This is a genomic window from Streptomyces flaveolus (assembly GCF_000716535.1).
GTDB classification, from domain to species: Bacteria; Actinomycetota; Actinomycetes; order Streptomycetales; family Streptomycetaceae; genus Streptomyces; species Streptomyces flaveolus_A.
Map to the genome: position 1 here is coordinate 56,932 of NZ_JNWV01000036.1, position 196,703 is coordinate 253,634.

At 70.6% G+C, this 196,703-nt stretch carries 156 protein-coding genes, 1 tRNA gene and 18 pseudogenes (1 of these 175 running past the window's edge); 87 read left to right on the forward strand and 88 right to left on the reverse strand.

Annotated features, from left to right (window positions below):
- Together OO52_RS51065 and OO52_RS54740 are read left to right on the forward strand one after the other, a co-directional pair.
- Window positions 1-100, forward strand: the 3' end of a protein-coding gene (locus OO52_RS51065) for a LysR family transcriptional regulator (protein WP_030938866.1). The gene continues 770 nt to the left of window position 1, outside the view; only the last 100 of its 870 coding nucleotides appear in the window; its start codon lies beyond the left edge, outside the window; it ends in the stop codon at window positions 98-100.
- A gap of 157 nt (window positions 101-257) precedes the next feature.
- Window positions 258-413 (forward strand): annotated as a pseudogene (locus OO52_RS54740) (DUF6891 domain-containing protein); the annotation flags it as partial.
- Between the two features lie 76 nt (window positions 414-489).
- Here OO52_RS54740 and OO52_RS33880 read toward each other — a convergent pair.
- The 4 genes and pseudogenes from OO52_RS33880 to OO52_RS33900 form a co-directional block, all read right to left on the reverse strand.
- A complete protein-coding gene (locus tag OO52_RS33880; RefSeq protein ID WP_307820130.1) occupies window positions 490-1,134 on the reverse strand; it encodes a GNAT family N-acetyltransferase in 645 nt (214 codons plus the stop codon).
- A 533-nt stretch (window positions 1,135-1,667) separates the two neighbouring features.
- Window positions 1,668-2,498, reverse strand: a complete 831-nt coding sequence (locus tag OO52_RS33885) for an alpha/beta fold hydrolase (RefSeq protein ID WP_030938871.1) — start codon at window positions 2,496-2,498, stop codon at window positions 1,668-1,670.
- 162 nt (window positions 2,499-2,660) lie between these two features.
- Window positions 2,661-3,279 (reverse strand): annotated as a pseudogene (locus OO52_RS54745) (alpha/beta fold hydrolase).
- 1,324 nt (window positions 3,280-4,603) lie between these two features.
- Window positions 4,604-5,368, reverse strand: coding sequence for a class II aldolase/adducin family protein (locus tag OO52_RS33900; protein ID WP_030938874.1), 765 nt, complete (start codon window positions 5,366-5,368; stop codon window positions 4,604-4,606).
- 117 nt (window positions 5,369-5,485) lie between these two features.
- Between OO52_RS33900 and OO52_RS33905 the strand changes: the two genes are divergently transcribed.
- The gene (locus OO52_RS33905) at window positions 5,486-6,280 is read left to right on the forward strand and encodes a FadR/GntR family transcriptional regulator (protein WP_030938876.1); all 795 of its coding nucleotides are present in this window, start codon (window positions 5,486-5,488) and stop codon (window positions 6,278-6,280) included.
- Window positions 6,281-6,440: 160 nt separating this feature from the next.
- Entirely contained in the window at window positions 6,441-7,451 is a 1,011-nt protein-coding gene (locus tag OO52_RS33910; protein WP_030938880.1) for a cupin domain-containing protein, read from the forward strand.
- Window positions 7,452-7,516: 65 nt separating this feature from the next.
- Here OO52_RS33910 and OO52_RS33915 read toward each other — a convergent pair whose 3' ends face one another.
- The 10 genes from OO52_RS33915 to OO52_RS33960 all read right to left on the reverse strand — a co-directional run bounded on the left by OO52_RS33915 (window position 7,517) and on the right by OO52_RS33960 (window position 19,872).
- On the reverse strand, window positions 7,517-8,404 hold the full coding sequence (locus tag OO52_RS33915) for an AAA family ATPase (RefSeq protein ID WP_030938883.1): 888 nt from the start codon (window positions 8,402-8,404) through the stop codon (window positions 7,517-7,519).
- Window positions 8,405-8,420: 16 nt separating this feature from the next.
- A complete protein-coding gene (locus OO52_RS33920) occupies window positions 8,421-9,488 on the reverse strand; it encodes a cupin domain-containing protein (RefSeq protein WP_030938886.1) in 1,068 nt (355 codons plus the stop codon).
- Window positions 9,489-9,534: 46 nt separating this feature from the next.
- Window positions 9,535-10,764, reverse strand: a complete 1,230-nt coding sequence (locus OO52_RS33925; RefSeq protein WP_030938889.1) for an MFS transporter — start codon at window positions 10,762-10,764, stop codon at window positions 9,535-9,537.
- A 3-nt stretch (window positions 10,765-10,767) separates the two neighbouring features.
- Window positions 10,768-11,904 (reverse strand): ABC transporter ATP-binding protein, encoded by a 1,137-nt coding sequence (locus tag OO52_RS33930; protein WP_030938891.1) that lies wholly within the window; start codon window positions 11,902-11,904, stop codon window positions 10,768-10,770.
- Window positions 11,905-11,922: 18 nt separating this feature from the next.
- On the reverse strand, window positions 11,923-13,722 hold the full coding sequence (locus tag OO52_RS33935) for an ABC transporter permease (RefSeq protein WP_030938893.1): 1,800 nt from the start codon (window positions 13,720-13,722) through the stop codon (window positions 11,923-11,925).
- A 6-nt stretch (window positions 13,723-13,728) separates the two neighbouring features.
- Entirely contained in the window at window positions 13,729-14,838 is a 1,110-nt protein-coding gene (locus OO52_RS33940) for an extracellular solute-binding protein (RefSeq protein WP_030938894.1), read from the reverse strand.
- Window positions 14,839-14,879: 41 nt separating this feature from the next.
- The gene (locus OO52_RS33945; protein ID WP_030938896.1) at window positions 14,880-15,983 is read right to left on the reverse strand and encodes an extracellular solute-binding protein; all 1,104 of its coding nucleotides are present in this window, start codon (window positions 15,981-15,983) and stop codon (window positions 14,880-14,882) included.
- Between the two features lie 290 nt (window positions 15,984-16,273).
- Window positions 16,274-17,848, reverse strand: coding sequence for an ethanolamine ammonia-lyase reactivating factor EutA (locus OO52_RS33950; RefSeq protein WP_030938898.1), 1,575 nt, complete (start codon window positions 17,846-17,848; stop codon window positions 16,274-16,276).
- Between the two features lie 30 nt (window positions 17,849-17,878).
- Complete coding sequence (locus tag OO52_RS33955; RefSeq protein ID WP_234317096.1) at window positions 17,879-19,060, reverse strand: ethanolamine ammonia lyase-activating protein; 1,182 nt, start codon at window positions 19,058-19,060, stop codon at window positions 17,879-17,881.
- A gap of 47 nt (window positions 19,061-19,107) precedes the next feature.
- Window positions 19,108-19,872 (reverse strand): 2,3-bisphosphoglycerate-dependent phosphoglycerate mutase, encoded by a 765-nt coding sequence (locus OO52_RS33960; RefSeq protein WP_030938902.1) that lies wholly within the window; start codon window positions 19,870-19,872, stop codon window positions 19,108-19,110.
- A 152-nt stretch (window positions 19,873-20,024) separates the two neighbouring features.
- On the opposite strand from OO52_RS33960, the gene OO52_RS33965 reads away from it, so the two are divergent.
- The 5 genes from OO52_RS33965 (at window position 20,025) to OO52_RS33985 (ending at window position 23,896) form a co-directional block, all read left to right on the forward strand.
- A complete protein-coding gene (locus OO52_RS33965; protein WP_307820431.1) occupies window positions 20,025-20,339 on the forward strand; it encodes a 2Fe-2S iron-sulfur cluster-binding protein in 315 nt (104 codons plus the stop codon).
- A gap of 69 nt (window positions 20,340-20,408) precedes the next feature.
- Window positions 20,409-21,695 carry a Rieske 2Fe-2S domain-containing protein gene (locus OO52_RS33970; protein ID WP_030938906.1) on the forward strand — a complete coding sequence of 429 codons (1,287 nt, stop codon included), beginning with the start codon at window positions 20,409-20,411 and terminating at the stop codon, window positions 21,693-21,695.
- A 1-nt stretch (window position 21,696) separates the two neighbouring features.
- Window positions 21,697-22,176, forward strand: a complete 480-nt coding sequence (locus OO52_RS33975; protein WP_030938909.1) for a hypothetical protein — start codon at window positions 21,697-21,699, stop codon at window positions 22,174-22,176.
- A gap of 12 nt (window positions 22,177-22,188) precedes the next feature.
- Window positions 22,189-23,022, forward strand: coding sequence for a 3-methyl-2-oxobutanoate hydroxymethyltransferase (locus OO52_RS33980; RefSeq protein ID WP_030938912.1), 834 nt, complete (start codon window positions 22,189-22,191; stop codon window positions 23,020-23,022).
- Between the two features lie 19 nt (window positions 23,023-23,041).
- On the forward strand, window positions 23,042-23,896 hold the full coding sequence (locus OO52_RS33985) for an alpha/beta fold hydrolase (protein ID WP_030938914.1): 855 nt from the start codon (window positions 23,042-23,044) through the stop codon (window positions 23,894-23,896).
- 79 nt (window positions 23,897-23,975) lie between these two features.
- On the opposite strand, the gene OO52_RS33990 is transcribed toward OO52_RS33985, so the two are convergent.
- Complete coding sequence (locus tag OO52_RS33990) at window positions 23,976-24,443, reverse strand: RpiB/LacA/LacB family sugar-phosphate isomerase (RefSeq protein WP_196944117.1); 468 nt, start codon at window positions 24,441-24,443, stop codon at window positions 23,976-23,978.
- Between the two features lie 27 nt (window positions 24,444-24,470).
- The gene (locus OO52_RS33995; protein WP_030938919.1) at window positions 24,471-25,412 is read right to left on the reverse strand and encodes a hypothetical protein; all 942 of its coding nucleotides are present in this window, start codon (window positions 25,410-25,412) and stop codon (window positions 24,471-24,473) included.
- An 82-nt stretch (window positions 25,413-25,494) separates the two neighbouring features.
- Here OO52_RS33995 and OO52_RS34000 point away from each other — a divergent pair, with 82 nt between their 5' ends.
- From OO52_RS34000 to OO52_RS34015, 4 genes are read left to right on the forward strand one after another with little or no spacing between them, the layout of a single operon-like run.
- Window positions 25,495-26,610 carry a zinc-dependent alcohol dehydrogenase gene (locus OO52_RS34000; protein WP_030938922.1) on the forward strand — a complete coding sequence of 372 codons (1,116 nt, stop codon included), beginning with the start codon at window positions 25,495-25,497 and terminating at the stop codon, window positions 26,608-26,610.
- Window positions 26,607-27,302: a 4-carboxy-4-hydroxy-2-oxoadipate aldolase/oxaloacetate decarboxylase gene (locus OO52_RS34005; protein WP_030938925.1), complete on the forward strand. Its 696-nt coding sequence runs from the start codon at window positions 26,607-26,609 to the stop codon at window positions 27,300-27,302. The genes OO52_RS34000 and OO52_RS34005 overlap by 4 nt, the downstream gene beginning before the upstream one ends.
- Window positions 27,292-28,314 (forward strand): amidohydrolase family protein, encoded by a 1,023-nt coding sequence (locus OO52_RS34010; RefSeq protein WP_030938929.1) that lies wholly within the window; start codon window positions 27,292-27,294, stop codon window positions 28,312-28,314. The genes OO52_RS34005 and OO52_RS34010 overlap by 11 nt, the downstream gene beginning before the upstream one ends.
- Before the next feature lie 9 nt (window positions 28,315-28,323).
- On the forward strand, window positions 28,324-29,316 hold the full coding sequence (locus OO52_RS34015; protein ID WP_030938932.1) for a 4,5-dihydroxyphthalate decarboxylase: 993 nt from the start codon (window positions 28,324-28,326) through the stop codon (window positions 29,314-29,316).
- A gap of 446 nt (window positions 29,317-29,762) precedes the next feature.
- Here OO52_RS34015 and OO52_RS34020 read toward each other — a convergent pair whose 3' ends face one another.
- Window positions 29,763-31,031 carry an NAD(P)/FAD-dependent oxidoreductase gene (locus OO52_RS34020; protein WP_030938935.1) on the reverse strand — a complete coding sequence of 423 codons (1,269 nt, stop codon included), beginning with the start codon at window positions 31,029-31,031 and terminating at the stop codon, window positions 29,763-29,765.
- Between the two features lie 380 nt (window positions 31,032-31,411).
- On the opposite strand from OO52_RS34020, the pseudogene OO52_RS53175 reads away from it, so the two are divergent.
- The 10 genes and pseudogenes from OO52_RS53175 to OO52_RS54340 form a co-directional block, all read left to right on the forward strand.
- Window positions 31,412-31,642, forward strand: a pseudogene (locus tag OO52_RS53175) (telomere-associated protein Tap); the annotation flags it as partial.
- A gap of 640 nt (window positions 31,643-32,282) precedes the next feature.
- Window positions 32,283-33,302 carry a LacI family DNA-binding transcriptional regulator gene (locus OO52_RS34030; protein WP_030938938.1) on the forward strand — a complete coding sequence of 340 codons (1,020 nt, stop codon included), beginning with the start codon at window positions 32,283-32,285 and terminating at the stop codon, window positions 33,300-33,302.
- A gap of 110 nt (window positions 33,303-33,412) precedes the next feature.
- Window positions 33,413-34,684 (forward strand): extracellular solute-binding protein, encoded by a 1,272-nt coding sequence (locus tag OO52_RS34035; RefSeq protein WP_030938940.1) that lies wholly within the window; start codon window positions 33,413-33,415, stop codon window positions 34,682-34,684.
- Between the two features lie 9 nt (window positions 34,685-34,693).
- The gene (locus OO52_RS34040; RefSeq protein ID WP_030938943.1) at window positions 34,694-35,653 is read left to right on the forward strand and encodes a carbohydrate ABC transporter permease; all 960 of its coding nucleotides are present in this window, start codon (window positions 34,694-34,696) and stop codon (window positions 35,651-35,653) included.
- Window position 35,654: 1 nt separating this feature from the next.
- Entirely contained in the window at window positions 35,655-36,551 is an 897-nt protein-coding gene (locus tag OO52_RS34045; protein WP_078864913.1) for a carbohydrate ABC transporter permease, read from the forward strand.
- A 4-nt stretch (window positions 36,552-36,555) separates the two neighbouring features.
- Complete coding sequence (locus tag OO52_RS34050; protein ID WP_030938949.1) at window positions 36,556-37,629, forward strand: glycoside hydrolase family 130 protein; 1,074 nt, start codon at window positions 36,556-36,558, stop codon at window positions 37,627-37,629.
- Window positions 37,626-38,846, forward strand: a complete 1,221-nt coding sequence (locus tag OO52_RS34055; protein WP_030938952.1) for a Gfo/Idh/MocA family protein — start codon at window positions 37,626-37,628, stop codon at window positions 38,844-38,846. The genes OO52_RS34050 and OO52_RS34055 overlap by 4 nt, the downstream gene beginning before the upstream one ends.
- Window positions 38,843-40,489, forward strand: a complete 1,647-nt coding sequence (locus OO52_RS34060) for a glycoside hydrolase family 13 protein (RefSeq protein WP_030938955.1) — start codon at window positions 38,843-38,845, stop codon at window positions 40,487-40,489. Before OO52_RS34055 ends, OO52_RS34060 begins: the two co-directional genes overlap by 4 nt.
- Before the next feature lie 5 nt (window positions 40,490-40,494).
- Window positions 40,495-41,868 carry a phosphomannomutase/phosphoglucomutase gene (locus OO52_RS34065; protein WP_030938958.1) on the forward strand — a complete coding sequence of 458 codons (1,374 nt, stop codon included), beginning with the start codon at window positions 40,495-40,497 and terminating at the stop codon, window positions 41,866-41,868.
- Between the two features lie 246 nt (window positions 41,869-42,114).
- A pseudogene (locus OO52_RS54340) lies at window positions 42,115-42,762 on the forward strand (transketolase-like TK C-terminal-containing protein); the annotation flags it as partial.
- On the opposite strand, the gene OO52_RS34070 reads toward OO52_RS54340, so the two are convergent.
- The 6 genes from OO52_RS34070 to OO52_RS34095 all read right to left on the reverse strand — a co-directional run bounded on the left by OO52_RS34070 (window position 42,692) and on the right by OO52_RS34095 (window position 49,544).
- Window positions 42,692-43,561, reverse strand: coding sequence for an alpha/beta fold hydrolase (locus OO52_RS34070; RefSeq protein WP_051854391.1), 870 nt, complete (start codon window positions 43,559-43,561; stop codon window positions 42,692-42,694). The pseudogene OO52_RS54340 and the gene OO52_RS34070 sit on opposite strands and share 71 nt — an antisense overlap.
- A gap of 78 nt (window positions 43,562-43,639) precedes the next feature.
- On the reverse strand, window positions 43,640-44,701 hold the full coding sequence (locus OO52_RS34075) for a GlxA family transcriptional regulator (protein WP_078877133.1): 1,062 nt from the start codon (window positions 44,699-44,701) through the stop codon (window positions 43,640-43,642).
- Window positions 44,702-44,826: 125 nt separating this feature from the next.
- Entirely contained in the window at window positions 44,827-45,465 is a 639-nt protein-coding gene (locus OO52_RS34080; RefSeq protein WP_030938966.1) for an HD domain-containing protein, read from the reverse strand.
- A gap of 1,084 nt (window positions 45,466-46,549) precedes the next feature.
- On the reverse strand, window positions 46,550-47,332 hold the full coding sequence (locus OO52_RS34085; RefSeq protein WP_030938969.1) for an IclR family transcriptional regulator: 783 nt from the start codon (window positions 47,330-47,332) through the stop codon (window positions 46,550-46,552).
- Window positions 47,333-47,381: 49 nt separating this feature from the next.
- Complete coding sequence (locus tag OO52_RS34090) at window positions 47,382-48,314, reverse strand: hydroxymethylglutaryl-CoA lyase (RefSeq protein ID WP_199819990.1); 933 nt, start codon at window positions 48,312-48,314, stop codon at window positions 47,382-47,384.
- A complete protein-coding gene (locus tag OO52_RS34095; RefSeq protein ID WP_030938978.1) occupies window positions 48,315-49,544 on the reverse strand; it encodes a CaiB/BaiF CoA transferase family protein in 1,230 nt (409 codons plus the stop codon).
- Window positions 49,545-49,886: 342 nt separating this feature from the next.
- Here OO52_RS34095 and OO52_RS34100 point away from each other — a divergent pair, with 342 nt between their 5' ends.
- Window positions 49,887-51,389, forward strand: a complete 1,503-nt coding sequence (locus OO52_RS34100) for a GntP family permease (RefSeq protein WP_030938981.1) — start codon at window positions 49,887-49,889, stop codon at window positions 51,387-51,389.
- A 275-nt stretch (window positions 51,390-51,664) separates the two neighbouring features.
- Here the strand turns inward: OO52_RS34100 and OO52_RS34105 are convergent, their stop codons facing one another.
- Window positions 51,665-53,575, reverse strand: coding sequence for a hypothetical protein (locus OO52_RS34105; RefSeq protein WP_030938984.1), 1,911 nt, complete (start codon window positions 53,573-53,575; stop codon window positions 51,665-51,667).
- Window positions 53,576-54,127: 552 nt separating this feature from the next.
- On the opposite strand from OO52_RS34105, the gene OO52_RS34110 reads away from it, so the two are divergent.
- The 6 genes from OO52_RS34110 (at window position 54,128) to OO52_RS34135 (ending at window position 61,114) form a co-directional block, all read left to right on the forward strand.
- On the forward strand, window positions 54,128-56,014 hold the full coding sequence (locus OO52_RS34110; protein WP_199819992.1) for an amidohydrolase: 1,887 nt from the start codon (window positions 54,128-54,130) through the stop codon (window positions 56,012-56,014).
- 112 nt (window positions 56,015-56,126) lie between these two features.
- A complete protein-coding gene (locus tag OO52_RS34115) occupies window positions 56,127-56,789 on the forward strand; it encodes a hydrolase (protein WP_030938990.1) in 663 nt (220 codons plus the stop codon).
- A 67-nt stretch (window positions 56,790-56,856) separates the two neighbouring features.
- Window positions 56,857-57,345 (forward strand): DoxX family protein, encoded by a 489-nt coding sequence (locus OO52_RS34120; RefSeq protein ID WP_030938993.1) that lies wholly within the window; start codon window positions 56,857-56,859, stop codon window positions 57,343-57,345.
- A gap of 26 nt (window positions 57,346-57,371) precedes the next feature.
- A complete protein-coding gene (locus OO52_RS34125) occupies window positions 57,372-58,637 on the forward strand; it encodes an MFS transporter (protein ID WP_158712590.1) in 1,266 nt (421 codons plus the stop codon).
- 412 nt (window positions 58,638-59,049) lie between these two features.
- The gene (locus tag OO52_RS51070) at window positions 59,050-59,985 is read left to right on the forward strand and encodes an SAM-dependent methyltransferase (protein WP_158712591.1); all 936 of its coding nucleotides are present in this window, start codon (window positions 59,050-59,052) and stop codon (window positions 59,983-59,985) included.
- A 346-nt stretch (window positions 59,986-60,331) separates the two neighbouring features.
- Window positions 60,332-61,114 carry an alpha/beta hydrolase family protein gene (locus OO52_RS34135; RefSeq protein WP_030939003.1) on the forward strand — a complete coding sequence of 261 codons (783 nt, stop codon included), beginning with the start codon at window positions 60,332-60,334 and terminating at the stop codon, window positions 61,112-61,114.
- Between the two features lie 112 nt (window positions 61,115-61,226).
- Here OO52_RS34135 and OO52_RS34140 read toward each other — a convergent pair whose 3' ends face one another.
- The 3 genes from OO52_RS34140 to OO52_RS34150 all read right to left on the reverse strand — a co-directional run bounded on the left by OO52_RS34140 (window position 61,227) and on the right by OO52_RS34150 (window position 63,954).
- Window positions 61,227-62,642 (reverse strand): MFS transporter, encoded by a 1,416-nt coding sequence (locus OO52_RS34140; RefSeq protein ID WP_199819991.1) that lies wholly within the window; start codon window positions 62,640-62,642, stop codon window positions 61,227-61,229.
- A 290-nt stretch (window positions 62,643-62,932) separates the two neighbouring features.
- Window positions 62,933-63,676, reverse strand: coding sequence for a nitroreductase (locus OO52_RS34145; RefSeq protein ID WP_030939009.1), 744 nt, complete (start codon window positions 63,674-63,676; stop codon window positions 62,933-62,935).
- Window positions 63,677-63,690: 14 nt separating this feature from the next.
- Window positions 63,691-63,954 carry a hypothetical protein gene (locus OO52_RS34150; protein WP_030939012.1) on the reverse strand — a complete coding sequence of 88 codons (264 nt, stop codon included), beginning with the start codon at window positions 63,952-63,954 and terminating at the stop codon, window positions 63,691-63,693.
- 370 nt (window positions 63,955-64,324) lie between these two features.
- Between OO52_RS34150 and OO52_RS34155 the strand changes: the two genes are divergently transcribed.
- The 3 genes from OO52_RS34155 (at window position 64,325) to OO52_RS34165 (ending at window position 66,103) form a co-directional block, all read left to right on the forward strand.
- Window positions 64,325-64,546 carry a hypothetical protein gene (locus OO52_RS34155; RefSeq protein ID WP_030939015.1) on the forward strand — a complete coding sequence of 74 codons (222 nt, stop codon included), beginning with the start codon at window positions 64,325-64,327 and terminating at the stop codon, window positions 64,544-64,546.
- Window positions 64,547-64,673: 127 nt separating this feature from the next.
- Window positions 64,674-65,207 (forward strand): DUF4863 family protein, encoded by a 534-nt coding sequence (locus OO52_RS34160; RefSeq protein ID WP_030939018.1) that lies wholly within the window; start codon window positions 64,674-64,676, stop codon window positions 65,205-65,207.
- 128 nt (window positions 65,208-65,335) lie between these two features.
- The gene (locus tag OO52_RS34165) at window positions 65,336-66,103 is read left to right on the forward strand and encodes an IclR family transcriptional regulator (RefSeq protein ID WP_030939020.1); all 768 of its coding nucleotides are present in this window, start codon (window positions 65,336-65,338) and stop codon (window positions 66,101-66,103) included.
- Between the two features lie 281 nt (window positions 66,104-66,384).
- On the opposite strand, the gene OO52_RS34170 is transcribed toward OO52_RS34165, so the two are convergent.
- The 5 genes from OO52_RS34170 to OO52_RS34190 form a co-directional block, all read right to left on the reverse strand.
- The gene (locus tag OO52_RS34170) at window positions 66,385-66,714 is read right to left on the reverse strand and encodes a nuclear transport factor 2 family protein (protein ID WP_030939023.1); all 330 of its coding nucleotides are present in this window, start codon (window positions 66,712-66,714) and stop codon (window positions 66,385-66,387) included.
- 1,253 nt (window positions 66,715-67,967) lie between these two features.
- Window positions 67,968-68,264 carry an antibiotic biosynthesis monooxygenase family protein gene (locus tag OO52_RS34175; RefSeq protein ID WP_030939026.1) on the reverse strand — a complete coding sequence of 99 codons (297 nt, stop codon included), beginning with the start codon at window positions 68,262-68,264 and terminating at the stop codon, window positions 67,968-67,970.
- A complete protein-coding gene (locus OO52_RS34180; protein WP_051847899.1) occupies window positions 68,261-68,758 on the reverse strand; it encodes a cupin domain-containing protein in 498 nt (165 codons plus the stop codon). Before OO52_RS34180 ends, OO52_RS34175 begins: the two co-directional genes overlap by 4 nt.
- Window positions 68,755-70,161 (reverse strand): NAD-dependent succinate-semialdehyde dehydrogenase, encoded by a 1,407-nt coding sequence (locus OO52_RS34185; RefSeq protein WP_030939032.1) that lies wholly within the window; start codon window positions 70,159-70,161, stop codon window positions 68,755-68,757. The genes OO52_RS34180 and OO52_RS34185 overlap by 4 nt, the downstream gene beginning before the upstream one ends.
- Window positions 70,158-71,237, reverse strand: coding sequence for an isocitrate/isopropylmalate dehydrogenase family protein (locus OO52_RS34190; protein ID WP_030939035.1), 1,080 nt, complete (start codon window positions 71,235-71,237; stop codon window positions 70,158-70,160). The genes OO52_RS34185 and OO52_RS34190 overlap by 4 nt, the downstream gene beginning before the upstream one ends.
- 168 nt (window positions 71,238-71,405) lie before the next feature.
- On the opposite strand from OO52_RS34190, the gene OO52_RS34195 reads away from it, so the two are divergent.
- Window positions 71,406-72,242, forward strand: a complete 837-nt coding sequence (locus OO52_RS34195) for a PHB depolymerase family esterase (RefSeq protein WP_030939038.1) — start codon at window positions 71,406-71,408, stop codon at window positions 72,240-72,242.
- A 7-nt stretch (window positions 72,243-72,249) separates the two neighbouring features.
- Here OO52_RS34195 and OO52_RS34200 read toward each other — a convergent pair whose 3' ends face one another.
- The 3 genes from OO52_RS34200 to OO52_RS34210 form a co-directional block, all read right to left on the reverse strand.
- Window positions 72,250-73,488, reverse strand: a complete 1,239-nt coding sequence (locus OO52_RS34200) for an SGNH/GDSL hydrolase family protein (protein WP_030939041.1) — start codon at window positions 73,486-73,488, stop codon at window positions 72,250-72,252.
- A gap of 324 nt (window positions 73,489-73,812) precedes the next feature.
- On the reverse strand, window positions 73,813-75,129 hold the full coding sequence (locus OO52_RS34205) for a metallopeptidase TldD-related protein (RefSeq protein WP_030939044.1): 1,317 nt from the start codon (window positions 75,127-75,129) through the stop codon (window positions 73,813-73,815).
- Complete coding sequence (locus OO52_RS34210) at window positions 75,126-76,592, reverse strand: TldD/PmbA family protein (protein WP_051847901.1); 1,467 nt, start codon at window positions 76,590-76,592, stop codon at window positions 75,126-75,128. The genes OO52_RS34205 and OO52_RS34210 overlap by 4 nt, the downstream gene beginning before the upstream one ends.
- A gap of 298 nt (window positions 76,593-76,890) precedes the next feature.
- Here OO52_RS34210 and OO52_RS34215 point away from each other — a divergent pair, with 298 nt between their 5' ends.
- The 8 genes from OO52_RS34215 (at window position 76,891) to OO52_RS34250 (ending at window position 85,421) form a co-directional block, all read left to right on the forward strand.
- Window positions 76,891-78,075 (forward strand): C45 family autoproteolytic acyltransferase/hydolase, encoded by a 1,185-nt coding sequence (locus OO52_RS34215; RefSeq protein WP_063738823.1) that lies wholly within the window; start codon window positions 76,891-76,893, stop codon window positions 78,073-78,075.
- A gap of 56 nt (window positions 78,076-78,131) precedes the next feature.
- The gene (locus OO52_RS34220) at window positions 78,132-79,163 is read left to right on the forward strand and encodes an ABC transporter substrate-binding protein (RefSeq protein ID WP_048910334.1); all 1,032 of its coding nucleotides are present in this window, start codon (window positions 78,132-78,134) and stop codon (window positions 79,161-79,163) included.
- On the forward strand, window positions 79,160-80,212 hold the full coding sequence (locus OO52_RS34225) for a FecCD family ABC transporter permease (protein ID WP_030939052.1): 1,053 nt from the start codon (window positions 79,160-79,162) through the stop codon (window positions 80,210-80,212). The genes OO52_RS34220 and OO52_RS34225 overlap by 4 nt, the downstream gene beginning before the upstream one ends.
- Window positions 80,209-81,237: a FecCD family ABC transporter permease gene (locus OO52_RS34230; RefSeq protein WP_051847902.1), complete on the forward strand. Its 1,029-nt coding sequence runs from the start codon at window positions 80,209-80,211 to the stop codon at window positions 81,235-81,237. The genes OO52_RS34225 and OO52_RS34230 overlap by 4 nt, the downstream gene beginning before the upstream one ends.
- A gap of 9 nt (window positions 81,238-81,246) precedes the next feature.
- Window positions 81,247-82,086: an ABC transporter ATP-binding protein gene (locus tag OO52_RS34235; protein WP_037671078.1), complete on the forward strand. Its 840-nt coding sequence runs from the start codon at window positions 81,247-81,249 to the stop codon at window positions 82,084-82,086.
- A 156-nt stretch (window positions 82,087-82,242) separates the two neighbouring features.
- A complete protein-coding gene (locus tag OO52_RS34240; RefSeq protein ID WP_030939058.1) occupies window positions 82,243-82,962 on the forward strand; it encodes a VIT1/CCC1 transporter family protein in 720 nt (239 codons plus the stop codon).
- Window positions 82,959-84,824, forward strand: a complete 1,866-nt coding sequence (locus tag OO52_RS34245; protein ID WP_030939060.1) for an FAD-binding protein — start codon at window positions 82,959-82,961, stop codon at window positions 84,822-84,824. The genes OO52_RS34240 and OO52_RS34245 overlap by 4 nt, the downstream gene beginning before the upstream one ends.
- Window positions 84,825-84,833: 9 nt before the next feature.
- Window positions 84,834-85,421: a Chromate resistance protein ChrB gene (locus OO52_RS34250; protein WP_030939063.1), complete on the forward strand. Its 588-nt coding sequence runs from the start codon at window positions 84,834-84,836 to the stop codon at window positions 85,419-85,421.
- A gap of 25 nt (window positions 85,422-85,446) precedes the next feature.
- Here OO52_RS34250 and OO52_RS34255 read toward each other — a convergent pair whose 3' ends face one another.
- The 3 genes from OO52_RS34255 to OO52_RS34265 all read right to left on the reverse strand — a co-directional run bounded on the left by OO52_RS34255 (window position 85,447) and on the right by OO52_RS34265 (window position 87,508).
- Window positions 85,447-86,367: a MurR/RpiR family transcriptional regulator gene (locus tag OO52_RS34255; RefSeq protein WP_048910337.1), complete on the reverse strand. Its 921-nt coding sequence runs from the start codon at window positions 86,365-86,367 to the stop codon at window positions 85,447-85,449.
- A gap of 128 nt (window positions 86,368-86,495) precedes the next feature.
- Entirely contained in the window at window positions 86,496-86,714 is a 219-nt protein-coding gene (locus OO52_RS34260) for a hypothetical protein (protein ID WP_030939069.1), read from the reverse strand.
- Window positions 86,714-87,508, reverse strand: coding sequence for a TMEM165/GDT1 family protein (locus tag OO52_RS34265; RefSeq protein ID WP_030939071.1), 795 nt, complete (start codon window positions 87,506-87,508; stop codon window positions 86,714-86,716). Before OO52_RS34265 ends, OO52_RS34260 begins: the two co-directional genes overlap by 1 nt.
- Before the next feature lie 136 nt (window positions 87,509-87,644).
- Between OO52_RS34265 and acnA the strand changes: the two genes are divergently transcribed.
- The 3 genes from acnA (at window position 87,645) to OO52_RS34280 (ending at window position 92,904) form a co-directional block, all read left to right on the forward strand.
- Window positions 87,645-90,335: an aconitate hydratase AcnA gene (gene acnA / locus OO52_RS34270; protein ID WP_037671080.1), complete on the forward strand. Its 2,691-nt coding sequence runs from the start codon at window positions 87,645-87,647 to the stop codon at window positions 90,333-90,335.
- A gap of 626 nt (window positions 90,336-90,961) precedes the next feature.
- The gene (locus OO52_RS34275; RefSeq protein ID WP_030939077.1) at window positions 90,962-92,053 is read left to right on the forward strand and encodes an MBL fold metallo-hydrolase; all 1,092 of its coding nucleotides are present in this window, start codon (window positions 90,962-90,964) and stop codon (window positions 92,051-92,053) included.
- A 329-nt stretch (window positions 92,054-92,382) separates the two neighbouring features.
- Window positions 92,383-92,904, forward strand: coding sequence for a RidA family protein (locus OO52_RS34280; protein ID WP_234339823.1), 522 nt, complete (start codon window positions 92,383-92,385; stop codon window positions 92,902-92,904).
- Between the two features lie 411 nt (window positions 92,905-93,315).
- Here the strand turns inward: OO52_RS34280 and OO52_RS34285 are convergent, their stop codons facing one another.
- The 9 genes from OO52_RS34285 to OO52_RS34325 form a co-directional block, all read right to left on the reverse strand.
- Window positions 93,316-96,150, reverse strand: coding sequence for an FAD-binding and (Fe-S)-binding domain-containing protein (locus OO52_RS34285; protein ID WP_234339824.1), 2,835 nt, complete (start codon window positions 96,148-96,150; stop codon window positions 93,316-93,318).
- Window positions 96,151-96,301: 151 nt separating this feature from the next.
- Window positions 96,302-97,135: a DUF6282 family protein gene (locus OO52_RS34290; protein WP_051847903.1), complete on the reverse strand. Its 834-nt coding sequence runs from the start codon at window positions 97,133-97,135 to the stop codon at window positions 96,302-96,304.
- Window positions 97,128-97,985, reverse strand: a complete 858-nt coding sequence (locus OO52_RS34295; RefSeq protein ID WP_051854392.1) for a carbon-nitrogen hydrolase family protein — start codon at window positions 97,983-97,985, stop codon at window positions 97,128-97,130. The genes OO52_RS34290 and OO52_RS34295 overlap by 8 nt, the downstream gene beginning before the upstream one ends.
- A complete protein-coding gene (locus OO52_RS34300; RefSeq protein WP_030939093.1) occupies window positions 97,982-98,932 on the reverse strand; it encodes a glycine betaine ABC transporter substrate-binding protein in 951 nt (316 codons plus the stop codon). Before OO52_RS34300 ends, OO52_RS34295 begins: the two co-directional genes overlap by 4 nt.
- 54 nt (window positions 98,933-98,986) lie before the next feature.
- A complete protein-coding gene (locus tag OO52_RS34305; RefSeq protein ID WP_051847907.1) occupies window positions 98,987-99,745 on the reverse strand; it encodes an ABC transporter permease in 759 nt (252 codons plus the stop codon).
- The gene (locus tag OO52_RS34310; RefSeq protein ID WP_030939102.1) at window positions 99,742-100,746 is read right to left on the reverse strand and encodes an ABC transporter ATP-binding protein; all 1,005 of its coding nucleotides are present in this window, start codon (window positions 100,744-100,746) and stop codon (window positions 99,742-99,744) included. The genes OO52_RS34305 and OO52_RS34310 overlap by 4 nt, the downstream gene beginning before the upstream one ends.
- Window positions 100,739-101,386 carry an ABC transporter permease gene (locus tag OO52_RS34315; protein WP_051847910.1) on the reverse strand — a complete coding sequence of 216 codons (648 nt, stop codon included), beginning with the start codon at window positions 101,384-101,386 and terminating at the stop codon, window positions 100,739-100,741. The genes OO52_RS34310 and OO52_RS34315 overlap by 8 nt, the downstream gene beginning before the upstream one ends.
- Window positions 101,387-101,546: 160 nt before the next feature.
- Window positions 101,547-102,296, reverse strand: a complete 750-nt coding sequence (locus tag OO52_RS34320) for an IclR family transcriptional regulator (RefSeq protein ID WP_051847912.1) — start codon at window positions 102,294-102,296, stop codon at window positions 101,547-101,549.
- A 208-nt stretch (window positions 102,297-102,504) separates the two neighbouring features.
- Window positions 102,505-103,428, reverse strand: coding sequence for an alpha/beta hydrolase (locus OO52_RS34325; protein WP_051847914.1), 924 nt, complete (start codon window positions 103,426-103,428; stop codon window positions 102,505-102,507).
- 694 nt (window positions 103,429-104,122) lie between these two features.
- Here OO52_RS34325 and OO52_RS34330 point away from each other — a divergent pair.
- Complete coding sequence (locus OO52_RS34330) at window positions 104,123-105,127, forward strand: aldo/keto reductase family protein (protein ID WP_030939113.1); 1,005 nt, start codon at window positions 104,123-104,125, stop codon at window positions 105,125-105,127.
- Between the two features lie 582 nt (window positions 105,128-105,709).
- Here OO52_RS34330 and OO52_RS34335 read toward each other — a convergent pair.
- From OO52_RS34335 to OO52_RS54345, 4 genes and pseudogenes are all read right to left on the reverse strand, one after another.
- A pseudogene (locus OO52_RS34335) lies at window positions 105,710-105,847 on the reverse strand (serine protease); the annotation flags it as partial.
- Window positions 105,848-105,892: 45 nt separating this feature from the next.
- Window positions 105,893-106,822 carry an aldo/keto reductase gene (locus OO52_RS34340; protein ID WP_030939117.1) on the reverse strand — a complete coding sequence of 310 codons (930 nt, stop codon included), beginning with the start codon at window positions 106,820-106,822 and terminating at the stop codon, window positions 105,893-105,895.
- Window positions 106,823-107,062: 240 nt separating this feature from the next.
- Window positions 107,063-108,529 carry a catalase gene (locus tag OO52_RS34345; RefSeq protein ID WP_030939118.1) on the reverse strand — a complete coding sequence of 489 codons (1,467 nt, stop codon included), beginning with the start codon at window positions 108,527-108,529 and terminating at the stop codon, window positions 107,063-107,065.
- A complete protein-coding gene (locus tag OO52_RS54345; protein ID WP_324608308.1) occupies window positions 108,499-109,173 on the reverse strand; it encodes a Fur family transcriptional regulator in 675 nt (224 codons plus the stop codon). Before OO52_RS54345 ends, OO52_RS34345 begins: the two co-directional genes overlap by 31 nt.
- Window positions 109,174-109,829: 656 nt before the next feature.
- On the opposite strand from OO52_RS54345, the gene OO52_RS34355 reads away from it, so the two are divergent.
- Window positions 109,830-110,642, forward strand: coding sequence for an SDR family NAD(P)-dependent oxidoreductase (locus OO52_RS34355; protein ID WP_051847971.1), 813 nt, complete (start codon window positions 109,830-109,832; stop codon window positions 110,640-110,642).
- Between the two features lie 19 nt (window positions 110,643-110,661).
- On the opposite strand, the gene OO52_RS34360 is transcribed toward OO52_RS34355, so the two are convergent.
- From OO52_RS34360 to OO52_RS34380, 5 genes are all read right to left on the reverse strand, one after another.
- Window positions 110,662-113,463, reverse strand: a complete 2,802-nt coding sequence (locus tag OO52_RS34360) for an ATP-binding protein (protein WP_234339971.1) — start codon at window positions 113,461-113,463, stop codon at window positions 110,662-110,664.
- A gap of 232 nt (window positions 113,464-113,695) precedes the next feature.
- On the reverse strand, window positions 113,696-114,682 hold the full coding sequence (locus OO52_RS34365; RefSeq protein ID WP_078877511.1) for an alpha/beta hydrolase: 987 nt from the start codon (window positions 114,680-114,682) through the stop codon (window positions 113,696-113,698).
- Window positions 114,683-114,732: 50 nt separating this feature from the next.
- Window positions 114,733-115,179, reverse strand: a complete 447-nt coding sequence (locus OO52_RS54750) for an STAS domain-containing protein (RefSeq protein WP_030940538.1) — start codon at window positions 115,177-115,179, stop codon at window positions 114,733-114,735.
- Window positions 115,180-115,291: 112 nt separating this feature from the next.
- Window positions 115,292-115,594 carry a WhiB family transcriptional regulator gene (locus OO52_RS34375; protein ID WP_030940536.1) on the reverse strand — a complete coding sequence of 101 codons (303 nt, stop codon included), beginning with the start codon at window positions 115,592-115,594 and terminating at the stop codon, window positions 115,292-115,294.
- Window positions 115,595-115,686: 92 nt separating this feature from the next.
- On the reverse strand, window positions 115,687-116,523 hold the full coding sequence (locus OO52_RS34380) for an alpha/beta fold hydrolase (protein WP_030940534.1): 837 nt from the start codon (window positions 116,521-116,523) through the stop codon (window positions 115,687-115,689).
- Window positions 116,524-117,002: 479 nt separating this feature from the next.
- On the opposite strand from OO52_RS34380, the gene OO52_RS34385 reads away from it, so the two are divergent.
- On the forward strand, window positions 117,003-117,641 hold the full coding sequence (locus tag OO52_RS34385) for a DsbA family oxidoreductase (protein WP_030940533.1): 639 nt from the start codon (window positions 117,003-117,005) through the stop codon (window positions 117,639-117,641).
- Between the two features lie 186 nt (window positions 117,642-117,827).
- Window positions 117,828-118,493 (forward strand): nitroreductase family protein, encoded by a 666-nt coding sequence (locus tag OO52_RS34390; RefSeq protein WP_030940531.1) that lies wholly within the window; start codon window positions 117,828-117,830, stop codon window positions 118,491-118,493.
- A 170-nt stretch (window positions 118,494-118,663) separates the two neighbouring features.
- Here OO52_RS34390 and OO52_RS34395 read toward each other — a convergent pair whose 3' ends face one another.
- The 5 genes from OO52_RS34395 to OO52_RS34415 are packed head-to-tail and all read right to left on the reverse strand — an operon-like array spanning window position 118,664 to window position 124,849.
- Window positions 118,664-120,181, reverse strand: a complete 1,518-nt coding sequence (locus OO52_RS34395) for an FGGY-family carbohydrate kinase (protein WP_048910342.1) — start codon at window positions 120,179-120,181, stop codon at window positions 118,664-118,666.
- Window positions 120,182-120,227: 46 nt separating this feature from the next.
- Window positions 120,228-121,259 (reverse strand): ABC transporter permease, encoded by a 1,032-nt coding sequence (locus OO52_RS34400; RefSeq protein ID WP_051847966.1) that lies wholly within the window; start codon window positions 121,257-121,259, stop codon window positions 120,228-120,230.
- The gene (locus tag OO52_RS34405; protein WP_030940522.1) at window positions 121,256-122,254 is read right to left on the reverse strand and encodes an ABC transporter permease; all 999 of its coding nucleotides are present in this window, start codon (window positions 122,252-122,254) and stop codon (window positions 121,256-121,258) included. Before OO52_RS34405 ends, OO52_RS34400 begins: the two co-directional genes overlap by 4 nt.
- On the reverse strand, window positions 122,251-123,810 hold the full coding sequence (locus tag OO52_RS34410) for a sugar ABC transporter ATP-binding protein (protein ID WP_030940518.1): 1,560 nt from the start codon (window positions 123,808-123,810) through the stop codon (window positions 122,251-122,253). Before OO52_RS34410 ends, OO52_RS34405 begins: the two co-directional genes overlap by 4 nt.
- Before the next feature lies 1 nt (window position 123,811).
- On the reverse strand, window positions 123,812-124,849 hold the full coding sequence (locus OO52_RS34415) for an autoinducer 2 ABC transporter substrate-binding protein (protein ID WP_051847964.1): 1,038 nt from the start codon (window positions 124,847-124,849) through the stop codon (window positions 123,812-123,814).
- Window positions 124,850-125,828: 979 nt separating this feature from the next.
- On the opposite strand from OO52_RS34415, the gene OO52_RS34420 reads away from it, so the two are divergent.
- A complete protein-coding gene (locus tag OO52_RS34420; protein WP_030940514.1) occupies window positions 125,829-126,149 on the forward strand; it encodes a hypothetical protein in 321 nt (106 codons plus the stop codon).
- 99 nt (window positions 126,150-126,248) lie between these two features.
- On the opposite strand, the gene OO52_RS34425 is transcribed toward OO52_RS34420, so the two are convergent.
- The 5 genes and pseudogenes from OO52_RS34425 to OO52_RS50110 form a co-directional block, all read right to left on the reverse strand.
- A complete protein-coding gene (locus tag OO52_RS34425) occupies window positions 126,249-128,393 on the reverse strand; it encodes a SpoIIE family protein phosphatase (protein ID WP_234339970.1) in 2,145 nt (714 codons plus the stop codon).
- 33 nt (window positions 128,394-128,426) lie between these two features.
- On the reverse strand, window positions 128,427-129,584 hold the full coding sequence (locus OO52_RS34430; RefSeq protein WP_063738824.1) for a GlxA family transcriptional regulator: 1,158 nt from the start codon (window positions 129,582-129,584) through the stop codon (window positions 128,427-128,429).
- 480 nt (window positions 129,585-130,064) lie between these two features.
- Window positions 130,065-132,455: a proprotein convertase P-domain-containing protein gene (locus OO52_RS34435; protein ID WP_234339969.1), complete on the reverse strand. Its 2,391-nt coding sequence runs from the start codon at window positions 132,453-132,455 to the stop codon at window positions 130,065-130,067.
- A gap of 162 nt (window positions 132,456-132,617) precedes the next feature.
- Entirely contained in the window at window positions 132,618-134,201 is a 1,584-nt protein-coding gene (locus OO52_RS34440) for a phospholipase A2 (protein ID WP_234339968.1), read from the reverse strand.
- A gap of 437 nt (window positions 134,202-134,638) precedes the next feature.
- Window positions 134,639-134,872 (reverse strand): annotated as a pseudogene (locus OO52_RS50110) (transposase); the annotation flags it as partial.
- A gap of 1,027 nt (window positions 134,873-135,899) precedes the next feature.
- On the opposite strand from OO52_RS50110, the gene OO52_RS34450 reads away from it, so the two are divergent.
- Complete coding sequence (locus OO52_RS34450; RefSeq protein ID WP_030940484.1) at window positions 135,900-137,645, forward strand: serine/threonine-protein kinase; 1,746 nt, start codon at window positions 135,900-135,902, stop codon at window positions 137,643-137,645.
- Window positions 137,646-137,712: 67 nt separating this feature from the next.
- Here OO52_RS34450 and OO52_RS34455 read toward each other — a convergent pair.
- A tRNA-Met gene (locus OO52_RS34455) sits at window positions 137,713-137,787 on the reverse strand.
- A gap of 263 nt (window positions 137,788-138,050) precedes the next feature.
- Window positions 138,051-138,308 (reverse strand): annotated as a pseudogene (locus OO52_RS52230) (ABC transporter ATP-binding protein); the annotation flags it as partial.
- Window positions 138,309-138,684: 376 nt separating this feature from the next.
- Between OO52_RS52230 and OO52_RS34460 the strand changes: the two are divergent.
- The 3 genes from OO52_RS34460 (at window position 138,685) to OO52_RS50115 (ending at window position 141,086) form a co-directional block, all read left to right on the forward strand.
- Complete coding sequence (locus tag OO52_RS34460) at window positions 138,685-139,434, forward strand: alcohol dehydrogenase catalytic domain-containing protein (protein ID WP_037671089.1); 750 nt, start codon at window positions 138,685-138,687, stop codon at window positions 139,432-139,434.
- 37 nt (window positions 139,435-139,471) lie between these two features.
- Window positions 139,472-140,368 carry an SDR family oxidoreductase gene (locus OO52_RS34465; protein WP_037671172.1) on the forward strand — a complete coding sequence of 299 codons (897 nt, stop codon included), beginning with the start codon at window positions 139,472-139,474 and terminating at the stop codon, window positions 140,366-140,368.
- 355 nt (window positions 140,369-140,723) lie between these two features.
- Window positions 140,724-141,086 (forward strand): transposase, encoded by a 363-nt coding sequence (locus tag OO52_RS50115; RefSeq protein ID WP_158712592.1) that lies wholly within the window; start codon window positions 140,724-140,726, stop codon window positions 141,084-141,086.
- A 101-nt stretch (window positions 141,087-141,187) separates the two neighbouring features.
- On the opposite strand, the pseudogene OO52_RS54755 reads toward OO52_RS50115, so the two are convergent.
- The 3 genes and pseudogenes from OO52_RS54755 to OO52_RS34475 form a co-directional block, all read right to left on the reverse strand.
- A pseudogene (locus OO52_RS54755) lies at window positions 141,188-141,402 on the reverse strand (hypothetical protein); the annotation flags it as partial.
- Between the two features lie 91 nt (window positions 141,403-141,493).
- Window positions 141,494-141,634 carry a hypothetical protein gene (locus tag OO52_RS51075; RefSeq protein WP_158712593.1) on the reverse strand — a complete coding sequence of 47 codons (141 nt, stop codon included), beginning with the start codon at window positions 141,632-141,634 and terminating at the stop codon, window positions 141,494-141,496.
- Between the two features lie 144 nt (window positions 141,635-141,778).
- The gene (locus OO52_RS34475) at window positions 141,779-142,261 is read right to left on the reverse strand and encodes an Lrp/AsnC family transcriptional regulator (RefSeq protein WP_030939940.1); all 483 of its coding nucleotides are present in this window, start codon (window positions 142,259-142,261) and stop codon (window positions 141,779-141,781) included.
- Window positions 142,262-142,415: 154 nt separating this feature from the next.
- Between OO52_RS34475 and OO52_RS34480 the strand changes: the two genes are divergently transcribed.
- From OO52_RS34480 to OO52_RS48235, 6 genes and pseudogenes are all read left to right on the forward strand, one after another.
- Entirely contained in the window at window positions 142,416-144,926 is a 2,511-nt protein-coding gene (locus OO52_RS34480; protein ID WP_245240322.1) for a transketolase-like TK C-terminal-containing protein, read from the forward strand.
- Window positions 144,927-146,015: 1,089 nt separating this feature from the next.
- Window positions 146,016-147,125: a sensor histidine kinase gene (locus OO52_RS34485; protein WP_231408383.1), complete on the forward strand. Its 1,110-nt coding sequence runs from the start codon at window positions 146,016-146,018 to the stop codon at window positions 147,123-147,125.
- Window positions 147,125-147,784: a response regulator gene (locus OO52_RS34490; protein WP_030939934.1), complete on the forward strand. Its 660-nt coding sequence runs from the start codon at window positions 147,125-147,127 to the stop codon at window positions 147,782-147,784. The genes OO52_RS34485 and OO52_RS34490 overlap by 1 nt, the downstream gene beginning before the upstream one ends.
- A gap of 113 nt (window positions 147,785-147,897) precedes the next feature.
- Window positions 147,898-148,536, forward strand: coding sequence for a GOLPH3/VPS74 family protein (locus OO52_RS34495; RefSeq protein WP_030939930.1), 639 nt, complete (start codon window positions 147,898-147,900; stop codon window positions 148,534-148,536).
- A 13-nt stretch (window positions 148,537-148,549) separates the two neighbouring features.
- Window positions 148,550-150,109, forward strand: a complete 1,560-nt coding sequence (locus OO52_RS34500) for a carboxylesterase/lipase family protein (RefSeq protein ID WP_030939912.1) — start codon at window positions 148,550-148,552, stop codon at window positions 150,107-150,109.
- A 649-nt stretch (window positions 150,110-150,758) separates the two neighbouring features.
- Window positions 150,759-151,391 (forward strand): annotated as a pseudogene (locus OO52_RS48235) (transposase); the annotation flags it as partial.
- A 356-nt stretch (window positions 151,392-151,747) separates the two neighbouring features.
- Here the strand turns inward: OO52_RS48235 and OO52_RS34505 are convergent.
- From OO52_RS34505 to OO52_RS34530, 6 genes are all read right to left on the reverse strand, one after another.
- Window positions 151,748-152,449, reverse strand: a complete 702-nt coding sequence (locus tag OO52_RS34505) for a TetR/AcrR family transcriptional regulator (RefSeq protein ID WP_030939909.1) — start codon at window positions 152,447-152,449, stop codon at window positions 151,748-151,750.
- A 67-nt stretch (window positions 152,450-152,516) separates the two neighbouring features.
- Window positions 152,517-154,202, reverse strand: a complete 1,686-nt coding sequence (locus OO52_RS34510; RefSeq protein ID WP_030939907.1) for an allophanate hydrolase — start codon at window positions 154,200-154,202, stop codon at window positions 152,517-152,519.
- A gap of 5 nt (window positions 154,203-154,207) precedes the next feature.
- The gene (gene uca / locus OO52_RS34515; protein WP_030939905.1) at window positions 154,208-157,804 is read right to left on the reverse strand and encodes an urea carboxylase; all 3,597 of its coding nucleotides are present in this window, start codon (window positions 157,802-157,804) and stop codon (window positions 154,208-154,210) included.
- Window positions 157,801-158,817 (reverse strand): urea amidolyase associated protein UAAP2, encoded by a 1,017-nt coding sequence (locus tag OO52_RS54350; RefSeq protein WP_037671094.1) that lies wholly within the window; start codon window positions 158,815-158,817, stop codon window positions 157,801-157,803. The genes uca and OO52_RS54350 overlap by 4 nt, the downstream gene beginning before the upstream one ends.
- A 1-nt stretch (window position 158,818) precedes the next feature.
- Window positions 158,819-159,772, reverse strand: coding sequence for an urea amidolyase associated protein UAAP1 (locus OO52_RS34525; protein ID WP_030939901.1), 954 nt, complete (start codon window positions 159,770-159,772; stop codon window positions 158,819-158,821).
- A gap of 92 nt (window positions 159,773-159,864) precedes the next feature.
- Entirely contained in the window at window positions 159,865-161,469 is a 1,605-nt protein-coding gene (locus tag OO52_RS34530; RefSeq protein WP_030939899.1) for an amino acid permease, read from the reverse strand.
- A gap of 702 nt (window positions 161,470-162,171) precedes the next feature.
- Here OO52_RS34530 and OO52_RS53190 point away from each other — a divergent pair.
- The 3 genes from OO52_RS53190 to OO52_RS34545 all read left to right on the forward strand — a co-directional run bounded on the left by OO52_RS53190 (window position 162,172) and on the right by OO52_RS34545 (window position 164,474).
- Window positions 162,172-162,369, forward strand: a complete 198-nt coding sequence (locus OO52_RS53190; protein WP_030939897.1) for an AAA family ATPase — start codon at window positions 162,172-162,174, stop codon at window positions 162,367-162,369.
- 30 nt (window positions 162,370-162,399) lie between these two features.
- Complete coding sequence (locus tag OO52_RS34540) at window positions 162,400-162,837, forward strand: lamin tail domain-containing protein (RefSeq protein WP_051847944.1); 438 nt, start codon at window positions 162,400-162,402, stop codon at window positions 162,835-162,837.
- Window positions 162,838-163,682: 845 nt separating this feature from the next.
- Entirely contained in the window at window positions 163,683-164,474 is a 792-nt protein-coding gene (locus tag OO52_RS34545; RefSeq protein WP_037671096.1) for an aminoglycoside nucleotidyltransferase ANT9, read from the forward strand.
- Here the strand turns inward: OO52_RS34545 and OO52_RS53200 are convergent.
- A pseudogene (locus OO52_RS53200) lies at window positions 164,356-164,847 on the reverse strand (DUF6207 family protein); the annotation flags it as partial. The gene OO52_RS34545 and the pseudogene OO52_RS53200 overlap by 119 nt on opposite strands.
- A 719-nt stretch (window positions 164,848-165,566) precedes the next feature.
- Here OO52_RS53200 and OO52_RS34550 point away from each other — a divergent pair.
- Entirely contained in the window at window positions 165,567-165,785 is a 219-nt protein-coding gene (locus tag OO52_RS34550; protein WP_037671099.1) for a LexA family protein, read from the forward strand.
- Between the two features lie 524 nt (window positions 165,786-166,309).
- On the opposite strand, the gene OO52_RS34555 is transcribed toward OO52_RS34550, so the two are convergent.
- Both OO52_RS34555 and OO52_RS54355 read right to left on the reverse strand, forming a co-directional pair.
- Window positions 166,310-167,926 carry a flavin monoamine oxidase family protein gene (locus OO52_RS34555; RefSeq protein WP_030939891.1) on the reverse strand — a complete coding sequence of 539 codons (1,617 nt, stop codon included), beginning with the start codon at window positions 167,924-167,926 and terminating at the stop codon, window positions 166,310-166,312.
- Window positions 167,927-168,367: 441 nt separating this feature from the next.
- Window positions 168,368-168,496: pseudogene (locus OO52_RS54355) on the reverse strand (IS5/IS1182 family transposase); the annotation flags it as partial.
- 102 nt (window positions 168,497-168,598) lie between these two features.
- On the opposite strand from OO52_RS54355, the pseudogene OO52_RS48255 reads away from it, so the two are divergent.
- Window positions 168,599-169,225, forward strand: a pseudogene (locus OO52_RS48255) (IS5 family transposase); the annotation flags it as partial.
- A 55-nt stretch (window positions 169,226-169,280) separates the two neighbouring features.
- On the opposite strand, the gene OO52_RS50130 reads toward OO52_RS48255, so the two are convergent.
- The gene (locus OO52_RS50130) at window positions 169,281-170,222 is read right to left on the reverse strand and encodes a hypothetical protein (protein ID WP_051847942.1); all 942 of its coding nucleotides are present in this window, start codon (window positions 170,220-170,222) and stop codon (window positions 169,281-169,283) included.
- 1,380 nt (window positions 170,223-171,602) lie between these two features.
- On the opposite strand from OO52_RS50130, the pseudogene OO52_RS48260 reads away from it, so the two are divergent.
- The 3 genes and pseudogenes from OO52_RS48260 to OO52_RS51085 all read left to right on the forward strand — a co-directional run.
- Window positions 171,603-171,704, forward strand: a pseudogene (locus OO52_RS48260) (MscL family protein); the annotation flags it as partial.
- 165 nt (window positions 171,705-171,869) lie between these two features.
- Window positions 171,870-172,181, forward strand: coding sequence for a hypothetical protein (locus OO52_RS52235; RefSeq protein ID WP_199820036.1), 312 nt, complete (start codon window positions 171,870-171,872; stop codon window positions 172,179-172,181).
- A 356-nt stretch (window positions 172,182-172,537) separates the two neighbouring features.
- Window positions 172,538-172,750, forward strand: coding sequence for a hypothetical protein (locus tag OO52_RS51085; protein ID WP_158712594.1), 213 nt, complete (start codon window positions 172,538-172,540; stop codon window positions 172,748-172,750).
- A gap of 325 nt (window positions 172,751-173,075) precedes the next feature.
- Here OO52_RS51085 and OO52_RS34585 read toward each other — a convergent pair whose 3' ends face one another.
- The gene (locus OO52_RS34585; RefSeq protein ID WP_245240323.1) at window positions 173,076-174,002 is read right to left on the reverse strand and encodes an ATP-dependent DNA ligase; all 927 of its coding nucleotides are present in this window, start codon (window positions 174,000-174,002) and stop codon (window positions 173,076-173,078) included.
- 156 nt (window positions 174,003-174,158) lie between these two features.
- Between OO52_RS34585 and OO52_RS34590 the strand changes: the two genes are divergently transcribed.
- On the forward strand, window positions 174,159-174,350 hold the full coding sequence (locus OO52_RS34590) for a hypothetical protein (protein WP_030939874.1): 192 nt from the start codon (window positions 174,159-174,161) through the stop codon (window positions 174,348-174,350).
- A 516-nt stretch (window positions 174,351-174,866) separates the two neighbouring features.
- Window positions 174,867-175,889: a DUF4331 family protein gene (locus OO52_RS34595; protein ID WP_030939871.1), complete on the forward strand. Its 1,023-nt coding sequence runs from the start codon at window positions 174,867-174,869 to the stop codon at window positions 175,887-175,889.
- 370 nt (window positions 175,890-176,259) lie between these two features.
- On the opposite strand, the gene OO52_RS34600 is transcribed toward OO52_RS34595, so the two are convergent.
- Window positions 176,260-176,829: a hypothetical protein gene (locus OO52_RS34600; protein ID WP_030939868.1), complete on the reverse strand. Its 570-nt coding sequence runs from the start codon at window positions 176,827-176,829 to the stop codon at window positions 176,260-176,262.
- Between the two features lie 948 nt (window positions 176,830-177,777).
- Here OO52_RS34600 and OO52_RS34605 point away from each other — a divergent pair.
- The 3 genes and pseudogenes from OO52_RS34605 (at window position 177,778) to OO52_RS34615 (ending at window position 179,770) form a co-directional block, all read left to right on the forward strand.
- A pseudogene (locus tag OO52_RS34605) lies at window positions 177,778-178,369 on the forward strand (isochorismatase family protein).
- A gap of 474 nt (window positions 178,370-178,843) precedes the next feature.
- A complete protein-coding gene (locus OO52_RS34610) occupies window positions 178,844-179,203 on the forward strand; it encodes a hypothetical protein (RefSeq protein ID WP_030939865.1) in 360 nt (119 codons plus the stop codon).
- Between the two features lie 72 nt (window positions 179,204-179,275).
- Window positions 179,276-179,770, forward strand: coding sequence for a hypothetical protein (locus OO52_RS34615; protein ID WP_234339918.1), 495 nt, complete (start codon window positions 179,276-179,278; stop codon window positions 179,768-179,770).
- Window positions 179,771-179,956: 186 nt separating this feature from the next.
- Here OO52_RS34615 and OO52_RS34620 read toward each other — a convergent pair whose 3' ends face one another.
- On the reverse strand, window positions 179,957-180,631 hold the full coding sequence (locus tag OO52_RS34620; protein WP_030939860.1) for a TetR/AcrR family transcriptional regulator: 675 nt from the start codon (window positions 180,629-180,631) through the stop codon (window positions 179,957-179,959).
- 240 nt (window positions 180,632-180,871) lie between these two features.
- Between OO52_RS34620 and OO52_RS34625 the strand changes: the two genes are divergently transcribed.
- Window positions 180,872-181,723 carry an MBL fold metallo-hydrolase gene (locus tag OO52_RS34625; protein ID WP_051847940.1) on the forward strand — a complete coding sequence of 284 codons (852 nt, stop codon included), beginning with the start codon at window positions 180,872-180,874 and terminating at the stop codon, window positions 181,721-181,723.
- A gap of 89 nt (window positions 181,724-181,812) precedes the next feature.
- Here the strand turns inward: OO52_RS34625 and OO52_RS51090 are convergent, their stop codons facing one another.
- On the reverse strand, window positions 181,813-181,998 hold the full coding sequence (locus tag OO52_RS51090; protein WP_053212414.1) for a hypothetical protein: 186 nt from the start codon (window positions 181,996-181,998) through the stop codon (window positions 181,813-181,815).
- A 433-nt stretch (window positions 181,999-182,431) separates the two neighbouring features.
- Entirely contained in the window at window positions 182,432-183,022 is a 591-nt protein-coding gene (locus tag OO52_RS54760; protein WP_420711454.1) for a hypothetical protein, read from the reverse strand.
- 34 nt (window positions 183,023-183,056) lie between these two features.
- Here OO52_RS54760 and OO52_RS54765 point away from each other — a divergent pair.
- The 3 genes and pseudogenes from OO52_RS54765 to nhaA form a co-directional block, all read left to right on the forward strand.
- Window positions 183,057-183,128, forward strand: a pseudogene (locus OO52_RS54765) (hypothetical protein); the annotation flags it as partial.
- A 108-nt stretch (window positions 183,129-183,236) separates the two neighbouring features.
- A complete protein-coding gene (locus OO52_RS51095; RefSeq protein ID WP_234339917.1) occupies window positions 183,237-183,644 on the forward strand; it encodes a universal stress protein in 408 nt (135 codons plus the stop codon).
- A gap of 246 nt (window positions 183,645-183,890) precedes the next feature.
- The gene (nhaA, locus tag OO52_RS34635) at window positions 183,891-185,219 is read left to right on the forward strand and encodes a Na+/H+ antiporter NhaA (protein ID WP_051847946.1); all 1,329 of its coding nucleotides are present in this window, start codon (window positions 183,891-183,893) and stop codon (window positions 185,217-185,219) included.
- A 325-nt stretch (window positions 185,220-185,544) separates the two neighbouring features.
- On the opposite strand, the gene OO52_RS34640 is transcribed toward nhaA, so the two are convergent.
- Window positions 185,545-186,654: an SPFH domain-containing protein gene (locus OO52_RS34640; protein ID WP_078877395.1), complete on the reverse strand. Its 1,110-nt coding sequence runs from the start codon at window positions 186,652-186,654 to the stop codon at window positions 185,545-185,547.
- 3 nt (window positions 186,655-186,657) lie between these two features.
- Window positions 186,658-186,867: pseudogene (locus OO52_RS50140) on the reverse strand (NfeD family protein); the annotation flags it as partial.
- A 768-nt stretch (window positions 186,868-187,635) separates the two neighbouring features.
- Between OO52_RS50140 and OO52_RS53205 the strand changes: the two are divergent.
- The 10 genes and pseudogenes from OO52_RS53205 to OO52_RS53220 all read left to right on the forward strand — a co-directional run bounded on the left by OO52_RS53205 (window position 187,636) and on the right by OO52_RS53220 (window position 196,409).
- Window positions 187,636-188,286 carry an SDR family NAD(P)-dependent oxidoreductase gene (locus OO52_RS53205; protein ID WP_234339916.1) on the forward strand — a complete coding sequence of 217 codons (651 nt, stop codon included), beginning with the start codon at window positions 187,636-187,638 and terminating at the stop codon, window positions 188,284-188,286.
- A gap of 857 nt (window positions 188,287-189,143) precedes the next feature.
- A pseudogene (locus OO52_RS50145) lies at window positions 189,144-189,419 on the forward strand (leucine zipper domain-containing protein); the annotation flags it as partial.
- Between the two features lie 283 nt (window positions 189,420-189,702).
- Window positions 189,703-189,864: a hypothetical protein gene (locus tag OO52_RS51730; RefSeq protein ID WP_167348543.1), complete on the forward strand. Its 162-nt coding sequence runs from the start codon at window positions 189,703-189,705 to the stop codon at window positions 189,862-189,864.
- A 257-nt stretch (window positions 189,865-190,121) separates the two neighbouring features.
- Window positions 190,122-190,658 (forward strand): hypothetical protein, encoded by a 537-nt coding sequence (locus tag OO52_RS52245; protein WP_199820034.1) that lies wholly within the window; start codon window positions 190,122-190,124, stop codon window positions 190,656-190,658.
- A 523-nt stretch (window positions 190,659-191,181) separates the two neighbouring features.
- Complete coding sequence (locus OO52_RS51100) at window positions 191,182-191,331, forward strand: hypothetical protein (RefSeq protein ID WP_158712595.1); 150 nt, start codon at window positions 191,182-191,184, stop codon at window positions 191,329-191,331.
- A gap of 63 nt (window positions 191,332-191,394) precedes the next feature.
- Complete coding sequence (locus OO52_RS34660) at window positions 191,395-192,222, forward strand: enoyl-CoA hydratase/isomerase family protein (protein WP_078877391.1); 828 nt, start codon at window positions 191,395-191,397, stop codon at window positions 192,220-192,222.
- A 3-nt stretch (window positions 192,223-192,225) separates the two neighbouring features.
- Window positions 192,226-193,464 (forward strand): CaiB/BaiF CoA transferase family protein, encoded by a 1,239-nt coding sequence (locus OO52_RS34665; protein WP_030939834.1) that lies wholly within the window; start codon window positions 192,226-192,228, stop codon window positions 193,462-193,464.
- Window positions 193,461-195,521, forward strand: a complete 2,061-nt coding sequence (locus OO52_RS34670; RefSeq protein WP_078966021.1) for an acetoacetate--CoA ligase — start codon at window positions 193,461-193,463, stop codon at window positions 195,519-195,521. The genes OO52_RS34665 and OO52_RS34670 overlap by 4 nt, the downstream gene beginning before the upstream one ends.
- 303 nt (window positions 195,522-195,824) lie before the next feature.
- A pseudogene (locus OO52_RS53215) lies at window positions 195,825-196,181 on the forward strand (transposase); the annotation flags it as partial.
- Window positions 196,167-196,409, forward strand: a complete 243-nt coding sequence (locus OO52_RS53220; protein WP_234339920.1) for a transposase — start codon at window positions 196,167-196,169, stop codon at window positions 196,407-196,409. The pseudogene OO52_RS53215 and the gene OO52_RS53220, both read left to right, overlap by 15 nt.
- The last annotated feature ends 294 nt before the right edge of the window (window positions 196,410-196,703 follow it).

Here is a 196,703-nt window from a genome sequence, read left to right on the forward strand (position 1 = left end):
TCTGAAAGAGCGCATCACCTGGGAGTTCAACGTCGTGACGCGGACCTCGACCGGCGAAGCCACCGCGGCTCTGCTCGAGCAGTTGCTCGCGGCCTATTGACCCCTTCGCCGCGGTCACCTGCCCGAACGGCGGCGCCAACTGGCGATGACGGGGTGGGTGGCGAAGTACCGGCCGGCCGCGATCCACGCGGCGAACAGGACGCCGTGATGCGCCTGCTGGTCGGCGCCCCGCAGCACTCCGACGGACCCAGACCACTGCAGCCGTCGGCCACGAGGTCATGGCCGCACTCGAAGCAGTCGGCCTCCACGCGGAATGGGACCATGACCCTGGCCGGGCCATCATCGTCCCCCTGGACTGGCGTCGGCGCCTGGCCGGCTCGGGCACGAGCAGATCCCTGCCAGAAGCCGCATGACCTGCAAGCCACCCGCTAGCGAGCCCGTCGAGACCCGCCCATGACATGGCTGAACCAGCAGGCAAAGGCCGCCTGGCTACTCGTCGGCGACCCGGGGCGTCCTCCCGCGCCACTCATCCTCGAGGATGCTGAACATGTCGGAGTCTCGCCAGCCGTCCCGGATCAGCGCGGTGTGACGATGACGTCCTTCCCACGTCATGCCGAGCTTGGTGAGTACCCGCGCCGACCCGGTATTCCGTGGGTCGCAGGTCGCATGGATGCGGTGCAGTTGGAGATCATCGAACCCTCGCGCTAGTAGTTCCGCGCCGATCGCCGTTGCGACGCCCTGTCCCCAGACCCGAGGATGCACAACGTAGGTGATCTCCCCTTGCCGTTGCCTTCGGTTCCGGACGTGGAGTTCACCCATGCCGACTACGTCGCCCTCCACGCGCGCTGCATAAGCGAACCGCTGCTGAGGTGAGTGCGCCCAGGCCGCGACCGCAGTCGCCAGAAACGCGCGGGTCTCCTCTTCGGTGTTCGGTCCCCAAGCCTGGAAACGGCAGACCTGAGCGAGGGAAGCCCAGGAGTGGACAGCGCCCCAGTCTGCGAGCTCGATTCTGCTCAAGGAAACCGCGTGTGGAGCCACGAGCCGATCCTGCCAGATGGCCGGACGCCGACGGGCACCCGCTGCCGTCACTGCCGGCCCGCAGACTCGATGCCGGCCTGCGCCCGGCCCTGCCACTCTGCCGAGCCTGTCACCGAGGGCCGCTTACGCGAGCCAGACGCCGAAGTGGCCATTCCGCCGCGCGCAATCGGGACGAGATCGCCGCACCCCTCCTCCCGCCCCCCCGGAATGGCAGCCCGTCTCGCGTCCACGACCCATTGCCGCGGCCCGCACTGCCGGTGACGAACAGGACCTGACTTCTCCGAACTGCAGGCACGGTCCCGCGCCTGATCGAGCTCACCCGCCACCTGTGGCGGGGAGAGCGGTGCGAAGACCACCACGGAACGATCGCGGCCGTCGTCAACGAGCACCTCGAGAGCGAAGGTCTGGGACCGGTTGCAGGGTACGTACCCGTCTCACCCCCGTGCGGGGTGTTCGCCGCTGCCCCGAGGCTCCGCCGGCGGTCGGCCCGCACGGACCGAAAGGCCGACCCTGTCCCGGAGCAGGCGACCGACGACGCCACGGTGGAGCAGACCCGCCGGACGTTCGAGGCCACCGCCAGGGAGCGCACCTGTGAGGATGCGGCTCCCATGGCTCGGGCGGTCGTGGTCTCAGCTCTCCACGAAGGCGAGGATGTCGGCGTTGAGGACCTCGGGGTGCGTCGACAGCATCCCGTGGGGGTAACCCTCGTAGCTCTTGAGCGTGCCGTTCTTGAGCAGCTCGGCGGACTTCGGGCCGGAGTCGGCGTAGGGCACGACCTGGTCGTCCGTTCCGTGCATCACGAGGACGGGGACGTCGATCTTCTTCAGGTCCTCGGTGAAGTCGGTTTCCGAGAAGGCCTTGATGCACTCGTAGTGGGCGTTCGCCGCGCCCATCATGCCCTGCCACCACCAACGGTCGATCAGCCCCTGGGACACCTCGGCCCCGGGCCGGTTGAAGCCGTAGAAGGGCCCGGCGGGAACGTCGATGAAGAACTGGGCCCGGTTGGCGGCGAGGGCGGCGCGGAATCCGTCGAAGACCTCGATCGGGGTGCCCTCGGGGTTGCTGTCCTTCTTCACCATGACCGGCGGGACGGCCGCGACGAGTACCGCCTTGGAGACACGGCCGGGCTTGGCCTGTGCCACATAGCGCGCGACCTCGCCGCCGCCGGTGGAGTGCCCGACGTGCACTGCCCCCTGGAGGTCCAGGGCGTCGGTGAGCACGTTGACGTCGGCGACGTAGGTGTCCATGTCGTGGCCGGTCGCGGGCTGGCTGGAACGTCCGTGCCCACGGCGGTCGTGGGCGATGACCCGGTACCCCTTGGAGAGGAAGAACAGCAACTGGGCGTCCCAGTCGTCCGAGCTGAGCGGCCAGCCGTGGTGGAAGACGATCGGCTGGGCGTCCCGCGGGCCCCAGTCCTTGTAGAAGATGACGGTGCCGTCCGGCGTGGTGACTGTACTCATCACTGGTTCCTCTGCTGTGTCGGATGTTCCGTTGTGCGTTCTGCGCGTCGGGCCGCGCGCCCGGTGAATCGGGTTTACGCCGAACGACTGCTGCCCTTGTACGAGAACCTTGTCGCGGTCAGAGAGCTCTTGGCCGTCATGCCGCCCGGGTCGCGCTCGGTTTCACTTGGTCGCTTCGACCGCTTCGAGGATGATGTCCACGACCTCGTCGGGGTGAGAGAGCATGACCATGTGCGAGGAGTCGATCTCCACGAAGTCGATTCCGGCACGGCGGTAACCGAAGCGCTGCACCTCGGGATTGATGGTGGTGTCGGAGCTGGAGACGACCGCCCACGCGGGCTTCGTCCTCCAGGCCGCGGCGGTCGCCTTCTCGGCGAACGCCAGACCCGCCAGCGGACGCTGCGACGTAGTCCGCCAGTGGTGACGGTGTGTAGACGAGGGCGGCGCCCAGTTTCGAGTCGGGGAAGCCGCCCTGGAGCTCACCCAGGCTCTCGCCCTCCTCCAGCGCGTACCCGGAAAGGAACACCAGGGCCTGCACGTTCTCCTCGGTCCCGGCCATGGTGATCACGGCCCCGCCGTAGGAGTGGCCGACCAGGACCACCGGACCCCCGACACCGCGTACGACGGACGCCACGTACGCGGCGTCGCCCAGGAGGCTGCGGTTGGGCACGCCGGGAGCGATGACCTTGAACCCGCGCTTCTGCAGCCGAGTGGTGACAAAGGCGTACGAAGACGCGTCCGCGAACGCTCCGTGGACGAGAACGATGGCGGGATCGGTCATGGGCGAACTCCCCGGGTGAGAGGAAGGCGGTGAGCCTCCTGCGCTGAACCGACCCTACGGAATCAGGCCACACCGCCTTGCCTGTGAGCGCACGGTGTCTGGCTCGACAGTGCTCTGTGCCGCGGAACACGACGAGGCCGGTCCTCCAGGTCCGCGCCTCCCCTTCCACCCCGGCCGGCCGCCGTTCGGGCGCCTGCCCGGGCGGCCCAGCGGGCGCGGTACGCACCTCGGTCCAGCACCGGCGCCGCTGGGGGATCACCCCCGCTACGTCGTCCGCGAGTCACACCTGGACGCGGTGGACCGCCTGCGCGCCCACTCCCGGGACGGCGGGGCGCGGCCGTTACCCAACGCGGACAGAAAGCGACGCACAACGCGTAGCCGAACGCCATTCGACGGGAGGCAGGGACACAGCAGAGGCGGCCGACCGGCACGAGGGAAGGGCGGCGGCGGGGACCACGCCTCTTGACACCCCGTGGGGGACTCGGATCATGACCGCTCGCCGTACCGCCCGTTCCGCCGGCCTGGTGGCCGTCGCCGCCGCTGCCCTCTCGTCGGTCGCCTGCCGGAGCGGGAGCAAGGACGTCGCGTCCGGCCCGGAGCGGCAGGTCTCCGCCTCCGGCTCCGCAGGCGACAGCGCCGCGCGCCCAGCGGCTCTCCGACCACGGCCGCGGGCAAGGCGCTGACCAGCGTACAGAGCGGGTCGAACGCCGCGCACCGCAGCGGCACGCCGGTCGCCGCTGCCACGGCGGGGTCCCCGGACCGCACCCGGAAGCTGCCCGACGGCAGCACGGCCGACCAGCACCTCTCGCGAAGATCGTCCACGACGGTTCGGGGCCGGCCATGCTGGAGACGAACGGCGCGGACGCCGGGCTGGACGCCAACGACATGTTCATCGTGCTCACGCTGGCCGGCCAGGTCCACGCCTGAAGGGGCGGTGGCCACCAGGGGCCGGGCACCTTCGAATTCGCGGACGGCTGGACGGCCAAGGTCACGAAGACCGGCGCACCCCGTTACCGCGCCCAGACCCTCGGCAACGGCGGCGCGGTGGACGCCACGCCGGAGAGGAAGCAGCACGGCGTCGGGTCCGACGCCAGCGGCGTGTACATCGTGCTCAGCGCCGGCGGTGTGAGCAGCACCCACGAGTGAGCACGCCCGGCCGGCCGGCGACCGCTGAGACGACGGGCGCCGTTGTGCCACGGCGACCCGCTGCCGAGCGGCGACCGGCCGGGCGCCGTGCCGCCGGCCGCCGGTCCGCACGCGGCGCCGCCCCCGTCCGGCCCGGCAGCCGCGGTCGTACCGGCGTGAACCCGGGATGCGCGGCGGGTCAGCCGTGCAGGGGAGTGTCCGGGCCCTCGTGCGCCACCCGGGCGGCGAGATGGCGCCACATCGCCGACACGTTGAACGCCGGTCCCAGGTCGGGCAACTCCGCGATGTCGTCGTCGGGGACCGGGCGGAGGGGTGCGCCTGTGGCGGCGACGGCGAGGGTGGTGCGGGCCAGGGAGTCGACCGCCAGGGCTCGGGTGACGGCCTGCGCGACCGCGTGGGCCGGGTCGCCGGTGCCGACGGCGACCAGACCGTGCCCGCGCAGGACGGCCACGGGACGGTCTCCGAGTGCGGCCGCCATCTGCTCGCCCAGGTCGCGGCGGCGGATCAGCGCGGAGCGGGGCCAGACGGGGATGCCCTCGTGGGCCAGGCGGGCGGCGGGGATGTCGTAGGAGCCGATGAGCGGGATCCAGGGCAGTTCGGCCACGGAGGCGGCGACCACCGCGGGCGGATGCGCGTGCACGACGGCCGTGACCTCCGGGCGGGCCCGCAACACCTCGCTGTGGATCGGCAGTTCTCCCGGCGCTCGCCAGCCCGGCGGCAGGTCGCCCTCTCCGTCGAGCGTCACTTCCTGTACGTCTTCGACGACGGTGAAGGCGAGTCCCCGCTCCTCGGGGCCGCGCCCGCGGACGAGGAGTGTCTCCGGACCGGTGCGTGCACTGACGTGGCCGAGGATGTGCTCGACGAGTCCGGTCACGGCGAGGACGCGACAGGCCAGCGCGATGTGCTCGCGCAGTGCGTCACGCGAGTCTTGGGGGGATCTCATGGCCGCGTCGATCTCCTCACCTGGAGTCACCTGTCACGCGACTGGACTGATGGTATGACTTTAATCCATTACGTAGTATGACGTCAACGAACCCTCTGACCATGGGACAATGCGCGTATGCCATCGCGACCGAGTCAGCCTCAGACCGACGAGACGACCACCGCCAAGAAGGCCGCCCAACCGGACGGCCTGTTCAAGGCGGTCTCCTCCAGTCGTGTTTCCCAGCTGATCGTCGAGCAGATCCGGCTGCTGCTGAAAGAGCGGCGCCTGCAGCCGGGTGACCGGCTCCCCAGTGAACGCGAGCTGTGCGTGCAGTTCGGTGTCAGCCGGGTGACCGTGCGCGAAGCCCTGCGGAGCCTGGAGGCCGCCGGGCTGGTCGAGATCCGGCTCGGTGCCCGCGGCGGCGCGTTCGTGACCGAGCCCTCGTCGGAGCGTGTGGGTGAGGGTCTCGCCGACCTGCTGTCGCTGTCGCCGCTGACCGCGGCCGAGGTGACCGAGGCGCGACTCGTCTTCGAACTCGGCATCGTGCCGTTGGTCGTGGAGCGCGCGACCGACGAGGACATCGAGGAGCTGCGCGCGCTGTGTGACGAGCATGCCGAGGCGGTCAAGCAGGGCGAGTACGACATGGAGATGTCCGCCGAATTCCACACCCGCGTCGCGGCATGCACGCACAACACCGCGATCGAGATGCTCGTCCGGTCCTTCCACGGTCCCCTGCTGATGAGCCTGCGCGAGGCGCAGAGCGTCGAGCCGCAGATGGGGCAGCACGGCTCCAAGGAGCACCGCAAGTTCGTGGACGCCGTGGCCGCCCGTGACGTCGAGGCCGCCTCGCAGATCATGCGGACGCACATCCGGCGCACCGCGTCGCGCGTGAAGGGTGGTGGCGCCGGCAAGCGAGCCGGAGCCGAGTGATCCGCAACTGATCGAGTCCCGGACCGCGTGGGGTCCGGGACTCTTTTGTGTCTCGCAGTAAGGCATTATGGTTAGACCATCAGTCATTCAGTGACGCAGGCATGCACCAGCAGGCATCCATCGGTCATCGAAGAGGGCTTCGCCCCTCACAGGAGGCACCATGGGCAAGAAGGGACGCGTCTTCGTCCGCGGCCTGACCTCGGAGACCTACGGGCTCGGGGAGTTCCGCCGCCGGCAGCTGGCCGTCAAGCGGGTGCGCGACGACTCGGTGGTCGTCGACGACGCGAAGGTGGCGCACTCGGGCGACAGCGAGAAGTCCCGGACGTGGTGGCGGGTCGGCCCCGGTGACGAGGAGTTCCTCACCCAGACCATCCAGGTCCACTTCGTGGAACTGCCGCCGCAGTCCAGCAACCACGGGCACGGCCACCAGAACGAGGCGGCCTTCTACATCCTCCAGGGGCGCGGCTACGAGATCCACGACGACCAGCGCTACGACTGGACCAGGGACGACCTCGTCTTCGTCCACACCGACTCCGTGCACCGCCACTTCAACCCCTACGACGAGACCGCGACCGCCCTCGTGGTGAAGGCCAAGAGCACCTGGATGTTCATGGGCCTGCTGCAGCAGGGGCGCAGCGGACCCGTCGAGCGCGAGGCGGAGTTCGGGCCGCGCGAGGACTGGTCGCGGATCTGGACGCCCGGCGTCGAGAACCGCAAGAAGGTCATCGGCGTGGCCGACACCACCTGGGAGAACACCCCGCTCGGCCGCGTCCGCGTGATGTCCTCGCCGGAACGCACCGACGCCCGCATCTTCTCCATCGATGCCTTCGAGCTCGACATCCCGGCCGGCAGCCGCTCAGGCAAGTACTGGAAGATGGCCGACGAGGTCTTCTACGTCCTCGACGGCGGCGGTTACGCCCTGCAGTGGGAGGTCGAGGCCGAGATCGCCGAGAAGTACTACGCGCGCATCGCCAAGGAGCCCACCCGGCACGAGATCACCAAGGGCGACACGCTGTACGTGCCGCAGAACCACGTCTGCCAGCTCTTCGCCCACGACGGCACCCCCCTCCGGGCGCTGTCGGCGCAGAACCGTGTCTTCAAGCACCTCGGCTACGACACGGTGCACTTCATGGAGGACGCGCCCGAGTACGAGTCGGCGCAGAACGCCTGACAGGCCTACGACTTCGGCCCCACACCCGTCCGAGGGCGTGTGGGGCCGAACCGTTTCCGGTCACGTCAGGGCCGTTCCGCGGCGGCCTCCTCGGCGGCCGCGACGAGGTCGTCGAGGCTCAGCAGCGCCGGCTCGCGCGCCGTCTCCAGACGCAGGGCGAGCGCCCCGTGCACGGTCTTGCGGATACGCCGCCCATCCAGGCCGTGGAGCAGCTTGCCCACGCGCCGGTGCACGGCCTCGTCTTCGGCCAGCGGGGCCAGTTCGGGCCACTGCGCGGCCAGATCGCGCAGCGAGTCGGCGACGATCCGCGGGACGACCGCATCGTCGGGCAGCTCGGTCCGCACGACGAGATCTGCCCGGGACAGGAACGCCTCGTCGACGGCCTCGGCGAAGTTCGTCGTCACCACGAGCAGCGTGCCGGGACGCTCGGCCCGCAGCGCGTCCAGGCCGCTGAGCACGGCGTCCGTGGCCCGGTGCACGTCCACCGGATTGGTGTCGAACGAGGCCGAGTGCCGCCTCACGGCGAGCGCCTCGACCTCGTCGACGAGGACGATCGTGTGCGGACGGCGCGCGGCCAGCTCGGGCAGGGTCTCGCGGAACAGCCGGGAGACCGAGCGCTGGCTCTCGCCGAGCATCTCGCTGGGGAAGGCGTGCGGATCGACCTCGACGAGCGTGGTCGATCCGTGCGGGGCCAGCGTGCGCGCCGCCGCCTGCGCGAGTCCCTGGGCCAGCGTGGTCTTCCCCGTGCCCGGCGGCCCCGCCAGCACCACCAGACCGTGCGGCGCGACCGCCGAGCCCCCGAGCCGCCGCCCGTGCCGCAGCACGAGGACAGCGGTCGCCAACAGCCTCTCCTTCAACCGGGGTTCGACGATCACGGAGTCCCACGGCCCGTCGTGGTGGTCGGCGGGCAGCGCGTGCATCCCGGCGACGCCGTGCGGCAGTGCCTCGCTCACCGCTTCCGGCCCCCGTTCACGGCCACGTGGGGCGCGTCAGCGCCGGCCACTGGATCGTCGTGGGGTCGCCGGCCTGCGCGTCGCGGATGTGGTCCGGCGGCTCCTCGAAGAGCACCAGCGGATCGCACAGGGCCCGCATCGTCTCCAGCAGGCTGTCGAACATATGGATGCGGACCACCTTCGCGGTCCGCTCCGGGTGGGAGTTGATGTGCTGGTGCCACAGGAAGTGGTCGACGACGATGATGTCGCCCTTCTTCCACGGGTGGCGCTCGCCGCCCTCCGGCTCGGTGCCCAGATAGCTCTCGCCGGAGCCCTCGACGACGTACAGCCAGGCCTCGCCCGGATGCCGGTGCATCGACTGGGCACGGCCCGGGCCGATCTCGAACATCGCCATCGTGATGCCGGACGCCTGGTAGCCGATGGCGCGGTCGAGCAGGAAGGTGGTGCGGGTGCCGCGCGGGGTGTTGCGCAGTTCGAGCTCGTCCCAGCTGGTGTGCAGCCGGCCCGAGCGGCGGGCCTCCTGGTCGCGAGCGAGCCGTCGCAGCCGGTTGGCGTACGGGTCGGCGCCGTCGCGGCCGGGGGAGAAGGCGGGACGCGGCGGCAGTTCGGAGACCGGGGTGTGACCGGCGTCCTCGATCACGGCCATACCCATCGTCTCCAGCAGCGGCGCGCTGGAGAAGGTGAGGTAACGGGTCGGAGCGTCGCCGTCGTTGCCGCTGCGGTGCCAGGACCAGGCCGGCAGGTGCAGCGAGTCGCCGGGGCCCCACTCGATGCGCTTGCCGTCGATCTCGGTCCAGCCCCAGCCGGCCACCACGAACACCATGGCGTCCCACGAGTGGCGGTGCAGGGTGGTCGTCGTCCCCGGGTCGATCTCGTGGGCGAGGGCGTCCATCGTGCGGGTCGGCCGGTCGCCGTCGGCGCCGACGTAGACGCCGACGCGGCTGCCGCGGTCGGTCGGGTGCATCACGACGTCCTCGAGGGCGACGATCGTGCGGTGGTTGTTGCGCCACTCCTCGATGAACGCGGCTCGTCGGCGTTTCTGGACGTGGTAGTGGGTGACTTCGGTGGTGGTGTGCGTACTCAAGACGGCTCCCAACATGCGTGAGTGAGCGGGGAGTGCGGGCGGAGGGTCAGGGGGTGGCGGGCTCCGGCCGGGGCACGCTGTACTCGCGGACGGTGCGGCTGCGCAGCGCGCTCGCCGCGGACACGGCGGCGGGGACCAGCCCGCCCGCGGTCAGCGCCGCGATCGGGCCGACGGCGCCCGCGAACAGACCCATCACCGAGTCGCCGATCGCGGGGCCGCCCCGCGAGCACATCTGGTAGATCGCCGAGACCCGGCCGCGCAGCTCGTCGGGGGTCTCGACCTGCACGGCGGCATGGCGGACGGTGGTCGCGACCGCGTCCGAGGCGCCCAGCAGGAGGGCCATGACGATCGCGACGGCGAACACGCGCGCCTGCGCCAGGCCCACCACGGCCAGGCCGTACGCGGCCGTTCCCCACAGCACGATCCACCCGGCACGGGCCGTGCGCACCAGCCGGAAGACCCACACCGAGCCGATCAGGGCCCCGGCCGAGGGTGCCGCGGACAGCAGGCCGTAGCCGGTGGCGCCGACGTGCAGGACGTCGGCGGCGAAGGCCGGCAGCAGCACCCGGTAGGCGCCGAACACCGTGGCCGTCATGTCCAGGCCCATCAACTGCCAGACCACGGGCCGGCGGGCGACGTAGCGCACGCCCTCCCGCAGGCTCTCCAGCAGCGACCCCCGTTCGGTGCCGGCGACCAGCGGCGGGACGCGCAGCAAGGCCAGGGCGACGACGAGGACGGCGTAGGTGACGGCGTCGAAGACGTAGACGGCGCCGGGCCCGCCGACCGCGATCAGAAGGCCCGCACACGCCGGTCCCACCAGGACGGCCAGTTCACGCGAGGGGTTGAGCAGGGCGAACGCGTCGACGAGGCGTTCTCGGGGCACCATCGCCGGGATCAGGGCCTGGCGGGCGGGCTGGTCGAAGGTCGCCGCCGCCGTCGTGAGCAGCGAGGAGACGACGACCGTCCACACCGTGGCCGCGCCGGCGAGCGTGATCGTGGCCAGTCCGGCCGACACCAGCAGGGCGAGGGCCTGCGTGACCTGCAGCAGGCGGCGTCGGTCCAGGCGGTCGGCGTGGATCCCGCCGGCCGGTGACAGCACCAGCAGGGCGACCGCCTGGGCGAGGCCGACCAGGCCCACCTGGGCCGTGGAGCCCGTGAGCTGGTAGACCTGGTAGAGGTTGGCGGCGACGGCGCCCCGGGTCCCGATCTGGGAGAGGACGACGCCGCCCCAGTAGAGGGTGAAGTCACGATCGCGCAGTACCTGGGGTATGGCCATCGCTCAGTCGACCGGGACCAGCGTCACCTTGTCCGGGGCGACGCTGAAGTGGACCTCGGTCCCGGGCGGGATCGAGAGGTTGGGGTTGGAGCGGTTGCGGATCTCCAGGTCGCCCACGCCCACGATGTGGTCGACGACGTCACCCATGAAGGCGCGGGTGAGGACCGTGCCCGCCCACTCGTTGGGCACGTCGCCGCGCCGCTCGCGGGACAGGTCGACGCACTCGGGCCGGATCGAGATCAGCACAGAATCCCCGATGCCGGGCGCCCTCTCCACCCCGCGTGCCACCATCGGGCCGTGCGCGGTGTCGGCGTGCACCTCGTCGCCCTTGACCCTGACGACCTTGGCCTCCATGAAGTTCGAGGTGCCGATGAACTCGGCGACGAAACGGGTGGCCGGCTTGGTGTAGATCTCGCGGGGCTTGCCGATCTGCTCGATGCGGCCCTGGTTCATCACCGCGATCCGGTTGGACATCACCAGCGCCTCGGACTGGTCGTGCGTCACGTAGATCGCCGTGAGGCTCAACTCGCGCTGCAACCGCTTGAGTTCGAAGCGCATGGTCTCGCGCAGCTTGGCGTCCAGGTTGGACAGCGGCTCGTCGAGCAGCATCAGCTCGGGCCGGGTCACCAGGGCGCGGGCCAGGGCGAGACGCTGCTGCTGCCCGCCGGAGAGCTTAGTGGCGGGCCGGGAGGCGTAGGCGCCGAGCTCGATGACGTCGAGGACCTGCCCGACGCGGTCCTCGATCTCCTTGCGGTCCGGGCGCTTGGCGCGGGGCAGCACCTCCAGCGGAAAGGAGACGTTCTTGAAGACCGACATGTGCGGCCAGATGGCGTACGACTGGAAGACCATGCCGAGTCCGCGCCGGCTGGCCCGCATGTTGATGCCCTGGCTGTGGTCGTACAGGACCCGCCCGCCGAGCGTCACCCGCCCCTCCGTGGGGCGTTCGAGGCCCGCGACGGAGCGCAGGGTCGTGGTCTTGCCGCAGCCGGAAGGGCCGAGCAGCGTGAACAGCTCGCCGTCGTGGACCTCGAAGTCGACCCCGCCCACGGCGTACACCCGTGTGCCCGCCGCGGAACCGCGCTTCGACCTGCGTCCCGACGCGTCGTCGTAACTCTTCTTGAGGGATTCGACCGTCAACATCGCTGATGGTTCCTTCGGTTAGTTCGCGGAGTCGTTCTGCAGCCCGAAGCGGGCGCCCAGCCGGTAGGCGACGGAGACCAGCACGACGAGCAGGACGACCATCAGGACGCCCAGGGCGGCCAGGGTGGTGAACTGGCCGTTCTCGAACTGCTCCCAGATCAGCACCGACAGCACCTCCTTGCCGGGGCTGTACAGCAGGATCGTGCTCGACAGCTCGCGGAAGGACACGACGAGGATGTAGACCCAGCCGGCCAGGATGCCGCCGCTCATCAGCGGCAGCACCACGCGCCGGAAGGTCTGGAACCAGGAGGCGCCCGACACCGCGGCCGACTCCTCCAGCTCCGGGGACATCTGCGCCATCGCCGAGGACGCGTAGCGCATGCCGTAGGGCAGGTAGCGCGTGCAGTACGACACCAGCAGGATCAGCAGCGTGCCGTAGATCGGCAGCGGCATCCGCAGGTAGACGAACGACAGCGCGAGGCCCAGGACGAGCCCTGGGATGACGATCGGCGTGAAGGCGAGCAGGTCCAGTACCCGCCGGCCGGGCGCCTTGGTGCGCAGCACCACCCAGGACACGATCGAGGTCAGGATCATCACCGCGGTGGCCGCGCCCAGCCCCACGATCAGCGAGTTCTTCAGTGCCGTGAACGCCAGCGGCATGTTCAGGACCGTGCGGTAGTTGTCCAGGGTCATCTGGCTGATCGTCTTGCGCGACGGCGCCGCGTAGTACTTGAGCAGGGAGGCGTAGACGAGGACGGCGACCGGCAGGACGACGGTGAGCAGGAAGTAGAGGATCACTCCCGCGCCGACGAAGGGCCGGGCGCGGCCGAGTTCGACCGGGCGGGGCCGGAAGGCCTTGCCGGTCACGGTCTGGAAGTTGCGCGAGGAGCGTTGCAGCCACGCCGAGAGCAGCACGCCGAGGGCGGCGATGACGAGCAGGCCGATGGCGTAGGCGCCGGCTGCTCCGTAGTCGACGGGGTAGGCACGCAGGACGAAGTAGATCCGGCTGGTGAAGACGTAGATGCCGTTCTGCAGTCCGAGCAGGCCGGGCACCTCGAAGCTCTCCAGGGACTGCACGAACATCAGCAGCGCCGCCGAGATCATGGCGGGCCGCAGCAGCGGGACCGTGACGCGGCGCAGCACGGTGAGCCGGCTCGCGCCCGACATGGCGGCGGACTCCTCCAGCGAGGGGTCCATCGCGCGGAAGGCGGCGACCATCAGCAGGAACGCGACCGGCGCGAGATGCAGTCCTTGCACCCAGATCATGCCCCACACGCTGTAGATGTTGATGGGCGAGGAGCCGAACAGGGGCTGGAAGACAAGGGCGTTGAGCAGGCCGCTGGAGGGGTCGCCGAGGAAGATCCACGAGGTGGCGTACAGAATGCCGGGGACGATCAGTGGTACCAGCGATGCGGCGAAGAACAGCGCCTTGAACGGGGTGTCGGTGCGCACCTGGATGTAGGCCAGGGTGGTGCCGAGCACGAGCGCCAGGGCGGCCGAACCGAACGCGAAGCCGAGCGAGTTGAGCATCATCTCGCCGGACTGCGAGTTGCCGCCGTAGGCCCGCGAGAAGGCCCCGAGGGAGACGCCGTTGCCGTCGGCGCTCAGGAAGGTGTCGTGGATGAGGTATCCGAGCGGCACGATCGCGAGGTAGCCGACGATGACGACGGCGCCGCCGACCAGCAGCCCCTGGAGGGACAGCGGGCGCCGCACCAGCCGGGCGAGCCTGCCGGGGCGGGCGCCGTCGGCCGGGTCGGGCACCGGAGCCGGGCCCGGACCGTCGCCGCGGAAGGTGGTGGAGGTGGGCAGGAGGGTCATCGGCCGTCACTTCCCTGCGGACGCGACACCGCGCAGCAGCGCGTCGTACTTCTTGTCCCAGCTGCCGTTGTCCTTGCTCAGGCCCTCGACGTCGAAGGGCACCAGCGTGATGCCGCGCAGGCTCTTGTCGCCGGGGACCTTCGTCGACGGGGTCAGCCCGAGCTTCACCAGCTCCTCCTGGCCGTCGGTGAGCAGCCAGTCGTAGAACAGCCAGGCGGCGGCCGGGTGCATGGCGTCCTTGATCATGCCGACGCCGTTGGGCCGGCCGAAGGCGGGGATCGACGACGTGCCGCTCTTGGGCAGGTGGGTCACGGGGGCGCCCTGCGCGGCGGCGCGGTCCGTGATGTACGTGTAGTTCATCGCCTCCATGGGCGTCTGGCCCGCGGTGAGGAACTGCATCATCGTCGTGTGGCCCTTGGCCACCTTGGCGTTGGCGGCGATGTCCTTCCACAGCTTGTCGACCTCGGCCTGCGTCTTGCCGTGGCCGAGCCAGTACTTGGTGACGTTCTCGAACCAGTCGCTGTCGCTGACCTCGAGAGTCAGCCTGCCCTTGTACTTGGGCAGCGCCAGGTCCTCCCAGCTGTGCGGCTCGTCGCCCGGCTTGATCAGGTCGGTGTTCCAGGCGGGCTGGAAGACGTTGAAGCGACTGGCCGTCCAGTGCTCGAACTTGCCGGTGGGCTCCACCTTGTCGAGGGCCGTGCCGTTGAAGTCGGCGAGGATGCCGTTGTCGGAGAGGGCGGTCATCTCCAGGAAGTTGGTCTCCACCGCGTCGGCGCCGGCCTTGCCGGCCTGGGCCTCCTGCATGGCCCGCTGGAGCACGGTCTCCGAGTTGCCGCGGAAGACGCTGACATGGATGCCGTACTTCTTCTCGAAGGCGCTCGCGACCGGCGTCGCGATGTCCGCGGTCATCGAGGTGTAGAGGGAGAGCGTGCCGCCCTCCTTCTTGGCGAGCTCCTGCGCCTTGGCGCGCTGTTGGTCCTTGGGAAGGCCGGCTATCTGCGCGTAGACGCCGCTGGCCTTGGTGTTGGACGCGGTGGTGACGGCACCGCCGCATCCGGTGGTGACGGCCGCGACCAGCAGCACGGCCACGGCGAGAGTGGGGTTACGGGTGCTCATGCGGTGCTCTCCTGGAGAGAGATGCGATAGGGGGTGTGCGGTCAGCCCGCCGCGGGGACGCCGCGCAGCAGCGCGTCGTAGGCGGCGTTCCATTTCTTGGTGTCGGTCTCGGCTGTCGCCGACAGGCTGTAGGTGAGGGTGCCGGGCGGAATCGGGTCCTCGTAGCCGGGCACGTGCTGGGCCGCGGGGATGCGCTGCGACTCGGCGATGACCTTCTGGCCCGGGCCGAGGACCCAGTCGGTCCACAGCAGTGCGGCCGCGGGGTGGCGGGCGCGGGCCATCAGGGCCACGCCGTTGGGGCGCAGGATCACCGGCTCGACGGCGGGCCGCCAGGCGACCGGCGCGCCCTTCTTCGCGGCCTTGTCCACGGTGTGACTGTAGACGGACAGGGCCACGGCGAACTGCCCGGCGCTGAGCAGTTCGCCCTGCACCGTGTGACCCTTGACGACCTTGACGTTGGAGGCGATCTTCTTGAACAGGGCGTCCGCCTGGGCGTCGGACATCCCCTTCTTCTCGGTCAGGTAGGTGTGCATCGAGGCGTACCAGTCCCAGTCGCCGACCTCGACGGAGAGTTTGCCCTTCCACTTGGGGTCGGCGAAGCCGGCGAAGTCGGTGGGCTCCTCGCCCTTCGTGACCTCGTCGGTGTTCCAGCCGACGACGAAGGCGTTGAAGCGTTCGGCCGTCCAGCCGCCGAGGTGCTTCGCGGTGTCCTTCAGGCCCGCCTCGGCCGGCCCCCGGTAGGCGTGGAGCAGATGCTGGGAGTCCAGGGCCCGCAGTTCGAGGTCGTTGGTGTCCATGACGTCGTTCTGCGGCTTGTTCGCGTCGTTCTCCTGGACCGCCCGCTGCAGGACCGTCTCCGAGTTGGCCCGGAAGGCGTGGACCTTGATGCCGGGGTAGGCCTTCTGGAACGCGTCGACCAGGTCCTGGATGTCGGTGTTGGAGGTGTAGAGGTCGAGCGTGCCCCCCTCGCTCCTGGCGTCGGCCAGCAGCTTGTCCGTGCGCTCGCTGCCGGTGAGCGACTCGTAGGGGGCGTAGGGGTTCTTCGCGGGGACGGAACCGGTGGCGCCGGTGGTGGGGGAGGCGCCGCAGCCGGTGAGGACGAGGCCTGCGGCCAGCAGGACGGCGGGGAGGGCACCTTGACGCATCGCACACTCCTTGGACGAGGCGAACGGCTCTGGGTGCGGACGGAAGAGCACAGAGTGTGGGGGGAACGCGGCCGCGCCGGTGGGGGAGGGGGAGCGTCGTCGGGCGGCCGGTGAACGCTTTGCGGATCGCGTCCGACCATGTCGGGTTCCCTGCATGAAACAGCAAGATAGGTCTTATGGTCTAACCATCGGATCAGAGCTTTGCTCTATTGTTACTTCCGGGGGCCGATGATCCGCGGGACCGGGCCGAGGGTCTGGAACGGGCGCCCTTTCGGCCGCGCGGGGTCCGCTCAGCGCGGGTCCTGGCCGAAGACGAGCGACTTGATCGTCACCGGTACCGTGCGGGACGGTAAACGCACCCGGCCGATGTCGACGTAGTCGAAGTCCCGCAGGCTCAGGCCGTCGATGACGAGCAGGCCGCCCGTGACGTCCAGCTCCTCGCGCAGCAGCCTGCCGAGGGTCATCGCCACGTCCCCGTCGAGGACGATGTACAGCGGCCGCCCCTCGGCCGTCCGCTCGGCCACGGCGTCCCTGATGCCGCGGGCGAAGGGCAGCAGCCGCTCGTAGCTGGGCGGTCCGCTCCACGACAGGGCGAGGGCGATGTCCGCACCGGTCTGCGCGACGTCGAGGGCGACCAGGTGCCGGCGGATCGCCGCTTCGACCGCCTCCGCGTCCACCACCTCCCCGAGCTCGTGAACCGGCCGCAGGACCTGCAGATTGCGGCGCGGCAGCAGCGCGTCCGGGTCGGAGACGCATCCGGTGTTGCCGCTGAGCTGGACGCTGTACTCCGAGGCGCCGAGCGCCGTGGCCCGGATGCACTCGCCCGCCGGCAGCAGCGGATACGGGAGCGCGCCGGAGTCGACCCGCCGGCGCAGCGCGCGGCCCAGCCGGCGGCCCAGGTCCCCGAAGTCGGTGTCCTCGCGGCCGTAGACGTACTCCGCGACCCCGCCCGAGAACATCACCCCGTCGACGGGTCCGAGGTCCGGGAGCGGGTCGGTGAGGTACAGGTCCCGGACGGGGGCGGCCGGCGGATCGCCGGTGACGGCCTCGACCAGCGCGTCCGCCATCGACTCGGCCACCGTCGTCAGTTCCTCGCCGGTGACGGTGGAGCCGGTCTTCCAGGTGAACCCGGCGCGGGCGGCGTGTTCACCGCCGGCCGGGTCGAGCCGGACGATCCGGCCCGTGTCGTCGACCACCTGGAGGCGTCCGCCGATGTGGATGGCCGCGGTCGCGGCGACCCGCCCCTGGTCGAGGACGGCGAGCTTGGTGGTGCCGCCGCCGATGTCGACGTTGAGGATGCGCCGCCCGCTCTCGTACGACGCCTGCGCGGCCCCCGACCCGTAGGCCGCGAGCATCGCCTCCATGTGGTGGCCGGCGCTCGCGTTCACCAGCTCGCCGCCGCGTTCCGCGAGTACGCCCGCGATGGTCTCGGCGTTGCGGCGGCGCAACGCCTCGCCGGTGAGGATCACCACGCCGGTGTCCACGTCGGCCGGTTCGACGCCCGCCGCGTGGTAGGCGGTGTCGATGATGGAGCCGAGCGCCGGCGCGTCGATGTGCTCGTCGTCGGCGTACGGGGTGAGTTCCACCGGGGAGCGGTGCAGGGTCTCGCGCCGCACCACGAGGTAGCGGCTCGTCAGGTCCTCGCCGATGCGCCGCAGATGCAGGCGCGAGAAGACCACCTGGGTGCCGGAGGAGCCGATGTCCATGCCGACGCTGTGCAGCGTGACGTTGTCCTGCTGCCAGATCGGGTTGTCCTCCAGTGCCCCGTAGTCCTCGTCGTCGTGCAGGTGGTCGTGGTCGGGGAGGTACGCCGAGTGAACCGTGCGCGCTCCGTCGTCGTGGTCGTGTCCTTCGGTGTGCGGCACAGTCCCGCTCCTTCCCGGACGTGGCAGCAATCAGACGCCGGCGGGCTGCTCCGGCAGCGGCGGGAGCGTGGCCAGCTCCGCCTCGTAGACGGCGTCCATGCGCGGCTCCATGCCGTGCTTGGCCAGCGCCTCGCGGAAGGTCTCGCGGACATACGGCGATTCGTCGGCGTAGTCGATCTGGTCGCCGCCGATCCGCTTGCTGATCCAGGCCTTCGGCACGCCCTGGGCGTTGCGGACGGAGACCACCTCGTGCTTGAAGGCCAGATAACGGCTGGGCTCGGTGCCGGTGTTGAAGTGCTGGTGGAACCACATGTTCGGCGGCACGATCAGCGTGCCGGGACCCCACTCGTAGCGGCGGGGCTCCTCGCCCTCCGGCCACATCAGGCTGTACCCCTCGCCGGAGAGGATGATGACGTGGGCGCCCGGCCCGTGCCGGTGCCCCTTCTTGTACGTGGCGGTCGGGAACTGCGAGATGTGGCTGTTCATCGAGCCCTTGGCCATGGCGAACCGGATGTGGCCGCCGCCGGCACCGCGCTCCTTCGCTTCGACCAGCGGCAGGTTGACCGCGTCGGCGACGAAGTTCGTGTCGAGCAGCAGACCCTTCTGCTCGCCCTTGGGGGAGAAATAGTCGGGCTCGCCGTTGAAGCGGTCCGGGAAGTCCCTCGGGGTGTCGAAGACGAAGTCGGGGTCACCGTAGAGGTTGATGACCGGAGGCATGTTCGTCGAGGAGACGAAGCGGGCCGCCTTCCGGCCGGAGCCGTTGAAGTGCTGGTGGTGGGCGTTGAGCGGGATGGCGAAGATCGAGCCGGCCTGCCATTCGAAGCTGACCTCGGCGCCGGCGTCGTTCCAGACCTTGGTCGAGCCCTGCCCCTCCAGGACGAGGATCATCTCCTCGAACAGCTGCCGCTGCGGGGCGAGCTTGCCGCCGGCCGGGATCTCGCAGACGTAGCAGTCGTTGGAGGTGCGGGTGGCCTCGTGGTTGATGAACACGCCCCGGCCACCGCGCCGTTCCCACGGCTTCAGCTCGACCGTGCGCAGGTCGGGTACGTAATGGGCGGCGATGATGTCCAGGCCTTCGGCGGCCACCCAGCGGGTGTAGGGGGATTCCTTCTCGGTGGCGAACTTCGCCGCCAGGGTGTCGTTGACGATCGCATCCTTGGCCATGCGGTGGCCCTTCCTGGTCGGCTCGTTCAGCACGGCATGTGCTGACATACACAGGGGGTGGATTGGTAGAACCATAAGGCCACCCCTGATGGCCGTCAACGAGTCGTGCCGAGTCGTCTGCGGCCCTGATCGGCCACCTCCGCCGCGGCTTCGGCGGCGGTGTGCGGATCGAGGTACCGTCCGCCGCGCACGCGCGGCGTCAGGTCCTCGCCCAGGTCGTAACGCAGGGGCATGCCCGTCGGGATGTTCAGCTCCAGCAGTTCCTCGCGGCTCAGCCGGTCGAGGTGGGCGACCAGGGCCCGCAGCGAGTTGCTGTGCGCGACGACCAGTACGGTACGGCCCGCCCGCAGGTCCGGTACGACGGCGTCGTGCCAGTACGGCAGCAGCCGGGCGGTGACGTCCGCCAGCGACTCGGTGCGGGGCAGGAGGTCGCGGGGCAGGCCCGCGTAGCGAGGGTCGCTCGCCACGTCCCCGGCGCCCCCGTCCGGTACCGGCGGCGGCGCCCCGTCGTACGAGCGGCGCCACAGACGGAAGCGCTCCTCACCGAACTCCCGCAGTGTCTCGCTCTTCTCGCGGCCTTGCAGGGCGCCGTAGTGCCGCTCGTTGAGCCGCCAGCTCCGGGCGACCGGGACCTGCGGCCGGCCGGCGGCCTCCGTGGTCAGGGAGGCGGTGCGCACGGCACGGGTCAGGAGCGAGGTGTGCACCGACTCCGGCAGCAGACCCGCGGAGCGCAGCAACCGTCCGCTGTCGCGGGCCTGTTGCTCGCCGCGGGCGGTGAGGTCCACGTCGATCCAGCCCGTGAACAGATTCCTCGAGTTCCATGCGCTCTCGCCGTGGCGCAGAAGGATCAGCGTTGGCATGCCGCCGATTGTGCGCCCGTGTCACGTCTCTTGTTCGGCGTTCTCAGCATCTGGTCTAATGGACAGACCACTGGATGGGAGGTGGCCCGCGCGGCCTGCCCGTCCGCAGTGGCATCCACCGATCGCGAGAGGAAACAGGGACCTTGCCCAAGGTGATCTTCGTCGGCAGTGACGGTCCCGAGTACACCGTCGATGCGACGGTCGGGGACTCGGTCATGACGGCCGCGGTGAAGAACGGTGTTCCCGGGATCGTCGCCGAATGCGGCGGCAACCAGTCCTGCGCCACCTGCCACGTCTGGGTGCGCGAGGAGTTCGCCTCCCTCGTGGGGCCTCCGGGCGAGATGGAGGAGGACCTCCTCGACCTCGCCGTGGCCGAACGGCGCGACACGAGTCGGCTGTCCTGCCAGATCCGCGTCACCCAGGAACTCGCCGGCCTGACCGTCGAGATCCCTCCGGAGCAGCCCTGACCGCAGCGCCCCGCTCAGCACCGACGCCCACGACCCGGCCGCGGGTCAGTACCTGAAAGGGAAACGGCTGTGCTTCGAAAAGACATCAACGAATTGCTCACCCAGACCGGCCCGGGAACGCCGATGGGCGAGTTGTTCCGGCAGTACTGGATTCCCGCGCTGCTGGCCGAGGAGCTCCCGGAGAACGACTGCCCGCCCGTGCGCGTCAAGCTGCTGTCGGAGCGCATGGTGGCCTTCCGCGACAGCGAGGGCCGCTACGGCCTGGTCGACGAGTTCTGCGCCCACCGCGGCGCCTCCCTCTGGTTCGGCCGCAACGAGGGCTCCGGCCTGCGCTGCCCCTACCACGGCTGGAAGTACGACGTCACCGGCCAGTGCATCGAGGTGCCTTCGGAGGCCGACAACAGCAGCTTCTGCCAGAACGTCCAGCTGACCTCCTACCCGCTGGTGAAGATCGGCGACGTGCTGTGGACCTACATGGGCGACGCGGCCACCCAGCCCCCGCTGCCCGAGTTCGAGTGGCTGCACGTCCCGCCGGAGCAGACCTACACCTCCAAGCGCTGGCAGCAGTGCAACTGGCTGCAGGCCTTCGAGGGCGGCATCGACTCCAGCCACGTCACCTTCCTGCACTCCGGCGGCCTGAAGACCGACCCGCTGTTCCGGGGCGCCAAGGGCAACGAGTACAACATGAACGACACCAAGCCCTTCTTCGAGGTCGCCGACAGCGACGGCGGGCTCTTCGTGGGCGCCCGGCGCAACGCCGAGGAAGGCAAGTACTACTGGCGGATCACGCCCTATGTGATGCCGGCGTTCACCATGGTCCCGCCGCGCGGCGACCACCCCGTGCACGGTCACTTCTGGGTGCCGATCGACGACGAGAACTGCTGGACGTACTCCTTCGACTACCACCCCGTGCGCGCCCTCACCGAAGCGGAGCGGCAGGCGATGATCGACGGTCACGGCGTCCACAGCAAGAACATCCCGGGCACCTACCGGCCGGTGGCCAACATGGACAACGACTACCTGATCGACCGTGAGGCGCAGAAGCGCGGCGAGACCTACTCCGGTGTCGCCGGCATCGCGATGCAGGACGCCTCGCTGCAGGAGAGCATGGGCCCCATCGTCGACCGTACCAAGGAGCGGCTGGTACCCGCCGACAGCGGGATCATCAAGGCCCGCCAGAAGCTGCGCAAGGCCGCCATCGCGCTGCGCGACGAGGGCGTGACCCCGCCCGGCGTGAACCCCGAGCACCACCGGGTGCGTTCCGCGGCGGTCGTGCTGCCGGTGGCCGAGTCCTTCCTCGACTCCTGCCGCGACGCGGTCAAGGTCACGCCCGGCGTTCCGCAGGCCTCGGTGTGACATGACGACGGCCACCCCGCAGTTGAGCGAGAGCGCCCGCGCGGCCTCGGCGAGCGAGGCCCGGTTCCGGATCGACGTGCCGATCCGCCCGGCCCGCGCCGCCCGCGTCGTCGCGTTGGACGAGAGGGCGGCGGCCGTCGCCCGCCGCCTGGCCGAACGGCCCTGGGCCCACGCCCGCTTCTACACCAGTCAGGGCGCTGCCCTGCTGCACGAGCTCGACGGCGAGCCAGCCCCGCTGGAGGAGGTGCTCACCGGCACCGACGTGGTCGTCGTCCTCGCCACCGAGGACGGCGGCTGGGCGGCCGCGGCCGCGATCGGCCGGATCTGCGGCCGGCGGGGCATCACCACCGCGGGCGTGGTCCTGGGCGACGGCTTCGAGGCGGACGACGCGGTCGCCGCGCTGCGTCCCTACGCCCGGGTGCTGCTGCTCTCGGCCGACGAGAGCGACTGCTTCGAACTGCTCACGGCGCTGAGGGTTTAGGAGGCCCGGCACATGTCCGACAAGGTCACGCTGCGCGCTCTGCAGCGGATGAAGGACGAAGGCCGCAAGATCGTCGGCGTCGTCGCCTGGGACTACCAGATCGCCCGCATCGTGGACCGGGCCGGAGTCGATCTCGTGTCCGTCGGCGACACGGTGGGAGTGAACCTGTGGGGACACTCCCACCCCTTCGAGGTGACGATGGACGAGATGGTCGTCGTCGCCCGGGCGGTGCGGCGCGGTGTCGAACGGGCTCTGGTCAGCGTCGACTTCCCCTTCGGCCCGCTGCAGCAAGGCACCGCCGACGCGGTCAGGGCGGCGGTGCGGTTCGTCAAGGAGGCCGGTGTCGACCTGGTCAAGCTGGACGCCGCCGCCGACTTCCCCGAGGCCGTCGAGGCCATCACCCGTGCCGGCATCCCGGTCTTCGCTCAGTTCGGCATCACCCCGCAGACCGCGCTGCGCTACGGCGTCGAGTACCGGGCCGTCCCCTCCTCCGCCGACCAGGTGCCGGTGGCGATGCTGGACGCCATGGTCGCCGAGGCCAAGCGGCTGGAGGAGGCCGGCGCGGTGCTGCTGAACTTCACCAACTCCGGCCCCGTGGTGGGCGCCGCCGTCGCCCGGGCCGTCTCCGTCCCGGTGATCGGCGGCTTCGGCGGCGGCCCCTGGCTCGACGGGCGGATGCGCATGGCCCACGCCGCCATCGGCTACGCGGCCTCGTCCCTCGACGATCCGCCGGAGACCTATGCCAACGTCGCCCGGATCACGCTCGACGCGATCACCGCCTACGCGGCGGACGTGCGGGCCGCACGCCAGGTCGCCGGCGGTGTTCCCGTCCCGCCGGCGACCTGATCACGAAGGGAGCACGACCGTGCCCACGGCCGTCATCGACGCCATCACCACACGCTACGAGGTCGCGGGCTCGGGTCCGCCCCTGCTGATGTTCTCGCCCGGCGGGTTCGACTCGAGCCTTGAGGGCTGGCGCACGGTGGGCGTCTACCGCCGCCTGCGTCTCCTGGACCAGTTGACGGAGAAGTTCACCTGCATCACCTTCGACCGGCGCGAGTCGGGTCGCTCGGGCGGCCGGCTGGAACGCGTCTCCTGGTCCGACTACGTCCGTCAGGGTGTCGGGCTCCTCGACCACCTCGGCATCGAACGCGCCCACCTCATGGGCGGCTGCGTGGGCTGCTCGACGGCGGCGGCCGTCGCGGTGGCCCACCCCGAGCGCGTCCTGAGCATGGTGCTGTACTCCCCGGCCGGCGGCGTCAGGTACCGGATGAAGCAACACGAGCGCTTCGAACGTCATCTCGCCTACGTCGACGAGCACGGCCCGGCCGAGGTCGTGGCCCTCGCCAGGAAGACGGAGGAGGGCTTCACCAAGGACCCGCGGGTCGGCCCCTGGGCCCAGGTGATCCGGCATGACGCCGAGTTCGCCGAGATGTACGCCCACACCGACCCCGTGCGCTACCGCGCGACCGTCTCCGGCATGGCCCGCCTGCTCTTCGACCGTGACACGGTCCCGGGCCCCGAGCCGGAGGACCTCCTGGCCCTCGACGTGCCGGCCCTGATCGTCCCGGGCCAGGACACCTCCCACGCCCCCTCTGCCGCCCGCTACCTGCAGGAGTGCCTGCCGGACACGGAGTACTGGGACGTACCGGTGGCCGGACAGACGGCGGGGACCGCGCCGGCACGGGTGCTGGAGTTCCTCGCCCGGAGGCAGGAGTGAAGAGGGGCGCGGCCGCGGTAGGGAACGCGGCCGCGCCCCTGTGAGCGATCGGCTGTAAGGGTGCCCGGCGGGACGCGGCTCAGGCCCGGGGAGACCTCTCCTGACGCTCGGAGTGTTCCAGCTCGGCGATCTGCGCCACCCGCCGCGCGTGCACGCCCCCGTTGAACGGGGTCGTCAGCCACGTCTCGACGATCTCCTCCGCCACGTCGGGTGTGATCACCTTCGCGGCGAGCACCAGGACGTTGGAGTCGTTGTTGCCGCGGGAGATGCGGGTGCTCCACAGATCGTGGCAGAGCCCGGCCCGGATCCCGCGGACCTTGTTGCAGGCGACGGTCTCGCCGAGACCGCTGCCGCCAAGGACGATGCCGCGGTCCGCGCCGCCCCCGGTCACCTGCCGGCAGACGTCGGCGCACAGCGGCGGATAGTCGACCGTGTCCTCGGTGTGGCTGCCCCGGTCGTCGACGGTGTGCCCGCCGGCCGTGAGCCACTCGATCAGCCGGGTCTTGAGCGCGAGGCCGTTGTGGTCGGCGGCGATGGCGATGCGCATGCGGGGTCCCTTCGAGAGGCGGTGCGGTCAGGCGGTGAGCGTGCGCGTGGTCTCGGCGAACAACTCCTCGACCGGCAGGGGGCCATCGAGGATGCGCTGATCGACGGCGTGCCGCATGAGCCGCTCCAGCACGGCCCGGTTGGGCTCGATCCCGTACGGCAGCGGGTCCGCATCCGTGATCTCCATGACCCGCCGGTACATGCGGTCGGTGGGGGAGTTGCCGGCGCCGGCACGCAGCCCGTCCACGTACAGCTGCTTGGCGCGCGCGAAGGCGTCGAACACGTCGGCCGCCAACTCCGGGCGCTCGGCGAGGAGATCGTCCCGGATCACGACGAGGTGGTTGATGGGGTAGAGCCCGTGCTCGCGCAGCGCGGTGAAGCCGGCCTCCTCGGCGTCGGGGATCAGCGGGGCCAGCGCCGGCGCCTCGGGCTTCGGCCCGATGACCGCGGCGAGGTCGCCCTCGACGAGTGACTCCTCCAGCGTGCGTCCGGGAGCCAGCGGTTCGACGTTCGCCGGCGGCCGGAACTCGGCCACGTGCTCGTCGCCCGACAGCACCCACGTCACCTTGTCGAGGTCGACGCCGTACTCCTCGCTCAGGACCGCCCGCGCCCACACGCCCGTGGTGACCGTGTAGCCGCGGCTGACCCCGACCCGCCGCCCCTCCAGGTGCCCGGGCTCGCGCACGTCCGAAGCCGGGTCGTGGAAGATCGCGCCGTGGTGGAAGCCGCGCACCAGGAACGTGGGCACGGCCGTGAAGCGGGCGCCGTGCGCCTTCGCCACCAGATAGGTGGTCAGCGCCATCTCGCTGACGTCGAACTCCAGCCCGCGGACCATCCGCCGGAACGCCTGGACGAGGACCGGTACTTCCTCGAACTCGAACCGGAAGCCGTGGGGCGTCACGGCCCCCGTCTTCAGTGCCTCGTTGTTGCCCTGGGTGCGGGTCACTGTCCTGAGCTGAGGTATCACCATGCACCGAAAGGTAGCATGGTTAGTCCATTCGTCCATAGACTGTGGCCCCAGTGGGACAGACCCCGATCTGAGGAGACGAGTCATGGCGGAACAGGTGCTGGCGGCGGTGCGCGTGGCGCCCGGCCGGACCGAGCTGCGGGAGTTCCCGATGCCGGACATACCCGACGACGGAGCCCTGCTGAAGGTGGAGGTCGCCGGGATCTGCGGCACCGACGTGAAGATGTACGGCAAGCCGCCCTTCACCGACCCGGTGATCATGGGGCACGAGAACGTCGGTGTCATCGCCCGGGCCGGACGCACCTTCACCGAGCGCAAGGGCCTCGCCGAGGGCGACCGCGTCTTCGTCGAGCACTACGTCGGCTGCTATCGCTGCGAGTGGTGCCACCAGGGCGAGTACCGCCACTGCGAGGCCACCGACTGGCGCACCAATCCCGACGCCCGCCGCTACGGCTACACCTCGGCGAACAACCCGTACCACCTGTGGGGTGGTTTCGCGCAGTACCTCTACCTGCCGTGGAACTCGGTGACGCACCGCGTGCCGGACGGCGTCTCGGCCGAACTCGCCGGCCTGGTCACCCCGTTGTCGAACGGCATCGAGTGGGCCCTGGGCACCGCGGGCGTCGGCTACGCCTCCACCGTGCTGATCCAGGGTCCGGGCCAGCAGGGCCTGTCCCAGGTCGTCGCCTGCAAGCAGGCCGGTGCCTCCCTGATCATCGTCACCGGCACCACCAAGGACGCCGCACGTCTGTCCCTGGCCCGGGAGCTGGGCTCCGACCACGTGATCGACGTGACGCAGGAGGACCCGCTCACCCGCATCCTGGAGATCACCGGCGGACGCGGCGTCGACGTCGTTCTGGACTGCACCGCGGGCGCCGGCACCGCACCCGTCCTGCTCGGGATCGACGCGCTGAAGCGACGCGAGGGCACCATGGTCGTCCAGGGCGAGCTCGCAGCCTTCCCCGACTTCCCCCTGAAGAAGCTCACGGAGAAATCCGTCGCGCTGAAGAGCGCCCGCGGCCACAGCTACCGCGCCTGCGAACTGGCCCTGGAACAGCTCGCGTCGGGCCGCTTCCCGCTGGAGAAGCTGAGCACCCACAGCTTCCCGCTCGCCGAGGCCGACCGGGCCATCCGCACCGTCGGCGGCGAGAGCGGCGAGGACGCCGTGCACGTCTCCCTGCTGCCCTGGGCGGCGGCATGAGCGTCGTCGTCCGCAACCACCTCCGCGCCGAGCGCGAGATCGTCGACGCCCTCGCCGGCTTCGGCGTCGCCACCGTCCACGAGGCCCAGGCGCGCACCGGGCTGCTCGACCCAGCGCTGCGGCCCGTCTGGTCCGGCGCGCACATCGCCGGCACCGCCGTCACCGTCAGCGTGCCCCCCGCCGACAACTGGATGCTCCACGTCGCGGTGGAGCAGTGCCGGGAAGGCGACGTCCTCGTCGTCGCCCCCACCTCCCCCTCCTCGGCCGGCTACTTCGGCGAACTGATCGCCACCGCGGTCGCCGCACGCGGCGTGCGCGGCCTGGTCATCGACGCCGGCTGCCGCGACATCGCCGAACTGCGGCAGATGGGCTTCCCCGTGTGGGCCCGGCACATCAGCGCCTTCGGTACCGTCAAGGAGACCCTCGGCGACGTGAACACCCCGATCGTCTGCGCCGGACAGCGGATCGCCCCCGGTGACGTGATCGTCGCCGACGACGACGGCGTGGTGGTCGTGCCCCGGTACGAGGCGGCCACCGTGCTCGCGGCCTCCCAGGCCCGCGAGGAGCGCGAGGCGGTCGTCCGCAAGCGCTACGCCGGCGGTGAGCTGAGCCTCGACGTCAACAGCATGCGCGAGCGGCTGGCCGCGAAGGGCCTGACCTACGTCGACCAGGAGCCGACCGGTGATCATTGACATCCACGGCCACTACACGACGGCCCCACCGCAGCTCCAGGCGTTCCGCGACGCCCAGTTGGCCCGGCTCGCCGACCCCTCGCTGCCCGCCCCGCAGCCGCCGGACATCAGCGACGACGCACTCCGCGAGAGCGTCGAGAACAACCAGCTCAAGGTGCTCCGGGAGCGCGGCGCCGACCTCATGCTCTTCTCGCCGAAGGCCTCGGGCATGGAACACCATGTGCCGGACCCGGCCACCGCCAGGGACTGGGCCCGGGCGAGCAACGACCTCGTGTACCGAGTGGCCGGCCTGTTCCCGCGGCACTTCGCCGCCGTCTGCCAGCTTCCCCAGACCGCGGGCGGCCCGCTCGACGACGCGATCGCCGAACTGCGCCGCTGCGTGGAGAGCCTCGGCTTCGTCGGCTGCAACATCAACCCGGACCCCTCCGGCGGCCGATGGAACACGCCGCCGCTGACGGACCCGTACTGGTTCCCCCTGTACGAGACCATGGCCGAGCTGGACGTCCCAGCCATGATCCACGTCTCGACCTCCTGCAATCCCAACTTCCACACGCTGGGCGCCCATTACCTCAACGCGGACACCTCCGCGTTCATGCAGTTCGTCGAGGGCGACCTCTTCGCGCGCTTCCCCACACTGCGGTTCGTGATCCCGCACGGCGGCGGGGCGGTGCCGTACCACTGGGGCCGCTACCGCGGACTCGCCGTGCGGATGGGCCGCCCCGATCCCGTCGAACACCTCAAGGACAACGTCTTCTTCGACACCTGCGTGTACCACCAGCCGGGCATCGACCTGCTGCACACCGTGGTGGGGGAGGACAACATCCTGTTCGCCTCGGAGATGCTGGGCGCCGTGCGCGGGGTCGACCCGGAGACCGGCATCGCCTGGGACGACACCCGGCAGTACGTCGACCGGGCCGGCCTCACCGACGAGCAGCGGCACAAGGTCTTCGAGGCCAACGCCCGGCGCGTGTACCCGCGCCTGGACGCACGACTGACGGCGGAAGGCAGGTAACCGACACCCATGGCCCGACTCCCCCTCACCTTCGCCTGCGGCGACTACGACCGCACGCGCGCCCTCGAAGAGGGCACGGTCCGCCCCGACGGCATCGACCTGACGTATCTGCGGCTGCCCGTCGAGGAGACCTTCTTCCGGATGATGCGCCACCAGGAGTTCGAGGTGGCGGAGATGTCCCTGTCCTCCTACGTCCTGTCCCTGCGCACCGCCCCCTCGCCCTTCGTGGCCCTCCCGGTCTTCACCTCGCGCATGTTCCGGCACGGGGCGTTGTACTGCCACGCCGACTCCGGCATCTCCACGCCGGAGGACCTACGGGGCAAGCGGATCGGCACGCCTGAATACCAGCTGACCGCCTGCGTGTGGATGCGCGGCATTCTCGCCGACCGCCACGACGTGCCGTTCGACTCGGTGAGCTACTTCACCGGAGGCCAGGAGACCCCGGGACGCATCGAGAAGGCGGGCGTCGACCTGCCGGACTCCCTGCGCATCAGCCGCATCCCGGAGGACCGCACCCTGGCGCGGATGCTCGCCGAGGGCGGGATCGACGCTCTGTGCACGCCTCGTGTACCGAGCCCCTTCGTCGCCGGGGACCCGCGGGTACGCAGGGTCTTTTCGGACGTCGTCGCCGCGGAGAAGGAGTACTACGCGGCGACCGACATCTTCCCGATCATGCACGTCGTGGTGATCCGCCGCGATGTCTACGACCGCCACCGCTGGGTCGCGCAGTCCCTGTACAAGGCGCTGCTGGCCGCCAAGGAGGCCGCGTACGACAACCTCTACGACACCTCGGCCCTGCGGTTCATGCTGCCCTGGCTGACCCCCCAGTTGGAGGAGGCACGTGAGCTGATGGGCCGGGACTACTGGTCCTACGGAGTCGAGGGCAACCGCAAGACCCTCTCGACGTTCCTGCGCTACCACCACGAGCAGGGGCTGTCGGCGCGGCAGTGGGAACCCGAGGAACTGTTCGCCCCCGAGTCGCTGGAGGCGGCGGTCATCTGACGGGCGCACGGGCACGCGTCGCCCGCCTACCACGTGGGCGGCGGCGTGCTCCTCGCGGCCTCCACGCAGCCCGAAGGTATGGCGATGTGGCCTGGGAAGACGGCACCATGAGCTCTTCCCTGGCGGGGAAGTACGGGCCGGGCAGAGCCTTGAGCGGCGGCCCGCGCCCGGACGGCGCGCCCGGCAGCAGCGCGGCTACGGATCGCGGCCGCCGGGCTCACCGTCTACGCCGAAAGGTCTCGGACCGCCTGACGCATCGCCCTGTCGGTCGCCGATCTCCAGGCCGACGACGACGATTCACGGCTGGCCTCCGTCAGGCTCCACGTCTCCTGTCACGACGCCGTCGAACGTCGTCCCCGGGCTCGTTCGACCTCACCATAGTCGGCCTCCGCTGGGCACGGGCCCTTCCGGACCACCATCGACCCGGACGACCCACGGCACTGCTGTCAGGGAGCGGTCACAGCATCGGACCGGGCGACCACCAGGGCTTTGAGGGGGGTCTCCTGGTCGCCCGCCCGGTCCGGCGGGACGGTCGCACCTTGCCCGAGCGCCCGACGCACGGCCATGTAGTCGGCCGGACTGTTGACGGCGTCCACCGCCAGCAGTTCGCCCTCGCGGTAGTACAGGACCGAGAACCGCTCGTCGGCCGGGTCACCCCGCAAGACATACGCGTCGTAACCCGTCGACAGCCCGGCGATCTGCAGCTTCAGGTCGCCCTGGAACGACCAGAACCAGGGCACCGTCCGCGTCGGCTCGGACCTGCCGAGCAGTGTGGCGGCGGCGGCCGTGGCCTGTGCCACCGCGTTCTGTACGGACTCCAGCCGGACCCGGCCCAGGCCGGTGAGGGGGTGCGGCTGGACCGTGCAGTCTCCGGCGGCGGCGACATGGGGATGGCTGGTGCGGGCACAGGCGTCGACGACGATGCCCCCGTCGCACTCGAGCCCCAGCTGATCGGCGAGTTCGGTGCGGGGGACGACGCCGATCCCGACCAGCACGAGGTCGGCCGGCAGTGTCGAGCCGTCGGTCAGCCGTACCGCACTCACCTGTCCGCCCATGCCGTCAAAGCCGGTGACGCCGGTCGAGAGCAGGATCCGGGTGCCTCGTCGCCGGTGGGCGTGCAGGTAGAACCCGGAGACCACGGGTGCCACCGCGCGGGCGATCAGCCGCTCGGCCGCCTCGACCACCGTGACGTCCTTACCGAGCGCGCGCGCCACGGCGGCCGCCTCCAGCCCGATGAAGCCACCGCCGACCACCACGACGCGGGAGGCGGACCCCAGCCGGGCCCGCAGGTCGGACGCGTCGTCGCGGTCGCGCAGGTAGCAGACGCCTTCCAGGTCCGCACCGGGAACGGTGAGCCTGCGGGGTCCGGCGCCCACGGTGAGGGCGAGGCGGTCGAACCGCAGGCTGCGTCCGCTCGCGGTTGTCGCGACACCGTTCCCGGGCCGGCCCGAGGCCGAGAGGGACACCCCGGTGACGCGCTCACCGCTGATGAGCGCGATCCCGGCGTCCGCGTAGTAGGAGGGGGCGCGGAAGGCCAGCGACTCGGCGTCCGTCTCACCGCGCAGGAACTCCTTGGACAGGGGCGGCCGCTGGTACGGAGGATGGTTCTCCTCGCCCACGAGGGTGATCGGTTCCGTGTCCCCCAACCGTCGCAAGGAGTCCGCAAGTTGGAGGCCGGCCTGGCTGGCGCCGACGATGAGCGTTCCGCCTGTCATCGCGTGACCCCTCTCGTCCGTCTTCAATGTGTCATACCATTATACCAACGCATCTTCACCGGCAGGGGCCGTGGCGCCGAGATTCTCAGCCGGCCGGCCAACGCGGCGGGCGACTCGTTGCCCCACCCGTGCGGACCTGCCCGACAGCACCGCCCCCCGGCCGCCGACGGCGAGTGCGTCGCCATCGGCGAAGGCAGCTCCGACAGCGTGTTTCTCCACGAGGTGTTGGACGCGGAGGGTATTGCGGCATCTGTGTGCGGTGCTCCACTTCTCGCTTCATCGTCGACCACGGCTCCGGCGGCACCGGCGAACCGGGTGGCAGCCCTGGCTGGCCCGAGTTGTTCGGTGCGGTGGATGCGTTGGTCGCGTAGCGTGCTGCGTTGCCGGCGGCGGGGGAGCGGAAGCGGTTGCGTCAAGCGCATGGGCTGACGCTGGACGAAGTGGTGGCCGCGCTGAAGGTGCGTCAGGCCACGGTGTCCGGCCGGGAGTCGCTCAAGGAGCCGACCGAGCCGTGTGGCCCTGAGCGTGAGGCGTACGCGCGGCTGCTGAACAAGCTCGCGGAGCTCTACCCCGAACCCACCATGCCCCGGCCACGTTCACCGGCGAGCCCGCCGTAGCCATCTCGTGCACAGCTGCCTCTGCTTGGAAGCACGGCATCACGCCTAACGTGACGCCCGATCGCCCTCCGGCCGGTCTTCGCGGCCTTCAGCGCCCTGGGGCTGTTCAGCAGCCTCATCCCCGGCCTGCGTGCACGGAACACCTGAGTCCCTCACCGGCGGTGTCCGGCCGCGGCAGGAGACGATGCTCGGCGGGGTGACGGCCCGTGCGCCGGAGCGAGTACCGCGGATGGGCGAGCGGCATGGCGCAGACCTCGGTGTGATCGTGTGATCTTCCAGTCAGGCCGTATCCCACGAGGTGCGCCGCGGTTTCCTGATCACGGCACACATCGCCGTCGTCCGCCCGGCCGTGCGCCGCTCACGGTGGTGTCCGCCGCCGGTCGGCGTACCTTCCGCCCGACAGAAGAATCGGCATAACGGTACATAGCGTTATGCATGCCGCCGTTTTCTTTCCGGCTATTGACTTGTCGCGCTGTTGGAGCAGACCCTACGGATCAGCCATTTAAACCGGTTCAAACGTTGGGCCGGCCCCCCCGTTCCACCCAGCTTCAGCTGTGCGGCTCCGGTGCGAGCAGCGGGCGTCCCTTGGGAGGCCCCCCAGGAACGGCTCCTGTCGGAAGGAAGCAGTACGCGCATGCCTCGTCGTCCCACCATCGCGGATGTGGCCAAGCTGGCCGGAGTGTCCCGCGCGACCGTCTCCTTCGTCCTGAACAACCGCCCCGGCGTCGCGTCGGCCACGCAGCAGCGCGTCTGGGCGGCCGCCAAAGAACTGGGGTGGACGCCCAGTACCAGTGCCCGGGCCCTGTCCACGGGGCGGGCCCGCGCCCTGGGACTGGTCCTGGCCCGCGAACCCGAACTGATCGGCACCGACCCGTTCTATCCCGCGTTCATGGCGGGCATCGAGGCGGTCATCTGCGAGAGCGGTGACGGACTGATGCTCCAGATGAGCCGTCCCGGCAGCGAGGTCGACACCTACCGCAGGCTCGCCGCCGACCAGCGCGTCGACGGTGTCTTCCTCACCGACCTGCGGGCCGACGACCCCCGGCCGGCGCTGGTCGCGGAGCTGGGACTGCCCGCCGTCGCCGTCGGGGTACCGGACGCCGACACCGGCCTGCCCGTGGTCAACCTCGACGACCGCCCCGCGGTTCGTGAGGCGGTACGGCACCTGATCGGCCTGGGGCACCGGGACATCGCCTACGTGGCCGGCCCGGAGGAGTTCGTGCACGCCCGGCGCCGCCGCCAGGCCTGGGCGGAAGCACTCGCCGAAGCCGGCCTGCCGCAGGGGACGGCACTGCCGGGCGGCTTCACCGCCGAGGGCGGGGCTCGGGCCACGCGGGCCCTGCTGGAGCGGCCGACCCCGCCGACGGCCATCGTCTACGGCAACGACCTGTCGGCGACGGCCGGCATGGCGGTCGCCCAGGACGCCGGACTGCGGCTGCCCGACGACCTGTCGGTGGTGGGATTCGACGACGTTCCCCTCGCCTCCTACACCAGCCCTCCGCTGACCACCTGCCGGGCCAACCCGCTGTCCTGGGGCCGGGCATCGGCCCAGGCACTGGTGGAGCTGATCGGGGCCGGAACCACCCCCGACGTGGAACTGGAGCCGGCCGCCCTCGTGGTGCGCGGCTCCACCGGCCCCGTGCCGGTCCGCTGAGACAGACAGACCCGCGGCGCGCAGGTGCCCTTCCGCCCCGGGACGGGCGGGAGCCGGCACCGGCCGGGCCGTACCGCAAGCGATACATCCAGCCAGAAACGGAACCTCTCATGAAGAAGGCCCTCCTCGCCATGCTGCCGGTGGCCGCCCTCGCGCTCTCCGCGTGCGGCAGCGGCGGAGCGGACGCCGGCGCCTCCGCCGACGCCCGCGGCCCGATCACCATCTGGTACTCCAACAACGCGCAGGAAGTGGCGTGGGGCAAGCAGATGGTGGCGGAGTGGAACGCCGCGCACCCCAAGGAGAAGATCACAGCGCAGGAGATCCCCGCGGGCAAGAGCTCCGAGGAGGTCATCGGCGCGGCCATCACCGCCGGCAACGCCCCGTGCCTGGTCCTCAACACCGCCCCGGCGGCCGTACCGGGCTTCCAGAAGCAGGGTGGCCTGGTCGCGCTCGACGAGTTCCCCGACGGCAGGAAGTACCTGCAGGAGCGCGTCGGCGGCACGCTCTCGCAGTACGCCTCACCGGACGGCAAGTTCTACCAGATGCCCTGGAAGAGCAACCCGGTGATGATCTTCTACAACAAGGACCTGTTCAAGAAGGCCGGGCTGGACCCGGCGCACCCCAAGCTCGCCAGCTACCAGGACTTCCTGCGCACCTCGCGCAAGCTGGTGGCCGCGAAGGCCGCCAAGGCCGCGATCTGGCCGGCCCCCACCTCGCAGTTCTACCAGTCCTGGTTCGACTACTACCCGATGTTCGCGGCGCAGACCGGCAAGCAGCTGGTCGAGGACGGCAAGGCCCAGTTCGCCTCCCCCGAGGGCATCCGCTCCGCCCAGCTGTGGAAGACCATGTACGCCGAGCACCTGGCGCCGAACGAGAGCTACAACGGTGACGCCTTCGCCGACGGCAAGGCCGCCATGGCCACCGTGGGCCCCTGGGCGGTCTCCGTCTACGGCGACAAGGTCAAGTGGGGCGTCGTGCCGGTGCCCACCGCCGACGGAAGCCCCGGCAAGGGGACGTTCAGCGACGAGAAGTCCATCGGCATGTACACCTCCTGCAAGAACCGGGGGACGGCCTGGGACGTCCTGAAGTTCGCCACCGGCAAGGAGCAGGACGGCAAGCTGCTGGAGGCGACCGGCCAGATGCCGATGCGCGCGGGCCTGACGGCCGCCTACCCGTCCTACTTCGCCTCCCACCCGGCCTACAAGGTCTTCGCCGAACAGGCCGAGCACACCGTCGAGGCGCCGAACGTCCCCAACTCCGTCGAGATCTGGCAGACGTTCCGCGACGCCTACACCAAGGCCGTGATCTTCGGCAAGGGCGACCTGACCGCATCCCTGAAGGGCGCGGCGGCCACGGTGGACAAGCTCGCGGAAGGCCAGTGAGCACCCGCCATGGCCTCCACCACCCATGACACCCACCGGTCCCGGCACGCCGCCCGGGCCGTGCGGAGGGCGCCGGCGCCGAGGCAGCCGTGGCGGCTGCGCCTGGGCGGGCACCAGCCCGTCGGCATGCTGTTCGTCTCGCCGTACCTGCTGTACCTCGTGGCGATCTTCGTCTATCCCCTCGGCTTCGCCGTGTGGATGTCCTTCCACGACTACTTCTTCACCGCGCCCGGCGTACAGGTCGACCGGCCCTTCGTCGGGCTGGACAACTACCGGACGGTGCTGACCGATCCCGATGTGTGGCACTCTTTCGCCAACATCACCGTGTTCCTCGTCATCAACGTGCCGCTGACCGTCGTCGCCTCCCTCGTGCTGGCCACCGCGCTGAACAGGAAACTGCCGCTGCGGTCCTTCTTCCGCACGGCGTACTACATCCCGTACATCACCGCCAGCGTCGCGGTCGTGGGCGTGTGGATGTTCCTGTTCAACTCCGACGGACTGGTCAACCGGACCCTCGGCTCACTGGCACCGGACCCGTCCTGGCTGGTCAACTCGCATCTCGCGATGCCGGTCGTGGCGATTTTCGTGGCGTGGAAGCAATTGGGCTTCTTCGTGGTCCTGTACCTGTCGGCACTGCAGAACGTGCCCCGCGAACTGTACGAGTCCGCGGCCCTGGACGGCGCCGGCCGGCTGCGCACCTTCCGCTCGATCACCGTCCCGGCGGTCCGCCCGGCCACCCTCCTGGTCCTGATCCTGGCCACCATCACCGGTGCCAACCTGTTCACCGAGCCCTACCTGCTCACCAGCGGCGGCGGACCCGACGGCGCGACCACCTCGCCGGTACTGCTGATGTACCAGCGGGGTCTCCAGCAGGGGCACCCGGACGAGGCCGCGGCCATCGGCGTGATCCTCGTCGTGCTCGTCACCACCGTCTCCCTCGTCTACCGCCGACTCGTGGAGAGGGACTGAGATGACCACCGACGTCACGCCCCGCCAGGCCCACGGGAACCACGCTTCCAGCCGGCCCGCCCCTCGGTGGCGCCCCCGGGCGCTCGGATCGCGGATCGCCCTGCTCCTCGGGGCGTTCGCCTTCCTCTTCCCCTTCTACTACATGATCATCGGCTCGCTTCAGAAGGAGCCCGACTCCGGCCCGGCGGGAGCGTTCCCGACCCCGGCCAACCTCAGTGTGGACAACTACGCGGCCATCGACTCGGCGATCTCACTGGGGCGTTCCCTGGTGAACTCCGGCATCTTCACCGGCGGCGTGATCGTCTGCACCACCGTGTTCGGGCTGCTCGCCGGCTACGCCCTGGCCCGTCTTCAGTTCCGCGGCCGCGGCTCGACCTTCGCCCTGGTCCTGCTGGTCCAGGTCGTCCCCTTCCAGCTCCTGCTGATCCCGCTGTACGTCCTGATCGTCCGCGACTACGGCCTGGCCGACTCCTACGTCGGCATGATCCTTCCGTTCGCGATCAACACCAGCGCGGTGTTCATCTTCCGGCAGTTCTTCCTGCAGCTGCCGGCCGCCATGTTCGAGGCGGCCCGCATGGACGGCGCCGGCGAGCTGCAGATCCTCTTCCGCATCGCCCTGCCGCTGTGCAGACCGGCCCTGCTGTCGGTCGTGCTGCTCAGCTTCACCGGCCCCTGGAACGAGTTCCTGTGGCCCTTCCTCGTCACCAAACGGCAGGACATGCAGCCTTTGGCCGTCTCCCTGGCCAACTACATCAGCACCGTCGCCTCCAGCGCGGCCAACCCCTTCGGCGCCATCCTCGCCGGAGCCTGTGTGCTGGCCGCCCCGGCGGTCGGCCTCTACCTCCTCTTCCAGAGCCGCTTCACCTCCACCGACCTCGACTCAGCAACGAAGGGCTGATCCTGTGTCCCACCGCACCACCGCCGCCGTTCCGTACACCCTGACCCGGCTCGGCGTCGTGATGTCCCCCCTGCCCGGTGAGGCCCACGAGGCCGAAGGGGTCCTCAACCCCGCCTCGGGCCGCACGCCCGACGGCACCCTGCACCTGCTGCCCCGCCTGGTCGCCGAGGGCAACGTCTCCCGCATCGGCCTCGCCGAGGTCGTCCTCGAGGACGGGGTGCCCGTCGCGGTGGAGCGGCGCGGCGTGGTCCTCGCACCCGACGCCGGCTGGGAACGCGGCAAGAACAACGCCGGCGTGGAGGACCCCCGCACCACCTGGATCGAGACCCTGGGCCTGCACGTCATGTCCTACGTGGCCTACGGACCGCTCGGCCCCAAGCCCGCCCTCGCCGTCTCCAAGGACCTGCTCCGCTGGGAACGCCTCGGCCCGCTCCAGTTCGCCTACCAGCCGGACCTGGACACCGACCTCAACCTCTTCCCGAACAAGGACGTCGTGCACTTCCCCGAGCCCGTGCCGGGGCCCGACGGCACGCCGTCCTACGCGATGCTGCACCGTCCCATGTGGGACCTCGGCTGGTTCCGGCCCGGCGAGGGCGTGCACCTGCCCGCGGGCGTGACCGACGAACGCCCCGGGATCTGGATCTCCTACGTGCCCGTGGAGGAGGTCGAGCGGGACCTGAGCGCCCTGACCCGGCCCCGCCACCACCGCCTGGTCGCACTCTCCGAGCACCCCTGGGAAGAACTCAAGATCGGAGCGGGTCCGGCCCCCGTCCGGGTCGACGAGGGCTGGCTGCTCATCCACCACGGCGTCTCCGGCACCATCGACGACCCCTTCGCGCAGGCCCAGACGGTCAACTACGCGGCCGGGGCGATGATCCTCGACCCCGCCGACCCGGCTCGGGTCCTGGCGCGCACGTCCGAACCGCTGATGACTCCGGAGACGGAGGAGGAACGTTCCGGCACCGTGCCCAACGTTGTCTTCCCGACCGCGATCGAGGAGATCGACGGGGTGCGCTACGTCTTCTACGGCATGGCCGACGCGCACATCGGCGTGGCCCGACTGGACCGGTCCGAGTGAGGGCGGCGCCCACCGAGCTCGGCGTCGCGCTGGTCGGTTGCGGTGACTTCGGAACGTTCGTGCTGGAGGCGATACGCGACATCCCCGGACTCCGCATCGTGGCGTGCGCCGACGCCGACCGCCCGCACGCTCAGCGACTGGCCGCGCAACACGACGCTACGGTCCACACCGGAGTGGAGGAGGTCGCCGCCCTCCCGGACGTCGACGTGGTCGTCGTGGCCACCCCGCCGGCCGCGCACGCGGACGCCGCCGTCACCGCCCTCCAAGCCGGCAAGCACGTCTTCTGCGAGAAACCCCTCGCCCTCACCGTCGAGGACGCCGCCCGGGTCGAGGCGGTCAGCCGCCGCTCGCCCGGCGTCCTCGTCGTCGACCACGTACTGCGCTACAACCCGGTGCTGCGACTGCTCCAGCGGCTGGGGGAGGAGCACCTGCTGGACCGGCTGCGGCGGTTCGCCTTCGAGAACGACGCATCCGACGAGGACCTGGGCGCGGACCACTGGTTCTGGGACCCGGCGCGCAGCGGCGGTATCCATGTCGAGCACGGCGTCCATTTCTTCGACGCCGCCAACGTCCTGATGGGCGCGGAGCCCCTGCAGGTGCAGGGCATCGAGGTGCGCCGGGACGGCGGCCCCGTGGACATCGTGGTGGCCACGGCCACCCACCCCGGCGGAGCGGTCGCCACCCACGCCCATTCCTTCACCCACGCCCATCGCGCCGAGCGTCAGCTGCTGCGGCTCGACTACGGCTTCGCCGAGGCCCGGGTGACCGGATGGATCCCGACGTACGCGACGGTCACGGCGTGGACCGACGAGGCGGGTGCGGCGCGCTGGGAGGCGCTGCCCGGACGGGCCGCCGAACTGCTCGCCGTGCCCGGGCTGCGCCCGCACGGCGGGGAACGCGTCAGCGTGTCCGTCGCACGCGACGCGGGCTCGCCCCGGCCGGCCCGCGGCCGGGGCGTCACCCGCAGCGTGCCGCACCGCGTCGAGTGCGTCGTCGACCTCGGCGGCGAGGCACGCAAACCGCATGTCTACACCGAGAGCGTACGGGCCGCCATGACGGACCTTGTGCACTGCGCCGCACACGGCGGCAGGCCACGGGCCGACGCACGCGCCGGGCTTACGGCGGTGGCCGTGGCCGACGCGGCGACCCGGTCCGCGCGGACCGGGCGGACCGTCGCACGCCCCGCCCTTGCCCCGGCCGGGGGAGGAGTGCGATGACGGCCCCCACGGGCACGGGCGACGACGGCGGGATTCCTTGGTGGAGGGAGGCCGTCTGCTACGAGATCCACCCGCGTGCCTTCTGCGACAGCGACGCGGACGGCATCGGCGACCTGCCCGGAGCCACCGCCCGCCTGGACCACCTGGCCCACCTGGGGGTCGACGCGGTGTGGATCACCCCGTTCTATCCCTCGCCCCTGGCGGACGGCGGCTACGACATCACCGACCACACCGGCGTCGCCCCCGATCTGGGAACGCCCGCCGATGTCGCGGCGCTGGTGGCGAAGGCCCACGCGCTGGGCCTGAAGGTCCTGGTCGATGTGGTTCCCAACCACACCTCGCACCGCCACCCGTGGTTTCGCGAGGCGCTCACCGCCGCGCCCGGCTCACCGGCCAGAGCGCGCTACGTCTTCCGGGACGGCCGCGGTGAGAAAGGCGAACTGCCGCCCAACGACTGGCAGTCCGCCTTCGGTGGCCCCGCCTGGACCAGGATCGACGAGGAGGACGGCAGCCCCGGCCAGTGGTACCTGCACCTGCACGCGCCCGAACAGCCGGATCTGAACTGGCGCCACCCCGAGGTCGTCGCCGACTTCGAGCGCATCCTCACCCACTGGCTGGACCGCGGTGTCGACGGTTTCCGGGTCGACGTCGCCCACACCCTGTTCAAGGCCGAGGGCCTGCCCGACGCCGGACCCGGGCAGCACGAGGACATCCACCGCAACCACCTGATGCCCTACTACGACCAGCCCGAACTGCACCCGCTGTTCCGCGACTGGCGCGCCCTGCTCGACCGGCACCCGGCTCCCGCCGGGGCGGTGGCCCCGCACGACCGGGTGATGGTGGCCGAGGCGGGCATCTTCGACCGCGAGCGGCTCGCCCGCTACGTCGCCCCCGGCGAGATGCAGCAGACCTTCAACTTCGCCTTCCTGGAGTCCCCTTGGGACGGGGCCGCGCTGCGCGAGGTGGTCGAGCAGTCGGCACTCGCCATGCAGGGGGTGGGCGCTCCGGTCACCTGGGTCCTCTCCAGTCACGACGCGATCCGCCCGGTCAGCCGCTACGGAGGCGGCGCGCTCGGCGAACGGCGCGCCCGGGCGGCCGCGTTGCTCATGCTGGCCCTGCCCGGCGCGGCCTACGTCTACCAGGGCGAGGAACTGGGCCTGCCGCAGGCGTACATCCCCGACGACCGGATCCGGGACCCCCTGTGGGAGCGCTCCGGGCACCGGCACCGCGGACGCGACGGCTGCCGGGTGCCACTGCCCTGGGCAGGCAGCACCCCGCCCTACGGCTTCAGCGACGCCCCCGCCGAAGACTGCTGGTTCCCGCAGCCCGTCGACTGGGCGGGACTGACCGTCGCCGCACAGCAGGCGGACGAGGCTTCCATGCTCGCTCTGTACCGGGCGGCCCTGCGCGTGCGGCGCGTCCACCCGGCCGCGGATACCGTCCCGCAGCTGCAGGGCCCCCCGACCGGGGAGTGGTTCGCCTTCCGGCGTACGGACCGGCTGCGCTGCCTGGTCAACTTCGGGGCGCGGCCGGTCCCGCTCGACGACGGCGAGCGGGTGCTGCTGTCCAGCGCACCGCTCGACGGCCGCCACGTGCCCCAGGACACCACCGTATGGACGACCCACGAGGAGCATGCGAAGTGAACGACGTGAACGACGGACCCGTCGTCGACCTGTCCGCGGTGGTCAAGGCGTATGACGTCCGCGGTGTCGTCCCCGACCAGCTCGACGAGGAGCTCGCCCGGCTCTTCGGTGCCGCGCTCGTCGAGACCTCCGGCGCGGCCGAGGTCGTCATCGGACACGACATGCGCCCCAGCTCACCCGCGTTGGCCCGGGCCTTCGCACGCGGCGCCGCCGGCCAGGGGGCCGACGTGGTGGAAATCGGCCTGTGCTCCACGGACGAGCTGTACTTCGCCAGCGGCACCCTGGGCCGGGCGGGCGCGATGGTCACCGCCAGCCACAACCCCGCCCGCTACAACGGCATCAAGATGTGCCGGGCAGGAGCGGTCCCGGTCGGTCAGGACACCGGCCTGCGGGAGATACGCGCCCGGGTGGAACGCTGGGCGGCCGGCGAACGGCTCCCCGCACCCGGCCGCGCCCCGGGCTCGATCACCCGCCGTGACCTGCTCGGGGAGTACGCGGCCCACCTGCGCGGCCTGGTCGACCTCTCCGCGGTCCGCCCCCTGCGGATCGTGGTGGACGCCGGCAACGGGATGAGCGGACTGACCGTGCCGGCGGTCTTCCGTGACACGCCGGTGGAGATCGTCCCCCTGTACTTCGAACTCGACGGCACTTTCCCGAACCACGAAGCCAACCCCCTCGATCCGGCCAACATCGTCGACCTGCAGCGCGCCGTCCGCACCGGCGGGGCCGACCTGGGCCTGGCCTTCGACGGGGACGCCGACCGCTGCTTCGTCGTCGACGAGCGCGGCGAGTCCGTCTCCCCCTCCGCCGTCACCGCTCTGATCGCCGAGCGCCTGCTCGCGGACCATCCGGGCAGTACCGTCCTGCACAATCTGATCATCTCCAGGACGGTGCCCGAGGTCGTCCGCGAGCACGGTGGCACCCCGGTCCGCACGCGCGTGGGGCACTCCTTCATCAAGGCCGAGATGAGGCGCACCGGCGCGGTGTTCGGCGGCGAACACTCGGCGCACTACTACTTCCGCGACTTCTTCCACGCGGACACCGGCATGCTGGCCGCCCTGCACGTCGTCGCCGCACTCGGCAGCCGGCCGGAACCCTTCTCCCACCTGGTCCGCGCCTACCAGCGCTATGCGGCGTCGGGGGAGATCAACAGCACGGTCCGGGACCAGGCGGCCACGATCGCCGCCGTGCGGCAGGCGTTCACCGGCCCTGATACGCAGATCGACGAACTCGACGGCCTGACTGTCACCACCGCCGACTGGTGGTTCAACCTGCGCCCCTCCAACACCGAACCGCTGCTGCGGCTCAACGCGGAGGCCGTGGACAGACAGACGCTGCAGCGAATCACCGACGAGGTACTGGCGCTCGTCCGCCGGTGACGCACAGGGCGCTCTGATCGCCCCACTTTGCGCGGTGTGGCGTCGGCGAGCCTTCCACGGGGGCGGCGAGACGGCATCCTCCTGACCCGTAGGGCCGACCCGCGACGGCCGCGCACAGAACTCCGCGATGAGCGGAGCGTGCGGCGCCGCGTCCCCGTCGGCCGTTGCGGCTTCGCGTTCCAGACGGGCGGCGTCATGAGACCCCGCACCACTCGTGAGACCAGTTCCCGCATGGCCAGGGCGGTCGAGGTGCGCTCGATCTGGAGCCGCTGGGGCCAGCCGCTGCTGCCGATCGGCGTGGTCTACGACCCCTTCGTCAACCGGGCGCTGGGACCGTGGTCGTTCGGCATCTACGCCGGTGGCCAGTCGATCCTGGTCGGCACGCCCTCCGGCGTCACGCTCGCCCCGGAAGGCGGTGCCCACCAGTCCGTCACCACGCCATCCCTGGGCATCGAACAGCCCGGCTGCGTCACCTACGAGCCCGCGTTCGTGATCGACACCGAATGGTGCCTGCTGGCGGCGCTGGGCGCACTTCCGGGCGACCCGGCCGCGCGCGAGCGACGCCGCCGGCACGTGACCGCGGGAGCCTACCGGCTGCGGCAGCACGAGAAGCCCGTGGTGACCCTCGCGGCGATGGGCGCCCTGGTCCCCGAGGCACTGGCCGCCGCCGACCGGCTCACCGCCCTCGGTCACGACGCGGACGTCGTGTGCGTGACCAGCCCGGACCTGCTCTTCCGCGCACTTCAGGCCCGACGGGGACTGTCGCAGGACCCGACCTGGATCCTCGACCAGGTCTTCCCCGCCGACCGGGCCACGCCCCTCGTCACCGTGCTGGACGGCCACCCGCACACCCTGGCCTTTCTGGGCACACGAGCGCCGTTCCCGCGTCCTCCAGGGTGTGGAGCCGGGCGGTGGGGATACGGGCGGCGAGGGAGGCCCCGTGGTCGGGCGAGTGGAACGGATTCGTGTCGCGTCGGCTGTACCACAGGTCGACCGGGACCGAGACGGCGGCGGGATCGAAGGGCCAACGCGTCATGGCCAGCACGGTCTCGCGTGCGTACCCCGCGGCGCCTTGTACGAATCCCTCCGCCAGCGCACGACGGTAGGCGTGCCGGAAAGCGGGATCTCCGTACACGTTCCTGTCGCCGTCCCCGCCGGCACCCGTCACCACCTCGAACAGTGCCTCCGCCCCGGCAGCGTCGCGCAGCATCCGCTCGGCGGCCCGTACGTCGTCCGCCGCACGGCGCACCAGCATGTGGACCTCTGGTTCGAGTGCGCCCGTGAACATGGGATGGGCCAGTTCGTCCGTCCCCGAGACCAGGGACGCACCGACCACCGTCCCGGCCGCGGCGCAGGCGAGCGCGAAGGGTGCGCCCACCGAATAGCCGATGGCCACCAGGCCGTTCAGCCCGCGGGCCAGAGCGAACTCGCGGACGTCGCGGGCCCAGTCCCTCAGCGTCCACCCGGGCGTCGCGTCGGACACACCCAGGCCTGGCCGGTCGACGGCCACGAGACGAACGCCGGCCCTTGCCACGGCCTCGCCGCTCATTCCCAGCCGTCGGCCGGTCGCTGAACCACCGCAGAACAGCACCGGCACACCCGATGCCGGGCCCCACTCGGCCCATCCCAGCGTGCGTCCGTCGGTCAGCCGCACCTGCCCCAAGCGCTCGGGCGCCGTCACGCCGGTCGCCATCAGTACTCCTCTCAGCTCCTTCAGCCAGCCCGCGCCGGCTGGACGCCGGCGGGGTCGAGGCAGGCTTCCGAGCGCTGGTCAGCGGTCGCGCTCGGCGGGCTGTGACACTTCGTTCCGGGGCCTCGGAGCCGGCGGGGTGCCGCCGGTCCCGTTCCGGCCGGTGGCTGGTGTCCGAGTTCGACGGGGGTCCGAGTGCGTCGTGGCGAACCGGGCCCGGTAGTGGCCCGGTGAGACACCGAGCCGGGCCACGAAGGTGCGCCGCAGCGTCTCGGCGCTGCCGAATCCGGCCGCTCGGGCGCTGGCGGCCACGCTGTGACCGGCGTCCAGCAGAGCCTTCGCGTGGTCGAGCCGTACGCGTTCGACGAATTTGGCCGGTGTCGTGCCGAGTTCGGCGTTGAACAGCCGGGTCAGATGCCGGGGACTGACACCGACGAGGACGGCCAGCGAATCCGTACTGTGTTCGAGTGCGGGCTGCGCGGAGACCAGGTCGGTGACCGCTCTCAGCGCAGGCGTGCGGGGCACGCTCACCTTCAGCGCGGCGGAGAACTGGGACTGCCCTCCCGGGCGCTGCATGAACACCACCAGACTGCGTGCGACCTCGCGGGCCAGATCCGCACCGTGGTCACGCTCGACCAGGGAGAGCGCAAGGTCGATACCGGCGGTGACACCGGCCGAGGTGAAGACGCCACGATCCTCGACGAAGAGGGAATCGGGCTCGACGTGCACGTCGGGGTAGGCGCGGGCCAGCAATGGGGCGTGGCGCCAGTGTGTGGTCGCGCGGTGCCCCGAGAGCAGGCCCGCGGCAGCGAGGACGAACGAGCCGGTGCAGATGGACACGAGCCTGCGGGCGCGAGCGCGCAGGTGCCGCAGGGCCTCGGTCAGATCGGGCGGGATCGGCTCGGTGACGAGGAGATCCCCGCCCGAGACGACGAGTGTGTCGACGTCGAGGTCCGCTGCGGCCGAGTCCACGGGCAGACGCGTGCCGATCGAGGTGCGCACCGGCTTCCCGGACGGCGACACATAACACAGCGAGTAGCGGGCACCGAGGGTGTTGGCCTCGGCGAACACCTCCGCGGGGCCGGAGACGTCGAGCATCTTCACGCCGTCGAACACGAGGAAGGCAACACGGTGGACCGCCATGCGGGTGACGGCTCCTTTCCTTGGGCGAGACCAGGACGTCCGGGAGGGCGGAGTTCCCTGGCCCGGTCGGCCGGCTCGGCCGGCGGTGCGGCGGACCAGGTCACTCGCCCGGGCCGGGGATCAGTTCACTCGGGCCACGCGTTCGACTGGATGATCTGGACGAAGTCCTTGCGCTGGAAGCCGGCGTCGAAGTGCGCGAGGACGTCGTCGTTCATGGTGCCGAAGGTGGTGTCGGGCCGGTCGGCCATGCCGTGGTAGAAGGCCTGGAGGATGCGGTTCTTGAAATCCGGCCGCGGGTGGGCGGCCACGACCTCCGCACGCTGCTCCGGGGTGATCTGCTCCAGTTCCAGGCCCAGGACGTCGGTCTCGACGCCGAGCGTCACCACGGAGACCTCGGGAGCGAGGTGGAGCGGAACCTCCGGTGTGGTGTGCAGCGCGATCGCCAGCCAGACGTTGCGCGCCTCCTCCTCGCTCCGGCCGTGGTCGCGCAGGAAGGTGTACGCCGCCTCGGCGCCGTCGAGCTCGAAGCGGCGGTCCTTCGTGCGGTAGTCGTCCGTCAGCCCGAGGTCGTGGAAGAGGCCGCCGACGTAGGCGAGCTCGGGGTCCACCTGGAGTCCCCGGGCGGCGCTCTTGAGCATCCCCCAGAGGAACACGCGGCGGGAGTGGTGGAACAGCGTGTCGTCGGCGGACTGGCGCACCAGTTCGGTGGCCTCGCGGACCAGGGCGGTGTCCGGGACCGTGATCCCGGCGATCGTTTCGGGCACTGTGCCTCCAAAAGGGAAAGGTCGAAACATCTGTCGCTTCCGACTTGCCTCCACGTTCCCTGAACAACGCCGAGGGTGAGAACTGTCCGAACGGACGTATGCCCCACAGATCCGGACACACCTCGGCGGGCGGCGACGGCGGTGAGCCGTGCCCGGGGTGGTCCACCGGTGTCGGCAGACGCCGGGGCCCTGCCCCACGTGTCCCGGTCGGTGGTGTGAATCCGTGATCGGTGATTGAGGCCGCGTGGTGGCTTGAGCTGGGGTGTTGGGGGTTGCGTTCGGCCGGCACATGGCGCGCCACGTGGTGCCGGAGCCGGGTGAGCTGCGTTCCTTGGCTTGCACTCGCAGTCGGGAGGCCATGGTCGCGAGCTGGTGCTCGTGCCGGACCCATCACGGGTCGTTGCCGGCCGCCGGTGTGGGGGGAGGGCCGGATGCCTGTACCGCGCCACATGAAGGCGCGCCTGCTCCAGCCCGGGAGCGAACGACCGCGCACGCCGTTACTCCAGGCCCTGGCCCCGTCCGGCCCGCCGCGGTGCCGCCAGGTCCTCACGCCACCCGTCCGCCGTCTCCTCGCCGCTCTGCAGTCCGTCCCCGCCCGTACCGGCGGGCGAAGGACCGGCCAGGAGACGCAGACCGGGGCCAGCCTCCACCGGCCGGTGCGCACGGTGCACCCACCGCGGCCCGTACCGCCGCTCCCGAGGCGTCGCTCCCGCCGAACGGCGCCGCTCACGGACCACCGCGAACCCAGGACGCCGACGGCCCCGGACGACCGACCCCTTCCACCTCACCCGGCCACGCCCGCCCGAGCCGGACGCCCAGCGCCGCGATGAACCGCTCACCGCCGCCCCGGCCCCGCAGAGCTTGGGCCCCAGGCCCTGGACACGGCGACCCTTCGGGATGCTCAGCGCGTTCAGCGAACGAGTACCGACACCCAGCTCGGCTCCGCCACGGCCCTGGGACGCGTCTTCCCGAGCACTGACACAGCCGGCCCAGCCCCGGACCGGTCCCGGACGGGCCGCGCCGAGCCGCACCGTCGGAGGGGCGTCGGCGGCGACCGCCGCCGACCCGCGGCCGCGCCGGTCGGCTACGGACGGCTGCCGGGGCGGTAGCCGAGGCGACGTGACGCCTCCTCGCCCGCCTCGATGACCACCGGGGCGAGGCGGCTCACGTCGGCCGGTGTGAGGCGCTGGGTCGGCGCGCCGATCCCGATGGCGGCGACCAGGTCGCCGCTGCTGCCGAAGACCGGTGCGCTGATCGAGGCGGCGCCCAGGTCTCGTTCCTCGAACGATGCCGAGAAACCTCTGCGGCGGATCTCGTCCAGCTGCCGGTCCAGCACGTCGATGTCGACGACGGTGCGCGCGGTGTGGCGGGTGAGACCGTGGCTGACCGCGGCACGGCGCGCCGAGGGGTCGAAGGCCATGAAGACCTTGCCGGCCGACCCGGCGTGCAGGGACATCACCATGCCGATCATGAACAGCCGCATGACCACGTGCCGGGTCTCGGCGAGCGACACCACGGTGCGGAACGCCCCGTCGCGCACGTACAGGCAGGCCGTCTCACCGGTGCGGTCGCGCAGCTGCTGGAGGGCCGGGCGGGTCAACTGGACCATGTCCAGGCCGAAGGTGCCCGGCGCCGCCCAGCGGACCAGCCCGAGGCCGATGCGATAGGTGTCGTCGACGCGGTCGAGGAAGCCCTCGCGGGTGAGGTTGTGCACCAGGCGCTGGCAGGTGCTGGCGGGGAGGCCGGTGGCCTTGGTGATCTGCTGGAGACTCAGTTCCGGCTGCTCGACGGTGAAGCACTCCAGGATCTGCCGGATCTTGTTCAGGACAAGCAGCGGCGCGGTGCCGCCTCTCTCGTTCTCGCTCATCGCCGTGTCTCCCCGCCAGGACTCGTCGTCTACGAGGACATACCGTATGTCAGCCGGGTGTGGGCCCGGCACGCAGAGGTGCCGGCGCCGCGGGCACGGCCGACAGTGCCGAGTCCAGCTTGCGCCCGAGCAGGACGCGAAGTTCCTCGCGGAGCGCGGCCAGTCGCTCCACGTCGATGCCGGTGGCGATGCCGGCCTGGTGGAAGAGGTTGACCAGGTCGTCGGTGGCGATGTTTCCCGCGGCGCCGGGTGCGAACGGGCAGCCCCCGGCCCCGCCGAGCGCGGCGTCGAACCGGCGGACACCGAGTTGGAGGGCCTCCCAGGCGTTGGCGGAGGCCATGCCGTAGGTGTTGTGCAGGTGCAGGCCCATCGGCATGTGCGGCAGCCGCGCCTGGACGGCCTTCACCGTCCGCCGGATGTGCCAGGGGCTGGCCGCGCCGATGGTGTCGGCGAGGTGGAGCACCGAGATGCCCAGGCCGGCCAGACGGTCGGCGATCCGTACCACCTGTTCGGGTGGTGTCTCGCCGTCGAAGGGGCAGACGAAGGCCGTGGCGATGGTGGCCTCCAGCTGGACCCCGGCCTCGGCCAGCAGCTCCGCGGCGGGCTTGAGCCGGTCCAGAGCCTCCTCGGTGGGCACGCCGGCGTTGGCCCGGCTGTGGCCGTCGCTCGCCGAGACGGTAAGGCGGACGTGGCGGACTCCGGCGTCCAGCGCGCGGCGGGCACCGCGCTCGTTGAAGACCAGCGTGTGCAAGGAGACCGATTCCCCGGCGCTCAGTTGTGCGGCCAGGCGGTCGGTGTCCGCCATCTGCGGAACTTTCGCGGGGTGGACGAAGGAGCCGATCTCCAGGGAGGTCAGCCCGGCCTCGAGGAAGCCGTAGGCGAGCCGGAGCTTGTCCGCCGTCGGCACGATCACCGGTTCTATCTGCAGTCCGTCTCGGAGCAGAACCTCCGTGATCAGGACCTGTTCGGGCATGCCGTTCATTCACACCACTCCCATGTCGCGCAGCGCCGCGCGGCGCTGCGCGTCGATTCCGATCTCGGCCAGGACGGCGTCGGTGTGCTCGCCCAGTTCCGGGCCGAGCCAGCGGGTACGGCCCGGCTGCTCGGTGAACCGGGGCACGACGCCCGGGAACGCCACCTCGCGCTCGTCGTCGGCGGCGACGGCCACCCGGTGGCGTTCGAGCATGCCGCGCGCCGCGAAGTGCGGGTCCGTGGCGATCTCCGCGGCCGTGAAGATGGGTCCGGACGGGATCTGTCCGTCGTCCAGGAGCTTGAGCACCTCGTCGTGCGGCAGGCCGCCGGTCCATGCGGAGATGGCGTCGTCCAGTGCCTCGGCGCGGCGTACCCGCCCGGCGTTGTCTGCGAGATCCGGGTCGGAGGCCAGATCGGGCCTGCCGATCACCTGCATCAGCCGCCTGAAGATCGAGTCGCCGTTGCCGCTGATCACGACGTACCGGCCGTCGGAGCACAGGTAGGTGTTGGACGGTGCGATGCCCGGCAGGGAGCTTCCGCTGCGTTCCCGCTCCACCCCGAAGGCGTCGTAGTCGGGGGTCAGGGACTCCATCAGTGAGTAGACCGCCTCGTACAGGGCGACGTCGACCGTGTCGCCCCGGCCGGTGGCCGCGCGCCGGTGCAGGGCGGCGAGCGCGCCGATGACCGCGTAGAGGCCGGCGACGGAGTCGGCCAGGCTGACGCCGACCCGGGTCGGCGGCCGGTCCGGGTAGCCGGTCAGGTGCCGCAGTCCGCCGACCGCCTCCGCCACACCCCCGAAACCGGGCCGGTCACGGTAGGGGCCGGTCTGCCCGTAGCCCGAGATGCGGGTGAGGATCACGCCGGGGTTGACCTCGCGCATCTGCTCGATGCCCAGCCCCCAGCGCTCCAGCGTGCCGGGCCGGAAGTTCTCCAGCACGATGTCGCAGCGCCGGATCAGCCGCAGGGCTACGTCCCGACCCTCCGGGTGCTTCAGGTCCAGGGTGAGGGAGCGCTTGTTCCGGTTCATCGCCCGGAACAGCAACGACGTGTCGCCGCCGTGCAGCCGCCAGCGGCGCAGTTCGTCGCCGCCGACCGGCCGTTCCACCTTGACGACGTCCGCGCCGAAGTCGGCCATCAGCCGGCCTGCGGAGGGGGCGGCGATGAAGTTGCCCAGTTCCACCACGCGCAGGCCCGCCAGGGGCCCCGGCGAGTACCCCTCACTCTCGCTGCTTCCAGCCATGAGCACCCTCCTAGTGTCGCTCACAATGTGGGTTCGCAACTCAGAATGCGGGCGGATGATGACTTCCGTCAAGCAGTCTTATGGAGCGGCCGACGGCTGACCAGGGGTGTCCTGAGGCAGTAGATGAACGTCAGGCAGAGTCCACGGGGTGATTTTGTTTCGGGCTCAACCATTGACCTTGAGTGACCTCCCCCTCATCATGAGTTGCCATCCCACGGATCTCGGTTATCCGAGCAACTTCACGCGAGCGGTGACACTGGCGTCGCAGCATCAGCAGTCCGCCGACCACTGCTCCCACCCGCACAGCACGGCCCCCGGGGCCGCAGTCAAGGAGCGAGCGGTATGTCAGACGTCCCGGTCCTGGTCAACACGGCCGTGGCCATCATCGCCACCGTCGTCCTGATCGTCAGATTCCATGTGAACCCAGTGATCTCCCTGGTGCTGGGCTCCCTCTACCTGGGGCTGACGACCGAACTCGGCCTGGACAAGACCGTCCAGACGATCACGAAGGGCTTCGGCGACATCATGGCCGAGGTGGGTCTCCTGATCGCCTTCGGTGTCCTGATGGGCGCGATCCTGCAGGAGATGGGCACCATCGAGGAACTGGTCCACCGGCTGATCCGGCTGTTCGGGCCCAAGCGGCTGCCCTACTCGCTGGCCCTCACCATCGGCACCCTGCTGCAGTCCATCTACCTGGACGTGCTGCTGGTCATCTCCGCTCCGCTCGCCCGCTCCGCCGCCCGCCGGATCGGTCACCTGGGGACGCCGCGGATGGCCGTCGCCATGGCCATCGCACTGGAGTGCGGCATCGTCCTCGTCGTCCCCGGCGTCGGTGCACTCGCCCTCGCCGCGCTGCTGCACGTACCGCTCGGCACCATGCTGCTGTGGGGCCTGGTCCTGATCGTCCCGACCATCATCATCTCCGTCGCGATCATGACCTTCCTGTTCCACAAGGGCTTCTGGAACCCCGCCAGCGACGAGCTGGCCGTGACCCACGAGGCCGATCTCGCGGCCGGTGACGAGGCGCGCACCGAGCAGACGGCCGAGCCCGGACAGCAGACCACCGTGGCCCGGTCGCAGATCACCCGGCACGGGACGGACTCGTCATCTGCCGGGGCGACCACGGCCACGCTCGTCGGCCCCGACGGCCCCGACGGCGCCGGGGCGGACGCGGAGGGGGCGGAGACCGCCGTCGGCCGGCCCCACCTGCTGCTCAGCTTCGCCCCGCTCCTGCTGGCCCTGCTGCTGATCGCCGCGGGGGCCGTCGCGGAGGCCGCGGGCTGGCACAACCGCGTGCTCGCCTTCCTCGCCGACCCCGTCGTCGCCCTGCTCGTCGGACTCATCGGCACCGTGGTCGTTGGCCGGATGCACATGGGCCGGAAGCGGGTCGACGACGCCATAGCCCGGGGGTTCAAGGACAGCGGCCAGATCCTCATCCTCACGGCCGTCGGCGGCTCGCTCGCCGCCGTGGTCGCCGCCGGTGGCCTCGGCGACATCCTGCGCGGCTACTTCGGCGCCCATACCTTCGCTCCGCTGCTGCTGGTGTGGCTGATCGCCGCGGTCCTGCACATCGCGGTCGGCTCGGTGACCATCTCCGCCATCACGGCCGCCGGCATCCTCGCCCCGCTCGCCCCCGGTCTCGGCATCGACCCCGTGCTGATCGCCCTCGCGGCGGGGACCGGTTCGCTCTTCGCCGTCCACGTCACCAGCAACACCTTCTGGCTGCTGCAGTCACTGATGGGGCAGACCACCCGCGGCACCCTCAAGACCTGCACGGTCGGTGTCTCCCTGGCCTCCGTGGTCGCCATCGTCCTGCTCCAGCCGATCAGTCTGCTGTTCTTCTGACACCACCGAGCCGAAGGGGCCTGCCGGTCAACATCCCGGCAGGCCCCTTCGGCCTCCTCCGCCAGGTGCCCTGGCGGAGGAAACAGCGGCTGACAAGCTGCCGATGCTCTGGTGGGGGCCGGTTCAGCCGCCCGGGTGGGCCGGCGCGCCGGCGGCGCACGTACGACCGGGTACGGCGGGTGCTCGGGAAGTCGGAGCACGGGTGGCCGTGGCCGGTCAGGCGTGCCGGAGTGCAGCGTCGGGCCGCCCACGCCGGCCGTGCGGGGTGTCGGTGCTCAGCGCGGGGCTGCCGCAGCCGCGGTAAGGATGCGGTGCAGGACGGAGACCGGGATCGCCGGGCTGGTGACTGCCGCGCATGCCGTGTCGCGGTCGTGCAACAGCCCGGTCAGGATGCGAGCCGGCAGCCGCGGATTGCGCACCGCGGTGTCGCGGACATGGGCCTCGGGGTCGTTCAGCAGACGTACCGCGTCGGCCGGTGACAGGCGGGGGTCCTCAGCCGCGCGGCGGCGCACCTCGTCTTCGGGATCCCGGGCCAGGCGTGCGACGTGGGCCGGTGTCGACTCCGGATCGTCCAGGGCCAGACGGCGCATTCGCCCGCTGGGGTCTGCGATGTAGCTCAGCAGGCCGGCACGGGGGAAGTTCGGGTGGCCGCGGGGCCGGTCGGGGTGACTGAAGCTGCCGTCCCACCAGCGCCAGACCTCCAGCAGCATGTCGGCCGGTGCGTCCTCGCACGATTCGGCGAGGAACAGGCGGACCACCCGGTCCCCGTCCCGCGCCAGGCGCGCCACGACATCCGGCGGGAGGCGCCGGGCTCGGGCCACACTGCGGCGGACCAGCGGGTGGGACGACGCGGCGAGGCGGCGCATCGCGTCGGCGTCCCCGTGCAGGTCCTCCACCCAGGGCAGGGTGCGCGACATCGTCGTCGGGTCGAAGTCGTGGCGGACCGCGGCACGTTGCTCCTCGGTGAGGTCGGGGCGCAGCGCCACCGCGGAGCGGATGTCGCCCTGCGGGTCCTCCGCCAGTACGGCGACCCCGTGCGCGCCCAGGCCCGGATTGGCGGCCAGCGCCCGGCGTACCTCCGCCTCCCCGTCCCGGACCAGCTCCGCCTCCAGCTCGGGCGCGAGGCGGCACCGTTCGAGCGCCCGCCGCGGGTCGGGCAGGGCGGCGAAAACCTCGCGAGGCATGGGCACGTCGGCGTGGTGGGCGAGCAGCGCAGCCGTTCGCACCGCGTCGTCGGTGTCGGCCAGCAGCCGCTCCCGCAGCGGCGCAGCAAGGTCCTCCCACCGGGCACAGGCCGCCGCCCGCACCCGGGGATCTGCGTCGGCCGCGAGGCCGGGGAGGTGCTGTGCGGGGAGCCCCGGGAGTTCGGCGGCTCGCGCGCGGGACGGGCCGGCGAGGAGGTCGTCGTACAGGTCCTCGGGGAGTTCGGCGCCCCAGATGCAGGCGTGTTCCGCCCAGAGCACGCGTCGATCGGGCGACGGCTCGGCGCGGACCAGGCGCACCCACTGATCGGACGTGAGCTTGGGCCGGAAGGTATCGGCGGCCCTCGACCGCACCCGCGGATCGGGGTGCGCCACGGCAGCGTCGAGGACGGCGGGCCGGTCGCATCCGTGCAGGAAGCCGTCCGCCACATCGAGCAGCCGGATGAGCAGTTCGTCCGTCGCGGCCGGATTGAACCCGATCCCCTCCGCCCAGTGCCGAGGCAACGCACGTCGTCCCGGCACCGCCGCCCACGCCTCGGCGCGCTCGGCCTCCGTCTCGCGCCCGGCGGCCGCAGCGGCCTCCTCCAGCCGCTCCGGCAGTCGGTCCAGGGCTGTCACCCGGGGTCCGTCCGCGCCGAGCACCTCCGCCAGCAGCACCTGCCCGTCGAGGGAGAGCGCCACGAACCCGGGGTCGCCGGTCAACTCCGGCACGCCGCTCCCGGCGTGCCGGACCCGGGTCCACCAGGAGTCGTTGCCGCCGATCCGGTGCCTGAGGACGGCCACCAAGAACTCGCCGTCGGCATCGCAAAGACGGCGCCACCACGCGGCGTCGAGCGCCTCCCGGGCTCCGCCGTCCGGAGCCGCGATCCCCCGCGCGATCCGCCAGCCGGCCTCCGGCGGGAACAGGCTGCCCGGACGCACGTCCTCGACGACCATGAGTCCGGCGCGTGCGAGGAGCTCGTGGAGTTGCTCTGCGTTTGGCATGCGGTCATGATCCCCGCCTGCTCGATGGTGGGACAAGGCCCTCAACCCAGGCCGAACCGGCCGCAGCAGCAGACGCTCCGTCCGCGGCGTCGGGGCACGGTCGGCGAAGCCACCTGCGCCCCGTCGAGGCCGGCTTCCCGGGCGGGGCGGTGTCCGGCGCGACCGCGGGCGATCGAGCCGCGCTGAGCACGGAACCGCGGATCACCGGGCAGTACTCACCCGCGCGTCTCGGAGTCACGGCAGTCAAACGCCATATGCCCCGCCCGCACAACGGCTGACCGCGTGGCGGGTGCGACGACCGGGGCGCCACTACCGACTCGCGCTTCCCCAGTCACGCGACTGATGCCCCCCGGCCGCCCGCCTCCCCACACTGGCTGCGACGGTTCACCGGTGAACACGGCACATTCGCATACGAGTTCACCACCGAGCCCGACCCGCACGACGCGTCCCGCTCGTCAAGGAAGAACAGCGCCGCGTGGCGCCAGCGCGGTTCCTCCGCACCGCGGAACCGATCGACCTTACCCATCCGAAGGAGGCACAGGCGTGACAAGCATGCCCGTCGGCGGCGTCGAACCACTCGCCGCAGCGGACGGCGCCGCCGATCTGGTGGTGCGCAACGCGAAGATACACACCGGCGATCCGCACCGTCCGCAGGCCGAGGCACTGGCCATCACCGACGGTCGGATCACGGCCCTCGGGGACGACCGCGACATCGCCCCGTTCGTCGGAGGCTCCACCCAGGTCGTCGACGCCCTCGGCCGCCGCGTGATCCCCGGGCTGAACGACGCTCATCTGCACGTGATCCGCGGCGGGCTCAACTACGTGCTGGAGCTGCGCTGGGACGGCGTGCCCACCCTGCGCCGGGCACTGGAGATGCTGAGGGAGCAGGCCGGCCGCACACCGAAGGGCCAGTGGGTGCGGGTGGTCGGAGGCTGGACGGCCGAGCAGTTCGCCGAACGGCGCCTGCCCACCCCCGCCGAGCTGAACGAGGCCGCCCCCGACACTCCGGTGTTCGTCCTGCACCTGTACCAGTCGGCGATCCTCAACCGGGCCGCCGTCAAGGCCGCCGGACTGACCCGCGACACGCCCGACCCGCGCGGCGGCCGGATCGTGCGGGGCCGGGACGGCGAACCCACGGGCATGCTGCTCGCCGCGCCCAGCGCGCTGATCCTCTACTCCACTCTGGCGAAGGCGCCCGTCCTCGACGCCGCGGACCAGGAGCTCTCCACCCGCCACTTCCTGCGCGAACTCAACCGGTTCGGCCTGACCTCGGCGATCGACGCCGCTGGCGGCTTCCAGTCCTTCCCGGAGAACTACGAGACGGTCACCGAGCTCGCCCGCCGAGGCGAACTGACCCTCCGAATCGCCTACCACCTGTTCCCGCAGACACCCGGGCAGGAGCTGAGCGACCTGAAGCGGTGGATGGGCATGGTCCGGCCGGGCGCCGGCGACGCGTGGCTGCGCCTGAACGGGGCGGGGGAGAACCTCGTCTGGGCGGCCGCGGACTTCGAGAACTTCGCCCAGCCCCGCCCTGAACTCGGCTCCTACGAGGGCGAGTTCGAATCCGCGGTGCGCCTGCTCATGGAGAACGGCTGGGGTTTCCGGCTGCACGCCACCTACGACGAGACGATTCGCCGCGATCTGAAGGTGTTCGAGAAGCTGGCCGCCGAAGGGCTGTTCCCCGCAGGACAGCGCTGGCTCTTCGACCACGCGGAGACCATCTCCGACGAGAGCCTGGACCGGGTCGGTGCCCTGGGCGGCGCCCTCTCGGTGCAGAACCGCCTGTCTTTTCAGGGAGAGGCGTTCGTCCGCCGCTACGGACCAGCCGCAGCCGCCGAAGCGCCGCCGCTGCGGGCCATGCTGCAGCGCGGACTGACCGTTGCGGCCGGCTCCGACGCCACGCGTGTCACCTCCTACAACCCCTGGGTGGCGCTGCACTGGCTCGTCTCCGGCCGGAGCGTCGGCGGCCTGGCGCTCCACCCCCGGGCCAACCGGGTCGATCGGGCCACCGCACTCGACCTGTACACCATGGGCGGAGCCCGGCTCACCGGCGAGGAAGAGACCAAGGGCCTGCTGAGGCCCGGCTACTTGGGCGACCTCACCATCCTCGACCGGGACTTCTTCGCGGTACCGGAACCAGACATCCCGCACATCGAGTCCCTCCTGACCGTCGTCGGTGGCCGCATCGTCTACGCCGCGTCCGAGTACGAGGGTCTCGACGACGCCCTCCCCGCCGTCAGCCCCGGATGGAGCCCGGTGGCCCACTACGGCGGCTACCAGGCGGCCGGCCGGGCGGGCGGCGCCGGTGCCCGTCAGGCCGAACTCCTGGGTGAGGCCATCGCGGAGTCCGACGAGCACCGTCAATGGCGCGTCCGGCGGGGCCTGCTGCCCGACCAGGCGGCCGACGACGGTCCGTTCGACAGCTGTTTCGCCCACTGAGGGCCACCGCGCCCCCACTCGACCCCCTCCGCGGCCGCGGCGGCACGCACGCCGCCGAGCAGCCCTGTCCGATCACAACAGTGCACACCACACATCCGAGGAGCGCCCCACCATGTCCGGACTCACCACCGTCCAGCCCGGTCCCAGCCCCGACCTGCTCACGCCCGAGAACACCGTCTTCCTCTTCGCCGACCACCAGCCGCAGATGTTCTTCGCCGTGGGCAGCGACGACCGAGGGGCCGTCATCAACGCCACCGTCGGGCTCGCCAAGGCCGCCGCGGCCTTCGACGTGCCGACGGTGCTGACCACGGTGGCCGCCGACACCTTCTCGGGCCCGATCCTGCCCCAGCTGGCCCAGGTGTTCCCCGACCACAAGGTCATCGACCGCACCACGATGAACCCCTGGGAGGACCCGGCCGTGGTGGAGGCGGTCGTGGCCACCGGCCGCAAGAAGATCGTCATAGCCGGCCTGTGGACCGAGGTGTGCGTCGCCCTGCCCGCCCTCTCGGCGCTCCACCAGGGATACGAGGTCTACGTCGTCACCGACGCCTCGGGCGGCGCCACCCAGGTCGCGCACGACAACGCCGTACAGCGGATGACAGCGGCCGGCGCCGTCCCCGTCAACTGGCTGGCCGTCCTGCTCGAACTCCAGCGTGACTGGGGCCGTCAGGAGACCTACGGCGCCGTCATGGACATCGTCCAGGAGCACGCCGGCGCCTATGGGCAGGGCGTGGTCTACGCGCAGCGCTTCCTCGGGCCGGCCTCCGCCGGCTGAACCGGTCCTGATCCCGTGGCCCGGGGCAGGCGCTCCCGCCCGCCCCGGGCCGGAAACCAGGTGACACATGAACACAGGGCTGCTGATCCTGCGGCTCACCGTCGGCCTCCTCGTCGCCGGGCACGGCGTGCAGAAGGTGACGTACTGGCTCGGCGGCAACGGACTGGCGGGGGGCGTCGAGGAGTTCCGCCGGGACGGTTTCCGCGGGGGCGTGCTGACCGCGCTGGCGGCAGGCGGTTCCCAGATCGGTTCGGGACTGCTGCTGGCGCTGGGCGCCCTCACCCCGCTGGCCGCCATGGCCGCCATGGGCGTCATGACGGTCGCGGTCACGGTCAAGTGGCGCAACGGCTTCTGGGTCCAGCACGACGGCTACGAGTTCCCGTTGGTGCTCGTGGCCGCCGCCGCGGTCCTGGCCGCGACCGGCCCGGGCGCGTGGTCGCTCGACGCCGCACTGTCCATCGTATGGCCCTGGTGGGCGGCGCCCGCCGCGGTCGTGGCGGGGGCGGGCAGCGGGCTGCTGGCCAGGACGGTTCTCACGGACCGGCGACAGACATGACACGACCCCCGTAAAGGAGACTCATGATGACGCGCGTTCATGCGCGGTACCCCACCGACACCGCCCCGCCGACGAGCGGCGCCCGCACCGGATACACCCTCATGGCCGGCGTGCTGGCCGCGATGATGCTCGGCGGCACCCTTCCCATCCCTCTCTACGTCCTGTGGGCGTCCCGCATCGGCTTCGGTCCCCTGACCGTCACCGTCGTGTTCGCCGTGTACGTGGTGGGCACGCTGATCACCCTGCTGTTCTTCGGCGGTCTCAGCGATCACATCGGACGCAGACGGGTGCTCGCGGCCGCCCTGCTGCTGGCGGCCGTCGGGACCGGCGTCTTCCTCGTCGCGGACCAGGTGGCGACGCTCGTCGTCGCCCGGGTGCTGAGCGGCCTGGCGGTCGGACTCGCCAGCGGCACCGCCACCGCGGCCATCGCCGAACTGCACCCCCGTGGTGACCATCGTGCCGCGGCCGTCGTCGCCTCCGGGGTCAACATGGCCGGTCTCGGCCTGGGCCCCCTGCTCGCCGGTGTCCTCGCCGAGTACGCCCCGGCGCCGCTGGACACCGTCTTCTGGGGCTACCTGGGGATCATCGCTGTCGCCGCCCTTGCCCTCTCGGCCGTCCCGGAGACGGTCTCGCGGCGCGACGGCCCGGTCACGCTCCGGCCGGACATCGGCGTCCCGGCCCCCATGCGGGGCGCCGTGGCCGGTGCGGCCCTGGCGGTCTTCGCCGCCTTCAGCGTCCTGGGGCTGTTCAGCAGCCTGGTCCCCGGCTTCCTGCGGGGAACCCTCGGTCTGCACAACCTCGCGGTGATCGGCGCCGTGTCGTTCCTCATCTTCGTCACCGGTGCGATCAGCCAGGCCGTCTTCGCGCGACTGCCCGCCCGCCGCTCGGTGGGCACGGGGCTGGCGCTCCTCCTGTGCGGCCTCGCAGGCCTGGAGGGCGCCCTCTACGTCAGGACACTGTGGCTGTTCCTCCTGGGCACCCTGATCGCCGGCGCCGCGGTCGGGCTGATCTTCCGCGGCGGCCTCGCCGAGCTGAACCGCCTGGCCGACCCGGGCCGCCGCGCCGCGGTGACCTCCACCTACTTCGTCGCCGCCTATGTGGGCATGGCCGTGCCCTCGGTCGTCATCGGACTCCTCTCCCGGACGACGAGCCTGCTCACCGCGAGTGCCCTCGTCGCGGGAGCGGTCTCCCTGGTGGGTCTCACCGCCCTCATGGTGGCGCTGCGTACCTTCACCGCGCCTTCCCCGGGCCACCTCGGCACGCCCGGTGAACGACTCGACCAAGGGGCATGACGCTCGTGGTGACGGACTTGGCTCTTCCTCGCATCGGCAACCGACTGGACGGCCGGACGCCGGCACGGTCGACCTCCCGTACGGCACGGCCGGGAAGCTCGACGTGGAGCCCGCCTGGGAGGAGTTCGGCGACGCCGTCGCCGAGTCGGGGCGGGCAAGCGGCTCCACTCGTGCGATCCCGAGCCGCCGGGCCCCCGGCCACGACAACGCCCCCGCCACCTCGGCGCATGGCCGACGGCTGTGGGGGAGCCGACGGAGCGGAGGAGGGATCCACCGCCAGGTTCGCGAGGTGGGGCGAGACGGTCTCGCCGCTCGTCCTGGGTGCCGGTCCCCGAGTCCTGTGGCCGTCGAGACGAATGAAGGACACCCCGGGCCGGTCGCGGCCGGCCGTCAACGGAACGGAGAGGTACACGTGCAGCGTGAGACGTCGCATCAGCCACAAGGGCGGGCGGACGAGGGGCAGGTGATCCTGCCGGGGGACGTCGGCTGGACCGGGCTGATGACGGCCCACATGCGGGCGATCGAGTCGGCCCGGCAGGACCGGCTGTTCGACGACCCGCTGGCGACGGCGGTGGTGGACCTGGCCCGCCACGCCATCCGCACGGATCCGGACGGCGCCCTGCCGACGGGACCCAAGGACGACCAGGGGGAGTTGACCGAGACCTGGTACATGCTGTCGACGTTCCTCGGCGTGCGCACCCGGTACTACGACAGCCGGGTCACCGCGGCCTGCGCCGTCGGCATCCGCCAACTCGTCGTCCTGGCGGCTGGGTTGGACGCGCGGGCCTACCGTCTGGAACTGCCCGCGGACACCACGGTCTACGAGGTCGACACCGAACCGGTGCTGCGCTTCAAGGAGAGCGTGCTGACGCGCACACGCCTGGAGCCCACCGCGCGTCGCCGCACGGTCGTCGCCGACCTGCGCGGCCCCTGGGAGGCGGCGCTGACCGGCGTCGGGTTCGACCCCGCGCTTCCCACCATGTGGCTGGTGGAGGGGCTGTTCATGTACCTGAGCGGCCCGCAGTCCGAGCGGCTTCTCGATGGTCTGACCCGACTCAGCGCCCCCGGCAGCCGCCTCGCGCTGGAGTACTACGAGTCCATTCCGCGCCCGGAGGACGTGTCGACGGTCGACGCGGCAGAGGAAGCGGTCATCGCCCGGATCCTGAGCTTCTTCCAGGACGGCCCGCCCACCCCGCCCGACCGGTGGCTGCCGTCCCACGGCTGGCGCCCGGAGGTGACCACGCTGGCCGCCGAGATCACAGCGCGGGGCCGGGTGATCCCGGAGATGTTCCGCAAGGGACGCCCGCAAGAGGTGAACCTCTGGCTGGCGCACGGAACGCTGGGGTGAACACGCGCCCGCCGCGCCGCCTCGCGGGGCCGGCGTGGCGGGCGCCCGCGCGGTCGGACGTCGCTCGTGGCGACATCGGTGCGCTGTGCCTCTGGTGGTCGCGGACAGCCCGGCGGCGGGCCGTCGGCCCACGCGGATCACATGTCCGGCACACCGCGGTCGGTGACGTCGTACAGGAGCCGGCCGCGGCATTCCGTCTCACAAACGCCCCGGACACACGTGTGGCGCTCAGTCAGGGCGGCGAGCGCGCCGTGGCATCCCTCCGCGGGATGCCACGCGGCACCAGTGCGGTCGTCACCGGACACCGCCATCGTTGACATGCGGCAACCAGGAAGGAAATACCGCAATGCCCCCGACCAGCAGGCGAGTCCAGTTCACCGGATCCCAGGGCACGCCGCTCGCGGCGCGACTGGAGCTTCCCGAGGCGGTGCCCCGGGCGTACGCCGTGTTCGCGCACTGCTTCACCTGCGGCAAGGACACGTTCGCCGCAGCGAGGATCTCACGGGCCCTGACGGAGTACGGAATCGCGACACTGCGCTTCGACTTCACCGGACTCGGTGAGTCCGGTGGAGATTTCGCCGACAGCACGTTCAGCTCCGACGTGGACGACCTGGTGCACGCGGCGGACCACCTGCGTGACCACTTCGCGGCGCCCTCCCTGTTGGTCGGCCATTCGCTCGGCGGCGCGGCGGTGCTCGCCGCGACGCACCGCATCCCTGAGACCAGAGCGGTGGCGACCATCGGCAGTCCGGTGTCGCCCCAGCACGTGGTGCACAGGTTCGAGGACGACCGGGCGACGATCGAGCGGCGCGGCGAGGCGGAAGTCGACCTGGGCGGCAGGACCTTCCGCATCCGCCGGCGCTTCCTCGAGGATCTCGCCGCCCAGCCGCAGCGGGAACGCATCCACCGACTGAACACGGCGTTGCTGGTCATGCACTCCCCGACCGACGAGACGGTGGAGGTGGACAACGCACGGCAGATCTTCGACGCCGCCCGCCACCCCAAGTCCTTCGTCGCGATCCCGGGCGCGGACCATCTGCTCACCGACCGGTCCGACGCCGCCTACGTGTCCGCGGTGCTGGCGGCCTGGGCCACGCGCTACCTCGCCGGTCCCGAGCAGCCGTGGTGACGTCGCGCACCCTCCCTGCCGGACATCGCGCCGGCCCGTGCCGGACACGGCGCGGACGGCGCAGCCGTTCACCCGCGACGGCAGGGGTGAACGGCTGCGACCGAACCGGCCTCTAGGCCGCCGCGCGGCTGGTGGGCAGGTCGCCACCGAGACTGTCCGGCAAGGCGGCGTCGGCGGTCCGGACGGTGCGGGAGACCTTGCTCAGGGCGACGACGACCAGGCTGGCGACCAGGAAGGCACCGGCCATCGCGAGAAGGACCACGCGTACGGCGACTCCCGAGTCCAACGCGACGCCGACGAGCAGGGGGCCGGCGATTCCACCGATGCGCCCCATGCCGAGGGCCCAGCCGATGCCGGTGGTGCGCATTCTCGGCGGGTACAGCACCGCCGCCAGCGCGATGACGCTCATCTGGCCACCCGTGACACAGGTCCCGGCGAGGAACGCGGTGAGGAGCAGGCCGCCCGCCCCACCGTCGACGGCCGCGCCGAGCAGCACCACGAACACCGCCCCGAGCAGGTAGACGACGCCCAGCGTCCCGAAGGGGCCGTGCTTGTCCATCGACGGTCCGATGAACGTGGCCGCGACGATCCCGCCGACCGTGGTCAGCGCGGTCGCGGCGACGGCGGTCGACTGGGAGTGGCCCAGCTGGGCGAGGACGCTGGGAAGCCAACTCTGCAGGGCGTAGAACACGGCGAGGTTCAGCATGAACGCCAGCCACAGCAGGGCGGTGCCGGGCAGCCTGTGCCGCCGGAACAGTTCCAGCAGCGGCGCACGCTCGGTGGTGACCGCGTCGGCCTCGCGGCGCTCGGGCGCGAGGACCCGTGTGTCCGGGCCGAGGTCCGGTGCGAGACGGCGGAGCGTGGCGTGCAGCCGGGAGCCGTCCGCCGAGCGCAGGAGCAGGTGGGTCGGGGAGTCGGGCAGGGCCCGCAGCAGCGCCAGGAGCAGCAGCAGGGGCAGGACGCCGCCGACGACGAACACGGACCGCCATCCCCAGGCGGGGATCACCACCTGGGAGATGAGGCCGGCTGCGACGAACCCGGCGGCCAGCCAGCAGTAGAGGTGCATGACGAACGTCGAACGCCGCCGCGCCGGAGCGTACTCACTGGCCAGGGCCACCGCGCTCGGGATCGCGGCCCCCAGGCCCGTACCGGTCAGGAAGCGCAGGACGAGCAGCTGCGGGGCACTCTCCGCCACGGCGCACAGCAGCGTCAGGACTCCGAACCACGCGACGGACCAGATGATGAGCCGGCGGTGGCCCGTTCTGCCGGCCAGCGGTGCGAGGAGGAGATAGCCGGCCATGAGCCCGGCGACCGAGGCCGAGAAGACCGGGCCGAGGGCGGAGGCGGTCAGATGCCAGTCCCGGGCGACGACCGGGGCGGCGTAGCTCATCGCCTGGGTGTCCAGGCCGTCGAGGAACATCACCGAACCGGTCATGGCCAGGAGCAGGTAGTGGAACCTGCCGACGGGCCGCTGGTCGATCAGAACGTCGAGACGCACCGAGGCGTCGCGTGGAACCTGTGAGGACACGGAGATCCCACCTTTCAGGTGTGGCGAGGGCCTAATCGGCCATTCGCGCGGGGACTGCGCGAAGAGGGGAGGCGGAAGGAAGAGGGGAGGCGGATGAGGGCCGGAGGCGTACGAGACTCCTGGGCGGGCACGGCGGGAGCCGCAGCGCCTGCCAGAGCACGTGGACGCGGGGAACGTGCCGCGGACGCGGGGACGCGGGGACGCGTGGCCGGTTTGCGGGCAGGCCGGTGTGTGGCCGTCCACGGGGGATGGGGACGCGGCGGAAGCCGTCCGACGGGCTCGATGGGCCTCTACTCGGCTTCGTCGCCGTGGAAGGTCGCGAAGGAACCGACGGGTTCGCGCGGGGTGCGCAGCCGGTTCAGGCGGTGCGCGGGGTCGGCGTACCCGAGGGCGAGTCCGCAGACGATCAGCTGGTCGTCGGGGATCAGCAGGCGCCGTCGCAGCACCGGGGAGAAGTCGATGAGCGATGCCTGGGGACAGGTGTCCAGGCCGTCGGCGCGAGAGGCGAGCATCAGGGCCTGGAGGAACAGGCCCGCGTCCACGAGGGCGCTTTGCAGCGGATGACGGCTGGTCGTGAGGATGATGCCGACGGGTGCACCGAAGAAGTCGTAGTTGCGCCGGTGATGGTCGAGCCGGGCGCCGATGTCGTCCGCGCCGATCCCCAGCGTGTCACGGTACAGGCCCTCACCGAACCGGCGGCGGCGTGAACGGAACGGCTCGCGCCATGCGTCCTGTTCGGGCTGGTATTCGTAGTCCCGTCCCCGCCCGTCGCCGTTGGCATGGGCCCGGAGGAGGTCTGCGGTGAGTGAACGTTTCGCCGCCCCGGTGACGACGTGGACCTGCCAGGGCTGGCAGTTGGAGTTGCTGGCGGACCGGGCGGCCAGAGTCAGGAGCCGCTCGACTGTGGACCGGGGGACGGGCGTCGGCAGGAACGCGCGCACGCTCCGCCGGCTGCGGAGGGCGTCCTCCACCGTGACCCGGGGCGGGGCCGGGGCCGGGGCCGGGACCGGCGCCGTGGCCGGGGTGTGGTTCATGGTCGTTTCCATGGTCAGGCCGTGGACGGAACGAGGTGACCGGCAGGTGCGGGGGAGGGCACGCTCGTCGTCGCGCCCCGGACGCCGGGGTGGCCCGTCACGGCCGGGTGGTCCGTGACGGTCGCGTGACGAGTCACGGCCGTGTGGCCCGTCGTTTCGCCCCTGGCGGCCGCGAGGTGGTCCCCGGCCAAGCGGATCGTCCGGGTTCGGGCGTTCCGGTCCCCGGCGGCGTCGGGGACCGGGACGATGTGGTCGGTCGGCTCCAGAGCAGTCACCATCGCGAACTCCTCGCTTTCGGTCGCGTCACCACGCTCTGTGGTTCGCGTCACGCTAAAGGCGAGTTCTATTACGGTCAAGAGCTGTAAAGAAAGTCGGACTTTTCTTCCGGCGCCTGACGGCAGTCGTGCTGCGGGCGGCGCACCGGGGCCCCGTGATGTGCTGGTGCGGAGGGGGAGAGGGGCAACCCGGCTGCTCTGGTCGCCTTGATCGAGACGATCGGTGACATTGTCGTCGGTGCCGACGTCACGCGGCCGACCTGTACCGGCGCTGGGGGAACAAGCGCGAACCTCCTCATCGACGCGTTGGCGTACGGGTCGCGCAAGCAGCGCGAGGCCTGCCCTCCGCTGGACATGGAGCGGTTGGCCCCTCATGACGCTCGCGCTGGCGCGGCGCGGTGCCGTGCGTGAGGACGTGCACCTCGACATGGTCGTCACCCTGTGTTTCGGCAGCTGCTTCGCCGACTACCTGCGGACCGCCCGGGAGGTCCCGGCCGACTTCGCGGAACGGGTCGTCGCCACGGCCTGGCCGGCACTCGCCGTGGACGGCGAGGGCCATTCCGCCCGAGGGGGTCCTCCAGGGTCGCGCTGCTGAGCGACCGCGGTCCGGGCGTGCGGGGGTGATCGCCTGCTAACGGCTTTCGTTACAGGTATTGACTGTAATGAAATGCCGAGGCATGGTTCTGGATCAGACCGAGTGGCGACACGAGAGGACCCCACGCATGAGCGAGGACAGCCGCAAGGCGCTGATCGAGCGCAGCATCCCGTTCCTGGCCGAGGTCAGGAACCGCACGGCCGGCAAGGACCTGGAGAGCTGGCTGAACACCACCTACGGCCCGGACAGCGAGCTCTACCAGGACCTGGCGCGCCTGATCAAGATCGGTGTGCTGGAGGAGGGCTGGGCGGCGAACATCGAGGTCGACGGTCCTCGCTACCGCCGCAGCCGCATCGCCGAACCGACGGAGGAGACGCACTACTTCAGCATCACCGCGGTCTACATGGACAGCGTCGAGCGCTACCGGGGCCAGTACCACGCGCACCCCTACGGTGAACTGAACCTGGTCGTCCCGATCGACCCCGGAGCCGAACTGGTGGGACCGAACGGCTGGCAGGGACCGGGCTGGACCGCGCCCGCCCCGGGCAGCCACCACTACCCCGAGGTGCGAGGAGGCGCACTCATCGCCCTCTTCTACCTCCCCGCCGGACGGATCTCCTACGACATCCGTCCTTCCCGGTCCGCCGATGCCGCCGCGTAGTACGGCGCCACGAGGGGCCAGTAGGGTACGGCGCCCCGCCGCCGTGAACGGATCCCGGCGGCCCGGGGGCACCCCGCCGGGGCCTCCGGCGGCGGCCGCGGACCGGGCCGGGCGAACGGAGACGGGACATGGCGCGTTCCCAGGCCGGTGAGTCGGTGCTCGCCCGTGCCGCACGCGTCCTGGCGGCGTTCGGTCATGACAGCCGGGTGCTGACCGTCGCCGAGATCGCCCGCCGGGCGGCCCTGCCCGTACCGACGGCACACCGCCTGGTCGCCCAGCTCCTGGACGTCGGCTTCCTGGAGCGCACCGAAGGGCACGGGGTGCGCGTGGGCCTGCACCTGTGGGAGATCGCCTCTCTCGGCGCCCGGGCCCTGGACCTCCGGGAGGCCGCCATGCCCTTCCTGGAGGACATCCACGCGGCGACGCGGCAGCACACCCAGCTGACCGTGCTCGACGGGACCGACGTGCTCGTGCTCGAGTGGCTCAGGGCCCGTGAGGCCCTCCCGGGACTGCGCCTGCACGCCGGGCGCCGGATACCCGCCCACGCGGCGGCGGCCGGCGCCGTGCTGCTGGCGCACGCCGAGGCCCGGGCCCAGGAGGAGGTCCTCGCCGGACCGCTGACGAGGCTGAGCGACCGAACGCCGACGGAGCCGAGCGACCTGCGCAGCCTGTGGGCGCATGCCCGTCGGCGGGGTTACGCCGTGTGCGACGGCTTCGTCGACGCTCGTGCGACGGGCATCGCCGTCCCCGTACCGGGGAGGAACGCCCGGCCCGTCGCGGCGATCGGTGTCGTCGTCCCCGCTGATGAGGCCCGGCCCATGGAGCTGGTGCCGGCGCTGCTGGCCGCGGCCCGTGGTATCGGACGGGCGCTGAGCACCCCCGCGTCCCCGGGGTGATCGCTCGCTCGCCCGGACACGGCGCCGTCTCCACGCCTGGCTGGACATCGCACCGACCGCGGCACCTGGAATGCTCCGGCCGGAGCGCGGAGATGCGGGCGGCGGTCCACCCGCCGCCCGGAGGCTGAGCCAGGCAGACCGTCGCCCGCAGGGCCGTTCCTCCCCGCTCCGAGCAGCCCGACGCTGCTGGGAGTGACGCTCTACGCCGAGCGCCCCGTACGGGGCCGTGGACCCTGTCGGCTCTGCTCGGTGGCCGCGGTGTAGCACCGCTCGCTGCGGGGTCAGCCGATGCGGAGGTCGGCGATCAGGCCGTCGCGCAGACGGAAGGTCATCGGTCCCGTGCCGTTGTACCGGTTGCTGGTGACCGCGAGCGTGACGACGTAAGTGTCCCGGTCGGGACCCGCCACCGCGTCGACCAGGTCGAAGTGGGCCTGGACTCCGATGTTGTCGGTTCGGTCCCAGTCGCGCACGTGGTCGCGTCCGCGGAACTCGCGCCCGTAGTCGTAGAGGTGGGCGTCCTCGGTGAAGGCGGAGGCGAAGGCCTCGCTGTCGCCGCGGTTGGTGGCGTCGATGAAGGTGCGGATGGCGGCCGGGACCTCGACTGCGGTCATGGTGGTCTCCTTTCGGTCGGGCGTTTGCTGACGTAGGGCCGTCGGCGCTGCCGGCAGGCCAGGGCGTTGAGGGTGCCGGTGGCCTCGTCCGGCGTGCTCGGCGTGCCCCCTTCGGGGAGGGTGCTTCCCCCGAGCCCCTTTCGCCCGCGATCGGCGCCCCGTGCCCGCTCCCATCGTGGCGCCCGCCGGGTGGTCGGGCCATCAGTCATCCGACGGTGGATCACGGCGGTGGCCGGTCGGTCGCGGTACGAGGCCGGCCGATCGCGACAGGCCGGGGAAGAGTCGCGCTGCGCAGGTCCGCAGCGCAGGCACAGAGCAGCCGCTCACCCTGGGCCGGCCGCACCCGCGCCAGGTCGGACGGCCAGCGGCCCGCGGGCCGGTTGTCGGCCGTTCCGCGCAGGATCGAGCCGGCACGTCGACGGCGCAGACGTCGCCGTGGAAGTCGGTGCACCAGGTCGGCGGCGCTGCGGCGACCGCGGTGGGCACCGCCTCCGGCAGCCACCTTCCAGCCGGTGCGCACGGCTGCTTCGCTGAAGCGCCTGTCCTGGCCCCTTCCCGCCGCGGACGACCGCGCCACGCTCGGGAGACCGCTGCGCAGCCGCCACCAGTGGGGTCTCCCGGTGGGAGCGGCAGCCCGAGGAGCCCATCGGCCGGTGGGGAAGGGTGGGCGGTGCCTGCCGGGCGCCGACGAGCCTTCCGGGGACACACTGCCTCTGCGCAGGGCCTCAAGATCCTGGGTGTGCCCCGGCCGCGCAGGGCCGGCCGGCGGGCGGTCCTGTGCGGCCGGAGCGGTTCCGGTCGGCCTGCGCCGGCGGGCCGGGGGCCGACGGTGCCCGGGCAACCGGTCGGCAGGGCTTCAGCGGCGAACCTGGGGCGACGGCGCGGTGCCGTCGGCCGGGGCACGGTGGCTGAACGTCTCGCGCACCGCCCTGTGGCTCTGGACGGGATCCGTCACCTGCCGGACCGTGATCGGCCGGCAGTGTGTGGTGTCGTCGGCGAGCGGCACCGCGCCGAGCCGGGGGAGCGGCCGTCGAACCCGGCGACGATGCCCGGCACGGGGTCGGGACGACGGGCGCCACCGCGCGGGAGCGCACCGCGCCGAGCCGGGGGAGCGGTCGTCGAACCCGGCGACGGTGCCCGGCACGGGGTCGGGGCGACGGGCGCCACCGCGCGGGAGATCAGCCGGTCGGCCGCCTCGACCACGGTGCCGTCCTTGCCGCACGCGCGCCGCCTCGGTCCGGCGTCCGGCCCCGTCACCCGGAAAGGACCGTGTACGTGTGCTCCACCTCGGGCGGCGTCGCGAAGTGGGGACCTGCCAGGGCCCGCCACTGGCGGAAACCGTCGGAGGCGCGGAACGTCACGGTGTGGTGCTCCACGCTCTCCCAGCACACGACGAGGCGGTAGCGCCGCGGATGCTCCACGACGCGGTGCAGTGCGATCCCGCGGCAGCCGGCCGCGTCGAGGAACACCGGGATGGCCTCGGCAACCGCCTGCTCGAACGCCTCCTCGCTGCCGGGCCGGACATCGATCCGGGCGACCTCCGTGATCACGGCTGACCTCCCGTCCCGGTCTCCGGTTCGGCGGGCCGCGTGTGTTCGGCGTCGACGCGGGCGGTGGCCCCCGTCGCCACGATGGTCCGGGTGGCGTCCACCGAGGCATACGTCCACAGGATCCGCAGGGGGGCGGTCGTGGAGGCGTTGCGGAAGCGGTGCGGTGTACCGGCGGCGACGTACGTGGTGTCGTACGGGGACAGCCGGTGCTCGGTGCCGTCGATCTCCACCACCGCGTCACCCTCGAGGACGACGACGCTCTCCGCGCAGTCGTGGGTGTGCGGGGGGATCCCCGTGCCGGGTCCGAACAGGGTGATGCCGTTCAGGAAGACCTGCGCGCCGACCGCCCGGGTGACCAGGGGAGTGGTGCTGACCCCGCCACCGCGCTGGAACGCCGGCAGTTCGGCGGGGCGCAGGACGGCGGGCGGGAAGGAGCCGCAGGGTGCGGCGGGCGCGTGGTCCGCGGGGGAGGCGGACGGGGGCGTGGTGTTCATCGGGGGTTTGCTCCGTTCGGCGCGGGCCGGTCCGCCGTGGCGGGGCCGATCCACACGGTCTTGACGTTGACGAACTCGCGGATGCCCTCGAGTCCCAGCTCGCGGCCGTAGCCGGACTTCTTGATGCCGCCGAAGGGCAGTCGCGCATCGGAGGCGACCATGCCGTTGACGAAGACGGCGCCCGCGTCCAGCCGGCCCACGACGGTGCGGGCCCGCTCCAGGTCACCGGTCCACAAGGTGGCGGCGAGCCCGTACTCCGTGCGATTGGCCATGGTGATCGCCTCCTCGGCGTCCCGCACCCGGGTGACGGCGGCGAGGGGGCCGAAGGTCTCCTCGCCGAAGGCCGGCATGCCCGGTGTGACGTGGTCGAGCACGGTCGGTGGGTAGAACCAGCCGGGACCGGAGGGTGGTTCGCCGCCCAGTTTGAGTTCCGCGCCCGCGGCGACGCTGCGCAGGACCTGGCCGTGGAGGGTGTCGCGCAGGTCGGAGCGGGCCAGCGGTCCGATCGTGGTACGGCGCTCCGCCGGATGCCCGACGACCAGCGCCGCAGCGCCCTTGGTGAACGCGGCGACGAACTCCTCGGCGACGGACTCCTCGACGATGAACCGCTTGGCGTTGACGCAGCTCTGCCCGGCGTTGACGAACCGGGAGGCGACGGCCGTGGCTGCCGCCCGTTCCACGTCCGCGTCGGCGAGCACCACGAACGGGTCCGAACCCCCGAGTTCCAGAACCTGCTTCTTGAGGGCGGCGGCCGCCCGGGAGGCGACGGCGGCGCCGGCCCGCGGTGAGCCGGTCAGGCTGACCGCGGCGATGCGCGGGTCGGCGATCACGTCCGCCACCCGCTCGACCTCGATCAGCAGGGTGCCGCACAGCCCCTCGGGAGCCCCGGCCTCCCGGACTGCCCGCAGGACGGCCAAGGCGCACTGCGGCACGTTGTCGGCGTGCTTGAGCACCACCGCGTTGCCGGCGGCGAGAGCCGGTGCGGCACACCGGACGAACTGCCAGAACGGGTAGTTCCACGGCATCACGGCCAGGACGACGCCCAGCGGCTCGTACACCACGGCGCTCTCGGCCGCGTCGGAGTCCACGGGCCGGTCGGCGAGCTGGGCGGGGGCGTGTTCGGCGTAGTAGGCGCAGGTGGCCGCGCACTTGTCGATCTCGGCCTCCGCCTCGCTGATCGGTTTGCCCATCTCCGCGGTGATCAGCCGGGCGAAACCGTCCCTGCCCTCGCGCAGCACGTCGGCCAGCCGCCGCAGCAGGAACGTGCGCTCCGTGACGGTGCGGCGGCGCCAGGCGGCCTGGGCCGCGACGGCCCCGGTCAGCACCGCGTCCACCTCCCTGTCCGACGCGGGGGTGAAGCGGGCGAGTTCGACGCCCGTGGCCGGGTCTATCGAGGCGATCACGCGGCGGCCTCCACGGTGTTCTCGACGGCTTTGCGCACAGCGGTCGCGAAGGCGGCGGTGCCCAGGCTGCCGCCGATGTCGCGGGTGCGGGTGGCGGGGTCGTCCAGGACGGCGTCGACCGCGGCGCCGATCAGGGCGGCGGCGCGGCGGAGCCGGTCGTCGCCGTCCCGGTGTCCGCGCCAGTCCAGCAGCAGGGCGGCGGAGAGGATCAGGGACGTGGGGTTGGCGATGCCCTGGCCGGCGATGTCGGGGGCGGAGCCGTGCTGGGCCTGGGCGACGCAGATGGCGTCGCCCGCGTTGACGGATCCGCCCAGGCCCAGGCTGCCGGACAGCTCCGAGGCCTCGTCCGAGAGGATGTCGCCGAACATGTTGGTCGTGACGACGACGTCGAACCGCTCGGGACTGCGGATGAGCAGCGCGGCGGTCGCGTCCACGATGAGTTCCTCGAGTTCGACGTCGGGGAAGTCCGCCGCGACCCTGCGCACCTCGCGCAGGAACAGCCCGTCGGAAAGCTTGAGCACGTTGGCCTTGTGGACGGCCGTGACCTTCCTGCGGCGGCCCCGCGCCAGTTCGAAGGCGGCCCGGGCGACTCTCTCGCAGGCCCGGGCGCTGATCTTGCGCACCGACAGGGCGAGGTCCGCGTCCGGCATGAACTCACCGCTGCCCGCGTGCATGTTGCGGTCGGAGTAGAAGCCCTCGGTGTTCTCCCGCACGATGACGAGGTCCATGGGGGTCCGCAGGACGCTCAGTCCGGGGCGCGAGCGGCAGGGGCGGACGTTCGCGTACAGCTGGAAAGTGGTGCGTAGTTCGGCCGACGGGTTGATCCCGCCCTCGGCGCGCCCGGGGTACTCGTAGTGCGAGACGGGCCCGAGCAGCACGCCGTCCACCTCGGGAACGCGCTCGAGCACGCTGTCGGGGAGCGTGGTGCCGCAGGCCGTCAGGGCGGCGAGCCCGATGTCGCGGGTCTCGTAGTCCAGGCCGAGGCCGAGCCGTCGGTCGACGCCGTCGAGCACGTCGAGTGTCGCCCCGGTGATCTCGGGGCCTATGCCGTCACCGGGCAGGACCAGGATCTTCACGGACTGCCTTTCGTCGGAATGGTTATGACGTGCCGTCAGGTCGGCAGGGGAGTGGCGGACGCGGTGGAGTACGCATCACCGACTGTAGTACTCACTACGATCTGGTCGACTAGTTGATACATATGCTACAGATAGGGGTCGTGGCAACCCGCGGTGAAAGGGAAACCGTTGAAGACATCACAACCCGCCACGGCGGGCGCCCGGATCCTGCACCCGACCGAGTTCTTCCACTCCGGCGTGACGGCGTTCTTCGCCTCGCAGAGTGATCAGCGCTTCTCGTACTGCCTGTACGTGCCGACCGCCCATCAGCGGGCGACCGAGCCGCTGCCCCTCGTCGTGGTGGTGCACGGCACCAACCGCACGGCGGAGCGGTACCGCACGATGTTCCGGGAGTTCGCCGAGGAGCACGGCTGCGTCGTCCTCGCCCCGCTCTTCCCGGCGGGCGTCGCCGACCCGGGCGACCTGCACGGCTACAAGCGGCTGCTGCACCAGGGGATCCGCTACGACGCGGTGCTGCTGGACATCGTCGAGCAGATCGGCCGGCGCTACACCGTCGCCACCGAGCGGTTCCTGCTGCACGGCTTCTCCGGCGGCGGGCAGTTCGCGCACCGGTTCGCGTATCTGCACCCGGAGCGGCTCGCCGCCCTGTCCGTCGGCGCCCCGGGCCGGATCACCCGCATCGACCCGGACGTGCCGTGGTGGCTCGGTACCGCGGACGTGGCCGAGCGCTTCGGCCGGGAGATCGACCTCGTCACCCTGCGCACGGTGCCCGTGCACATGCTCGTCGGCGACGCCGACACCGACACCTGGGAGATCGCCGAACCCGGCCTGGACGCCGGGGGAGACACGCGCGTCGAGCGCATGACGGCCCTGCGCGACAACTGGGAGCGCCACGGCGTTCCGGTGCGCTTCGAGCTGATACCCGGGATGGGCCACAGCGGTTCGGCGGCTCTTCCCCATGTCCAGCGATTCTTCGCCGACGTTCTGACGGGTGGCGGGGCCTGAGCGGTCGTCAGGCGAACGCCCCGCCGCCGCCCAGCACACGCTCGGCGAAGCGCCGGCCGATGGTCCGGTAGCCCGCGGCGTTCGGATGGATGCCGTCCGGGATGTCTGTGGCGTCCCTCGGCCCCAGCAGCTCGCGCCCGTCGAGGTAGTACAGGCGGGGATCGCTGCGGCGGCGACCGCGCACGATCCGCTCCAGGGCCTCGCGGACCACGGGCAGGGTCAGCGGGGCGAGCGCGGTCTCCCCGGCGTCGCCCGGTTCCTGTCCGGCGACACCGGTTTCCTCCTCAGGATCACCTGGTCCCTCCCCGGGGCCACCCGGCGCGGCCACCCGACGGCCGTGGCCGGTGCCGGACGGGCCCGCGCCCGTGCCCGGCGGCGTGGCGCCGGCTGCGTCGGCGGACTCCAGGCGCGGGCAGAACACCGGTGACACCACCAGCAGCGGGATGTCCGGATGGCCCTCCCGCACGGTGTCGAGGAAGCCGTGCACGGCGGGCACGAAGGTGCGCGGTTTCAGCGCCGACTTGAGCACCGGGTTGACCCCCAGTTTCAGGCTGATCAGATCGGCCGGCAGGTCCCGGATCGTACGGGCGACGAAGGGATCCAGCATCCCGTTGCCCGCCATGCCCAGGTTCACGGGGTCCAGCGAGCCCAGCGCCGCCGCCACCGCCGGCCAGGTGCCGGTGGGCCCGTCGGCCTGGGTGCAGTGACTGATCGAACTGCCGTGGTGCACCCAGCGGCGCCGACCGGACGGCGCGGGCGGCGTCACCTCCGCGTCGGCACGCAGGGCGAGCAACTCGCACGGGGCCTGCTGGGGCAGCCACAGCTCGACCTCCTTCACGCCCGCGGGCAGGGCCCGGAACCGGACCGTGCCCGGCTCGCCGGCCACCTCCCGCGGACGGGCGCGCGCATGGGCCAGCCGCAGCACCTGTCCCACGGGCGCGACCGCCCGTGCCGTGAGCCGGCCGTCCACCACCAGGTCGAGCACCCCGGCGGACGTGGGTGCGGCCGTGCCGTCGAAGTGCCGCACGGTGGTGAGCAGATCGAGTTCCAGGGTGCGGGCCGCGGTGCGGAAGGCGAGCCGCACGCCGGACGGCATGGCCGCGACGAAGTCCATGAACGCGTCGGGATACTGCTCGCGCGTCCACGCCGGCAGGCGCCGGGGCAGCAGTCCGCCTCCGGGGCGCCGCTCCAGATCGAGCGCACCACGGAAGAGGACCGGGCCGTCGGCCAGGGCGATCTCATGCATGGGCCATGCCTCCGGTTCTGCCGGCGCCGGGCGACGACGGCTTCGGGTGTCCGCCGCCATCCGACCGTGCGCGCCGCCATCCGACCGTGCGCGCCGCCATCCGACCGTGCGCGGCGCGGTCCGACCGTGCGCGGCGCGGTCCGACCGTGCGCGGCGCCGGTCCGGCCGGGGACCGGTGGCGGTGCTCGGCAGCGGCACGACCCGCATGCGAGCGGACAGGCAGCGGGGGAGCGGTGGGCGCTGTGTGCCGGTGCGCGACGCACCGTACCGCGGGGGCGCGGTGGGCGGACGGCGGCCCTCGTCGTCGGGGCCGCCGCCTTCCGGTCAGAGCCTGATCGGGCCGGCGTCCACGAGCAGGGCGGGCGCGACGACGCTCTCCATGAACACCGCTTCGCCGCGCTCGCGGCGGCTGCCCACGGCCAGGACGGCGTCGAGGACCTCGTCCATACGGAAGGTGAGGCGCACCGACGGCTGCCAGGCGACCGGCACACCGCCGCGGATCCAGTACGTCGCGTCCCGCGTCGTGCCCGTGACCAGGGTGTCCTTGGGGTGCAGGATGCGCAGGTAGTCGAGCCGGCTGATCACCAGACCCTCGTCGCAGAGGCCGGCCAGCTCCTTCTCGGTGTGGTCGCCGCCGTCCAGCAGGAGATGAGAGGGCGAGGGGTCGGCGCCGAAGCGCCAGCCCGCCGGCACCGCGTGGCCGGTGGACACGCCGCCGGTCACGGCCGCGTGCCCGAGGTCCGACACGACCCCGGTGAGCACCCCGTTCTCGATCAGCCGGGTGGCCCGGCGCGGCGTGCCCTCCGGGTCGAAGCCGCTGGCGAGGCCCGCGGGGTCGGTGCCGTCGTCGGTGAGGGTGAGCAGTTCGCTGGTGACCCTGCCGCCCATGCGGCCGGCCACGGCGGTACGGCCCTCGGCGTATCCGGCGGCCCCCAGAGCCACGTAGCCGTAGGTCGCGAGCAGGGTGATCACGGCCTGCGGCCTGAGCAGGACCCGGAAGGTGCCCTGCACGGGCTCCCGTTCGGGCAGGTCCGCCAGGTCTTCCAGAAGCCGGTGGGCGACGTCGCCGGGGTCGATGCGGGCGGCGTCCCGGTGGACGAGGCGGATGCTCGAGGATCTGCCGTCGCGTTCGGCGATCGCCTGCAGGGACGCCTTGGTGAGGGTCTCCTCGCGGTAGAGGCCGTCGTGATCGGCGACCACCCGGTGCACGACGTCGTGCCGGATGGAGCCGCCGAGCAGGGCGGCACCGGCCAGACCGTCCTTGACCGTGCTGAACCAGGCGTGGCGCTCCGCGGGGCCGGCGTCGAGCGTGGAGACGCCGACTTCCGGCCGGGCCGCGGGGACGGAACCCGGTGTGGCCTGCCGTGCGCCGGACGCGGCCGGCAACAGGGCGAGGGCCGCGTCGAGCTGGGCGGACAGGGCTCTGACCGCACCGGGGTCGAGGGTCTCCAGGGTGCCCAGGGCGGTCCTGCCCCGCCGGGTGAGCCGTACGCGCACCCGCAGGCGTTCCTCGCTGTGCTGGGCGGTGATCCGGGACCGGGCGTAGCGGAGCAGGCCCGTGCGTTCCTGGGCGAGGTCGAGGTGGGTGCCCCGGCCCAGGATGTCGAGCGCGGTGCGGACCTCGCGGGGATCGATGCTCATCGGGTGCCTATCTGGACGTCGCGGAAGCGGGCGGGGACCGTGCCGTGCCCGATGTGGGCGACCTGGAGGGGCTCGCCCTTGTTGCACGACGGGATGCCGTGGACCTGGAACTCGTCCTGGTTGCCGAGGGAGTCGCAGCCGGCCCAGAACCGCGGCGTGACACCGGAGTAGGTGCAGTTCTTCAGCAGGCGTCCGAGCCGCCCGTCGCGGATCTCCCACCCGGCCTCCGCGCCGAGCCGGAAGGACAGGCGCTGGTCGTCGATGGAGACGCTCTTGGTCATGTCCATCAGGACGCCGCGCTTGGTGGTGGCGATCATCTCGGCGAGCGAGGAGTCTCCCGGTTCCAGGCAGAGGTTGGTCATCCGGACCAGCGGGATGCGCTGCCAGCCGTCGGCCCGGGCCGCCCCCGAGGACTCCTGGCCGAGGGCGGCGGCCGACTCGCGGCCGGAGAGGTAGCCGGTGAAGATGCCGTCCTTGACGAGTTCGGTGCGCTGGGCGGCGACGCCCTCGTCGTCGAACGCGTAACTGCCCAGCGCCCCGGGGATGGTGGCGTCGGCGTGGACGGAGACGAGGGGGGAGCCGAAGCGGAAGGTGCCGCGGCGGTCGGGTGAGGCGTAGGTGCCGCCGGCCAGGCTCACCTCGGAGCCGAGCGCGCGGTCGGCCTCCATGGGATGGCCCGCGCACTCGTGCAGCACCATGGCGAGCTGGGCGCCGGTGACCACCAGGGTCGTGGTCTCGTCGGGGCACTGGGGCGCCGACAGCAGGGCGACGGCTTCCGCTCCGACCCGCGCGGCCTCCTCGACCAGGCGCAGGGCGGGGATGTGCTCGTAACCGGCGGTGGCGAAGTGGCCGCGCTGTCCGCGGATGGATCGGGGCACCGCCTGGGGGAACGAGCGGCGCTGGACGTCGTCGCCGTCGGACGCGACCACCATCAGCCCGCCGCCGCTCTCGGTGATGGTCTGCTCGATCAGCGCGCCCTCGGTGTTGGCGAAGACCTTGTCGTCGCGGAAGAAGTCCATCGACGCCTCGATCTGCCGGACCAGCGGCCCGGCGGTGCGGGCCTCGGCGACCGCCGCGTCCAGCAGGTCGAGCTTGGTGGAGAGCGACACCGTGAACGGGTCGACGACCATCGGCGAGGACCAGCGTGCGCGGGTGGTGACGGGCTGGCCGAGCGGGATCTTGGCCCCGCCCCCGCCCCCGCCGCCCGCCGCCCGGGCCTGCGCGACGGCTTCGGTGACGGCGGCATTCAGGCCCTCGAGGTCCAGGCGGTGCGTGGCCGCGAAGCCCCAGTGTCCGCCGACGACGACCCGCACACCGACGCCGAGCGAGGTCTCCCGCATGACGTCACCGGGGCCGTTGTGCTCGACGAGGACCAACTCGTGGGTACGGTCGACGACGCGGACGTCCGCGTAGGCGACGTCCCTGGGCAACAGGCCCAGGACCGTCTCCGCAGTGTCTTTCACAGCGTGTCTTCCCCTTCGATCGGGGTGCGGCGCCGGCCAGGGCCGGGCGGGCACCGGGTAGGGCGTGCGCGGAGGCTTCCAACGGCCAGGCGCGCCCTCGAAGGTAGCGTTCGCTACAGACATTGACAATGAGTGTTGTGGACGCTTCAGAGAGTTCTGATGGATTTCACTACATCTATTGACTGTCCTTGTAGTGGTTACTACGTTTCCACCACCCGGCGGGGCCGGTTCCCGGTGGAGCCCGCCCGTCCCCCACCGAGCCGGCAGACAGCGCCCTCACCCGCCCCAGGAAGTTCTCATGCCCGAGCAACTCCTCTTCATCGACCTGACGAGTGCCGATCCCCGAGAGCGCGGCCGGCAGTACGGCTCTGCCGCACGCGAACTGATAGCACGCTCCGTCGACTTCTACGCGGAACTGTTCCAGCGCACCGCGGGCCTGCGGTGGGAGGAGGCCACCGCCCGGGCCCGCGCCTGGGTACCCCTCGTCGACGACTATCTGCCCGGCATCCTCGACGAGATCCGCGGCATCGCCGAGGGCGCCGAACGGGACTTCGAGGAGATCCTCGCCCTCAACGCCCGGTTCGAGCTCAGCCAGTCCAACCCCTTCGACGACAAGGCCGACGAGGGCTGCACGTCCTTCGCACTGCTGGCCCAGGCCAACGGTGTCGGCCATGTGCTGTGCGGTCAGAACTGGGACTGGCGCGAGCGGGTCGCCGACACCGTCGTCGTCCTGCGCGTCCAGCAACCCGGCCGGCCGACGTTCATCTGCCAGACCGAGGCCGGCCAGGTCGGCCGGCACGGCGCCAACTCCGCCGGCCTCGCCCTCAACGCCAACGGCCTCGGCGGTGGCTTCGAGACCGGGCTCAGCGTGCCCGGTACCTTCGTCCGCCGCAAGATCCTGGAGTCATGGGACGTGTACGACGCGCTGCGGGCCGCGTTCCAGGTCACCCAGTCCGCCCCCAGCAACCTCCTCATCACCCACCGCGACGGCTTCGCGATCGACCTGGAGACCACGCCGGGCCGGCACGGCTGGATGTACCCCACCGACGGACTCCTGGTCCACGGCAACCATTTCCAGGCCTTCGTCCCGCCACAGATCGAGGGGACGTACCGGCCCTTCTCCGTCGACTCCCTCTTCCGCGTCCCCCGCGTCACCGACGGCCTGCGCGCCGCCCGGACCATCACCTCCAGCTCCGCGCTGCGGGCTCACGTGCGCGAAGTGATGAGCGACCACTTCGCACATCCCAACGGGGTGTGTCAGCATGCCGATCCACGGCGCCACGAGGCCGACCGCTACCAGACGGTGGTCTCCAGCCTGGTGGACCTCAGCACCGGCGAGTACCTGCTGACCGCGGGTCTGCCGTGCGAGAAGGCGTACGTGCAGGCGCCCTGGAACCTGTACGACGGCCCCGCGGCACCCACCCGCCCGGCATGGGGCCAGTCGTCGTCCCCCGCTCCGCACACAGCCGCCCACACGGGCTGACCGCCCGGCGACGGCACCGCATCCCCTCGTCCCCGTCCCTCACCCCTGGAGCCTCGATGCCCCGCGCCCTCAGTCCGCGTCCGCCGAGACGGTCCACCGGCCTCCTCGGCGCCCTCCTCACCCTCGCCGTGTTCACCGCAGGCTGCGGCGGCACCGCCGGTTCCGTCGCCAAGGACGACGGCGGTGCCGGTGGCGGCAAGCAGGCCGCCCGTCCCGAGGCCCGGCCGAACAGCGCCAGCTGCGGCAAGGACTCCCGCACCATCAAGCACGACCTGGGCACCACCACGGTGACCGGCAAACCCAAGCGCGTCGTCGCCCTCGAATTCTCCTTCGTGGACGCCCTGGTGAACGCCGGCGTCAAACCCGTGGGCATAGCCGACGACGGCAAGCCCGAGCGCATCCTCAAGCCGCTGCGCGACGCCGTCGGCCACTACACCTCGGTAGGTCTGCGGCAGTCCCCCAACCTCCAGGTCATCAAGTCCCTCAAACCCGACCTCATCATCGCCGACAGCCAGCGCGACGCCGCGGTCTACGCACAGCTGAGGAAGATCGCGCCCACGGTCGCCCTGGCCAGCAACGCCGCCGACTACGACCGGGTGATGAACAGCGAGGTGGTGGTCGGCGAGGCGGTGGACGCGTGCGATCGGATGACGGCGGCCCTCGCCGAGCACCGCAAGACCATGGCCGCCCTCAAGGCCCGGGTCCCCAGCGGTGACAAGCGCAGGATCGTCTTCGCCATCACCTACGACAAGGGTGTCAGCGCCCAGACCCAGCGAGCCTTCGCGCCCACCGTCCTGCGCGGTCTGGGACTGACGACCGTGCCCTCCACCGACGGACAGGACGCCACCCTGAGCATGACCCTGGAGTCCATGGTCACCACCGCTCCCGACGTCCTGTTCATGGCACGCAACACCCCCAGGACCCTCAGCGACCAGTGGCAGTCCAGCGAGTTGTGGAAGCGCATCCCGGCCGTGAAGAACAAGGCCACCTACGTGGTCGACGGCAGCGTCTGGTCCAAGGGCCGGGGGACCCTCGCCGCCGAGACGATCGCCCGCGAGGCGATCGAGAAGCTGTTCCCCGCCTCATGAGCGCCCCGGCAGCCGCAGTGAAGTCGTCCCTGGCCGGCCCGGCCGGCCGGGGACGGGACCCGCGGCTCGTCCTCGTGGCCGTCGCGGTCGCCGGCCTGGGCCTGCTGGCCGTCGGCATGCTGTGGGCCCTCTCCCTCGGCAGCGAACGGATCGGCTGGTCCTCGGTCGCGCACGCGTGGTTCTCGGCGGACTCCCCGGCCGAGCAGATCGTACGGACCATCCGGATGCCGAGGGTGCTGCTCGCGGCCCTGGTCGGCGCCAACCTCGCCGTTTCCGGCGCGGTGATGCAGGCGATCACGGCCAACCCGATCGCCTCACCCGACATCATGGGCGTCAACGCCGGCGCCGCCGTGGTCGTCGTCGCGGCCATCACCGTCGTGCCGTCGATGGCCGGCGCCCCCTCCATCCTCCTCGCCTTCGGCGGCGCGGCGGCGGCGGGCATCACGGTGATGGTCCTGGCCGGCATGGGGACGGGCAAGGTCAGCCCGGTCCGGCTCGCGCTGGCCGGAGTGACCGCCAGCAGTCTGCTGGTCTCCCTCACCCAGGTACTGGTCATCTTCCACGAGAACGACACGCAGTCGGTGCTGTTCTGGCTCGTCGGCGGCGTCAACTTCGCCCAGTGGCACGACCTCACCACCGCCCTGCCCTGGACGGCCGCCGGGCTGCTGGTCGCCATGGCGCTGGCCAAGTCGCTCAACATCCTCGCCCTGGGCGAGGACATGGCCCGCGGCCTGGGCCAGCACGTGGAACGCACCCGGGCGCTGGGCGCCGCCGTGGTCATCGTGCTGTGCGGCGCCTCGGTCGCGGTGGCCGGACCCATCGCCTTCATCGGGCTGATCGCGCCGCACATCACGCGCAGACTCGTCGGCTCCAACCACCTGCGGGTCCTGCCCGTGGCGATGCTGGTCGGGGCCGTCCTCACCGTCTACGCCGACATCGGCTCCCGCTATGTGAACCCACCCTTCGAGGTACCCACCGGCGTGGTGACGGCTCTCGTCGGGGCACCGATCTTCATCTATCTCGCCCGACGGCAGAAAGTCACGCGATGACCGTCAACGTAGCCGTGGGACGACCCGTGCGCCGCACCGTCGTCGCGGCCCGCAGACCCTGGATCCTGGTCGGCTCGCTCCTCGTGCTGGCCCTGATCGGCAGCTTCGTCAGCCTCACGATCGGGGCCACGCCCATCCCGTTCGCCGATGTCCTCACCGCACTGGCCGGGCGGCGCAGCAGCGACGCCGCCGAGGTCGTCCTCGACTTCCAGCTGCCGCGGGTGCTGCTGTGCTGGGTGGTCGGCATCGGCCTCGCCGTGTCCGGCGGGGTGATGCAGGGAGTGATCCGCAACCCCTTGGCCGCGCCCGACATCGTGGGCGTCACCAAGGGCGCCGGCTTCGCGGGCATGCTGCTCGTGCTGACCCTGCCGTCCGCGTCCGTCGCCCTGGTCCCGCCCGCGGCCTTCGCCGGGGGCCTGATCGGAGCCGGAATGGTGTACGTCTTCGCCTACCGGCGCGGGGTCTCCCCGGTCCGGCTCGCGCTGGTGGGCATCGCCGTCAGCGCCACCTTCGAGGCGGGCATCCGGTACCTGCTGGTCAAGTACCCCCTGGACGTCAACGCGTCCCTGATCTGGCTCACCGGCAGCCTCTTCGGACGGTCGATGGAGACCGTGTGGATGGCGCTGCCGTGGATCGCCGTGCTCGTCCCGGTGGTGCTGATGCTGGCGCGGCGGCTGGACGTGCTGGGACTCGGCGACGACCTGGCGACCGGGCTCGGCGAACCCGTCGAGCGCACGCGCCGCCGCCTGCTGCTGCTCGCCGTGGCCCTCGCCAGCGTATGCGTCGCCGTCGCCGGGACCATCGCGTTCGTCGGTCTGATCGCACCTCACATCGCCCGCCGCCTGGTCGGAGGCCGGCACCTGGTGCTGCTGTCGGCAGCGGCCATGACCGGCGTGCTCCTGATGCTGCTCGCGGACACCGTGGGCCGCGGCATCGCCCCGCCCCTGGAGATACCCGCGGGCGTGGTCACCGCCGTCATCGGCGGACCGTACTTCCTCTATCTGCTGGTCAAGCTGGGCAAGTAGGAGCGACCGATGAGACTGCAGGCGCACAACGTCCAACTCGCCTACGACACCCGCGTGATCGCCGAGGATCTCTGCCTGGCCGTTCCGGACGGCAAGGTGAGCGTCCTGATCGGGCCCAACGGCTGCGGCAAGAGCACGGCGCTGCGGGCACTCGCCCGGCTGCTGCCGCCGCGCGCCGGCCAGGTGGTGCTGGACGGCAAGTCCATCCAGAAGACACCGACCCGTGAGGTGGCCCGGCTGCTGGCGATCCTGCCCCAGGTGCTCACCGCGCCCGAGGGCATCACCATCGAGGACCTGGTGGCGTTCGGGCGTCATCCGCACCGCTCGTCGCTGAAGGTCCCCTCGGAGGCCGACCGTGAGGCCGTCGAGTGGGCCATGGAGGTCACCGGGGTCGCCGACATGCGGCACGCCCATGTGGACCAGCTCTCCGGCGGCCAGCGGCAGCGGGTGTGGATCGCCCTGTGCCTGGCCCAGGAGACCGGCATCATCCTGCTGGACGAGCCCACCACCTACCTCGACGTCGCCTACCAGCTCGAGGTGCTGGACCTGCTCGCGGACCTCAACCGGGACCACGGCACGACGATCGCGATGGTCCTGCACGACTTCAACATGGCCGCGGAGTACGCCGACCACATCTTCGTGATGCACTCCGGCGCGCTCGTCGCCGAGGGGACCCCCGTGGACGTCCTCACCCCCGAACTCATCCAGCGGGTCTTCGGCGTGGAGTCACGGGTCGTCGACCACCCCGTCAGCGGCAAGCCGCTGTGCATCCCCGTGCGCCAGGAACGGACCACCCGCCCGGCGCCTGGCCGGCGCGGCGCCCGCGCGATGGCGGCCGGCGCCACCTGAGCGTCCGCCGCACACCGGTACCCGCGCGCAACGCCGGCCGGTGGCGCCTCCTCCCCGGGGGCGTACACCGCCGCTCCCGCGGATCACCCTCTGCCCTCTTCGGCCTCCGCCCCTCCTTTCGCGTGCCCCGCGCACCACGAGAACGGATCACCGCGTATGTCATCGACCGTCGACAGCCGCCTGCCCGAACTGCACCACGCCCACCGGGATGTGACGGGCGGCTGGCTGCGCCCCGCCACCTTCGGCGTGATGGACGGCCTCGTCTCCAACTTCTCCCTCGTCGCCGGTGTCGTCGGTGGCGGCGCCCCCGCCCACACCGTGATCCTCACGGGCCTGGCCGGACTGGCCGCGGGCGCCTGCTCCATGGCCACCGGCGAGTACACCTCCGTCTCCTCCCAGCGTGACCTGGCCCACGACGAGATAGCGATCGAACGACGCGAACTCGAGACCAATCCCGACGAGGAGCTGCGCGAACTGACCCTGATCTACGAGGACAAGGGGCTGCGCCCGGAACTGGCCGCCGAGGTCGCGCGCGAGATCACCGCCCAGCCCGAGGTGGCCTGGCGCGTGCACGTGCGCGAGGAACTCGGCATCGACCCCGACGACCTGCCCTCGCCCTGGACGGCGGCCGCCTCGTCGTTCGCGGCCTTCGCGGTCGGCGCCCTCGTGCCGCTGCTGCCGTTCTTCCTCGGTGCGGTGGGCATTCTCCCGGCGCTCGTCGTCAGTGCCCTGGCGCTCGTCGTGACCGGCGGCGGCATAGCCCGGCTGACGGCACGTCCGATGTGGTTCGGCGGGCGCCGGCAGCTGCTGCTCGGCGGCCTGTCCGCCGCGGTGACCTACGGTGTCGGTCTGCTCGTCGGGGCGAGCGTCTCATGACCGGGCCGATCGCTCACCGCAGCGGCGGTGTGACCGGTGCGGCGCCTGCCCTGCGTACCGTCGCCCTGGTCAAGCAGGTACCGCGGGAGGGCGGTTCGGGAGACCTCGGCCCCGACGGCCGGCTCCGGCGCACCGCCGGGGAGGCGGAGATGAACCCCTGGTGCCGGCGTGCCGTGGCCCAGGCCGTCCGGCTCGCCGCCGGGCCGGGCGGCCGCAGCTCCGTCGTCACCATGGGGCCCTCCCGCGCCGTGGACGTCCTGCGCGAGGCCCTCGCCTGCGGCGCCGACGAGGCGCTGCACCTGACGGATCCCGCCTGGGCCGGCGCCGACTGCCTGGTGACGGCCCGGGTACTGGCCGCCGCCGTCGACGCCCACACCGGCGCCGATGTGATCCTCGTCGGGCGCAGTTCCGTCGACGGCAACACCGCCGCCGTCGGACCCATGGTGGCCGAGCTGCTCGGACTGCCCTTCGTCGGGGCGGCCCTGGAGATCGACGTGGCCGAGGAGGACGGCGTCCGCGTGCTGCGCACCACATTGCAGTCCGACGAAGGGCTGCGCAGCGTGCAGGTGGCCCTGCCCGCCGTGGTCGCCGTCGCCGAGCGCTCGTGCCAGCCGGCCAAGGCAGCCGCCGACACCTGGCCCGGCACCGACCGGGTCCGCACGCTGACCCGAGCCGGCCTCGGACACGCCGGCCCCCTGCGCAGCCCCACCCGGGTGACCGGGTCGCGGCGGCAGGCGCGGTCGCGCACACCGGTGCTGTTGTCCGGCACCCCCGAGGAGCAGGTGGAGCGCGCGCTCGACCTGTGGCGGTCCCGGACGGGGCCGTCCGCCGCGACCGCCCCTGCCTCCCCGGCCGTGCCACCGCGCCGCGTCGGTCCGTCCGGCCGGGTCCTGGCCCTGACCGGGCCCGCGGAGACCGCCGAACCACGGGCCCTGCTCGGCGAGGCCGCCGCCATCGCCGCGCACTTCGGCGCCCAGGTGACCGCCGTCGTCCAGCCGGGCACCGACACCGGCGCGTTCGCGTCGTGGGGTGCCGACGAACTGCTGGTGCTCGACGGGGACGCGGCACGGCCGGCGGTGGCCGTGCTGCACGACTGGATCACCGCCCACGGCCGGCCACTGGCCCTGCTGGGCGCCGCACGCTCGTGGGAACGGGAGGTGCTCGGACGGCTCGCCGCACGCCTGGACAGCGGCCTGATGTCCGACCTCGTCGCCGTGGAACCCCGAACCGACGGCACCGGTGCTCCCCGCTTGGCCGGCACCAAGCCGTCCGGCCAGGCCACCCTCGCGGAGATCGACAGTCTCGGACCCGTACAGATCGCGACACTGCGCACCGGCAGCCTGCCCCTGCGGACCCCGCGGGCCGTCGCCGGAGCGCTGCCCACGCGGCAGGTCGACGTGCCGCCGGACCCCGCCCTGCAGGCGGGCCCGCTCAAACCGGACGGTGACTACGACGCCCTGGAACGGGCCCGGACAGTCATCGGCGTGGGCCAGGGGGTGGATCCGCAGCGGTACGCGGAGCTGGAACCGTTGCGGCTGCTGCTGGGTGCGGAGCTGGCCGCCACGCGCAAGGTGACCGACACCGGCCGGCTGCCCCACTCGAGGCAGCTGGGGATCACGGCGCGCGCCATCGCCCCCGAGCTGTACCTGGCGCTGGGCGTCTCCGGCAGCACCCGGCACATGAGCGGCGTGGAGCGCGCGACGACCGTGCTGGCAGTGAATCACGACCCCACCGCGCCGGTCTTCGCGCAGTGCGACATCGGCATCGTCGCCGACTGGGCGGCCGCCGTACGCGCCCTGTGCGCGGCCCTGGCCAAGCGCGGGGCGGCGACCGGCGAGCGACCCGCCGAGCCGGGAGACTAGCCTTGCGGCATGGCAACCGACATCCGCACCGAGCCGACCGCCACCGATCCGACGCGGGGCCCCTGGCTGCTGTTGATCTACCGCGTCCCCAACGAGTCGTCGGGGGCGCGCGTGGCGGTGTGGCGGCAGCTGAAGCGGCTGGGCGGTTTCTATGTGCAGCAGGCGGTGTGCGTCCTGCCCGACCGCGGGGACCTGAGGGAGAAGCTGACCCGGGTGCGCGACCGCATCGACGAGCTGGGGGGCTCCAGCGTCTTCCTGACCCTCACCGATGTGGAGGAGGACGCCCGCGTCCAGTTCGTCGAGGGACTGCGTGGCCAGTCGGCGAAGGAGTACGCGGAGATCGTCGAGGAGTGCGAGACGAAGTTCTTCAAGGAGATCGAGTTCGAGCGCTTCCGCGGCAACTACACCTTCGAGGAGGCGGAGGAGATCCGTCAGGACCTCGAGAAGCTCAAGCGCTGGCTGGGCAAGGTCGAGTCCCGGGACTGGATGGACGCCGACGGCAAGGAGCTGGCCCGGCAGAAGGTCGCCGAGTGCGAACGCATGCTGGAGGAGTTCGAGGCGGACGTCTATGAGAGGACCGTCAGCGACGTGGGATGATCCGCCGTCCGGTGAGGGCGGCGGCTCACGCGCGGCGCCGTCCGCCTCTGCGCCCGCCCGCGTGGGCCCTGGCCGCGACGTGTGCGTCGAGCAGCTCCCTGAGCTGGTTGCGCTTGTCGAAGGTCTCCATCGCGCGCTGCTCGTCGCGCGCCGCCACGGCCAGCGTGAGCGCCTCCAGCACGATGAGGAACATGCTCTGCCCGCCGTACATCTCCGGGCGCCCCGTGGGGGCGGACAGCACGGCGTCGGTCCGCTCCTGCAGCGCTTCGCGCAGCGTGTCGGTCAGCAGGACGACCCCCGCCCCCGTGTCCGCGGCGTGCTGGAGGGTCACCTCCAGCTCGGGCCGGATGCGGTTCTGCGCGATGACGAGGACCACGTCGTCGGGGCCGAGCGGCAGCAGCCGGTCCACCAGCTGGAACCCGGTCTCCGAAGCGGGCCGCGCCCGGTAGCCGAGCCGGTTGAGACGGGTCACCGTGTACTCGACCAGGCTCGCGTCCCCGCCCAGGCCCCACACCAGGGTCTCGTGGGCGCCGGCGACGAGTTCCACCGCGGTGCGGAAGGCCGCCGGGTCGAGAGTGCGCCCCAGTTCGTTGAGCAGCTCCGCCCGTTCGGCGAGCAGGCTGCCCACGACGCCCTCGGGGCCCTCGCTGAAGTTGCTGATCGTGTTGTGCAGCAGGTGGGTGGGCGTCAGGAGCGTGCCGAGATGCTCCTGCAGGGTGCGCTTGAGCCCTGGAAGGCCTTCGAAACCAAGGGACTTGGCGGTGCGGACGACGCTCGCGTCACTGGTGCCGGTGGCCGTGGCGATCTCCTCGGCGGAGGAGAACGCCGCCTGCTGGGGATGTTCGCACAGGTAGGTGGCGACCTTGCGCTCGGTGGGGGTGAGCGAGTCGTAACGTGCGGTCACCCGCTCCTGGAGGGTCGAGAGTTTGCGGGCAGCGGCGGTCACGGCTCTCCTCGGCTCGCCGGCGAGTGGTGTGTAGCGGATACTACGCGCCGGGAACGGTTCACGACAAAGAGTCGGCGGCCGGGCCGGGAGTCCGCTCCCGGCCCGGCCGCCGACCCGCGTCGCAGGGGTCACGACGATCCGGGCCGTACGTCGATGATCAGGCTGACGGTGAAGGCGGCCATCAGCAGGACGCCCCCGAGCACGGCCAGTCCGGCGTCTGCGAAAAGGCCGATGGACAGGGCCACCAGCAGCAGCGCCAGGGCCAGCACCACGGCGACCGCGATCTTCCAGTCGTCGCCGACGATGAAGTCGTACCAGAACCGTCCGAAGGATTTCAGCAGGCTCATCACGCGTTCTCCTCGATCGGTCCGGCGGCGGCCGGCGTGCTGGTGCTGGACGTGCGCAGGGCCGCCACGAGGCCTCGGCTCAGCAGGAACCACGCGGCCAGCAGGACGAGGAGGGCCAGGTCGCCGCCCGGCCACTCCAGACTCTCCCGGCCGGCCCGGAAGATGCCGGTCCCCTCCACGACCCAGTAGGTGCCGAACGAGGCGAGCAGCAGTCCGACGCCGTACTTGAGCAGGTTCTCGTCGATCATCGACAGCGGGCGGCGCACGGCGAACGCGATGCCGAGCACGACGACCACGGCGGCCAGGGCACCCACACTCGCCGCGGGCACGTTGTCCGCGTTCAGTCCGAAGGTGATGACGATGAAGACGACCTCCATGCCCTCCAGGAACACGCCCTTGAAGGACACCATGAAGGAGAACATGTCGAGCCGGCCGGTGCGCTGCCCGGCGGCCTCGGCCGCTTCCACCTCCTCGCGGTAGATGGCGTCCTCGTCGTGGATGGCCTTGCGGCCCGACGAGCGCAGGATCGCCTTCCTCAGCCACTGCAGGCCGAATATCAGCAGCAGGCCGCCGATGACCAACTGCAGTGCCGCTTCGGGGAACCAGCGCTCGAGCGCGTAACCGGCGATCGAGGTGACCACGGCGAGCAGGGCCAGGGCGGCGGCCACTCCGGTGAGTGCCGAACGCCAGCTGCGGGTGTAGCCCATCGCCATGACGATCGTCGTCGCTTCGACCATTTCCACGAAGCAGGCGACGAAGGTCGCGGCGATGAGTCCCCAGGTTGCCGCATCCACGGCGGCTCCTCTCTCGGGTGTGCGAAACATATGTTGCATCGCTACGCTAGTTTCGTGAAGCAGATGTTGTCAATCATTGTGGGGAGGGTCCCCGAACGGGCTGACGCCCCGTCAAGAACGGAAGGAAGTTGCGCGAATGGACCACCTCGAGGGCGGACGGAACCGCTTCGGCACCGCGGACGTGCTCACCGTCGGTGGCGAGGAACACGCGATGCACCGGATCTCCGGCATCGCGCCGCCCGACTGGCCGTACACGATCAAAATCCTGTTGGAGAACCTGCTGCGCCACGAGGACCGCGGGGCGGTGACGCCTGATCAGGTCCGGTCACTGCTCGCCTGGGGCTCCCCGGACTCCTTCGCGCAGGCCGTCGACATCCATCCGGCGCGCGCCTTCCTGCACGACACCAACGGCGTGCCGGCCCTCGCCGACCTCGCCGCGCTGCGTACCGCCGTCGCCGAGCGCGGCGGCGATCCCGCACGCGTCAACCCGGTCGTACCCGTCGAGCTGACGGTCGACCACTCGGTCGTCGCCGACGTGACGGCGCGGGCGGACGCGGCCGAGCGGAACGTGGCACTGGAGTACGAGCGCAACGCGGAGCGGTTCCGGTTCCTGAAGTGGGGCCGCGGCGCGCTGCGTGACGTGGTGGTGGTACCGCCGGGCACCGGCATCATGCACCAGATCAACCTCGAACACCTGGCGCGCGTGGTCATGGCCCGCGACGGCTGGGCCTTCCCCGACCTCTGCCTCGGCACCGACTCGCACACCACCATGGTCGGCGGCCTGGGCACGCTGGGCTGGGGCATCGGCGGCATCGAGGCCGAGGCCGCCATGCTCGGCCAGCCCCTGTCCATGCTGATACCGCCCGTCGTGGGCGTACGGCTCGACGGCGAACTGCCCGGGGGCGCCACCGCCACGGACCTGGTCCTGACCCTCACCGAACTCCTGCGTCGGCACGGCGTGGTGGGCAAGTTCGTGGAGTTCCACGGCCACGGCGTGGCCCGTCTCTCCCTCGCCGACCGGGCCACCCTCGCCAACATGGCCCCGGAGTACGGCGCGACCTGCGGCTACTTCCCGATCGACGACGAGACCCTGCGCTATCTGCGGTTCACCGGCCGGACCTCCGGGCACGTGGCCCTCGTCGAGGCCTACGCGAAGGAACAGGGCCTGTGGCACCTGCCGGACGCGCCGCCGCGGTACACGGAGACCCTTCGGCTCGACCTCGCCACCGTCGTGCCGTCACTCGCGGGCCCGAGCCGCCCGCAGGACCGTGTGCCGCTGAACCAGGTGCGCGCCGCGGTGCGCGACACACTGCGCGAGCGGACCGGCGCCCGTCAACCGGGAAGCGCCACCCCGGCGTCCCACGGCACGCCCGAGCAGGTCACGGACGCCGCCGTCGTGATCGCCGCGATCACGTCCTGCACCAACACCGCCAACCCCTCGGTGATGGTCGGCGCGGGACTGCTCGCCCGCAACGCCGTCGCCCGCGGACTGCGCAGCAAGCCGTGGGTGAAGACCAGCCTGTCGCTCGGGTCCCGCGTCGTCATGGACTACCTGGACGCCGCGGGGCTGACGCCGTACCTGGAGCAGCTGGGCTTCCACCTGACCGGCTACGGCTGCATGACGTGCATCGGTGCCTCCGGCCCCCTGGCCGACGGCGTGGGGGAGACGGTGCGCGAGCAGGACCTCACCGTCGCCGCGGTGCTCTCCGGGAACCGCAACTTCGAGGGCCGCATCCATCCCGAGGCGCGCATGAACTTCCTCGCGTCACCTCCCCTCGTCGTGGCCTACGCCCTCACCGGAACGGTCGACACGGACCTGACCAGCGACCCTCTCGGCACCGGACAGGACGGACGCCCGGTCCTGCTGAGGGACATCTGGCCGAGCGCCGACGAGATACGGCAGGTCATCACCTCCACCGTCAGGCCGGACATGTTCACCCGCGCCTACGCGGACGTGTTCACCGGCGATGCGCGCTGGGAAGCCCTCGACGCGCCGCCGGGCGAGCTCTTCGACTGGCCGGACGACTCCACCTACTTGCGCCGACCGCCGTTCCTGGACGCGGTGGGCGACGAACCCGACCCGGTCGCGGACATCCGTGGCGCGCGGGTACTGGCCAGCCTCGGCGACTCCGTGACCACGGACCACCTTTCGCCGGCCGGCGCCATACCGCCGCAGAGCCCGGCCGGGCGTCACCTCGTCGCGCGCGGCACACCGCCCACCCGGCTCAACACCTACGCCTCACGGCGCGGCAACCACGAGGTGATGATGCGCGGAGCTTTGGCCAACGTCCGGCTGCGCAACCGGCTCGTCCCAGGTACCGAGGGCGGCTTCACCCGCGACTTCACCGCCGGCGGAGCGGTCACCACGATCCACGACGCGGCCGCCGCCTACCGCGCTGCCGGCATCCCGCAGATCCTGCTGGCCGGCAAGGAGTACGGGACCGGATCGTCCCGCGACTGGGCTGCCAAGGGCCCTGCGCTGCTCGGGGTGCGAGCCGTCCTCGCCGAGTCCTTCGAGCGCATCCACCGCTCCAACCTGGTGGGGATGGGCATCCTGCCCCTCCAGTTCCTTGCCGGCGACAGCGTCACAGCGCTCGGACTCACCGGGGAGGAGGTGTACGACGTCATCGGCCTCGCGGCGGCGCTCGAGGACGGTGCCGGCGGTGCCGCGCCCACCCGCACCGTGCGGGTGCGGGCCGGCGGGCGGACCTTCCGGGCCGCCGTGCGCCTGGACACACCCCGCGAGGTGACCCACTACCGTCACGGCGGCATCCTGCCCTACGTGCTGCGCGGGATCACCACGCGGACCGGCCAAGGCGAGGCATGAGCGCGGCACGCCGAGCAGCCTGGCGAGACACGGGCCGATGCGACACCCGCGGCCACCTCTCGACGTCCTCCGGCCCCGGCGCGGGCGGCAACGGCCCGATGGGCGACCCCGGTTCGTCCGGCACGGTCCATGACCGTGACCGTCCCCGCGGACGGGCCGGCAGTCATGCGCCCAGCGGCCGTTCGCCAGAGCCGGTGAGGCCCGAACTTCGCCGCCCGGCTGCGGAGACGAAGGCTGAACAGTCACCGGGACGTCAGCCTTGCACACCCCGGCGGCACGCCCGGGGACCGCCGTCCCGCACCACGGCGCGCAGTCGGATGCCGTATGGACATCGTGCTCGGACGGATACCGGGCGCCGACGGCCGGCGAGTACCCGGTCGCATGCCCGGGGAAGGCCACAGTCGCGCGACCGATGCTCTCCCGCCGCGTCCTCACCAGACTGACCGCCCGTCAGCCGAAGGCGGTAGCCGGCTTCCGACCACCGGGGTGCTCTCCGGCGGTCGGGGGCCGCCGCGACCCGCATCGCCCACCACACCGCACCCCGCCCCCCGGCCGTCGACGCGACCCGGGCGCGGCCCGTACGCGGCAGATGGCGCAGCATCCCACCCCAGAAAGGCTGGACAGTCATGACGACCGAACCCATGAACGCCGACGCTCCCAGGCGCCGGGCCCTCCTGCGGACGGCGGCCGTCGCCGCCGCCATGCCCGCGGCGACGGCGCTGCTGGGCGGACCGTGGGCGGACTCCGCCCGCGCGGCCGAGTCGGACACGCTGCCGGACTTCGCGCCCGTGCCCGCCGCCTCGGCCGGCCCGGTGCCGAACGCGGACGGCTACTACGTCGGCCGGATCCAGGGCAATCTCTACTGGGTGACCGACACCTACTACCAGGCCATGTTCCTCACCACCGTGGAAGGCGTCGTGCTCGTCGACGCGCCGCCCACGATCGGGCACAACCTCCTGCGCGCCATCGAGGAAGTGACCAGGGCCAACGGCATGCCCGGCAAGGTCACCCACCTCGTCTACTCGCACTCCCACGCCGACCACATCGGCGCCTCGGTCATCTTCGGCAACGACGTGGTGCGCATCGGGCACACCGAGACCCGCCGTCTGCTCCGCCTCGACAAGGACCCGAACCGGCCGGTCCCGACGGAGACGTTCGAGGACCGCTACGTCCTGAAGGTGGGCGGTGAGCGGCTGGAACTCGCCTACCACGGTCCCAACCACTCGCCCGACAACATCTTCATCCACGCCCCCGCGCAGCAGACCCTCATGGTCGTCGATGTCCTCTACCCGGGCTGGGTGCCGTTCAAGAACCTCGCCGTCTCCCAGGACATCCCCGCCTGGGTCAAGGCACACCAGGTGGCGATGGACTACCCCTGGCAGACCCTGGTCGGCGGTCACCTCGGGCGCCTCGGCGTCCGGGCCGACGGCCGGCTCCAGATGCAGTACATGGCCGACCTCGACGAAGCCGTCCGCGACGCCTCGGCGACGGTGGACCCCGCCCCCTACTTCGAGAAGTACGGGCCGAGCGGCAACGCGTGGGCCATCTTCAAGACCTACCTCGACGCCGTCGCCCGCCGGGCCGCCGACCAGGTGACCGCCAAGTACATGGGCACCCTGGCCGCCGCCGACGTCTTCACGGTCGACAACGCCTACGCGCTGCTGGAATCCCAGAGAATAGACGGCGGGCTCCTCGGCCCCTTCGGCATCCGTCCGTAACCCGGCACCGAGCGGCGCCACTTCGCGGACGCGGGGCGCAGGGCGGGACCACGACGTCCCGCCCTGCGCCCCGCGTCCCCACCCGCGTCCCCACCCGCTGGAACGGCATGGCCACCGACCGCCCGTCGACCGCCTACGCCGCTTACCCGAACGGCTAGGAGACGATCGTCGGCTTCAACTGACACCACCTCGCCCGCGTCACGGACGTCACCGACGCGGGCGCGCAGAGCCGAATAGGAAACACCTCTAAGCAAGATGACCGATGCCCCGTCGGAACGAGGCCTGAAAGGTTCGACGGAGCCGGCGCACAGGCAACGAAAGGAAAAGCCATGTCCCTCGTCTCCCGTAGATCCGTAGCCAAAGCGGCCGCTGCCGCAGGAGCCGCCGCACCGGTCGGCTGGGTACTGGGCGCCCAGGAGGCCCAGGCCGCCGGCGAGGGTGCCGCCGGGACTGCCCGGGCGGAGGCGTTCGGCTTCGGTATGCCGTGGGAATCCCTGTACGGCTACAGCCAGGCGATGCGGGTCGGTGACACGCTGTACGTCTCCGGACAGCTGTCCCACGACCAGGACGGCAACTTCGTCGGCGTGGACGACTTCGAGCTCCAGGTGAGGACCGCACTGGGCAACCTCGACGTGGTGCTGCGGCACTTCGGGGCCCGGCGCGACCAGATTGTCGAGACGACGGTGCTGGGCAGGAATCTGCGGGACAACTTCGATGTCACCGCGCGCCTCCACGCGGAGTACTTCGGCCGGCACCGCCCCACCAGCACGGTGATGGGTGTCTCCGATCTCGCGCTGCCGGACCAACTGGTCGAGATCGGCGCTGTCGCCCGCCTCGACGTGAAGGCATAGCCGTCCCGGACGAGCCGGACCGCCCTGGACACGAGGTCCGGCCGGGGCGCGGGTGGCAGCGTCGGGGACGGGCGCGATGGCACCCAAGGGCCCCGATCGGGCCGATGAACGTGGTCGTCCGGGACCTGACGGCCTGACGACCGCGGCCGGCGTGTGACCGTCGCCGGCCCGCAGGCGCTGCCGGTCGCCGTCCCCGTGGCGGCCGGCAGCGCCTGCGGCAACCTCCCGTCGCAACGAACGGCGATGACCGCCAAGGGGTCGCCACCCACTACGGCGGTCCCGCCCGGGTCCGTGTCGATTCACCAGTCGGCCCACGGGCGGAGCTGGCACGTCCGCTCCAGCATCAAGCCCGCCGTGCGGCAGCTGCCACGGTTTCGGCCTCTGTCAGCGCCCCGGCGCCACTCACCGCGCTCACCTTCGTGTGGGCGATGAGCCCCGGAGGGCTTCGGCGATGATCTGCACGAGGTGGCGGCTGTCGAGGCCGGCCAGGTCGCTGACCTGAGTGCGGCAGGAGAACCCGTCGGCGAGGATCCGGCGGTCGGGACTGGCGGATGCCTTGGCGAGGATGCCCTCTCGTGCGATCTTCTCGGAGATCTCGTAGTGGCCCTTCTCCATGCCGAAGTTCCCGGCGAGGCCGCAGCATCCGGCGGAGATCTCGACGTCACAGCCCATGGCCTCCAGGAGCGCCTGATCCGCGTCGTAACCCATGACCGAGTAGTGGTGGCAGTGGGGCTGGACGAGGAGTTTCTCGGCTGCTCGCGGCGGCGTCCAGCCGATGGAGGTGACGAACTCGGCCATGGTCTTGACCGAGTGGGCGAGTTCGACGGCGCGGGGGTCGTCGGGGAGGAGTTCCACGAGGTCCGAGCGGAGCGTGGCGATGCAGCTGGGTTCGATGCCGACGACCGTCCTTCCGTCCCTGACGTGCGGGAGCAGAACGTCGAGGGTCTTGCGCAGTCGGGCTTTGGCGGCGGTGAGCTGGCCGGTGGAGACGAGGGTCAGACCGCAGCAGGCCCCTGGGCCGGCGATCTCGACGTCACAGCCGGCGGCGAAGAGGACGTCGAGGGCGTCCCGCGGGATGTCCGGATCGATGGCGTCCGAGAAGGAGTCGACCCAGAGCACGACCTTGGCCCCGGCCTCCTTCGCGGACCTCGTCGGCGGATTGCTCCGGCGGAACGGCTTTCGGGGCAGCGTCGGCAGCGAACGCCGAGGGTCGGCTCCCATCACCGCCGTCATGGCTCTGCGCAGCAGCGGGACCCGGCCGGCGAGGTTGACGAGCGGGGCCAGCGGCGCGGCGAGTCTGAGCCACTGCGGGAGCCGGCCGAGCGTGTAGTGGCTGAGCGGACGCAGGCGCCCCTTGTACGTCTGGTGCAGCGTTTCGGACTTGAACATCGCCATGTCGATGCCGGTGGGGCAGTCGTTCGCGCAGGCCTTGCAGCTCAGGCACAGGTCGAGAGCGTCGTGGACCTCGTGGGAACTCCAGCCGTCGGAGACCACGCCGCCGTTGAGCATCTCCTGGAGGATCCGCGCGCGGCCCCGGGTGGAGTCCTTCTCGTCGCGGGTGGCGGTGTACGAGGGGCACATGAAGCCGCCCTGTCCGCGGCTGTCGGCCCGGCATTTGCCAACCCCGACGCACCGGTGGACGGCATCGGTGATGTCTCCGCCGTCGTGCGCGAAGGCGAAGCCGTCGGTGGCGCGCAGGCGCCGGGCCTGGGGGCGGCGAAGGTCGGCGTCCAGCGGTGCCGGGCGGACGACGACCCCCGGGTTCATGACGTCTTCGGGGTCCAGGAGCGCCTTGAAGGTCTCCATGGCGCGCAGGGCTTCGGGGCTGTACATGACGGGCAGCAACTCGGAGCGCGCGCGTCCGTCCCCGTGCTCGCCGGAGAGGGAGCCACCGTGCTCGGCGGCCAGCGCCGCGGCGCGTTCGAGGAACCTGCGCATGAGGGCGCCGTCGCCGTCGAGGGGGAAGTCGAGACGGACGTGGACGCAACCGTCGCCGAAGTGGCCGTAGGCCAGCCCGGAGACGTTCTCGTCGGCCATCAGGGCTTGGAGTCCGCGCAGGTAGTCGCCGAGGCGTTCCGGGGGGACGGCGGAGTCCTCCCAGCCCGGCCAGGCCTGCTTGCCGTCGGCGGTGCGTCCGGCCAGGCCGGCACCGTCGGCGCGGATCTGCCAGAGCCTGGTCGCCTCGGGCCCCGCGGGCAGGACCAGGGTGTCGGCCGAGCCGGCGGCGGCGACCAGTTCGCGTGCGGCCCCCACCGCCTCCTCCGGGCCGGCACCGCCGACCTCGGCGATCAGCCATCCGCCACCGGCGGGCAGGGTGGGGACGCCGGCAGCACCGTGTGCCCGGCGGACGACTTCGATGAGCTGCGCGTCCAGGCCTTCCAGGGCGAGCGGGCGGAAGGGGAGCAGATTCGGCACGTCGTCCGCGGCGGTGGCCATGTCGCGGTAGCCGAGGACGGCCAGCGCCGACGCTGGTGCCCGGGGCACGAGTGTGACCGTGGCTTCGAGGAGGATTCCGCAGCTGCCTTCGGTGCCGGTCAGGGCGGCCGCCAGGTTGTGTCCGTTCTCCGGGAGCAGGTGCTCCAACGAGTAGCCGGAGATCTGCCGTCCGAAGCGTCCGAACTCGGTGCGCAGGACGGCCAGGTTCTGCCTGACGAAGGAGTCCAGACCGGGCACCGCGGCGAGACCCTCGGACCCCCTACCGGCCGTGATGACGTCGCCGCGGCCGGTCAGCCAGGTCAGGGACACCACGTTGTCGGCCGTACGCCCGTAGGACAGGCCGTGTGGACCGCACGCGTTGTTGCCGATCATCCCGCCGATGGTGCAGCGGGTGGCGGTGGAGGGATCGGGACCGAAGCGAAGCCCGTACGGCAGGGCGGCGGTCTGGAGGGTGTTCAGGACGACCCCGGGTTCCACGACCGCCGTGGAGGAATCGGGGTCGACGGACAGGACACGGTTCATGAAGCGGGAGAAGTCGATCACGAGGCCGGGGCCCACGGCGTTGCCGGCGCAGGAGGTGCCTCCTCCCCGGACGGTGACCGGCACTCCATGGGCACGGGCGAGGTCGACCGCGGTGATCACATCGTCCTTGGACTTGGGCGTGAGCACAGCCTCCGGGACGATCCGGTAGTTGGAGGCATCGGTCGCGTACAGCGCCCTGGTCAGGGAGGAGCCGTCGACGAGGTCGCCGAGTTGTCCACGCAGGGCGTCGAGGAACGCCTCGGTGCGGGGCTTCGCATCGTCTGCCATGGTCGCTTCCATCGGGTGCTGCTCCTGAGGGGCCGTCGGGCCTGCCGGGGTGGACGTGGATTCGTGCGCGGCCCAGTCGCGTCCGCAAGGGCTCGCGCGGGCGAAGGAAGCGATCCGCGTCCCGCGCGTTGACCGCTTCCCTTGATGGCCGTCATGGGAGGACGAGGTGCCGAGGGGTGTCGCCGCCCGCGTCGCGGAGCCATCCGGGGTCCAGTCCCTCGGCGGCGAGCGCGGAGACGAGCTGTTCGAGGGCGGCGGGAGGTTCGGGGCTGTCGGGCTGTCCCGCGTCGGAGGCAAGGACCAGACGTGGTCCTGCCGCCAGGGCGACGGCAGCCAGCCGGGCAGCTGTCATCCCGGGCTGGTGGAAGAGCTGGTAGGCGGTGATCTCGACGTGGGCCCCGCGCTCGGCGAGTTCGGCGATCTCCCGCACCCGCATGCCGGGGACGGTGTAGGAGGGGTGGGTGAGCAGGAACCTTCCGATGCCCCGGGCCCGGGCCTGATCCAGCAGCCATCTGCATTCCTCGCCGCTGACGTGACCCGTGCACAACACCGCGTCGTGCTCGGCGATCAGGTCGAGCACGAGGGAGATGTCCTTGACCGCGGAGTCGTCCGCGGGAAGGACCGGCGGGACGCACAGCACCGAGCGGTCCAGACGCTCGTCCAGGTCCCCCAGCCGTGGCAGTCGAGCGGCTTCCTGGGTGTGGGCGTCCGCCGTGGGGAACCACACGACCCGGCCGCCCGTGGACAGAGCCGAGAGGACGGCCGCCGGGTTGATCCCGCCGACGGCACGGTTGAGGGTGATCCCTCCCACCACCTCCAGTCCGGAGGAGCGGCTGAGGGCGCTGGCCCGGCCCACGGTGGATTCGTGGTGGGCCTTCAGCACGAAGCCGCTGTAGCCGGCCGCCGCGTAGCCGGCCCCGATCTGGTCGTCGAACCCGATGCGGTCGAGGACGTCGGGAGCGGCATGGACATGAACGTCAAACACGGAGCTGCTCCCTCTCGGAGCCAAGGTTGGTCGCGAAAGCTCCGGCGAGGAACTCGGTGCGGGACTCCGCGAGCAGGGGGACCTCTGCCCGAAGCCGGCGCAGGGCTGTCATGTCCAGCTCGGCGACAGCGGCACCCGGCTCGTCCCCGAGGGAGACGAGGACGCTGCCGTCCGGGCCCAGAACGCGTGAGCCGCCCCAGAACCGGGCCCCGCCGTCGGTGCCGCAGCGGTTGGCGAACACGACGTAGCACTGCAGCAGCACCGCGGCGTGCTCCAGGATCACCTCCCATGTGCGGCGGATCCTGTCCGGGTCGGAGCCTTCCACGCTGGCCACGGGCACGATCAGGACTTCGGCGCCGCCCTGGGCCGCCAGCCACGGGATGACCGGATGCCACATGTCGTTGCAGATGGCCGTGGCGATCCTGGCCGCGCCGAAGCCTGCGGTCCGTAGCTCCGCGCCCGGCTGGAACGAGAGGTGCTCGTTCCACGGTGCGTAGGACACGGGCTGGAGCTTGCGCTGCAGGTGCCGGGTCCCGGTCCGCGGGTCGGCCAGCAGGTAGCTGTTCCAGGGCAGCCCGGAAGGGTTCTTCTCGGCGAAGCCCACGGCGACGCCCGCGGACACCAGGGCAGCCAGCCGCGGATCGTCGCTGGTGAAGAGGTCCGTCTCGGTGGGGGACGCGAACCCGTAGCCGGTGACCGAGAGTTCCGGGGTGACGGCCAGGTCGACCGGGCCGACTCTGTCGCGCAGTTCGGCGATGCGGGCGAGGTTCTCTTCGACCGCGCCGAAGACGGGCGCGGTCTGGAGGAGCCCTACGCGAAGCGTGGCCGGCTCCTCCACGCTCTGCGTCACTTCAGCTTGTTGGCGCTGAGCCACTGGCTCGCGACCTCCTCCGGCCTCTTGCCGTCCACGTCGATCTCCGCGTTCAGCTTCTGCAGTTGGGCGGTGACCAGCAGCTTGCTCACCGGATCCATCACCGTCTGGATACTCGGGTACTTCTTCAGGACCGTGCCTCGGACGTTCAGGGAGAGGTTGTACGGCGGGAAGAACTTCTTGTCGTCCTTCAGGACGGTCAACCCGAGGGCGGATATCCGGCCGTCGGTGGCGAAGACCTCACCGAAGTTGCACGGATCGCCCTTGACGACGGCGTTGTAGATCGGGCCTTCGGCCAGCTCCGCCGCGTCGCTCTTGGGGAGGTTGAAACCGTACGCCTTCTGCAGCCCCGGCCACCCGTCGTCGCGCCCGAAGAACTCCGAGGCGCCGCAGAAGCCCGCGCTGCCCGGATCCTTCGAGGCGAGTTCGGCGTAGTCGGAGAGCGTGGCCACGCCCAGCTTCTTCCCCGCCGACGTCTTCACCGCGACGGCGTAGGTGTTGTTCGCCGCGGCCGGCGGGAGCCACACCACGTCGTTCTCGGACCTGTCCAGCGCACTGACCTTCTCGTACAGGGCCTGGGGATCGGTGATGTTCCCGCGCTGCTGCAAGGTCAGCCAGCCGGTGCCGGTGTACTCCCAGTACATGTCCACGTCGCCGCTGGTCAGCGCCGCACGCACGGCGTTGGTCCCGCTCATGCCGCAGGTGCGCTTGACGCTCGCTCCCTGTGACTCGAGCCGCTGGGCGGTGATCTCGCACAGCAGCAGCTGCTCGGTGAAGTTCTTCGACGCGACGTTCACGGTGACCCCTTTGAGGGGGCCGCTCCGCGCCGGGCCGCTGCCCACGTCTGCGCCGCTGCTGCCGAGAGCACAGCCGCTGGTGAGCGCGAGGCTGAGCAGGCTCGCTGCGGCCATCATGGTTCTGCGCATGCTGAAGCCCTTTCGTGATCTTGAGGGTCTGGGTGGGACGGAACAGGAGCGGTCTCAGATGCCGCGCGGGCGCAGGACCCGTTCAGCGAGGCCGGCCAGCCAGTCGACGGTCAGGGCCAGGGCCATCGTGAGGGCGCTGCCGACGACGAGCACCGGCGTCCTGTCGAGGGAGATGCCTGAGGAGATGACGGAGCCGAGGCCCCCGGCGTTGGTGAACGCGGCGAGGGTGGCCACGCCGACGTTGAGGATCAGTGCCACGCGGATGCCTGCCAGCATCACCGGGACCGCAAGCGGCAGCTCGATGGTGAACAGCACCTCCCGGGCGTTCATCCCCATGCCCCGGCCGGCGTCGATCAGCGCGGGGTCGACCTGACGGATCCCGACCATGGTGTTGCGCAGGACGGGAAGCAGCGCGTACAGCACCAGGGCGACCACGGCCATCCAGAAGCCGACGCCGAAGACCATGGCCAGCACCACCAGCACCCCGATCGACGGCACCGCCTGGCTGGCGTTGGCCGCCGCGAGCACGATCACCCCCGCCCTGCTGATGCCGGGCCTGGTCAGCAGCACGCCGAGGGGGACACCGATGGCGACGGTCAGCAGCGTCGAGGCGACGACGAGCTGCACGTGCTCCCACAGGGCGGTCAGGACGACGTCCGGAGCAAGGCTGCGAGTCTCGATGGAGTCCAGCTGGAGGGAACTGACGTAGATCCAGAGGGCTCCCAGCAGGACGAGAACCACCAGCGGCAGCACCCACGTGCGGGAGCGGCGTGTCCCCGAACCGGAAGTTGCCCCGACGGCCCCGGCGCTCATGAAAGCACCTTCGCCGGCTGGGCTGCCGCGGTGAGCAGGGTCTGCAGGTCGAGGTAGCGGGTGCCGTCCCCCGGAACACTGACCTCGACGCCCTCCGCCCGTGAGGCCAGAACCAACTCGAGTGCCCTGTGCACGGTTTCACCGGCGTCTATGGCGATGGCGTTCGCCGCGCTGGGCGCGTCGGAGGGCGCGGAGGCCATGACATCCGAGACCTTCAGGAGCGACAGCCGACGGACCGGGGCGCCGGACCCGACGAAGTCGCGGACGAAGTCGTCGGCGGGGTTGCTGAGGATCTCCAGGGGCGTGTCGAACTGGGCCAGGCGGGAGCCGGGGCCGAAGATCGCGATGCGGTCGCCCAGACGGAGCGCCTCGTCGATGTCGTGGGTGACCATCACGATCGTCTTGCGGATCCGTTCCTGGAGCCGCAGGAACTCCATCTGGAGCTTTTCCCGCGCGATGGGGTCCACGGCGCCGAACGGTTCGTCCATCAGCATCACCGGCGGATCCGCGGCGAGGGCGCGGGCGACGCCGACCCTCTGCTGCTGGCCGCCGGAGAGCTGCCGGGGGTACCGGTCGGCGTAGGTGGCCGGATCCAGTCCGACCATCTCCAGCAGCTCCTTCGCTCGCTGACGGCGCTCGGACTTCTTCACCTTGAGCATCCTGGGCACAAGGGCGATGTTGTCCGCGATCGTCAGATGGGGGAGCAGGCCGATCTGCTGGATGACGTAGCCGATGCCGCGCCGCAGCTCGTCCACGTCGGCGTGGGTGACGTCCTTGCCGTCGATGAAGATGCGCCCGTGGGTCGGCTCGACGAGGCGGTTGATCATCCGCAGGGTGGTGGTCTTCCCGCATCCGGACGGGCCGACCAGGACGACGAACTCTCCCCGCCTGATCTCCATGGAGAGTTCGGAGACGGCCGCCTTCTCCTGGCCGGGGTATCGCTTGGACACCTCGTCCAGAAAGATCATGGTGTCGGGGTTCGGGATGGGCCTGTCAGACATTCAATCCTCGCAGAGCGGTGATCTTGGCGATCACGATGAACAGCAGGTCGAGGACCAGAGCGACGAGCACCACTCCGATCACTCCGGAGAGAGCCTCCTCCAGTGCGTTCGCTCCCCCGATCCGCTCCAGCCCCCGGAAGATCAGCTGTCCCAGACCAGGGCCGCGCACGACGGCTCCGATGGCGGCCGTCGCGACCAGCATGATCGTCGCCGTTCGGATCCCGTTGAGGATCACTGGCCAGGCCAGGGGCAGGACGACGGCGCGCATCCGCAGTCCCGGCCCCATGCCCAGGCCGCGGGCCGCCTCGACGACGGCCGGGTCGACCCCTTCGATGCCGGTCACCGTATTGCGCAGGATCGGGAAGACCCCGTACACGGAAAGGGCGGCGATCGTCGGGGCCACACCGAGCCCCAGGAGCGGGATCATGAGGGCGAACAGGGCGAAGGAGGGGATGGTGAGCAGGGACCCCGTCAGCGACAGCAGGGCGCTGCGCAGGCCGGGGGAGGACTGGGTGACAAGGGCGAGCCCGATTCCGACGATCGCGGAGATCGCGACACTGACGAGGACGAGCTCGATGTGTTGCTCGGCCAGGAACACCAGGTAGCTCGCGTTGTCGGCCATGTAGGAGATGAGCTTCACGGCGTGGCCGCCCCTCTCGACGGACGGCCTGCGAGCGTGTTCAGGATCGCCTGGCGGGGGCCGGCGGGGCCGGACTCGGGACGGGGAGGAGCGAGATGTCGCATGGTGATCTCCGGTTTCGTGGCTCGGACGGATGGTTGTCGGGTCGCTTCGGCGGCCCTCAGGGATCGCTCGGATCGGCGCAGGAGCGCACGTCGGAGCCGAGGGAGGCCTGCAGGGCCCGCACCGTCGACAGCAGGTGCCCTCCGAATGCCTGGAGGTGCGGCTCGATCCTGAACGCGGGGCCGGAGATGTTCACCGCCGCTTTGACCTGCCCGGTGAAATTCCTGACCGGTGCCCCGATGCCCATGAGCTCCGGGTCGAAGACGCGGTTCGCGACCGTGTATCCCCGCCGCCGGGCCTCGTGCACCTGGACGAGGAACTCGCGCGCCTCACGCTCCGACACCCGGTTCTCACCGCGTCGGACGATCTCGATGATGTGCTCGTCCTCGCAGTCCATCAGCAAGGCCATCCCGCTGGAACTGCGGTGCACGGGGATCGTGCGGCCCACCCAGTTCACGGCCTCGATCGACCGCCGGGAGCCCTCCGACAGAACGGTGAGGACCTCACCGTCGCTGAGCACGCTCAGGTAGGTGCGTTCCCGGACCGTTTCGGTCAGCCTGAGCAGCAACGGGGCCGCGAGTTTGGTCAGCCGCTGGTCTCCCGCTCGCACCGCCAGCGCGAACAGCCGCCAGCTCAGCTCGTACCGCCCCGAACGACGCCGGGCGACCATGCCCGTCTCGAGCAGGCTCCTGAGCTGCCGGGACACGACGGACTTCTCGCGCTCCAGCACCCTGGCCACATCGGCCACGCTCAGGCCGTCGGGGAAGGCGGCCGGATCCGCGGACGCGAGCGCGTCCAGGATCGCCATCACTCGCGAAGCACCGCTCCGCGAGGCGGGGGGAGTCTGTTTCTGCTCGAGAGCCATACCGAATCCTAGGTAGCGGTATGCAGTAACTAGAGTGCGCACGTGAGGTACGCAACACGCGGTTGCATTTTTTGCACCGCTCCTCCGCGAGCCGCCTCCGGTGCCGGGACGGGACCCGTCAGGTTCCGTGCCGGGGCGGTCCGGGCCGCTGTCAGGCCGAGATGCTCCGGGGCCGAGCGGCGGAGGCACTGAAGGCGGCGTCGAAGAACTCCTTCAGGCGGTCGCACAGCAGCAGGAACTCCGGGTGGTCGCCGTACATGAAGTCGTTGTGCCGCCCGTTGATCGTGTAGAGGGTCCTGGGCGAAGCGGCCGACGCGTACAGGGACAGGGCCTCGTCGTAGGGATGCAGCGAGTTCCGCTCACCGTGGGCGATGAACAGGGGTGTCGGCGCGAGGTTCGCCACCACTTTCTCCACCTTCAGGTCGAGGATGGACTCCGTGAACTGCAGCCGGGTGGGGTGCCCGAAGCCGTAGACCTGTGCCAGTTCCTTCTGGACGTAGTCGTCGGTGGCCGGGTCGAGCGGGTAGTGGGCGAAGGTGTCAGCGAGCTTGGACTCGCCCCGCAGCACTCGCTGCACCCGGTCCTCCTCCACCTCGTCGACGATCTTCAGGAACTCGTCGTAGGTGTGGATGGACTTCAGCCAGCGTTCCCCGTCGTAGAACCCGTTGAGGGACGCCACGGCCGCGACGTCGTCGCCGCCCTTCTCGGCGGCGAGGATGACATTGGCAGCGCCCATGCCCCACCCGATGAGGCCCACACGGCGGGAGTCGACGTCGTCCCACGAGCGGATGAACGTGACCGCGTTGCGCACGTCCTGGGCCTGCTCCTCGATCAGGACCCGCCCCTTTTCGCCCTCGCTGTCCGCCATGCCCCGGTAGTCGAAGCCCAGGCACACGAACCCGCGCTCGGTCAGCCGCTGAGCGAACAACTTCGGGTAGAACTCGTTGAACCCCTGGTAGCCCGAGTTGATGACGAGCGCCGGGTGCTGCTCTCCTTCCGGGAGGTCGTCAGGGTAGTAGGCGGTGGCCTTGAGACGGCTGCCCTCGCTGTAAAACGCGGTTTCCTTCTGGATCACGATGCTTCCTTGTGTACGTCCGACTGGCCACGCCCCGGCGCCCTCCGGGGGCCGGCGCCTTCGCCGATCGTGCTGGCGGCAAGTCCTGTACGCGTCCCGAGAGGTGCTACAGGTCTTGGGCCGTTACCTTCGAGCCGTGATGTGGTGAACGCAACGTGGAGATGCATTATTTGCAACGCCTGATGGCAAGTGCAGTCGCGGCGAACCTGTGAGCGCCGTCCGGAGAGGTAATGGCCAACACGGCCGTGCAGTACGGGCACACGTGTCCTGCCTGCTGGGCCCGTGCTTGAAACAGCGCGTGAGCAGCCCGAGTTCCAGGATGCCCGTGACGCGGGACCTGGTCATCCCCGACCGCCGGGTCATGGTGCACATACGTGAGTGCCCGTTGCGATTTACGGCTGGTGTGCTACATCTCAACCCAGGTTTTGCTTGTTGACAAGACATAAGTTGGGGTTATTGTCGACACAACCGCCCATCCGCACCCTCCCGGAGCCACCCGTGCAACGCGTCGTTCAGTTCACCGGCCGCCGCCAGGCCGAGGTCGTCGAGCAGGTCGGAGCTGAACCGTCGCCCGACCACCTGACAGTGCGGCCCCTCCTTCTGACGCGCCTGCAGTGGCCCGACGAACACCTGCCAAGTCCTCCTGCACCCGGCTGCGCCGACGGTGCACACGTACCACCGAAGGATTGCTCTCATGGAGTACCGTCACCTCGGCCGCAGTGGCCTGGTCATCAGCGAGATCGCCTACGGCAACTGGCTCACCCACGGCTCGCAGGTGGAGGCGGACGCGGCCACCGCTTGCGTGCATGCGGCGCTGGAGGTGGGCATCACCACCTTCGACACAGCCGACGTCTATGCGGCGACACGCGCCGAATCGGTCCTGGGGGAGGCGCTGAAGGGCGAGCGCCGCGAAGGGCTTGAGATCTTCACGAAGGCGTACTGGCCGACCGGTCCGGGGCGCAACGACCGGGGCCTGTCACGCAAGCACCTCATGGAGTCGATCGAGGGATCGCTGCGCCGGCTGCAGACCGACTACGTGGATCTGTACCAGGCGCACCGGTACGACGTGGCCACCCCGCTGGAGGAGACGATGGAGGCGTTCGCCGACATCGTGCACTCCGGCAAGGCCCACTACATAGGTGTCTCCGAGTGGCCCGCGGAGCAGATCCGGCGCGCTCACGCGCTGGCGCGGGAGCTGCGCATCCCCCTGGTGTCCAACCAGCCCATGTACAACGCCTTGTGGCGGGTCATCGAGGCGGAGGTCGTGCCCGCTTGCGAGGAACTCGGCATGGGTCAGGTGGTCTACTCGCCGATCTCGCAGGGAGTGCTGACGGGCAAGTACCAGCCCGGCGCTCGGCCCCCGGTGGGCTCGCGGGCCACGGATGACAAGGGCGGGGCCGACATGATCGCGCGGTGGATGCGCGACGAGGTGCTCGAGGCCGTGCAGCAGCTGAAGCCGCTGGCCGCCGAGGCCGGGCTGTCCCTCGCCCAACTGGCCGTCGCGTGGGTGCTGCAGAACCCCAACGTCTCGGCGGCCATCATCGGTGCCTCACGGCCGGAGCAGGTCGTGGAGAACGCCAAGGCGTCCGGTGTCGTGCTGGAGGCCGACCTCATGGCCCGTGTCGAGGAGGTGCTGAAGCCGGTGGCGGTCACCGACCCCAAGCGGGTCCACGACAATGTGCCGGAACGCCGCCCTTGAGCCGACACGGCCTCGCGAGCGATCGGAGGACCGTCCTGGCAGGTGTTCCCCCGAAGCATCGCTGACGGTCACGCCTGGAGGACACACACTGGACCGGCTCGGCGCCGTGCGTGAGCGCTTGCCGATGCCCGGGGCGTGAGGCCCGGCCCACCCGGGCATGTCCCTGGGAGGGCAGGGCGGGCAGGGCGGGCCGGCGCGGCCCGCCGATACCTTCGGCGGAGATGAGGAGCAGGCGGTCCCAGCCGTGGAACTCAGCCGTCGGCTCCCGGCCGGCCCGGTCGTCGCGCACCCGGAACGGCCGGCGTGGCCGGCGCCGTGGACGTCGCTCAGGGCGGCGTTCGTCGAAGTCGGGCAGTGCCCTTTACCGCCCCGCCCGGCATCCTCGTCATCGTGCTCGCGTGGTTCTGGCGGCATGGCGAGCCTCGCCTCGGCCTGCGCGTCACCGGCGCACGGGCGCGTCCGAGGCGGCGGCGCCCAGTGCGGTGCACGGGGGTGCCGCCGCCGGTCGGCAACCGCGTCAGGAGTCCACCAGCTCAACCACGCCCGGAACAGCAGGCAGGCGTGGTGCTCCTGTGCACTGGCTCAGAGCAGGCTGACCCCGTAGACGCTCAGCGCCTCGGTGACCGGCTGGAAGAACGTGGTACCGCCCGAGGTGCAGTCACCGCTACCGCCGGAGGCCGAGGCCTTGTTTCCGTCGTGGAGCGGGCAGCCGGAGTCGCCGTGCCAGTGGATCCTGACACCCCAGGATCCACTTCGCCGCACACCCTAGGGCACGATGTGGCCGGCCGCGCGGAAGAGGCGATACCACTCCTCGCGGGTCAACGGGAGCTCCGAGCCCGCAGCTGACTCGGCCACCCGACCCGGGTTGGTCGTCCCGAGCACCACCTGCATGTTCGCCGGATGGCGAGTGATCCACGCGACGGCGATCCCGGTCGGAGTCACCTCGTACTTCGCGGCCAACTCGTCGAGAACGGCGTTCAGTTCCGCGTAGTTCTCGAGGTCGCCGATGAAGACCCCGTCGAAGAACCCCTTCTGGAACGGCGACCACGCCTGGAGGGTCATTCCCCGGAGGCGCGAGTAGTCGAGCAGGCCGTTGTCGCGGTCGACCGACTGGCCGAGACCCGCCATGTTGGCGGCGATTCCGGAGGCGATCATCGGGCAGTGGGTGATGCTCAGCTGCACCTGGTTGGCCACGAGCGGCTGGCGCACCGCCGTCTTGAGCAGTTCGATCTGTCCCGGCGTGTGGTTGGACACGCCGAAGTTCGCGACTTTCCCTGCCGAGTGGAGTTCGTCGAAGGCTGCTGCCACTTCCTCCGGCTCCACGAGGGTGTCGGGACGGTGGAGCAGGAGCACGTCGAGGTACTCGGTGCGCAGGGCCGCCAGCGACTCGTTGACGGTACGCACGATGTGCTCTTTGGAGAAGTCGAAGAAGCCGGGCCTGATGCCGACCTTGCTCTGGATGACGATCGACTCCCGCTCCGCGGCGGAGAGTTTGACAGCCTGTCCGAACCTCACTTCGCACGCGTGGCGGGTGGGGCCGTAGATGTCCGCGTGGTCGAAGGCGTTGATCCCGGCGTCCCGGGCGCTGCCGTAGAGAGCGCGGATGTCGTCGTCCGAGAGGTTGGCGATACGCATCAGCCCCAGGACGACGTTCGATGCCTGTATCCGGGCCTGGGGAAAGGAGATCATCTTCATGGAGCCATCCTGTCTGTTCGTGCTGAGGAAGCGCCAGTGACCCGTAGGAGGTCGTGGACCCGATCCCTTCCACCGACTCGGTGGTGAGTACCGTGCCCTTGGGCGCGCCGGTCGCGGCCACGCCCACGACGTCTGCCGGGACCGGTTCCGCGACCGAAACCTGCCTCGCACGGACGCCTTCGGCCTGCCCCTCGTGGTCGCCAAGGGGCAGGCCGGGACAGGTGTCGGTCCGGTGACGACTCAGAGCGCGCCGAAGGCCTCGCAGGCCTTCCGTACACCTTCGCCGTAGGCGGGATCCGCCTTGGTGCAGTTCTCGATGTGCAGCAACACCGTCGCCCTTCGCGCGCCCTTGATGGCGCGTGCGGTGTTGTCGAACAGAGCCTGCTGCTCTTCCGCGGTCATCAGTCGGAACAGGTCACCGGGCTGGGTGAAGTAGTCGTCGTCGTCCTCGCGGAAATCGAAGCGATCAGCTGTCGAGCCGATGGCCAGGGCGGGGTCGGCGTAACCCGGCTGCTCGGCCCACCGGCCGAAGTTGTTGGGCTCGACGCCCGGGACGCTGCCTTGGTTGCCGTCGACGCGCATCGTTCCGTCGCGGTGGTACGTGTTGACCAGTCTGGCACCGCGCGGATAGTTGACCGGGATCTGGTGGTGGTTGACGCCGAGCCGGTAGCGTGCGGCGTCGCCGTAGGAGAACAGCCGGCCCTGCAGCATCTTGTCCGGGCTGTAGGAGATGCCGGGGACGAGGTTGGCCGGAGTGAAGGCGGCCTGCTCGACGTCGGCGAAGTAGTTGTCCGGGTTGCGGTTGAGCTCGAACTCCCCGACCTCGATGAGCGGGTAGTCCTTCTTGCTCCAGACCTTGGTGAGGTCGAAGGGGTGGAATCGGTAGGTCGCCGCGTCGGCCTCGGGCATGACCTGTACGAAGAGGGTCCACTTCGGGAAATCGCCGCGTTCGATGGCCTCGTACAGGTCGCGCTGGTGCGATTCGCGGTCCTGGGCGATGACGTGCGCCGCCTCCTCGTCCGTCAGGTTCTCGATGCCCTGCTGGGTACGGAAGTGGAACTTGACCCAGTGTCGTTCACCGGCGGCGTTGATCAGGCTGAAGGTGTGCGAGCCGAAGCCGTGCATGTGGCGGTAGGACTTGGGGATCCCACGGTCACTCATGACGATGGTGACCTGGTGCAGCGCCTCGGGGAGGTTGGTCCAGAATCCCCAGTTGTTCTCGGGGTCGCGGAGGTTGGTGCGAGGGTCCCGCTTGACCGCGCGGTTGAGGTCGGGGAACTTGAGGGGGTCGCGGTGGAAGAAGACCGGTGTGTTGTTGCCGACCACGTCCCAGTTGCCTTCCTCCGTGTAGAAGCGCACCGCGAAACCGCGGATGTCGCGCTCCGCGTCGGCGGCACCCCGCTCGCCGGCGACGGTGGAGAACCGGGCGAACATCGAGCATTCGTTGCCGACCTTGCTGAAGATGGCCGCCTTGGTGTAGTGAGAGATGTCGTGCGTGACCCGGAACGTGCCGAACGCTCCGGACCCCTTCGCGTGCATGCGCCGCTCGGGGATGACCTCGCGGTCGAAGTGGGCGAGCTTCTCGATAAGCCACAGGTCCTGTAGCAGCAGCGGGCCACGGGCGCCGGCGCTCATGCTGTTCTGGTTGTCCGTGACGGGTGCTCCCGCCGCCGTGGTCAGCGGTTCGGTGTTTTCCTCGAAGGCCATTTCGGCTCCTTGACGGTGGTGGGCGGCGTGTTCGGGTCGCGTTGTGGCTCGACGGAGTCGGCGCAGGAAAGGCACACGCCCCAGAAGACCACTTCGGCTTCCTGTACGACGAAGCCGTCAGTGGCCGTCGGTGTCAGGCAGGGCTGTCCTCCAACGGCGCAGTCGGTGTCGGCGACGGCACCACACGTGCGGCACACGACATGGTGGTGGTTGTCACCGGTGCGCAGCTCGAAGAGAGCGGGTGAACCGGCCGGCTGGAACTTGCGCACGATGCCGACCTCGCTCAGTGCCGCCAGCACGTCATAGACGGCCTGGAGCGACACCGTCCCGATCCCCTTTCGTACCGATCGAGCGACGAACCCGGCGTCGGAGTGCGGGTGCTGCTCCAGTACCTGGAGCACGGCGGTGCGCTGCGCGGTGACGCGAAGGGATGCGTCCCGCAGTCGTGCCGCTGGGTCTGTGCCGGCCATCCAACACCACCTCACTGCTTCCGTAGCCGGTCCGCCAGGGTGGGCCGAACCGTGGCTCCGGCGCGCTCGGGCGCTCGCGAGCCGACGGTCTGCGGTCATGCCGACCGGGCGGTGCTCTCGATCGTCTCGACGAGGACGGACCTGCCGAGGTGCTCGTGGAACGCCGACGACCATCCGTGTCTTGCCAACTTGACTTGTTCAAGTGTTGGGGTGGTTCCGGCCTTGCGCCCACCGCTTCTACGGACGGCTAGCCCACAGATTCGGACACGCGTGGTGTTGTCCGCCAAGGTCTCGCACCCACCCGCCAGCCGCTCGGCCGAGCGGGAAACGGCTCGGCGCAGCAGTTCCTGCATTGAACGCGGCCAGGAAGCTCGACTGGTCCCGCTGTGTGGTCGCGCCGGCCTTGAGCACCGCGTACTCGGCGTAGCCGCCGTCGGTGACGACACCGGTGATCCGCTTGCTCGGGCACAGGATCTGGTCGCCGCGCACGCAGTAGAACGAGAAGGCCGCTTGTGCAGCAGGCGCGGCCGGGAGGAGAGGCCGCCTGAAGGGCACGCCGCACGACCGTGCGAGCGCCGCCACGCCGGAACGACGACCTCACGTCATCGTGGCCCCCGGCGGCCGGCCCCACCATCCGTCATCCGACCGTGGGCTCCGACGGCACCGGTACCTAGAGGGCCGTCCGCTACGGAGCACAGTCATTTCACCGATGCCCCTCCCGCGTCCCTCTGCTGCCATGGGGCCAGGAAAGCCGCACACTGCACCCGGCGCGCCGCTTTGACGGGCAGGTACAGCGTGCCGACCACGCGCGATTCGTACATGGGAAACCGATGACCAAGACCATCTTCGTGACCGCGTCGACCGACCCCCTCGGCGCCGCCGTCGCCCGCGCGCTGGCCGATGCGGACCACACCGTGTACGTGGGCCACCGGCAGGTCGCGGACGCGAACGACCGGGTCCCGGGCGGCCCCGACACGGTCATCGGCGTGGACACCCGCGGTCTGCGGACCGTGGCGTACGAGGCGATCGACCAGCGTTCGGTCACCGCCGCCGTGCGCCGCATCGAGGCCGAGGCCGGGCCGGTCGACGTGGTCGTCCACTCGGGGGCGCCGATCACGCTCGGCCCCACAGAGTCCTTCACGCCCTACCAACTCGGTCAGCTCTACGACGCCTGCGTACTGTCCGCGCAGCGGATCAACCGGGCCGTACTGCCCCGCATGCGCGAGCGCGGCGACGGGCTGCTGATCTGGACAGATCCGCCCACGCGGCCGGGCCCGGCGCCCTTCCTGGCGCCCGGGCACGCGCTGCGTGCCGCACTGGGGCAGCTCGCCGAGGCCTACGCCGCCGAGCTGGCTCCCTTCGGCATCGACGTCACCATCGTCACCCTCGGCGGGACACCGGCGGAGTTCAGCGGCGCGGCGGAGCCTGTCCGTGCCGCGGACGCCGACACCGCCGCGTTCTACCCGGTGCCCGCCGGCACGCCGGAGCGCGCCGGCGGGCACCCCGCCTCTTCGGCACCCGCCGTGGAGGAACTCGCGGCGGCCGTGGCCCACCTCGTGGCGGCTCCACGGGGCACCCGGCCGGTGCGCGTCGCGGTGGGGGACCCCGGCGCACCGGAAGGTGCTGCGGCCGATGGCGGGTGACGGGGGACCGCTCACCGAGTCAGGTGGCCGACGCCTCCCTGTCCCGGGCCGTCAGCGCGTCCCTGAGCGCTGCACGGGAGGTGATGCCGAGTTTGGGATAGATCTGGTAGAGGTGGGCGCCGACGGTGCGGTGCGAGATGAAGAGCCGCTCGGCGATCTGCTTGTTCGTCAGGCCCGCCGCGGCGAGCTGAGCGATCTCCCGTTCCTGCGGTGTGAGTTCCTGCCCGGTGCGGTCGCTGGTGTTCGGCACGCTCCAGCCCGCGGCACGCAGTTCCTTCGCGGCCCGCTCCGCCCACGTCCGGGAACCCAGCTGCTGGAAGGTCCGCAACGCGTCGACGAGGGGTCCCTTGGAGTCCGTCGCGGCGCGGGCACGGCGCAGCCGCTCACCCTGGGCCAGACGCACCCGTGCAAGGTCGAACGGCCAGCGGTCCACGTCCGGCCTGCCCAGTGTCTCCTCGAACAGCCTTGCCGCCTCCTCCTCGTCCTCCGTGGCGAGGGCGGCACAGCCACCGGTCAGCAGGGCGAGCCGGGGCGAGAACACGTCCAGGCGCGCCTCCCGCAGCGCACGCACATGAAGGGCGGCCTCCACCCGGCGGTTGGTGCGCACCGCGGACTCCACCAGGTCGAAGGCGAGCCACAGTGCGTGCGGCGCGTACGGCGCCAGGCTGCCCGCGGGGGACACCGCGGTCGCATGCCGGTACGCCTCCTCGAAGTCGCCCTCCGCAATGCTCGCCACGGCGTGGACGTGATGGGCGTAGTGGACGGCCGAACGCACCCCCCGCGGGGTCGCCCAGTCCATTATCCGGTCGGCGAGTGCCTGCGCGGTGCTGGAGTCACCGCGGGACGCGGCCACCATCGCCTTGTTGTAGTGGAAGTACCAGGCGAAGAAGGCGTAGCCGGAGGTCTCGCACAACTCCACGCCCTCCTCGGTGAGTTCGGCGACCTCGTCCCAGCGGCCCGTGTGGTAGCCGTCGAGGCACAGGTGCATCAGGCCACCCAGATGCCTGCGCATCGGCCCGCCGTCCCGTCCCTGGCGCACCACGTGCCACGACGGCTCGCGCAGGGCGGAGAGCCGGTCCGGGTAGATCGACGCGGTGCCGATCCGCACGATGCGTGCGGGGTCCGTCTCCTCCATGACGGTGTCGAGGATCTGGCCGAGCTGCTCCACCGCCCCCGCCCCGGTGCGCGCCGGGTCGGCGAAGGTCTGGTAGGCGACGGAGAGCAGGGGCGGGGCCTCCGGGCGCATCCGCGAGAGCGCCGTGCGGAAAGGCGGCCACAGCTCCGCCCGGCCACCGAAGAAGCACACCAGCAGCAACAGGTGGAGGGCGTCGGTGAGCGCGACGTCGTTCGCGTCGTAACGGTGCGTGCCCTCCTCGATAGCGCCGACCAGCAGCCGGTGGGCGGTGGCCACGTCGCCGTCCCGGTTCAGCAGGAGCTGCACCGCGGCGGCGACCGAGTGCAGCGATCTGGCGTGCCGCGGGTCGGCGCGGCGCGCGTCCTCCAGCATCTCCGAGGCGCTGTGCAACGCGCCGGTCGCGTCGGTGCCGATGTACGCGGCCTCCGCCAGACGGCGGGCGCGGTCCCGGCCGGCCGGGCTGAGGTCCGCCGCTCGGGTGAGCCGCGCGATGGCGGCCACGGCGTCCCCGCGGCTCAGGATGCGGTGGGCGGCCTCTTCCAGCTGGAGAGCGACCTGCTCGTCGGGTTCGAGGGTCGCCTCCCCGAGATGCCAGGCCTGGCGTTCCGGATCGTTGGTCAGTACCTGGGCGAGCGCGCGGTGGGCGGCGCGGCGCAGGTTGCTGGCGCACGCCTCGACCACGGCCGAGCTGATCAACGGGTGGCGGAACACCAGCCGGCGGGTGCGCTCGTCCAGGCGTACGAGCTGGTCCTGCTCGGCGGGGGCGAGGTCCTCCAGACCGGTGTCGCCGTCCATCTCCCGCCCCGCCGCGTGCAGGACGCCCAGGTCGCCGCTGCCGTCGAGGGTGGCCAGGAGCAGCAGGTGGCGGGTCGCGGTCGGCAGGTCCCGGATGCGGGAGACGAACAGGGATTGCAGGCGTCCGCTGAGCGGCAGGACCGCGGGCAGGGCCTCGAGTGCCGTGCGCTGGCTGGTCCGCAGCGTGCCGGGCAGCTCCAGCAGGGCCAGCGGATTGCCCTGCGCGGTGTCCAGGAGGCGCCGGCGTACCTGACGGGCGAGCCGGGGGAAGCGCAGGTCCACCAGGCGGGTGGCCGCTTCGGGGTCGAGGGGCGGCAGCTCGTAGGTCGGCAGGCCGCCGCTCTCGAAGAAGCCGTCGGCCCCGGTACGCGAGGCGGACAAGAAGCTGACGCGGCTGCCGGACAGGCGCCGGGCGATGAAGCCGAAGACGGCGGCGCTCGCCCGGTCGATCCAGGGCAGGTCGTCGACGACGAGCAGCACCGGGCTCTCCGTGGCCGCCTCCTGCAGCAGGGTCAGTGCGGCGTTGGAGACGAGCAGCCGCTCCGGGGGTGAGCCCGCTCCGAAACCCAGTGCGACCTGGATGGCGTCGCGGTGGGTGGAGCTGAGTCGGTCCAGTCCCTCACGCAGGGGAAGCAGGGCCTGGTTCAGGCCGGAGTAGCTCACGTCCGCCTCGAACTGGACGCCGGCGGCGCGCAGCACGCGTGTTCCGTTGTCCGAGGCTGCCTGCGCCGCGGCGTGCAGGACCATGGTCTTGCCCACACCGGGATCACCGGACAGCAGCAGGGCCCGCCCGGTGTGCGGGCTGGTGAGGAAGGCCGCGATGCGGGCGAGGTCCTGATCGCGCCCCACCAGTGCGTCGGCGCCGTCTCGCAGTGGGTCGGCCAAGCTCACCAGGCATCGCTCCATTCGGCCGAGGCGCGCGTCATGCGATCGGGCCGGGAACGTCCGCCGCCCGATCGGTCGGCGAGACACTAACACCTTTAGTTGAGCGTTAAAAGAAACTTCTCGCTGAATGAGAGGCGGCGCCGATCGAAGCCGACCGAAGGCCGAGCGGCCTGCAACCACCCTGCGGATCCCGGATGCGGCCGGGGAGTGCCTCAGGCCGCGCCGAGGCGCTCCCTGATCACATCGATGACCTCGGCCTGGACGGCCGGAGCGACCTTGGTGGCCAGCCAGAGCAGATGGAACGCGCCCCGCTGGCGGCGCACCCGGACATCGACTCCGGCGGCGTGCAGCGCCTGGGCGTACTGTTCGCCCTCGTCCCGCAGCGGTCGAGGCCCGCTGTGATCACGGTGGCGGCCGGAAGGCCGCTGAGATCCGACGCCAGCGCCGGTGCCGCGCGCGGGTCGGTGCGGTCGGCGGCGTCCGGCACATAGCACTCGGCGTACCAGTCGAGCAGCTCGGTGGTGAGGAAGTACCCCTGGCCCAGCTCCCGCCGGCTGACGGTGTCGGCCTGCGGCGGGTACAGCGTCAGCGGCGTGATCAGGACTTGGTGGACCAGCTCCGGACCGCCCCACGCGCGGCACTGCTGCGCGACCGCCGCGGCCAGCGTGGCACCGGCGCTGTCCCCGCCCACCGCCAACCGTGCCGGATGGATGCCGAGGTCCCCGGCGTGCGCGGCGACATGACGGGTAGTGGCCCCCGCGTCGAGCACCGCGGCGGGGAACGGGTTCTCGGGCGCCAGCCGGTAGTCGACACTGACGATCACGTGCCGGGTCGCCCCGGCCAGCGCACGGAGGAACCCGCTGTGGCTGTCCGGTCCGCCCTGCACGAAGCCTCCGCCGTGGAAGTACACCAGCCCCGGGCGCGGCCCATGGGTTCCGGTGGGCCGGTCCTCGACGGGCCGGTACACCGTCAGCGTCAACGGTCCGGCAGGACCGGGGACGACGGCGGACGTCACCGAGGCGGTGGGCGGGGCGGGCCCGAACAGGGCCGCCAGCGCGGTGTCGGCCCGCGCCTGCCGCACATCGGCGGGGCGCTGTCCGTGCTGCCCGTGGGCGGCCAGCACCGTCAGCGCCTCCTCGGTCGACGCGGTGTAGTCCTCGACGGACATCTCCACTCCGGCAGGGGGCCTGGCAGGTGTCGTGCCCGGTCCGGCGATCTCGTTCATGACTGCTCCTGTTCGTGCGGGCCGGCCGACCGACGGTGGCGTCCCGCTCCTCACGACACGACGACGACCCTACGCACCCCCCCTTGCGCCGGGTCCGGGACCGGCCGGCCCCGGTACTGGGACTCATCGGCCCTCGATGTTCCGTCAGTCGACCACGCGGTGCCGGCCCCGGACCCGCTTCCGGGCTCTCGCCGGTGGCCCGCCGGGCGGGGGAGGAGGTCGAGCCGGCGGTCCGTGCGCGTAAGGGAGAAAAGCCTCCCCCGCGCCGGATCCGCGCGGCGAACCCGCAAGCGTCCGTGCCGTCCGCTCACACCGGTGTCGAGGCGCAACAGGACGCTGATGACGCGCGCTTCCATGAACGTCACGCCGTCCAGGCCGACGTCCAGTGGCCACCCCCGTGCGATGTGCCGTCGCAGACTCCCTTCGAGCGGTGGGGCCGGCAGGAGATCGATCTCGCCGGGTACCTCGACGACGAGCGGGCGGTGCGACTGGAACACGGTTCTCGTCCGGGCCGGCGGCGGGGCAACGCCACCCCGCCGCGCCCGCCCCCGTACGCGGCATGCGCGGTCGGGGCGCGGGCCTCGCCCCCGGGCTCGCCAGGCCGCTGCCTCAGGCGGTGCGGTCCGTGCGATGCAGCCGGGGCGCGGCGTCCAGCAGGGCGCGTCGTTCCTGCTCGCTCATCCCGCCCCACACCCCGTGCCGTTCTCCGTGACGCAGGGCGAAGTCCGCGCACACGGCTCGAACGGGGCAGCCGTCACACACCGCCCGGGCCAGCTGGTCGCGGCGTCGCCTGGCCTCCCCACGGACCCCCAGTGGCGCGTAGAACACCTCGCTGTCCAGGCCGCGGCAGGCCGCGTGCCGCTGCCAGTCCCACACCTCGGCCATGGGCCGCAGGCGCGTCCGTGCCTCCATGTCTGCCTCTCTGCTCCCGTTCCGGCCGGGCTCCACGTCTCGTCGCCGCGCCGCATCGAGCCGGTGCGGCGCGGCGCGGGCCGGCGGCCCTCCTACTTGGCGAGGAAGGTGAGAAGGGCCTGGTTGACCTCGTCGGCGTGCGTCCACAGCAGTCCGTGGGGGGCGCCCTCGATCTCGACGTACTCAGCGCTGGGCAGGGCCTGGTGGAAGGGCCGGCCGGTGGCGTCGATGGGCAGGATGTTGTCGGCGGTGCCGTGCACGATGAGCGCGGGCACGTCGACGGCGGCGATGTCCTCGCGGAAGTCGGTGAACCACGTCAGCGGCGCGGCCGCGGCCGCGTGGAAACCGCCGCCGGCGGCCACGTTCCAGCTGTTGCGCAGCGCCTCCTCGCTGATGCGGGTGCCGAGGTTCTCGTCCAGGTTGTAGAAGTCCCGGTAGAACTCGGTGTAGTAGGCGTACCGGTCCGCTTTGACCGAGGCGACGATGTCCTCGAAGAACTCGCGTGGCGCCGCGCCGGTGGGGTTGTCGTCCGTCTTCAGCAGGCAGGGCTCGAGGGAGGCGAGGAAGGCGGCCTTGGCGACGCGGGCGGAGCCGTAGCGGCTGATGTAGCGGGCGACTTCGCCGGTGCCCATGGAGAACCCGACCAGCACGACGTCGTTGAGGTCCAGGGTTTCCAGGACGGTGTCGAGGTCGGCGGCGAAGGTGTCGTAGTCGTAGCCGGTGGTGGGCTGGCTGGACTGGCCGAAACCGCGCCGGTCGTAGGTGATGACGCGGTATCCGGCCTCCAGCAGCGCGGCCGTCTGCTTCTCCCACGAGTGCCCGTCCAGCGGGAAACCATGGATGAGGACGACGGGCTGCCCCTCACCGTGGTCCTCGTAGTAGAGATCGATGGAGGTGGAGTTCTCTTCCCCCACGGCGATGTACGGCATGTAGTTACCTCTTCTCGATGGCAACACGGAAGTTCGTGGAACCGGCGCCGGCGTCAGGGCCGTTCGCCTGTCCAAGGTTCGTGCGACCGGCCCGGGCACGCATCCGCGCAATGACCTAGATCCGATTCCTAGGTAGGTCGTGGCGGCCCACCGAGCGCGTGACAAGAGGCCTGTCGCACCGGGCAGGACCCCCCCCTCAGCCGCCTACCCCTTCCCGCACATGAGCGTTTCTCACACGGCTGCGCACGGCAGGTCCGTCGTACGGCACTCCAACGCGGTGACTCCCCGCCGCACCAGCCCCGGTGGGCCGCCGGAACGACACCGGCAGCCACCTCGGCTTCCGGTTTCGCTCCCCGTGGAAGTGCGCGAGGGTTGACGGTTGCCTGGCCTTCCTCGTCGAGTTACAGTTAAGGGCTGTAACACAATTAACCCCGCGAGGTGCGGAAGTCCGGCCGGAATGCTCTGAGAGGCGCGCTGTCATGCGGGACTACGACCACGAACCCACGGCGGCACGGAACGCGGTTCCGCACTGGTTCGACCTCCTCTGTCCGTTCTGCTACGTCGCCCAGCCGAGGAACGAGGTCCTCGAACGACGCGGTCTGGAAGTCGTGCACCTCCCGTTCCAGATCCATCCCGAGATCCCGCCCGGCGGGATCGAGGCGGGCCCGCGCAACGGGCCGATGTACGAGATGCTCGAAGAGGAGGCCGCCCGGGCCGGGCTGCCGCTGGTCTGGCCCTCCCGGCTTCCCGGCACCCGGACGGCACTGTCCGCTGTGGAGTGGGTACGGCTGCACCAGCCGGACGCGGCGACCGGCTTCATCAAGCAACTGTTCGCCGCGCACTTCGCTCTGGGGGAGGACATCGGTGACCCCCGGGTGGTCGACCGCCACGCCGAGGCATCGGGCGTCGACGTGCAAGCCCTGCGTGCAGCCCTCGCGGACGGCAGCGCCCGATCGGCCCTCGCGCGGGCGGAGGCGCTGGGCAGAGGGGCCGGCGTCCATGCGACTCCCAGTTGGCTCATCGCTGGACGCCTGGTCTCCGGCCTCCGGCCAGTGTCGGAGTTCGAACGCCTCGCGGACGAGGTACTCGGGCAGGTAGCCGGCAGCACGAGCGGTTGAACGGCGGCCCACAGCAGCACAGGCCGGTACCGCCGCAGCCATTGCTTCTCTGTTCGGCCCCCGCGGTGGCCCGGTCACCACGGCCGGTGACCGAAGCGCGTCAATCGATCAGACCGGACTGTTCTCGGAGTGTCGGCCGCCCGTCGGCGTTGCGCGATCTCCGCCCGGCTCCCTCAGGAGGACCGCATGGACGTGTACGAGGCTCTGTACACCACCAGAATGATGCGGCGCATGCGCAAGGACCCCATCCCGATGGAGACGCAATGCCGCATCCTCGACGCAGCCATCCGCGCGCCGAACGGCGGCAACGCCCAGCGCTGGCACTTCCTCGTCGTGGACGACCCCGGCCGCAAGCGCGAGTTCGCCGAGCTGTACCGCAGGTGCCGGGAGAAGGAGTACGCCGACATCGCCCGGGGAGCACTCGCCCAGACGATCCACGACCCTGAGGAGCACGCCGCCACGCTGCGGCGGATCAGGGCATCGGGTGACCACTTCACCGAGCACTTCGCCGACATCCCCCTGTTGCTCTTCGTCTTCTCGATCGACGACCACGGCGGCGCGAACATCTACCCCGCCATCTGGAGCACTCTGCTCGCCGCCCGGGCGGAAGGCGTCGGCGGCGTCATCACGACAGTGCTGCGGTACGAGGAGGAGACCGTGCACAAGCTGCTCGGTGTGCCGACCGAGGACGGCTGGCGGATGAATGTCATGCTCGCGCTCGGCTACCCGCTTGGCCGCTGGGGCGTGGCGGCGAACCGGCGGCCGGTCCACGAGGTGGCCAGCCGCAACACCTGGGGCGGCGACTTCGGCGCGACCGTCCCGGAACCCTTGTGGGCGCCTCCCGCCGAGTGAACTTCCCGACGGGCCGGGCGGTGGGCCACCGCCCGGCCCGTCGGCCTTCCGGGATCGCAGCCTGTCGGACCGGAGGGGAAGCCTTGCTTTCGCTGCACCAGCACACCGGCATCAGCAGGCCAGTTGCTCGTCTCGCTGCCGACAGCGCGGGGTCAGCTCGGTGAAGGCCTCTATCCGGGAGTGGAGGAGTTCGTACCCGGTGCCGGTGCGATACCGCGCTGGTGCGCCGCCAGCCGGTGGGCCTGCTGACGGGTGGCCGGGTAGAGCTCCCGGTAGATCGTGTACAACTCTTGGTACACAGCCCGGTTTTCGGCGCGCGGCCGGACCGTGCGGCCGATGGTGGCCCAGGTTGTCCCCTCGTCGGCGAGTCCGACGGCGCGGGCGGCCAGGAGGGCGTCGCCGTAGCTGGCGCCGATGCGCTGTTCCGGCAGGTCCTGGGCGCGTCCGGTGACGTCGGAGACGATCTGCGTCCACAGGTCTCCGGTGGTGCCGCCGCCGACGGCGATCAGCCGGGAGGGTGCCGCGCCCGCCTCGCCCATCACCTCCAGGTGGTGCAGTACGGCGTACGCGGTCGCTTCCAGGGCCGCGCGGTACAGGTGGGCGCGGCCGTGCTGAAGAGTGAGCCCCAGCACTGCCCCGCGGGCGTCCGGGTCGAACAGCGGGGTCCGCTCGCCGGCGAAGTACGGCAGCATGACCAGCGCTTCCGATCCGGCTGGGACTTCCGTGGCCTCGGCGGTGAGCTCCTCGAAGCGACCGCCCGTCAGCCTCCGCAGCCAGTCGGTGACCGCTCCTGAGGTGGCCATGCCGCCGGCCAGGTTGGCGGTGCCGGGAGTGACACCGCGGGTCGCCCACAGCCGCCGGTCGACGACCGGCCGGTCCAGAACCTCCAGCAGGAACATGGTCGTCCCATACATCAGCATGCAGTCGCCGGGCTCCGTGACCCCCACGCTGAGCGCCTCCGCCCAGGCGTCGATCGTGCCCGCGGCGACGGGTGTGCCGACCGGGATGCCGGTCTCCCACGCCGCCTCCGCGGTGACACGTCCCGCGACCTCGCCGCTCCACAGCAGCCGGGGCAGCCGGACCCCAGGGGCCACCTCGGCCGCGATCTCCTCGATCCAGCTCGCGGTGTGCAGGTCGTACAACGGGTCGCACTGGCTGGCCGAGTGGTGGTCCAGAACGTACTCGCCGGTCAGCCGCTCCACCGCGTAGGAGGAGGCCATCAGGAAGCGGTCCGTGCGGGCGTAGACCTCCGGCTCGTTGCGGCGCAGCCAGGCGAGCTTCGGGCCGACCGCCTGGGACGTGAGGATCGAGCCGCCACGGCACAGCAGCGACTCCTCGCCGTAGCGCCGGGTGAGTTCACCGATCTCGCGGGTGGCGCGGGTGTCGACGCCGTACAGGATCGCCGGGCGCAGGGGACGGCCGGTGGTGTCGACCGGGAGCAGGCAGGGGCCGATGCCGCTGACGCACACTGCGGCCACGGATGCCTCGGCGCCGGGCAGCAATCGCCGGCACAGTTCCACCACATCGGCCCACCACACCCGTTCGGCGTCCTGCTCCGCCCACCCCGGGTGCGGCGAGGAGACCGCGTGCGGCACGTGCGCCTGGGCTACCACGGTGCCGTCCGGCCGCGTCAGGACGCCTTTGGAACTGGAGGTGCCGATGTCGATGCCGAGGAGCAGCGCGCTCATCGCGTCCCCCTTTCGGACGAAGACGGGTGGTCTCCGGCGGGCCGGCTCATCTGCCGCCTCCGAAGACCCGACGGGCGGTGGAGTTGAGCAGCGCGGCGAGCAGCAGGATGACGCCGAGCGCGCCGACCTGCCAGATGGCCGGGAAGTTGGCCACGCTCATGGCGTTGTTGATGACGGTGACCGTGAAGGTGGCCAGCACGACGCCCGAGACTTTGCCCTCGCCGCCGTTGATGGCTACGCCGCCGAGCACCGCGATGGTGATCGCCATGAGTTCCATGCCCACGCCGGCGTCCGGACGGGCGCTGGCGAAACGGGCCGTTGCGACGATGGCGGTCAGGCCCGACAGCAGGCCTGAGAGGGTGTACGCCCAGAAGCGGGTCCGTGCGACGTCCAGGCCTGCGAACTGAGCGGCGATGTCGTTCGTGCCCACCGCGTAGAGCCGTCGGCCGAAGCCGGTCCGGTTCAGGGCGAACCAGACGATGACGATGACGGGCAGGTAGATGACGAACACCTGCATGGGGATGCCGGCGAGGTACTGGGTGAGTCCGTACAGCCCGGAGGGCAGTTCGGAGATCGGGACGGTGTCGGTGAGCACCAGTGGGACGGCGCCGAACGCATAGAGGGTGGCGAGTGTGACGATGAGTGCAGGGAACCGCATCCGCGCGATGAGGAATCCGTTCACCGCGCCCATCGCCAGCCCCGACAGCAGCGCTACCGCCACGCCGCCCGCGAGTCCGAGGTGCCAGCGGGTCGCGGCCAGACCGAAGAGCATGCCGGCGAGGCTGACCATCGAACCCACGGACAGGTCGATGGCTCCCCGGCCGGTGAGGATGACGATGGACTCGGCCAGGGCCAGGAGTCCGACCTCCACGGCATAGGCCGTGCTGCCCGAGAGGTTGGCGAAGGTGAAGAAGTACGGAACCGTGGCGCCGAAGACCAGCAGAACCGCGATGAGCAGAACTGCCAGCAGCAGGCTTCGGTCGATCAGGATTCGGCGCAGCGCCGCGGCCACCATGTTGGTGCGGACGGTCGCGGACGGCGTGGCCGGCGAGGGTGTCGTCGTGGTCGGGGTGCTCATACTGCCGCCCTCCTTCGCTGGCGCAGGACGTCGACGCTCACGGCGACGACGATGAGCAGGCCCAGGAAGAGTCCTTCCAGCAGGGCCGGTACGCCGGTGATGATCAGCGCGTTGCGGACGGTGCCGACCAGCAGGGCGCCCAGCAGGGTTCCCAGGACCGTGCCTTTACCGCCGAGGACGCTGGTGCCGCCGAGCACCACGGCGGCGATGACCTGAAGTTCGAAGCCGGTCCCGACGTTCGTCTGGACCCCGCCGTTGCGGCCGACGAACACCAGGGCGGCGATGCCTACGAGGAGGCCCGTCACGGTGTAGACCGCGACTTGGCGGCGAGTGGTCCGCACGCCGGAAAGCCGGGCAGTCTCGGCGTTGTTGCCCAGTGCGTACAGGTGCCGGCCGGTGGGCCGATAGCGCAGGTAGTAGCCTCCCGCGAGCGCGAGGGCCATGGTGAGCCACCAGGCGACGGGGACGCCGAACAGGGTGCCCATCCCGAGCCCATGCAGGGTCGGGGGCAGTCCGGTGACCCAGTCTCCGCCGGCGAGTTGGAAGGAGATGAACCGGAACAGGTTGAGGGTGCCGAAGGTGACGATGATGGGATGGATCCGGCCGTAGGCGACGAGCAGGCCGTTGACGAGTCCGGCAAGCGCGCCGGCCACCAGGCCGATCAGCACGGAGACCACGGCGGGATGACCGGATGCCATGGACTGGCCGACGAGGACGGCGCAGACGGCCAGGGCCGAACCTGCGGACACGTCGATGCCGCCGGTGATGATCACCATGGTCATGCCGACGCCGACGATTCCGATCTGAGCGATCTCGCGCAGGATGTTCGCGACGTTGCCGCCGGTGAGAAAGGGATCGTACGTCAGTCCGAGAGTCAGCCACAGGATGACGAGCACGGCGATCAGGCCGACCTCGTTGCCGCGCAGGAAGCGCCTCAGTGCGCTGGGCCTCCCCTTGCCGGCGATGGCGGCGGGAGGGGTCTGGATGAAGGTCATGCTGTTTCGTTCTCCTGCTCCGCGGTGCCGATGGCGGCTCGCAGGACGTCGGCGGAGTCCGCGCCCCTGAGGAAGGTACGGCGCACGGCGCCGTCCTGCATCACCACGATGCGGTCGGCCAGCGCCGCCACCTCGGGAAGGTCGGTGCTGACGACGACCACCGCGGTTCCCTCGGCTGCCAACTCGAGGATGATGCGGTGTATCTCGGCCTTGGCCGCCACGTCCACGCCCTGAGTGGGCTCCTCGAGCAGGAGCAGGTCGGGGCGTCGCACGAGCTGGCGGGACAGCACTACCTTTTGGGCGTTGCCCCCGGACAGGGCGTTGGCAGGTGTGTCCACGGTGGGTGCCTTGATGGCCAACTGCTTCAGGAAGCCCTCGGCCATGGACCTCTCGCGTCGCCGGTCCACCACGATGCCGAACCGACGCAGCAGGCCGAGGTGCGCGATGGAGATGTTGTAGGCGATGCTCTGCGGGCCGAAGATGCCCTGGACCTTGCGGTCTCGGGGCAGCAGGGCGATGCCGAGCTTCCCGGCCTCGCCCGGAGAGCGTACGGTGACGGGCTTTCCGTGCAGCCGCACCTCACCGCTGTCAGCGGGGGCGATGCCGTACAGGGACTCGGCGACCTCATGGGTGCCGGACCCGATGAGGCCGTACAGACCGACGACCTCACCCGCGCGGAGAGTGAGGTCCACGTCGTGGAAGGCGCCGGTGCGCCGGAGCCGTTTCACTTCGAGGACCGGCTCGCCGGGTGCGGGCCGCGGCGCGTCGCTCACTGCGGACAGCACCCGGCCGGCCATCAGGCGCACGATGGCTCTCTCGGTCAGATCACTGACCGGAGAGGCGGAAACGACCTGCCCGTCGCGCATCACTGTGGCACGGTCGGCGATCGCGAAGATCTCGCCGAGCCGGTGGCTGATGTAGACGATGCCGACGCCGTCCGCCCGCAGCCGCCTGATGACCTCGAACAGGTCCTGGGTCTCCTGGTCGGACAGGATCGCCGACGGCTCGTCGAAGATCAGGATCTCCGCGTGGTGCGCGAGCGCCTTGGCGATGGAGACCAACTGCTGCTGGCCCACCGTCAGGACCCCCATGCGGGTGTCGGCCAGTTCGGGGTCCAGGCGCAGGCCGGTGAGCAGCTCACGCACCCGCCGCCGTTGTGCGGCCCAGTCGACACCGCCGGCGCGAGTGCGCAGTTCACGGCCCGCGAAGACGTTCTCCAGCACCGACAGCTCAGCGAAAGTCTGAGGTTCCTGGTAGACCGTCGCGATGCCGAGGGCGAAGGCCGACTGGGTCCCGGTGATGCGGACCGGCCGGCCCTTCCGCCGGATGTCGCCGCCGTCGGGCTGGATCGCTCCGGCGATGACCTTGATGAGGGTGGACTTGCCGGCACCGTTGGAGCCCAGCAGGGCGTGGACTTCGCCTGGACGTATCTCGAAGTCCACGCCGCGCAGGGCCTGGACGCCGTGGTAGCGCTTCTCGATCCCGCGCAGGGACAGCAGTGGCTCGGGGCCGCTGTCGTCCCCGGCGTCACCCACCGTGAGGGGAGCGGGTGTCATGTCAGAACTTTCCGGCGTACTGGCTGATGTTGGACTTGTCGAAGACAAGCGGCTCGCCCAGAAGCAGCGTCCTGAGCGCCTCCTGGTAGCGGATGCCCTTGATGTCACCGGCGTCCGTGGCGTTCAGGCTCTTTCCGTCGGCCAACTGCTTGCCTGCCCACACGGTCAGGTAACCGAGGTCGGCGGGGTTCCACAGGACGACCTTGGCCATGGCCCCGCTCTTGACGTACTTCTCCATTGCCGTGGGGGTGGCGATACCGGTCGAGAAGACCTCGCCGGTCTTGCCGGCGTCGGCGATCGCCTGGGCGACGCCCGGAGCGGAGGTGGTGCACTCGCCGACCAGGCCCTTCAGGTCCGGGTTGGCCGTCATCAGGTCTTTTGCGATACTCGCGGCCTTGTCCTGGTCCTCGCCCGCGTACTTGACGCCGACCAGCTCCATGTCCGGGTACTTCTTCTTGGTGTAGGCCTTCTGTTCCTTGATCCAGGCGTTGAGATTCTGCGCCGTGGGCCCGCAGGAGACGATGGCCCACTTGCCCTTGCCGCCGGTCTGCTCGGCCAGGGAATCCACCAAGGCGTCCCCGATGGCCGTGTCGGTGGCCTGCTGGACGAAGACCTGTCGCTCGCTGGTGGGCGCGTCGGTGTCCGTGGTGAACACCTTGATGCCGGCGGCCTCGGCGCGCTTGATCACAGGCGCGATGGCGGCCGGATCGTTGGGGGCGACCGCGATCGCGTCGACGTGCTGGGAGATCAGGCCGTCCATGACCTGGATCTGGGCGGCGGAGTCGCCGGTGGAGGGGCCCTGGTAGATGAACTTCACCCCCAGGTCCTTGGCGGCCTGCTCGCCGCCCTTCTGCATGGCGGTGAAGTAGGGGATGCCGACGAGTTTGGGGACGAAAGCCACCCGGACCTGCTCGCCGCCACCGTGCCCCTCGCCCCCGGAGGGCCCCCCGCCCGGCGGGGTGGCGCTGCATGCGCTCACGGTCAGGGCCACGACGGCGGCCACGCCTGTTGCGGTTGTCCACTTGAAGATCTTCGGCATGAGGGTGTTCCTTTCCGCCCGCTCGCGTAGCGGTGCGGGGTGTGCTGTGCTCTCCGCCGCCGGGTGGCGAGAAGCCGGTTCGGGCCGTCGACGGTTGTGAGGTGATCCGGTTCGTCGACTTCCACGTTGGCGACCCGACCGTGTCGCGCACGCTCTCGGCGATCTTCCTCGCCGAATCGTCGAACGCAGATGCCCCGGGACCAGGTCTCGTCGATGTCTCGGCCTCGCCCCGGGCAGTGCGGTTCCCGACCTCATCGAGGAACGGGCCGCTGCGGCCGGCCACTCCTGGGCAGCCGACCTTCGCGTGCTCCGCGCCTTCTGGTCACGTTCCGTCTGCATGCGACGTTAGAGGGCGATTTGATTACAGTCAATAGATGTAAAGAAAACTGATTCTCGCTGGGTCGAGCCCATTGGATTCCCGGGCGGGGAGTGGCGGTGCCCGCTGCGCGCCTGGACGGTGTGGTACGAGCGTTTCAGTCAGTGGGCTCCCGACGTGGCCGGTGGCAGCTCGTCTGTCACACCCGTGCCGCCGTGGTCTGCCGTGTCGCCCGACGGGGTGGCGCTCGCCCAGTCTGAGCCTCCGGCTCAGATGCACCGCCGGTGATACGCGGCCAGGCCATGCGGTTCGGTCATCCCGCGCCGCATGGTCCATCCGTAACGCGGCCACGGGGACGCGCCGGTCGGCGAGAAGCCGGATCCGGCGCCGCCTGCATCACGGGGTCCGTGACGATTGCCACCGGATTCGCCATCACAGCCGTGGCGCCCGAGGAGCTGGGCGAGGCCCCGATCCTGCCCCGCTCCTGTTCGGTACCGCCTTCCTGCCCACCCGCATGACTCCCGGCCCGGTCCAGACAGCTGTGATCGCTGCGGTGGCGACCGGCTACGCGCTGACCGGGACCCACCCTCTCCTCCTGCACTTCTCCGGGATGTCCGTGGAGGAGGAGAGCACCGGGACCGGGTTCGGGGGCCGGATGCAACGATGTCCTGTTCGCACCGCTGCGCCCCGAAGCCGTACCCGACCCTGCTCGATGGCGAGCCGACCGAAGCCCTCGCCGCCGCGCAGGCTGCCGTCGACGCCCCTGCCGGGTTGGGCACCATCGCCTGCTACGCGACCGGGGTGGCCCACCTCGCGACGGGCACCTGGTCCCACCCTGGCAAGAGCGGCGCCCAGGCGGGCATCGTGTCCGACGGAGGGCACCGCGATAAGCCGCACCCCCCGCTGCTGCGCACGGTTGCGTCGACACATCCCTGCTCGGCCGAAGCAGCCGTCTTGATCAAACGCTCGGCGGGCGGACAGTGATGACCGCCCTGGCGGAGCTGTGCCGATTCTGAGACTGGAGACACGGCAATCGTTCGACCACGTTGCGGTCGGTGCGAGCAGCGCCGGCTGGGGCGCTGGTCAGCGCGGGATGTCCTGCTCGACCCAGATGCACTTACCGTCATGAAGGTAGCGGGCACCCCAGTGCTGCGAGCAGGCGGCCACCAACTGCAGGCCTCGACCGCCCTCATCCGTGTGGGTGGCGTGGCGTATGCGAGGGGTTGTCAGGCTGCCGTCGTACACCTCGCAGATCATCGACCGGCTGCGCAGAAGGCGAAGACGCACGGGACCCTTGGCGTGGCGGATGGCATTGCCGACCAGTTCACTGACCACAAGTTCGGTGGGCATGACCAGGTCGCCCAGTCCCCAGACGGTCAGTTGTTCGCGCACGTATGCGCGGGCCTGGCCGGCAGCACGGGGATCAAACGGGAGGTCGTGCACGGCGACGTCTCGGGCGGCTGCGTTGTGCGTGTGGACCATGAGCAGGGCCGCATCGTCCTCCGCCTGCTCACGGTCGGGCAGCAGCGCCGACGTCACTGAGTCGCACAGACGCTCAAGGCGGTCGGTATCGGCGTCCATTTCTTCAGCCACGAGGTGCGGCACGGTCGCAGAGTGAGCCAAGACATGGCGAAGCATCGCCACGCCATCGTCGATGTCCCTGGTAGCAGACTCGACGAGCCCGTCGGTGAACAGAACGACGAGGCCTTGCGCCGGCATCTGCAGGTCATGCGTGGCGAACGGCGGTTCAGCGGCGCCCAGGGGCGGGTCGGGGACCAGGTCGGGGATGTGCACAGTGCCGTCGGGGTGGACGATGACAGGTGGGGGGTGACCGGCCGACGAGAGCGTGCAACTCCGGCTGACAGGGTCGAAGACGGCGTACAGGCAAGTGGCGTAGAAGTCCTCACCAAGGTCGCTGACCAAGTCGTTGAGGCGACCGAGCAGTTCGTCGGGTGGCATCTCCAAGTCGGCGAGCGTCCGTACAGCCGTGCGCAGCCGGCCCATGGTGGCTGCTTCGGAAATGCCATGTCCCATGACGTCGCCGATGACCATGGCGACTCGGTCGGCGGACAACTGGATCAGGTCGTACCAGTCGCCACCCACCGCGTCTCCCCGGCCCGCCGGCAGGTAGCGGGCGGCCGCGCGGACGGCCGGGAGGCAGGGCAGCTTTCGGGGCAGGAGGCCGCACTGCAAGCCTTCGGCACGGGCATGCTCGGCGTCGTACAGGCGTGCTCGCTCGAACGCCTGGGCGACCAGACCGCTGAGCGCTGTCAACAGAGTTCGCTCCTCCTCGCCGATCGGACGCTCTCGGCTGAATGAGACATCGCAGCATCCGATGGCACGTCCAGAGGCGATGAGGGGCAGAAAAGCCCATGTGTTCTTCGGTGACGTGGCCGTGAAGCCGGCCATTTCCGGGTAGCGCCGGAGGATCTCGGCCTTCGATTCGATGAAGAGGGGAGTGCGCGTGCGGATGACGTCGGCGATGATGGGGTGGGACGTGAGCGGAAGCCCGCGGATCTGGCTCCACAATCCCCGGTATGCCTTCGGGTATCCGATGTGGCCGACCAGATGCAGTCGGTCTTTCTCGAACGCGTAGATCCCCAGCCCGTCGGCTCCGAATGGTGGCAGAACATGTTCTGCGACGGCTCGCAGGACATCCTGAGAGGTGACGGCATCAGCCAGTGCTGCGGTGAGTTCGACTATCCGCACGGTCCTGTCGAACGCCGCCTCACCAGCACTGGGCCGGCCGGGCACCCTCTCCAGGCGCTCCGCACCCCAAGCAGCTATCGCATGGAGGAAGGACCGCCGCAGCTCGTCCGGCTCGGCCGGCCCGGCCGTGAGTACGGAGAGCGCACCGATCGGCTTGTCGCCGGCCAGCAGCGGTACCGCCACCGCGCCGGACTCCCGGTGTCCCGAGCGGTCACCCGGCACCCAGGCGTAGGCACCACTCTGCACGGCGCGCGCCGCCGCGTTCGCCGCATCTGTCAGGTCCGCCCACGCCTCGGTCCCGTCCGGGAAGAGTTTGCCGACGGTCACGAGGCGCAGCCGGCCCACAGCGGGATCGCGCCAGTGCACCGCCGCGCCCAGGCCACCCAAGCACGTCGTGGCCTGCTGCAAGGTCAATTCAAGGGTCTCTGCGTCCCACGGCTGTTGGTCCGGGCTCGTCAGACATTCGAATCGCATTGCTTCCGGCTGTTCGAGGTGGCTCCCTGGCCTGGCGACTGCCATAGCGCCTCCTGCCGACTCGGAGGTCAGAACGAACTATTCGACGGTGGGCGGGACTTCCGCGGAACGGGTTCCTGAAAGCCCCGGTGCGTCGGCCGCCCGCTGCACGTCCGGCCGGGTCATCGGGCAGGCAGGTACCGTTCCGACGATCCCGGGCCTGGCGGGGCGGGCGCCTGTGCTGCGGAACCGCTGCCGGTAGTCCCGGGGCGAGATGCCGAGGCTCTTCAGGAAGCTGTCGCTCAGAAGCGCAGCCGTGTCGAAACCGCAACTTGCGGCGACTGCATCGAGGCTGGCATCGCTGGAGCTGAGCATGAGCTTCGCCGCCTCGATCCGGACCCGCTCCACATACCGAGCAGGGGACATTCCGACCGCCTGCGTGAACGACTCGGTGAGATGATCTTCGGACACGGCCGCACGACGGGCCAGCGCAGCTGTGGAGTGATCGCCGGCTGGGTCGTGCATCACCTCGTCCATGGCCACGCGCACCTGATCACTGTCACCCGAATAGGCCGGCGACCAGACGCTGAATTGGTTCTGGCCCCCCGGACGCCGGAGAAAGATCACGAGCCAACGCGCGACCCGGCGGGCCAGGTCGGCACCGTAGTCGTCCTCCACGAGCGCCAGCGTCAGGTCGATACTGGCGCAGACTCCAGCACCGGTGACCACTGGCCCGTCCCGGACGAAGAGCGCATCGGGGTCCACCTGGACGCGCGGGTAGCGTTCGGCGAGCTGCTCGCAGTGTGCCCAGTGCGTCGTCGCCCGACGACGGTCGAGCATTCCCAGACGCGCGAGCACGAACGCGCCGGTGCACATCGAGGCGATCCGCTTCGACCGCTGGACCAAGTGGCCGGCGGCGTCCACCAGTGCCGGAATCGTGTCGGGCGTCGGCTCCTCGGGCTTTGCATAGGTTTGCGGATCGGAGTCAGGAGGGACGCCTCCCGGGATGATGACGGTGTCCAGATCGCCCACCAGCGCGCCCGCCTCGACGTCGACGCCGAGGCGTAGGAACGACGTGGTATCGACCGACCGGCCGGTTGGCGAGGCAAGCAGTACGTCGTAGCCCGCACCGAAATCGTTGGCACGCGCAAGTACCTCCAGGGATGTCGCGACATCCTGCAGGGTCACCTTGTCGTACACCAGGAAGACGATGCGCCGCCGTGTGGCCGAGACACTGGTTCCGATACCCGCTGTCATGGCAGTCCGCCTTGCAGTCGAGGGTCACTGGGTATGAACGAGGGCGTCCTCTCGGCGGCGTGCCGTGCCACGTCGTCGACCGATCCGAAGGCGGCGGTTCTGGTACCAGGCCCCCGTGGCGCCTCGGCCTTCCTCGACTGCCTCCGCCCTACCCGTACACACCACCCCTCTTGTGGTGATGCCAGACGTCAGCGTCCGAGGCCAGGAAGTGAAATGTGTACATCTGTGTACGAAGTATAACTTCAGGTATGTGGCTACGACAGCGAGCCCCTGAGGCCGGCACGCGCGTGGACCGGAGCGGTGCCCCTGCAGATCGAGCGCGGGCGGAGGCCGGCCGACGTGCTCCGCGGCCGCGGCGCAGGGGCCGGCGGAGGTCGACTGGCTGGTGACGGTGGAGTCCACGATCGTGCGGGCCCTGGCACGAGTGACCGGCCGCCGCCCTCATCGGGCGGCGGCCGGTTCATTGTGGGGCGGGGGATGTCAGAAGGTGAGCGTCCAGCTGTCGATGGTGCCTGTGGAACCCGCGGAGACGTCCTCGACGTGGAGTTTCCAGGTGCCGGAAGCCGGGGAGGTGCCGGCGTCGACGGTGTAGTTCTTCCTGATGGTCTGGCCGGTGTCCTCCGCGGAGTCCGCCTTCACCAGGTACGCCTTGCCGTTCGGGTCCAGGAGTTGGATCTTCAGGTCGCCGCGCCGCTCGTGCCGCGCTTCCACATGGATCTTGAGTTCCTTGGACGCGTTGCCGGAGAAGCCGCTGATGGAGATCGGTGAGTCCACGGAGCCGGAGTCGGGGATGGCGTGGCTGGTCTGGTTCTCGTTCGACGGGAATGCCAGCGACCAGGCGGTGAGGAATCCTCTGGAGCCCCCGTCGATGTCCTGGACGAGGAGTTTCCAGGTCCCGTCGGCAGGGGAGGCGCTGGAGTCGACCGTGTAGGTGGTGTCGAGGGTGCCGCCGGCCTCGGTCGGGGACGCCGCCCTGAGGGGGTACGTGTGTCCGTCAGGGCCCACCAGGTCGATCTTCAGGTCGCCGAGCCATTCGTGCGTGGCACCGATGTGCACGCGCATGGCCCCCGGGGCCTTGCCGGTGAACCCGTCTACGGTGATCTGCGAGGTGAGAGTGCCCGGGTCGGGGATGAGGTAGGACCCGGTCTTCTCGAAGGAGTTGGCGAAGAGGAGGGACCAGGAGGTGAGGGTGCCGGTGGCGCCTGCCGCGGTGTCCTGGACGACCAGCTTCCAGGTGCCGCTCGCCGCGGCGGTGCTCGCGTCGACGAAGTAGCTGGCGTCGAGGGCGCCGCTGCCGTCTGTGGACAGCGGCTTGAGGGGGTACGTCTGGCCGTCCGGGGCGACCAGATCGATCCTGACCTGACCGCGCGAGTTGTGTGTGCCGGTCACGGCCACCTTCATCGATCTGGAGGCGGTGCCGGGAACGCCGTCGACCGTGATCGGCGCCTCGATGGTTCCCACGTCGGGGATGGAGTAGTGCTTCTCGTTGATGACCTTGGTGGGGCGGGGCTTGGGGTCCGGTGCGGGTTCCGGTGCGGATCCGCCGAGCGCCTGGCCGATGTCGATACGGGGGGTGGTGGCGCCGGTGTAGGTGATGGGCTTGCCGGTGTTGGTCAGCCGTGCCTCAAGGTCCGCCATGCTCTCGTGGGGGAACGCCTGGCGGAGGATCGCCAGGGCGCCGGCGACGTGGGGGGTGGCCATGGAGGTGCCGTTCATGGAGGCGTAAGTGCCGCCGGGAACGGAGGAGACGATGGCGGTGCCGGGGGCGAAGTAGTCCAACAGCAGGCCCCGATTGGTGAAGGAGGCCAGCTCGTCCTCATCGGTGGTGGCGCCGACGGTGACGGCGGAGGAGACACAGCCGGGGGCGGTGACGGCGTCGGCGTAACCGTTGTTGCCGGCCGCGACGACGGTCGCGACGCCCTGCGTGAGCAGGTTGTCGATGATCAGCTTGCGGGGGTCGGAGGTGCATTCGGAGGTCCAGTGTCCGGCACCCAGGGACAGGTTCACGGCGGCGACGTTGGTTCCGGCCGCCTTCAGCTCGGAGACCTTCTCCAGTCCCTTGATCTGGGAGCTGGTGAAGCTGAGCGCGCACGGGCTGGCGCCATCTCCGCAGACCGTGTCGTCGTCGAATCGGGAGAACACCTGGATGGCGATGATGTCAGCGCCGGGGGCGACACCGTGTGCGGGTGCGCCGCTGATGCCGGTGCCGTCACCGGCGGCGATCCCGGCGACGTGGGTGCCGTGGGAACAGGCGTCGCCCATCGTGGCGCACGGCCCCGACTCGGAGTCCGCGCTGCCGGCGCCCTCTTGTTCAGTGGTGCCGTCGGGGCAGAGGCTGGTGGCCCCCGAGGTGGCGTCGTCGACGGAGAAACACGCCTCGGTCTTGACACGGTTGCCGAGGAAGGGGTGCTTGGTGGCGACTCCGGTATCGAGGATGGCTATCGAGGTGCCCGCGCCGGTCTTGCCCGCCGCATAGGCCTTGTCACCGCCGATCAGGGGGACGCTCTGGTCCAGGGTCGGTGGCACCGGTGTGTCCTCGGTGATGCTGACCACGCGCGGGTTGGCGGCCAGCTTGTCCAGGCCGCCCTTGTCGACCCTGAGCGTGACCAACGGCAGCTTGTCGAAAGACTGCATCTTCTTGCCGACGGTCGCCGCGTCGGGCAGGTCCGCGCGGTTCTTGGTGACGACGTTGACGCGGACGGTGCCGTCGCCTCGCGTCTTCGCGCGCAGCGACGCGTCGACCGGGTCGTGCTGCGCGGCCGAGGCCGATGTCGGGCTGGTGTCGGGCATGGGGCTGGCGCCCGCCGGTATCGCGGTGAACACCAGGGCTGCCGCCGCGGCGGCGATGATGCCTCGTATGGGTCTGGTCACGTGCTACTCCACCGAACAAAAGTGCAGGAGGGGGAAGGAGGGGTGGTGCGGGTGCGCAGGCCGCGAAAAGGGGCCGGGCGGCGAGGAGTTCTCGCACCGCCCGGCCCCGGGGCCTCTCTACAGGAAGGCCCTGGCGCTCAGCAGGCTGAGACAGCTGATTGATCAGTGGGTCGCGTCTGCGCCGTTCTTCGGATTCCCGCCGAACCGACTGGAGACGGCACTGTAGTAGATCCAGGCCTCGGCACGGCAGAAGCTCCTTGCCCAATAGGCCGCGCAGGTTTGGTTCGCGAGCAGGTCGTAGAACGCGCGGTCGGCGTCGAGCTTCCTGTTCGGGTTCATCCAGTACCAGAACTTCTTGTACCAGTTACCTATGACACCGTAGGCGTAGTCATGCCCGTCGCACGCGGTGCGGAAATCGTAGCCAAACGGCTTGTCCGGCGCGTTGGTGCAGTGGTCGTGGGTGATGCCTATGATCCAGCGGTGGTTGGGAAGCTGCTTGCTCTGGGGATTATGCCAGCCGTAGTGAGCGACCTGCGTGGTGCAGTCGTAGTACTGGTGCCAAATCCACCTCTGGGCCAGGTCGCAGTGCTTCGGGCTGGCAGCGTCCGAAAAAAGAGCAGGCGCATCAGGCTCATCGGTGGGCAGGGTGATGGGCTCGCTCGAGCTGGGCGGTGGCGTGCCGACGGTCTGTACCGCATCTGGAGCGGCGGCGTCACCGACGTAGTTCAGGTCCCATTGATCAGCGGGGGTGGCTACGGTGGCCAGCCGGTCGTTGGTGTCGTAGGTGTAGGTGTTCAGGTCGGTGCCCGCGGCCGGGTTGGTGACCTTGCGGAGCAGTCCGGAGCCGTCGTAGGAGTAGCTGGCCACGGTCTGCACGGTCTGCCCGGAGGTGACGGTGATGTTCTTCACCTGGCCGGTCACGTCGCCGAGGGTTTCACCGGAAGCGGTGGTTGCGGTGGCGTAGTTGACCTTGACGGACTGCGGTGTCTCGACCGACGCGGGGTCCTTGATGGTTGACACGCGGCCGACGCTGTCATAGGAGACCGTGGACTGCCCGTACGTCTTGTTACCCACGCCCGTCACACGCCAGTTGTCGCCGCCGCCGCCGACCTGCTTGTACGTGTAGGTGGGCTTGAGGTCGGCCGCAGCGATCGGGTTGCCCAGCGAGTCCACGGGGACGTCGTCGTCCACGACGGGCGTGGTCAGGTCGATGTTCAGCGTCTCCACGACGGTCGTCTTCAGATCACCGGCGAGATCGTCCCACTTGCTGGTCTCGACCAGCTTGGAACCGTCGGCGGACGTGTAGGTGTTGACGCTGCCGCCGTTGACGCCGTCGACGGAGTCGGTCAGGTTGTAGCGGAAGGACTCGTCGACGTCCAGATCCGTCGTCGTGATCCAGCCCGAGCCGAAAGTCAGCTTGCGGTTCAGCTGGCCGCCGAGGAACTCGGCATCCCAGCTCGGGCCGAACACACCGAGGTCCGACCGGTTGGTGGGGGCGTCCTGCGCCTGCGAGACGCCCTGGAGCTGACCGACGACCGAGTGGGAGCGGCCCACCAGGCCCGCCGATGTGTCGGTCTCGTTGATCTGGAAGCTGTCGCTCGCGGACTGATATGTGCCGGGTCCTATTGGCTGGACCGTGCCTTCGGCAAGGGGCTGGTCGGGCACCTCGGTGGCTGAGGCGGGCTGCAGTGGTGCCAGCAATGTCAGCCCCAATGCGGCCACGACAGGAAGTGCGATTCTGCGCACCGTCTCCCTCTCGGTTCAAGTCGACCTGCGATGGTTACAGGTCTGGATGTGGATGTTCTGTCTTGCGTGGTCATCTCACAGCCCGGGTGTACGGCTGTGCTGTCCTTGGGTGCTTGCCAACGGTGAAGGCGTACTCGCTGTTGCGCTTGCGGACGCATGGCTTCAGCCGCCGGTGTTGCCCCTTGGTCAAGAGGTCGGCCAGGGCGGCACGACCGATCGCGCCGACGTGCGGCTAACGAGGGACTTGGCCTCTTCTTTCAGATGACTGTGCGCAACAGCGACGAAGGTCTCAGACGCCGTTGCGATGAGCATCAGTCATATTGCTTAGACCGTGTCCTATATGGTGAGGCGGACGAGACGCTCGTAAACAGCAGATGTCTGCGCACGCCGATGCGCTTGCCCCAAAGCCCGTCGCCGCAAATGAGGAGGGTGGGCATCAGATACAGACGCCGGTCGTTCAGCGCCCGCCAGCGGTCGGTTGCACGGAGGAGGAAGACGGCGACCTGACAGTTCTCCGTGCGTCGGTGCCGAAGTACTGCCGCTGCACCCCGGCCGACCGCGTCCCCTGCTTCGAAACGTGTGTCGTCCACGACCAGGACGGCGTCGGGATCGCCGGGATCGCCGAGCACCTCATCGGCGTCCCACTCGACCCGGTTCAGCATCCGTGGCAAGGCCGGGCTGCCTGGTCGGTAACCAGCTGAGGGAGCCGGCATCCGGCACGTTCATCCGTACCCGCCTGGGCAGGTCCGCGCGTCGGCCGGCACAGGGCGGCCACATCGCGCGGGTCCGCCTCCGTGGAGCAGTCAGCCGCGGGCCGGGTCCCGCACCGCCCGTCGGCTACAAACCACAGGCCAGTTGGATGTCCGGTGCGGGCCGATCACGCCAAGGGAAGCTGACCAAGCGGCCGACCGCGGTCGGCCTCCGTGGGGTGTTGATGCCTCCGATACTGGCCCCTGATCAACGGCCGAGCAGCACCACCTGAGCACTCGGCCCCGAGTGCGCCACCCGACCGGACCGCGCCACCGTGCCCACCCGGTCGTCGAGGGGAACGCTGAGATGCGCGGCGCAGGCGGCGGAAGAGACGAGGGAGTACTCCAGGACTCCCGGGCGGGCCGGCACACCTCCCTCGCCGGCCGGCCCGCCCAGGCCCGGATCAGTCGTCCGGCAGGGCTGTCCGTACGCGTTGAACATGGCCCGGCCCGGCGCCGCCGGCGACCAGCCGCTGGGGAAGGGCCTCCCCGGCGCACACGATCGTCTCCAGGTACGGCAGTTCCGCTCCGGCACCATCGCGAGAACGCTCGGGGCAGGGTGACGTGGGTGATCCGGGCCTCGGCGAGGAAATCGCCCAGGCCGGGCCCGTACAGGACGTCACGGCGCGGAAACAGCTCCAGGGGGGCGCGCCCGTCCACGACAGTCACGTCAGCCGGGAACGCCCCGCCACGGCCTTTCGTCGAACGGGGTCCGGCGTAACCCGCTGCTGCGGCACAGCGGCCCGGGAGGAGTCAGCACGTTGTCTTTTCGGAAGGGGACACGAGTCCGGCACACACGCGATCGGCGGCCCAGGAACACTCGAAACACTTCCGTTGTCGCTGCCGAGACCACAAGCGTGACTCGTGGTGTGGGCTGCATCACAACGCTCGGCTTTCCCGTTCCTACGTCCCATCCGTAATCTGTCAGGCGAGCAACTGGGCGGGAGACGTGGACTATTCACAGAGTGCGGGCGTTGGTCTGGTACTTGCCGGGCGCTACCGGCTGATTGAGCCCATCGGCAGCGGCGGGATGGGCAGGGTGTGGCGCGCGCACGACGAAGTGCTGCACCGGACCGTCGCGGTGAAAGAGCTGACCCTGGGCGGTTACGTCTCCGAGGCCGACCGGACCATGCTGCACCAGCGGACCCAGACAGAGGCCAGGGCCGCGGCCCGGATCACGCATCCCGGGGTCGTCACCGTCCACGACGTCCTCTACCACGACGACCGCCCTTGGATCGTCATGCAGTACGTCGACGGTCCGTCCCTCGCCGACGCGGCCAGGGAAACCGGCCTGATCGACGGTCGGGAGGCGGCCAGGATCGGGCTGCGGGTATTGGCCGCGCTGCGGGCCGCGCATGCCGCCGGGGTGCTCCACCGCGACGTCAAGCCCGGAAACGTCCTCCTCGCGCGCGACGGCAACATCCTCCTCAGCGACTTCGGCATTGCCGCCATCGAAGGAGACTCCACGATCACCAGGACCGGTGAAATCGTCGGGTCCCTGGACTACATGGCGCCCGAACGGCTACGAGGCAGCGAGCCGGATCCCGCGGCCGACCTCTGGTCCCTGGGCGCGACGCTCTACACGGCGGTGCAGGGGTACTCACCCTTCCGCCGCAACTCGCCGATCGCCACCATGCAGGCTGTCGTCACCGAGGAGCCGCCCCATCCCGACCGGGCGGGCCCGCTCGCACCGGTGATCGCGGCACTGCTTTCCAAGGACCCGGCGTCGCGGCCGGGCGCAGCGGAGGCGGAACGGCTGCTGCGCGACGTACTTGAGGGCCGGGAGGTCGACGCGACCCAGGCAGGCGTACCGACACAGGGCGCGGCGAACGGCTACGGGCTGTCCGGCACGGGGCAGTTGCCTCCTGTCGACTCGTCAGGGTCGACTGGGCGGACGTACGCGCCGGCGTACGCCACCGGGCCTGCGCACACGAAGGGGCCCCGGAACGCCACTGGTCCCACGCGAGCCACCGAGTCCACGCACGCCGCCGGGTCCGTGGCGCCGCGGGGCCGCGTCCGTGGCGGTCGACGCACCATGCTGGTCGCGCTGCTTGTCGCGGTGGGTGTCGGGGCCACGGCGGTCTTCGCCGGACTGCAGTACGCCAACGGGAGCGACGAGGGGGCGAGTGGAGTCAGGACGACCGGCCTCACGCCGCAGAGTCCCGGCACACAGAACGACAGATCGACGGTTCGGCGGGCGCCGACCGACCGTGCCTCGGACGCCAGGTCGGTCCCCGCCGGTTGGGAACGCATCAACGCCCCGGAGGGCAGCCTCTGGGTCCCCAAGGGCTGGACTCGTCAGACGGACAGCGACCAGATCGAGTACAGCCCGGACGGCGGCAACCACCTCCTCCGCATCAGCGTCGACTCCACGCCCGACTACCCCACCCCCCGCGCGCACCTGCTGCATCTGGAAAAGCTGTATCGGACCCTCGACGGCTACCAGCAGATCCGGTTCGGCACCAACAACTTCCGTGACGAGGCGAACGCCGTGCTATGGGAGTTCACCTGGATCCAGAAGCCGGAGGAGGGCCCTGCGGGACCACGCCGAATCATCGACCAGGTCTATGACTCGGACGACGGCGGCATCGAGTACGGGATCCTCATGGAGGGCCCCGCGGATGACTGGTCTCAGACGCAGAAGCAGTTCGACACCGTCCTGCGCGGCTGGCAACCCGCGAGCCACCAAGGCTGAGGACGCGACCGTCACGGCTCTGACTCCGGTGGGCTGGCCAGCGTCAGGAACCCCGAGCCGAGGTGGGTGGCGGGGGCGGGATGTGAACCACGCGACCTCTGGGTTATGAGCCCGGCGAGCTACCGAGCTGCTCCACCCCGCGTCGGTGTCTTCAGCGTACGGGACGCCAACCTCCAGAGCGCGCGGCGTGGCCGCGGTGGGTCCGGCGACCGTGCCGGTGGTGGGGACGGTCATGAGCGGGCTCCTTCCGCGGACGGTTCGGGCACGTCCGGGGCCGGGGAGACGTTCGGGAAGCCGGGCAGCACCCCCAGGCACGCCGACTGTCGCCCCGGGGCCGGCCGGCCACAGCTGGACAGGGGTGCTGCCGCAGACGTCGTGCACGTCGGGGCAGCGGGCCGCGAAGGGGCGGCCACGGCCGAGCGCGGCCGGGTCGGGAGGGTCGCCGGGCAGCCCGGCCGGCGCCATGCGGGAGGCAGGGTCGCCGATGGTGGGGAAGGCGCGTGAGAGCGCTCGGGTGTACGGGTACCCGGGGTCGTCCAGGAGCTTCCGGGAGGGCCCGGACTCCACCAGCTCGCCGGCGTACATCACCGCCTTCTCCGAGGTGCGGGGGAGCGACGGAGCGTACAGGCGCACAATGAGCGCCGTCCTGGTCTGTTCGCCCATGACTCCACCGTCCTGCGCGCCGGCGGGCCGGACCAGGGCATGCGGAAGTACGGCCGCGAGCCCGACCTCACAGCCTCACAGCTCACCGCCTCAACCGGGGAAAACGGCCTGCGCGGCGCACAGTTGGAGCTGGGGCAGCGTGACGCCGGGCCCCCTGGCAGTCCTACCGCTGACAGGCCAATCGGTAAGACTTACGGGTCCGAGCCAATGGCTGAGGATGCGACCGCCCTGGCAATCCCTGTCATACGACTGATGCCCTGGAGCGGCAGCTCGAGGCACCGTACGAGGGCCGCTTCAGCTCGCTCGGCTTCGGCACGGCCTGTAGCCCGCGAACTAACTGGTGACCTCCCCTTTCGTCGTCCTTCTTGGAGCCAACATGCGTGCTGCAGTAGCCACAGGGCCCAACGCCCCCCTGGCCCTCGACGACCGGGACGTGCCCGAGCCCGGCGCCGGTGAGGTACTCGTCAAGGTCACGGCGTGCGGTGTCTGCTTCTCGGACCTGAACCTGCTGCAGGGTCACTACCCGTTCGCCCGGTTCCCCGTCGTCCCCGGCCATGAGATCACCGGAGTGGTCACCGCCGTGGGTGAGGGCGTCACCTGGCCCGAGGTCGGCACCGCGGTGGGTGCCCAGTTCCTGTACGACTCCTGCGGCCACTGCGACTACTGCGTGCGCGGCGACCACGTCGCCGTCATCGGCCGCTCGGCGCACGGTGCGGAGCAGGCCAAGAACATGGGCGCCGAGCTGTACGTCGCCACCTCCGAAACCGATCCGGCGGCAGCCCTCAAGGCCTGGGACGGGGGCGCCGATCTGATCCTCAACGCGGCTCCCTCGACCGACGCGGCCGCGGCCGCCCTGGGCGGGCTCGCTCCCGACGGCACCCTGCTGCTGTGCGGCTACGGTCCGGAACCCCTCGTGCTGCCGACCCAGCCCATGGTCCTCAACCGCCTGCACGTCGCGGCCAACCCGTCCGGCTCCCCGCACGACCTGCGCGACACCCTCGCCTTCTCCGCCGCCCACGACATCCTGCCCGACATCACACCGATCACGCTGGACGACGCCCCCGCCACCCTCGACGCGATGGCCGCCGGCACCGCCCACGGCCGCCGCGTCATCACGTTCTCCTGACCCACCTGTCGGCCTTCTCCTAGTGAAGGAACACATGATGTCCTACGTCATCCTCGTCAGCGGCGCGTCCAGTGGCTTCGGCGCGCTGACCGTGCGGGCCCTCGCCGATGCCGGGCACATTGTCTACGCCGGGATACGGCAGACCACCGGGCGCAACGCGCCGGCCGTCGCCGAGGCGCGCGCCTACAGCGAGGCACACTCGGTGCGACTGCACACGGTGGAGCTCGATGTCTCCAACCAGTCGTCCGTCGACGACGCCGTGGCCGCCGTCAGCGCAGAGGAAGGCCGCATCGACGTCGTCGTCCACAACGCCGGCCACATGGTGCTCGGCCCGGCCGAGGCATTCACCCCGGAGCAGATCGCCCAGATCTACGACACCAACGTGGTCGCCACGCAGCGGCTCAACCGCGCCGTCCTGCCACAGATGCGCGACCGGCGCGACGGCCTGCTGGTGTGGGTGGGCTCCTCCAGCACATACGGCGGTACGCCCCCTTACCTGGCCCCCTACTTCGGGGCCAAGGCCGCGATGGACCAACTGGCCAAGAGCTACGCGGTCGAACTGTCCCGTTTCGGCATCGACACCGCCATCGTCGTCCCCGGCTCCTTCACCTCCGGCACCAACCACTTCGCCCACGCCATGCACCCCCAGGACACCGACACAGCCGCCGCCTACGAGCCGCTGTACGGTGGCCTGATGGACGAGGTCGGCAAGCGGCTGGCCGCGTTGGCGCCCGCGAACGCCGACGTCAACGAGGTCGCCCGCGCCATCGTCACCATCGTGGACACGCCGAAGGGCCGACGCCCCTTCCGCACCACGATCGACCCCGCCAACGACGGCTCCCAGGAGGTCAGCGACGTCGCCGACCGCGTCCGCGCCGATTTCTACGACCGGATCGGCCTCACCGACCTGCTGTCCCTCCGGACCGACAGCTGATCTGCCTGCGCGTGCGGCCCAGGCCTCGGTCCTGCCACTGGGGGCCTGGGCCGCATGGGAGGGCGGCGGCGCCGATGCAGGTGCGGCTGCTGGACGACTCGATCGTCAACAAGGCGTGAAAAGCTGTTGTCTTTCCGATCTTGTGAGATGTGCTTCGAACGGAAGTCTCGATCGGGTGGTCGCGAAGCGCAGGACGCATACGAGTGGGGCTTCCTGAACAGCTCGTTGTTGTCCAATCACCGAACAGCAACAGGAGGCCCCTGGGGTCGCAGTCTTCCGTGCCTGGCAGTCCACGTCCGTCGCCTTGAACGAGGCGTACTGCCACCGGGCGATAGTGGATGCGATCGACTATCTCGTGGACAACGAAAGCAAGTGGCGGGCGATGCCCGCCGACTTCCTGCTGTGCGACCGGGTGTACGCGTTCTTCGGCCGCTGGCGCGAGAACGCGCTGGTCAGGGAGTTCCACGACCGGCTGCGCGCGCGGATGTGGGAGAGGCTGGGCCGGGATGCCGAGCCCACGGCCGGGGTGATCGACTCGCCGTCGGTCAAGGCGGACGCGGTTGTCGGCACGGACAGCAACGGTTACGACAGGGGCAAGCAGATCAACGGGCGCAAGCGGCACGTCGTGGTCGACTCCCTGGACCTGCTGCTGGGCGGGATGGTCACCAGCGCCGATGTCCGCGCGCACCGCCGCGCCACCACGGGCTGGAGCTGGTGAGGGCCGACGGTGGCTACACCGGCAGCCTCGTCGAGCACTGACTGGCCACTTTCGCGCTGGTCCTGCGATCGTCACACGCAGGGTGCTGCCCAAGCGGTGGATCATCGAGCAGCTCTTCGCCCACCTGATGCGCAGCCGCCGCCTGGTCCGCGACGTCGAACGGCGCACGGCCACCGCCGAGGCGATGATCTACTGGTCGAGGACCATGATCATGACCCGGCGCCACCTCCACCCGCGCCGGCACCACGTCCATGCCGAAGCCGGCGACCATCACCTGGCAGGTCGCCGGCCCCTGCCCGAGCCGGGCCCGGTCGGCCGCCAACCGGCCCCGCCTCGGGCGGGCTCCGCACGGTCGATGTGGGCAGGACTCGACGTCACGAGGCCGGCCAGGACCTGCTGGGCCCGCTTCACATTGAGCGCGCGAACGACAGGACCTCGAACACCACCTGCGTGAGGCGGTCGACGGACGCGATGATCGGCTCCCCGGCCTTTCCGACCGTCTCCAGCGGAATACCGAAGTGAAACGGCCCACAGAGCAAGAGGTCCACGACAAAATTACCCCGGATAGGCAACGCCAAAGGGCTGACGGCCTCGGCAGGGCCGCTCACACGGCGCCGACCGGTGCCATGGCACCGCCACAGGCCTGAGCGTCCCCGAGGTTTCCTCCTGCGTCAGGTGCGGAGCGTGGCGTGTCACCGGTCGTCCGCCAGACGGTGCAGCAACGGAGTGAGGCGGTGCGTCACCAGTTCCCGCATGGCCAGGGCCGTGGTGGTGCGTTCGATGCCTGGGACGGCGAGGATCTGTCCTGCGATCCGGTACAGGTCCTCCGCGTCCGTGGCGACCACTCGTACGAGCAGGTCGGTCTCCCCGCTGAGTCCGAAGACCTCCACCACCTCGGCGATGCCCGCGAGTGCCTGGGACACCTGCGCCAGGTGGCGCTGGTCGACCTGCGCCAGTACGAACGCGGTCAACCGGTGGCCCAGCGCTTCCGGGGTGATCCGTCGCTCGAAGGAGCCCAGGGCGCCGTTCTGCTCCATCCTGGCCACCCGCGCCTGGACGGTGTTGCGGGACAGCCCCAGCTGCTCGGCCAGGGCGACGATCGTGGCCCGTGGGTCGGTGGCCAGGGCGAGCAGGATCCGGGCGTCCGTGGCGTCAAGGGTTCGTTCATTGTTCATGATGCTTGGTCGGCACCTCTCATCCAGCCCGGGATTTCAACAGAATGCTCAATTGCGTGAGCGCATCTTGTGCAGTCGATGAGCCATCTGTCTACTGGCGGAGCACAACGTTCAATCTCCAAGGCCATTGTGCCGATTGTGAAGGTGGTCTGTGATGGTCGCGCAGCTGAGGTCGGCCGATGTCGACGGCTCGGGCCGCGGTTGGGAGGAGCGGCTCGCCGTGCTGGAGTCGGTCGAACGGCGGGTGCTGTGGCTGTCCACCGCGATCGTCGACCACGCCAACCGGGTGCGGCCCAACCCCTCGGGGCTGAAAGTGGGTGGCCACCAGGCGTCCAGCGCCTCGATGACCTCGATCATGACAGCGCTGTGGTTCCACGCGCTGACCGCTGAGGACCGGGTGTCGGTCAAGCCCCACGCCTCCCCGGTGCTGCACGCGATCAACCACCTGCTGGGCGAGCTGGACGAGTCCTACCTGACCACCCTGCGTGACTTCGGCGGCCTGCAGAGCTACCCCAGCCGGTCCAAGGATCCCGACCCCGTCGACTACTCCACGGGCTCGGTCGGCATCGGCGCCACCGCACCGGTGTGGGGCGCGCTCGCCCGGCGCTACGTGGAGGGCCACTTCGGCGGGGCCGGCACCGGCCGGCAGTACTCGCTGCTCGGCGACGCGGAGTTGGACGAGGGCGCGGTCTGGGAGGCCATCCAGGACCCGATGGTGCCGGGCCTGGGCGAGGTGGTGTGGGTCGTCGACCTGAACCGGCAGTCGCTGGACCGAGTAGTGCCCGGTATCGCCGCGGACAGGCTGCAAGCCATGTTCGCCGCGGCCGGCTGGCAGGTTCTCACCCTCAAGTACGGACACCTGCTGCACGAATTGTTCGTCCGGCCGGGCGGCGAGGCCCTGCGCGCCCGTATCGACGCCATGGGCAACCCCGAGTACCAGCGCCTGCTGCGCTGCTCCGCTGACGAGTTGCGCGAGCGCCTGCCCGGCGCCGGTTCCACCGCCGGGCCGATCACCGACCTCCTCGGCTCCCTGGACGACGCCTCGCTGCTGGCGGCGCTGCGCAACCTGGGGGGCCATGACATCGGCGCGCTGACAGACGCGTTCGACGCCGTCGACGACACCCGCCCGACTGTGATCTTCGCGTACACGGTCAAGGGGTACGGACTGCCCACCGAGGGACACCCGCAGAACCACTCCTCGCTGCTGACGGCCGACCAGATGAAGGCACTGGCCGAGCGCCTCGGGACGAGCCTCGACCACCCCTGGGAGGCCTTCGCCGACGGTTCGCCGGAAGCGGCCCTGTGCGCGGCGGCCGCCAGTCGGCTGCGCCGCCCCGGAAACGCGTCGCAGCAGCCTCCCGCGATCCCTGTCGACCTCGCCCGTCCGGCGCCGACGGGTACCGGCAACACCCAGCAGGCCCTGGGGCGGGTTCTGCTGGACCTCACCCGCCGGGCACCTGAGGCGGCGCGGCGCATCGTCACGGTCAGCCCGGACGTCAGTTCCTCCACCAACCTCGGTGGATGGCTCAACAAGGTCGGCGTGTGGTCGCCCGCCGAGCGCACCGACTGGTTCGCCGATGACGCCGAGACGATCCTGCACTGGCGGGAGCGGCCGACCGGTCAGCACGTGGAGCTGGGTATCGCGGAGACCAACCTGGTCGGCCTGCTGGGTGAGCTGGGCGCCACCTGGAGCCGCTGGGGCCAGCCGCTGCTGCCGATCGGCGTGGTCTACGACCCCTTCGTCAACCGGGCGCTGGAACCGTGGTCGTTCGGCATCTACGCCGGCGGCCAGTCGATCCTGGTCGGCACGCCCTCCGGCGTCACACTCGCCCCGGAGGGCGGAGCGCACCAGTCGATCACCACACCCTCACTGGGCATCGAACAGCCCGGCTGTATCACCTACGAGCCCGCCTTCGCGATCGACACCGAGTGGTGCCTGCTGGCCGCGCTCGGCAACCTCGGTCGCCCGGACGGCAGTTCGGCCTATCTGCGCCTGTCGACCCGGCCCGTCGACCAGTCCGCGGCCGCCGTGCCCGGCGACCCGGCCGCCCGCGAACGCCGCCGCCGACGGGTGACCGCCGGAGCCTACCGGCTGCGGCAGCACGAGAAGCCTGTGGTGACCATCGCCGCGATGGGCGCCGTCATGCCGGAGGCCCTGGCCGCCGCCGACCGGCTTGCCGCACTCGGGCACGGCGCCGACGTCGTCTGCGTGACCAGCCCGAATCTGCTCTTCCGTGCCCTTCAGGCCCGCCGCGGCCTGTCGGACGACCCGACCTGGATCCTCGACCAGGTCTTCCCCGCCGACCGGGCCACGCCCCTCGTCACCGTGCTGGACGGCCACCCGCACACCCTGGCCTTTCTGGGCAGGCCGGTGACAGCGCCGACCTGCACCCCACCAGGTCCTGATCACGGCGCGCACCACGCCCGCCGTGTGGACCGAACCAGCCCCGTCGGCAGCCGGACAACCCTCCAGCTCCGTCCGGCGGTACGCCCTGTCCTGCCGCAGAAGACGTACCGCCGGACGGTCGCCGACCGAGCAGTCCCACCGTGCCACACCGCGCCTGGCGGCTACTCACCACTTGGTCCGACGACGGGTCAATCCGCCCCTGACGAGCCGGGCGGTGCCGTCGGACGGCCTCTCACGCCCCGCCCGTCCGCCCCGTGAGGAGACCGGGCAGACGCAGCCCACAGACCGATTGGACACGCCATGATGGCCCTGAGCGGAGTCGAACGAGAATGGTCCGGAGCGACAGCGCGGCCCGTCCCCCAACGGCCCGGCCCCCCAACAGGTCGTCCGCTTCTCGCCGCAGGCGGCAGAATCGGAGCAGTGATGTCCAGACAGCCGACAGCTGACGCCTACGCCGACGACCGCCCCCGCGTCCCGTACGGGCCAGGACACCATGACTCCGCTGTGGAGCCCGACGAAGACAGCCCGACCACCACCCACGGCAGATGGCTCCTGAAGATCACCGTTTCCCCACCCGCCGTCGGGCACTGGGAGAACCAATGGCGACAACTCCATACGCTGATGTCCTTCGACCGTGCCTCCTGTACCTGGAGCACCGTCCTCGGGGCCATTGAACCGGCCGTCCTGAAGGCGCTGGAGAGCTGCCTCGCATCCGCCCGCGACGACGGCGCTCACGTGCGAGTGGAAGCCGTACCGGCTCCCGCCGCGTCATGCAACGCATCCTCGCGTTGACCGCCGCGAAGAAGCAGCCGCCCAAGAAGACCGTAGCGAAGAAGGCTGCCGCGAAGAAGGTGGCCGGCCGCCGGCCCCGCAGCGCCTAGGTTCGGTACCTGTGCACTGACCCGGTGCGGTTCGCGGACCGTCCGGGAATGTCCAGCAGGCGGACGTGGTTGTCGAGAGTGTGGTGGTGGAGGGGACTGCGTCCCCGGGCCTCACTTATTGCCTGCGGGGACGATCGTTCGGCTGAAGCCCCACAGAGCCTTTCGCCGCGTAGGCGACCACCCTTTCACGACCACACGCATCACGGATTCAGCCCCGGCCGGCGGCCACGCCGGCCGGGGCTGTTTCCTGCCCGGGGACGCCGTTTCTTTGGGATCACCTGGCCGACCAGATGAGTGTTAGTTGCTGCAAGAGGCGCCCGGGCACCAGGGCAGCCCCCCCGGCGTCCGCGAGACGCCCGCGCTGGGGGAGAAGCGCTGGGATCGCCGTGCCGCTGGATATGGTCGGCATGTGGACGCGAGCACAGGACGGCAGAGTGACGTGTTCGCCGGGGAAGCGCGGGGTGAGCTGTCGCCCCGGACGGCCCGGGCGCTGTGGTGCGGGTCGGCGGGCCTGGTGATCGCCGCCCTGGGCATCCCGGTGTCCGTCGCCGGTGCGGAGGACGGCCGACGGTTGCTCGCGGCCGCGGCCCTGGTCCTCGTACAAGTCTGTGCCCTGAGGTGGCAGGTGCGCGTCCCGATCCCCGTTCTGGCCGTCACCACGGTGGCGGGGATCGCGGTGTGGGCGCTGCTGCCCGCGGTGACGTTGACGGGGGCGCTGCTCGCGGCGCAGGTCACGTTGTGCGTGCTGTCGGCCACCAGGCCACGGCGGGTGTCGTTGTGGGCGCTCGCGGCGATGTGCCTGCCGGTCGCGCTGGAGTTCGGGGCGGGCGGCGGTGCGGGCCCGGCGGTCTATGTGCTGACGGTGGTCCTGGCGTGGACCCTGGGGCAGTGGCGCAGGGCGCAGCAGGAGCGGATGAGGGCGGAGACGCACCGGGCCGTGGCGGAGGAGCGTGCGCGGATCGCGCGTGATGTGCACGACGTGGTGGCTCATACCTTGTCGGTGATCGTCATTCAGGCCGGCGCCGCGGACGACGTGTTCACCGAACGGCCGGACCAGGCCCGACAGGCGCTGCGGGCCGTCGAGACGGCCGCCCGCTCGGCGTTGGGTGAACTGCGCCTGACCTTGCGGGCGTTCCGGCCCGAAGCGGACGAGGGCTCGGCAGGGGAGCCGCGAAGGCCGGGGCCCTCGCTCGCGCGCCTGGGCGAACTCGCCGACACGGTGCGCGCGACGGGGATGACCGTACACGTGCACCGCGAGGGGGCCACTGACGGGCTGCCGGCCGCGGTGGACCTGGTGGCGTACCGGATCATTCAGGAGGCCCTCACCAACACGCTGCGCCACGCGGCCGGTGCCGATGAGGTCAGCGTGCGCGTGACCGGCGAAGGGCATTGCGTGAAGGTGACGGTGATTGACAACGGGCGTGCAGCTCAGGGGTTTTCAGCCGGGGCCGGGGCGGGGCGCGGGCTGGTGGGGATGGAGGAGCGTGCACGGCTCGTGGGCGGCAGCCTGCGCGCCGGCCCACGGCCCGGCGGCGGGTTCGAAGTGGCGGCGCGGCTGCCGGTGGAGCGCGCCTGATGACACTGCGGGTGGTGGTGGCCGACGACCAGGCCCTGGTTCGTACCGGATTCCGCCTGATCATCGACGCCCGTGAGGACCTGGAGGTGGTCGGTGAGGCGGCGGATGGCCGGGAGGCGGTGCGGCTGACACGCGAACTGGCGCCCGACGTGGTCCTGATGGACGTACGCATGCCCGTCCTGGACGGCATCCAGGCGACCCGGCAGATCGTGGCGAGCGGAAGCCGGGCCCGGGTCCTCGTGCTGACCACCTGGGACGTGGACGCGCATGTCGTTGCCGCTCTGCGGGCAGGGGCGAGCGGCTTCCTGCTGAAGGACATCCGCCCGGGAGAACTCGTCGACGCCATCCGCGTCACCGCGCGGGGCGACGCGCTGCTGGCCCCCAGCGTCCTCAGCCGGGTACTCGACCGGTTCCTGCGCACGACCCCCGACCCGGCGCCGCCGCCGTCCCTGAAGGACCTCTCCGTCCGCGAACGGGAGGTGCTCACCCTGATCGGGCAGGCCCTGTCGAACGCGGAGATCGCCGAGCGGCTGGGCCTGTCGGAGGCCACCGTCAAGAACCACGTCACCGCGGTGCTGCGCAAACTGAACCTGCGGGACCGCGTCCAGGCCGTCGTCGCCGCCTACGACCACGGCCTCGTACGGCCACGACGCCCCTGACAGCCGCCTCCTCCTCAGGGAGGAGAACCGGGCCGCGCTCCTCCCGCACTCCCAGTGCCGGTCCCCTCCCGCGGCCGATGTGTGTCCGGAGGGGCCGGCCCTACCGTCGAGCTGTGATCGACGACCTGCCCTGCACCCTGTATCTGCTGGTCCACGACGAAGCAGCCGAAGGTCCCTACGACCGTTCCCGCGCGGCTCTACTGGTCCGTGCCGCCGCCCTGATCGACCTCGCGCTGCGCGGCCGACTGCAGGAGCAAGGCGGCAGGGTCACCGTCTGCGGCACGGAACCGACCGGCGACCCCGTCCTGGACCGGGTCCTGCGCGACGCCGGCGACGGCCACAGCTGGAAGCGCCTCGTGCGCCGGCACCGTGCACACACCCTGACGGACGCGGAGGACCGGCTCATCGCGGCGGGCCTCCTCACCGCGAAGGTGCCCCACACCCGCCTGGGCACACGCCGTCTGAGCGTGACGGACCGTGCCGTGCCCGCCGTGCTCCGCGCCCGCGTGTCCGCGGTCCTGTACGGGGACGGCCCGGTGCGAGACGTTCCCGCCGCGGACGCCGCGCTGCTGGCGCTGGCCGCCGCGGGTCGGGTTCGTTCCGTGGTGTCCCGGCAGGACCAGAACGCCTTCCGGGCCCGCATCGACACCTGCACGGGGTCTCTCGCCACCCTCGCGCCGGGACTGGAGAAGGCGGTACGCGCACTTGCGACGACCATGATCGCCGCGCAGGGCGGCATGGGCGGCAGCTGACCGAGGAGAGACGATGACCATGCACCGAGTCCTGATCGCCCTGGGCTGCGCCCTGACCGCCGTCCTCACGACGGCCTGGTCCCCGGCGCCACCGGCGCCGCCCGCCCCGGACGCCGCCACAGTGGTCCGCACCCACCACGGCCTGGTGCGGGGTGTCCACCGCGACGGCTACCGCACCTTCGCGGGCATCCCCTACGCGGCGCCTCCCGTCGGCATCCTGCGCTGGGCGCCACCCGCGCCCGCGGCGGCCTGGTCCGGGACACGGGACGCGACCCGCCCCGCGAGCTCCTGCCCGCAAGCGGCCGGCGAGGTGCCCGCCGGCAGCACCGACGAGGACTGCCTCCACCTGAACGTCACGACGCCCGACGGCGGCGGAACGGCACACCCCCGGCCGGTCGTCGTGTGGCTGCACGGCGGCGGGTTCACCACCGGAGCGGGCAGCTCATACGACGCGCATCGCATGGCCGTCCGCGGCGACGTGGTCGTCGTCACCGTCAACTACCGCCTCGGTGCCCTCGGTTTCCTCGCGCACAGCGGGCTTGCCGGCTCCGGCACCTTCGGCCTGGCCGACCAGCAGGCGGCGCTGCGCTGGGTGCGCGCCGAGATCGGCGCTTTCGGCGGCGACGCGCACAACGTGACCCTGGCCGGCGAGTCGGCGGGCGGCTACAGCGTCTGTGCCCAGCTGACCTCACCCGCCGCGGCGGGACTCTTCGACCGGGCGATCGTCCAGAGCGGCCCCTGCACAGGGCGTCCCGAGCGACCGTTCGCCCCTTCCTCCGTCCCCTCGCCCGCGGCGCGCGCGGCGGGCGCGGACTTCGCGGCGAAAGCCGGCTGCGGTTCCGCACACGACGTGCTGACCTGCCTGCGGCACGTGAAGGTCTCCCGTCTGCTCGCTGCCCAGAGCGCGGACCAGCAGCCCGCGAACGGAACCCCGTTGCTGCCCCGCGACCCCGCGGCGGCCATCGCCGACGGCCACTTCCACCGCGTCCCCGTGCTGATCGGCCACACCCGTGACGAGGGCAACGGGTGGGCCGCCGGGATCATCCAGGCCGGCCATCCCGTCACCCCGGAGACCTGGCCCGACGTCGTGTCCTCCTTCTTCCCACCGGGACAGGCGAGGACGATCGTCCGCGAGTACCCGGTGCACCGTACCGACGGCGGCCCGGTGTTCGGCGCGGTCATCGGCGACGCGGATTTCGCCTGCCCGACGGCACGCACCGGCCGTCTGCTCGCCGCCCGGGTGCCCGTGTGGCGCTACGAGTTCGCTGACGAACACGCCCCGCCGCTCACCCCCGGCACGCCGCCCTTCCCGCTCGGCGCACCGCACGCGAGCGAGCTGCCGTACCTCTTCGACCTGGGCGGCCGCCCCCGCGACCTGACCGCGGCGCAGCACCGGCTGGCCGACACCATGATCGACTACTGGACACGCTTCGCGCGCGGCGCCGACCCGAACGGCCCGTCCTCACCGCACTGGCCCCGGCGGGCGGTGCTCTCCCTGGCGCCGGACCGCATCGTCGCCACCCGCACGACACCGCTCCGCCACCACTGCGCGTTCTGGAACGGCCTCGGGTGATCCCGGAAACGACGGTCGCACGAGCCCGTCGCGCGTACGCCGGGGCCCACGAACCGACGGGGAACCCACCACACGAACTCCAGGGGGAAAGCCATGAACGAAACCGTAGCCAGGTGTCTGACGGGCCTGGCCGTATCGCCACCGCAGCCGCCTTCGTCATCGAAGTACCCCTGTACTTCCTCTACTCCGGCCCGCCACCGGACTCCAACGTGCTGGCCAGGCTCCTGATCGGAATCCAGGCGCGGGACAGCTCGCCGCCGAACGCGCCGGCGCGGAGCAGTGGCCACGCGTCGGTGTGGCGGTGGACGAGCGGCGGAAGGCCCTTACAGCCCTTCGCCTGCCACTGGAACAGCTCCAGCTCACCGACGGCCCTGCGAGCGCGGTGGTCGGCGTATCTGTCGCCGCGGATCGTGCTCCGGCTATGTGCCGCGCGCCGTCGGGCCGGAAGTACAACCGATGTGTGAGGAGGTCACGGTGGCCCGCCTCGCCCGTTCCAGCTCCCGCCACCGGGTACTCGCTGAAGACCTTCGACCTGTCGCCCCGTTCGGGACCTTCGCGTGAAGGAGACCTTCGCCCGTGCGGGACCCTTTCGCGCCGGCGGTGCGTCACATCCGCACCAGTGCCGACCGACTGGCCACGGGGCTGTCCAGTGAACGGCCCTGTCTCACATTCGGTGGTGACGCAGGGTGGTGGGGCGACGTTGCCTCCCATGCGGGCCCGGACGCCGCAGGACACCGCGGTCTGCCAGATGTGCGGGGCCTCGTCGGGACGTTCCGGTCGGCGGGCGCCGGCTGGTGGTCCGTTTGCGGGTGCGGCGTCTCGTGTGCCCTACGCGCGGCTGCCGCCACACCTTCCGCGAACAGGTGCCCGGGGTGCTGGAGCGGTATCAGCGCCGCACGGCCCGTCTGAACAGGCAGGTCAATGCAGTGGTCAAGGAGTTGGCGGGCCGGGCGGGGGCGCATTTGCCGGCGATACTCGCCATGGGCCTGTCCCGTCACACAGCCCTGCGCGCCCTGTTGCGCGTCCCGTTGCCCACCGGGCGGGTTCCTCGCGTGATCGGCGTCGACGACTTCGCTCTGCGCCGACGGCACCGCTATGCCACCGTGGTGACCGACGCCGAGAGCTATGAGCGGATCGACGTGCTGCCCGACCGCACCACCGACACCTGGAAGCGTGGCTGCGCGAGCATCCCGGCGTCGAGGTCATGTGCCGCGACGGCTCGGCTACCTGCTCCGAGGCCACCCGCCGGGACGTCCTTCGTGCTTGGCGCTGCTCTGACCGCGGCAGGCCCGCTCAACTCGCACCCGGTTGCGCAGCGTCTCCCGGCTGGTCCAGCGCGACAGCGTCCGCCTTGAACTCGGACGAGCAGACCTTCCCCACCATAAAAGATGCCTCCTACCCGGCTTCTGCCGGGCCGGGCTCAGAGGTGTCCACCACTCGGGGCCAGGAACCGCCACCGGCGGCGGGCGAGGCCGGCGAGGCGGGCGGATGGTGGGTGCGCAAGCGCATGGTGTCCGGCAGCCGATCTGTTCGACATCGTGCAGGGCCGGCAGCCTGACCAAGGCGTCGAGGTCTGCGGCGAGGGCCCTGACGCGGCCGCCGCCTCTGTCCGGGCACGGCCGGTGAGCTGGTTCCGAGTCAGTCGTGGGGGGCGGTGTCCGTCAGGCGGTTGAGGAGGATGCGTGCCTCCTCCCGGGCGGCGGTCACCGCCGGCTCGCCGAGGCCACACAGTCTCAGGCACGAGGACGCGATGGTGTCCGTGTCGGCCTCTTCGGGTGCGCGGGAACGCCGTATCTGGATGACGACCTCCACCAGCTGGATCAGCAGCTCGCCGATCCGTTGGGAGGGCAGGCCGCGGGCCACGTCCTCGGTCGCCGCCAGGGTGCCGAGCGTTCCGTAGCTCTGCAGCAGCCGGCCGCGCTCCTGACGGAAGGTGTCGAACTGTTCGGCCTGAACTTCGGGCAGCAGGTACAGCGTGCCGATGTTGTACGGGGTGCTGGACAGGGTACGCACGTCCATCACCGCCAGCGCGTAGAGAGCCGCGGCCGCGTTTGTCTGCTCAGGCGACAGCGCCTGAATCCGCTTCACCATCTCCAGGCTGGGCCGTACGGACGTGGCCAGCAGCTCGGCGAGGATGTCGTCCTTGGTGGCGAAGTGGTAGTAGAGCGAGGCCTGTCTGATGCCCACCCGCTCGGCGATCATCCGGGTGCTGGTCGCGGCGATCCCGCGTTCGACGAAGAGCGCCCCTGCGGCGTCGAGGATCTGTTCCCGCGCCGAGGTGCCGGGCTTGGACGGCGGCGTGTGCCGCGGTCGGCCTTGGCGGGGATGCGTTGTCGTCATCACCCCATCCTGTCACCCGGACGGCGGCGTACCCGACCGTAGCAGGCGCCCGATCCGCCGTCTGCGGTCACACGGATGCCAGATAGGCCCGCCAGCCGCCGAAGTGGGTGATGTCGGGCGTGCCCTCGACGGCGTACGGCTCCACCAGGAAGCCCTTGATCTGTCGCCCGTCGGTCAGTTCCACGGTGCCGATGGTCATCGGTGCGGGAACGGCCGCGGTGAAGGTCCCGAATCCCGCGGCAGGCAGCCGCCAGATCTCACCCTCGATGCCTGTTGCCCCGCTGCCCGTTTCCGCGCCGGTGCCCGGCACGGCATGGGCGGCGGTCCGGACCAGACCCGGCTTGGGCGGCTCGGTGGCCAGGGCGTGCAGCCGATAACCGCTGCTGGTGCGTGCCGTGCTCACCAGAGTGCCGCCCGCCTGCACCAGTTGGGCGTTGAGTGGTTGGCCGGTGAGGTGGGCACCGACCACGAACAGGTCGATACCGGGGCCGGCGAGGCGCTCGGCCAGGGCTCCCAGGGCGCGGTCGGAGAACGCGGGGCCGGTGAACATTACGCCGAACGGCAGGCCGTCCACGAACCCGGCGGGCACGGCGAGCGAGGCGCAGTCCAGCAGGTTGGCGAAGTTGGTGAAGCGTCCCATCCGGGCGTTGGCGCCGACCGGGTCGGCCGCCACCTCCGCCAGGCGGGGATGCCAGGTGGTCGTCGGGGTGAGGAGTGCGGAGCAACCGTCGAGCAACGCGCGTCCGGCGGCGCCGAGGGCGGCGAGCCGGGCAGTGTCGGCGGCCCAGTCGGCGGCGGTTCTGTCCCGGCCCGCCAGCACGATGGAGGCGACGGTGGGGTCGAGGTCCGTGCCGATCAGGTGGCGGTGTTTCTCCAGGTGCGCGCCCACGGCCGCGTACCGCTCGGCGACGAACGCGCCGCCGTAGAGAAGTTCCGCGGCCTGGAGCAGCGGGGTGATGTCGGTTTCGGTGATCTCCACGCCTGTGCTCGCCAGGCGGGCGACCGCGGCGTCGAAAGCCGTGCGCCAGCCGTCCGCCATGCCGTGCAGGTGCCGTCCAGCCGGGACGGCGACCTTGGGGCGTGCGGGTGGCGGTGGGAGCTGGGTGCCGGCGCGGGAGAGCGGGTCGGCGGGGTCGGGGCCTTCGACGATCTCCGCGGCGGTGCGGGCAAGGCGCAGGTCGCGGGCGAAGACGGTGACGCAGTCGAGGGTGTAGCAGGCGGGGACCACCCCGGTCACGGGCACCAGGCCCTTGGTGGGCTTGACCCCGACGATGCCGTTGAGGGCGGCGGGCACGCGCCCGGAGCCGGCCGTGTCCGTACCGAGGGCGATATCGACCATGCCCAGCGCCACCGCGACGGCGGAGCCTGAGGAGGAGCCGCCGGAGATACGGGCCGGGTCCCAGGCGTTGCGGACCGCGCCGTAGGGACTGCGGGTGCCGACCAGGCCGGTGGCGAACTGGTCCAGATTCGTCTTGCCGAGCACCACGGCGCCGGCCGCGCGCAGCCGTGCCACCGCGGGCGCGTCGGTCTCGGGCCGGTAGGCGTACGTCGGCGCGCCCGCGGTCGTGGGCAGGCCGGCGACGTCGATGTTGTCCTTGACGGCTGCCACCAGGCCGGCCAGCGGCAGCGCCGGGTCGATCCGAGCTGCTTCGGCGAGCACTTCGCCGCGGGGCCTGAGGTGGATCCAGATCTCGGGCCGGTCGGCCGACTGGATGCGGTCGTAGGCAGCCTCGACGCGTTCCGCGGGTGTCATGGCGCTCATATCCTCACCGCCGCGAGGATCTGGCCGGGGGCTACCTGTTCGCCGGGTTTCACGTAGATCTCCATCAGCGTCCCAGCGGCGGGCGCGCCCACCTTCGACTCCATCTTCATCGCCTCCAGCCAGAGGATCGGGTCGCCTTCAGCGACGGCGGCGCCCGGTTCGGCGACGGTCTGCCAGACGGTCGCGGTGAACGGCGCGGTGACGGCGACCGTGCCGTCCGGGACGGTGAGGGCGGCGGAGTCGGCGGCCGGAGGCCGGGGATCGTCGTCGCGGTCGAACTCGCCGGAGGCCCGCCAGCGTTCCTTCTCCTCCTCGAAGGCGGCGCTCTGCCGTTCCCGGAAGGCAGCGATCGAGCCGGAGTTGGCGGCCAGGAAAGCGTTGTACTCGGCGATCGAGAAGGCCCCCTCCTCGGTGTCGAAGGCACCGCGGCCGGCGTCGGTCTCGGCACGCAGCTCGAGCAGTTCCTCCGCGGTGACGGGGTACCACTCGATGCGGTCGAAGAAGCGCAGCGCCCACGGTGAGTCCTGGAACAGGCCGCCTTTGCGGAAACGGTTCCAGATCTGCACGGTGCGGCCGACGAACTGGTAGCCGCCGGGGCCCTCCATGCCGTAGATGCACAGGTAGGCGCCGCCGATACCGACGGAGTTCTCCGCGGTCCAGGTGCGGGCCGGGTTGTACTTGGTGGTCACCAGGCGGTGCCGTGGGTCGAGCGGAGTGGCGACGGGGGCGCCGAGATAGACGTCGCCGAGGCCGAGCACCAGGTAGGAGGCGTCGAAGACGGTGCGGTAGACGTCGTCTGCGCTTTCCAGGCCGTTGACGCGGCGGATGAACTCGATGTTCCACGGGCACCACGGGGCGTCGTCGCGCACCCCGGCCATGTACCGCTCGATGGCCAGCCGGGTCGCCGGGTCGTCCCAGCTGAGCGGCAACCGCACCGTGCGGGAGGGCACCACCAACTCGCTGGTCGGCGGTACCTCGTCCTCGAGTTCACGCAGGAGGGCGGTCAGGTCGCGGGCCTTCAGCCGGCGGGCATCGGTGTGGATCTGCAGCGAGCGGATGCCCGGGGTGATGTCGATGATGCCGTCGGGTGCGTGTGTGGCGAGGGTCTCCTGCAGGGCGTGCACCCGCATCCGCAGGCCGAGGTCCAGCACCATGGGGCCGTACTCGACGAGGACATTGTCGTCGCCGTCGCGGCGGTAGGTGACATCGGGCCGGTCGTGCGTGGCCTGCAGGCGGCCCAGGACACCGTCGTCGCCGTCTCCGCCACTGCTGATCAGCGCTGGTGAGGCGCGACGGGCGTCGAGGGCGGCCGCCTCGGCTTCCCTGACGGGCACGAAGCGGACGGTGTCGCCGGGGCGGAGCTGGCCGAGCTTCCACAGCTCGCCGCTGGCGACCACCGCGGGGCAGACGAATCCGCCGAGGGACGGCCCGTCGGGTCCCAGGACGATCGGCGTGTCGCCGGTGAAGTCCAGCGCGCCGACCGCGTACGGCGTGTCGTGGATGTTGGAGGGGTGCAGCCCGGCCTCGCCGCCGTCCTGGCGGGCCCACCGCGGCTTGGGCCCGATCAGGCGGATGCCGGTGCGGGCCGAGTTGTGGTGCACCTGGTAGTCGGTGGCGTAGAGGGCGTCGATGTCCTCGCGGGTGAAGAACTCCGGTGCCGCGTGCGGCCCTTCGGTGACACCGATCCGCCAGTGCTGGGTGATCGCGGGGCGGCGCTCGATCGGGGTAGGGCCGCCGGCTGCGGTCGTGGCGGCTCCGGGCCGCAGAACGTCTCCGGCGAGCAGGGCCCGGCCGCCGTGGCCGCCGAAGCCGCCGAGGGTGAAGGTCGAGGCGCTGCCCAGGTATTCGGGTACGTCGATGCCGCCCCGGACGGCCACATAGCTGCGCAGGCCGGGACCGTGGCAGGGGCCGAGGACGAGGGTGGCGCCGGCCGGGACCGGCACCGGCTCCCACAGGGCCGCCGCGGTGCCGTCCACGGTGACCGGGACGGGCGCCCCGGTGACGGCGACCACGGTGGCGTCCGAGAAGCGCAGGGTCAGCCCGCCCGCGGTGACTTCCAGTGCGGGCGCCTCGGACGGGTTGCCGACGGCCAGGTTGGCCTCGGCGAAGGAGACGGGGTCGAAGGGGCCGCTCGGCGGTACGCCCACGTGCCAGTAGCCGAGCCGGCCGGGAAGGTCCTGGACGGTGGTCATCGCTCCCGGCACCAGGACGTCGATGCGCGGATCGGGATCGCCGGTGGTGGCGAGGGTGCTGGTGCTGTGCACGGCCTCGCGCACCTCCTCCCGTACGGTCAGCGCGCGCAGCAGGCCCAGGTTGGTGACGACGCCGTCGACCCGGCTGGCGGCAAGGGCCGAGCCCAGGACGTCGAACGCGGCGTCGCGGGTGTGGCCTTGGGCGATGACCTTGGCGAGCATGGGGTCGTAGTACGGAGAGACCTCCAGGCCGGTCTCCGCGAAGCCGTCGACACGGACGCCGGGCATGCCGTCGGCGCCCTGGCCGGGGAAGGCCGCCCGGGTGATCAGGCCCGAGGAGGGCTGTGAGTCCCGGCCGGGGTCCTCCGCATAGACACGCGCTTCCACGGCGTGCCCGGTGGGCGTCCACTCCCTCGTGAACACCGCGTCATCGACCGCGCCGTCCCGGGCCAGGGTGAGCATGAGTTCGACGAGGTCGACGCCGTACGCCTGCTCGGTTACCGGGTGTTCGACCTGGAGCCGGGTGTTGACCTCCAGGAACGCGGCCTCCTCGCGCAGCGGGTCGTAGACGAACTCCACGGTGCCCGCGCCGCGGTAGCCGACCGAGGCGAGCAGCCGCCGCGAGGAGTCGTGCAGCAGCGCCCGGACATGGGCGGGCAGGGCCGGGGCCGGGGCCTCCTCGATCACCTTCTGGTTACGGCGCTGCAGCGAGCAGTCGCGGTCGCCGATGACGGCGATCCGGCCGGTGCCGTCGCCGAAGACCTGCACCTCGACGTGGCGGGCGGGGCGTACCAGGCGCTCCAGGAAGACCCCGGCCGACCCGAAGTTGGACTCGGCGAGGGCGGCGACGCGGGCGAAGGCGTCGCGCACCTCGTCCGCGGTGGCGCAGGCCTGCATGCCGATGCCGCCGCCACCGCCGGTGGCCTTGACCATCACGGGCAGCCCGATCGACCCGGCCGCGGTGACGGCCTCCTCCGCGGTCGCGAGCAGCTCGGTACCGGTCAGCAGCGGGACTCCGGCCGCCTTGGCCAGGGCGCGGGCGGTGTGCTTCTCGCCGAAGGCGGTGATCTGGTCGGCGGTCGGTCCCGCGAAACGCAGTCCGGTCTCCTCCACGGCACGGGCGAAGGCGGTGTTCTCGGAGAGGAAGCCGTAGCCGGGGTGGATGATGCCGGCGCCGTGCGCGAGCGCGGCCTCGATGATCGCGTCGCCGCGCAGATACGACTCCCGGGCCGGCGCCGGCCCCAGACGGACCGCTTGGTCGGCCTCGCGCACGTGCGGGGCGGCCCGGTCGGCGTCGGAGAACACGGCGACGGTGCCCAGGCCCATCTTCCGGGCGGTACGGATGACACGTCGGGCGATCTCACCGCGGTTGGCGACGAGAACGACGGTGGGGCGGGTCACGCGGCGTCCTCCGAGGTGGTGCGGGCGGTGTGCGGGCACGGTGGGGCGAACACGCCGAGGCCAACGGGGGCCGCCGGGTCCGGGCCCCCGGCCACCGGCCCTTCCCTGCCCGGACCACCCGCAGCTGGGCCGGCCCGACCTGGGCCATCCCCACCGGGGCCAGTTCCACCTGGGCCACCGACAACCGGGCCACCCCCATCCGGGCCGGCCTCACCCGGACCACCCCCCACCAGCCCACCCCCGTCCCGGCCGCCCGGCTGGTCGCCCCCCGTCGGGTCCGTGACGATCATGCGCAGCGGGGTCGGGTTGAAGTCGTTGCACGGGTTGTTCATCTGGGGGCAGTTGGAGACGATCACCAGGACGTCCATGTCGGCGCGCACCGCGACCCGGCGGCCCGGTGCGGACATGCCGTCCACGATGCCCAGCGCGCCGTCCGCCTCGACGGGCACGTTCATGAACCAGTTGAGGTTGGAGACGAGGTCGCGCACCCCCAGGCCGCGTCGGCCGGCCTCGGCGAGGAAGTTCTCGCGGCAGCCGTGCTGGAACATCACGTGGTGGCCGTAGCGCAGGGTGTTGGACTCCTTGCCGCAGGCGCCGCCGATGGTGTCCTGGCGGTCGATCTCGTTGGCCACGACGGTCATCAGCGGGCGCCCCTCGTCGCTGCGCAGCACGGTCCCCGTGCGCACGTAGGCGTTGCCCTGCCAGGCCAGGGTGTCAGGGACGCTGTAGCGCTCCCCGGGATCGGCGGCGTTGTAGAGCAGACAGTCGGCCGACTGGTTCCCGCCGACGTCGACGATGGTCAGGACGTGTCCCTTCGCCACCACCGCCGACCACGGCGCGTTGGGGGCCACCACCTCGTCCAGGACGACGGCGCCCTCGACCAGGCTCGTTCCCCAGTCCAGGGCAGAGCCTTCCGCGTACACGGTGCCCACCGGCACGGTGGAGGCGAGGGTGCCGCCCGCGGCGGTCGGACGGGTGATCGGTGTGTTCTCGGTCCGAGTCGTGGTCGCCATGTCACAGCCCCCTGGCTTCGCAGTAGTCGGCGGTGTTGAGGTACGCCCGGTGCAGTTCCGGCGTGGCGGTGAACCGCGGTTCGTCCGGGCCGGTCGGCTCGCCGCGCCAGGCGTGCACCCGCAGCGGCCCGACGACATAGCCGGGCCGCGGGTCCAGCGGGTGGGCGACATTGGCGACCAGCACCAACAGGGGCAGTTCCGCGACGAGTTCGACATACGTGCCCGGACCGGCGCTGCCCTGCCAGGCGAGGGTGCCGTCCGCCTCGACGCGTACGCCCTGGAAGAAGGAGACGCCGGGCGGCAGATCGCGGCGGCTCAGACCGTGCTTGGCGGCGGCCTTGAGGAAGAGTCCGCGGCCGGACGGCGACGGCCCCTCGGGGCGGGCGTCACCGTACTTGCGTGCGTTCCACGCGTCGGTGCTCGTACCGCAGAAGGCGTCGTGCCGGCCGGAGGAGTCACCGCTGACCACGGCCAGGATCCGGCCGTCGCCGGACAGCAACGGGTGGTTCTCGCCCAGGTACGCCTGCCACGGGATCTTCTGGGTGTCGGCGACGTTGAGCCGCTCGACGGGCTCCAGCGCGTTGAAGAGCAGCAGGTGGGCACAGGCGTCACCGGTCGGGTCGTCGAAGCGCAGCCGGGTGCCGCGGGCGAGGACCTTGTGGGTGTAGCCGCCGGGTGCCACCGTCTCCGCCCACACGAGGGCGGCCGGGTCCACCCCCGGCGGGCAGCACGGGCTGCCGGACGCGGGCAGGTACGGCATCCACGTGCCGGCCTGCCCGCCCTGCGCGCGGGCGTCGACGCGGGCACTGCGGACGCTGTCGGTCAGGTGCAGATCCCGGACCCGGGCGGCGGCCCGCCCCTCGGTCGGTTGTCCGGAGAGCGGGGCGATGAGCGGTGCGGTGGGGTGCTGGTCGCACGGCGGCGCGCCGGCCGTCGACCCTTCGGCCGTGTTCATGGATGTCCCGTCATCCTCTCGTCGGTGAGTCATCTGTACGTCGGGCGATCAGGTGGTCGGGCGATCAGGCGGTCGGCGGTGGGCAGTCGGGGTCACGCCGGCTCGGTGACGGTCCGGGCCGCGGCCGGCGGCTCGACGTGCGTGTGGGGTACGTGCCTCAGCTCGATACGGCGGTGCAGCCGGCGGACGAGGAAGTAGCCGGCGCCGGCGGCCAGGCTCAGCCCGATGAACAGCGGGGCGCTCCACCGCAGCCACCATGTCCCGCCGGTGAGGTCGTAGATCTCCGGGCGGGGCCAGGCCAGGTTGACCGTCATGCCCGTCTGGTACAGCACGGCGAGCGTGTTGACCGCGATCCCCCGACGGCCCAGCGAGAACAGCGGCCGGCCGGTCTCGTCGACGCCGCCGGGGAGGCCGCCGGTGCGCCGGTGCCGGATCCGGGTGATCAGCAGCGGCAGCGTCACGCCCAGATAGGCCAGGTACAGCATGGCGATGCAGAGGCTGGAGAGGGCGGTGAAGATCGCCGACTGGCGGACGTTGACCAGCAGGGCGATCGCGGCGCCCACGCCCACGACGACCGACGCGACGACCGGTGTGCCGGTACGGGCGGAGACCTTGCCGAGGTGCCGGTGGAACGGCAAGGCGCCCTCGCGCGCCATGGAGTACATCATCCGGGCGCCGGAGCTCTGCACGGCCAGGGTGCAGGCGAACACGGCTACCGCGACGCAGCACAGCAGCAGTCGGCCCAGGACGCCGCCGAGCCGGTCGGTGAGCACCCAGGCCAGGCCGCCGGCGGCGAGCTTGCCGTCGGTCAGGCTGGGCGCCGCCAGCAGCCCCGCGAGGATCAGCAGCGCCCCGCCGACACCGGAGGTGATCAGCGCCCGCAGGATGGTCCGGGGGGTGGTCCGGCGCGGGCTGTGGGTCTCCTCCGCCAGTTCTCCCGCCGAGTCGAAGCCGACCATGACGTACGCGGCCATCAGCGAGGAGGCGAGGAAGGCACCGGCGTAGCCGCCGTGGCCGGACCAGCCGGTGTCGTGGAGCACGGCCTGCGGGCCCCGCTCGGGCAGGAAGAAGAGCACCAGCACCAGCACGACCACGCCGATGATCTCGACGGTGACGCCGAAGCTGGTGGCGGCGGCCATCTGGCGTATGCCAAGGATGTTCACCACGGTGGTGACCACCAGCAGCAGGCAGCCCAGCAGGACCGCGTTCCGCGCGCCGGTCGGGGAGCCGAGCGAGGGATCTGCGCCCGGCCCGCCGACGAGCTGGAAGCCGGACCAGATGCCCGGCAGCACCGCCTGCGCCGCGATCGCTGCCGCCGCGACCGTCAAAATCTGTCCGATGATCATGATCCAGCCGGTGAACCAGCCCGCCGTGGTGCCGGCGAGCCGGCTCGACCACTGGTAGATCGCCCCGGATATGGGCCAGCGCGCCGCCAGCTCGGCGAAGCAGAGCGCGACCAGCAACTGGCCCGCGAAGACCAGCGGCCAGGTCCAGAAGAAGGCCGCGCCGCCGAGGCCGTAGCCGAGGCCGAAGAGCTGGAAGACGGTAGTGAGGATGGACACGAAGGAGAAGCCCGCGGCGAAGGACGCGAAGCCGCCGACTCCGCGGCGAAGTTCCTGCTGGTAGCCGACGTCGGCGGGACTGGTCGTGACGTCACCGTCAGGGCGCTGCCGAGCGACGAATTCGGGCCGGCTCATCGCCGCACCTCCGATCGGTTGCGGTTACCTGTCGTTTGACAGGTATGGCGATGCTCGACCGCACCGGTCTCGCGCCCGAGTCCCGGGCGTTAACTTCCTGTATCCGGTGCCGCGTGCGGCGTGACCCGGTCAGTCGCCGCGAACCCGGCGCACATGCCACTGCGCGTACCGCTCGCCGGCTGAGGCAGGTCATGACCACGGCCGCGTGACCTTGCCACCGGTAGGGGCTACGGCCTTCCGACCGGCCTCGTCCTCGGGGCCGACGTCCCCCTTGTGAGTCCACGCCTCACTCCGCCGAGTGGCACGGGCAGCGAAGGCAGAGGTCGCTTGAGGCCGCAGGGCCGTCTCGGGGAAGCGGCGTGGGCCCTCGCGGGTGCAGCGGCTGAGTGCTGCCGACCGTACCCGGCCTCCTGGGCCTCCGGTGTGGCCACGGGATTCGCTCGCGGATCATGCTGTGCTGTGCTGTGACCGGCTTCCATCCGCTGTGGCGCACCGCCCCGGCCCGTCCACCGCCACTGTGACTGGAGCGCTCCGGCACGGGGCGGGAAGGCGGTCACACGTTCCCCGGCACCTGGCAACAGACGACAACGCACCCGCGTGAGGGCAGCTGATGCGGAGGTGGCGGGTCCGGCCGCGAGGCGATCAGCCTCAGCAGGGTGTTCCGGCGGCCTGGGACTTGCGGGCGCCGGAAAGACCACGGCGATGAAGCTGGTGGCCAAGGCGGTGGATGCGGCCGGCGGACGGCTGATCCCGCTCGCACCGTCCTCCCGCGCGGCGAAAGTCCTCGGCGACGACCTCCAGCGGCGCGCCCACACCCTGCACTCCTGGCTGCACCAGCACGGCCGGCTCGGCCGGGCCGGCCAAGGCGAAGCGGCCGGCAAGGACTTCCAACTACGCTGAGGCGACGTCGTCGTGGTCGATGAGGCGGGCATGGCCGGCACCCTCTGCTCGATCGAATCCTCGCCGACGCGGCGGCCGCCGGGGCGGGACGACCGTTCCAACCGCTCGCTGAACGCCGAGTGGGTGGAGCTCACCAACGACTCGCGGCGGGCGGTGAACCTGGACGGCTGGACCCTCGCGGACGAGGACGGCCACACCTACACGTTTGACCACTACCGGCTGAGCGGCCGCGCGACCGTCCGTGTCCACACCGGCATCGGCCGCGACAACAGGACGGACCTGTACCAGGACCGGCGGGCGTACGTGTGGGACAACCACTCCGACACCGCGACCCTGCGCAATCACCGTGACCGGTTTGTCGACGAGGTGTCCTGGGGCTACGACCGCGACCACCGCGGCGACGACCGGCGCTACCGTGGTGACCACCGCGGTGACGGCTGGCGTCACGGCGGTGACCACCGCCACTGACCTCACGCGGCGGTAGATGACGCCGGCCCATGGGCCGGACGCCGTCGACGGTGGGTCGCCTCGTGCGGGGGCGGCCCACCTTGCGTACGCGTGTGGCGGGGTCAGCAGGGTGGGGGAGCCGTCCCATCCCACTCGGTTGCTTGCCGACGTTCCGGGCCGGTGTCCGGTGAGGGTGTCGCGATCGGACTCGGGGGCCGGCCGCGACACCCTCACTCTGGAGGGCATTCACAACGCATACAGCGGGGTGCCCCTTGCCAGTGCACGTACACGGAGCCGAATGGGTGCTCTGATCACGGCCTTTTGCGTACGCCACGTGGGCGGGGCGCTGGTGTGCTGACACGGTGCGGGCCGTGGGTGACGTCCATAGGCTGGGGGTGCTCGGGGCGAGTAGGAAAGGTGTGCCATGCCCCGAGCGATCTGGTCCGGCGCGATCTCCTTCGGCCTGGTCACTTCTCTGAACTACTGTAAGACGATCTCCAACTGGGGCTGTTGGGTAAGCCTGCGGCTGTGGGAACGAGACTGAGCGCCGACGGCTGGCTGGAAGACACGCGGACGTCTTACGACACCGAGGACGCCAGTTATGCAGATATGACGCGGCACTCTTGGAAGAACACCCGAGGAGCGCGCTGTCCTGGCGTTGTTCGCGGAGAGGGTGCGCGACGGGGGCGGGGGACTGGTCGCTGACGTGGGCTGCGGGACGGGAAGGAGCACGGCTCACTTGTGTCAACTGGGCTTGGATGCGGTTGGCCACCCTCGACGGCTTCATCGCCGGCATCGGCCTCGCCCTAGACATCCCTACATCGTCCTGACCAGCCGAAGTCAGATAATGCTGTGCAGTCCGCCGGATGGCAGGAGACGCTGGTGCAGTGAATCAGGTTCAGGAGATCGTGGGGCTGGTCGGCGGTGTGCTGGGCCAGGATGTCATCGGCACCTACCTCCACGGCTCCGCCGTGCTCGGTGGGCTCAGGCCGGCCAGCGACGTGGACGTGTTGGTCGTCTCCCGGCGGCCAATGGACGAACAGGATCGACGGGCACTCCTCGGTGGGCTGCTCCGGATCTCCGGCTCCCAAAACAAGGTCCGCCCGGTCGAGGTCACCGTGATCGTCCAGTCCGAGGTCCGGCCGTGGCGGTACCCGCCGACCTGCGACTTCCTCTACGGCGAGTGGCTGCGTGCCGAGTACGAGGCCGGGGAGGTCCCCCAGGCTGAGCCGATGCCCGATCTGGCCCTGCTGATCACCATGGCGCTGAACGGCGACCGCCCCCGCACTGGCCCCCGCCCCGCGCAGGTCCTCGACCCGGTTCCGCGGGCCGACCTGATCCGGGCGAGCGTGGCAGGTATCCCCGGCCTGCTCGACGGCCTGGACAGTGACACCCGCAACGTTCTGCTGACCTTCGCCCGAATCTGGACCACGCTCGCCACTGGCCAGATCAAGTCGAAGGACGCCGCTGCCGACTGGGCCCTCGCGCAGCTCCCGCCCGAGCATCGGCCCGCCCTCGAACACGCCAGGCAGCTCTATCTCAACTGCCCGTACGCCGAGGAGAGCTGGAGCGATGCATTGCAGGCACAGGTGCGTCCGCATGTGGACCGCGTGCTCGCTGAGATCGACCGGCTGAGCACCCGAACCCCGCGGGTGTGAGGGCCGCTATCTCGGGTGTCAGGCCTGACGGTGGTCCTCCTGCGCCCTGCCGAGCCCTCCAGCAGGGAGTGAGCAGCCCGGCGGCGGCGACGTTGCCCACCGCACGCGACCAGGCTGGTCCAGTACCCGTCGCAAGGCGCACCTCACAGCCCTCGGCCAGGCCATGGCGGAGTGAACGCCGCGCCACGGGCGTCTCCTCGGCCCATCTCGTCACCCTGAAGCGCCGAACCCAGTAACCGAGCTCTTGGCGCACGTCCAGGTAGAAGCGCAGCCGGACGCCGGGCTCGCCAGGCGCCCCGGGCGTGGTGTCCGCGGTCGCGGTTGCCCACCGCCCGGCGAGCAGTTCCTGAACGGCGAAGGCGGTCTGGTCGTCACAGGCTGCGACCTAGACGACGGCCAGACCCGGCTCCGCCACGTGTACTACGCTGATCGGCTTCATGCCCGGCACCACGCGCCGGAGCCGCCCGTAGTTCTCCGCTTCTGGCGGTGTTCACCCGACCGAGTAGGTCAGCTCATGGCGACGACGTCGGCGGTGCCAGCCGTGCTCGGGTGAGCTCCGAGAAGGCTTCGATACGGGCGCGTGGTGCCTTACGAGTGAGAGCGAGTGATCGCCGTGGGGGTCCAGGCAGGGGCCGAGCGAGCGCGGACGGCATTCACGCTGGACTGCGGACGGCAGGACGGGCAGGACGAACGCGGGAATGTTCGCCGGGCAGGTGTGGTTGAACACGCCGTGATGGTGAGGGGCCAGTGTCCCCGGGCCTCATCTATTGCATGTGAGGACGATCGTTCGGCTGAAGCCTCGCATTGCCTTTCGCCGCGTAGGCGACCGCCCTTCACGATCACGCCCCTCGCGGGTTCGCCCCGGCCAGCACGCTCGCCGGGGCGTTCTCGCTTCAGTTCCCTGGCGCCGCTCCGCCTCGGCGATCCAGCGGTCGATGAGCCCCAGCTGCCGGACGGCCTGCTGCTCGACGACGCGCCGGGCGAAGCGCAGCGCGTCCAGACGCGAGATCGGCTGCTCACCACCCACCTGCGCCTCCTGGCCTGCCGTGTCTTCGTTTGCTCTCAAATTCGAACTAGCGCTCTAATCGAAGTATGCACCGCGTCGACTACCTCACCGACACCCAGGAGCGCATCCTGCGCTGCATCCGCCGGCACATCGCCGACCACGGCGAAGCGCCGACGATGCAGCAGATCGGCGCGGCTGTCGGCATGCGCAGCCGGGCCTCCGTGTACTACCAGCTGCGCGAGCTGGAGGCGAAACGCGCGATCGTCCGCGAGCCGGGCCGGTCGCGAGGAATCCGTCTCGCATGACCGGCGCCAGCCGCTACCACTTGCTGCTCTTCGGCGGCCGGCTGGTGCAGCACGGCTGTTGGGCCGGGAGGAGGTGACGCGGGACAAGTTCCGCCGCTGGGTCGGCGAGTACGGGAGCATGCCCGACGCTCGCGTCAGCCTCTCAGAAGCCGTTCTCACTTAAAAGTGGGTCGAACCCCTGTGAGACTTGTCTTGTGCGAAATCCGGGCCCATGGCAGCGGCGCGGTTGCCACCTCAGCGGAGCGATCCGCTGACGCTCTTCACCTTCAACGACATCGGACACGAAACGGCAAGGCGGTCATAGAGCCGCAGGTCAGGCCGTGTCCGGCCCGTACGTGTGGAGAGCGACCGCGGAGAACTCAGCGGGAGCGCTGACCCACTCCGCCCGACCCCCGCGCGTGGGGAGCGACGGTGAGACCACCGTCATGCACGCTCGCTCCCCACGGCGCGACCTGTGCCCCGTGGGGGGCGGCGAACCGTGCAGCAAGACGCTGCCCTGCGGGCGACCGGGCCGCGAGGGCGCGTCAGGAGGCGAGCACGCGCTGGTGCAACTCGGTGACGACCTTGCGGGCAGAGGAGATCGCGCCGTGCTGCCAGGCGTCCAGATAGCTGAGGTAGTCACCGGCGAAGTACACGTGCCCCTGGGCCGTGTTGAGCGGCGCGTACGCCGGTGCGTCGGGGCCGCCGGGCATGGAGTGCCAGGCGCCTTCGAGGTAGGGGACGAACTTCCACTGGTGGGAGTAGGACGCGGCGAGTTCGCTGCGGTACTTGCCGCCGTGGATCTTGACGCCCTGGTCAAGGGCGCGTTCCAGGCGCTGGGCCGGGGTGAGGGCCGAGTACACGTCGGAGTGGGCACCCGTGTTGTAGTAGCCGATGATCAGGCCGCGCTCGCCAAGGTGCCCGTAGGACGGGTACCAGATGTGATCGAGGTCCAGGTCGGTCTCGGTGATGCCGCCGAAGATTCTGAAATCCCTCTCCCACCAGCGGCTCTTGTACTCGAGGCCGATCTTGGAGGCATAGGACGGTTTCACCGCCCGCAGGGCGGTCTGCACGGCGGTGCCGAGGTTGTGCGAGGTCCTGGCCAGGATGTGCGGGGCGAGGGTGGCGATGCAGTAGTCGGCCGTGATGGTGCGGGTACGGCCGTTCTGGGTGTAGGTGATCAACACGCCGTCGGAGGTGTTCTTGATGTCGGTGACGGGTGCGCCGGTGCGGATCTTCTCTTCGCCTATGGCGCGGGCGAACGCCATCGGTATCCGGTCCATGCCGCCGACGGGCTGGAACATCAGCATCGCCTGGTCGTAGCCGAACTCGAAGGAGAAGTAGCGGCCCACGTTGGAGGCGAACACATCGGAGAGGGAAGGTACGTCACCGAGTTTCTCGCCGGGGGTGCCGGCAGCGCCCGGGACGACGCTGAAGCCGCGGTGTTCGGTCCCTGTGTACGTGTAGTCGGAGCCGAGCGAGCCGTAGCTCTTGAGGAAGGTGAGTAGCCGTTCCTTGTCGTCCGCCGTCAACTCAGCGTCCAGGGCACCGGAGTTGGTGGCCTTGGACAGCAATTCGGAGATGTAGCCGTAGACGTCGGCCTTGGCGGTGCGGTACTGAACCGGAGCCTTCATGCCGGTGGTCTCGTTGTAGATGAGCGCGCCGGCATTGGTGTTGGTGAAGACCTCGATGGGCACGCCGAGCTCGCGGCAGTAGTCGAGGGTGACCATCCACTGGGCGAGGCGTGCGGGGCCGGCGTTCATGTACTGGCCCTTGCTGAATCCCGCGGTCTGGCTGACACCGTTGATGTCGGTCAGCCGGTCGCCGCCGCGGACGGTGAGGTTGCGGCCTCCGACGCGATCGCGTGCTTCGAGGACCGTACAGTCGTAGCCGGCCTTGCCGAGTTCGTAGGCCGAGGTGAGACCGGCGATGCCGCCGCCGATGACGACGACCTTGGCGGGCCTGCCCTTACGGCCCTGGAGGGTGAAGTCGCTGCGCTTAGGGGCGCGGAACGGTGCTTCCTTCTCCGCTGCGTAGGAGGCGGTGGGGGCGAGGCCGAGCGCCCCCATCGTGGCGAACATGGCGCCGGCACCGCCGGTCACACCCACACTGCGCAGGAACGCGCGTCGGCTTGTTCCCGTTCCGATTTGAGGCTCTGCCATGGAGGGGCTCCCCTTCCGATCTTGAACGACGGGGGAAGCGTGCCAATGGACCGTTACGGCGTACGACGCATTCATGTATCCTGCAGGTTTCTGTGGGCGCAGAGCCGAAGAGACATCGACGCGCAGGACCGAAGGCACCCCCGACCGGCTGTGAGAGCAACGGGGCTGATGGCACGATGAGTCGGGATGAAGCCTGATCGCCATTGGGGTCGATGAGCAGGTCAGCGTCTTCAACCCTCGCGAGAGCCCTGTGGATGAAACCGTTCCTGACGGTGTTCTCGCGCGGTCTTTCTTCGACATCGACCCTCGCGACGCTGAGGAACCCGACACCCTGCCCTGTTGCGTGTCGACGATCTCACCGGCGGTCAGACGGCTGTGCTACATCCCAGTCCGAGCCCGGCCAGCGAGTCGTCGAGCAGACCGGAAGCCATGGGGCGGCGCCTGACGGTCCGTCCGGTTCCGACAGAGGATCGCGTTCACGACCTCCCGCAGATCACAGGACCCGGGATCTCCGGTCGCTGACCGCGCCACCCTCTCCTGTTTCCAGGCCGTGATCACCGGTTCGATCAACGCCCACTACTCGTCCGCTAACAGCGGCTGACACAGTGAGGTGTGGTGATGCCGTGGACCGTGTCTGTGCGGCCGGTCGAGTCGGTGCGGTGGATGGGGGGCATGGCATCGCCGTGGATCGTGTCAGATGAGTTGTGGCAGTGGAGCGAGCCGCTGCTGGCGAGGCGGGAGCGCGGGTTCCGGTATCTGGGCCGGAAGCCGTCGCTGAACCGGCAGGTGTTGTACGGGATCGTGTATGTGCTGCACACGGACATCTAATGGGAGTACTTGCCCCGGGAGCTGGGGTTCGGTTCCGGCATGACGTGTTGGCGCGGTTGCGGGACTGGAACGAGGCCGGGGTCTGGCAGCAGCTCATCACCGACGGGCATGGAACCTTGTTGGCGGCCATCCTGACTGGTGGGAACCGCAACGACGTTACCCAGCTCCTGCCTGTGCTGGATGCCGTCCCGCCCGTTCGCGGCCGGGTTGGCCGGCCCCGCCGCAGAGCGGTGACGCTCTACGCGGACCGCGGCTATGACCACGATCGCTACCGCAAGCAGGTCCGCACCCGCGGCATCGTGCCGGCCATCGCACGATGCGACACCGAGCACGGCTCCGGGCTCGGCGTCTACCGGTGGGTGGCCGAGCGGACCTTTGCCTGGCTCCACGGCTTTCGGCGGCTGCGTGTGCGCTGGGAACGACGAGCAGGCATCCAAGAAGCGGTTCCTCGGACTCGCCTGCTGCCTGATCACCCACCGACAACTGAACTCATTGTGTCGGCCGTTGTTAGCCGAGCGGGAAGCGCTCAGCGAACGCCGTGGCGGCGTTTCACCTGCTCCCAGACGCCTGTGTCGCACGGCCCGGCGAGCCGCCGGAACGCCTCGTAGGGCAGTTCGCGCAGCGGGGCCGGCTCGAGCCAGCTGTCCCGTACGGCGGTCGGGTCCCAGGAGGCCACCGGCATCCGGACATAGTCGGGGTGGCCGCTCTTGTCCGCACTGGTGACCTTGAGCACCTGGGCGTGATGGCGGAAGGTGCGCACCACCAGACATGGCCTGTCCTTCGAGCCGGTGCCGTCGTCGAAAGGAAGCTCGGCGAACCAGACGTCGCCCGGCGCGGGAGGACGTCCGCGGAACATCCCGGGATCCGGTGGTACCGACTCCGGACCTTGGCGCGGCGTGGACGCGGGCCCACTTGGCTGACGTACGGATCCGTAACCCGCGCCCGTTCGTGGCGGGCGCACCGGACCCCATCCGGTGCCCCGGCGCGGCGGCGTCGCAGCGGGGCGGGGCAGGTCGCGGATCCAGGCGCCGAGGAGCAATCCCGTGACCAGCAGCGACACGCCGGCACCGGCCAGTGCGCTGGAGATGAGGTCGGCGCCGGTCGCCGCCGCGAGGAGAGCACCGCCCAGGCACTCGGCCACCACCAGGCATGCCTGGATGCGCACCGAGCTGCCCTTCCCCGCTCGTACCGGCGCGGGCCTCGTGGTCCCGGGCCGGACCGGTTCGGTGGGTTGCGGAGCACGAGAGCGGGCGCGGGCGTAGGCGATGAGCAGCGCGATCAGCAGGACGCCGACCAGGTCCAGCACATCGGAGAACCCGTAGTCGCCGTCGTCCCGGTAGCCCTTGTCGTGGCCGAGGACGAACAGGGCCATCGCGGTCAGGCTGGTGAGGGGAAGCCACGCGACGAGCAGGGCGACAGCCAGGACGGCGTACGCCGCGCTGCCGTGTCGCCCGATGGTCTCCCGCACAGACACCTCCCCCCCCGCCCGGCGCCGACAGTACTGCCCTGACCTGCGGCCGGGGAAACCCGCATACAGAAGGGAGCAGTTGACCGGACGCGTGCGGACCCTCGGCCCGCCGGCAAGGACGACCCCATCTCCCTGCGCGCCCATGCCAGTCCTGAAGGACACGACTACGACGGACGGATCGCACCAACTGCGCCAGGCCGGAGCGCCAGGCCTGGACAGCGCGGGCCTTTCCCTCGGGAGGCTGTTCCCCAAGCGTCCGGCCGGCCATCGTGACGGAGGATCGTCTCGTCGTCCCGGCGTGCGACGGTCGCATGGACCCAGGCCCTCCACATCGACCACTACGTCATCTGCCGCGCCCACCGCATCACCGAACGCCACCTCGAGCACCTCATGGCCCTGCGCGAACGCACCCGCACCCGCCTGACCCTCGTCGTCAGTGGCCCACCACCGGCCGCCCTGACCACCATCCTCAGCGCCGTCTGCCACCATGTGATCGACACCCTCGAAGCCGCCCGCCGGCACCTCAACACCGGCGCACCGCCCCGTTCACACGCCTCCAACTACCCCTGGTGGCACCGCGCCCCCGTTCCCGCCCCTGACAACGAACCCTGGTACGCGCTGCCCTCACGCCCCCGGCGCCCCGCCAGGAGACCCGCTGCCACCACTCCCACCTCCGGCGCGGCACGGCCTGCCAGTTGCCCGGCCCCAGCACGGCGCCGTCCCCCATCGCGCTGACGGCCTCACCGACCTTGCCGCCCCCAGCCCGCACCATGAGGCCGTGGCTCAGCGCATCCACACCCGTATCGCCCATCCCGTCCACGCTGCAGCCGTCGCCATCCGTGCCCTGACCGGTAGCGCCACTGGGCAGCTCCGACGTCCATGTGGTGCTCACAGCGGTCGCGCCCGATCAGCACGCGGCTGCCACGCTGACCGCCTCAGCAGTCATGGCTGCGATCCTGGTCGCCCGGGCAGCGGTCCTCCAGCAGGGCGGCCGAACACAACGCGCCCGCGCTGCTCACCCGCCGCGTCGCCGCAGCACACCCCACGCCGACAAGGACAAGGCCCCATCATCTCCAGCCGCGCTTTCCGACGATACCTCCTCCGCCGTACGAGAGGCTGAGCAGCACGTTCGCCACTGCTGGCAGCAGCTCCAATCACGCGTCGACCCGCCCGAGTGACCCTGAGCGAGACAAAGCGGTAGCCAGCGTGGCGATCTGACTACAAAGACATGACGCGAACTTCGCGGAGTCGTGCGGACCTCGGCGAGCCGGCGGCGGCCGTACCGCCGCCCGGCAGGTATGGGGGAGACTTGGCAGGGCATCCGGGGTGGGGAGCCGGGGTGCCGCCCGTCGACGTCATGGGCCTTGAAGGGGTGAAAAGGTGAAGGGCTTCCGCAGCTTCATCCTGCGCGGAAATGCTGTCGACTTGGCGGTCGGCATCGTGATCGGAGCGGCGTTCACCGCCGTCGTCAACGGTTTCGTGCTGCGGGCGGAAGGTGTTCCCCGCACAGCCCTCGCGAACCTGCCGATGCCTGCAAGGTGGTGGCCGTCAGCACGGACGATCCCACCGATGCGGTGCGCCGTCAGGGCTGGCGGCTGCTGCGGTCTGGGCCCCATCCCCGGCAACCGGCCGCAGGGTTTGTACGAGGTGCCCACGGACTATCCCGGCGAGCACCTCGCCGACTTTGTGCACGTGGACGAGGAGGCCGGCAGGATCTACGTCGCCCGCCGGGAACCGGCCCGCATCACCGAGTACGTCCTGCCGCTGACCGGGGAACGGCGGGCGGCACTTCAGGCATACACGCAGGCTTATGGCCGGTCGGTGGCCGCCTACGCAGTCGTCGGCGCGAACCAGGAGGCGGCCGCCGCGCTCGCCGGCACCGTCTTCACCCCGCGCACCGCCTGTACCAGATGCTGCGCATCCTCGCGGTCCGCGACGCTGCCGACGCCGCCGCCCTGACCGGCCGCTCACCCGCCCAGTGGGCCGACGCCGGATGGAACCTCGACCCGCTGGGGTCCGACCTGGCCGGGCAGCCGTTCACCGCGAGGGCCGACCCGGCCCGCTGCTGGACGGCCGCCGAGGCAGCACACCTCGCCGACGCCCAAATCGGCGCAGCGCGCTGCCGCCGGGCTCGGCCGGTGCGGGCTGCGCCGGAACGTCCATGGGACTCGGCTCGGCTGCGGTGATGGCCCGGGAGAAGGCCCCCGACCTGTGCACGACCGCCCGCGAATGACCTGGACGTTCTAACCGGGCGCGAACGTGCGATCGAACGGGACTTTGGGAAGATCAAACGCCCCGAGGAACATAAGAAGGAGGTGGACAGTCTCATTCAGGCTCTGCAAGAAGTGAGTCAGACGGATGCCGACTTCGCGGCGGATACACATCAAGCTACCGACGAATCGGGGAACGGCCGGATCTTCAATCAATATGTCGAGTTGCACGATCAATATGTCAAGCTGCGAAACGAGCAGGTCGTCAAGCTCAGAAAATATCTGCAGATGCTGGACGTACACGAATGCCTTTCGTGACGGCATGACGTCGAAAGGCTGTCCCGTAACTGCGGGTGACCTCTGGCAGGAGACTGCCTGCGGCGGTCAGCCGAAGAGAAGCTCAACGCCCCTGTCCAAGCAGTAGATGGCGACGACGAGCCGGGTGTCGGCGTCGATGACGACCTGGTGGCCCTCACACCCATGCCGCACTCCCGCAAGGTGGCAATGGCCCTCAGCGGAGCCGCCGCGGAAGGTTCGCCATTCCGCTTCGCGTCGATGTTCATTCAGACGAGCGAGTCGGCGCCGTCGTCCAGCCCGGCCACCAGCTACGCGGCCAGGGCCGTCTGGGCGATCACCCAATCACTCAGTACGGCGGCGCCGTCAGGCGGGGGACGTCGGCGGGGGACAGGTCGGGCCAGGCGCGATGCCAGCGCGCGGGATGGCGCCACCGGCCGGAGGCGTCACGGGCGACGTCGACGCCGACCTCCACCACCAGCTGCGGTTCCACCAGCGCGACGTCCCGCTGCTCTCGGCTGCCCCACCCGGCGGAGAACGACCAGCCCATCCATGGATGCTCGTGCCGCCCCGCGACGAGCAGACCGGCGAGCGCCGCGCCTGCCTGGCGGGCGAGGGTGGTGGTGCGGCCGACGTACTGGAAACGGCCTTCGTCGTCGTACCGTGCGAGCAACAGCGTCCCCGGAGCGGTCGGGGAGCCGGTGACCGCGCCGACGATCGCCTCGCTCGTCTCGTGGACCTTGTACTTCCGCCAGCCCCGCACCGACGGCCGGTAGACGTCGTCCAGCCGCTTGAAGACCACGCCCTCCATCCCGACCGACGCCCACGCCAGCCACTCGCCCACGGTCTGCGGGTCGGTGGCCGACGGGCACAGCGTCCACGGCGCGACGAGCCGGCGGGCGGCGAACACCGATTCCAGCGTGGCCCTGCGCCGCCGGTACGGCCACCCGGTCGTGTCCGTCCCCGACAACCTGAGCAGATCGAATGCCACGAAGTGCGCCGGCCACTCGCCGGCCGCCCGGGCCGCACCGGCACCGCGCCGGGCAAGCCGGTTTTGCAGCTGCTCGAAGGCCAGCCGGCCCGTGGCGTCCCAGACGACGAGTTCGCCGTCCAGGGCGGTCGCGTCCGGCAGCTGCGCGGCCCCGGCCACGATCTCCGGAAACGAGGCCGCCATCTCGGTGCCGCGCCTGGAGCGCAGCACCACCCCTCCCGTCTCGACGGAGAGGAGTGCCCGGAATCCGTCCCACTTGGGCTCTGCGGCCCACCCGGCAGGCACGTCAGGTCTGTCCACGGCAACGGTCAGCATGGGTTCGGGCAGGTTCCAGGTCACCGTCGATGTCTTCCACCGCGGCTGGCCGCCGTTTGGGTGCCTTCGGGCGGGGTTCGAGGGGCGAAGGGACTTGCCGGGAGAGCCGCTGCGGACACTGACGTCATGAGCGAGAGCAGCGAGAAGGCTCACCACCCCGGTGAGATCGTCCCGCAGTCAGGGATCTACGAATGCGACTGCGGCCAGGGGCATGGGTACAGCACTGACGTGAAGGGGCACCGGTTCCCGCCACTGCACGAGGCCTGCAGCGGCAGTGGCTGGAAGCTGAAGGCCGCCACCTCCCACCCCGGGCCCTGAGCGGCCGGGCCGCCCCGGGCGCATGCTGCCGGGCGGCGAGGGCGGCGAGGGCGGCGAGGGCGGGTAGGGGCCGCAAGCCGGGCACAGGGCGCACGCTGTCGGGGGCCGACCCGTGATGACGTTGGGGACGCACACCGTCGAGGCCCGCTCACCCTCCGCCAGGGCCCTGGCGCCTTTGCCGAGCTGGTCGGCCTCACCCAGGCCCGGTATCGCTGACACCGGGAAGCCGGCCGTTGCAGATGCCGTGACCACGGACCTCGGGGCAATTCCGTAGCCAACTGGTCACAGCTCGCTGCCCGCGCTGGTCATGGCGCTGCAAGTCGCCCACAGGTAGCGATCGGGGTCGTACCGACGAATACTGCTTGTGGGTCACAGCCCATGCTGCGGGCCGCCCGAAATCCCGTCGGCGTCTGCTGACCAGAATCGCCCGCCAGTCCGGCAGGCGCGCCGCGCCTCGCCATCATCCGGCGCAACCGCAATCCGAACAACACAGATCGCGACGAGAACGGACCAGCCATGTCTCATCACCTCGACACCCCGCTGGCGGCGCAGAACGGTCAGCTGTTCATCGACGACCTCTATGTCTTCCCCGGCGAGGACAGCACGGTGTTCGTCATGGACGTGAACTCCAACATCACCGGGGTTTACGCCGAGCCGGGCTTCCACCACGAGGCGCGCTACGAAATCAAGGTACATTTCGACGGCGCCGACCAGGAGACCCTGACCTTCCGGTTTTCCTTCGGCGAGCCCGACCCGAACGGAGCGCAGCCGCTGCACCTGCACTCCCTGACCGACACAAACGCCCAAGGCGACGACACCGAAGGCGAGTTGGTGCTGGAAGGCCGTACCGGAGAGCCTGCCGAAGCGGGTGGTATCCGCGCCTGGGCCGGACGCGTCCAGGAAGCCTTCTATGTTGACCTTTCCCTGCTTGCCGCCGTCAATGGCGCCGTTGGCAAGGGCACCGCGGTGGACCTGTCGTCCTGGAACCCCCAGGAGGCGCAGAACACCTTCGCAGGTACCACGGTGGAAGCGATCGTCCTCGAAGTCCCGCACACACATGACCGGTTGCGGCCCGGGACCCGTACCGGAGTGTGGTGTGCCACCAAGCTGGCCACCGACGCCGGGGGCTGGAGGCAGATCAACCGGGGCGGCTATCCGATGATGTGGCCGATTTTCTGGCCCGACGACACAGACTTTTCGAACCCCGCCAACACCCGCCACCCGTCGGAGGACATCGCCGCCGACGGCCGGGCGATCGCCGACCAGATCGCCAAGGTGGTCGCGGCCACCGGCACCTCGGCCGACCCCGCAGGTTACGGGGAGAGTGTCGCCGCACAGCTTCTTCCGGACGTCCTCCCTTATGTGATCGGCACCCCCGCCTCATTCGGCTTCGCCGCCCGCAACGGCCGGACCCGCGCGGACAACGCACCCGAGGTGATGATGTCCCTGGTCACCAACATGCCAGTGCCCAGCGGCCTCTCACCGGCCACCACCAAAGCCCAGCGTAACGACCAGTTCCCCTACGTCGTACCGCAGTAGGCACGAGGCCCGCGAAGCTGAGCGGAAGCCTGTGGCGCGGAAGCCGTCAAAGAACTGGCTTTGTTCACGAGAACGTTCTCGTGAACAAAGCCACCGTCGGCGCCTCGGGCTCCGTGGTGTCTGGAGATGCCGGCCCGTCCGTCCAGGCGGACCTACTTCTCGCCTTGGCGTTGCCGACGTTCGCGTCCCATTCGCTGCCCTGGCCGCCGTCGCCTCCGCTGTTGCCATGCGCTGCTGATCCGCCGTTCCCGCCGACACCGTAGGACATACCGTCCGCTACGGCAGGGGCGCCGCCGGGACCGAAGGCACCGGGACTTCCGGCGTTGCCGCAGTTGGGCCACGGCGGTGAACGACGTTTGCCGGCGCCGGCCTACGCGCGGTGGAGTTTCCAGTCGCCGACGTTCTGTGCCCGGTTGTAGTAGGCGTTGGTGCACACGTCGTACTTGCCGCCGGCGGGTCCGTCTCCGTTCGTCTCCAGGAAGCCGCCGTTGTCGCCGTAGGTGTTCCACAGGTGGATCACGTCGCCGGGCCGCACATGCTGGTCACCGGGGCTGGATGCCTGGGCGAAGAGGCGCCAGCGGCCGGTGCCGGGTGCGCGGTCCTTGTCCTTGGACGTCAGGACGTTGAACTTGCCGCCGCTGTTCTTCTGGTCGGCGGTCGCGTGCCCGTTGGTGTCGAGGTAGCCGCCGTCACCGCCGTACAGGTTCCGCAGGTAGACCAGGTCTCCGCTGACCACGTTGGCACCAATGGCTTTGCCCTCGGCGGAGAGGATCTGCCAGGTTCCGGTGCCCTCCCCCCGCGTGGGCGAGTCCGCCGTCGACACGTCGTACTTTGCCCCGCCGTCGCTGCTGTTGCCGTTGGTGTCCAGGTAACCGCCCGCCCAGCTGTTGTAGCCGTTCTGCAGGTGCACCTGGTCGCCATACTTCAACTCGTTCGCCATGCTTCGCCTTCTCGGTCGACGGAAAGGCATGCGGACGGCTCCCGCCCCGATGGTCAGGTCATTCCCCCCGCAGCCGTCCAAGTGTCACTGTCCTTCTGCAGCCCTTGACCTGTGTGAATGCCAAACCACCCGTGAAGGGGGCACTGGAAGCGCGACCTAAGATCACAACCAAGGAACTCCGGCATCATCTGCCCCGATGCGCTCCCGGACTTCATGGCCTAGTCCTGCGCGCAGAGGATATGAAACAGTCTCTGACCTTGTCGTTTATGGTCCGGCGTTGAACGGGGCCCGCACTTGATCGCTCCGCAGGCTGGCAGGTGCAGACGTGCCGGGCTTCCCTTACGGACCACGCCGAGAGCTGGTCTTCCGGAACGATCATCCTTCGGGGCGAACCGAGCAACTCGGAGCCCGTCGTGGTGTTATGGCCGGGGTGGCTCTCTGCCCCCGCCTCGGTGGCGGGTGTAGCCGCAAGCTCCGCGCCGAAGCCCGCGACCAGCTGGTAGCCGGCCGCGGGGCCGTGGCGGAGCCAGCGCCAGGAATGAGAACCCGGACAGGGAGTGACGACCAGCGCGCGACGCACACCCCCGGCCCACTCCACTCCCGTGCACGACGCACTGCGCCGCACGCGCCCGGCTACTACGTGCCGGCCAGCACACCCGTAAGGGCGCGGGCTCCCACAGAGAGTGAGGTCTGTGGCTGCGGGGGCCCCGTCGAGTTCGACTTCCTTGGCCGTACGGTCCCGAACCCGGCCGATCGATCCGGTGCGCCAGACGGCGGACAACCCGGGGGTGTGCCAGGTGCTTGAGTCTCGGCCAGGTGCTCGACCCGCAGCTGGACCCATTCGCCAACTGCGTCCCTATCGGGTGAGTACGGGCGAGTGCTGCGTCGGCCCACCGACGGAGGGAGCGACCATACCGGCAATGGGTTCCTCCGCGGGAAAGGGTCTCCGTGCACCGTGCACTGATCGTTGTTGATATGCAGAAGGACTTCTGCGAAGGCGGCAGCATTCCGGTGAAGGGCGGCGCGGGCAGAGCCGTGGCCATCGCCGACCTGGTGCGGCGCGCCGATGGCAGGTACGCGCACATCGTCGCCACTCGCGACCACCACATCGACCCGGGGGACCACTTCTCCGAGCACCCGGACTTCCAGAGCTCCTTCCCCGAGCACTGCGTCGTCGGCAGCGAGGGAGGCGAGTTCCATCCGGACTTCGCGCCCGTCGTCGCCTCCGGTGACGTGCACGAGGTCTTCTACAAGGGGGCGTACTCCGCCTCGAAGAGCGGTTTCGATTGGCTCGGCCCAGGACGGCACATCACTGGCCGACTGGCTGCGCGCCCGCCACATCAGCAAGCTCGACGTCGTCGGCATCGCTACCGACCACTGTGTGAAGGCCACCGCGCTCGACGGCGTACGAGCGGGCTTCCCCGTCCGGGTTCTGCTCGACTACACCGCCGGCGTTGCCCCCGATACCACCAGCACCGCGATCAGTGAGCTACGCCAAGCCGGTGTGGCGCTGAGCGGCAAGCCAGTCGTCCTCGCCTGAGAGCCACTGACGCCATTGCTGCGGGACCGGTTCGCATCAGGCGCACTGCGGCGGCCTGGTGGGGTCGAACAAGGTGGCCGTCGGCCGGCCGCGGAGTTCGCCGCAACTGATCTCGTTCCTTCTGCCTCGCCGCAGTCCGCGGCCTCCTGAGCCCAGGCGACATGCTGGCGGCCTCCGTGTGCCGCGTTGCGGAGATCACCTGTGTGGGTGAGGGCAGGTCGACTGCTTCGCGTCAGTTTCATAGACGACGTGCGCCCGAGTAGTGGCTATGAGGGTGACGGGCCAACAGAGCAAAGGTCTTCCGGTGCCTGGCGTCTGGGCCGCCTGCGGTAAACACGGGTGTGACCAATGGCCTGAGACTGTTGCTGGGCTCAGGCCAAGGGTGGTGCTGGCCGCTCAGGGTGGCCGATCGTTGCGGTGGTTGGGCTTGCTCCGCGATCGGCGGGCGACCGGCGCTGACGAGAGGAAACCGGCGTGCCTTCGTTCCAGACAGAGGACACCCCCCACGGCTTCGCCTTCGACGAGGGCGGCAAGATCATCCATCCCAGGTACGTCCGCATGATCCTGCCGCCTCCCACGGACGGCCCGACGTACGGCTGGAAGAAGTTCCACCTGTCCTTCGCCTCGGACTTCGGTGACGTCACGGTCCGCGTCGCCACGTTCAAGACCGGCGCCCGGACCACCCAGACGCTGAACGTGACCGCCGGCGGCGGCAGGGTCGGCTTCACGCTCGATGTCGGCACCCAGAAGGTGAGCGTGGGCCGGATGAAGACCTCCGCCGGTGACCGTAACGAGGACACCCCAGTCAGCTGGCTGCTGGAATCGCAGGCCTGACCTGATCGAGCTGCTCGGTGGGCCTCCAGCCCCCTGCTCCGGCTGGGAACCCACCGAGCAACTCACGCCAGCTTGGCAGAGAACCTTGCAGCCAAGGGCTTGACGTTGCCTTGGGACTTCGTCACCTTCCAGACCGACTCGAAGCTGCACTGCTCGCTGGATGAGGTCTCGGTGACCTCCTGTTGGACCGATATCTCAGAGCCCCTGCCCAGTCCGGTAGAGCCTGGTGCCTTCCTCGTGCGATTCCTGCGGGATCAGCAGGACTGCGTCATCTGGTACCTCTACCTCCGTCCTTCGGGTGAGGGGTTCGTGGTGCACTCCTATCTCGACTACGAATACGAGTACGAGGCACGGCGCGGTGGGGAAGAGACGGAGACCGATCTCGACGATCCGGAGGAGCAAAGGGCCGCGATCCTCTGGTGTGCACCTTCGTTCGAGGAGTTCGCGCATCGGTTCTGGATCGAGAATCGTCTTCGGCATGCCCTCAACGGCGATGACCTGTCGGCACTCGAGCCTCAGATGCGTGACTACTTGCGCCACTACGCACCGCCCGGAACACCCGCTTGACCGTGCATCGAAAGAGATCATGCGCGGATGGCGGAGCTGGTACGCGTTCGCGCATGCTCGCACTCCCGGCGCTGCTCGCGGGCAATCTGAACGCCTGGTAGCTGGGACCTTGACCCTTGATCTTGGACACACGAGACACTGGATCCTGAGGATCTGAGAACGGACATCTCGTGGTCATGTGTGCGGTCATTGCGCGGTCGTGGTGAGGGTGCCCGCGATGAGGGTGGTGAGCATGTCCTGCAGGGTTGGTTCGAAATCCATACGCAGGACCGCGAGGGAGGGGTCGGCCTCGTAGGCGCTGAGCATGGCTTTGGAGGGGCGTGCGTGTGTCCATATCGCGCCGATCACCAGGATGGCTTGCGCGCAGATTTGTTCGGTATGTCCTTGCAGTTCGGGCAGGTGATGGTCGGCGAGAGCGGCGAGGGCGGCGACATTGGCCAGGGCGGCGCGCTTGTAGCGGGCGGCCACGTCTGCCGAGACATTGTGTTCCAGGACGCCTGCCTGGGCGCTGAGCAGGTCGCACAGCACCGGTTTCCGTGCCAGGGAATGGCTCAGGGTGGCGGCGAAGGCCCGGCCGCGCTGGAGCACTCCTGTGTCCGGCGCGACGGCGGCGTCGAGCAGTTCGGGCAGCTCGGCTGTCCACTGCCGCCAGTCGCGGTCCAGTAGTTCCAGCAGGATCGCTTCGCGTGATTCGAAGTAGCGCAGCACGTTGGACTTTGCCAGGCCTACCCGCCGGCTCAGCTCGTTGAGGCTGACCGAGTTCACCGGCATCTCACTGCACATCGCCGCCGCGGTGTCGAGGATCGCCCGTCGGCGGGCCTCGCGTTGCTCCTCGTTGCGCGCCCGCTGGAAGTTGGTCATGCCTCCATGTTACGGACCGGCGGTCCGTTGACAACGCACCATCGGTCTCTTAGCCTGGCAGCGAGAATATCGGACCGACGGTCTTATATTCGGGTGGTGACCCACAACTCGCCCTCCGGGACACCGGCGTGCGGTCTCCCCCTCCTCGCTTCTGCCGTTCATCCCGCGGGTCCGAGTACCGGACAGAGCCTCGGCGGACCTCCGGCCCCTCACCCCGCCCACTCATCGAAAGGCCCCACCATGGCGACCTCCTTCCAGATCGGCAGCTTCACCGTCACCGCGCTCAGCGACGGAGAAAGCTATCTCCCCCCGCTGTTCTACCCGGGCCTGGACTTCGACGCCCATCCCGGCATGCTGCACCCGGACGGCACTCACCACATCCCCACGGGCTGCTTCCTGATCCAGGGCAAGGGCCTCACCGTGCTGGTCGACGCCGGCACCGGACCGAACGCCATTGCCTTCCCCGAAACACTGGCGGCCGCCGCCGGTCTGAACGCCGCGCCGCCGTCCATCGCGACCGGCGGAACGCTGCCCGAGGCACTGGCAGCGGCCGGCGTGACACCCGAGGACGTATCCACGGTCTTCCTCACCCACCTGCACGCCGACCACGTCGGCTGGGTGGCCCCCGCTGGGAAGCCGTTCTTCCCGAACGCCGAGGTCGTCTACGGCGCCGCCGACTGGGACGCTCTCATCGCATCGGCGCCGACCGAGGACCCCGCCAAGATCGTAATGGAGGGCGCCAGAGCCGCCGGTGTCCTGCGGTCTGTCGACGCCCCCGTGGTGGAAATCGGTCCCGGCATCACCGGCCACCACACCCCCGGTCACACCCCCGGCCATTACATCGTCCGGATCAGCGACGGGGGTCAGGAGGCATACCTCCTCGGTGACGCCGTCCATCACCCGCTCCAGTTGAATGACCCCAACATCTCCTTCCTCTCAGACGCCGATGCCGAAGGCGCTCTGAAGACCCGTGAAGAGCTCCTCGCCCGGCTCACCGACAGCGACTCGGTCATAGGTATGGATCACTTCCCTGACCTGCACTTCCAACGCATCACCCTCGGGGCGAAGGGGCGGACCTGGACCAACGCCTGAATCCTGCTCGCCAACAGCGCGTCTCTCTTCGCCGAAGGCAACGGGCACTGGACGACATCCTGGCGGCGATCCACGGGGCCGCCACTAGCCTAGGCGGTGCTCTTGCGGATTGAGCGGGCCACTCCCTCGAAGGCGTCGAGTGCGCGGGAATCGAAGCGCCCGTGTAGGCGCTGGATGTCGAGGCCGAGCTGGTTGTGAAGCCGGGCTGCCTGTCGGTAATCGCCCTCCTCCTCACAACGATGGGCGTCGGCCATACGGCTTTCAATGTCATCCACGGGCGGGTCCTCTCGATGGATGTGCGCGTGACACTTGTCCTTCTCCTCGCCAGCCGTGAGGTTCTTCGGTGCTGCTGTCGACGGGCTGTAGACAGGCGCGTCGATGTCCCGTCGACAGCAGCGAGATGAGCGGTAGATGCGCAGGTAGATGGGGGTGTAGATGGGATCTGCACCCCTGCGTGGCGATATCAGGCGGCGGCTTCGGGGGAGGGGGCGGGCACGGCCTGAAGGCGGGGCTCAGCCGGGGTGGCGTGCCCGGCCGGTGACGAGGCCCCGGTGGTCCCTCCGCGGGAGGTGCGGTGAGGGCGTGTGGGGGCTGCTTGTCTCAGCCTGATCGGGGGTGTCTCTGGGGCTGCTTGAGGGGGGTGCGGCGGCGGGCCGGGAGAGGGCCTCCACGGCCTCCTGCAAAGAGGTGCCGAACGCCTCCTGCAGCTCATCGGCGCGTACCCCCAGGTGGGCCCCTTGCATGCCGCAGCCAGGCCTCTCCCGCCGCGCCCGCCGCCGCGTCGCCTTCCCGTCCGCGCCCGCCGCCGGACCCTCCGCGCCGCTCCGCGGTCGCCTGGCGAGCCCGCCCCGGTCCCGCCGTGTTCGTGTATTTCCGCCCGCGGCGGTGTGTCGTGTTCCCGGTCCGCTCGTGCACGGGCCGCCAGGCTGTGCCGGTCTGTTGGGCCCCGTACCGCGGGCTTGGGCCTGCGTGCATCTGTTCCGTGACCACGGAGCCGGAAGTGCCCACCAGATCCGTACCGCGCGGACTGGTGCCGGGCTCCTCCCGCATCAGAGCCCGGCTCAGGCGCCATGTCAGCCAGCCAGCCCCGACTCCCGCGCTCGCCCCCACCACGGCCGCCACACCGGTTCCGAGGCCCGTAGTGCCGAGCACGATCGCCCCGCCGAAGCCGAGCATCGAGACGAACCCGGCGATCACCGGAAGCGACAGCAGCCCGTCGAACAGCCCCTCCAGTGCACCGACGCCGTCGAAGAGCCCTTCAAGGAGACCGTCGAAGACGAGCGCGAGCACCAGCAGCACGACACCCGCGCCCGAGGACGCCGAAGCAGCCTTGTTGCGGGAGGCCCGACGCGCCACCGCCGTCGTAACAGGTTGCCGGGGAAGAGGACCGATCACGGGTGCACTGCTGGGCTCGGTCAGCCGTTCCCTGGCGACGCACGCTTCCTGCACGGTTGTCGTCGTACGCGGCTGCCAAAAGAACCGGCAAGCAGCCAACGGCTCCATCGTGGTCGGCGTGGACGACCCCGCAAGCAGCACTGCTGCGATCCGCTTCGCCTTCCACGAGGCCCAGGCGCGACGCTCGGCGCTGGAAGCCGTACGCGCCTGGCGCCGCCCCGTGCACAGGGCCCAGACACATCCGCTCCTCGTCGGGAGCCCCGCGCATGAACACGAGGATCAGGCTGCGGCCTCGCTCGACGGCGCTCTGCGCGATGCAGAACGCGAGCATCCCGACGTGCCGGTGCGTCGTGTCATCACCGAGGGCCCCGCCCACCAGGTACTGCTCACCCACTCGGCCACGGCCGATCTCCTCGTCCTTGGCGCCCCTCGACGGCGTGGGCCTCTCGCGCTGCCCCTCGGGCGCGTGGCACAGGCAGCACTCCAACACGCCGACTGCCCTGTCGCGGTGATACCACAAGGTTGAGGCCACGGCCTGAGGCGGCCAGGGACACAGCAGGGAGCGTGCAGACGGCGGACCGGCGAAAAGCGGCGATCGGTGTTACGTCCGCGCGATCCGCCATGGCTGCCCTGCCTGCGGTGGGCCCGCGGTGGATCGGCCGTTAGGGTGAGGGGAAGGCGTCAGAAATGACGCGGGGTGTGCCGGGAAGTCTGGTCGGCGTCTGTCAGGGGCTGTACCGCCCGTTGCCGACAACCGGAGGTGCACACCGACATGGCTGCCACCCCGCGTTCGCGTGCGCCCTTTCTCGGTTTTCTTCCCTGGCCCGAGCGGCAGGCTGTGGCCGACGCGTTGCGGACGGAGACGGTCGGCGGCCTGGCGCTGCTGGCCGCGGCCGTGGTGGCCCTGGTGTGGGCGAACAGCCCCTGGAGCGACGCCTATGAAACCGTGCGGGAGTTCCACTTCGGGACAGCGGCCCTGGGGCTCGACCTGAGCGTCGGGCACTGGACCGCCGACGGTCTGCTGACCATCTTCTTCCTGGTCGCGGGCATCGAGCTGAAACGCGAGCTCGTCGTGGGCCAGTTGCGCACCACCGCCACCGCAGCGCTGCCGATGGTGGCGGCCGTCTGCGGCATGGCCATCCCCGCAGCGCTGTACGCCCTGACCGTCGGCACCGGGGGCGGCAGCATGGAAGGCTGGGCGGTTCCGATGGCGACGGACATCGCCTTCGCCCTCGCGGTCCTGGCCGTGATCTCCACCCACCTGCCGTCGGCCCTGCGGGCCTTCCTGCTGACCTTGGCCGTGGTCGACGACCTCGGCGCCATTCTCGTCATCGCCGTCTTCTTCACCTCCCACATCAACGTCTGGGCGCTGCTGGGGGCTGCGGCCGGACTGGTTTTCTTCTACCTGCTGCAGAGGTTCCGGGTAACCGGCTGGTGGTGGTACGTGCCGCTGGGTGTCGCTGTCTGGGCGCTGACGTACAACGGCGGGGTGCACGCCACGGTCACCGGCGTGGTCATGGCGCTGCTGCTACGCACCACACCCGACGAAGGGGAAGAGCACTCGCCCGCCCTGCGGACCGAGCACCTGCTGCGCCCGCTTTCCGCCGGAGTCGCCGTACTGCTGTTCGCCCTCTTCGCCGCCGGCGTCAGCGTCTCCGGCGACGCGCTGAGCCAGGTCTTCACCTCACCAGAGCCGCTCGGGGTGGTCATCGGCCTGGCCGCCGGCAAGGCTCTCGGCATCTTCCTAGGCACTTACCTGGCGGCCCGTTTCACCCGGGCCCAGCTCAACCCGGAGCTCGCTTGGGCCGACGTCTTCGGCCTGTCGACCCTGGCAGGCATCGGCTTCACGGTCGCCCTGCTCATCGGGGAGCTCGCCTTTTCCGGCAGCGCCACCGGCGAGCATGTCAAAGCCGCTGTCCTCGTCGGCTCCCTCATCTCGGCGGCACTCGCCGCTGTACTGCTGCGCCGCCGTAACGTGATCTACCGCCACCTGTCCGAGGAGGAGAACCTCGACGCTGAGGCCGACGGCATCCCGGACACCTACCAACGCACCACCCACACCACCACTACGGCGGAACGGCAGAACAAACAGAAGGGCTGATGACCGCCGACACGGCCCCTGCTCGACCCACTCACGCCTACCGCCTTCGCCACCCCAAGCGCTTGTAGACCTCCTCAACGCCCTGCCCGCACGGGAGCGCACGGCGGTAGCGGACTTCCTCGCCCGCCTCCTCTTCCACACCCTCCCGCACCAGCCCGTCCGCGCCATCGTCGACGTCCTGGACCAGCTCACGTCCCGGCGCGCGACCGGCTCACGCGGCCTGCAGGCCACCACCGGGCTGGACCCTAGCCCAGTGCGCCCAAGCCTTCATCGGACACCCAGACGTCCCTCGTGACGCGACCGTTATCCGGAAGGGCCTATCCGGTCACCTCGCCCGGCGGGACGCGTCGGCGGCAGGGGCTTGACCGGCCGTCCCCTCCCTGCCCCCTGGTGCTTGCGGCGTCTGACGGCCGGAGGTGAAGGGATATGTGTCGGCGTCGGCTTCGGCCGCGTCGGCAAGTGCCTCGGCAGCGGCCTCCGCCGCCTTCGCCGCATCGTCGGCCGCCTGGGTGGCCGCCCTGTCCTCCGCGGACGTCTCCCGGATGGCCGGCGACCGGGGCAGCACCTTGTTGAAGGCGCGGGATACCCCTTGGAGCGCGGAGGTGACCTCGCTGGGGATCACCCAGAAGGTGCTGCCCGCGCCCTGGGCGAGCTGGGGCAGCATCTGCATGTACTGGTAGGCGAGGAGCTTGGGGTCGGGGTCGTTGCGGTGCACGGCCTGCAACACCTCGTCGACGGCTCGGGACTGCCCCTCGGCCTTGAGGATCTCGGCGGTGCGGTTGCCTTCCGCCCTGAGCACTGCCGCCTGCTTGTCCCCTTCGGCGGTAAGGATCTGCGACTGGCGCTGCCCTTCCGCCCCCAGGATCGCCGCCCGCTTGTCGCGCTCGGCGCGCATCTGCTTCTCCATGGCGTCCTTGATGGACTGCGGAGGGTCGATGGCCTTGATCTCCACACGGTTGACCCTCAGCCCCCACTTGCCGGTGGCCTCGTCGAGCACACCACGGAGCTGGTTGTTGATGGTGTCACGGGAGGTAAGGGTCTTCTCCAGGTCCATCGAGCCCACGACGTTGCGCAGGGTGGTTACGGTGAGCTGTTCGACGCCCTGCAGGAAGTCGGCGATCTCGTAGGCGGCCGCCCGTGGATCGGTGACCTGGAAGTACAGCACGGTGTCGATCTCGACAACCAGGTTGTCCTCGGTGATGACCGGCTGCGGCCGGAACGAGACCACCTGTTCCCTCAGGTCGATCACCGGATAGACGCGGTCGACATAGGGGATGACAAGGTTGAGGCCCGGCCTCAGGGTGCGCCGGTAGCGACCGAGGCGTTCGACGTTGCGGGCCCGCGCCTGCGGCACAATGCGTACCGCCCGCACCACGGTGAACACCGCGAGCGCCGCGAGGATCAGACCGGCTATCACCAGTCCCGTCACGTCCATGACTCACTCCCGGGGGTAGACGACGGCGGTGGCGCCATCGATCTGCATGACGTCGACGGTCGCTCCCTGCGGTATCACCAGGGTCTCGTCGTAGGAGCGGGCCGTCCACTCCTCGCCACCGATGCGGACCCTGCCGCCCAGGCCCGTCACTTCCGACACGACACGGGCGGAGCGGCCCACCAGCGCATCCGTGCCGAATCGCTCGGTCTGCGGATGGCCCTCGGCCTCGCCACTGGTTCCGGTCTCGGGGTGGGCGATGTGCTCGCCAAGTGACGTTCGGCCGGACCTGTGCCGGCCACCCCGACCGCGCCCCGCCCCCACCACCCGACGCCCCCGCCGGCGCACCGGGCGAGGCAACCCCTGGAGGAGCAGCCGGAGGAACCGGCCGGGCCGCAGCCACCGGGGGAACAGCCGGAGCCGTCACCGGGGGAGCGGCGACCGGCGCCGCGCCCGCGCCGCGCGACACCACGCCCACCTGCCCCGGCCCGCGCCCACCGTCCCGCTGAGGCTCCCCGCCCCGCCCGCCCGCCGTCTCCTGCGACGCGGCCGCCTTCCGCGAGACGCCCGCTCTCAGGCTCCTTCCAGGTCGAGAGGCTTCCCCACCCAGCCGGCGCCGGGCGTCGGGCCGGGGGCGACCATCGTCCCGGATCGAGGCGTTGCTGTGCTCGCAGGAGGCCTGCGTGGAGGACGTCCTCTGCGATCTGTCGGACGTGCTGGGCTCTGACCGGCGGCGGCGACGCCGCCCGCACCGCAGAGCTGGGGCAGACGCCCGACCGGCGGGTCTGGTCTCCGAGACGAGTAGGTCACGGGGGTCTTCGGACCGGCGGGGGCGGCCTGTTACAGCTTGGTCATGTGTTGGGCGTAGGCCCATGACGCGCGGGAGCCAGGCTCATCGCCGACGTGTCGCCGTCCGCGCGCCGTCGGCTCTTCTCCGCACGCTCGAAAGGAACAGCATTGTTCGCTCTCGTTTTCGGAGGTCACATGCTGTACCTCCTCCTCGTCGCCCTCGTCTCCGTGGCGGTGCTGGGGATCGTCGCGTTCGCACTCCGCGGCCGTTCCGACCGGCCGTGGACGTACGGGACCTGGGCGGCGACGACGACGGCCACGGTGTTCCTGACGTTCTGGATGAGGCCATCGGGTACGGGCGTGGTGAAATGCACGGTGAGCAGGGAACTGCTGGAACCGTTCGGCACGACCCAGGGCTGGATGAACGTCGCGCTCTTCGCGAGGGCCGCGCTGCCCCACCTGCGTGCCGTCGGCGGCAGCATCGTCAATGTGGGCTCGGTCTCGGGACTTGGCGCGGACTGGGGCCTGGCCGCCTACAACGCTGCCAAGGGCGCTGTGGTCAACCTGACCAATGCCATGGCGCTCGACCACGGCAGTGAGGGCGTACGGGTCAACGCCGTGCACCCGAGCCTCACCGTCACGGACATGGCGAGGTTCAATCTGGAGAACGAGGACGTCCTCGCACTCTTCCGCCAGCGAATCCCGATGCAGCGCGCGGCCGAGCCGGACGAGGTCGCCGATGTCATCGCGTTCCTGGCCAGCCCTGACGCCCGCTTTGTCAACGGTGCCCACATTCCGGTCGACGGCGGACTCAGCGCTTCCAACGGCCAGCCCTGCATGTTCTGAGACAGCGGTTCGTAAGCTTGGCGTTTAATGTTGCTGGCTTGATGTTCCTTGATCGACTCGGTGTGTTGGACGGTCTTGCCGACGTCGTGGTGCCTGGCCCGGTGTTCGTTCTTCGAGCCGACAGGCCGTTCCGGCCCTGGCCGGGACGGTTTCGGTGCGGCCGCCGGACGGGCCGTGGTCGCGCGGACGTTGCGAAGGCCCCGCCGCACTCGGGCGGGGGTGAGTCGACGGGGCTCGGTCGGTCGTTCCCAAGGACGGCGAAGGTCCTCGGTGAGGGGTCGGGCCAGGCGGCGCTGGGTGTGGGCGGCGATGGTGAGCCAGGTCTACAGGTCGGCGGTGTCGGTGTGACGGACCTTCTGGGGCGGCCCAGCCGAGGGTCTGTTTCATGAGCCGGACTCTGTGCCTGAGGTCAAATCTGCGGAGGAAGGACTGCCACCAGCGGTCCACGTCCGCCGGTATGGCGCGGCGGTGGCCGAGCACCACAGCCAGACCGGTTTCGGCTCGCGATCGCCCGGCAGGCGCTCGGCGACGCTGCCGGTCGGCGCAGGGAGCTGGTCGCGGCGTACCTGGGGAAGGCCACCGGCGAGGCCACGGCCGTCGGGGTTTGAAGCGGCGCCGGGGTTGCAGCGCCAGGAGCGGACCGAGGTGGTCGATGATGCGGTTCGCCCGTTCGAGGGAATCGGCGGCTCGTGGCTTCGGCCGGTGTAACTAGGCCGGTTAGCACCCTGCCTGGCTAGTTGTGCTGTCCCGGGACGTTGGTGACAGGCAACACGCCTTGAGCGGTCCTTGAATGGGGCGAGGGCCCCTGGGTTCGGTGTGGATTGCGACATCGACAACCGGTATCCAGGAGGCCCTCGTTGTCCCACCGTAATGCCCCGCTGACGCCGACCGGCAGGCTGCGTCTGGCCCGGTGTGTCGTTGACGACGGCTGGCCGCTGCGCCGGGCCGCGGAACGCTTCCAGGTCAGCCACACCACCGCCGCCCGCTGGGCCAACCGCTACCGCCGACACGGCACCGAAGGCATGCACGACCGCTCCAGCCGCCCCCGCCGCGTCCCTCACCAGACCCCTGCCACGATCGAGCAGCAGGTCCTGCGGCTGCGACGCGAGCACCGTATCGGCCCGCTCCGGCTGGCCGCCCGCTTCGACGCCTGCCCGCGACCCCGGCGGCGCCCTCGCCTTTGCCTGCCTCCTGCTCCTGGCCGACTACGAGGAAGGCGCGCAGTTCTGGCTCCAGTACGCCGCCGGCGGCGGCCAGGCCACCGGCGCCGTATGCCTGCTCCTCCTCCACCTGCACCGCGGGGAGTGGCGTGACGCGAAATTCTGGGCGGAACAGATCACCGTCCTCGAGGCGGAGCCCTACCAGTACGCGCCCGTCGCTCACAAAGTCCTCGATACCACCTTCGGCCCCGGAGGCGTGACCGTCCACCTCGACCTGCCCGACGACGTCGCCGCCGTACCAGAGGAAGCGGTCAGAGACGCCGTCGACGACCTCGCCGTCGACACGCTCGACGGCCTGGCCATCCCACAGCCAAGCCCGGACCTGGCCCACCAACTGCAAGACTTCGTCTCCCACTGAGGTCGCAGGTCGACAACTCCCGGGCCGTCGGCGCTTTCGCACCCTCGAGGGCCCCGGAGCGCCTGTCGGGACGGCGGCCGCGCGAGCTCCCCGCAGGCGACGGAGACAGCATGCGGGACCGCCCCTGAGGATGAGTGAGCACGGTGAACTCCACCGCGCACCCGGGCGCGGATCGTCGGCGGCTGGGTGGGGAGTGAAGTCCACTCGGAGAGTGGAGACCACGTGAGGCGGACCGGGTGCGCACCGGTCGGTGCGGGGTGCGCATCGAGGGCCTGGCCCACGCCGACGGCCTCCAGCTGGCGCAAGGTGTCGGTGACGTCTTCGTGGTCCTCGGTGAGGAACTGCTGCGCGAAGTCGATGACGGCGCGGGCGATGCCCTCCGCCGTGTCCGGTCCGGCCTGCGCCCAGGTTCGCAGCGAGGTCACGAAGACCCGCCCGAGGGCCTCCAGGGCGAAGGTGTCCGCGCACGGCTCGCCGGCCTCCGGGCCGGGCAGCGCGGTGACCGGTACGACGATGCTTTCGGCGACGTCGACGAGCAGCTCGGGCATCCGCGGTGCAACACCGGCGAACTCGTGGGCGGCGTCGATGTCGTCGGCCTGGGCGGCCCGGAGGTAGCTGAAGGCGCTGATGGCCTCGTGCGGAGTCATCGGGGTGAGCGGCGTGGTGTCGGGCATGTCGGCTCCTCACGTACGGGCCGCCCCGCTGATCGCGGCGGCTCAGAACCGATGCTCGGATCGCGGCCCTGTGGACAGAGTCCGGCGCCGACGGGGGAGAACTCTCCTCCCTCCGGTTGATCACGATGCGGTCACGGCGGAGAGGTTCTTCAAGGCCGGCGTCACACGAGAGCTGAAAACCGAACCTGTAGAAGGTGACCGGCGGGATAGGCCCGCCCCACCTTTCAGGAGAGCCCCGTGGCGAGCACCGCAGATGAGCCGGAGCGGCCCCTTGACCGGGGGGAGCAGCCCCCTCCGTGGACCCCTCCATCACCCCCTCCGCGCCCCGTCATCACGGGCCGGACGTTTTTGCAGGTCAGTCCCGGCGGACAGGGGGGCGGCGCAGGTCCGACAACCCTCTTGCCTCACATGATCGCCCGGGCAAGTCCTAGACGGTCTGTACGGGGTTCAGGGCGGGAGGCGGACGGTGGTGAGCCAGTCGTGCATGGCCTCACCGACGCTCTCGCCAACCCCAAGGACTACGACGCCTACGCCGCCCGGGACCAGGTCCGCCAAGCCGAACTCGAAACAGCACTCAACCAGCAGCCCTGGGGCGCACTGCGTGCGATGCATTCGGCTCCAGCGGTGCGGCCACCGAGTGGGAGTGGGCCGCACCGCGCGCACCGTCGAGTGCGGTGGCGTCCACTCCACGGTGGACCTCACCCGCACCGCTCCGATCGAGGTCGTCCACCAGCTCGGGGCCACCGGGGAGACCCTCGGAGTCACCGGGGAGACCGGATTCGTCGCACGTTGACATGTATGCCTGCCTACATATAGCTTCTCGCTGAGCATTGGCGTTGGAGAAGGTGAGCTGGGGATGGCTGAAGAACTGGCGAACGGCAATGGCGGCCAGTCACCGGACGGGCAGCCCGTGGGTGACGACACGGTGATCGTGCGGAGTATGGACGGCCCGGTAGCGGTGCTGGCGATGCGGTACCGGCCGCACAACTTCATGGGGCACGTCCTGCTGGACGCGCTTCTGGAAAGTCTTCGGTGGGCCCAGGACCAGGGCGCGCGGGCCATCCTGCTCCGTAGCGGACTGCGGAACTTTTCCTCCGGAGCCGACCTGACCCTGTTCGACGACCTCGACGGACAAGAACCGGACATCGACCGGATCGGGTTCCTGCGCGAGTTCGACGAGCTTCCGATTCCCATCGTGGCCGAGGTGCGCGGTGTCTGTGTAGGCGGTGGATTCGAGCTGGCCCTGGCATGCGACCTGATCGTGGCCGGCGAGTCGGCGAAGCTCGGATCGGTCGAGGCGACAGTGGGACTGACCCCGCTCTCGGGCGCCGTTCAGCGGCTCACGCAGCGCGCCGGTGCCGCCCGGGCCAAGGAGATGGCCATGCTGGCCCGCCGATACGATGCGCGGACCCTCGAGCGGTGGAACATCGTCAACCGGGTCGTCGCGGACGACATGCTCGACGATGTCGCGATGTCGCTGGCCCAGGAGCTGGGCCACGGAGCCACGGTCGCGCACGCCGCCACCAAGGCGGTCGTGTCATACACGCTCGAGAACGGTGTGCGGGCCGCGGACGAGAACATGGCCGAGCTGCAGCGCGGTATCTGGTCCTCGCGCGATCTGCAAGAGGGACTGGAGTCGGCCCGCACCAAGGGCCTGGGCTCGGCTCGATTCGAAGGCAGGTAGGTCATGGCTCTCCCTCTGCACGGCCTGCGCGTCGTCGACTTCACCCGGGTCCTGGCCGGCCCGCACTGCGGGAAGCACCTGCTGGATCTGGGCGCCGATGTGATCAAGATTGAGCCCCCGACGGGAGACGTGTCCCGTCTCTCCTTCCCGAAGCAGGGAGCGATCAGCGGGTACTACGCACAGCAGAACGCCGGCAAGCGCAACATCAGCATCGACCTGAACATCCCCGAAGCGCGGAAGATCGCGCTCGAGTTGTGCGACACGGCCGACGTCGTCATCGAGAACTTCCGCCCTGGGGCTTTGGGGTTCTTCGGCTTGGACTACGAATCGGTCGCGAGGCGGAACCCCCGCGTGGTCTACGTATCGATGAGTGGCTACGGACAGCGTGGACCATGGCGCAGCCGAATGGCGTACGCACCGACGGTGCAGGCCGAGACAGGCTTCACCTCGAACACGCTGCGCCATTTCGACCTTGCCGACGGTGACGACCGCCAGACGGACCCGCTGTCCCACGCCGACGTCTATACCGGGCTGCACGGGCTGGTCGCGGTGCTTGCGGCGCTGAACCACCGTCACGCCACCGGAGAGGGCCAGTACGTCGACGTGGCCATGGCGGCGGTCATGACGTCCATCAACGAGCGCACGCACTACGATCTGTCCGGCATCGACCTCGGCGCTGAGCCCCCGATCCTTGGCGCGGCGGACGTTAATTTCTTCATCAGTCCGGAAGGGCGCGAGTTCGTCATCTCCGCCAGCCTGGTCAGCAGCCTGACCTTCCCGTTCTACCTCAACGCGATGCGGCGACACGACTTGGCCGACGATCCGCTGTTCCGTACACCGGAGCTGAGGGCCCGTCACATCCACAAGCTGCGAGCCATCGTGCAGACCTGGATCTACACCTTTGACGACATGGCATCGCTCGACGCGCAACTGGACGAGGCGAAGATGGCGAGCGGATACGTGCGCACGCCGGAGGACTTCGCGGCCGGTGAGTGGGCCCAGACCTGGCCCGCCGTCCGGGAGGTGCCCGACCGGGCAGGAGGCCGAATCACCATCCCCGGCTCGCCCTGGCACTTCGGAAGCAACAACGAAGAGCCCGCGGCGGTCGAGCAGATCCCGGCGTTCCAGGGTGAACACAACCACGCCGTCCTGAGTGAACTCGGCTACGACGAGGACACGATCGCGAATCTTGTCGCCAAGGGCGCCCTGGTGGAGCCGGACCGCGAAACGGTCGAGCCATGACGGGGCAGCGGGAACTCCGGCCGCCGCACGACCCTGAAACCGAGGTGACGGCGCCGCCGTCCCCCACGGCGACGGAGCGGACCGCGATCGAACGACCGGTGTGGGTTCCCACACAGCGATCCATCGACCAGGCCAGGATCACTCACTTCGCCCGGTACGTTGCCGAGCACTACGACGTGCAGCCCGAGAGCTACGAGGAACTGTGGCGGTGGTCAGTCACCGACCTCGACGCCTTCTGGACCGCAGTGGCGGACTTCTTCGACGTGCCATGGACCGACCGTCCGTCCCGCACACTTGTCCCGGGCCGGATGCCAGGCACCCAGTGGTTCCCCGGCGGAACCACCAACTACGTCTCGCAGGTCTTCCGCCACTCCACCGGCACAGCCGTGATCGCTCGCAATGAGCTCGGTGAGTCGACTTCGCTGACGTGGCCGCAACTGCGTACAGCAGTGGCGTCCTTCGCAGCGACACTGCGAGCCAACGGTGTCATCGCCGGTGATCGTGTTGTTGGGTACATGCCCGACATCGCGGAAGCCGTCATCGCGTTCCTGGCCACGGCCAGCATCGGCGCCATCTGGGCCGGCTGCGCCCAGGACTTGGCGGTGCCCTCGGCAGCCGAGCGGCTCGCCCAACTCGACCCGGCTGTTCTGGTGTTCGCCACCGGACACCACCACCGCGGCCGATTCGTGGACCGAACCGACGCGGCACGTGCTCTCGCCGCTCGGATGCCGGCGCTGCGGCTGCAAGTAGTCGTGCCGCGAGGTCCGTTCCAGGACCCAGTGCCGGCAGGCCCGGACGGCGTCCGGCAGATCACCTGGTCGGAGGCGGTGGCCGACGAGGCCGAACTGGAGGTGACGCCAGTCCCGTTCGATCACCCCCTCTGGGTACTGTTCTCCTCGGGTACCACCGGCGTGCCCAAAGGCATCGTCCATGGACACGGCGGCGTCCTGCTCGAGCAGCTGAAAAGCGCGGCCCTGCACACCGACCTCCGCCACACGGACCGCTTCTTCTGGTACACCACGCTCAACTGGATGATGTGGAACGCTCGGAACGCGGGTCTGCTGACGGGCGCCGCGATCGTCTGCTTCGACGGCACCCCGACGGCCACCTCGCTGTGGAACGTCGCTGCCGCGGAGCGTGTCACAGCACTCGGCGTCAGCCCCAGCTATCTGGAACTCACCCGCAACGCCGGCGTGCGCCCGGCCCAGGACTTCGACCTGTCGGCCCTGCGGTTCCTTGGCAGCACCGGGTCGGTGCTGAGCCCGCACACCCACCGCTGGATCGCCGACGAGCTGGGACCTGACGTCATGGTCGGATCGACCTCCGGCGGGACCGACGTCGTCAGTGCCTTCGTCGGCTCGGTTCCGACCGTGCCGATCCACGCGGGTGAGTTGTCCGTCCGTTGTCTCGGCGTCGACCTGCAGGCGTGGACGGACGCCGGCGAACCCGTGGTCGACGGTGTCGGCGACCTGGTGGTCGTCAAGCCGATGCCGTCGATGCCCGTGCGATTCTGGAACGACCCGGACGGAGAGCGCTACCGCGCGGCCTACTTCAACGCATTCGAAGGGGTCTGGCGGCATGGTGACTGGATCACGCTCACGAGCCGCGGCTCGGTGATCGTGCACGGCCGCTCCGACGCGACGCTGAATCGTCACGGCATCCGTATGGGCAGCAGCGACATCTATCGAGCGGTCGAATCGCTCGGCGAGGTCGAGGAAGCCCTGGTCGTCGGAGTCGAAGAGCCTGACGGCGGATACTGGATGCCATTGTTCGTCGTGCTGCAGGATAACGCGCCGCTGACTGAGGAACTGCGTCAGCGGATCCTCGCCGTCGTCCGTGACGAGGTGTCCCCGCGTCATGTTCCTGATGAAGTCATCGCCGCTCCAGGTGTGCCGCACACCCGGACCGGCAAGAAGGTCGAGGTCCCGATCAAGAAGATCCTCGCCGGACTGACCGACGGAGTCATCGCGGACGACACGCTCGACCGGCCCGAGCTGATCGACTTCTACCGATTGGTCGGCGCCAGTCGACGCAACACACCGCCCTCTGGCACTTGAGAGTCGTCGCCACTCCATAGGAGGATCGAGCTGCACCACCGAACACAGCGCCGCTGCGACGATTCCGACTCATCCGCCGCTTGGTATCCGACACCCGCAGTGGGCCCGGCATCTTCATCCGCCGGGCCCACTGCGAGTCGTTTCCCTTCATCCGTCTGCGGTCATCACCGTCACTGACCGCCGACCACTGGCGGGGTCCGCGGACGACTGCTGCCTCATAGGGCCGGCACAACGCATTCACTGATCATTTCAGAATGAGTTTGGTTCAGGGCCTCGGCAATTGGGCTGGTGGGCGGCAGAGTGCTGCGGGTATCGGATGATCTTGTGCCTGATGATCTGTGGGATCGTGTCGCTCCGCTGCTCCCGTCTCGCCCGCCGCGGCGCCGGCGGTATCCGGGCCGGCTGCCGGCGGATGACCGTGCGGCGCTGCGCGGGATCGTTCATGTCCTGCGCACGGGTGTGACCTGGGCGGACGTGCCGAGCGAGACGATCGGCTGCAGCGGGGTGACGTGCTGGCGGCGCCTGCGGGACTGGACCGAGGCCGGCGTCTGGCCCCGTCTGCACGAGATCCTCCTCGCGGAACTCCGCGCGGCGGGCCTGCTGGACATGGACGACTCCACGATCGATGGCTCGCACGTCCGGGCCCTGAAAGGGGGGAACTATCCGTCGCAGTTCAAAGCGGACGCTGTCGCGCTGTACCAGTCGCGGCCCGAGGCGACGATCCGGCAGGTCGCCGCCGATCTGGGAATCAACCCCGAGACCCTGCGGAACTGGGTCCGGGCGGCCGGAGCGAGTCGGCCCCGGGGACGCCGGGCGGAGGTGCCGACCGAGCCGCCGGCGCCGTTGGAGGCGGAGAACACCGCCTGCGCAAGAAGGTCCGTGAGCTGAAGGAAGAGCGCGAGATCCTGCGGAAGACGGCGAAGTATTTCGCCGGGGAGACGCGCTGTGAACCGCTTCCAGTTCGTCGCCGACCATCAGCGCCGTTACGGCGTGAAGCGGCTGTGCACAACCTCGTCCTCGCCGGATGACCGGGAAAGAACGCTGGTCAACTGGCATGTCGTAGATCATTACGGGACATCGCTTAGGGCTTGCAGATCATCAATGTGTTGCTTCCGGCTTCGGGGCTCGTTGGTGTGGTATGCGCATCTCGGTCGAGGCCCGTACCCAACTCTCCATGAAATT

Bases quoted from the DNA above. Each gene is read 5' to 3' on its own strand.
- OO52_RS33885 (WP_030938871.1), bottom strand. From the start codon at position 2,498: ATGAGTACAGTCACCACGCCGGACGGCACCGTCATCTTCTACAAGGAC.
- OO52_RS33900 (WP_030938874.1), bottom strand. From the start codon at position 5,368: ATGAGATCCCCCCAAGACTCGCGTGACGCACTGCGCGAGCACATCGCG.
- OO52_RS33905 (WP_030938876.1), top strand. From the start codon at position 5,486: ATGCCATCGCGACCGAGTCAGCCTCAGACCGACGAGACGACCACCGCC.
- OO52_RS33910 (WP_030938880.1), top strand. From the start codon at position 6,441: ATGGGCAAGAAGGGACGCGTCTTCGTCCGCGGCCTGACCTCGGAGACC.
- OO52_RS33925 (WP_030938889.1), bottom strand. From the start codon at position 10,764: ATGGCCATACCCCAGGTACTGCGCGATCGTGACTTCACCCTCTACTGG.
- OO52_RS33930 (WP_030938891.1), bottom strand. From the start codon at position 11,904: ATGTTGACGGTCGAATCCCTCAAGAAGAGTTACGACGACGCGTCGGGA.
- OO52_RS33935 (WP_030938893.1), bottom strand. From the start codon at position 13,722: ATGACCCTCCTGCCCACCTCCACCACCTTCCGCGGCGACGGTCCGGGC.
- OO52_RS33940 (WP_030938894.1), bottom strand. From the start codon at position 14,838: ATGAGCACCCGTAACCCCACTCTCGCCGTGGCCGTGCTGCTGGTCGCG.
- OO52_RS33945 (WP_030938896.1), bottom strand. From the start codon at position 15,983: ATGCGTCAAGGTGCCCTCCCCGCCGTCCTGCTGGCCGCAGGCCTCGTC.
- OO52_RS33955 (WP_234317096.1), bottom strand. From the start codon at position 19,060: ATGTCAGCACATGCCGTGCTGAACGAGCCGACCAGGAAGGGCCACCGC.
- OO52_RS33960 (WP_030938902.1), bottom strand. From the start codon at position 19,872: ATGCCAACGCTGATCCTTCTGCGCCACGGCGAGAGCGCATGGAACTCG.
- OO52_RS33975 (WP_030938909.1), top strand. From the start codon at position 21,697: ATGACGACGGCCACCCCGCAGTTGAGCGAGAGCGCCCGCGCGGCCTCG.
- OO52_RS33980 (WP_030938912.1), top strand. From the start codon at position 22,189: ATGTCCGACAAGGTCACGCTGCGCGCTCTGCAGCGGATGAAGGACGAA.
- OO52_RS33990 (WP_196944117.1), bottom strand. From the start codon at position 24,443: ATGCGCATCGCCATCGCCGCCGACCACAACGGCCTCGCGCTCAAGACC.
- OO52_RS33995 (WP_030938919.1), bottom strand. From the start codon at position 25,412: ATGGTGATACCTCAGCTCAGGACAGTGACCCGCACCCAGGGCAACAAC.
- OO52_RS34000 (WP_030938922.1), top strand. From the start codon at position 25,495: ATGGCGGAACAGGTGCTGGCGGCGGTGCGCGTGGCGCCCGGCCGGACC.
- OO52_RS34005 (WP_030938925.1), top strand. From the start codon at position 26,607: ATGAGCGTCGTCGTCCGCAACCACCTCCGCGCCGAGCGCGAGATCGTC.
- OO52_RS34015 (WP_030938932.1), top strand. From the start codon at position 28,324: ATGGCCCGACTCCCCCTCACCTTCGCCTGCGGCGACTACGACCGCACG.
- OO52_RS34020 (WP_030938935.1), bottom strand. From the start codon at position 31,031: ATGACAGGCGGAACGCTCATCGTCGGCGCCAGCCAGGCCGGCCTCCAA.
- OO52_RS34030 (WP_030938938.1), top strand. From the start codon at position 32,283: ATGCCTCGTCGTCCCACCATCGCGGATGTGGCCAAGCTGGCCGGAGTG.
- OO52_RS34035 (WP_030938940.1), top strand. From the start codon at position 33,413: ATGAAGAAGGCCCTCCTCGCCATGCTGCCGGTGGCCGCCCTCGCGCTC.
- OO52_RS34040 (WP_030938943.1), top strand. From the start codon at position 34,694: ATGGCCTCCACCACCCATGACACCCACCGGTCCCGGCACGCCGCCCGG.
- OO52_RS34045 (WP_078864913.1), top strand. From the start codon at position 35,655: ATGACCACCGACGTCACGCCCCGCCAGGCCCACGGGAACCACGCTTCC.
- OO52_RS34060 (WP_030938955.1), top strand. From the start codon at position 38,843: ATGACGGCCCCCACGGGCACGGGCGACGACGGCGGGATTCCTTGGTGG.
- OO52_RS34070 (WP_051854391.1), bottom strand. From the start codon at position 43,561: ATGGCGACCGGCGTGACGGCGCCCGAGCGCTTGGGGCAGGTGCGGCTG.
- OO52_RS34075 (WP_078877133.1), bottom strand. From the start codon at position 44,701: ATGGCGGTCCACCGTGTTGCCTTCCTCGTGTTCGACGGCGTGAAGATG.
- OO52_RS34085 (WP_030938969.1), bottom strand. From the start codon at position 47,332: ATGAGCGAGAACGAGAGAGGCGGCACCGCGCCGCTGCTTGTCCTGAAC.
- OO52_RS34090 (WP_199819990.1), bottom strand. From the start codon at position 48,314: ATGAACGGCATGCCCGAACAGGTCCTGATCACGGAGGTTCTGCTCCGA.
- OO52_RS34095 (WP_030938978.1), bottom strand. From the start codon at position 49,544: ATGGCTGGAAGCAGCGAGAGTGAGGGGTACTCGCCGGGGCCCCTGGCG.
- OO52_RS34100 (WP_030938981.1), top strand. From the start codon at position 49,887: ATGTCAGACGTCCCGGTCCTGGTCAACACGGCCGTGGCCATCATCGCC.
- OO52_RS34105 (WP_030938984.1), bottom strand. From the start codon at position 53,575: ATGCCAAACGCAGAGCAACTCCACGAGCTCCTCGCACGCGCCGGACTC.
- OO52_RS34110 (WP_199819992.1), top strand. From the start codon at position 54,128: ATGCCCGTCGGCGGCGTCGAACCACTCGCCGCAGCGGACGGCGCCGCC.
- OO52_RS34115 (WP_030938990.1), top strand. From the start codon at position 56,127: ATGTCCGGACTCACCACCGTCCAGCCCGGTCCCAGCCCCGACCTGCTC.
- OO52_RS34120 (WP_030938993.1), top strand. From the start codon at position 56,857: ATGAACACAGGGCTGCTGATCCTGCGGCTCACCGTCGGCCTCCTCGTC.
- OO52_RS34125 (WP_158712590.1), top strand. From the start codon at position 57,372: ATGACGCGCGTTCATGCGCGGTACCCCACCGACACCGCCCCGCCGACG.
- OO52_RS34135 (WP_030939003.1), top strand. From the start codon at position 60,332: ATGCCCCCGACCAGCAGGCGAGTCCAGTTCACCGGATCCCAGGGCACG.
- OO52_RS34145 (WP_030939009.1), bottom strand. From the start codon at position 63,676: ATGAACCACACCCCGGCCACGGCGCCGGTCCCGGCCCCGGCCCCGGCC.
- OO52_RS34150 (WP_030939012.1), bottom strand. From the start codon at position 63,954: ATGGTGACTGCTCTGGAGCCGACCGACCACATCGTCCCGGTCCCCGAC.
- OO52_RS34155 (WP_030939015.1), top strand. From the start codon at position 64,325: ATGACGCTCGCGCTGGCGCGGCGCGGTGCCGTGCGTGAGGACGTGCAC.
- OO52_RS34160 (WP_030939018.1), top strand. From the start codon at position 64,674: ATGAGCGAGGACAGCCGCAAGGCGCTGATCGAGCGCAGCATCCCGTTC.
- OO52_RS34165 (WP_030939020.1), top strand. From the start codon at position 65,336: ATGGCGCGTTCCCAGGCCGGTGAGTCGGTGCTCGCCCGTGCCGCACGC.
- OO52_RS34170 (WP_030939023.1), bottom strand. From the start codon at position 66,714: ATGACCGCAGTCGAGGTCCCGGCCGCCATCCGCACCTTCATCGACGCC.
- OO52_RS34180 (WP_051847899.1), bottom strand. From the start codon at position 68,758: ATGAACACCACGCCCCCGTCCGCCTCCCCCGCGGACCACGCGCCCGCC.
- OO52_RS34200 (WP_030939041.1), bottom strand. From the start codon at position 73,488: ATGCATGAGATCGCCCTGGCCGACGGCCCGGTCCTCTTCCGTGGTGCG.
- OO52_RS34205 (WP_030939044.1), bottom strand. From the start codon at position 75,129: ATGAGCATCGATCCCCGCGAGGTCCGCACCGCGCTCGACATCCTGGGC.
- OO52_RS34215 (WP_063738823.1), top strand. From the start codon at position 76,891: ATGCCCGAGCAACTCCTCTTCATCGACCTGACGAGTGCCGATCCCCGA.
- OO52_RS34220 (WP_048910334.1), top strand. From the start codon at position 78,132: ATGCCCCGCGCCCTCAGTCCGCGTCCGCCGAGACGGTCCACCGGCCTC.
- OO52_RS34225 (WP_030939052.1), top strand. From the start codon at position 79,160: ATGAGCGCCCCGGCAGCCGCAGTGAAGTCGTCCCTGGCCGGCCCGGCC.
- OO52_RS34230 (WP_051847902.1), top strand. From the start codon at position 80,209: ATGACCGTCAACGTAGCCGTGGGACGACCCGTGCGCCGCACCGTCGTC.
- OO52_RS34235 (WP_037671078.1), top strand. From the start codon at position 81,247: ATGAGACTGCAGGCGCACAACGTCCAACTCGCCTACGACACCCGCGTG.
- OO52_RS34240 (WP_030939058.1), top strand. From the start codon at position 82,243: ATGTCATCGACCGTCGACAGCCGCCTGCCCGAACTGCACCACGCCCAC.
- OO52_RS34245 (WP_030939060.1), top strand. From the start codon at position 82,959: ATGACCGGGCCGATCGCTCACCGCAGCGGCGGTGTGACCGGTGCGGCG.
- OO52_RS34250 (WP_030939063.1), top strand. From the start codon at position 84,834: ATGGCAACCGACATCCGCACCGAGCCGACCGCCACCGATCCGACGCGG.
- OO52_RS34260 (WP_030939069.1), bottom strand. From the start codon at position 86,714: ATGAGCCTGCTGAAATCCTTCGGACGGTTCTGGTACGACTTCATCGTC.
- acnA (WP_037671080.1), top strand. From the start codon at position 87,645: ATGGACCACCTCGAGGGCGGACGGAACCGCTTCGGCACCGCGGACGTG.
- OO52_RS34275 (WP_030939077.1), top strand. From the start codon at position 90,962: ATGACGACCGAACCCATGAACGCCGACGCTCCCAGGCGCCGGGCCCTC.
- OO52_RS34280 (WP_234339823.1), top strand. From the start codon at position 92,383: ATGTCCCTCGTCTCCCGTAGATCCGTAGCCAAAGCGGCCGCTGCCGCA.
- OO52_RS34285 (WP_234339824.1), bottom strand. From the start codon at position 96,150: ATGGCAGACGATGCGAAGCCCCGCACCGAGGCGTTCCTCGACGCCCTG.
- OO52_RS34300 (WP_030939093.1), bottom strand. From the start codon at position 98,932: ATGCGCAGAACCATGATGGCCGCAGCGAGCCTGCTCAGCCTCGCGCTC.
- OO52_RS34305 (WP_051847907.1), bottom strand. From the start codon at position 99,745: ATGAGCGCCGGGGCCGTCGGGGCAACTTCCGGTTCGGGGACACGCCGC.
- OO52_RS34310 (WP_030939102.1), bottom strand. From the start codon at position 100,746: ATGTCTGACAGGCCCATCCCGAACCCCGACACCATGATCTTTCTGGAC.
- OO52_RS34320 (WP_051847912.1), bottom strand. From the start codon at position 102,296: ATGGCGATCCTGGACGCGCTCGCGTCCGCGGATCCGGCCGCCTTCCCC.
- OO52_RS34330 (WP_030939113.1), top strand. From the start codon at position 104,123: ATGGAGTACCGTCACCTCGGCCGCAGTGGCCTGGTCATCAGCGAGATC.
- OO52_RS34340 (WP_030939117.1), bottom strand. From the start codon at position 106,822: ATGAAGATGATCTCCTTTCCCCAGGCCCGGATACAGGCATCGAACGTC.
- OO52_RS34345 (WP_030939118.1), bottom strand. From the start codon at position 108,529: ATGGCCTTCGAGGAAAACACCGAACCGCTGACCACGGCGGCGGGAGCA.
- OO52_RS54345 (WP_324608308.1), bottom strand. From the start codon at position 109,173: ATGGTCGTCGGCGTTCCACGAGCACCTCGGCAGGTCCGTCCTCGTCGA.
- OO52_RS34355 (WP_051847971.1), top strand. From the start codon at position 109,830: ATGACCAAGACCATCTTCGTGACCGCGTCGACCGACCCCCTCGGCGCC.
- OO52_RS34365 (WP_078877511.1), bottom strand. From the start codon at position 114,682: ATGAACGAGATCGCCGGACCGGGCACGACACCTGCCAGGCCCCCTGCC.
- OO52_RS34375 (WP_030940536.1), bottom strand. From the start codon at position 115,594: ATGGAGGCACGGACGCGCCTGCGGCCCATGGCCGAGGTGTGGGACTGG.
- OO52_RS34380 (WP_030940534.1), bottom strand. From the start codon at position 116,523: ATGCCGTACATCGCCGTGGGGGAAGAGAACTCCACCTCCATCGATCTC.
- OO52_RS34385 (WP_030940533.1), top strand. From the start codon at position 117,003: ATGCGGGACTACGACCACGAACCCACGGCGGCACGGAACGCGGTTCCG.
- OO52_RS34390 (WP_030940531.1), top strand. From the start codon at position 117,828: ATGGACGTGTACGAGGCTCTGTACACCACCAGAATGATGCGGCGCATG.
- OO52_RS34395 (WP_048910342.1), bottom strand. From the start codon at position 120,181: ATGAGCGCGCTGCTCCTCGGCATCGACATCGGCACCTCCAGTTCCAAA.
- OO52_RS34400 (WP_051847966.1), bottom strand. From the start codon at position 121,259: ATGAGCACCCCGACCACGACGACACCCTCGCCGGCCACGCCGTCCGCG.
- OO52_RS34405 (WP_030940522.1), bottom strand. From the start codon at position 122,254: ATGACCTTCATCCAGACCCCTCCCGCCGCCATCGCCGGCAAGGGGAGG.
- OO52_RS34410 (WP_030940518.1), bottom strand. From the start codon at position 123,810: ATGACACCCGCTCCCCTCACGGTGGGTGACGCCGGGGACGACAGCGGC.
- OO52_RS34415 (WP_051847964.1), bottom strand. From the start codon at position 124,849: ATGCCGAAGATCTTCAAGTGGACAACCGCAACAGGCGTGGCCGCCGTC.
- OO52_RS34420 (WP_030940514.1), top strand. From the start codon at position 125,829: ATGTCCTGTTCGCACCGCTGCGCCCCGAAGCCGTACCCGACCCTGCTC.
- OO52_RS34425 (WP_234339970.1), bottom strand. From the start codon at position 128,393: ATGGCAGTCGCCAGGCCAGGGAGCCACCTCGAACAGCCGGAAGCAATG.
- OO52_RS34430 (WP_063738824.1), bottom strand. From the start codon at position 129,584: ATGACAGCGGGTATCGGAACCAGTGTCTCGGCCACACGGCGGCGCATC.
- OO52_RS34460 (WP_037671089.1), top strand. From the start codon at position 138,685: ATGCGTGCTGCAGTAGCCACAGGGCCCAACGCCCCCCTGGCCCTCGAC.
- OO52_RS34465 (WP_037671172.1), top strand. From the start codon at position 139,472: ATGTCCTACGTCATCCTCGTCAGCGGCGCGTCCAGTGGCTTCGGCGCG.
- OO52_RS34475 (WP_030939940.1), bottom strand. From the start codon at position 142,261: ATGAACAATGAACGAACCCTTGACGCCACGGACGCCCGGATCCTGCTC.
- OO52_RS34480 (WP_245240322.1), top strand. From the start codon at position 142,416: ATGGTCGCGCAGCTGAGGTCGGCCGATGTCGACGGCTCGGGCCGCGGT.
- OO52_RS34490 (WP_030939934.1), top strand. From the start codon at position 147,125: ATGACACTGCGGGTGGTGGTGGCCGACGACCAGGCCCTGGTTCGTACC.
- OO52_RS34500 (WP_030939912.1), top strand. From the start codon at position 148,550: ATGACCATGCACCGAGTCCTGATCGCCCTGGGCTGCGCCCTGACCGCC.
- OO52_RS34505 (WP_030939909.1), bottom strand. From the start codon at position 152,449: ATGACGACAACGCATCCCCGCCAAGGCCGACCGCGGCACACGCCGCCG.
- OO52_RS34510 (WP_030939907.1), bottom strand. From the start codon at position 154,202: ATGACACCCGCGGAACGCGTCGAGGCTGCCTACGACCGCATCCAGTCG.
- OO52_RS54350 (WP_037671094.1), bottom strand. From the start codon at position 158,817: ATGGCGACCACGACTCGGACCGAGAACACACCGATCACCCGTCCGACC.
- OO52_RS34525 (WP_030939901.1), bottom strand. From the start codon at position 159,772: ATGAACACGGCCGAAGGGTCGACGGCCGGCGCGCCGCCGTGCGACCAG.
- OO52_RS34530 (WP_030939899.1), bottom strand. From the start codon at position 161,469: ATGAGCCGGCCCGAATTCGTCGCTCGGCAGCGCCCTGACGGTGACGTC.
- OO52_RS53190 (WP_030939897.1), top strand. From the start codon at position 162,172: ATGAAGCTGGTGGCCAAGGCGGTGGATGCGGCCGGCGGACGGCTGATC.
- OO52_RS34540 (WP_051847944.1), top strand. From the start codon at position 162,400: ATGGCCGGCACCCTCTGCTCGATCGAATCCTCGCCGACGCGGCGGCCG.
- OO52_RS34545 (WP_037671096.1), top strand. From the start codon at position 163,683: ATGGCAGGAGACGCTGGTGCAGTGAATCAGGTTCAGGAGATCGTGGGG.
- OO52_RS34550 (WP_037671099.1), top strand. From the start codon at position 165,567: ATGCACCGCGTCGACTACCTCACCGACACCCAGGAGCGCATCCTGCGC.
- OO52_RS34555 (WP_030939891.1), bottom strand. From the start codon at position 167,926: ATGGCAGAGCCTCAAATCGGAACGGGAACAAGCCGACGCGCGTTCCTG.
- OO52_RS34590 (WP_030939874.1), top strand. From the start codon at position 174,159: ATGAGCGAGAGCAGCGAGAAGGCTCACCACCCCGGTGAGATCGTCCCG.
- OO52_RS34595 (WP_030939871.1), top strand. From the start codon at position 174,867: ATGTCTCATCACCTCGACACCCCGCTGGCGGCGCAGAACGGTCAGCTG.
- OO52_RS34600 (WP_030939868.1), bottom strand. From the start codon at position 176,829: ATGGCGAACGAGTTGAAGTATGGCGACCAGGTGCACCTGCAGAACGGC.
- OO52_RS34620 (WP_030939860.1), bottom strand. From the start codon at position 180,631: ATGACCAACTTCCAGCGGGCGCGCAACGAGGAGCAACGCGAGGCCCGC.
- OO52_RS34625 (WP_051847940.1), top strand. From the start codon at position 180,872: ATGGCGACCTCCTTCCAGATCGGCAGCTTCACCGTCACCGCGCTCAGC.
- nhaA (WP_051847946.1), top strand. From the start codon at position 183,891: ATGGCTGCCACCCCGCGTTCGCGTGCGCCCTTTCTCGGTTTTCTTCCC.
- OO52_RS34640 (WP_078877395.1), bottom strand. From the start codon at position 186,654: ATGGACGTGACGGGACTGGTGATAGCCGGTCTGATCCTCGCGGCGCTC.
- OO52_RS53205 (WP_234339916.1), top strand. From the start codon at position 187,636: ATGCTGTACCTCCTCCTCGTCGCCCTCGTCTCCGTGGCGGTGCTGGGG.
- OO52_RS34660 (WP_078877391.1), top strand. From the start codon at position 191,395: ATGGCTGAAGAACTGGCGAACGGCAATGGCGGCCAGTCACCGGACGGG.
- OO52_RS34665 (WP_030939834.1), top strand. From the start codon at position 192,226: ATGGCTCTCCCTCTGCACGGCCTGCGCGTCGTCGACTTCACCCGGGTC.
- OO52_RS34670 (WP_078966021.1), top strand. From the start codon at position 193,461: ATGACGGGGCAGCGGGAACTCCGGCCGCCGCACGACCCTGAAACCGAG.